Source organism: Streptomyces chromofuscus (assembly GCF_015160875.1).
Taxonomy (GTDB): domain Bacteria; phylum Actinomycetota; class Actinomycetes; order Streptomycetales; family Streptomycetaceae; genus Streptomyces; species Streptomyces chromofuscus.
Genome location: NZ_CP063374.1, coordinates 4,760,562 through 4,991,247, shown reverse-complemented (window position 1 = coordinate 4,991,247; position 230,686 = coordinate 4,760,562). Strand labels below are relative to the sequence as shown.

Here is a 230,686-nt window from a genome sequence, read left to right as displayed (position 1 = left end):
AGGGTCGGGATCGCCCCATGGAGTGACGCTTTGCCCCCTTCGTCGCCATAGCGTTGATGTCAGACGAGGCAGCCGGCAGGGATGCCTCGGACAGACGCTCACGAAGGAGCCGCGATGAGCCGCCTTGCCCGCCCCACCAGTGGTCGGATGATCGGCGGAGTGTGCGCAGCGCTGGCACGGCGCTTCGGCACCTCCGCGACGACGATGCGGGTGATTTTCCTGCTTTCCTGTCTGCTGCCCGGCCCCCAGTTCCTGCTCTACGCCGCGCTGTGGATCCTGCTGCCGTCGGAGGCCAAGGCGGCCCGCACGGCCTGGTGACAGCCACCGGATCCGCCCTCCCTCAGGGGCACACGCCGATGGGGCGCACCCTTCTTCGGGATGCGCCCCATCGGCACGTTCACGGGGGTGGCTCAGCCCAGCGGGATGCCGTTCACCGGGGTGCCGTGGGTGGGCAGGCCCTGCACCGGCAGCCCGCCGAGCAGTTTGCCGGCCGGGCCGGTCGGACCCTCGGCGAGCACCGACTCGGCGGCCGGCTGGGCCGCCCGCAGGCCGGCGCCGAGCGCGGTGTGACCCTGGTGCAGCGCCGCGGCCGAGCCCGGCACCGTCTGGTTGAGGTTCTCCGCGGGCAGCGTCCGGGCGACCGTGTCCAGAGCCTGGCTCGCGTCCGGAAGGGCGGCCGGAGCGGCGTTGGCGGCACCCGCGCCGGCGGCGGCGAAGGCGGCACCGAGGGCGGCGACACCGAGGGTCTTGGCGGCAGACTGCTTCATCGTGAATTGCGTCCTTGACTGACGGAAACGGGATGACGGGGATGACGAATCAGGGGGGAGCGGTCCAAGAACGTAAACACGTGACGCCACCCTCCGCAAACATGGAAATACGGACGGATGGTGAACGCCCGCCCGCATTCCCCGCCCCCGCTCAGCCCTCCAAAGCGCCAGATCCCCTGGTGGAAGCGGTCTGCTGGAACAGCCATTCGGACTTCAGCTCGGCATATCCGGGCTTGATCACGTCATTGATCATGGCCAGTCGTTCGTCGAAAGGAATGAATGCCGACTTCATAGCATTGACCGAGAACCACTGCATGTCGTCGAGCGTGTAACCGAATGCGTCGACAAGGTGCTCGAATTCCCGGCTCATGCTGGTGTGGGACATCAGGCGGTTGTCGGTGTTCACGGTCGCGCGGAAGTGCAGCCGCCGCAGCAGGCCGATCGGGTGCTCGGCGTACGAGGAGGCCGCGCCGGTCTGGAGGTTGGAGCTGGGGCACAGCTCCAGGGGGATGCGCTTGTCCCGGACGTAGGAGGCGAGCCGCCCGAGCTTCACGCTGCCGTCCTCGGCGACCTCGATGTCGTCGATGATCCGCACCCCGTGCCCGAGCCGGTCGGCGCCGCACCACTGCAGGGCCTGCCAGATGGACGGCAGCCCGAAGGCCTCGCCGGCGTGGATGGTGAAGTGGTTGTTCTCGCGCTTGAGGTACTCGAAGGCGTCGAGGTGCCGGGTGGGCGGGTAGCCCGCCTCGGCGCCCGCGATGTCGAAGCCGACGACGCCGAGGTCCCGGTAGCGGTTGGCGAGTTCGGCGATCTCCAGGGCGCGGGCCGCGTGCCGCATCGCGGTCAGCAGGGCGCCCACGCGGATGCGGTGGCCGTTCTCCCGGGCGATCCGCTCGCCCTCCCGGAAGCCCTCGTTGACGGCCTCGACGACCTCCTCGAGGGTGAGCCCGCCCTCCAGGTGCTGCTCGGGGGCGTAACGCACCTCGGCGTAGACGACACCGTCCTCGGCGAGGTCCTCGGCGCACTCGGCGGCGACCCGGACCAGGGCCTCGCGGGTCTGCATGACCCCGACGGTGTGCGAGAAGGTCTCCAGATACCGCTCCAGCGAACCGGAGTCGGCGGCCTCGCGGAACCACAGGGCGAGCTTGTCGGGGTCGGTGTCGGGAAGTTCGGTGTAGCCGGGCGCGCGGGCGAGGTCGACGACGGTGCCGGGACGCAGCCCGCCGTCGAGGTGGTCGTGCAGCAGAACCTTGGGCGCCCGGCGGATCTGGTCCGAGTTCGGCGTGCGCCCCATCCGGTCAGTCTGGCTCGTCATTTCCGCACTCTAACTCCTACGCGCGTAGATCGCCCGGTGTACGTTTCCGCCGATACGTAACGGTGACCGTGCGGACGGGTGGCGTACACCGGCGCTTCTGACACTGTTCTGTCATGGCACAGCAAGCGACGCCGGTTCGCACGGCCCGGCTGGGACGGGCGTTCGGTCCGGAACCGACGGCGGTGAGCGGAGTGGTGCTGCTGCTCCCCCGCGGCGAGGAGGACTCCACCCGCAGGCCCTCCTCCCTGCTCGCGGCCGCGTCCGTACAGGGGTTGGGACGCCGTCTGGTACGCGCGGGACGCGCCGAGGGGCTGGCCGCCCATGTCGTGCACTACCGCTGTCGCGGGTGGAACGGCAGCGAGGCCCATCTGGCCCGGGACGCCGCCTGGGCGGCGGACGAGGCGGTACGGCGGTACGGCGACGTCCCCGTCTGCCTGGCCGGGATCGACATGGGCGGGCGCGCGGCGCTGCACGCGGGCGGGCACGAGGCCGTCAACTCCGTGGTCGCCATCGCCCCCTGGCTGCCGGAGGACGATGTGGCCGCGTCGCCCGAACCGGTGAAGCAGTTGGTGGGGCGGCGGGTGCTCATCGTGCACGGCACGAACGACGAGCGGACGGACCCCGAGCTGTCGTTCCGGTACGCGGCGCGGGTGAAGAAGGCCAACCGGGACGTGTGCCGGTTCGAAGTGCACTCGGACGGGCACGGGTTGCGTCAGCACCGGGACGAAGTACTGGCGTTGACAGAGGACTTCGTGCTGGGCGCGTTGTTCGGGCGGTCGTTGTCCCGGCCCGTCGAGGACGCGCTGGCCGCTCCGCCGCCGCTGGGATTGCGGATGCCGTTGGCCTCCGGCTTCGGACGGTCGTTGAGGCGCTGAGCGCAGGGGTTCGGCCGGCCGCCGGGTTCGGACGGTCGTTGAAACGCTGAGCGCAGGGGTTCGGCCGGCCGCCGGGTGCGGGCCAACTACGAGATGCCGAGACCCAAGGGTTCGGCCGCCAGGTTCGAACGGTCGTTGAAACGCTGAGCGCAGAGGTTCGGCCGGCCGCCGGGTGCGGGCCAACTACGAGACGCCGAGACCCAAGGGTTCGGCCGGCCACCAGGTTCGAACGGTCGTTGAGACGCTGAGCACAGGGGTTCGGCCGGCCGCCGGGTGCGGGCCAACTACGAGACGCCGAGACCCAGGGGTTCGGCCGGCCGCCGGGTTCGGACGGTCGTTGAAACGCTGAGCGCAGGGGTTCGGCCGGCCGCCAGGTGCGGGCCAACTACGAGACGCCGAGACCCAAGGGTTCGGCCGCCAGGTTCGAACGGTCGTTGAAACGCTGAGCGCAGAGGTTCGGCCGGCCGCCAGGTGCGGGCCAACTACGAGACGCCGAGACCCAGGGGCTCGGCCGGCCGCCAGGTTCGGACGGCCGCCGGGTGCGGGCGAAGGCTTGGGCGCCGAGACCGAAGGGTTCGGCCGGCCGACGGGTTTGTGGACGAACGACGGGTGCCGGGGTCGAGGGATTCGGCGGGACTCAAGGTGTGCGTCGGGGCGGGGGCGTCCACGTGGTGGAGCCGCGCCTCGGGGCTGCTCCGCGTCCCCCACCGGCGTCCGCGGTCACGTGGGGAGCAGGTTGCCCCTTCGGGAGAGCAGGAACTTCTTGAAGGCGGCCACGGGCGGGGTGTCCGGGCGGCCCTCCAGCCAGGCCACGCCGATCTCGCGTGCCGCGCGGGGAGCCGTGACGGTCAGCTCCACCACACCGGGCCGGGCCACCGCCGGGGGTGGGAGCAGGGCCACGCCCAGGCCGGCGGCCACCAGGCCGCGCAGCGTCTCCGCCTCCTCGCCCTCGAAGGCGACGCGCGGCTTGAAGCCGGCCTCGCGGCACAGGTCGTCCGTGATGCGGCGCAGGCCGTATCCGGGCTCCAGGGTGACGAAGGTCTCCTCGGCGGCCTCGGCCAGGCGGACGCGTCTGCGGGTGGCCAGCCGGTGATCGGCCGGGACCACGAGACGGAGCTTCTGCTCGTCGAGGCGGCGGGCCACCAGGTCGGGGGCGTCGGGGACGGGCGAGGTCAGGCAGAGGTCCAGCTCGCCGGCGCGCAGGCGTTCGAGCATGGCCTCGCCGTAGTTCTGGACCAGGCTGAAGCGGACCCGGGGGTGGTCGGCGCGGAAGGCGTGCAGCAGACCCGGGACGGTCTCCGCGCCCATGGTGTGCAGGAACCCGAACGCGACCTTCCCGGTGGTCGGGTCGGCGTCGGCGCGCACCTCGTCCGCGGCCCGCTCGATCTCGGCGAGGGCCCGCTCGACGGAGGCGAGGAAGGCGCGGCCGGCGGTGGTGAGGGAGACGGTGCGGCCACGGCGGGCGAACAGGTCGACGCCCAGGTCCTCTTCGAGGCGGACCATCGCGCGGGAAAGGGTGGACTGGGGGACGTTCATCTCCCGCGCGGCCCTCGTGACGTGCTCGGTGCGGGCGACGCCGGCGAAGTGCGCGAGCCGTGGGGCGAGGAGTGTGACGATGTCTTCTGTGTCACTGGCCGGTGACAGCCGAGGCCGTGAGCTCTGTTGATGCACCATGGGAACGATTATGGCGATTCCGTGCATTGGACGGATGAGCGGGAGCGTACGTAGTTTCGAGACATGACTCCCGCCAGTACCGGGGCGTCCACCACCGTGGGCGCCGCCTCCTCCGCTCCCGTCACCGACTCCCGTATGACCCCGGGCGGCCCCGGCTACCGCCGGATGAGCTTCGCCCTCTTCCTCGCGGGCGTGGCCACCTTCGCGCTGCTGTACTCCACGCAGGCCCTGCTCCCCCTGATCTCGGGGGACTTCGGCGTGACGGCGAGCGAGGCGAGCTGGACGGTGGCGGCGTCGACGGGCGGTCTGGCGCTGTTCGTGATCCCGATGAGCGCGCTGTCCGAGCGGTTCGGGCGCCGTACGGTCATGACGGCGTCGCTGGCGGTGGCCGTGGCCGTGGCACTGCTGGTGCCCTTCGCCGGATCGCTGACGACGCTGGTCGCGCTGCGGGCGGTGCAGGGCGCCGCGCTGGCGGGACTGCCGGCGTCGGCGACGGCGTACCTGGCGGAAGAGGTCCGGCCGAGGGCGCTGGTCACGGCGATCGGTCTGTTCGTCGCGGGCAACAGCGTCGGCGGTATGAGCGGCCGGGTCGTCACCGGGTGGGTCGCGCAGGAGTGGGGCTGGCGGGTGGCGGTCGGCGCGCTCGGCGTCCTCGCCGTGGCCTGCGCGGTCGCCTTCCGGCTGCTGCTGCCCGCGCCGAAGCACTTCACCGCGGGCTCGCTGCGCCCGCGGGTGCTGCTGGGCACGGTACGGGCGCACCTCGCCGACCCGCTGCTGCGCCGGCTGTACGCGATCGGCGCGCTGTTCATGACGGTGTTCGGCGGCGTGTACACGGTGATCGGCTACCGGCTGACGCAGGAGCCGTTCGGGCTGCCGCAGGGCGTGGTGGGCTCCGTCTTCCTCGTCTACCTGGTGGGTACGGTGTCGGCGTCGGCGGCGGGCCGGCTGGTCGGGCGGCTGGGGCGCAGGGGCGCGCTGTACCTGGGCGGCGGCACGACGGCCGCGGGACTGCTGCTGTCCCTGGCCGACTCGCTGGCGCTGGTGCTGCTGGGCCTGGTGCTCATCACGGCGGGCTTCTTCGCGGGGCACGCGGTGGCCTCCTCCGCGGTCAGCAGGACGGCGACGCACGGACGCGCCCAGGCCTCGGCGCTGTACCAGTCGGCGTACTACGTCGGTTCCAGCGCGGGGAGCACGGTGGGGGCGATGGCCTTCCACGCGGGCGGCTGGGCCGGGACCGTGGCGGTCGGTCTGCTCGCGGTGCTGGGCGTCGTCGGGATCACGCTGCTGGGCTCGGTCGCGGCGGCCCGGGTGGCCGCGGCCCGCACGGCGTAGCCGGCCCCTGCCCCGCCCCCAGACTGACCTGCTCCTTTCCCCACTCCGGGAGCCGTTGTCAGTGGCCTGCGGTAGCTTCCGAAGTGCTGCACGCAAAGGCGCGCAGCACCGGAACGGCCACAGGGGTGGGTGGACGATGAGCAACGGCACGGCGACGACGGACCTCGACGCCACACTGGAGAAACACCGGGTCGAGCTGACGGGCTACTGCTACCGCATGCTCGGTTCCTCCTTCGAGGCGGAGGACGCGGTCCAGGACACCCTCGTCCGCGCCTGGCGCAGCTTCGACAAGTTCGAGGGACGCTCCAGCGTCCGCTCCTGGCTCTACCGCATCGCGACCAACGTGTGCCTGGACATGCTGAACGCGGGCAACAGGCGCGCCCGGCCGATGGACCTGTCGGAGTCGACCCCGCTCGCCCAGGCGGCGCTGTCCCCGCGCCCCGACCACACCTGGCTGGAGCCCATGCCGGACGCCCGTGTGCTGCCCTCGACCGCCGACCCCGCGGAGGCCACGGTAGCCAAGGAGTCGGTGCGGCTGGCCTTCATGGCCGCCCTCCAGCAGCTGCCGCCCAAGCAGCGGGCCGTGCTGATCCTGCGCGAGGTGCTCGCCTGGAAGGCGAGCGAGGTCGCCGAGCTGCTCGGCACCTCGGTCGCGTCGGTCAACAGCGCCCTCCAGCGCGCCCGCGCGACCCTCGCCGAGCGGGCCGACCAGGGGGCCGACGCGGCGGTGTCGGACCCCCTGGACGAGGAGCAGCGAAAGCTCCTGGAGCGGTACGTCGCGGCCTTCGAGGGCTACGACATGACGGCGCTGACCGCCCTGCTGCACGAGGACGCGGTGATGACGATGCCGCCGTTCGACCTGTGGTTGCGCGGCCCGGCCGACATCACCGGCTTCATGACCACCCTCGGCTCCGCCTGCGCCGGCTCCCGGCTGCGGCCCGTCGAGGTCAACGGCCTGCCGGGCTTCGCGCACTACAAGCCGGACCCGGAGTCGGGCGGCTTCGCCGCGTGGGCGGTGCAGGTACTGGAGATCTCAGACGGCCGGATCACCGGGTTCCACTGCTTCCTCGACACCAAGCGCTGGTTCCCGCTGTTCGGGCTGCCCCTCCACCTCGAAGCGGAGACCGACCAGATCGAGGAGGGCGTGTAGCGCCGGGTCGGGGTCACGCAGCCGGATCCCGGACCCGGCCCGTCTTGCCGTCAGCGCCAGCCGGGCCAGCAGATCGACCGTCGCCAGACCCGGTGGCCCGAGACCCCCGACATCGCACACCACCACGGGCGCCCCTGTGGCCTCCAGCAACGCCCGCACGTCATCGCACAGCCCTTTCACCTCGTCCCGGGTGACGGGGCCGGCCAGCACGAATTCGGCGGGGGTCATGGCATCCACGTCCCATAGACCGCCGGGACCGCCATAAGTCATCGCGGACCGGCCCCGTGCCGCGCCACGAGGATCACATTGACCTGGGCGAGGGCCGCCCCAGAGGGTTGGGTGCATGCCCCATGGATCAGCCCCGCCCGCGATACCCGGTGTCCTCCTCCGCGCCGAGGAGGCCCTGTGCAGGGGGTGTTGAGCGGTTTCGCGGTGATCGCGGTCGTCATCGGGGCCGGTTACCTGCTCGGTGTGCGCGGTCACCTCGGCGACCAGGGCCGTGAGGTCCTGACCAGGCTCGCCTTCCACGTGGCCTCACCGGCCCTGCTGTTCACCACCCTCGCGGGCGCCGATCTCTCGGTGATCTTCTCCAGCCGGCTCCTGGTCACGGCGCTGAGCACGGCGGCCGTGGCGGGCGTGTTCGTGGCCGTGGGTGTCGCCCGCCGCTGGGGCGTGGGCCGTACGACGATCGGCGCCCTGTGCTCCAGCTACGTCAACTCCGGCAACCTCGGCATCCCGATCGCCGTGTACGTGCTGGGGGACGCGTCGCTGGTGGCGCCGGTGCTGCTGTTCCAGCTCGTCGGGGTCACGCCGGTCGCGCTGACGATCCTGGACCTGTCGACCGGCGGTGGGGCGACGCGGCCGCTGTGGCAGCGTCTGCTCACTCCGCTGCGCAATCCGATCGCCCTGGGTTCGCTGGCGGGGGTCGCGGTGTCGGGGACGGGTCTGCACGTCCCCGGTCCGGTCATGGACCCGCTGACGCTGATCGGGAACATGTCCGTACCGGCCGTCCTGCTCGCCTTCGGCATCTCCCTGCGCGGCAGCACGTTGCCGCTGCGCGGCGGGGAGCGGGGGCCGGTGCTGCTCGCGGTGGCGCTGAAGGCGGTCGCCCAGCCGGTGCTCGCCTGGGTACTGGCGGCGGGTGTCTTCGGCCTTCGGGGGGCGTCGCTGCTCGACGTGGTGGTGACGTCCGCGCTGCCCGCCGCGCAGAACCTGTTCACCTACGCGAGCAGCTACCGGGTGGGCGAGGCGCTGGCGCGCGAGGCGATTTTGCTGTCGACGGTGCTGTCAGTGCCGGTTCTGGTGGTGGTGGCGGCGCGGCTCGGCTGACGGCGGGTCATCCGTTGGGAAAGTCGCTCGTGTCCAGGTCGAGGGCGAAGGGCTTGGGCAGCGGAACGGTGACGCCGAACTTGCCGGCGTGCAGCACTCGGTAGACGGCGCTCCGAGGCTCGCCGTACAGCGTGATGGTGGGCCCTCCGGGTGCCCAGCTGTCGATGAGGAGATACAGGGGTACCCCGGCCTGGGCGTAGCCTGCAGCCTTCTTGATCCGGTCATGGCTCGCGTTCGACCTGGAGGTGATCTCCACGATGAGCTCGGCCGCCTCCGCCGCCACGTAGTTGCGCTTCTCGGCGCGCAGGGCCTGCCTCGGCGCCACGGCGATGTCCGGGATGTACAGCCCGTCACGAGACGGAACAGCTGTGCCCAGCGTCTGGTAAATGCCCCATTCCTTGGGGATCACCTCGTACAGACTGCGCTGCACAAGGTCGGCGATGTCGTTGTGGGCATTGGACGACGGCGGTGCCACGGTGACGATCCCTTCGATGATCTCCACCTTGCAGCCCTCGGGTGCGTCCGTCTCCTGCCAGATCCGGACAAGGTCGTCCCACTCGTGGCCACTGGCCGCCGCATGGTCGACGGTGAGTGCGCTCAGTCGGGTAGCCGGAGGGCGTTGCCGCCCTCCGGCCCCCTCAGAACCGGACGTGCGGCTGTTCACCGCATCCGGCTCAAGCGGGCCCCTGGAGTCACGCGGGTCGGTCATCTTGCTTGGCCCTTCTGTGGTCGCCGGCATGGTGCTCGCGATGGCAGTCGGCGTGTACGAGGCGAAGATTCGTCCGCTCGTCCGAGCCGCCGTCGCGCCGGTAGATGAAGTGGTGCTTGTGCAGCGGCTTCATCGATGCCGAGAACCAGGCGGCCCACTCGCGCGGGTTGTCCGGTGTGTACTCGGCATCGGGGATCAGGGGCTGTTCACACAGCGCGCAGATCCCCTTCTGACGGGATGCGAGGGTGATGGTCCACCTGTCGGCGGTCCCGGGCATCCTTTTGCGTCGGCGGTTCGCCCAGTACTCGGCCAGTGATGGATCGTCAGGTGAGTTGCCTTCCTTGACGATCACGTGCCGGACGATCCTGGTCCAGTTGAACTTGTAGAGGTAGGTGCCGGTGTCCCGGTCACCGAAGACCCACTGGTCCTTCCGGGTCGAGTTGAAGACGCCGTAGTGCTTGGCCAGTCGCCAGCTCTTCGGCTTGTTCGGGTGGGAGTGCTTGACCCACTTCTGCGTGAGCGTCCACACGTAGAAGTCCAGGGACTTGAAGGTCTCCTTGGACACCACCGTCCGGTAGTAGGTGGCCCACCCCTTGATGATCGGGTTGAGCCTCCTCACCACAGCTCCAGCGTTCGCCCCTCGCAGGCCGATCACTTCACTGCGGAGCCGTTCCCGGACCCTCTTCACAGCCGCCTTGCTCGGCTTGATCAGCAGAGTCCCGCTGTATCGCCGGATGTTGAACCCGAGGAAGTCGAAGCCTTCTTCAAGGTGGAGGACGGATGTCTTCTCCTCGTTGAAGGCGACCCCGCGCGGGATCATCCAGCGAGCCAGCTGCTCCTTGACCCGGCGGGCTTCGTCTTCGCTGTGACAGAACACAGCGAAGTCATCCGCGTACCGAACCAGGACCGGAGCATCCCTTCGGGACTTGTTGGAGCGTCCCTCCGTGATATGCCCGGCCGCTGTCTCCATGCCGTGCAAGGCCACGTTGAGCAGCAACGGGCTGATCACACCACCCTGAAGAGTCCCCTCATCGGTGGGCGAGAATCGTCCACAATCCATCACCCCTGCCTTGAGCCACCCCCGGATCGCTTCCCGCGCCGGGAAGGTACCGATGAGGCCCATCAGGTGGTCGTGCGAAATACGGTCGAACGCCGCTGTCAGATCAGCATCGAGCACCCATAACCGCCTGGCCCGTCTCTGGCCCGCGATATTGAAGATGGCACCGATCGCGTCATGACAGCCCCGGCCAGGGCGGAAACCGTAGCTTCGCTGCTCGAACCGGGCTTCCCACTCGGGTTCCAGTGCGTTCTTGACGCGAGCCTGACGGACCCGGTCACGGATCACTGGAATACCCAAGGGTCGCTGCTTTCCGTTGGCTTTGGGAATGTACACACGCCGGACGGGCAGGGGCTTTCCAGGACAACGCTCCGCTGCGATTTCAGCGGCCAGTCGCCCTCGCGCGCTCGGAGTGAGCGCACTGAGCTGCCCCGAGTCTCGTAGAGTCCGGTGATCTTGTTTCAGGCGGACTGCGGGGCCTGCTCCTGGCTTCGCCAGAAGGCTTGCTCGTACTCGGCCGGCGGTACGTAGTCGAGGGCGGAGTGGAGGCGTTCTTCGTTGTACCACGTGACCCACTGGAAGATCGCCCGCTCGACTTGGTCGACGTCCTTCCAGGGGCCCTGCATCTCGATGAGCTCGGCCTTGAAGGTGCCGTTCAGGGCCTCGGCCATCGCGTTGTCATAGCTGTCCGCGACGGAGCCGACCGACGCGGAGGCGCCGATGTCGGCGAGCCGGTCGGTGTACCGAATCGATACGTATTGCGACCCGCGGTCGCTGTGATGAATGAGGCCGGAGTCCTTCTTGATCCTCCGTCTCCACAACGCCATCTCCAGTGCGTCCAAGGGGAGTTCGGTCCGCATGTGGTTCGCGACCTGCCAGCCGACGATCATCCGCGAGTACACGTCCAGGACGAACGCCACGTATGCCCACCCGGACCAGGTGCGCACATACGTCATGTCCGCCACCCACAGCTGGTCGGGGCGGGATGCGGTGAAATCGCGGTCGACCAGGTCCGGCGGGCGGGGCGCCGACGGCTCCGGCACGGTGGTCCTGCGGCGTTGACCACGGATGACGCCCTCCAGGCCCAGCTCGCGCATCAGCCGTTCGGCGGTGCAGCGGGCCACGTCGACGCCCTTACGCCTGAGCGCGCGGGTGATCCGGCGGGCGCCATAGGTGCCGCCCGACTCGGCGTGGACCTGCTCGATCAGGGGCATGAGCTGCTCGTCCCGCAGTCGGCGGGCCGATTTCGGCCGCTTCTTGCGGGCGTAGTAGGCCGACTCGGACCAGCCGAGCACCCGGCATACGGGCCCGACCCCGAAGCCGCTGTCCTTCAGGCTGTCGATCACCTGGTCGGCCTCGTCCGGGGACGGTCGAGCTCCTGGGCAAAAAGCGCACTCGCCGCTTTGAGGATCTCGTTCGCCCGCCTCAACTCCGCTACTTCTTTGCGGAGTTGTTTCAGCTCCTCACGCTCGACGCTGGTCAGCCGGTCGTCGCGCTCGCCGCTGTCCGCCTCGGCTTGGCGGACCCAGCCGCGCAGGGCTTCCTTGTGGATGCCCAGGTCCTTGGCGACGTGCGCAATCGGACGGCCCGTCGTGCGGACCTCTCGGACGGCCCGCTCACGGAGCTCGTCCGGGTATTTACGTGGTGCTGGCACTGCTCGTGGTTCTCCTTCGGGCCAGGATCATAAGCCTGGCTTCAGGGACTCCACGAGACCGGGGTCAGCTCACACGTTCTCGGTCAATCCCTGCTGTCCGACGGCCTGTGCTCTGCTGCGTCACCCGCTTCACGCTCACGAGCGTGTTCGCGTGAGACCGCAGCATCAGCTTCTGCAAGTTCCGGACCTTCTTCAGGTCCCCTTCCTGCGTGGCTGTGAAGATGCGCTGCCTCAGTCGCCGTACCGACGCTTCCGCCTTGGCCCAATCAATGTCGTGCCAGGCTTGGGCGTAGTCCTCCGATCCGTTCGCCGTCGTAGGAGGCATCGTCGCCACAGGCGTCGCTGCTTCACCTGCCTTCGGCATCCAACTTGCCCTTCGGTTCGAGGTCCTTTGCAGTTCTTCTTCACGGGCCCACCTGATCCGCGTGGGCTCCCTTTCGGGCCGGGGTGTTGCTCCCGTATCCGACGAGTTATGTGACGCGGTAGAGGACTCCGCGTCCCTTTCCTCTGGGCTTTCGCCCTGTCGGCGTTCGCTTCTCGGATCATCCTGTCCCGCTGGAGGCTTGGGCCTTTGTTTCCTCCGGCTTACCGGGATCGCTCCCGGACTCCAACGGGGTTTCCACGTTCCACTCCCACAAGATGCGACCGGGGTGGGCTCCCTCTTAATCCCGGGCCCGACGGTGTCCTCCCCCTTCGACGCCAATCTTCAGGGGTCGTCATGCGCTCTTCCACGCCAGGGCCTATTCGCCGCCGACAGCTCACCATCGACGCGGCAGAGGAGCTACGAGACTTCATCAAGGGTTCATTCGCATTAGCCCGTCCGGTCTTCCCCTCGCCTGTTGCGGCCCGATGGCCGTGCCGCTCTTGGGCTTGCGCTTCCGGCTTCACACCCCGCCGTTGCCAGCGGCGCATGCGGAAGTGGGGACGGACCTTGGACACTGGTCCGGGATGACCTGCTCATGACCTTCTTTCCTCGTACAGGCCATCCACTTGGGTGGAGCGACTTCGTGTCGCACTGGCGGTCTCCTATCGGTGCGTCACCGATCCCAGCATGCCGAACGGGACCGATGGCGGTCCACCGATCCCGTTCACCCGAAAGGAGAAACCCCAGGTCAGGCGATACGTTCCAGCACCACGGGGGACGGCGTGAAGGCCGTGCCGGGGGCCGCGATGCCGTACGAACCCTCCACCGCCTCCAGGGCGTACTCGAAGCGCTCCGGCGTGTCGGTGTGCAGGGTCAGCAGGGGCCGGCCCTCGGTCACCGTGTCGCCGGGCTTCGCGTGCAGCTCGACGCCCGCGGCGGCCTGCACCGGGTCCTCCTTGCGGGCGCGTCCGGCGCCCAGACGCCAGGCGGCGACGCCGATGTCGTAGGCGTCGAGACGGGTCAGGACACCGGAGGACGGGGCCGTGATCACGTGCTGCTCCCGCGACGTGGGCAGCGGGGCGTCCGGGTCGCCGCCCTGGGCCGCGATCATCCGGCGCCAGACGTCCATCGCCGAGCCGTCGGCCAGCGCCTTCGCCGGGTCGGCGTCGCGCACGCCCGCCGCGTCCAGCATCTCGCGGGCCAGGGCGAGGGTCAGCTCCACCACGTCCGCGGGGCCGCCGCCCGCCAGGACCTCCACCGACTCGCGGACCTCCAGCGCGTTGCCCGCGGTCAGGCCCAGCGGCGTCGACATGTCCGTCAGCAGGGCCACCGTCCTGACGCCGTGGTCCGTGCCGAGGCCCACCATGGTCGACGCCAGTTCCCGCGCGTCCTCGATCGTCTTCATGAAGGCGCCCGTGCCCACCTTCACGTCCAGGACCAGCGCGCCGGTGCCCTCCGCGATCTTCTTGGACATGATGGAGGAGGCGATCAGCGGAATCGCCTCGACCGTGCCCGTGACGTCCCGCAGCGCGTACAGCTTCTTGTCCGCCGGTGCCAGGCCGTCGCCCGCCGCGCAGATCACCGCGCCGGTCGTGTCCAGGACGTTGAGCATCTCCTCGTTCGACAGCAGCGCGCGCCAGCCCGGGATCGACTCCAGCTTGTCGAGCGTGCCGCCGGTGTGGCCGAGGCCGCGGCCGGACAGCTGGGGAACCGCCGCGCCGCAGGCGGCGACCAGGGGCGCCAGCGGCAGGGTGATCTTGTCGCCGACGCCGCCCGTGGAGTGCTTGTCCGCCGTGGGGCGGGACAGGGACGAGAAGTCCATGCGCTCGCCGGAGGCGATCATCGCCGCGGTCCAGCGGGCGATCTCACGGCGGTTCATGCCGTTGAGCAGGATGGCCATCGCGAGCGCCGACATCTGCTCGTCGGCCACCTCGCCGCGCGTGTACGCGTCGACGACCCAGTCGATCTGCTCGTCGCTGAGCTCACCGCGGTCCCGCTTGGTGCGGATGACGGAGATGGCGTCCATGGCCATGCTGGCTTTCCTTCCGGGGATGGCGAAGAGTACGGCCCCTGCGGATCGGGGTCCCAGGGGCCGTACGGGTTACGCGGAGAGGTGCCCCGGCCCGAAGGCCTGGGGCAGCATCTCCGACAGCGGCAGGATGCCCGCCGGGGTGTCCAGCAGCAGCTCCGGCCCGCCGAACTCGTACAGCAGCTGGCGGCAGCGACCGCACGGGACGAGGAGTGCGCCCCGGCCGTCCACGCAGGTGAAGTGCGTGAGCCGGCCGCCACCGGAGCGCTGCAACTCCGAGACCAGCCCGCACTCGGCGCACAGGGACAGGCCGTACGAGGCGTTCTCGACGTTGCAGCCGCTGATCGTTCGCCCGTCGTCGACCAGGGCGGCGACCCCGACGGGGTAGCCGGAGTAGGGGGCGTACGCGTGGCTCATGGCCTCGCGGGCCACGGTGCGCAGCGCCTCCCAGTCGACGTCGGCCGTCGGCGTCACTTGCCTTGTCCCTTCCGGTACGGCAGACCGTCCGCCTTCGGCATCCGCAGCCGCTGGGCGGAGAGGGCCAGGACGACGAGGGTGATGACGTACGGCGTGGCGGAGACGACCTGGTTGGGGACCTCGTCGGTGGTGGCGTACCAGGCGAAGACCAGGGCGCCGACGACCAGGGTGATCAGGGCGTTGACGTACTTCTTGCGGATCACCAGCCAGACGGCGCCGATGACCAGCAGCAGCGCGCCGAGCAGCAGCAGGGCGTGGACGTTCTCGGAGCCGCCGCGCAGGTTGAGGCTGTCGGTGTAGCCGAACAGACCGGCGCCGACGGCGAGTCCGCCCGGCATCCAGTTACCGAAGATCATCGCGGCGAGGCCGATGTAACCGCGGCCGCTGACCTGGCCCTCGAGGTAGAAGGGGTTGGCGACGATGGAGAGGAAGACACCGCCGAGGCCGGCCAGGCCGCCGGAGATGACGACCGCCAGATACTTGTACTTGTACACGTTGACGCCGAGCGACTCGGCCGCGACCGGGTTCTCGCCGCAGGAGCGCAGGCGCAGGCCGAACGCGGTGCGCCACAGGATCCACCAGGTGGCGGGGACCAGGGCGATGGCGATCAGGGTCAGCCAGGAGACGTTGGTGACCAGGCCGCCGAGCAGGCCCGCTATGTCGGAGATCAGGAACCAGCCCTGGTCGTTGAGCTCCTTGAGGCCGTCGGAGAGACCCGGCACCGTGAAGTTGCCGAGGGACTCCACCGCCGGGGACTGCTTGGCGGAGCCGCCCGCGTGCCCCTCGAAGGCGAGGGGGGCCAGGTAGCGGGTGGCGCCGAGGGCGAGGATGTTGATGGCCACACCGGAGACGATGTGGTTGACGTTGAAGGTGACGGTCACGAAGGCGTGCAGCAGGCCGCCGAGGCAGCCACCGATGATGCCGACCAGGACACCGGTCCACGGGCCCCACTGGAAGCCGGCCCAGGCGCCGAACCAGGTGCCGAGGATCATCATGCCCTCGAGGCCGATGTTGACCACGCCCGCGCGCTCGGCCCACAGGCCGCCGAGACCGGCGAGGCCGATCGGCACGGCGAGCTGGAGGGCGGTGGACATCTGGCTGACGTTGGTGATGCCGTCGGCGCCGGTGATGATGCGGACCAGCGAGGTCAGCGCCAGCGCTCCGGCGATGACCAGCAGCAGGACGGGCCACGACAGGCGGCGGCCGGTCGGCGCCGCGGGCTGCAGCGTGGGCTGGTTGACGTCGGTCGCGGTGGTCATCGGCCAGCCACCTCCTTCGTGTTGTGGGCGCCGAGCACGTGACCGGCGGCGAGTTCGGCGCCGACCCGGCGCTGCTGGCGGCGCAGACCCCATTCGCGGACGGCCTCGTAGGAGACGACGACCGACAGCACGATCAGGCCCTGCATGATGACCGCGATCTCCTTGTCGTAGCCGTGGAAGTCCAGCTCGGGCGACGCCTTGTCGAGCCAGGCCCACAGCAGGGCGGCGAACGCGATGCCGACCGGGCTGTTCCGGCCGAGCAGGGCGATGCCGATGCCCAGGAAGCCGATGCCGGTGGGGAAGTTGAGGCTGTAGGTGTGGGTGTCGCCGAGCAGGATCGGCAGGCCCGCGAGACCGGCGATGGCGCCGGAGATCAGCATGGCGGTCAGCGTCATCCGCTTGGGGTCCACGCCGGAGGCCGCGGCGGCGCTCTCGGAGGCGCCGGAGGCGCGCAGGTCGAAGCCGAAGCGGGTGCGGTTGAGGACGACCCAGTAGCCGATGCCGAGGAGCACGGCGAGGACGACCAGGCCGTAGATCTCGCCGGCCGGGCCCATGTCGATGCCGGGCACCCAGCCGGAGGAGTGCATCTCGCCGGTGGTGTTGTTGTTGCCGACCTTGACGCCGAAGACGGTCGGCAGCCACAGGTAGCCGATGACGGAGGTGGCGATCGCGTTGAGCATGATCGTCGCCACGACCTCGCTGACGCCCCGGGTGACCTTCAGGACACCGGCGATGCCGGCCCAGAAGGCGCCGGTGAACAGGGCGGTGAGGAGCAGCAGCGGGATCTGGATCGCGGCCGGCAGGTTCATGTGGGCGCCGACGATGGCGGCCATCATGGCGGCGAGCTGGTACTGGCCGTCGACACCGATGTTGAACAGGTTCATCCGGAAGCCGATGGCCACCGCCAGCGCGGCGATGTAGTACAGCGAGGCCTGGTTGATGATCAGGACCTGGATGTCGGAGAAACCGAGCTGCTCAAACATCAGGGCGAACGGCTCGACCGGGTTCTTGCCGGAGGCGATCAGCACGATCGCGCTCAGCACGAAGGCCACGGCGAGCGCGATGACCGGGCCGGCCACCGCGAGGAGCACGCGCTCCTTGTCGAACTTCTTCATCAGCGGGCCTCGTCTTCCCCAGCCTCGGGAGACTTGCGGATCTCGGGGGTCTCTTCGTGTTCCAGGTGGCCGGTGGCGGCACCCGTCATGGCGGAGCCCAGCTCCTCCGGGGTGATGGTGGCCGGGTCTGCGTCGGCGACCAGCCGGCCGTTGTAGATCACCCGGAGCGTGTCGGACAGGCCGATCAGCTCGTCGAGGTCGGCGGAGATCAGCAGCACGGCCAGGCCCTCGCGGCGGGCCTGCCGGATGTGGTCCCAGATCGCGGCCTGCGCGCCGACGTCCACACCGCGGGTGGGGTGCGCGGCGATGAGGAAGCGCGGCTTGTGGCTCATCTCGCGGCCGACGATCAGCTTCTGCTGGTTGCCGCCGGACAGCGAGGCGGCCGTGACGTCGATGCCGGGGGTGCGGACGTCGTACGCCTCGACGATCCGGCGGGTGTCCTCCTGCGCGGCCTTCGGGTCCAGCCACACGCCCTTGGCGTTCGGCTTCTCGGTGACGTGACCGAGGATGCGGTTCTCCCAGAGGGGGGCCTCCAGGAGCAGGCCGTGGCGGTGGCGGTCCTCCGGGATGTAGCCGACGCCCTGCTCGCGGCGCTTGCGCGTCGGCCAGGCGGTGACCTCCTCGCCGGCCAGCGTGATCGTGCCGGAGTCGGCGTGCTTGAGGCCGATCAGCGCGTCGACCAGCTCGGTCTGGCCGTTGCCCTCGACGCCGGCGATGCCCAGGACCTCGCCCGCGTGGATGGTGAAGGTGATGTCGTCGAGGATCGCCTTGCCGCCGGGCGCCTCCAGGCGCAGCTTGTCGACGCCGAGCACCGGACGGTCGGTGACCGTGGACTCGGCGGTCTCCGGCGTCGGCAGCTCGCTGCCGACCATCATCTCGGCGAGCTGGCGCGGGGTGGTCTCGGCGGGGACGGCCGTGCCGACCGTCGTGCCGCGGCGGATGACGGTGATCTCGTCGGCGACGGAGAGCACCTCGCCCAGCTTGTGCGAGATGAAGATGACGGACAGGCCCTCGGACTTCAGCTCCCGCAGGTTGGCGAAGAGCGCGTCCACCTCCTGCGGCACGAGCACGGCGGTCGGCTCGTCGAGGATCAGCGTGGTGGCGCCGCGGTAGAGGACCTTGAGGATCTCCACGCGCTGGCGGGCGGCGACGCCGAGCTCCTCGACCAGGACGTCGGGGCGGACGCCGAGGCCGTAGCGGTCGGAGATCTCCTGGATCCTGCGCCGGGCCTTGGCGCCGATGCCGTACAGCTTCTCGCTGCCGAGGACCACGTTCTCCAGCACGGTGAGGTTGTCGGCCAGCATGAAGTGCTGGTGCACCATGCCGATGCCACGCGCGATGGCGTCGGCCGGGCTGTGCAGGGTGACCTGCTCGCCGTCGAGGGAGATGGTTCCCTCGTCCGGCTTCTGCATGCCGTAGAGGATCTTCATCAGCGTCGACTTGCCGGCGCCGTTCTCACCGACGAGCGCGTGCACGGTGCCCTTGCGGACGCTGAGGTGGATGTCGTGGTTGGCCACGACGCCCGGGAAACGCTTGGTGATCCCGGCGAGTTCGACGGCGGTCGCCTGACCGTGGACCGCCGCTCCGGCCGGAGGGCTGCTGGACGCGTTGATGGCGCACACTCCTGGGGACGGGGGTCGTCTACGCGCGTAGCGCCCCTACGGCATACAAAGCGGGGTGACGCTCCGGGACAACGGGGTACGGGGAGAAAGCCTCCCCGCACCCCGTTGAGCGGACGTAACCCCGCGGTTACCGACTGCTCGGCAACTGCTTGTCAGCTGCTCTTGACCTTGATCTCGCCGTTGATGATCTTCTCCTTCGCCGCTTCGATGGCTTCCTGGAGCTCGGCGTCGTCCGCGAACTTCGGGTTCGAGTCCGCGAGGCCCACCTCACCGGTCTTCAGATCGCCCCTGACGATACCGGTCTCCGGCTTGCCGTCCTCCACCGACTTCGCAAGGTTGTAGACGGCCTTGGCGACGTCCTTCGTGGCGGAGGTGAGGATGCTGTCCTTGTACTTGGCGAGGGCTTCCTGCTTGTACTGGTCGGAGTCGACGCCGATCGCCCACACCTTGTTGGCGGCGGCGGCCTCGATCACGCCCTGACCGGACAGACCGGCCGCCGCGTAGACGACGTCGGCCTTCTTCTCGATCTGGCCCTCGGCGGCCGTCTTGCCCTTGTCGGGGCTGGAGAAGCCACCCTCCTCGGCGGTCTGCGTCAGGTACTGGGAGAGGACCTTGACCTTCGGGTCGGTGTCCTTGACGCCCTGCTCGAAGCCCGCCTGGAACTTGTGGATCAGCGGGATGTCCACGCCGCCCACGAAGCCGACGACGTCGGTCTTGGTGCTCTTGGCGGCGGCCACACCGGCCAGGTACGAGGCCTCCTCCTCGGAGAAGACCAGGTCGGCCACGTTGTCGGCCTGGACCTGGGAGTCGTCGACGATGCCGAAGGTGGTGTCGGGGTACTTGGCCGCGACCTCCTCGACGGCCGGCGCGTACGCGTAGCCGACGCCGATCACCGGGTTGTAGCCCTGCTTCGCCAGCGAGGCCAGGCGCTGCGCCTTGTCGGCGTCCGTCTCGCCCTCGGTGGGCTCGATGTCGGCCGTCTCATACTTGAACTCGTTCTTCGCCCGCTCCAGGCCCGCGTAGGCGGCGTCGTTGAAGGACTGGTCGCCCTTGCCGCCGACGTCGTAGGCGATGGCGAGGCCCTTGTCGCCCTGCGACTCGGCGGACGAGCTGTCGGTGGAGGTGCCGCCGCAGGCGGAGAGGACGAGGGCGAGGGATGCGGTCGCTGCGCCTGCGACCGCTATGCGGGAAACCCGGCGCATGTGTGGTGCTCCTGTCGTACAAGCGCCGTACGGTTCGGCTTCGGCGCTGGCTTCGCCGCAGATTAACGCGCGTAGACCAACCTGAAAACCCCTTCTGTCCACCTTGTTATGCGGCCGTGGCCAACGACACTCGGGCCCCAGGTCGGAGCATTGCCACCCGCAAAGAGCCCGCCGGGCGCCGGGGCGACGAAGCGGGCGGGTGTCCGCGACACCCGCCCGCTTCGTACGAATCTGCCCGTTTCGCCTGCTCAGGCGCCGGGAGCTACTCGGTCCGGACCTTGATCGAGCCGCCGATGATGCCTTCCTTGGCCTTCTCCACGGCGTCCTGCAGGCCCGCGATCTTGGCGAACTCCGGGTTGCTGTCGGACAGGCCCACGCCGTCCACCTTCAGGTCGAAGGTCTTGACACCGCTCAGCGGCTTGCCGCCCTCGACGGACTTCGCCAGCTCGTACACCGCACCGCCGACGTCCTTCAGCGCGGACGTGAGGATGTAGTCCTTGTAGGACGCCAGCGCCTCCTGCTCGTACTGGTCGGAGTCGACGCCGATCGCCCAGACCTTGGCCTTCGCGGCGGCCTCGATCACGCCCTGCCCGGACAGGCCGGCCGCCTGGTACACGACGTCGGCCTTCTTCTCGATCTGGCCCTCGGCGGCGGCCTTGCCCTTGTCGGGGCTGGAGAAGCCACCCTCCTCGGCGGTCTGCGTCAGGTACTGCGACAGGACCTTGACCTTGCCGCCGCTGGTGTCCTCGACGCCCTGCTCGAAGCCGGCCTCGAACTTGTGGATCAGCGGGATGTCCACGCCGCCGATGAAGCCGACCGTGTTGGTCTTGGTCGCCTTGGCGGCGGCGACGCCGGCGAGGTAGGAGGCCTGCTCCTCGGCGAAGACGAGGGAGGCGACGTTGTCGCCCTCGACGACCGAGTCCACGATGCCGAAGGTGGTGTCCGGGTACTTCGAGGCGACGGCCTTCATCGCCGGGCCGTAGGCGAAGCCCACGCCGATGACCGGGTTGTAGCCCTGGCGGGCGAGCGACGCCAGGCGCTGCTCCTTGTCGGCGTCGGTCTCGCCCTCGGTGGGCTCGATGTCGGCGGTCTTGTAGCCGTACTCGTCCGCGGCCTTCTGCAGTCCGGCGTACGCGGCGTCGTTGAAGGACTGGTCGCCCTTGCCGCCGATGTCGTAGGCGATCGCGAGACCGAGGTCCTCCTTGGAACCACTGTCTCCGCCGCTGTCACCGCTGGTACCGCCGCAGGCCGTGACGGCGAGCGCGAGCGACGCGACCCCCACCGCGACGCGGGTCAGGTTGGATATCCGACGCATCTGAAGTTCCCCATTCTCCAAAGCCCCGCAGTGGGTGCTCGGTTCGGCGCACATTAACGCGCGTAGACACTCCTGGGAACGGGGTTCTGCATGGCCGTTATCCATTCGTGCCGGTGGCCGGTTACGTCCTTGTGAACCACCGGCTCGAATGGTGCGCACCTGGGGCGATCCCGGCGTGCTTCAGGGCAGGCCCGACCGCTACCCGCACAAGGCTGCCCCGGCCGGGCGGGGGCCCAACCGGAAAGAACCCTTACCGCGGGAGGCGCACCGGGGGAACGGAGAGGCGCACCGGGGGAACGGGTGGCTCGCCCGTTCCCGTCCGGCCGCTACCGGCCCGCGTCCAGCAGGGCCGCCGCCGTGAACAGCTCCACGCCCACCGTGATCGCCGACTCGTCCACGTCGAAGTCGCCCTGGTGCAGGTCGCGGACGGTGCGTTCGCCCGGGGTGCGGACGCCGAGCCGGGCCATCGCGCCGGGGACCTGCTCCAGGTACCAGGAGAAGTCCTCGCCGCCGAGGCTCTGGTCGGTGGCCTCCACCGACTCGGGGCCGCGGCGTGCGGTCATGGCGTCGTTGAGCAGCTCGGTGACGCCCGGCTCGTTGACGACGGGTGGGACGCCGCGGACGTAGTTGATCTCCGACTTGGCCCGGTGCAGGTTGGCCACCTCGTCGATCGCCGCGTGGACGATGTCGGGGGCCTCCCGCCACGCCTCCATGTCCAGGCACCGCACGGTTCCGGACAGCTCGGCGTGCTGCGGGATGACGTTCGGGGCGTGCCCCGACTCGATGCGTCCCCAGGTCACCGCCAGGCCGCTGCGGGTGTCGACGCGGCGCGCGACCAGCGCGGGCACGTCGGTCACCACACGGGCGACGGCGGTCACCAGGTCGGTGGTCAGGTGCGGGCGGGCGGTGTGGCCGCCGGGGCCGTCCAGCGCGATCTCCAGGCGGTCGCAGGCGGAGGTGATCGGGCCCTCGCGCAGGCCGATCTTGCCGGCGTCCACCCGGGGGTCGCAGTGCACGGCGATCATCCGCTTCACCCCGTCGAGCACCCCGCAGTCGATGGCGTCGGCGGCACCGCCGGGCAGCACCTCCTCGGCGGGCTGGAACACCAGCCGCACCGGCTGCGGCAGCCGCCCCTGCCGGTGCAGGTCGGCGAGGATCAGCCCGGCGCCCAGCACCACGGCGGTGTGCACGTCGTGGCCGCAGGCGTGCGCGCGGTCGGGGACGGTCGAGCGGTAGGGGCACTCGGTCTTGGCGTCCGGGATGGGCAGAGCGTCGATGTCGGCCCGCATGGCGAGTATCTCGGACCCGCCGCGCCGCTGGTCACCGTCGACGCCGATGTCACAGACGAGCCCGGTGCCGGCGGCGAGGACGCGCGGCCGCAGGCCGCCCTTCTCCAGCCGGGCCTTGATCGCGGCGGTCGTACGGAACTCCTGGTTGCCCAGTTCCGGGTGCATGTGCAAGTCGCGACGGAACGCGACGAGTTCGGCACGCAGCGGCTCGGGAAGCCGGCCGGGGAGGGCGGCGCGCGCCGCTCCGGCCGCTTCGAGGAGATCGGCGTCGGACTCCAGTGACATCAGTTGCTTCACCCTCTGAAGGGTAGGACGCCCGGACGGTCAACTGACCTGAGATCAACAAAAGTTCAGCCCGTTAGGGGAAGAAAATCTGGCCGTCGGACGCATAGGTATCGGTCGGGGTGGGTAAACTCGCCCGATTTCCTCGGATCGGGTAGATCACGAGTACCACCCTCTCCTCCACGCATACCACGTCAGACCCCACACGCGCGCATCCGTTCACCTGACGGACCCCCGCGCCACGCGCCCGCCCGGTAGCCTGCGCGACCGTGACCGACGTGGACATGACCTTCCTGGAAGCCACCCGCACCTCGTACGACGCCATCGCCGCCGACTACGCGTCGCGGTTCCCTGACGCCATGGGCGGCGTAGCGCTCGACCGGGCCGTGGTCGGCGCCTTCGCGGAACTGGCCCGCACCCACTCCCCCGCTCCGGTGGCCGACCTGGGCTCCGGCCCCGGCCACGTCACCGCGCTGCTGCACGACCTCGGCCTCCCGGTGTTCGGCGTGGACCTGTCGCCCCGGATGGTGGCCCTGGCCCGTCGCGCGCACCCCGGGCTCCGCTTCCACGAAGGGTCGATGACCGGCCTGGACCTGCCGGACGCGACGCTCGGCGGCATCGCGGCGCTGTACTCGGTCATCCACGTACCCGACGAGCACCTGCCGGCCACGTTCGCCGAGTTCCACCGGGTCCTGCGGCCCGGTGCCCCCGTCCTGCTGTCGTTCCAGACCACCGAAGCGGAGGACCACCTCCACATCTCGGAGCGCTTCGGGCACGAGATCGCGCTCGACTACTACTGGCGTACGCCCGAACAGGTGGAGCAGCTGCTGATCGAGGCCGGGCTCGCACCGTACGCCCGGGTGCGGCGCGAAGCGGACGGGGGGGAGAAGTACGCCAGGGCCTTCCTCCTGGCCCGCAGGCCTCGCTAGCGCCTGCCGGGCCGGTCGCAGGCCCGTTGGGGCCTGCCGGGCCATGGCCGGCCGGGCGCAGGCCCCACCGGCGCCTGCCGGAGCCGGGTCGGCCGGGCCGGCCGGGCGCAGGCCCCACCGGCGCCTGGCCGGGTCGGCCGGGGGCCTATACCGCCTGCACCGCCGACAGCCGGTGCACGTCACGGGCCGTGCCCGTGACGCCGTCCAGGAAACCCTGGGCGCGGGGTGAGGCCGTCCGGGTGAGCCAGTCGGGGTCGATGTCGCAGACCGCCACGCGGACCTCCGTGCCGGCCAGGGCCAACGGGAGGGTGTGGACGACCGTCGAGGGGAAGCTGAGGATGGTGCGGCCCACCGGGCCGCGGCGGGCGATGAGCTCCAGGGGCAGATCGGGGCGGACCACTTCCAGGCCCGTCTCGACCGCCAGCCGGTGGAGCTTCTCGGCGCTCTCCCGGCGGTGCGCGAAGTAGCGGCGGGCGCCGTGGGCCTTGGCGAGGGAGCGCACCGCCTCCAGATAGCGGTCGCCGTCCACCACGCCGGTCTCCACCAGCGAGGTGCCGACCATGTCCGCGCCCTTGGTGATGCGCGGCGGGCCGAAGCGGGCGCGGGTCCAGGCGAATTCGTTGCCGGTGACCTTGACGCCGCCCGGGGCCTCCTCGATCGGCATGGAGGAGAACACCTCGACCCGGCGCTGCCCGCCCGGTGTCAGGCGGCGCCGGGCGGAGGACGACACCGGGGCGAAGAGCAGGTCGCGCGGCCCGGGGCGGGCGCCCCGCCGGTGCCAGCGGACCAGGCGTTCGCCGCGGGCGAGCTGGGTGACGAACTCCATCGTCGCCGTCCCGTCGTCCACGACCACCAGCTCGCGCGCCCGGGTGATCGTCAGCAGCAGTTGCACGTACCGCGAGAACGGGTCGCCCATGACGATCCGTTCCGCGCGGCGCAGCAGCCCCATGAGCCCGCCGATCGTCCGGAAGGGTGCCGACGCGCCGCCGCGCGCCTCCTCCCAGCGGACCTCGTAGCCCTCCTCACGCGCCAGTTCCGCCATCCGCCGCAGCTGACCGCGGGTCATCGGATCGACGGGCGAGAGGACCACGAGCGTGAGCCCCGCGCCGGGGGCGTGGACATGCGCCCACTCCAGCACGTTCAGGAGCTGTACCGGACTCTCGACGAAGGCGAGAGTGTGAGGGCCGGCATTCCCGGCGCGGGGGCTCATCGGCGTACGACCGTCCCGTCGTATGGCTGTATGGGGTGTGTCGGTGTCTGACGCGAAGGTCAGACCTGGACCGGCTCGCCGGCCGCGGCGGCGATCTCCGCCTCGGCGACGACGCCCTGGACGCGGCGCAGCTTCTTCATCGGGCCCAGCTCGGACTCGTAGACCTGCTTGACGCCGTCACCGAGGGAGGCCTCGATGGTGCGGATGTCGCGGACCAGGCGCTGCAGGCCCTGCGGCTCGACGGAGGCGGCCTGGTCGGAGCCCCACATGGCGCGGTCGAGGGTGATGTGGCGCTCGACGAAGGTGGCGCCGAGGGCGACGGCGGCGAGCGTGGTCTGCAGGCCGGTCTCGTGGCCGGAGTAGCCGATCGGGACGTTCGGGTACTCCTTCTCCAGCGTGTTGATCACGCGGAGGTTGAGCTCCTCGGCCTTCGCCGGGTACGTCGAGGTGGCGTGGCAGAGCAGGATGTTGTCGCTGCCCAGGACCTCGACGGCGTGGCGGATCTGCTTCGGCGTCGACATGCCGGTCGAGAGGATGATCGAACGGCCGGTGGCGCGCAGCGCCCTCAGCAGCTCGTCGTCGGTCAGGGACGCGGAGGCGACCTTGTGGGCGGGGACGTCGAACTTCTCCAGGAAGGCGACGGCCTCGGTGTCCCACGGGGAGGCGAACCAGTCGATCCCCTTCTCCTTGCAGTACGCGTCGATCTGGGCGTACTCGTCCTCGCCGAACTCCACGCGGTGGCGGTAGTCGATGTAGGTCATCCGGCCCCAGGGGGTGTCGCGCTCGATGTCCCACTGGTCGCGCGGGGTGCAGATCTCCGGGGTGCGCTTCTGGAACTTGACCGCGTCGCAGCCCGCCTCGGCGGCCACGTCGATGAGCTTGAAGGCGTTCTCGAGCTCGCCGTTGTGGTTGATACCGATCTCGCCGCAGATGTAGACGGGCTTACCGGGGCCGACCTCGCGGGTACCGAAGGTGCGCAGGCGGGAGTTGGTGCTCATGGCAGGAACTTTTCCTTACTTGGTGGAGGGGTCGAGAGAGTCGAGAGAGGGTCCGAGGATCCAGCCGGCGATCTCTCGGATCGCGCCGAGACCACCGGGAACGGTGGTGACCGCGCGTGCGGCGCCGCGTACGACGTCGTGGGCGCTCGCGACCGCCACGGGCCAGCCCACGAGGGCGAAGCACGGCAGGTCGTTGACGTCGTTGCCGACGTAGAGCACGCGCTCCGGCGCGATGCCCTGCTCCTCGCACCACTGCTTCAGCGCGAGGTCCTTCCGGTCGACGCCGTGCAGCACCGGGATCTTCAGCTTCCGGGCCCGGGCGGCGACGACCGGGTTCTGCTCCGTGGACAGGATGAGCATGCTCAGGCCGCTGCGGCGCAGGGCCGCGATGCCGAGGCCGTCCCCGCGGTGCACGGAGACGAACTCCCGTCCATCGGCATCGATCAGCACCCGGTCATCGGTCTGGGTGCCGTCGAAGTCGAGTACGACCGCGTCGATGTCGGCGGCGGTCGGAAGGGCGCCGGGGCGGTCCGCGTCGAACAGCGGGGCCAGGGCGCGGGCACGGGCCAGGTCGTGCGGGTCGTCGATCTCCAGCACGCGCGCGGGGTCGGTGCGCACCAGCTCGGTGCGGCCGAAGAAGCGGTGCTTGTGCTCGCGGAAGCCGGACGCGTCCATGGCGTAGGCGGCGCCGGTCTCCAGCAGGTCCTGCGGGCGGTCCTGGCGGCGCGGGCGGAAGGACTTGTCGTGGTTGACGCCGTAACCGCCGCCGGTGCTGCGGGAGTCGGCCGCGGTGACCACGGTGTCGGCCTCCGCCTCGGCGTCCGCGTCGCGCCAGATGAACCCGTGGAACGGCGCGACGGTGACGGCCGTGTCGGCGCCGTTCTCGACGACCGCGCCGGCCACCCCGTCGATGTCCTCGCGGATCAGGAACGGGCTGGTGCACTGCACGAGGAGCACGGCGTCGACCGGGGCGCAGTGCAGCGCCTCGTGGGCGTCCATGGCGTGCAGGACGGCGGCCTCGGAGGTGGCGGTGTCACCGGCGATGGCGGCGGGGCGCAGCACGACCTCGGCGCCGGCCGAGCGGGCGGCGGCGGCGATGGCCTGGTCGTCGGTGGAGACGACGACGTCGGTCACCAGCCGGGCGGCCAGGCATTCGCGGACCGCCCGTGCCACCAGCGGTACGCCGCCGACCGGGGCGAGGTTCTTCGCGGGCACACCCTTGGAGCCGCCGCGCGCGGGGATCACCGCGAGCACGCGGCGCACCGTCGCGCCGTGGACCTCTTCCGGGTTGGACATGGGAACTACTCCTTGACCAGGGTTGGTGCGGCTCACAGCTCCCCCATCCGCCGGATGACGGGCGCGACCCGCTGGACGCCGTGCCGGTAGGCGCCGCGTGCGGCGCGGCGCACGATCTGCCGCACCGGGCCGGGCTCCTTGTTGTGCGCGGGGGCGCCGGGCAGCGGGGTGCCGTCGGGACCGAGGTGGTGCCGGGCGAGGATGCCGGGCAGATAGCCGGGGGCGGTCGCCGGTGTGTAGTACGGCGTCAGGGGCGGCAGACCGCCGGGCTGCCCGAGCAGCTTGGCGATCCGCTCCCGGGCGGCGTCGAAGGCGGTCTCGTACGAGCCTTCCCCGGAGGGGGAACCGCCGGCGGCGACGCCCTGCCGGGCCACCCAGTCGGCGTCCGGCGCGGGCCGGTGCCCGGCGTCGAGCTGGTCCCAGGAGGCGAGGCAGCCGGAGCCGACGAAGTGGTGGTTGCCGAGCACCTCGCGCACGCCGAGGTCGGTGAGGACGACGGTGGGGATCCGGCGGTGGAGCGACTCCAGCGCGGCCGTCGAGCTGACCGTGACGAGCAGGTCGGTGCGGTCCAGGACCTCGCCCATGTTGCCGTAGACGAGCCGGAAGTTGGGGGGCAGTTCGCCGAGCCTCTGCGCCAGCTTCTGGTACGGCAGTTCCTCGATGTGGGTGGTGTGCTCACCGGGCTTGGAGCGCAGCTTGAGCAGCACCTCGCGTTCGGGGTGCAGCCGCGCGTGCTGGACCAGACGGTTCAGCAGGTAGGTGCGGTCCCTGCGGTTCTCCGGGACCGACGGCTGTGCGGCGAACACCACGGTGTAGGGGTCGTGTTCGCCGGTGTACTTGGCACCGCCGAGGAACGGCAGGGCCACCTCGGTGACCGCCGAGGAGTCGGCGCCGACCCCGTCGTACACCGCGCGGAACCGCTCGGCGTCCTGGCGGGAGTTGGCGAGGACGAGGTCCGCGCCGTGCCGCAGCAGCAGCCCGTCGGCGAGCTTCTCGTAGACGACGCCGACGTAGCCGGTGACGACCACGGGGCGCTTCTCGCGGTCCTCCCAGACGCGCTTCAGTCCGTGCAGCATCGCCTGCACACCGCCGCCGACCAGGGAGAGCACCAGCACGTCGTACGACTCCCGCGCCATGACGCGCAGGAATTCGACGGCCGTCACCTCCGTGAGCGAGTCGGCGCGTACGCCCACTTCCGCCAGCTGGCGGGGCGTGGGGGTCGCCCGGCCGCGCAGCAGAAATCCGTCCAGGGCAGCGGCAACTTGCGCCTCGCCTTGCGGTCCGGCTTCCATGGACCGGCCCGGAGCGATACGGCTCGCCGTCAGCGCACCCCATTTCCAGCGGGTGTCCGAGTCGGCGAGTACTGCGATCCGCGTGGGCTTCGTTGTACTTGGTGGCACGTCCTAGACGCTAGGAAGCAATTTCTAGTTGTTGGCCAACCTCGCCTCAACGAAAAGTTAACAGCAACCCACCGAGAGCCGAACTGGCTCGCCGAAGCCCAGGAAGTACACGGGATGCACCGTTCCGACACATTGAGTTCACCCCCCGTACCCTCACCGGAAAGTTCCGCAGCCGGGCCGCCTCCTAGGCTTTTGCCCGTGCCAAAGCTCTCCGTGATCGTGCCGTTCTACAACGTGCAGCAATACGCCCCGGACAACCTGCGAAGCCTTCGCGCGAACGCCCGGCGGGACTTCGAGTTCATCCTGGTCGACGACAAATCGAAGGACGAGACGCCGGCCATTCTCGAACGCGCGGCCGAAGAACTCTCCGAGGTCGCCCAGGTGCGCTATATCCGCAGAGAGGAAAACGGAGGGCTGGCCACCGCACGGAACACCGGCCTCGACGTCGCGACCGGCGAATACATCACCTTCCTGGACGGTGACGACTGGCTGGCCCCCGGCTACTACGGCGAGCTGGTGGCCGCCATCGAGGAGCTGGGCTGCGACTTCGTGCGCACCGACCACGTCCAGGCCACCCACCGCGCCCGTACCGTGCACCGCGCCCCCGTCGGGCGCCGCGACGAGGTGATGAACCCGCGCGACCACATCCTGCCCGCCGACCGCACCACCTCCGTGGACTACGCCTACGCCTGGGCCGGGGCCTTCCACCGCCGGCTGCTGGAGAAGGGCGTCCTGCACTTCACCGACGGACTGCGCACGGCCGAGGACCGGCCGTGGATCTGGAAGCTGCACCGCGAGGCCGAGTCCTTCGCCGTGGTGAGCCTGCTCGGCGTGTTCTACCGGCGCGGTGTCGCCGGCTCCCTCACGCAGATCGGTGACGTCCGCCAGCTCGACTTCATCCGCGCCTTCGACCAGGTGATCGAGGAGACCGCGGCCGACCGCGACGCCGACCGCCTGCTGCCCAAGGCGGTGCGCACCTACTGCGCGATCATCGCCCACCACCTGTCGGAGATCGACAAGTTCGAACCGTCGGTGGCCAAGCAGCTGCGCATCATGAGCGCGGCGGCCATAAAGCGCATGCCGCAGGATGCCCTCGGCGACGTACTCGACACCATGGACCTGCGGCGCGCCTCCAAGCTGCGGCGGCTGCGGCGCCGGATCACCACAGCGAAGGCGGCTGCCTGATGTCCCGTACCACCCAGATCTTCTGCGTCTCCACGCTGTACGGCGCGGCCACGCTCGCCGCCGCGATCGACTCCGACTGCTTCGAGGAGCCGGACCGGCGGGTGCTGCTGGTGTTCAACAACTCGGCGACGCCGGAGACCACCCCGGCCGTCGACGAGATGCCGGGCTTCGGCACGCTGCGCGACCACTTCGACGACGTCCTGTCGTTCAACGAGGCGATCCGCCCCTTCCACCCCGGCGCCTGGCAGCCGCGCCCCGACGACCTGCCGCTGTTCGAGCGCTATCTGCGGCTGCTGTGGGGGCTGGGCGACGACCGGGTCGAGCTGGTCGTGGAGTCCATCCAGGTCAACCCGGCGCTCGGCCTGGCGCAGATCTTCACCGGCGCCCCCGTCCACGTCTACGCCGACGGCCTGATGAGCTACGGCCCCACCCGCAACAAGCTCGACCCGCTGGTCGGCACCCGCGTCCGGCGCCTGCTCCACCTGGACCTGGTGCCCGGCCTGACCCCGCTGCTGCTCACCGAGTTCGACGTGCCGGCGCAGGTGGTCCCGACGGACGCGTTCCTCAAGGTCATGAGCGGACTCACCGGCGCCGCCGGGGAGCTGCCCGACCTCCCGGACAGCGCCGCCCTGCTGCTCGGCCAGTACCTGTCCGCGCTGAACATCCTCTCCCCGGCCGAGGAGGAGGACCTGCACGTGCGGATGATGCGGGGGGCGGTCGAGCGCGGGCACCGCGCGATCGTGTTCAAGCCGCACCCCACCGCGCCGGCCCGCTACAGCCGCGCCCTGGAGGCCGAGGCCGAGAAGCTCGGCGTCGACCTCACCGTGCTGGACATCCCCGTCCTCGCCGAGGTGCTGTTCGCCAAGGCGCGGCCCGCGCTGGTCGTGGGCTGCTTCTCGACCGCGCTGTTCACCGCGTCCGCGTTCTACGACCTTCCCGTCGCCCGCATCGGCACCGGGCCGCTGCTGGACCGGCTGACGCCGTACCAGAACAGCAACCGGCTGCCGGTCACCCTGGCGGACGCGCTGCTGCCGGACCTGGAGAACCGCAAGGGCGAGGACCCGGTCGACAGCGAGCTGCTCAGCGGGCTGGTCGGCGCGGTCGGCTTCACCATGCAGCCGCAGATCCAGTCGGACCTCAGGCCCGCGGCGGAGCGCTTCCTCGCCCAGCACCTCGGCCCGCGCACCCAGCGCTACTTCAAGAAGCGCCGGCTCACCTCGCTGGGCCTGCCCGGCGGCATCCCCGAGCGGCTGTCCTTCCTGCCCCGCAACTCCACGGCCCGGCGGGTGGTGCGGCGGGCGCGGGCCCTGAAGAAGGCCGTCAAGCGCTGAATGAAGAGTGCATGAACGAGGGGCGAAAACCGAGAAACCGAAAAGGGAATCGACTTTCTCGAGTGCGGCTCATTCCCCGGTTCGGCGGCTCCCCTGATCTTCGATCTCGGGAGCCGCCCCCCTCTGAACAGCGGTTACCGCGAATTCCGCACGGAGTACTTCCGAAACCTTCAAAAGGATGTGATCGCGGGCCTACGATCGCGGCCATGCGCATCTCGCAGGTCGAAGCCGCCAATGCCCGGATGCTGGCCCACGCCCCGTCCGTCAGGCCCGTCGCCACCAGCGACATCATCCGCACGCACCGAAAGAAGCACCCCTACCGGGGCCTCGCCGAGATCGACTCCCCGTACTGCCCGCCGTTCGTCATGTTCTGCGTGAACGACGACGCGGTCGCGCTCGACACCCTGTGGAACGGGCGATTCGGCTACGAACCCGGGAGCCTGGCCACCTGGTCACGGCTGGCGGCGAAGAGCACGACGATAGCCGACGTCGGCGCGCACGTCGGGTACTTCTCCATGATCGCCGCCCTCGCCAACCCGAAGGCGAAGGTGCACGCGTTCGAGCCGGTGGACCAGGTGCACGCGCGGCTGGCGGTGAACATCCGGCTGAACAACGTGCAGAACGTGCGGCGCTACCAGGCGGGCGTCTCCAGCGAGCCGGGCTGGGCCGACATCGGCGTGCGCTTCTCGGGGAACCTGCTGTCGACGGGCTCGTCCCTGGAGCACGCGGCCGGGGACGCCGAGATGAAGCGGATCCAACTGCTCACGCTGGACGAGGTGTTCGCGAACACCAAGCTCGACCTGATCAAGATCGACGTCGAGGGCCACGAGATGTCGGTGCTGCAGGGCGCCCGGCAGGTGCTGAAGCGGGACCGGCCGACCGTGATGCTGGAGGCGCTGGTGGGCGCCCCGCTGGACCCCCTGCTCGCCGAGTTCGGGCCCCTGGGCTACGAGGCGCACTGGGTGGCCGAGGAGGAGGAAGTGCACATCCCCTCGGACCGGCCCCGGCCGGCCGGGGCGCGGAACCTGCTCTTCACCCCGCGCGGCTAGACGGTTCCGCCCCGGGCGGCCGGACTGCCGGTCCACGACGCGCAGGACGGCAACGCCGCGTTTCACGGGACGGTCGAGTCCGAGCACGGCGGCGACGCCGAACACCGTCGGCACGACGGCCGCCCACTCGGGCCGGAGGAAGTCGGTGCGCGGCGCCGGCGCCAGGGCCAGGCCGCCGGCGCCCACGGTGAGGGCCGCCTCACGCGCCCGAGCGCAGGGCGCCGAGGACGGAGTGCAGGTCCCCGGTGAGACGGCGGGTGAGGACGGTGTACACCACGGCCACGGCGGCGGGCAGGGCGGCCACCGCCCACCACAGGGGTGAGCGACGCGCACGCTCCCGGGGCCTGGCGGCCCCGGGAGCGTCGTCGACCACGAGGGCCGTCATGGGTCAGCCGCCCAGGACGGTCCGCAGCTCGGCGGCGTTCGCCTGGGTGATCTTCCACAGCTCCTGCTGCCGGCCGTGCACGTCGGCCACGGTCCTGTCGTGGTCGGCGAGCAGGTCGCGGGAGCGCTCGACGAGCACCTCGGCGAGGTTGCGGTCGTGCACGGAGACACCCCACTCGGGGCGCTCGATGTCGCGCAGGAAGTACGCCATCTTCGGGTGCGAGATCAGGCTGATGATGGGGGTGCCGCAGCCGAACGGGATCATGCCCGCGTGGCCGCGCATGCCGATGACCAGCTTGGTGCGTGCGTACAGCTCGCGGATCTCGTCGTTCTCGAAGTCGTACATCGGGATGACGGGCATCGACACGCCGTGCTCGCGGCGCAGGTCGAACGCGATCCGCTCGTCGTCGAGCGAGTGCGCCACGCACTGCACCTCGGCGAGATCGCCGAGCTCGCGCACCGCCTTGGCCATCTGGGCCAGGAAGTAGCCGTAGTCGTGGCCGAAGCGCAGGGAGGCGCGGTCGTAGGCGGCGTTGATGAGGATGGTGTCGTCGCGGGTGGCCGGGTCCTTCCAGCCGGCGACGAGCTGGCGGGTGACCGTGGTCGGGCACGGCTGGAAACGCACCTTGTCGTGCAGGTGCGCCGGGAGCATGGCCCGGACCTTCTCGATCGAACCGTGGTTGCGCAGGCCGAAGAAGGCGGACTTCTCCACCAGCAGCCGCAGCGACTCGCGGAACCGCTGGGCGCGGTAGCTCTGCCCGTCGAAGGCGTTGAAGCCGACGGCGTACACCGCGATCGGCACGTCGATACGCTTCAGCAGCTCGTCGGGGACGTTCCACTGCCAGGCGCTGTTGCCGTTGGGCATGGTGTCCGGGATGAACAGGCCGCCGCCGCCGATCACCATGCCGCGGCGGGCGTTGACACGCTCCAGGGCCGCCTCGTCGAACAGGCGGTGGGCGTGCACGGAGTGCCAGCGGCGGTTGGTGGTGTCGGGGTCGAAGGCGAGGCGGACGCTCTCCGGGAGCAGCTTGTCGCCCGCGTTGCCCTGCCGGTCCATGTAGAACGCGACGTGCGCGAGCTGCTCGGCCGCGCTGCCGGACTGCTGGGCCGGGACGCTGATGGTGCGCTGGTGCCAGATGCGGCCGGCCCGGTGCGTCGGGTCGACGGTCAGGCCCTGCAGGGCGTACTTGTGCGAGGCGGCGTCGTCGCCGTGCACCCAGGAGATCAGGGCGAGCCGGGCGAAGGCGGTGGCGGCGCGGTTGGGCGCGGCGGTCGCCAGCAGCAGCTGGGCCTTGGCCTCCTCGTAGCGGGAGACGGCCAGCAGGGCGTGCCCGTACACCTCGTGCGGCCAGGCCTCGTCGACGGGGATGTGGACGCGCTCCATGATGTCGACGGCGGCCTGGTAGTCGCCGGCGCCGATGTGGGCGAGGGCGACCCGGCGGGCGGCGTTGACGTCACCGGTGCGCTCGACGTACGGGGTGCCGTAGTGCACCAGCAGGTCGCGGTGTGTGGTGCCGCCCGCGGCGAGGTACGCCGCGTGCAGCTCGGCGTCGGTCATGTCGAACTCGCGCCAGCGCTCCTGCGCCTTGTCGTAGCCCGCCTCGCCGCCCTGCCAGGGCTTGTGCCGGCCGGTGAAGTGCAGGATCGCCGTGTCGTCGGGGACCGGCAGGTCACCGGAGAGCCGGCGCTTGACGAAGTTGAACCTCGGGTCCAGGCGGACGAAGTCGCCGTCCAGGACGGCGTTGAGGATGCCCTGGTCGTGCTTGTCCAGCTCGTAGGCGCCGGTGCGGCCGACGTGGTCGATCTTCGCGTAGAACTCGTCGCTCAGGTACTCCTTCTGAATGACGAGCAGACCGCTGTTGAGCTTGTGCTGGCCGTAGAAGAACTGGGGTACGGCGGCGAGGCCCTCGCGCAGCGACAGCAGCTCGGAGATCGAACCGAGGACGACCATGTCGGTGTCCAGGGTGATCACGGTGTCGTAGTCGCGGATCTTGAAGACGTCGAGGATGAAGTACGCCTTGCGCACCAGGTAGTTGTCCTGGTCGCCCTTGGCGTACGAGTCGTAGTGGTCGGCGTCGACGCGACGGAAGCTCACGCGCGGGTGCAGGGCGCGGATCTGGGCCACGGAGGACGGCTTGAGGTCGTCGTGCAGGACGATGAAGTCCTCGCACACACCCGGGTTGGACAGCGCGAGCGAGCGCAGCAGGACCAGGAAGCCGGGCAGGTAGTTCTCGTCGACGAAGCTGGCGAAGGCGATCCGGCGCTTGCCGGTGAGCGCTCGGGCATCGGTGGCCGGGGCGGCGGTGCGGAGCTCGGCCGGGGATATGTGGGTCGCGGTCATCGCAGGGAGATCCTCATGCCGGAGACGCTCTGGGCCCGTTCCATGACCCACGCCTTCTCGCTGGTGTATTCGTGGACGGACGTGATGGGCATCTTCATCGCCGCGTCGATGCGGTACGCACCGCTCTCGTAGAAGTCGAAGCCGATCAGGTCGAGAGTCGGGCTGACGTCGAGGAAGTCGAGCAGCCAGAGCATGTTGAAGCCGGACGTGGGGATCGACGGCCACGTGTCCGTGCCCCACTTGCCGATGTTGCGCACGGGCCAGCGCAGCGACTCGTCACCGAGGTACTTCTGTGCGCCCGGCACGAGGCGGTTGCGCAGCGAGTACTTCCAGTCGCCGGAGATCCCGCCGAAGACCAGGCGGGTGTCGACCTGCTGGTCCCAGTTGAAGCCGTGCTTGTGGATGGTGACGTGGATGTCGGTCCGCCTGCCGGTGTTGGCCGCGTCGATCTTGTACGAGTTGAAGCGCACGACCAGGTCGTAGGCGTCGATCTCGGCGCCCTTGCCGCTCTCGCCGACCTTGCCGGAGTTGGCGATCAGGGCGATCGACTTGCCGGCGATCCGGTTGCGGAACTCACCCAGGCTGATCCACTGCAGGCCGCCGAAGGTCGGGTCGTCCAGCGGGCCGCGCATCCGGTTGCGCCGCTGCTCGGCGAAGAGGCCGATCGCCTGGATCAGTTCGGGGCCGGGCCGGTGCTGGACTCCGGTGCTCAGGTCCAGGTAGTGGCTGAGTGCCTCCTGGAACTCCTGTTCGGGAGCCTCGGTGCGGTCCAGTGCGACCAGCGCGCCCACCAGCAGCGGCTGGGCCCGCTCCCAGTCCCCGGCGTCGTGGGCGGCGAGACCCTCGGCCCACACGTCGGTCGCCGGGCCCGCGGCGTGCGCGGCGGCGTCCGGGACGGTGCGCTGCAGCAGGGAGAGCAGCTCCCCGCGCCGCTCCTGGGCGGTGCGCAGGCCGGCGACCTTGGCGCGGACGCCGAAGCCGTCCTCCTGGGTGAGGCTCAGGTAGCGCTCGAAGGCCTCGACGGCGGCGACCGGGCGGCCCATGGCCTCCAGCAGGCGGCCGCGCAGCCGCCAGCCGGCACGGGAGTTCTTGCGCTGCGACAGCACCGTGTCGGTGATGAGCAGGGAGAGGTTCAGCTCGTCGTCGTAGCCGCAGTCGAGCGCCTTGTTGCCGACGGCGAGGAGCGCGTCGAGCACTTCGTTGCTCAGGCTGCCGCCACCCCCGACGGCCTTCGCGCCGCGCCGGATGATGCTGCCCGCGCCACCCGCGGACGCCGACTGGGGCTGCTCCTGGGCGGCCCACAGAGCGAGCAGCTCGCGCAGCTTCTCGGCGAGCGCGATGCGCCGGGAGTCGAGGCTGCCCACGAGCTTGCCGCTGTGCACCGCGCAGGCGCGCAGGCAGTCCTCCAGCTCCACCGGAGTGACCTGGGCCGTCGGCGGACCGGCGTCAGCGCTCGCCGATGCCGTGTCCCCTGTTCGGGAACGTGACCATCTGCTGCGAACCGTCATGGTGCTCCTGCTCTGGATGCGACGAAGCAGGCAAGGATCTGCCTCGGTAAACGTGGTGGGTTGGAGAACACTAAGAAACCAATACGACGAAAAGGTGAACCGATTGGGACCGATGGGCAAATCGTGTTTCCGCCGAACGGGATTCCGTCGAACGACGTCCTAGGGTGGCGGGCGGCGTCATCAGGACGTTGACACACACCTCCGGGGTTATGACGGTTGCGGGCGCTTTGGGCAGGATGGCCCCCATGCAGGCCCACGGACAGACGAGGTAGCCGAGGTATTCCAGCGTGACCGAGACGGTCGTCACCACAGCCACGCCGCAAGCCACCGCCGACGCGCCGTCCCGGCCGCTGGAGGTCGCCGGCGGCCGGCCGCGGACCAGAACCGCGGGGGCCCGGCTGCGCGCCCTGGACGGGCTGCGGCTGCTGGCCGCGCTGATGGTGGCGCTGTACCACTACGGCGGACGGGGAGGTGAGATCACGCACGCCTGGGGCTCCTCGCCGAAGGTCCAGTTCCCCACGCTGCACTCCTGGTTCGCCTACGGCTGTCTCGGTGTCCAGCTCTTCTTCGTGATCAGCGGCTTCGTCATCTGCATGAGCGGCTGGGGCCGGCCCCTGCGCTCCTTCTTCGCCTCCCGGGCCGCCCGTCTGATGCCCTCCTACTGGGTGGCCGTCGTGCTGGTGACGGCCGTGTTCGCGCTGCCGGGCGTGGCCTACCAGGCGGTCTCCCCGAGTGACGCGCTGGTGAACCTGACGTTGCTTCAGCAGCCGCTCGGCGCCGACCGGGTGCTCGGCGTGTGCTGGACGCTGTGGGTGGAGATCCGCTTCTACGCCCTGTTCGCCGTGTGCATCGTGCTGCCGGGGGCCAACCGGAGGCGGGTGGTCATGCTGTGCGCCGCGTGGACGCTGCTCGCGGCCATCACCCAGGCCGCCGACCAGCCCTTCCTCGACCTGGTCGTGATGCCGGAGTACGCGCCCTTCTTCATCGGCGGCATGGGCATCTACCTGCTGCACCGCAACCGGCGGGACGCCACCGCGTGGGGCATCGTTGCGGTGAGCTGGCTGACCGGGCAGCACCAGGCGGTGTCCAACCTGTGGCACAGCCCGCAGCCGGACCAGTTCTCCTACCGCTCGGCCGCGGTGATCATCCTGATCGTCACCTTCGGCTTCGTCGCGGTGCTGGCGGTGGCGCTGGGCCGGCTGAAGTGGGCCGACTGGCGCTGGCTGACCGTCGCGGGCGCGCTGACCTACCCCTTCTACCTGGTCCACGAGCACCTGGGGTGGCCGGTCATCGAGGTCCTGCACCAGGACTTCGGGCTCGCCTCGTGGCTGACGATCTCCGCGACGCTCACGTTCATGCTCGTACTCGCGTGGCTTTTCAACCGGTATGTGGAGAAGTGGGCCACGCCGCTGCTGCGGCGGTCGCTGACGCAGGTCCAGGGCTCCAAGGGCTGACGCCGTTCGGTCCGGTCGGGCCTCGCGACGGCCGTTCTGCCCCTTCCTGTATCGGTTTCGACAGTTATGTCCACCGGGCGGAGAGCGCCGGGCGCGGAACTCGGTGAATGAGCCGCCCGGACGGGGGTAGCCGAAGCAATCCGGTAATCGTTCACCGGGCGTGCCGCCATTCGCGCACGGACGCGGCCGATACCGCGTACGGTACGTAGGGAATTGTCCCGGCATTCACCTTCTCGGGGGTTTGGACGGGTTGTCCACCCGGGCAGGCGCCGGGCAGCTTCTGACCGCACCGCAACGAGGAAGTGCTCGCCTTTCATGACCACTGCACATGAGGCACCCCCGCGGCCCCGGCGGCTCGACGACGTCCCGGGCTGGTTCCCCGTACTCGACCAGGTGCTCTTCGACTGGCTCCTGAACCGGCAGGAGGCCGCCGGCGTCCGCGGCGACCTGCTGGAGGTCGGGGTCTACATGGGCAAGAGCGCCATCTTCCTGGGCCGCCATCTCCGGGAGGGCGAGCACTACACCGTGTGCGACCTCTTCGAGGGCGACGCCCCGGACGACGCCAACCGGGCCGAGTCGACGAAGTCGTACAGCGCGCTCACCCGCCAGGCCTTCGAGACCAACTACCTCTCCTTCCACGACGAGCTCCCGCGCGTCGTGCAGGGCCCCAGCTCGCTCGTGCCCGGCGAGGTCGAGCGGAACTCCTGCCGCTTCGTGCACATCGACGGCTCACACCTGTACGAGCACGTGTACGACGACATCGGCGCCGCCCGCGACGTCCTGGTGCCCGACGGGATCGTCGTCCTGGACGACTTCCGCTCCGAGCACACCCCCGGTGTCTCCGTCGCCGTCTGGGAGGCCGTGCTCAGCCGGGGCTTGCGCCCGATCTGCCTGAGCACGCAGAAGCTGTACGGCACCTGGGGCGACCCGGAGCCGGTGCAGGAGGAGCTGCTGGCGATGGTCCGCGGGCGCGGCGACTGCGGGCTCAGCGTCCAGCAGGCCGCCGGTCACCGCCTGGTGCGCCTGAAGTCCAAGGGCATGAAGGCCCCCGACTTCCCGCCGTCCCGTCACGCGGAGAGGGACGCCTCGCCGACCGTGCCCAAGCCCGCCGCCGCCTCCGCGTCGACCTGCCCGGCCCCGCCCCGCAAGCCCCCCACCCGCGCCCGCCGTCTGGCGGCCGACCTGCTGCCCCCGCTGCTGACCCGGGCGATCCGCAAAGCCCGCGTCACCGGACCTTCGACGACGCGCTGAGCGGACGAAGCGACGGTCAGCCGTCGAGGAGGGTGTCGACCGCGGGTTCCAGGCGAACGCCGACGAACTCCGGCACCGGCACCCTCCGTCCGCGCTTGAAGCGCTGGGGGGCGGGGTACTTGCCGTCGGCCGGGTCGGTGTACAGGAGCACCTCGTCGTGCTTGCGGTCGGCGATGAGGTAGGCCGGGACACCGGCCTCCGCGTAGCACTCGACCTTGGGACCGAGGTCGTCGGACCAGTTGGACGACGTCACTTCGACGACCAGCCGGAAGACGGTCGGAGCGTAGTGGTTCTTCGTGACGTGGGCGTCGCGAAAGTCCTCGTCGACGACGGAGAAGTCAGGAATCGCGAAGTCCTCGGGCAACGTGGGCAGCCGGAGACCGATTCCCGGACGTACTCACCCCCTGCCTCCACGATCCCTGCCCGGTCGAACGCCCTGCCGAGTTTGATCAGCGCCAGCTGATGCGAGCCATCCGGCGGCGGTGTCACCGTGAGCCTCCCCTGGAGAATCTCCACGCGGTGGCCAGGCAGTGCACGGGCGAGCCGGTCGGCAGCTTCGCCCAGGGTCAGCTCCTGCTGCAGTACCGCCATGGCGCCCTCCTTTTCGGGGCCCCACTCTGCGACGAGCGCAACCGGGGGTTCTCGGGTCCGGCCCGTGATCACTCATACGGAGTAACCGCCCAGCTCAGAAGGCATCCGACGGTACGTACGTCCCCCAAACCTCCCGCAGCGCGTTGCACACCTCGCCCACGGTCGCCCGAGCCCGCAGCGCCTCCTTCATCGGGTGCAGCACGTTGTCCTCGCCCTCGGCCGCCTTCTTCAGCTCCGACAGGGCCGAGTCCACCGCGGGCCGGTCGCGTTCGGCGCGCAGCGCGGCCAGGCGCTCCGCCTGCCGGGCCTCGATGGCGGGGTCGACGCGCAGCGGCTCGTACGGTTCCTCCTCGTCGACGGTGAAGCGGTTCACGCCGACCACGACCCGCTCGCCCGCGTCCGTCTCCTGGGCGATCCGGTAGGCGTTGCGCTCGATCTCACCCTTCTGGAAACCGTGTTCGATCGCGGCGACCGAGCCGCCCATCTCCTCGACCTTCGCCATGAGCTCGACGGTGGCCGCCTCGACGTCGTCCGTCATCCGCTCGACGGCGTAGGAGCCGGCGAACGGGTCGACGGTCGCCGTCACGTCGGTCTCGTGGGCGAGCACCTGCTGGGTGCGCAGGGCCAGCCGGGCGCTCTTGTCGGTGGGGAGGGCGATCGCCTCGTCGAAGGAGTTGGTGTGCAGGGACTGGGTGCCGCCGAGCACCGCGGCCAGGGCCTGAACGGAGACGCGGACCAGGTTGACCTCGGGCTGCTGGGCCGTCAGCTGGACGCCCGCCGTCTGGGTGTGGAAGCGCAGCATCGTCGACTTGGGGTTCCTCGCGCCGAACTCCTCGCGCATCACCCGCGCCCAGATCCGGCGGGCGGCGCGGAACTTCGCGACCTCCTCCAGCAGCGTCGTCCGCGCGACGAAGAAGAAGGACAGGCGTGGGGCGAAGTCGTCGACGTCCATGCCGGCGGCGACGGCCGTGCGGACGTACTCGATGCCGTTGGCGAGGGTGAAGGCGATCTCCTGTGCGGGGGACGCGCCCGCCTCGGCCATGTGGTAGCCGGAGATCGAAATGGTGTTCCACCTGGGGATCTCGGTCCGGCAGTACTTGAAGATGTCGGCGATGAGCCGCAGGGACGGCTTCGGCGGGAAGATGTACGTCCCGCGCGCGATGTACTCCTTCAGCACGTCGTTCTGGATCGTGCCCGTCAGCCGGTCCGCCCGCACCCCCTGCTCCTCCGCGACCAGCTGGTACAGCAGCAGGAGCAGCGCGGCCGGGGCGTTGATCGTCATCGACGTCGACACCTTGTCGAGCGGGATGCCTTCGAACAGCACCCGCATGTCGTCGATCGAGTCGACGGCGACACCGACCTTGCCGACCTCGCCGTGCGCGAGGGGCGCGTCGGAGTCGTGGCCCATCTGGGTGGGCAGGTCGAAGGCGACCGACAGGCCGGTGGTGCCGTGCTCGATGAGCTGCCGGTAGCGGGCGTTGGACTCCGTCGCCGTGCCGAAGCCCGCGTACTGGCGCATGGTCCAGGGGCGGCCCGTGTACATCGTGGGGTAGACGCCGCGCGTGAAGGGGTACGCGCCGGGCTCGCCCAGGCGGACGGCCGGGTCCCAGCCGTCCAGGGCATCCGGCCCGTACACCGGTTCGATGGGCAGTCCGGACTCCGACTCGCGCGCCATGGTGGGTGCCTTCCGCCGAGCAGTGACTCACTCCTTGTCCCCCACCACGATGCCGCGCCGTTCGCGAACCGTCACGTGCGGGAAGCCATCTCAGGTGACACCGGTGCACTTCGGCGAGAGGACGGGGGCTGTCATGCTCGGTGCAGGTATGGGAAGGACGGCCGCCGTGCTGGCGGCGCTGGTCACGGTGTGCGGCTGCACCGCGCCGGCCGTGGACTCGCAAGGAAAGCCGCGCGGGCCGATCCACATCGACGTCACCGGCACCGCGGCCGCCCCACCGCCCGCCTCACCGTCCGCCGCGTCCCGGTCCCCCGAGCGGCCGGCCGCGTCCCGGCCGCCCGTGCGGCCGGCCGCCCCGGCGCCGGGCCCGGCCCCGGTGCTGTGGTCACGCGGTGACACCGGCCGTGACGTGCGGGAACTCCAGGCCCGACTGCGGCAGGTCGCCTGGCTGTTCGACGGGCCGACCGGAACGTACGACGACCTGACGGAACGCGCCGTGCGGGGCTTCCAGGGCAAGCGCGGGCTGCCGAAGACCGGCACCACGGACACGGTCACCTGGCAGCGGCTGCTGAGGATGACCCGCGAGCCCGGCCGGTGGGACCTCTACCTGATGGGCGGCCAGCCCGCCGACGCCCCCGACGCGCGCTGCCTGACCGGCCGCGTGCTGTGCATCAGCAAGTCGAGCCGCACCCTGCGCTGGATGATCGACGGCCGCACCGTCACGACCCTGCCCGTGCGCTTCGGATCGGCGTACACGCCCACCCGTGAGGGTGAGTTCCGGGTGTACTGGAAGTCCCGCCGTCACCACTCGACGCTGTACGACTCGCCGATGCCGTACGCCATGTTCTTCAGCGGCGGACAGGCCGTGCACTACTCGTCCGACTTCGCCGCCCGGGGGTACGCCGGATCCTCGCACGGCTGTGTCAACGTCCGGGACGAGGCGGCGATCGCACAGTTGTTCGGAGAGGTGCGCAAAGGCGACAAGGTCGTCGTCCACTGGTGAGGTTCGGGGCGCGGGCGGGACCGGGGGAACGGGTCCCGCCCGCGCTCAGGTGCACGAGCCGTAGGTACGGGGGGAACCCCGGCTCCGTGCGACAGCCGATGACCAGTCGGCTCACTCTGTACTGCGCCGCGGCGGCCGAGAATGTCACACCCCCGGAGCAGAAATATCCAAAAGGTTGCGAAGCCGCAGGTCACAGAAGGGAGGACGAGGCGTCCGGGGTCGGCAGCAGCGACTGCGCCCTGCCGGTCCGCTCGGGGGCGAGGGCCGATGACGACCGGGAGGCGCGGGGAGCCGAGCCGCCGGTGAGCCCGGACTTCGGGTCCTCGACCCCGTCGTCCCCGCTGTCGCGGTTGCCCTCGCCGCTGTCGCCGCTGTCGCCGCTCTGGGCTTCGTCGTCGCCCTTGCCGCCGGCGTCCTCGCCGACCCGGCCCTCGTCCTCGCGGCCGTCGGAGCCACCGAGGACGGCGTCGCAGTACTTCTGCACCCGTGAGGAGCCGCCCGCCGCCTCGTTCAGGGCGCGCTTCCGGCCGTCGTCCAGGGTCCTGCCGTCGCGCAGGTCACGGCAGGCCGAGGTGACCGCGCTCCACCCACCGCCGGCGTCGGGCGACGGCTTGCCCGTGTCCCGGCCGGGGGACGAGGTGTTGTCACCGGACGGGTCCGGGTCGCCGGCTGAAGGGCCGCCCGTGGTGCCGTCCGATGTGGCCGAGCCGGGCTGCTCCCGCTCCGTCGGCGCCGGTGGGGCCGACGGCCGCTGGGGCGACTCGGCCGCCGTGACCGAGGCGGCGGGGCCCGGTTCGTCGTCGAGGAAGGGCGTGCCCAGCACTCCGGTTCCGGCCGCGACGGCCACCCCGCCGACCATCACGACGGCCAGCGCCGCGGCCAGCGCCAGCCGCACGGGACGGCCCCGGCCCCGGCGGCGGGCGGCGCTCCCGCGACGACCCGCGCGCCCGCCGATGCGCATCAGCCCGGCGTCGGACGGCTGCGCCCGGCCGGGCACGCCAAAGGCGGCGCCCTCGCTGTCGCGGTCCGCTCGTACCTTGCGGAAGGCGGCCAGCGCGGCGGCCTCGCCGGGGAGTTCGTCGCTGGTCAGCGGGGGGTCGGCGGAGAGCGCGCCGAGCGTTCGGGCGAGCCGGGCGGCCTCTTCACCGCCGTCGGCGCCGACAGCGTCGAGTGGCTCTCCGCTCAGCAGACGTTCCGCCGTCTCGCGGTTCAGCCACCTGTACTGCTCGTCGGCCATCACATGTCCTTCTGCGTCCGCGTGCGCGTAGGCGTCACACTCGCGGACGTCACCGCGCGGTCGCGTGGTTTCCGCTGGGGCGGCAGTGCGTCGAGCACCCCGGCCGATTCCGGATCGCCGAGCAGCTCGGCGAGTCGTTTCAGGCCCCGGTGTGCCGCGGTGCGCACGGCGCCCGCGCGTTTGCCGAGCGTCTCGGCGGCGGTCTTCGCGTCGAGTCCCACCACCACCCGCAGCACCACGGCCTCGGCCTGGTCCTGCGGCAGGCGGGCGATCAGGGAGAGGGCCCGGTCGGTGGCGAGGGCCTCGATGGCCTCGCCCGCGGTGTCGGACTCCGCGGCCCGGCCGGTCAGCTCCGTCTCGTCACCGCCGATCGCGGGCCGCCGCCCGCGCATCCGTATGTGGTCCAGCGCGCGGTTGCGGGCTATCCGGGCGGCCCACCCCCGGAACCGGTCCGCGTCACCGTCGAACCGCTCCAGGTCGCGGGCTATCTGCAACCAGGCCTCGGACGCCACGTCCTCGGCGTCCGGGTCGCCGACGAGCGTCCGTACGTATCCCAGCAACCGCGGGTGCACCGCGCGGTACACCGTGCGGAACGCGGTTTCGTCCCCGCCCTGTGCCGCGAGCACCGCGGCCGTCAGCTCCGCGTCGTCCCCCACCGCGCGCGCCCTTCTTTGCGCCCAGGCCGGCGCCGCTTACGCGGACCGGGTTCTTGCCGTCGTGGTCCCTCAATCAGTGGTCGCGGTGCCAAGCCCGCTGTGGTCGCGGCGCCGGGACCGCTGCGGCAGCGGCGCCAGGACCGCGTGGCCGCGGTGCCGGTCCGCTGTTGCGGTGGTCTGCCTGCCTCCGCACTCCGGCGCGAAAGGCACGTTACGTCTTGAAACCGTTCCCCGTCCATGTCCGCAGTCGATGCAACTGACTCGTGACGCGGAGGGGTGTGACAGAAAACGCAGTCATGACGCTGAAGAAAGTACGGGCCGCCGCGCGGCCCGTGCCGCGCGACGGCCGGGGCCTCTCCTGTGGGGGGTGGCGGCCCCGGCCGTTGCCTTGGCGGCCAATTCCCTCACTCCGCACGGCCCTTGCTGCCGGGATCGCCAGTGGGCCGGCGGTCGGCGTCGCCGGGAGTCTCCTCGGCGGCGGGCGTCAACTGCTCGGCGCAGTACGCCTCGACCCTCTCCTCACCGCCCGCCGCGGCGACCAGCCGCTGCCAGGCCGCGGCGTCCAGCGCCTTGCCACCGTCGGCGAGCAGTCCGTAGGCGCGGCAGTGGGCCTCGGTGTCCTGCGCGACGGCGGGGCGGTCCGGCGCCGTGGAGGTGGCGCGGGACGGGGCCGGGGCGGTCGGCGCGCCGGGTGCGCTCGCCGCGGGCGGTGGTGTCGTCCGGCCTCCGGGACCGGCCTCGGCCGCCTTCGACGAGGACGGCGAGGACGGTGAAGGGGACGAAGAGGGCGAACCAATCGTCGCGAACGCGACGCCGCCCGCGGTGAGACTCCCGAGCAGGACGGCGAGCGTGGTCCGCAGGGTGCGCGCCGGGGGCCGCCGCCGGGGGCGCCAGTCGTCGCGGCGCCGGGTGGGCGCCCGGTGCGCTCCCGCGTCGCGGGCCGCCAGGAACGAGGTCACGGCCCGCTTCTCGGCCTCGGCGTCCACACCGTCGCCGCGCAGGGCCGCGCCGAGCAGCGCCGCGACTTCCGTGTCGGGCTCCCCCGGCCCGGACACGGCATCGTGCGGGTGCGCACGCCGGCGGCCGAAGGCCCCGCCGATTGGCCCTTCACCCATGTCCGTCTTCCGTTCCTCCACGAGCTGCCCGACCGGCCCGGCGGCCGGGCTCCGTCCGTCGGTTCACGGGGCCGCCACCGCCGCCTTCATGTCGACTCACCCAGCGTTCGGGGGCCGTCATCCGTCACACCCTCACCGTTCAGCCGGCGCGCGAGCAGCTTCAGCCCACGGTAGGCGGCGGTGCGCACCGCGCCGGGCCGCTTGCCGAGGACACGGGCGGCGGACGGGCCGTCCAGCCCGACCACGACCCGCAGCAGCACCGCCTCCGCCTGGTCGCGCGGCAACCCGCGGACCAGGCTCAGGGCGTACTCGGTGGAGATCGACTCCAGTGCCTGCTCGTGGGTGTCGTGCCGGGCGGGCAGCGACAGCACGTCCGCTTCCAGCGTCGTCGGCTGGGGCCGTGAGCGCCGCCGGCGCAGGTGGTCCAGGGCCCGGTGCCGGGCGATGGTCGCGGTCCAGCCGCGGAAACCGGCGCCGTCCCCCTTGAAGCGCCCGAGGTCCCGGGCTATCTCCAGCCACGCGTCGGACGCCACGTCCTCCGCGTCGTCGCCGACCAGCCCGCGCAGGTATCCCAGCAGTCCCGGCTGCACGAGCCGGTACACGACCGTGAACGCGGCTTCGTCACCGTCCTGGGCCCGCGCGACCGCCGCGCCCAAGTCCCCGTCGTACGCCTGCGCGCGCCGGGGTTCCCCTCCCTGGCCCAAGACCGTCCTCGTTCGTACGGGTCGTAGCGAATCCGACGCGCGACACGGTCCGGCCGTGCCGACGCCCCCCAAGGTCATCAGCGTCGGGCCTCACAGAAGTGTCACAGGTCGCCCGTCACCCCACTCCCTCCGGGAGCACGATGGGTCCCTGGTAGGACCCCGTGTTCCGCACCGTCACGTCCTGGCGGTAGCGGATACTCCGCTCTCCGTACGGGATCCGCAGGACGCATCGGAACGTGTGCGAGGTGACCTGGTACGTCGACGAGTCGAGGACGATCGACTCCTCGGCGCGCTCCACGGTGATCTCGCTTTCGGGCGCCGCGACACCGGCCGCCCGCAACCGCGTCAGCGTCGGCGTGAGCTCGCGCAGGGCCTTCTGCACGACCCCCTGGTCGCGTACGGCGGTCAGCGCGGCGGACGTCACACGGACGCGCAGCTCGGCCTGTCCGTCCCGCTCGGCGAGGGTGGCCGTGTCGCCGTAGCCCTGGAAAGTGTCCAGCTCGGCGACCGGGTCCTCCACCTTGTCCGCGATCCCCGGGTCGGAGAGCGGCCCGTGCGCCCAGGCGGCGGCGCCTTCCTTGACGTACCCGGTCCCGTCGACGACGTAGATCTCCTCGGGCTCGGCCACACCCCTGCTGCTGCGGATGGTCCCGGTGGAGTGCAGCGCCCACGGCTCGCCGGTCGTTCGCCGCACGGTCGCCGCATAGGTCGCGCCGCTGCTCTGCCCCGGCAGGAGCAGTTCCTCGCTTCCCTTCACGTCGAACGTCCAGCCCGTCTCACCGGCCATCGCCTTCTCGGCGAGGGCGAGGAATTCGGCGGGCGTCTCGGGGCCGGACGCGGAGTCGGTCCTGGCGGGCGCGGCTTGGCGGGGCTGCTCGGCGGGCGTCGCGTCGCCGCCCGCCGAGCAGCCGGCCAGTGCGGCGCAGACGAGGAACGCGCCCACGACGCCGGGGATTCTTCTCATACCACTGCTCTCCGCGCCCGACCGTGCAAGGTCAGATAGAAGGTTTGCAGGGACTCCCCGGGGCCGCCGACGCGGAAGCGGTTGTGAACCTTGCCGAGCGGGTTCCAGACACGGCCGTCCGGCATGCGCACCCCGACCGGCTGACCGAAGTAGGTGCGCTGGTCCTGGTCGAAGTCCACCCACGCCGCCCCCGCGCGGCGCACGAGCACCTCACCGACGTAGGCACCGAGTCCTAACAACGTCTGCCGCGTCCGCTCCCGGTCGGCCCCGCCTCTGCGCAGCCCGTCGATCAGGAAGTCGACGATGCGCAGGCTGGCAACGGAGTAGTCCAGCGGCAGCCGGCCCCGGTCGGTGACGCGGGCGACGAAGCCGGCGGCGCACAACCGCATCTCGCTCGCTTGCGGCGCGCCTTCGTTCACTGTGCTCATGGGACCCCGCCCCTTCGCTCGGTCAGCGGAAGGACTCCTACTGATCCCTCCGCTGATCAAGCGGACGTCACCTCGCGAACATCACGGGTGACGAGCGTGGCGATTCCCACACAGGGGGATCACAGAGGGCGTACAACCTTTCGACCTCTCGTGCGTCGTGATCCGGAGCCCGTCGTGATCCGGGGGCCGTCCAGGGCGGTCCCGTCACAGGTAGAGCTGCCGGTCGCAGCGCCGGCAGTGCGTCTTGCCGTCACGCTTCTCGATCTGCCGGTGCTCACATGCCTCGGAGCCGACCGCGATGTCTTCCCGGTCTTCCCCGTCGTCCCGGTCTTCCCGGCTTTCTCGGTTTGACTCAGCCGTCGTGTCCTGCCCGTCGTTGAACGGGACGTGGCGAGACACGCGCCGGCTCACCGCGCGATCCCCTTCTCGATGACGGCCGTCAACTGCCGCGCGAGAGACGGGGAGCAGCGTCCCAGCTCGACGAGGGGGCGGGGGTCGGCGTCGGCGTAGGTGTTCGGGTCCAGCCGCAGCGACGGGAGCGTGAGCCCGGCGCGTTCGAGGGCGGACGCGAGGGCGTCCCTGACCTCCTCGGCGTCTCTGATCGTCTCGGCCGCCGCCCGGTACTCCGTCGTCATGGTCCGCTCCTTTCACCGATCCCCGGCGCGGGGTGAACTGCGTGGATTACGCTGCGTATTCCGCTCATTACGAGCATGGCCCGGGAGCGGGGCCGGAACGCCGTGGACGAGTTCTCCTTCGCCGCCGCACGGATTGCTTCCACACCTGCCACGGCCTTCTTCCAGGGACGACGGAGGAGCACGATGCCGCCGAGAAGGGTGATCACGGGACGCAGCCAGGAACCGCGCCGACGGTACGCGGAGGAGCTTCGGTCACTGCGCACGGTCAGGGGCGAGAGCCTGCGTGAGCTGGCCAAGGTGGTGGGCTGGGACGCGTCGCTGTTCGGGAAGCTGGAGAGCGGGGCGACGCTGGGGAGCCCGGAGGTCGCCGAGGCGCTGGATCAGCATTACGGGACGCCTGGGTTGCTGTTGGCGTTGTGGGAGCTGGCGGTCGCGGATCCTGCGCATTTCAAGGAGCGGTACCGGCGGTACATGCTGCTGGAGAGCGAGGCGGTGAGCCTGTGGCAGTACTCGGTGAGCATCATGCCGGGTCTGCTCCAAACCGATGCGTACGCGTACGAAGTCCTCGCACTGGGCGGATTCAAGGGCAAGACGCTGGATCAGCAGGTCGAAGCACGCACCGGACGGCGGGCGTTGCTGGACGGAGAGGATGCACCGCCGTTCCGCGCCCTTCTCGCCGAGGCGGTGCTGCGTACCCCGCTGCGTGACGTGGGCGCGTGGCGGGAACAGCTGGAGTACCTGCTGGAGGCGTCGGAACGCCGGAACATCACGCTTCAGGTACTCCCCCAGAGCTCCGGCCTCCATGGGCTGGTGAGCACCGACGTGATGTTTCTGCGGCTGCTGGACGGCGGTACGGTGGCGTACACGGAACACGCGCACCGGGGCGAACTGATCGAAGAAAACGCATCGGTTGAGCAGTTGCAACGTGCGTACGATGCGACGCGCGACCAGGCGCTGAATCCAGCCCAGTCGCGGAAATTCATCCTGCGGATGCTGGAGGAAGTGCCGTGCGAGCCATCGACCTGACGGACGTGACGTGGCGCAAAAGTTCGTACAGCAATCCGGACGGCGGGAACTGCGTCGAGGTCGCCGCCAACTTCTTCCCCGCCGTCGTCCCCGTCCGTGACAGCAAGGCCCCCGACGGCCCCGCACTCGTCTTCGAGGCCGGACCCTGGTCGTCGTTCGTCACCGCCGTCAAGGACGGCGAACTCCCGGCCTGAGCCCCCGCATCTCCCGTGGACCGTACGTGCGGCGGTCCCGTACAACCATTGCGGCTGATGAGAGTCAGAAAGGCTGCGACGAGCCGAGCGCGGAACTGGGCCGAGCGTCGGCACCAAGCCCCGGGGCCGGCACTTGCCGTACACCCCTGCTGGTGAGCAAACCCCTGCTGGTGGGCGGAAACCCTCGCACAGTCCCGTCACAGGAGTGGCATACGATGCGCACGCCACCCCCATAAAGTTCCCATAAGAGGATGTACACGCCATGGCAACTCGTGCCCCACGCCGTCCGGTTCGCCGCATATCTGCCGTCGTCGCCCTGCTCGCGATCGGCGCGGTGGGGTGCTCGGAAGTCTCGGACGCCGTGGACGGCGCCAAGGACAGCGCGAAGAAGGCGGCCCGCCAGCGCTCGGTGTTCTCGCTGAACATCGGTGACTGCTACAACCCGAACAGCAAGGGCGAGGGCGAGGAGGTCCTCGTCGAGATCGTGCCCTGCGCCGAGGCGCACACGGCGCAGGTCGTCGGCGAATTCACGATCGACGAGGAGAAGGCGTACCCCGGCGACGACGCGGTCTCGACCGTCGCCGACGAGCGATGCCCGGCCGAGGCGGAGAAGTCCGCCCCGGACACCTGGGCGCTCCCCAAGGGGGTCGCCCTGTTCTACTACACCCCGACCAAGGAGAGCTGGGCGACGGGTGACCGCGCCGTGAGCTGCACCTACACCAAGGAGTCGGGCAAGTTCACCGGCTCACTGGACGCGAAGTCACTGAAGCCCGAGCAGACCGCGTACCTGAAGGGTGCGAACGCCGTCTACGACGCTCTGTGGTCGAACCAGTCCGAGGAGGATTACGTCGAGGACGACCTGGAGGGCTACAAGGCACAGGCCAAGGCCGTCGCGGCGGCCCTGGACGCACACCTCGAGGGCCTGAACGGCATCCAGGGCACGGAGGTCGGCAAGCTGCGCGAGCAGCTGACGAAGACCGCCGAAGAGTGGAAGACAGCCGCGAACGCGGCGGACGCCGACGCCTTCTACATCGCCTACGACCCGGCCTTCACCGGCATCGACCCGAACAAGACGGTCGCCGCCCGCAAGGAACTGGGCCTGGCCACCACCGTCCCGGCCGACGAGGCCGAGGTCTGGGCGAGCTGACACCCTGCGAACAGCGCGGGGCCGATCCCATAAAGGGCCCGGCCCCGCCACGCCGGGCAGGCCACCCCGACCCAGCTCGCCCGCCCAGTCCGGGCTATTGGAAGATCGAAATCCTGCACGCGTTCGCGACACCACCTTCGCCGAGACGCCTCCCATCCACGGACCGGCAACGCTGCCCCCGCAATGGCCACGTGGCGCAATCTCGCCATCGGTGCCCTCCGGGCAGCCGGAGGGCACCGACATCGCGGCCGGCCTCCGTCGCAACGCCCGCGACCCCGCTGCCCCCTCACGCTCCTCGGCCTCAGATGATGGTGACATCGAGGTCACGCAGCCACGCCTAAGCGGTCCCCCCTGCGCAGACCTCGGCCTGCCGCCGGGGATCCCGTCCCCCACAACCTGAGCCACATCCAACGGATCAGTCGAACCCGCCCACCATGCCGCCCCACATCGAATGATCGGTCGCGAGGGGTCCAACTCGCGGAACCCTTGCCGCACGGTGCGGCAAAGGCTCCGATACGGCGCAGAAAGGTCCGGCATGGGCTCCCGGGAACCGGCTGCGCTCGCGCGGCACCCCGGCCTCCCTGCAGCGCACCGCCTGTCCGGCCCACAGCCTGCCCAGGTACAGCGCGAAGTCGATCAGCGCGCGGCCGTACGGTGTGACGTAGGCCAAGAACACGGCGACCTGACAGTTCTCTGTCTGCCCGGTGATCCCTGCGTATTGCGGGGCGCCCCCGACCGACTTGTCGCCCTTCTTCAAGAAGGCGGTCTCGTCCAGCACAGCACCGCTTCCGGGTCTCCGAGGTGTTCCACGGTGAACTCCCGTACTTGGTCGCGCAGTTGACTCCAGCTCCAGGTTGTCTTGCGCAGCAGGTTCTTGACCTTGTCCGGCGCAGTGTGCCCGAGATACGCAGCGATCTGCCAGGTGTTCTTCCGCTCCACAGGGGCCAACAGGGCCTTGAGATACGCCCGCGCTGTCAGCCGCGGCTCCACCCGGCACCACAACCCGGCGAGCAGCGCGAAGAAATCCTCGAACCACCCATCCCACTGCTCGACATCCCGATGCACGTCCTCCACCTACGGCTCAACGCGTCACACGGCCAGCAGACACGAAGCTCCCCTGTAGTACCAGGCCGGATTCCCCCGCGCCCGAAACTCAAGCGCGAGCGCAAGGCGTGGAAAGTCCGGCTTCGATCTTATGACAGCCCCATACTGAAGCGACTCCACGATTTCAAGCTCAGAGGAACCTCCACCCCCAGGTGATTCACCCCCAATCAATTGACCACCCCAGCACACTACGAGAAGCCCCGCCGGGGAGCGGCGGGGCTTCTCATTTCAATGACTACGAGGCTGGCTACGGCACCCGATCCAACCTGTGGACTCGCGCACACGTACCGGTTTTCGACTCGATGTCCGCGGTCCTCACTTGATAGACCGCGGGCTCGATCTCCACCAGCAGGAGTTCGCCTGCACGAGCCTCTGCGCCGGGCAAAGCCGCATCGAAAACGGCAAGCCGACCCGTCACGTTGAGCATCGGGCCGTCCACCCAGTCGTCCACAGTTCCGATACCTCCACGTACAACCTCGACGAATCGAGAATCACTGGAGGCAGCGATCCATTGGACGATGGCGCAGAACTCCCCCATGAAGGCCGTTGGAGCGGGGATGTCGTTGATCACGAGTGCCGTCTCAGTCGCCGACGGCACTCCGAACCTGACCAGTCCAGCAAAGCCCTGGACCTCACAAGCCTCCTCGTAATCAGAGTTCGTATAGCCGCCCCAAAGGTGTTTCAGCGATGCCTCCACGACAACCATCGGCCCCCCTTCCGACTCGACCCATGTGAGATCCACGGCTCACTCGCCTCCTTTACAGTCCCATTTCCTTGGCTATGCGCTCATAACTCGGCAGCATGACAGGCGCCAACTGCCTTGCCCATCCGGCCTGCTTCCGACTGCAGTCGATGCACTGCGAATAGAGCCGCTGCGGAAAGCCGTCCGGCACCCACGAACTGATGGGCTGGTGGTCAGGAACGTACCCCTTCTTGGAACCGAAGGGGAAGATGATTCCGCAGGTGTGGCATCCGAACCGACTGCCGATCTCATTGATCTGGTCCCTCTCGCCACCAGGAGACTCGTCAAACTTCTGAGACTTGCTCCGCGCCGGGATGGATTCGGCCGCGTACGGGCCAATCGGGCACACCGCCTCGGGATCAGTACGGTCCCGCTTGGCATTGTGCACCAGGACCGGTGCATTGCCAGCCAGCACAAAGTAGGTGTGTTGGCCTTCGACGGTGAGGTTGTGGACCTTTTGGCTACGGTGGGCGTCGTCGATCGCGGTGATCTGGACCCAGGTGCCGGCCGCGGTCTGCAGCCACATGCCCGGCTCGAGGTCACCGGCGTCGGCCCAGGTGCCGAAATCGGGGAGCCAGAAAGGATGCTATCGCCGCATCCATGACTGCAATCCTCCCATCACATTCCAGCACAGGGCCCTCACGCCACACGATGGAATCGAGGTCGACCTCAGAGGCATACCTTCGGATCTCTTCCTCGGAGTTGGAGTAGATCCACTGAACGATCAGTGACCGCGACTCCATGATCGTGGTGCGAAGCGGTTCATCGCCGAGAACCGCAACATTTCTGCCCGGAAATGCGTAACACTCGGAGTGTCCCGCATCTGTCGCATCGATGACTAGATCGTAGTCACCGTTGTAGCCCGTCCACTGGTGAAGTTGCGAGACCGGCGTCAGGAGAAAGGGACCACCGTCCGTCTCCAGCCACCGGCTCCCCTCACTCGTTGGCCATTGCGTCATAAAGGCCCCTCATTACGTTCTTCAGTCGACCGGCCCGACCGCCCTGTCGGTTGCTGCACGGACGGCACTGCGGGTATAGCCGCTGAGGAGTGCCATCCGGAACCCAAGAGCTGATTGGCTGGTGATCCGGAACGAAACTGCCGTTGCCGCCCGGATCGAGCGTTCCACAAGTGTGGCAGCCGAAGGGCCGGCTGCCGCGCAAACGGCAGCCGGCCCTCGGCTATCGGGGTCCCGGTCCTCCAGTCACCCTTCGGTCCACGAGTAGTCGCTGAACAGCGAGTCGAACTCGTCGACAGCGGCCGCACCGGTGGCTCCGGTGCGGCCGCATGGCATTTCCCTGGGTGCGCTGGATCAGAGCGCTACTCAGCCAGCCCCATCCGACGGAGTTCACTCAGCTCCGACACCCACTGGTCGAAATTCTTCGACCGGCGCGGTGCCACAGCAACGATCGAGTCCCAAGGGCTCACCTCGAATCGACCGGCGGCGATTCCCGCGTACACCGGCAATTCCGAGAGGTCCACCCTTGAGAAGCTCTCCCGCCGCAGCAGGAACTGCGTCTCCTCGTCCCGGCGAATCAGTTCGCCCGGCACGTAATAGAAATCCGCGTCACTGAACTTCGCCTCCCGGATGTCGAGCGCCCATTCCACCTCCTGATAGATGGCACGCATCGCCGCCGTGAAGCTCTTCTGCACCTCTTCCGCCAGGGCATAGTTGGGAGGAGTCGTCATCACTCTTCCGCGGATGTTCCCTCGCAGGGTGACACGTTCGAAGACACATGCCTCCAGGTGCAGACCTCCGGCGACCGAAAGGTCCTCGACCAGAACATCCCGGAAGAGAACACCGTGGGCACTGCAGTTGTCCAACCTGCATCGCCGGGCCTCAACGCCTTGGACGACGAGCCCGAACCCCGGGTCGTCGAACTGGGCGATGCCCGACCCCACACAAGTGCAGCGGGAGAGACTGGCGTCGCCCAGAACCCTGGACCCTCCGATGATCTTCTGATGCCGGAAAGTAGCGGCATTCACCTGTTCCATGAATGGCATGCTGCCACCTCAGCCGAAGATGTCATCGACGTAGCTGTCGGCCACTGTCGGGTAGTCCAGAATCTGACCGCGACTGTCGATGTAGTCACGCCGGAGATGGTCCGCGATTGCCGTGGCACTGCCACCCGTGACATCGATGTTCACGACGTCCGTACCATCCTGGATGGTGAAGTCGGGAACCGACTGTCCGGGAGCGGACGTACCCATGTGCCGGATGTTCGGGTCCGCGAACACAGCGGGATTGTTCGCCGCGGCCTTCTCGATGTCACTACCGATGAACATCCTCTTGAGGAAGGGGAGCTTCTTGCCAGCGGCGATCTGCGCGGGGCTGAGACTGGTCTTCACGGCACTCGCGGGCCGCGCCGCCGCCTGGGCCACGGCATCCTTGAGCCGCTTGTAACTGGCCTTGCCAGCTGCCGTCTTGCAGACCTCGGCGGCGTTGTCGTTGTGGACGAGAACCGACGAGTCTCCTGCCAGCACGTAGTACGTGTGCTGGCCGTCGACGGTGAGGTTGTGGACCTTCTGGCTGCGGTGGGCGTTGTCGATTGCGGTGATCTGGACCCAGGTGCCGGCCGCGGTCTGCAGCCACATCCCCGGTTCGAGTTCACCGGCCTCGGCCCAGCGGCCGTAGTCCGGCAGCCAGAAGGGGTGGTTGGCCGTGGCCGTGATGGTGCTGGGCTTGGCCTTGCCGTCCTTGCTGTCGGGGTCGATGGTCAGGGTGACCAGGTGCTTCACGCCGTCACCGGTGATGGTGTCGGTGACCGGGCGGGCCTGCAGGTCGCCGGTCTCAGGGTCGGAGGCCAGGACCCACTCGCCCTGCTTGACGTCCTCGATGGCCTTGGTGGATCCGTCGGCCATCAGGACCTTGGTGCCGGGGACGAAGCTGTTCTTCTTCTTGCTCCCCTTCTTGCACTGGCCGGCCTGCTTCGTGGGCTTCTTGTCCTTGGGCTTGGCGTGCTTGCCCCCGCCCTTCTTGCCCCCGCCCTTTGCAGTCTTGGTCTTCTTGCTCGTCTTGCTGCCGCTCCTGACGGCGTCGACGGCCTTCGCACCCTTCTTGGCGTACTTGGCCGCCGTGGCGGCGGCGCCGATGCCCGGTACCGCCGCCGCCATCGACAGCGCGGCATCCGCGTAGTTGCCCTCGGCCGCGTACCAGATGCCGTTGGCGACGTCCGCCGCCTCGCCGATCACCGGGACCATGCCCGCCACGTCCAACGCGGCGTGGCCCACGTCGGACAGGGAGACGTCGAGACCGAAGAGGTGACCGTCCAGCTCCACGAACGAGATCGGGTTGCCGCCCGCGAACGCGTACCGGTTGCCGGTGTACGGGTCGGTGGCCAGGGACATGTCGTCCAGGGCGCCGCCGTACATGTCACGGGTCAGGAACCGGTTCAGGCCCGGGGAGTAGTTCCGAAAGCCCATGTCGTAGGTGCCGGAACCGTCGTCGTACCGCTGCGCATTGAAGCGGTACTCGTTGTACGCCTCCTTGTCGGGGTTCTGCGCGTCCGGCTTGTCGGCACCGGTGAACTGCTTGTCGTCGTCCGAGCCGTACGCCGTGTAGCCGTAGGTCGCACGCGTGGTGCCGTCCGTCTTGGTGATCGCCTCCACGTCACCCTTGGGGTGGTAGAGGAACTGCGAGTACTCCTTCGTGCCGTCGGTGTTGTGCTTGATCTGGGTCAGCTTCTGGCCCCACGGCGAGTACTGGTAGGACTTGGTCGCCTTGCCGGCGACCTCCTCCCGCAGCACCTTGTCCTCCATGCCCAGGTAGGTGAAGAGCGTGGTCTTCCCCGTCGTCCCGGACGTGGTCTGCGAGGCGGTGCGGTCGAAGGCGTCGTACACGTACGTCGTCGTCTTCGCCGACGCACCCGTGCCGCCCGTGTGCTTGGCGATGCGGTCGAAGCCGTCGTAGGTGTACTTCTCCTGCGTGGAGCCGTTGGACGACACCGTGTCCAGGCGGCCCAGCGGGTCGTAGTTGTACGTCGAGGCGACACCCGACGTGGTCGTCTTCAGCAGCCGGTTGCGGTCGTACGTCGAGGTCGTGATGACCTCGCTGCCCGCCGCACCGATCTTCTGCTCGACGATGTTGGAGTTGCCGTCGTAGAAGTACTCCTCCGTGCCCGCCGCATCCCCGGTCTTGGTGACCTTCTGGATGCGGTCCTGCGGGTCGTAGGCGAACGTCGAGACGGTGTTCAGGTAGGTCGCCGAGTTGTCGGCGTTCATGACCTTCGCGGTGTCCTTGGAGCGGTTCCCGTTCGGGTCGTACTCCAGGTCGTGCTGGGCCACCACGGTGGTCCCGTCCGCCTTCTTCTCGACCTGCTGCTTCACCGCGCCGTTGAGCCAGTAGGCGTAGTCGACCGTGTTGCCGTTGGGCTTGGTCTGCTTCAGCGGCTGGCCGCGGTCGGTGTAGGTGAAGGTCGTGATCTGTTCGTTGCCGGCCCCGGGTGAGTCCGCGTTGGTGATCCGCCAGATCATGTCCCGGACGTCGTACTCCGCCTTCGACCACGTCACGTCGTGCGTGGTGGTCAGCGGGTTGCCGTTGGCGTCGTAGGTCAGCGAGGTCGTGTTCTTGACCGTGCTGCCCAGCTTCTCCTCGACCTTCGACAGCTGGTCGAGCTCGTCGTAGGACATCGTGTACGTGTCGGCCTTGGCCCCCGGCGAGAGGTCCTTGACCTCCGTCAGCAAGCTGTTGGCGTCGTACTTGTACGTGAAGTCCTTGCGCTCGTTGTCGGTCTCACCCGTGTTGGAGCGCACCAGCTTGATCGCGTCGGCGATCACCGTGCCGTTGGCGGCGTCGGTCAGGGTGACCTTCTGCGTGCCGGACTCGGTGAAGGTGTACGAGCCGACCGAGATCCATGTGTTTGAACCCGTGGCCTGGTTGACCGTCTTGGTCACCGTGCCCGACGAGTGCGTGATCTGGAACTTCGCGTCGGTGGCCGCGCCGGTCACGTCACCGTGCCGGACGAAGACCTCGTACGTGCCGTCCTGCGGGATGTTCAGCTGCCAGGTGAACGTGTCCGCGCCGGTGCCCGCACCGTTGGTGCGGACGTCGTAGCCCCACTGGCCCATGGCCTGGGAGGGACTCCAGCTGCCCTGTTCGGCCGCGTTGTTGACATCCGAGGAGTCGACGACCACGACCTGGTTGCCCACCGGGATACCGTCGTCGCCGCGCGCCTTCTGGTTGCCCGAGGGGTAGAAGTCCCACGTCATCGTCCGCTGCGAGGAGCCGCCGGCCGAGATGAGCGTGTTCTTCGTCTGCTGGCCCAGGACGTTGTAGTCGTACTTCGTCGTGATGCCGAAGCCGTCCGTGGCCGACTTGGTCCAGCCGTTGTCGTAGTACTCGTACGACGTGACGTTGCGGACACTCTGGCCCTGCGACGGCGGAGCGGAGACCTCCTTCAGCTGACCGACCGAGTCGTAGGTGTAGATCGTGCGGTCCGGCGTGCCGTAGCGGGTGTCGCCCTGCTTGAACGGCGACAGCGTCTCCTTGACCCGGTTCAGCTCGTCGTAGATCTTCTCGGTGGTGTAGTCGGTCGCGTCGCCGGTGGTCTCGACGCCGCGCGGGCTGATCTCCTTCGTCTGGTTGCCGACCTCGTCGTACTGGAACTGGGTCGTCCGGTAGGTGATGGTGCCGGAGCCGTCCTTGGAGTACGGGACCTTGACCTGCTTGGCGAGGCCACGCCGGTCGAAGGTCGTCTCCGTCGTGTTGCCCTCGGCGTCCGTGGCCTGGTCGGTGCGGCCGTCGAGGTCGTAGTGGACGGTGGTGAACTTGCCCGCCGCTTCCGTCGTCTTCACGACCCGGTGGTTCAGGTCGTAGTCGTACTTCGTGGTGAAGTCGTCGGGGTCGGTCGTGGCGTTCTTCTTCGGGTCGACGACCGTGATCAGGTTGCCGACGGTGTCGTAGGTGCTGGAGACCGTGTCGCCCTTGGCGTTGACCACCGAGACCGGCTGGTAGATCTCGTCGTAGGAGTACGTGGTCGTGTAGTCACCGGCCGTGGTGGTCAGCGTGCCCTTGGGCTCGGTGACCGTCTTGACGTTGCCGACCTTGTCGTACGTCGTGACGGTGCGCCGCTCCGGGTCGGTCGTCTCGTCCTTCGGGGCGAGGACGTCGGTCACCTGGTCGGCCGCGTCGTAGACCGAGGAGGTCTCGGCGCCGTTGGGCGCGAACGCCTTGGTGATGTTGTTGTTGGCGTCGTAGACCGGGGCCGGCGTCGTGATGGTCACGCCGGCTTCCTTGGGCTGCGTCTGCGCCAGCGGGCGGCCGAAGTAGTCGTAGTCCTGGGTGACCTTGGCGCCCTTGTCGTTGACGACCTCACGGGTGTTGCCGCGCACGTCGTAGGTGAAGGTCGTGGTCGCCAGCTTGGCGTCCGTGATCTTCGCCGGGTAGCCGTGCGGGCCGTAGTCCGCGTACGTCGTCGAGTTGCCGTTGGCGTCGGTGTCCTTCTTCGGCTGGCCGTACACGTCGTACTCGGTCGTCGACATGTAGTCGCCGGCCGTGGCGGAGGCGACGCCCTCCGGGTCGGTCACGGACGTCTGGTTGCCGAAGGAGTCGTAACCGAACTCCCAGATGTTGCCCAGCGGCGATGTCTTGCGCCACAGGTTGGCCGAGTAGCCGTCCGCGCGCGTCTGGTACTCGTACTTGATGGCGTTCGCCGGGTACTTCGCCGGGTCGCAGTAGTCGGTCTGGTTGAACGACGTCCAACTCTTGGTGACCTCGGCGTCCCACTGGCGCAGCGGGTATCCCGTCTTGGGGTCGTAGCAGTACGCGGTCTTGGCGCCGTTGGCCTCCTCCACGTACGTGACGTTGTTGTCCGCGTCCCAGCTCATCTTTGTGGTCCGGGACTTGGCGTTGGTGGTCTGCACCGGGCGGCCGAAGTCGTCCGTGACGTACTTCGTGGCGTGCGTCTCGGCGTCGGTGACCGTGGTGTCGGTGAACTTCGTGTTCGCGGTGTTCGCCGCGTACGCGAAGCCGGTGTTACCGCCGAGGCGGTCGGTGATGGTCTTCGTCCACCAGTGGTACTTCGGGTCGTCGCCGGCCTGCGGGGCGTAGTACGCCAGCGAGGTGCCGTTGCCACGCGGGTCGGTGGCCGTGACCAGCTTGACGTTCTTGTTGCCCTGGGTGGCGTCGTACGTGAACTTGAACACCTTCGGCTGGGACGAGCCGTCGCCGTCGGTGAACTGACCGAGCAGGCCCTTCGTCGTGTAGAAGAAGGAGATCTTCCGGCCCGAGATGTCCGTGACCGACTTGACGTGATCGTAGATCTTCGAGTTGGTCAGGTTGCTGCCGGTGGCCTTGGCGCCCGTGTCGTCGATGTAGTCGTAGGTCGCGTCGCCCTTCTTGTAGTAGTCGATCCGCAGCGACTGCCTACCAGCCGGGTCGGTGATGTACGTGAGGAACTTGGTCGGCTTGTTGTTGGACTTGCGCTCCTCGTACGTGTACGTCTGCGTGTTGCCGTCGTTGTCGACGATCGACGTCATGTAGCCGTCGCAGCCGAAGAGGAAGCGCGTGCCGTCCGGGCGCAACAGCGTCCAGGCATCCGGGGTGTTGTCCTTGTCCGGCGTGCACTGGGTGCCGGTCTTGAACGACAGCTTGAAGTGGACGCCCGCCGGCGCCTTCCACACGCTGTTGGTGGCGTCCCAGCGGAAGACGTGGGTCGTACCGTCACCATCTGGGAGGCGGACCTCGGTCGGGTTCGGGTTCGGGTGGAAGTCCAGCGGAGCGCCGAGACGCAGCGGCCCGGCGGCCTGGCCCGACCAGCCGTGTCCGAGCACGGTGTCCGAGGTGTCCAGCGAGTTGTAGGCGACGCGGAAGAAGGTGTTGACTCCGCGGCCCGGGTTGTTGATGGCGTTGTACGACCACACCGAGTTGCCCGACGCCAGGTTGTTCATCACCGTCGACCCGGCCCCGGTGTTCTTCCCCGTGTAGGAGTAGAACTTCTCCAGGCCCAGCGCGTTGGACGTCGGGTCCTCCACCGCCACGTTCTGCTTCAGTGACGGGATGCCGCCGGTACCGGCGGACAGCCAGGTGCCGTCGGCGACCTTCCTGACGTCCCAGCCGAGCACGTACTCGGTGCGCTTGCTGCCCGAGTCCGAGTTGATCGGCGTCTTGACCTGCGCCTGGATCGTCGCCGACTGGCCCGGCGACAGCGCCGGGATCGCCGTGGACAGCTGGTTGCCGCCGGTGGTCACGTCCGTGCCGTCCGGAAGCTTCCAGGTGTACGACAGCTGCCGCTCACCGCTCGCCCAGGCAGAGCTCGTCGTGTTGGTGACCGTGAACTGCACCGTGTACGTCGAGTTCGGGGTCATGCGCGCCGGGGTCTGCGGCGCGTAGTACGTGTCCTCGGTGGTGGAGTCGACGTAGATCACCCGCAGTAGCGGGCCGAGCTGCTGGTCGGAGGTCTCCGAGGCCAGGAACACCGTCCGTTCCTGCGGTCCGGTGCTGCTCTCGTCCTTCAGCCTGACCATCGCGCCCTTGTTGGACGTCGGGGTCTTCACCCAGCCCTGGGTCAGCGACGTGGCGTCCCACCAGTGCCGGCCCACCTCGGAGACCTGGGCGACGGTGTCCGAGACCGTCGAGGAGAAGTCACCGCCGGCCGCCGTCCACGCCGTGCCGGTGGCGGCGCTGTTCCAGGTGGCCTGGGTTTCGTTGAAGTCCCTGGTCAAGCCGCGGAGTTCGTAGATCGCGCCGTCGGTGTCGGTGGTGGTCTCCGCACCCCACATGAACAGCCGGGATTCCAGCACCGTGGCGGTGGTGGGCAGGTCGGCGGTGGGGAACTTCATCACCGCGCGGGTCTTGCCGTACGTGGGCGAGTTGTTGCCCACCGTCAGCCAGTTCTGGCCCGCACCCGCCGAACTGATGGTGTCCAGGTTGGTGGTCGGCGTCGTGGACGACAGCGTGGTGTCCGTGATGCCGGCCGCGGTGCCTTGGAGCAGCTTCATCGTGCGGCCGGCCTTCGGCACTCCCACGATGCGGGTGGGCGAGCCCAGCAGCTGGCCGTCGGTCGTCTTCACCGCGATCTGGTAGTAGTACGACCGCCCGATCTCCACCGATGACGAATCCGGCGTCGGCGTCGCGGTGGTGTCGGTGTACGTCGTCGCCGTCTTGTCGATCGGCGCCACCAGCGTGGCCGCGGACGGCGTGAACGCCTGCTGCGTGGAGCGGTGCAGCTGGTACTCGGCGATGTTCAGGTTGGCATCGCCGGTGGTGTTGGAGTACGCCTTCCAGGACAGCTCCGGACCCGTGCCGTGGATCACCGTCGGGGAGTTCAGCGTGGTGCCGACCTTGCCGTAGGTGACCGTGAGCCGCGGGATCGTGGAGGTCTCGCCGCCGTAGTCGCCGTCGCCGGACTCGTAGCGAGGGCCGCCTAGGGGGTTGTTCGCCTCGTCGGTCGCCTTCAGCACGAAGCCGTGGTTGACGGCCGTGCCGTTCACCCACTTCTGCACCGTGTCGCCGACCGGGAAGCTGTGCCAGCGGTTGTACTGACCCGCCTGCTTGGTGATCTTCGCGGGGTCGACCAGACGCACCGCGTCCGCGATCAGCGCCTGGCTGGTCGGCACGCTGGTGTCCTTGAGCTCGACCTTGTACGCGCCGCCCTTGTTGAAGCTCAGCTCGTTGGTGTCGCCGCCCAGGGACGTCCACACGCCACCGGAGCCGGTGGTCTGGTTGACGTTGTAGGTGCTGGTGACGCCGCCGGCCGCGGTCACCGTGTAGGGGGCGGCGGTGGCCCGGTTGGCGCCCTGCACGTAGTGCGCGTCGACCCGGTAGGTGGCCGTCTCCGGCACCCGCACGGGCCAGGTGAAGGAGTCGCCGGTGATCGAGTCGAGGTTGTAGCGGAAGGTGTCGCCGACCGCGTTGGTCGTCGCTGCCGAGGTCGGCCAGGCACCGACGGCCGCAGTTCCCGTGTCCTCGTCGTCGACCTGGACCGTCGTGGCGGACTGCTCGCCCACCAGACTGCTGGTGTTGGACCAGGTCGCCGTCGTCTCGTCCCACGCACCCGTGGCCCGGTACACGCCGATCTGGGTGGCCGTGGTGGCCGTGGTGTGCGCCTGGTCGAAGTACATCTCCAGCCGCGCTGAGTCGATCTTCGTGCCCGCCGGGATCTCGTCCAGCGGGAACTTGATCAGTGAGCGGGAGTTCGCCGTTGCGGAGGTGCGGCCCGCCGACAGCTTCCAGGTGGTGTTGAAGTTCGTCGCCGGCTGGTCCGACAGCACCATCGTGTCCTGGGACTGCGACGGTGACGGGGCGATCGTGATCGTCGGGTCGATCACCACCGGGTACTGACGGTCCTTCGACGCCAGCCACTTCGCGTCCGGAGTGACGGTGAGCTTCCAGGACTTGCCGTCCCTGGTGAGCTTCTGCGTGACCTTGGTGCTGTAGGTCCTACCGTAGACGGAGGCGTCCGCCTTCTTCGCGTCCGTCATGTACGGCGCCGGGATCACCATCACCGGTGTGTTCGGCAGCTCGCCGTACAGCGCGACCGAACCGTCCTTGCGGGCTTTCGGTATCAGCCCGTCGGTGTCCAGCGTGAACGTGAACTTCAGCGGGCCGTCCGGGCGTTCGGCGAGGGTGATGTTCTCCTTCACCCGGCCCGGGCCGACCACGTACTCCAGATCCGCGCCCTCGACCGCGTCGTCGTACGTGACCGTGGAGCCCTTGGCCTTCGGCTTCAGGCCCTTGTCCACGCCGTCGAGGCCCAGGGTGACCGAGCGTCCGTCCGGCGAGCGGAAGCGCACCAGCCGGTCCGCGTCCGTGCCGAACCAGCTGCGGCCCTCGTTCGTCGTGTTGGCGAACTCGAAGCCCTTCGTCTGAGACGGGCGGACCGTCGTGTCGATCGACTTCCAGGACGCCTTCTTGCCCGACCCGGAACGGTACGAGGTCGCCGCCGCCGACAGCTCCGCTTCGACCCGCCCGTCCGACATCTGCCAGAACCGGGCGTTCGACGTCCGTTTTCCTGTCAGTTCCCGAACGCGCTTGGCCTTCGGGTCACTCTTGGGCCAGGAAACCTTCTCCCGGTCCGCGATCCCCAATTCGTCATGGGACGGCGGCTTGTCCAATCCGCCGCTATCATCTCCGTCATCCGCGAACCAGCTTTTGACGGTGTCGACAATCCCCTTGCCGTCACCCTCATCAGCGGGCGCCGCATACGCGACCTGAGGCAACGCGGTACTCGTCACCGCAGCTACCACCAGGCACGCCACCAGCCTGCCCAACCTGGGTCTCACGCCAAACCTTTCCTGTTGCGTCATGGCATAAACATGCCGCCGGAAATCACCCCACCCCGCGGAAAAACGAGCCCGTGGACAGGGGCGCCAGGTTTCTACGCATCTCACTGACATGCTGTCAAGCGAGTAAGCATCAGGGGCAGTTGGCAGCAAAGGGGACACGAGGAGTCCGATATTTCCGGTCGCTGGCGCTCAGCCCGCAGGATCATGTATAACCGCCCGGCTGCAACCCGAGAACGGGGCCATTCTGCGTTTGGGGAGGGATCAGAGCGTGCGCGGCAGAACCCAGGATTCCGATACGGAAAAGCCCGAACTGGACGAGGCGGATTCGAGCCCCGAGGAATCGGCGGGCTCCACCGCCGAAGACTCGGCGGACATACGGGCGGACACTCCGGCCGACAAACCGGCGGACAAACCGGCGGACAAACCGGCGGACAGGAAACGCACCGGCGACCGCGCCGGCCTGCTCCTCGCCGGCGCCGCGCTGTCCGCCTGCGGTGGCCTCGTCCTTTACGGCGTACTCGGCCCGGGCGAGGACGACGCAAAGCCGGAACACCGCACCCCCACCGCCGCGGTGACCTACGAGGTGACCGGCCAGGGCACGGCCGACATCACCTACCAGGCCCGCAGCGAATCCGGCGAGGCCGTCGTGGTCAAGGCGGCCGCGCTGCCCTGGCGCAAGACCGTGGACGTCCCGCTCGGCAAGGAGCCGATTGTCAGCATCGTTCTCGGCGAGCAGGGCGGCCAGGCCCGGTGCGCCCTGGCCGTCCGGGGCAAGCATGTCCGAAGCGCCACCGCCACCGGCGTCTTCGGCCGTGCCACCTGCTCGGGCGTCCTGCCCCGAACTTGATTTCCCGACGCGGCAGTTCGCCCCCGGACGAGCTTTTCACCACCCCACTTGTCACCGATCGGGCCGCTCCAGCCACACCCCGAGCCGATTGTCCATGACCCCTCACGGACCGTGCGGCACACGCCCGCGCGGTCCCCCTCGCCATGCCGTCCGCCGGCCCCGTCGGTCGGCCCCGTCCACCACCCGGTCAGGCGGCCACCCCGGCACGCCCCCTCCCTCGTAAGCAACTCAGCATGGAGGCCCTCCCCCGCCAGATACTGCTCACCACCGCTGTCGTCAGCGTGCTGGCGATGGCGTCCGCCTGCGGCGGACAGGACGATTTACAGGCCGCGGCCGGTGACGCGGTCGAGGTGTCGCGGACGTTTGAGGCAAACCCTGCCGACGCCTCCGGCTCGCCGTCGCCGACCGCCTCCGCCTCCGCGTCCAAGTCCGCCGGCCCCTCCGCCTCCGGTGCTGCCTCGGCATCCGCCTCCACGTCGGCCGGCCTCACGGAGGAGGCGGCGGGCGGAACGGGCGCCGGATCCCGCGGCGCGGACACCGCCCCGGCACCCGCCGCACCCGCCGCGCCCGACTTCCCGGTACCGGTGGAGGTGGGCGACGCCACCCAGCTGATCACGGTCAAGGCGAGCGGCTCCTACGCCACCGTCACCGCCCGGGCCAAGCAGTCCTCCGGCTGGAAGGCGCAGTTCAGCACCGGCGCCGCCCGCGTCGGCTCCAACGGCGTGACCGACGGGGCAACCCGTCGCCAGGGCACCTACACCACCCCCACCGGCACCTACACCCTCACCGAGGGTTTCGGGGTCGAGGCGGGTGGCACCGCCATGCCGTACCACGTGGTCACCGACGACGACTGGTGGGTGGAGGACCCCGAGTCGCAGTTCTACAACTCCCTGCGCTGCGAAGCGGGCGCGGACTTCCCGCTCACCGCGTCCGGCGAACGCGGCAGCGAGCACCTCGTCAACTACCCCACCCGGTACGCCAAAGCGCTCGTCATCGACTTCAACCGCCGGCCCGCCACCCCCGGCCGCGGTGCCGGCATCTTCCTGCACGTCAACGGCAACGGCGCGACGGCGGGCTGCGTCCCGGTCCCCCGGGCCACCATGGACCGGATCATGGGCTGGATCACACCGTCCGCCCACCCCCGCATCGCCATCGCCTGAATCGCTCTAAGTGATCTACGTCACGATGCTCTGCCGGGCTGTGACGCTTGCCCGGTGCGACTCGCTGGGGAAAGTGGGCCATCCCTGCGACGGATGTGCCTCAAGTGACTTTCTTCTTCTCTGGCCCTCTGCGGCCTTCTCTGGGGTGGGGTTCATCTTGAATCGCCGTGCTCGACGTACGGGTCGTACGTCGCATGCGTACAAACCGCTCAGCTTCAAAAGACGCGCGTGGTTGACGGTGGGAGCCGTCGTGCTGAGCGGCGCCGGCGTCGTGACGTACGCGATCGCGGAACCGTCCGCGCCCGCCGACGCCAAGCAGGAGAGCCGTAAGCCGTCGATCCACACGCTCAAGCTCGAAGATCGTGGCGCGGGCCGCAAGGGATTGGCGAAGCAGGACACCGACCGCTTCAGCGCGGTCGTGCTGACCTGGAACGAACCCGAGGCGCAGGCCAAGGGAACGCCCGAGGTGCGGACCCGGGACCTGGTGACCGGCGAGTGGTCGGGCTGGCAGAAGCTGGTGCTCGAGCCGAACCAGGCCGACGGAGCCGAGGGCGAGCAGGCCCGCGGCGGCACGGAGTCGGTGTGGACCGGCGACTCCGACGGCATCGAGGTGCGCGTGGTGAACGCGGACGGCGTCGAGGTGGGCGGTCAGCCGGCCGGCATGGACGTCCGGCTGCTGGACCCGGGCACGGACCCGAAGGGCGGCACGCAGCCGGCGGCGTTCGTCGCGGAGACCACGGGGCCGACGACGAGCGAACCGGCGGTTCCGACCGAGACGGTGACGGCGACGGAGACGCCACCGGACACGGGCACACCGACCGACACGGCCGCACCGACGGACACGGCCGCACCGACGGACACGGCCACACCCACCGACCCGGGCACGCCGAGCGGCTCCCCGACGGTGACGCAGTCGCCCAGCGGCTCCCCCTCGACAACCCCGTCGGCCTCTCCCAGCCCGACCGTCCCGGCCCCGCGCCCCTCCACGGTCGTCAAGCCCCCGATCATCACGCAGGCCCAGTGGGGGGCGTCGACGGACTACGACGGCACGCCGAGCTACGGGACCGACATCAGGGCCGCCGTCGTCCACCACACCGGCATCGACGCCGACAACACGCTCTCCTGCGCCGAGACCCCCGCCCGGCTGCGGACCATCCAGCAGGGGCACTTCGCGCAGGGCTACTTCGACATCGGCTACAACTTCGTCGTCGACAAGTGCGGCCAGATCTTCGAGGGCCGCAGCGGCGGCATGGACCTGCCGGTCGTCGGCGCGCACGACGTCGGCTTCAACACCAACACGCTCGGCGTCTCCTACCTCGGCAACTTCGAGTCGGCGAAGCCGACCCGCGCGGCGCTCGACGCGATGGCCCGGCTCATCGCCTGGAAGTTCGGGATGTACGGCGTCGACCCGACCAGCAAGGTCACGCTGACCTCCGGCGCGGCGCTGGGCCTGAGCGGCAACAAGATCCCGCTGGGCACGCAGATCACCCTCCCGCGCGTCTTCGGGCACAAGGACACCAACGCCACCGCCTGCCCGGGCCTCAACCTGTACCCGAAGCTGGGCCTGGTCGCCGCCCTCGCCAAGACCCCGGGCATCTCGCACGCCCTGCCCACCTCCGACTACAACCGCGACGGCATCAGCGACCTGGTCGCCGCCACGCCCAGGGGGAACCGCGTCACGGTGATACCGGGCGGCCTCACCGGCCCCGTCACCTCGAAGAAGGTGGCGCTCACCCAGAACAGCACCGGTGTCCCCGGCACCACCGAGACCGGTGACAGCTTCGGCGCCTCCACCGCCTGGGGTGACGTCAACGGCGACGGCCGCGCCGACCTCGCGATCGGCACGCCCGGCGAGGACGACACCGCCGGCACCGACCGCGGCTCGGTGACCGTGATGTACGGCCCCGGCTTCACCACCGGCTTCTCGTACACCACGTCCGGGGTCACGGCGGCCGGCGCCAGGCTCGGCTCCACCGTCGCCGTCGGCGACTTCAACGGCGACGGCAAGGCGGACGTCTTCTCGGCCGGCACCGGCAGGGGCGGCAACTACAACGTCCGGCTGACCGGCTCGACCACGACGGCGGGCACGATCACCACCGCCACCGGCTCGGTCGGCTGGCTGGACGCCGCGGCCGGCGACTTCAACCGGGACGGCTACGCGGACGTCGCCCTCAACTACCGCGACACCGGCGGCATCGGCCGCGTGGTCCGGTTCGCGGGCTCGGCGAAGGGCCTGACCAAGGCCGGGGTGCTCTCCGTGAAGGGCGGCCGGTCCATCGCGGCCGGCGACTTCAACGCCAACGGCTACGACGACATCGTCATCGGCCAGCCGTCCGCGACCGAGTCCGGGGCGAAGTCGGGCGGCCAGGTGACGATGCTGTTCGGCGCGTCGACCGGCTTCACCACCACCGGCATGCGGGTCGTCCACCAGGACACGACCGGCGTCCCCGACGTCAACGAGACCGGCGACACCCTCGGCCAGTCGGTGTCCGTGGGCGACTACAACGCCGACGGCTACCCGGACGTCCTCGCCGGCGCCCCGGCCGAGGACATCACCCGCAGCGGCGTGGCCCAGGCCAACGCGGGCGGCGCGTTCCTGTTCAAGGGCAGCTCGTCCGGGATCAGCGGCACCGGCGCGCTGTTCGTCTCGCAGGACACCTCCGGCGTCCCGGGCGCGACCGAGAAGAACGACAGGTTCGGCTCGGCCGTCTCGCTCACCGACCTGTCCGGCTACGGACGCGCCGCGCTCACCTTCGGGGCGGAGGGCGAGGACGGCACCGACGGTGTGGTGATGTACATGCCGAGCAACAGCACGGGCCTCGGCTACACGCAGACGGTGATCTACAGCAAGACCACCCTCGGCACGCCGACGGCCGGCTACCTCGGCCAGACGCTGACGCCGTAACGCTCCACCGCTCCCGGGCCGGGGGTCCCGTGCACCGCACGGGACCCCCGGCCGCTTCACGCGTCCCGCGTCGCGTCGCGGCAGAGCAGCCGCAGCGAGCCGTCGCCCGTGAAGCAGCGGCGGGCCTCGTCGATGGGGTCCCACAGGCGCCCGTCCGGCGTGCGGATCCAGTGGTCCCCGCCGCTCGCCCACCACTCGGCGCCGCCCTGCCGGACGATCACCTCACCGGCGTAGGCGCCGAGGCCGCGCAGGATGTTCTCCGCGGCGGCGTAGGGGGTGCCCTCACGGCGCAGTTCGTCGATCACCCGGTCGGCGCGCCACAGGGACTGCGCGGAGTAGTCGAGCCGCAACCGCGCCCCCTCCCGCAGGGTCGCCACCGCGTCCGCCGCCCATCGCATCGGCTTCGCCGCTGCTGAAGGCCTGTTGTCGGGGGTCGTCCCCGCGTCGCTCGTCGTCACAGTCTCGGTCGTCACACTCGGAAAAGCGCACCGCGGCGACGATTCGTCACGCGCCTGCGGCCACTGCCCGCAACCGGCGCAGGACCGCCCCAACGCCTTCCGAGGACGGGCACAGGATTTCCGCCCGCGACCGGGTTTGCGATCCCGGATCCGGGGCTCTCCCCTCGGGCGCGCGGCTAGGCGTGCCGGGCCCGGCGGGACACCACCGCGCGCAGGACCCGCCGCCCCTCCGTCGACACCTCCAGGGCGCGGCGCAGGCCGGCCGTGCCGTGCTCGGTGAGCAGTTCCAGGACGGTGATCTGGCGGCGCAGTTCCGCGGTGACGAGCGGGGACATGGCTTCCGCACTGCCCTCGCCGGGGGTCTCCCCCGCGCGGGCGGATTCCAGGGCCCCGGACGGCGGGCCGGCCGGGGCCGCGCCGTCCTCCGCGGGGTCGAGCAGACGGTGGACCTGCAGGGACGCCACCGAGCAGCCGTCGGCCCACACCCGCGCCTCGGCGGCGGACCGCACGGCCGGGGCGGCGGCCAGCATCCGGCGGACCAGCAGGGCGGCCTCGTCCTCGACGTCCTCGGCGTCCACGACGTCCGCCACGCCCAACTGCGCACGTGCCTTGTCGACCAGCGCGCCCCACTCGCCGGCGTCGCCGTTGTCCGTCAGGTTCGCCCACAGCGGCCGCAGCACCTCGTCGTCGCCGCCCAGCAGGGGCACGCACCGATCCAAACAAGCCAGCGCGCTGACGGCCAGCCCGCGTTCGTCGGCCTGCGCGATCAGTTCCACCAGGCTCATTCACGCCTCCCGTCCCGGGGCGCCATCCTTACGGAGCCCGCACTTCCCCTTACTGCGCGCCATCCTGCCGTACTGTCACACCGGCACGACAGAGAGTCGGTGAAGGAATCGGGAGAAGAGATTTTCGGCCAACGGAGCGGGGCCGCTGTCGGTGCATCCCGCTTTCGGGCCGGATCGCCCCGTCCGCTCAGTCGAGCCGGTCCGCCAGTGCGCGGAACTGCGTCCAGGACAGCTCCGGCTCGCCCGCGTCCCACAGTTTCTGGACGGTCGCCCGCAGCGGCATCCTTATCCCCGCCGCGACCTGCGCCTGCGTCTGGGAGTTCGCGAGGTCGCACCACACCGCGAACGAGCCGCCGAGGATCTGCCCGTCGTAGCGCGCCGCCACCGGCTGCGTCCCGCGCAGCACGCGCGGCGTCCACTGCTCGTAGATCCGCTGTCCCGTCGGGTAGACGAAGGTCTGCGGCTGGCCGAGGACGTAGTACAGGAACTCGTCGTTGTAGTTGAGGACCTCGCGCCCCGCGCTCAGGTAATCCGCCGGCTGCCGCGCCCCGATCTCCTTGCCCGTCCAGTACGCGACCTCGATGTCCTCGTCGGGCCGCACGGACGTGCCGGCGTAGAAACCGTCGTTCCACGCGCGGGGCGTGCGGTCGTGGGCACGGACCGTGGCGGCGCGGTCGTTGAGCCAGCCGGTGGCGAGGTCGGCGACGGTCCCGCCGGAGCCGTACGCCTCCCGCGCGGCGGCCGCGAGCTGCGGGTACGAGGCCTGTGGGTCGGACGCGGTCAGGGCCCGGTACTCGTCGCCGCCGAGGTGCCACCGGTTCCCCGGGAACAGACCGGCGTACTCGTCGAGCAGCTCGTCGACGATCTTCGCGGCCGCCGGATTCGCCATGTCGACGGCTCCGGTGGCCGCGACCCCCTGGGCGTTGCGCAACTGGAGGTCCGGGTGCGCGGCGATCACCGCGCCGAGGTGTCCCGGCGAGTCGATCTCCGGTACGACGGTGATGTGCCGGCTCTCGGCCAGCCGGACGATCCGGCGTACCTCCGCCTTGGACAGATGCTGCCTCGACACGATCTCGGGGTGCGAGTCGGACGCGATGCGAAATCCCTGGTCGTCGGAGAAGTGCAGCCCCAGCTCGTTGAACTTGAGGTCGCCCAGCTCCCGCACCCGGTCCTCGATCCAGTCGGCTGTGAAGTGCTTGCGGGCGATGTCCAGCATCAGTCCGCGCCGCTGCTTGGCCGGTGCGTCCCGTACGACCCCCTCGGGCGCCGTGCCGCCGTCGTGCACGGCCTGCTTGAGGGTGCGGGTCCCGTAGAAGACCCCCGCCTCACCGGGCGCGCTGATGCCGACCCGGCCGTCGCGGACGGTCAGGGTGTACGACTCCTGGTTCGCCCCCTGGTCCCCGTCGAGCTCCAGCCGCAGATCGCCCGCCCGGTCGTCCCCCTTCTCCCCCGCGTAGGTCAGCCCCAGCTCGCCGGCTATCAGCCGCCCCTCGTCGGCCAGCCCGGCGTCGCTCACCACGACCCGCTGCCCCCGCTCGGGCCGCCAGCCGGGACCGCGCGCCGGGGTGTGGTCACGCACGGCCGGAATGGTGCGCGGGGCCGTGGACAGGGGGTAGGAGCGGGTGGGGCTCGGCGCGGCCGCCGCCGCAGGGTCGGACGGGCTCGCGACACCCGGCGCCCGGGCCGCCGGACCGGCCGGTCCGGCGCCCCACGCCCACAGGCCCACACTCAATCCGGCGAGCACCATCACGGCGGCGACCACCGCTATCAGCAACCGCCTCTGCTTCACGCTCCGCGCCGGCGGCCGGCGCCTGTGCTGGCTCACCCAGCCAACGTACGACGTCGAGCGTCCACCCCGCGTCCATAAACTCTCCCGTCCGGGTGAAATTCAGGTATCCCTCGAACACCCTCTGAGCACTCTCGATAACGTGACGGCACATCTCTCACAGAAACCCCCGCCGACACACGCGACGCCCACGAGGACCCACGCTGCCCGCGCACCGTCTCCCAGACCTCCCCGGCCGAGTCGCCATACCGGTCGAGCACGTCAACACCGCGCCCGCCGAGGACCTGCGGCACCTGCTGCTGAGCTGCCTGCACAGCCTCCGCTGGGCCGGGCGGGTCGCCGACCACCGCCCGTACCCGGACGCGAGCGCCCTGCTGGCGGCGGCGGACGAGGCGGCGTACGACCTGACACCGGCGGATCTGGCGGAGGCACTGGAAGCCGAGTCGCTGCCCCGGCTGCCCGACGGCGCCTACTCGGCGGCCCACACGGCACTGAACGCGGCCAACGCCGCCTACGAGGCGCGGTTCGGACACGTGTTCGTCATCTGCCTGGACGAGGTGCCCCCGGACGAGGCGCTCGACCGCCTTCTGGCCGCCATCCGGTCACGATTGGCGAACGAACCGGAGGAGGAGCGGGAGGTTGCGGCGGAGGAACTGCGCCGCCTGGCGAGGGGACGGCTGGTGTACGCCCTCAGGGACGCGAAGAACCCCACGACCAGCCAAAACGGCGCCACACCCGGTCAGTGAACCGGACACCCCGCCCCATAAGCCGCAGTCCTCACCCATCCGCGTGCCACTTTGATCACACCGCCAGACCCCGGCTCAGCCGAGCGGCGGCGCGTCGCTACGATGCTGGGGGCCGGTGGACCGTACCCGGCCGGGCCCGTCCGACACCGAAGCCGGCAGGCCCCAGTCCCCGCTCCCGGAGGGTTCTTCCGTGCCGGCTGGAACGCTGTACCGCGGCCGGGAAGGAATGTGGTCCTGGGTGGCTCACCGAGTCACCGGCGTCCTCATCTTCTTCTTCCTGTTCGTACACGTGCTGGACACCGCACTCGTCCGCGTCTCCCCCGAGGCGTACGACGACGTCGTGGCCACCTACAAGACGCCGCTCGTCGCCGTGCTGGAGTACGGCCTCGTCGCCGCCATCCTCTTCCACGCGCTCAACGGCCTGCGCGTCATCGCCGTCGACTTCTGGTCGAAGGGCCCGCGTTACCAGAAGCAGATGTTCTGGACCGTCATGGCCGTCTGGGTCGTCCTGATGGTCGGGGCGATCTACCCCGTCCTCGGCCACGCCGCTCGTGAATTCTTCGGGAGCTGACGCGCGCATGTCGAACAACACCGTCACCACCGAGACCACCGGCTCCGGCATCGGCCCCGTCGAGGGCGCCTCCGTCTACACGGTCGACAACCCGGCACCGCTGATCGAGCCGCCGCGCAAGCGCACCAAGAAGACCCCGCGGACCACCCGCGGCAACTTCGAGATGGCCGCCTGGCTGTTCATGCGGCTGTCCGGCATCGTGCTGGTCGTCCTGGTCATCGGCCACCTGCTGATCCAGCTCGTGCTGGACGGCGGCGTCTCCAAGGTCGGTTTCGCCTTCGTGGCGGGCCGCTGGGCGTCCCCGTTCTGGCAGGTCTGGGACCTGCTGATGCTGTGGCTGGCGATGCTGCACGGCGCCAACGGTCTGCGCACGATCATCAACGACTACGCGGAGCGCGCGAATACGCGCCTGTGGCTGAAGGGCCTGCTGTACACCGCCACGGTGTTCACCATCCTGCTGGGCACGCTGGTGATCTTCACCTTCGACCCGAACATCCGCTAGGCACGGGGCTGAGGTACTCCTGATGAAGATCCACAAGTACGACACCGTCATCGTCGGCGCCGGCGGCGCGGGCATGCGCGCGGCCATCGAGTCGACGAAGCGCAGCCGCACCGCCGTGCTGACCAAGCTCTACCCGACCCGCTCCCACACGGGCGCCGCGCAGGGCGGCATGGCCGCGGCGCTGGCCAACGTGGAGGAGGACAACTGGGAGTGGCACACCTTCGACACGGTCAAGGGCGGTGACTACCTGGTCGACCAGGACGCCGCCGAGATCCTGGCGAAGGAGGCCATCGACTCGGTCCTCGACCTGGAGAAGATGGGCCTGCCGTTCAACCGGACCCCGAACGGCACGATCGACCAGCGCCGCTTCGGCGGTCACAGCCGCAACCACGGCGAGGCCCCGGTCCGCCGCTCCTGCTACGCGGCCGACCGCACCGGTCACATGATCCTCCAGACGCTGTACCAGAACTGCGTCAAGGAGGGCGTGGAGTTCTTCAACGAGTTCTACGTCCTGGACCAGCTGATCACCGAGGTCGACGGCGTCAAGCACTCGGCCGGTGTCGTGGCGTACGAGCTGGCCACCGGCGAGATCCACGTCTTCCAGGCGAAGGCCGTGATCTACGCCTCCGGCGGCACCGGCAAGTTCTTCAAGGTGACGTCGAACGCGCACACGCTGACCGGTGACGGCCAGGCGGCCGTGTACCGGCGCGGGCTGCCGCTGGAGGACATGGAGTTCTTCCAGTTCCACCCGACCGGCATCTGGCGCATGGGCATCCTGCTCACGGAGGGCGCCCGCGGTGAGGGCGGCATCCTGCGCAACAAGGACGGCGAGCGCTTCATGGAGAAGTACGCGCCGGTGATGAAGGACCTGGCGTCCCGTGACGTCGTGTCGCGCTCCATCTACACCGAGATCCGCGAGGGGCGCGGCTGCGGCCCCGAGGGCGACCACGTCTACCTGGACCTCACCCACCTGCCGCCGGAGCAGCTGGACGCCAAGCTCCCGGACATCACCGAGTTCGCGCGCACCTACCTGGGCATCGAGCCGTACACGGACCCGATCCCGATCCAGCCGACCGCGCACTACGCGATGGGCGGCATCCCGACCAACGTCGAGGGTGAGGTCCTGGCGGACAACACCACCGTCGTGCCGGGCCTGTACGCCGCCGGCGAGGTCGCCTGCGTGTCCGTGCACGGCGCCAACCGCCTCGGCACCAACTCGCTGCTGGACATCAACGTGTTCGGCAAGCGCGCCGGTATCGCGGCGGCGGAGTACTCGCAGAAGGCGTCCTTCGTCGAGCTGCCGGAGAACCCGGAGTCCCTCGTCGTGGCGCAGATCGAGCGGCTGCGGACGTCGACGGGCAACGAGCGCGTGGCCACCCTGCGGCGTGAGCTGCAGGAGACCATGGACGCCAACGTCATGGTGTTCCGCACCGAGCAGACGATCAAGACGGCGGTCGAGAAGATCGCCGAGCTGCGCGAGCGGTACAAGAACGTGGCGATCCAGGACAAGGGCAAGCGGTTCAACACGGACCTGCTGGAGGCCATCGAGCTGGGCAACCTGCTCGACCTGGCCGAGGTCATGGCGGTCTCCGCGCTGGCCCGCAAGGAGTCCCGCGGCGGTCACTACCGCGAGGACTACCCCAACCGCGACGACGTCAACTTCATGCGCCACACCATGGCGTACCGCGAGGTCGGCGCCGACGGGTCCGAAACCGTCCGTCTCGACTACAAGCCGGTCGTCCAGACCCGCTACCAGCCGATGGAGCGTAAGTACTGATGGCTACCCCCGTTCTGGACAAGGCCGAGACCCCTGGCTCGGAGTCCGCGGCCTCCCCGTACATCACCGTCACCTTCCGAGTCCGCCGCTTCAACCCGGAGGTCTCGGCGGAAGCGACGTGGGAAGACTTCCAGCTGGAGATCGACCCCAAGGAGCGCGTCCTCGACGGTCTGCACAAGATCAAGTGGGACGTGGACGGCACCCTGACGTTCCGTCGCTCCTGCGCGCACGGCATCTGCGGCTCGGACGCCATGCGGATCAACGGCAAGAACCGCCTTGCCTGCAAGACGCTGATCAAGGACATCAACCCCGAGAAGCCGATCACGGTCGAGCCCATCAAGGGCCTGACGGTCCTGAAGGACCTGGTCGTGGACATGGAGCCGTTCTTCCAGGCGTACCGGGACGTGATGCCCTTCCTGATCACGAAGGACACCAACGAGCCGACGCGTGAGCGTCTGCAGTCCGCCGAGGACCGGGAGCGGTTCGACGACACGACGAAGTGCATCCTGTGCGCGGCCTGCACCTCCTCGTGCCCGGTGTTCTGGAACGACGGCCAGTACTTCGGCCCGGCGGCGATCGTCAACGCCCACCGCTTCATCTTCGACTCGCGCGACGAGGCCGGTGAGCAGCGCCTGGAGATCCTCAACGACCGTGACGGCGTTTGGCGTTGCCGTACGACCTTCAACTGCACGGACGCCTGCCCGCGCGGTATCGAGGTCACCAAGGCGATCCAGGAGGTGAAGCGAGCGCTGATCACGCGCCGCTTCTGATCTCCTTCCCGCCATCTGCGTCGAGGGCCCCGTCCGCGGTGACGCACCGCCGGACGGGGCCCTCGGGCGTCGCCCTGCGGGGGACGACCGCCGGCCTCGCCCTCAGCCACCCACCAGCGGGACGGGCTTCAGGAACATGACCTCCGCGTCGCGTCCGAGGTCGATCTCCTCGTCCGGATCAATGACCTGGCGGTCCCCCACGAGGACCAGGAAGCCGTTGCCGGCGAAGGCCCTCGGCGCCGGCTCCGTCGCCGCCTCGGGGTCCATCCGCCGGACCGTGCGCGGCGCCTGTCCGTTCCGCGCCCGCTCGGTCTCCCAGGGCCGCACGAGGCCCTGGAACACGCCCGGCGTGGGCGTGATGTACTCGGCGGCCTCCTGGAACACCCGTCGCCGTATCACCTCACCCCGCGTGCGCCGCTCCTCGGCGACCTCCAGCTCACGGCCCTCGCCCCTGTCCCCCGTCGTCGTCTCGTCGACGAACGTCACGACTGCCATGCCGACGACAGTACGGGCCGCCACTGACAATCCCGGGGTTCGGGCGCTCGCCGACCTACCCTGACGGCATGTCAGATGACGAGTCGTACGAGCTGCTCGGTTTCGACAACGTGCTGTTGCCCGTCGGGGACCTCGGTGAGGCCGTGGGGTTCTACGAGCGGGCCGGATTCACCACGGGGTTCCGGCTCGACGAGGCCGGGATCGCGCTGCTGAAGGTCGGCGGTGAGACGCCCGGGCTCCTGCTGCGCCAGGAGGACGAGTTCGGGCACCGGCCGCCGCCCTGGCCGTCCCCACGCGTGTGGGTGGAGGTGTCGGACGCGCGGGCGGCGGCCGAGGCGCTGACCGCCGCGGGCGTCCCGCTGCTCGACGCCCCCTTCCCGGTCGCCACGGGCTGGACGGTGGAGATCGCCGATCCCTGGGGGAACGTCATCGGGTTCACGGACTACGGCAAACGGCCGGAACTGGGCCGAAGACCCTGACGGCAAGGGCCTCACCTGCACGTCTTGAACGCGTTCAAAAACAGGGCTATCGTCTTCCCCGTCAGCGTTTTGAACGCGTTCAAGAAAGGGTGGGGGACATGGACCGCACGGTCGTCGCCTACGTCATCTATCTGGTCGCCAGCATCTCCCTGACGGTTTGGGTGGCCCGCACGCTCAGCCGCAACGGGCGGATCTTCCTGGCCGACGTCCTGCACGGCAACGACAAGCTGGCCGACGCCGTCAACCACCTGTTGGTGGTCGGCTTCTACCTGGTCAACCTCGGCTTCGTCACGCTGTACCTGAGCGGCGACGAGACCATCACCGACACGCGCGGCATCTTCGAGGCGCTGTCGACCAAGCTGGGCGTCGTTCTGCTGGTGCTCGGGGTGATGCACCTGGGCAACGTGTACGTGCTGAACCGGATACGGCGACGCGGGGCAATGGAGCGGGAGCAGGTCCCGCCGGTCGCACCGCAGGACTGGGCCGCTCCGGCGACCGGGGCGTGAGTCCCGTGGCGACCGCGGAGCGGGGCCGGGGCGGGGACGCCGTGACGGTTGCGGAAGGGGGCCGGGGCGGGAACAGCGCGACGGCCGCCGAGGGGGGCCGGGGCGCGGTGCGCGTCCCGGTTCGCCGGCTGACCGTGCTGTACGACGCCGAGTGCGCGCTGTGCGCCTTCCTGCGGGACTGGCTGGTACGGCAGCGTCAGCTGGTGCCGCTGGACCTGGTCCCGGCCGGCTCCGCCGAGGCCCGTCGGCGCTTTCCCGGCCTCGACCACCGCACCACCCTCGACGACATCACCGTCATCGGCGACGGCGGACAGGTCTACCGGGGCGCCGCCGCCTGGATCATCACCCTGTGGGCCCTGCGCGAGCACCGCCCGCTCGCCCACCGCCTGAGCACCCCGGCGGGGATGCGGGTCGCCAAGGGGGCCGCGCTGGCCGCCGCGAAGTGGCGCGGGGGTCGGTGGGGCGGGCGGGCGTACCGGCGCACGGAAGGATGGACGTACGACGCTTCCCTGGGCTGGACGTACGTTCCCAAGGGCTGCGCGGACGGCGCCTGTCCCACTGACTAGGCTCTCTTCTCGTGCCCGCGAACAACGACAGCCCGAACGAGCGCCCCGGCGAGGGCGGTGGTGCGACCACCAAGTCCGAGCAGACCCGTGCGGTGATCCTGGAGACGGCGATGCGGCTGTTCCGGGAGCGCGGGTACGACAAGACCACCATGCGGGCCATCGCGCAGGAGGCCGGGGTCTCGGTCGGCAACGCGTACTACTACTTCGCCGGCAAGGAGCACCTCATCCAGGGCTTCTACGACCGGATCGCCGCCGAGCACCAGGCGGCGGTCCGGGAGGTGCTGGACCGGGAGACCGACCTGGAGGCACGGCTCGCGGGCGTCCTGAAGGCCTGGCTGGACGTGGCGAAGCCGTACCACGAGTTCGCGGTGCAGTTCTTCAAGAACGCCGCCGACCCCGACAGCCCGCTCAGCCCGTTCTCCCCGGAGTCGGAGCACGCGCGCGTGGAGGCGATCAGCGTCCACAGGGAGGTGCTCTCGGGGTCGAAGACCAAAGTGCCGGCCGAGCTCCGGGACGTCCTACCCGAACTGATGTGGCTGTCCCAGATGGGTCTCGTCCTGTACTGGATCTTCGATCGCACGGAGGGGCGTCAGCGCAGCTACCGGCTGGCCGAGCGGGGCGCACGGCTGACCGCCCGGGGTGTGGCGCTGGCCCGCTTCCGGGTGCTGCGGCCGCTTGTGCTGGAGGTGCACGAGCTGTTCAGGGACTTTCTGCCCGGGATGACCAAGGTGCTGCCGGATCCCGGAGGCAAGGGCCGGGCCGACTGATCCACGATCGGGTGAAGCCTGGTGACCGGGACGTTCGGGTCCTCACCGGCCTACGATGATGCTCTCGGCACCAGCCCCTAGGAGGCACGCGATGTCCGCTGCATCCGTCGAGCAGCCCTTCGACGACGACGAGCCGTTCTCGCTCACGGCCATCGCCGACGAGATCATGGAGCGCCATCCGGGCTACCGCGTCGAGATCATCGGAGGCCACCTCCTCGTGACCCCATCACCGGATGCCCCGCACGCCCGTGCTCTGACGAAGCTGATGCGGCCCTTCATTGCCGCGGGCCTGGATGACGGCGACACCGAGGTGCTCCAGAATGTCGGCCTCTGGCTGCCCACCGGGACCGAGGACTACGCCATCCCCGACCTCGTGGTGGTGGATTCCGACATCGATGATCACTTCGTCGAGAACAACGCATACGACCCGGTCTGCTTCCGCCTCGTCCTGGAGGTCACATCCAGCAACTGGAAGGACGACCTGAGGACCAAACCGGGCGCCTACGCTCAGGCCAAGATCCCCGTCTACCTCGTCGTCGACCGCAAGCACCAGCGCCTGCACGTTCTCACGGAGCCGACCGGGAGCGAGTACGCGAACCACCGCGTTCACGCCCCCGGCGAGACGATCACGCTGCCCGAGACGATCGGCGCCGAGGTCGTCCTCGACGTGGAGCAGATCATCAAGGCCGGGCAGCGGAAGGCTAACTGACGGCGTCCACCTCCCCCTCCGCCAGCTCCACGTCGTACACCAAGGGCCCCGCGCCGACCGCCACGTGACCCGCGCGTGAGGGGTGCGTCGCCGCCGTCACCGCCAGCAGATACGTCCCCGGCCCCGGCACCGCCACGATGTACGAGCCGTCCGCCAGGGAGGTCACCCGGTCCAGCTGACGCCCGCCGCGCGAGAGCAGCGTCACCGCCGCACCCTGCACCGGCTCGCCGTCCGCCGTGCGGATGAAGCCGTGGATCACCGAGGCGGGGCCCTGTGATGGCGCCGGCTGCGGCTCCTCTTCCCGCGGTTCCACCGCCAGATGCGGCAGCCGCTTCTCCAGCCCCGCCGGCAGCCACCAGTTCGCCTTGCCCAGCAGGTGCATCGCGGCCGGCACCAGCGCCGTCCGCAGGATGAACGCGTCCAGCGCCACCGCCGCCGCCAGGCCGATGCCCGCCATCGCGCCCTCCATGTCGCCGCTGAGCACGAACGCGGAGAAGACGCAGATCATGATGAGCGCGGCGCAGTTGATGACGCGGCTGGTCTCCGCCAGGCCGACGCGCACCGCGCGCGCGTTGTCCTTGGTGTGCACCCACTCCTCGTGCATCCGGCTCACCAGGAACACCTGGTAGTCCATCGACAGGCCGAACAGCAGGGACAGCATGATGACCGGCAGGAACGCCGTGATCGGGCCCTCCTTGCCGATGCCGAGCAGCTCCGTGCCCCAGCCCCACTGGAAGACCGCCACCAGGACGCCGAACGACGCGGCCGCCGCGATCAGGTTCATCACCGCCGCCGTCAACGGGACCACCAGCGAGCGGAAGGCCACCAGCAGCAGCAGGAAGCCGAGCGCGATGATCGTCGCGACGAAGTACGGCAGCCGGTCGCCCGTCACTGACGCGAAGTCCTTGAAGACCGCCGTCACGCCTCCGACATGGGCCTCGGCGCCCGACGCCGGGATCACCTCGTCGCGCAGCACGTCGATCAGCCGGTCCGTCTCCTCGGACTGCGGTGACGTCGTCGGCACCACCTGGATCACCGTGACGTCGTTCGCGGGCGGCAGGGCGGCCACCTGGGCGACGCCCTCGGTCGACTCGACGCGGGACACCAGCGCGTCGGGGGCCGCACCGTCGACCACGACCTGGAGCGGGCCGTTGAAGCCGGGGCCGAAGCCCTCGGCGAGCAGGTCGTAGGCCTGCCGCGTGGTGGTCGTGTCCTGGTGGTTGCCCTGGTCGGTGGCGCCCAGCCGGAGGGACAGGACGGGCAGGGACAGGACCACCATCACCGCGAGCGCGAGCGCCGCGATGGTGCGCGGACGCCGCTGCACGTACGCCGACCAGCGCGCCGCCAGTCCGCTCGCCTCCTCCGGCTCCGGTCCCGTGTGGGCCAGCCGGTGCCGCTGTCGGCGGCTGAGCACCCGCATGCCGAGCAGCCCCAGCAGGGCGGGCAGCAGCGTGACCGCCGCGAGGACGCTGAACACGACGGTGAGGGAGGTCGCGATGACCACACCGTCGAGGAAGCGCAGGTTCATCACCAGCATGCCGGCCAGCGCGATGCAGACCGTGCCGCCCGCGAACAGCACCGCCCGGCCGGAGGTGTTGAGGGCGGTGACGGCCGCGTCCTGCGGCTTCGCACCGCGCAGGATGCCGCGCCGGTGCCGGGTGACGATGAACAGCGCGTAGTCGATGCCGACGCCGAGGCCGATCAGCGAGCCCAGCAGCGGGGCCACGTCGGGCACGTTCGTGACGTGGCTGAGCAGCATCGTGGAGAGCATGCCGGTGCCCACCCCGAAGATCGCCACGACGATCGGCAGCAGCATCGCGAACAGCGAGCCGAAGGCCAGGAACAGCACGATCGCCGCCGCCGCGATGCCGACCAGCTCGGCGAGGCCGGTCGGCGGCTCCTGGGTACGGGCGATCGCCTGGCCGCCCAGCTCGACCTGGAGGCCGTCGCGCTCGGCCGCCCGCGCGGTGTCGACGACGTCCTCGACCAGCTCCATCGGGACGGCGTTCGCCTGCTCGGTGAACGTGATCTGCGCGTACGCGATCCGCCCGTCCCGGCTGATCTGCGCCGCGCCCCGCTCACCGGCGTACGGGCCGGTGACCTCGCCGACGCCGTCCATACGGCCGATCTCGGCCAGCGCGGGCTCGATCCGGGACCGTACGCCCTCGTCCCGTACCGTGCCCTCGTCGACCTTCCACACCACCGTGTCGGTGTCGCCGGCGCTCTCCGGGAAGGCCTTTTCCATCAGGTCGTACGCGCGCTTCGAGTCGGTGTTCGGCAGGGAGAACACGTTCGCGTAGTCCGTGCCCGCCGTCGTCGCCGTGAAGCCCAGGCCGAACAGCGCCCCCACCCACAGCACCAGGACCACCAGCCGGTGCCGATAGCACCACCGTGCCAATGTTGCCACGCTCAACGCTCCTTCGTCGCAAGTCGGTTGGTCCCCCAGGTCCTGCGCAACAGGATTGGCGGCGGCGCGCCTGCGGGGACACGACCCGGCCATGACTCTCAAGGAACTCCAAAGCGAACCCGGGCCCCGTTGTCGGTGCCCGCGCCGATACTGGGGGCATGACGACGGCTCCCGGCACCGTGCTGGTCGTGGAGGACGAGGTGAGCATCGCCGACGTCCTCGCGATCGCCCTGCGCTACCACCGTTTCGAGGTCATGACCACGGGCACCGTCCGCGAGGCGCTCACCCTGGCCGAGCGCACCCGGCCCGACGCGGCGCTGCTCGACGTCATGCTCCCGGACGGCGACGGCCGGGCGCTCGGCCGCGAACTGCGTCGGCGACGCCCCGACTTGGCGCTGGTCTTCCTCACCGCGCGGGACTCGCCGGCCGAGGTCGTCGGCGCCCTCGGCTTCGGCGACGACTACATCACCAAACCGTTCAACATCGACGAGGTGGTCGCGCGGGTCACCGCGGTGCTGCGCCGCACCCGCCCCGCCGACGTCCTGCCGCAGCGCCCGCCCCTGCGGTACGGCGACCTGGAGCTGGACGAGACGACGTACTGCGTGCACCGCGCGGGCCGGTCGGTCGAGCTCACCCCGACCGAGTACGCGCTGCTGCGCTTCCTGGTGCGCAACGGCGGCCGGATCGTGCCCAAGGAGCAACTCCTGCGGCACGTGTGGCAGTACGAGCACGTGCCGCCCGAGTCGACCGTCGTGGAGACCTACATCAGCTATCTGCGGCGCAAGCTGGCCCCCCTGGGACCGCCGGTGATCACCACGCGGCGCGGCGTCGGGTACGGGCTGGCATGAGGCGGCCGACGTGGCGCGGCGAGCGCGGCCCGCGTTCCCTGCGCGGCAAGCTGACCCTGGCGAACGTGCTGTTGCTGGCCCTCGGTGTGGTGGTGGCGACCTGCGTCAGTGTGATGGGCATGCGGCTGTACCTGCTCGACGCCGTCGACCGGGAGCTGATGATGTCCCGCGACTCGATCGGCGAGACGCCGCTGACCTTCGAGCAGGTCGACTCCTTGACCGCGCTGTTCGCCCTGAGCGAAAGGATGGCTCCCGACTCGCACGACGGCGAGGACAGCGACGGCGACACGCTGGTGCAGGGCTCGGTCTTCGTGGCCGTGGACCCCGGCGGGCAGGCCAGGACCATCGGCGGCCTGCGCCCCACAGACACCCAGCGCGCCCTGGCCGCCGCGGTGGACGACCCGGCGGCCCTCGCCGCCGACACCGAGCCGCACACCTTCGAGGTGCGGGGAAACCACTACCGCGTCACCGCGGGGCAGCTCGCCGACGGCACCAGCGTGCTGCTCGCCACCTCGACCGAGTCCCTGAGCCAGGTCGTCGTCCGGGCCGTCAAGCTCGACCTCGCCGCCGGCACCCTGCTGCTGGCGATGCTGGCCTGGCTGACGATGTTCAGCGTGCGCCGGCGGACCCAGCCCCTGGAGGACATGGTCGAGACGTCGACGGCCATCGCCGAGGGGGACCTCACCCGGCGGGTGCCGTCCAGTCGCGAGCCCACCCTTGAGGTCGAACAGCTGCGTCTCGCCCTCAACTCCATGCTCCACCAAGTGGAGTCGGCGTACCGCACGCGCGAGCACAGCGCGGCCCAGCTGCGCCGCTTCGTCGCCGACGCCTCGCACGAACTGCGCACCCCGCTGTCCGCGATACGCGGCTACCTCCAGCTGTACGACAAGGGCATGCTGCGCGACCCGGCCGACCGCAAACGCGCCTGGGAGCGGGTGCTCGCGGAGGCCGACCGCATGGGCCGGCTCGTCGACGAACTGCTCACCCTCGCCCGCCTCGACCAGCAACCCGAACTCCGTTTCCGCAACGTGGACGTGAGCCGCCTGGTGCGCGAGGCGGCCGAGGATCTGCGGGTGCAGCAGCCGGAGCGGCCGATATCCGTGCGCGCCGACGGCTCGGTGCTGGTGCACGCCGACGAGTCCGGGCTGCGTCAGATCCTCGGCAACCTGCTGGCCAACGTCCGCGTCCACACGCCCGCCGACGTGCCGGTGCGGCTGGGGGTGGAGCGGGACGGCGACGGGGCGGTGCGGCTGTGCGTGGCCGACGACGGGCCCGGGCTGGACGCGCAGGACGCGGCCCGCGTCTTCGACCGCTTCTTCCGCACGGGAGGCGGCGCCGGCAGCGGGCTGGGCATGGCGATCGTGCAGGGGGTGGTCCAGGCGCACGGGGGCGAGGTGGGGGTGCGTACGGCGCCGGGTGAAGGGCTGGCGGTGACGGTCACGCTGCCCGTGCGGGCGGCGGTGCCGGCGTGACGTCCAGCGGCGGAACCCCGGCCGGGACTTGACGCAGCGCTACGAGGGCACGGCGTGCACCAGCGCCCACACCGTCTTCCCGTGGCTGCCCCGGCTCCAGACGCCCCACGCCGCGGCGAGGTGCTCCACGAGGTGCAGTCCCCGGCCGGCCTCCCCCAAGTCGCCGGCCGCCCGCAGGCGGGGCACGTCGCGGCCCGCGTCGGAGACCTCGATGAGGCAGGAGCCGTCCGCGAGCGCCGTCACCGCGATCTCGAACTCGGGCTCCGCCCGCGGCCCGTGGCGTACGACGTTGGTGGCGAGCTCGGACACCAGCAGCACGGCGTGGGCCAGGGCCGGGGAGTCGGAGCCGTGCCCCCAGTCGGCCAGATGGTCCCGCACCCGGCGCCGGGCGAGACCGACGGAGGCCGGGTGCGGGGGCAGCCGGAAGGCGTAGCGTCTCACCACGTTCGCTCCTCACCGCACGCACATCTCCGACACATGGTGCTGTGTCCGAGGCCTGTCCGGCGTCAGTTGGGCGGATTCCGCCGTTGTCAAGGCCGCGGGATCACGTCACTTCGCCGCCGTACGGCGGCCCGGCCGTCGGATTCGGGTCAGCCGCACAGGCGCAACGCCCTGTCCTGCGGGTGAGATCCGCCCCGCCGCCGACGGCCCGGCTGCCGAGGGCGTGCTCCTGGTGCCCGTCAGGGGGAGCGAGGTGACGGCGTCCGTCCTGCCCGCGTCCCGCGGCGACGGTGACCGTTGCGTGCCGACGGCTCCCGCCACGCGTACCAGTGATGTCGCGGCAGTCCGCGACGAGCGGACCGTTCGCATCGGCGCCCTCCCCGAGGCCCCGGACGTGCCGCTTCCCCATGCGGCGGTTCACTTCAGCACGCGGCGCCTCGAGCGGGGAAGGCGGCTTCGTCGAGAGGGCGGCGAACTTGTCGGGCGGCTGCTTCCGGGGGGGGTTCACACGCTGTTCACTCACACGCTGTTCGCGAGGAACTGGCTGCGCGGGACGCACGGCCGCCCCACTCCGGCCGGAGCGGGGCGGCGCCGTGACACCGCGTGGACATGTGCGTTCGCTACGCCTGGGTCGACGCCAGCTCGATCACCGTGATGTCGGAGGGCGCGCCCACGCGCGTGGGCGGGCCCCAGGCGCCCGCGCCGCGGCTGACGTACAGCTGGGTGTCGCCGTAGCGTTCCAGGCCCGCCAGGGTCGGGTTCGCGGCCGACGCGATCAGGTTGCCGGGCCACAGCTGGCCGCCGTGGGTGTGGCCGGAGAGCTGGAGGTCCACCTCGTGCCGGACGGCCTCGTGGATCTGGACCGGCTGGTGGGCGAGGAGCACGCACGCGCGCGCGGTGTCACGGTCGCCGAGCGCCCTGGCGAAGTCGGGGCCCTGCCCCTCGCTCTCGCCCGCGACGTCGTTGACGCCCGCCAGGTCGAACCAGGGCAGTTCCGTGCGGGCGTTCTCCAGCGGGCGCAGGCCCAGCCGCCGTACCTGCTCGACCCACTGCTCGGCGCCGGAGAAGTACTCGTGGTTGCCGGTGACGAAGTACGCGCCGTGCCGCGCGCGCAGCTGGGCCAGGGGCGCGGCGGCGGGCCCCAGGTCCTGCACGCTGCCGTCGACCAGGTCGCCGACGACCGCGATCAGGTCGGGCTGCGTGGCGTTGATCGTGTCCACGATCTTCTGGGCGAAGCCCCGGCCGAGGACCGGGCTTAGATGGACGTCGCTCACGACCGCGATCCGGACACCGTGCCCCGCGCGCGGGAGCTTGGCCAGCGGGACGGTGACGCGCTTGACGCCGGGCCCGTTGAGGACGCCGTAGGTGCCGGCGCCGACCGTGCCGACGGCCGCCGCGGCGGCGGCGCCCGCGATGACGCGGGAGACGAAGAGGCGGCGGGAGGGCGCGTGCCGTTGCGGCTCGTCGCCGGCGGCGGGTGCCGTGGCCCGCGGGGAACCGGGCTCCGCCGCGGAGACGTCCTCGCCGGGTGCCTCGGTGAGCACGGCCTTGCCGGGTGGCTCGGTGGCGACGGTGTGACCGGACGGCTCGGTGGAGACGGCGTCCCTTGGCGGCTCGGTGGAGGTGGCCTCCTTGGCCGGTGCTCCCGCCGGTATCGGCTCCGGCCGCGGCGCGCCGGCCGTGACCGTCGTCCGCGACCGCGCGTCCCGGCGTTCGAGGTGGCGCTGGAGCAGCGGCCGTACGGCCTCGCCGGCGACCACCGCGAGCAGCAGGTAGATCGACAGCGCGAGCCACAGGAAGCCCGGCCAGGCGAGGGTGCGCTGGAGCCAGAAGGGGGCGCCCGCGCGTTCGGCCACCAGGGCGCCGATCGCGAGCACCCAGCCGCCCGCGATCAGTACCGCGCCCGCTCGGCGCGGCGCGCCCGCACGACGGGTCGTGTCGCGGAACAGGCGGCGCCACAGGTACCAGTTCGTCACCACGAGGACGCTCACGACGCCGAGCAGGAAGACGATCACCATGCCGTTGTTCTCTCCTTGGCCGGGGCCGGAATCGCTATGACTTGCGGCGCAGTGCGCGGACTCCGCGCAACCCAATGACCCCGATGACCGTCCCCAATACGAGGGAAACGACGGCGAGCAGCAGATGCACCCAGAAGTACGCCGTCGGCTGACCGTCCTCGAACGCCAGCCCGCTGCTGTCCTTGATCAGGTTGTTGATGAAAGTGACCCAGATGACCCAGCTCCACACCCCGAAGGCGAGCAGGAACCAGGAGATCGGGCGGCTGAGTCTCATGCGTTCAGTATCGCCGTCGGGTGTCCGGATCGTGCGACGGGGTGGGGAGGGGAACGGGACTTCCCGAGACCGTACATGTACGTTCTCGCTCGTGCCCGCACCGAAGAAGACCACCAAGCGATCCCTATTGATCGCTTCCGCGACCTTGCTGTCCGTCTCCCTGACGGCGCCCGCCGCCTTCTCGGCGCCCCGGCCGTCGCCCAGTTCCTCGCCGAGCCCGTCGGCCACTCCCCCGGCGAACATGTCGACCGTGGGCGGCACGCGACTCGGCCGTCCGGGGACGCAGGTGAACCTGGCGAGCGGCGTTCCGGTGCTGCCCAAGGGCGTCACCGCGCGGTCGTGGATCATCGCGGACGCCGAGTCCGGCGAGGTGCTCGCCGCGCACAACGCGCACTGGCGGCTGGCCCCGGCGAGCACCCTGAAGATGCTGTTCGCGGACACGCTGCTGCCGAAGTTCCCCAAGACGATGAACCGCAAGGTGGTCCCGTCCGACCTGGCGGGGATCGGCCCCGGCTCCAGCATGGTCGGCATAAAGGAGAACGAGACGTACAGCGTCCACGACCTGTGGCTCGGTGTCTTCCTGCGTTCCGGCAACGACGCCGTGCACGTGCTGTCGGCCATGAACAAGGGCGTCGACGCCACCGTCGAGGAGATGAACGAGCACGCCGAGGAGCTGCAGGCCCTCGACACGCACGTGGTCAGCCCCGACGGCTACGACGCCCCCGGCCAGGTCTCCTCGGCGTACGACCTGACGCTGATCGCCCGCTCCGGGCTCCAGAAGAAGGACTTCCGCGAGTACTGCTCGACGGTGACCGCGAAGTTCCCGGGCCAGACGACGAAGAACAAGAAGGGCAAGCCGGTCCGCGACTCCTTCGAGATCCAGAACACCAACCGGCTGCTGACCGGCGACTCCGACCTCACGCAGTACCAGGGCATCGCGGGCGTCAAGAACGGCAACACCACCAACGCGGGTGCCACCTTCACCGGCGTCGCCGAACGCGGCGGCAAGGTCCTGCTCGTCACCGTGATGAACCCGGGGAAGGGCGGGCACAACGAGGTCTACAAGGAGACCGCGCGACTGTTCGACTGGGGCTTCAAGGCGGCCGGGAAGGTGGAGCCGGTGGGTGAGCTGGTGCCGCCCAAGAGCGCGGCCGGCGCCCAGCCCGGAGCGACCGCCTCCGGCGAGGCGGTCGGCGGGTCGGGCGAGGCGGGCGGCGGCCCCGGGACCGGCGGCGATCCGGCCAAGCCGGTGGCGAGCGCGACGACCGACAACGCCTCCAGCGGCATCGGCATGGCCTTCGCGATCACGGCGGGCCTGCTGGCGCTGCTGGCGGGCGGCGCGGTCCTGGTGAACCGGCGGTGGCCACTGCCCGATCTGGCACGTCGCCGACGGTGACCCCCTGACGGCCCCACCGGCCGCCCAGTGGGTCACCTCGGGGCAGCTGACTGGGTCACCGGGGGACACCTGACCACGGTGACCGGGGGGCGCATGACGCGGGTGACCCGGGCTGCGCATGACGCGGGTGACCCGGCGGGCACCTGATCCGGGTGCCCCGGCGGGCGCATGCCTGCGGTGACCGGTAGTGCCTGACACCGGTGACCGGAGCCTGCCGCTCAGCTCCCGGTCGCCGGAGCCGCGTCCGCAGGCGCCACGTCGTCCCCGTCGGTCCCGTCGGCCTCCGCCCGCTCTGCCTCCTTGCTCGGGGTCGCCGTCCAGGCCGCGCAGAACAGGACCAGCTTCGAGGTGAGGTTGATCCACAGCAGCAGGGCGACGGGGACGCCGAACGCGCCGTACATGCTCTTCGCGGCCACGCCCTGGATGTAGCCGCTCAGCAGCAGCTTCAGCAGCTCGAAGCCGACCGCGCCGATCAGCGCGCCCACGACCAGCCGTCGCCGGGTCGGCTCGACGCCGGGCAGCAGCGTGAGGACGTACAGCAGGAGCAGGAAGGCGGCGAGCACGGCGACGGCGAACGCGGCGACGCGCAGCAGCAGGCTCCCCCAGCCGTGCTCGTCGAGCCCGCACTGGCGGGCGATCCAGCCGACCGCGGCCGAGGCGACGGTGGACGCGGCGAGGGTGACGAGCAGCGCGCCGCCGAGCCCCAGCAGGACGCCCGCGTCCTTGGCCTTGTGCAGGACGGGGTTCTCCTCTTCGTCCGGCAGCTCCCACACCGCGCGCAGGCACTCGCGCGTCGAACCGACCCAGCTGATGCCGGTGAACAGCAGCAGGGCACCGGCGATGATCCCGACGGTGCCGGCGTTGTCGACCAGGGATCCGATGTTCAGCTGCTCGGAGATGCCGGGGATCTGCTCGGCGATCTTGTCCTGGATCTCCTTCTGCTGCTCGGTGCTGAGCGTGGCGGCGGTGATCGCGGCGCTCACGGTGAGCAGCGGGAACAGCGCGATGAAACTGGTGAACGTCATCGCGGCGGCCAGGCGTGTCCACTTCACGCGGTCCAGCCGCTCGTACGACCGCCACGCGTGCGTGACCATCAGACGGGCGGCCAGGGGGCCGACGACGGGGAGGTTCTTCAGCCAGTCCATGATCCGAACCTGCCCTCCGCTTCACCGCCGATACGGTCGGCGCGGCCGTCGGCCCCACGGTCGACGCCGAACACCAATGTCCTTGTGCCCCAGAACCGCACGATGGTGGCCGGCGCCATGCCGATTCCCGCGCCGGAGACGGTGTCGGCGTAGGGGGAGGTGAAGCCGAGGCAGTAGTGGCTGACGGTGAGGCACAGGAGCTGGACAAGTGCGCCGGCGAGGTTCACCGCGAAGAACACGGCGTACGGGCGCACGCCCCGCGCGCGGGTGTGCCGGTAGGTGCCGAGCGCGTTGCCCGCGTACGCGACCGCGCAGCCCGCGACGAAGGAGAGCCCCTTGGCGGTGAGCGGACCGAGGCCGGCGGGGCCGCGCAGCCAGGTGAACAGGGCGAGGTCGGTGGCGTAGGCGAGGAGGCCGACGGTGGCGAAGCCGAGCAGTTCGCGTCCGCGTGGGCGGGTCACCAATGGGCCACCGCCAGGGCGTACATCGCCATCCAGAGCAGGCCGATGACGGCGAGTGCGCGGTCGCTCAGGATCACGTCCTCGGGTTCGCCCGCCGTGCCCCGGTCGGCGAAGACGGCGTAGCGGAGGATCGCGACGATGAAGGCGACCATCGACAGCTGACGCCAGGGCAGCAGGCCGCCGTGCGGGGCACCGCCGTCCTCCAGCGCCCACAGGCAGTAGCCGAGGACGGCGACACCGGCCGCCAACTGCCAGACGAAGCGCAGGTATCCGGTGGTGTACTCGGTCAGCAACGCGCGCGTGGCGCCCGCCGTGCCGGTCGTCTGCACCGCTTCGGAGTAGCGCTTGGCCGCCACCATGAACAGCGCGCCGAACCCGGTCGTGATCAGGAACCAGCGCGACAGCGGGATGCCGAGGGCGAGTCCGCCGGCCATCGCCCGCATCAGGGATCCGGTCGTGACGACGACCAGGTCGACCACCAGGACGTGCTTGAGGCTGACGCAGTACGCCAGTTGCATGCCCAGGTTGGCCACCAGCAGGGCCGCCACGGCGGGCGCGCAGAGCCAGGCAGCCCCGGCGGGCGCGAGGACGGCGAGGGCGCCGCCGACGGCGTACGCGACGGCCACGGGGACCTCGCCCGCGGAGACCGGACGGTGGCGTTTGGTGGGGTGCGCGCGGTCCGCCTCCGCGTCCCGGGCGTCGTTGATCAGGTAGACGGCGGCGGACGCGGCCGTGAAGAGGGAGAAGGTCAGGACGAGTTGAGCGAGGGCGTGCTAGGCGAGGAGCTGGCCCGCGGCGGCCGGGGCGGCGACCATCAGGGCGTTCTTGACCCACTGCTTGGGGCGGGCGGCCCTCAGGAGGGCCACCGGGAGGGCCGCGCCCGCCGGACGCGGTCGGGCCTTGGTGGCGGGCGCGGTCCCCGTCATACGGGCCACCCGGACGCCCGCCCGCCCACGGGTGCGCGATCCGGGCCGACGGCGAACACCGTCCCCCGCGCCCACGCACCGCGGACACCACGGGCACTACGGGCACTACGCGGACTCCGCGCCCGTGCGTCGCGCGCCGCCGGCACCCCCGCGATGAGCCACTGCTCCCGGTCCTCTCCCACCCGGGACGGCGCCCGCGCGGCTCCGGCCGCGCGCGGATCCGCTCCGCAGGCGCACAGTGCCGAAAGGATTCGGTCGTCCATGCGACTCACTGTTCACGTCCACCCACTGGCAACCCCCGCAATATAGGGCGACATCCCATTAATCACCCGTTTCGGGGAGCTGGCGGATGTTTCAGAATCAATGCGGAACACAGGGCGTTACGGTCACCACCATGTCTGCCGACACCGTCCCCGACACCGCGCCCAGCACCCCGCTCACATCCCTCACGGGGTGGGGCCGCACCGCCCCCACCGCCGCCCGGCTGATCCGCCCGCGCACCTACCAGGAGGCCGTGGCGGCCGTCCGGGACTGCGGGGCTCGCGGCGGCATCCCGCGGGGCCTGGGACGGGCGTACGGGGACGCGGCGCAGAACGCCGGCGGGGCGGTGCTGGACATGACGGGCCTGGACCGGATCCACGCGATCGACGTCACCGGCGGGACCGTCCTGTGCGACGCGGGCGTCTCCCTGCACCGGCTGATGGAGGTACTGCTGCCCCTCGGCTGGTTCGTGCCCGTGACGCCCGGTACGCGGCACGTCACGGTCGGCGGCGCGATCGGTGCGGACATCCACGGAAAGAACCACCACGTCGCGGGCTCCTTCAGCCGCCACGTACCGGCCCTGGAACTCCTCACCGCCGACGGCGGCATCCAGACCGTCGGCCAGGACACGCCGCTGTTCGACGCGACGGCGGGCGGCATGGGCCTCACCGGCGTCATCCTGACGGCGACGCTGCGGCTCCAGCCGGTCGAGACGTCCTGGATGCTGGTCGACACCGAGCGCGCCGACGACCTCGACGACCTGATGGCCCGCATCACGGCCACCGATCACCACTACCCCTACTCGGTCGCCTGGATCGACCTGCTCGCCCGCGGCAGCGCGACGGGCCGCGCGGTCCTCACCCGCGGCGACCACGCGCCCCTGGAGGCACTGGGCCGCGGCACGCGCGCGCGTAGGGACCCCCTGGCGTTCCGCGCCACCCGCCTGCCCACCGCGCCCGACGTCCTGCCGGACGGTCTGCTGAGCCGCCGGACGGTGGGGCTGTTCAACGAACTGTGGTTCCGCAAGGCGCCCCGCGCGCGTACCGGCCGGCTCCAGACGCTGTCCGCCTTCTTCCATCCCCTGGACGGCGTACCGCACTGGAACCGGATCTACGGCCGCGGCGGCTTCGTGCAGTACCAGTTCGTCGTCGGACACGGCCAGGAGGAGGCCCTGCGCCGGATCGTGCGGCGCGTAGCCGCGCGCCGCTGCCCGTCCTTCCTGGCCGTCCTCAAGCGCTTCGGGGACGCCTCGCCTGGCTGGCTCTCCTTCCCCGTGCCGGGCTGGACGCTGGCCCTCGACATCCCGGCCGGTCTGCCCGGCCTCGCCGCCTTCCTCGACGGACTGGACGAGGAGGTGGCGGCCGCCGGCGGCCGTGTCTACCTGGCCAAGGACTCCCGGCTCCGCCCCGACCTGCTTGCCGCGATGTACCCGAGACTCGCCGACTTCCGCGCCGTGCGCGCGGAGCTGGACCCGCGCGGGGTGTTCGCCTCGGACCTCTCCCGCCGCCTCGGCCTCTAGCCCGGCCCACGGCGCCGCCCCCTCGGCGCCCCGCCCCGCAGCCGGCCGCCCTCCAGACCTCCAGCCCAGCCCTCAGCCCTCAGCCCTCAGCCCTCAGCCCGTCCATAGCCCGCCCTCCGCCCTCCAGGAGCTGTCATGAAGGACGCCTTCGGTCTCCCCCAGTCCCTGCTCGTCCTCGGTGGCACGTCCGAGATCGCGCTGGCCACCGCCCGCCGTCTGATCGTCCGCCGTACGCGCACGGTGTGGCTGGCCGGACGCCCCTCGCCCGCCCTGGAGGTGGCCGCGGACGGCCTGCGCACCCTGGGCGCCGAGGTGCACACCGTCACCTTCGACGCGCTCGACCCCGAGTCCCACGAGACGGTGCTCGGCAAGGTCTTCGCCGAGGGCGACGTCGACGTGGTGCTGCTCGCGTTCGGGATCCTCGGCGACCAGGCGCACGACGAGCGCGAGCCGGTGAGCGCGGTGCGTGTCGCGCAGACCAACTACACGGGAGCGGTCTCGGCGGGCCTGGTCAGCGCCCGCGCGCTGCAGGCACAGGGCCACGGCTCCCTGGTCGTGCTGTCCTCGGTCGCCGCCGAACGCGCCCGCCGCGCGAACTTCATCTACGGCTCCAGCAAGGCCGGCCTGGACACGTTCGCCCAAGGGCTCGGGGACGCGCTGCACGGGACAGGCGTGCACGTCATGGTCGTACGCCCCGGCTTCGTCCGCTCGAAGATGACCACCGGCCTGGAACAAGCCCCGCTCGCCACCACCCCGCACGCGGTCGCGACGGCGATCGAGCTGGGCCTGCGCCGCCGCTCGGAGACGGTGTGGGTGCCGGGATCGCTCCGCCTGGTGATGGCGGCGCTGCGCCACCTCCCGCGCGGGGTGTTCCGGCGGCTGCCCTTCTAGGCCTTCCTCGCCGATTTAGCCGCCCGAGGGAGGCCGGCCGGACGCTAACAGCTGGGGATGGTGCCCCGCGTGGCATGGCCCGCCTGCGGAGGCACCACCGCTCCACCGAACGCGAAGTCCCGGAGCTTGCGCCACACGCCGTCGGTGCCCTGTTCGTAGAGGGCGAAGCCGGTGCAGGCCCACTCCGCCCGGTAGTCGGCGAGTTCCTCGAAGGCGCGGTCCATGGCCGCGTCGTCGATGCCATGGGCGACGGTGACGTGCGGGTGGTAGGGGAACTGCAGTTCGCGCGCCACCGGCCCGGAGGCGTCGCGGACCTGCTTCTGCAGCCACGTGCAGGCCTCGGCTCCCTCGGCGACCTGGACGTAGACGACCGGCGAGAGGGGCCGGAAGGTCCCGGTGCCCGACAGCCGCATCACGAAGGGACGCCCGGCGCCGGCGACCTCGGCGAGGTGCGCCTCGATCGCGGGCAGTTCGGAGTCGTCGACCTCCGTCGGCGGCAGCAGGGTGACATGCGTGGGGATGCCGTGAGCCGCGGCGTCGCCGAAGCCCGCGCGCCGCTGCTGGAGCAGGCTGCCGTGCGGCTCCGGGACCGCGATCGACACACCGATCGTTACGGTCCCCACGTCGTCTCCTGTCGTCGTGTCGAGTACGGGTCAAGGGGCACGGGTGGCCGCGGTTGCGGCCGTCCGGCTATCGACTGTACGGCTCCGGCTGTGCCGTGGGCAGGCGCAGCCGCAGTGATGTGCAGCGCTGTTCGGGGGTACGGGTGTACGGCCCGGGGTCGCGGGTGTACGGCCCGGAGTACGGGTGTACGGCCCGGCTCAGTGCTTGGCCGGCAGGAAGCCCACCCTGTCGTAGGCCTGTGCCAGGGTCTCCGCGGCGACGGCACGCGCCTTCTCCGCGCCCTTGGCCAGGATCGAGTCCAGCGTCTCCGGGTCGTCGAGGTACTGGTTGGTCCGCTCCCGGAACGGCGTCACGAACTCGACCATGACCTCGGCGAGGTCCGTCTTGAGCGCACCGTAGCCCTTGCCCGCGTACTTCTCCTCCAGTTCCGCGATTCCCGCCCCGGTGAGGGTCGAGTAGATGGAGAGGAGGTTGCTGACTCCGGGCTTGGCCTCGGGGTCGAAGCGGATCACGGTGTCCGTGTCGGTGACCGCGCTCTTGACCTTCTTCGCCGTGGCCTTGGGCTCGTCGAGCAGGTTGATCAGGCCCTTCGGCGTGGACGCCGACTTGCTCATCTTGATCGACGGTTCCTGGAGGTCGTAGATCTTGGCCGTTTCCTTGAGGATGTACGGCTTGGGGACCGTGAACGTCTGCCCGAACCGGCCGTTGAAGCGCTCGGCGAGGTCGCGGGTGAGCTCGATGTGCTGGCGCTGGTCCTCGCCGACCGGGACCTCGTTCGCCTGGTAGAGGAGGATGTCCGCGACCTGCAGGACCGGGTACGTGAACAGGCCGACGGAGGCCCGGTCGGCGCCCTGCTTGGCGGACTTGTCCTTGAACTGGGTCATGCGGGAGGCCTCGCCGAAGCCGGTGAGGCAGTTCATGACCCAGGCGAGCTGGGCGTGCTCGGGGACGTGGCTCTGGACGAACAGCGTGCAGCGCTCGGGGTCCAGTCCGGCCGCGAGCAGTTGGGCGGCGGCGAGCCGGGTGTTGGCGCGCAGGTCCGCGGGGTCCTGCGGGACCGTGATCGCGTGCAGGTCGACGACCATGTAGAACGCGTCGTGGGTCTCCTGCAGGGCCACCCACTGGCGGACGGCGCCCAGGTAGTTGCCGAGGTGGAACGAGCCTGCGGTGGGCTGGATCCCGGAGAGCACGCGCAAACCACCCTGCGGCGCGGAGCGCCTCGTTTGAGGGTGGTGGTGGGCGACGGGTGGGCGGTCAGAGGCCATGTTCACCATTCTCTCAGAGGGCGGGGGCCGCTCCGAAACCGATCCGGAACAGGTGGGAACCGAAACGCCTCCCGCGGTGTAACAAGGGTGTGAGGACGCGGGAGGGGGGCCGCATCGTCGATGAGGCCGCGGTGATCGCACGCGTACGCGCCGGAGAGCCGGAGGCGTACGCGCAGCTGGTGCGGGCCCACACGGGGATCGCCCTGCGGGCGGCCGCGGCGCTCGGAGCCGGTGCGGACGCGGAGGACGTGGTGCAGCAGGCCTTCGTCAAGGCGTACTGCGCACTGGGCCGGTTCAAGGACGGCTCGGCGTTCAAGCCGTGGCTGCTGTCGATCGTCGCCAATGAGACGAGGAACACCGTGCGGACGGCGGCGCGTCAGCGCACGCTCGCCGGCCGGGAGGCGGCGTTCGCGGAGGTGGAGCCGTCGATACCGGAGTCGGCGGACCCGGCGGTCGCGACGCTTCGAAGCGAGCGCCGTGCGGCCCTGCTGGCCGCGCTGGAGAAGCTGAGCGAGGAGCACCGCCTGGTCGTCACCTACCGCTACCTGCTGGAGATGGACGAGTCGGAGACCGCCCAGGCCCTGGGCTGGCCCCGGGGGACGGTCAAGTCGCGGTTGAACCGGGCGCTGCGGAAGCTGGGCGGGCTGCTGCCGGACTTCGGACCTCGGGAAGGGGGTGATGAGCGTGGGTGAGGGACGTGATCCGTCCGGGGAGAGGGGGACCGGCGGGCTGCCCGAGGAGTTGCGGGCGCTGGGCCGGTCGTTGGACGCGACCGGTGCGGCGGACGGCGCCGAGACGATGGTCGAGCGGGTGCTGGGGCAGATCCTCGCCGAGCAGGTGCCGGTTCCGGTACCCGAGTCCGCCGCCGGGCGGCTGCGGACGGTGCGGCACTGGACGCGGGCGCGGTGGCGTGCGCTGGCGGCGACGGTGTGCGGGCTGCTGACGGTGCTCGCGCTCACGCCGCCGGTGCGGGCCGCGGTCGTCGACTGGTTCGACTTCGGCGGGGTGGAGGTGCGCTACGACCCGTCGGCGGAGCCCTCCACCGACGCCGCGGTTCCCGGGTGCGGATCCCGTCCGCTGTCGCTCGCGCAGGCCGCACAACGAGCCGGATTCCGGCCGGTGGTCCCGCCGGCGCTGGGCGCGCCGGACGCGGTGACGGTGACCGCCGAGCCACAGGGCCGCTCCCTCATCACCCTCTGCTGGCGGGAGCCGGGCGGCACCATACGGCTGGACGAGTACCCGGCCCGCCTCGACGTCGGCTTTGTGAAGACCGTGCCGGAACAGCCGGAGTGGTTGCAACTGGAGGACGCCACCGGGCCGGCCGGAGTGCCGGACACGGCCCTGTGGTTTCCGCAACCTCATCGGCTGAGCCTGTGGCTGGTGGACACGGAGGGCGACCACTTCACCCGCGAGCGGCGCACGGCCGGGCCGACGCTGCTGTGGATGCAGGGAACGGGCCCCAGCACGGTGACGCTCCGGCTGGAGGGCGTGGCGGCGAAGGAGCGGGCCCTGGAGATCGCGAGATCGCCGGCGGAGTGAGCGAAATTGCCGGCGGAGTGCTCAGGAGCGCCCGGTCGCGCCGGCCACCGGCGGTCCCACCAGCTCACCCGGACCGCCCACCGCCCAGCCCGCCCAGGCCATCCGGACCGCGGAACCACCCGGACCACCTGCCCGCCCGCCCCGCCCGGCCGGGGACCCGCGCGAAAAGAGGTCGGGAAGGGGTGGGAACCCCGAGGGGCCGGGCGGTGTACCAGAAGTGACACGCGGCTCGCGGGCGGGCCGCACGGGGATCTCGGGCTTGGGGGTTCGGATGCGCAGGCTGATCGAGCGAGGCAGGAGTGGGTGCCGGACAGGGACGGCGTCGGCAGCGGCACTGGGGGCGGCGCTCACGCTGGTGCTGTGGGGCGCGCCGTCCGCGTCGGCGGGCGGGCCGACGAGCGTGCTGCTGGTCTCCCAGCAGAGCGCGGAGGCGGCCGGGCTGGTCCACTCCGACGAGAGGTACGTGCAGCTGGACCAACTGCTCGGCCAGGCCGGCGCCGGTGACTTCACCAAGCCTTCGGAGGCGCATCTGGCCGAGACACGGCAGGTCAACATCACCTGGCTGGCACACGACGTGGATCCCTGGCGCATGCACCAGGTGTACGCGGACGCCGACTCCACGGCGGTCTGGATCCACACGGCGACGAACCTGCCGAACACGACGAACGGTCACTGGCACCGCGCCCAGCAGCCGACCGCGCTGCGCACCCTGTTGAAGGAACTGGGCGTGTTGGGCCCCCTGCCGGACGATGCGGGACGTGAGGTGGTTCCGCCGGTCCCGGCGGCCGAGCCCGACAGTGAGCCCACCGGCCGTGATTCCACCGTCGACGAGTCCACCGTCGCGGCCCAGCCCTCGTCGGCCTCGGCGGACGAGGACAGCGGCTGGTCCTGGGCGATACCGGGACTTGCCGCCGGGCTTGCCCTCGGGGCGGGTGGTTCGCTGCTGATACGCCGTGCGGCGGGCCGGCCGGAAGCCGGACCGCCGCACGAGGAGCCCCGGCAGGAGCTCATCGACCTGTAAGAGGCCGATCGCCCTGGCGCAGCCGGGTCAGCCGAGGTCGACCTCCGGGTACAGCGGGAAGCCCGCCACGAGGTCGGTGGCGCGGTGGGAGATCTCGTCCGCGACCTTCGGGTCCAGCACGTGCTGGGCCTTGGAGGGCGTGCCCTTGCTGGTGGTACCGGCCTCCGTGGTGGCCAGGACCCGGTCGATGAGGCCGGCGACCTCGTCCATCTCGGCGGTGCCGAGGCCACGGGTGGTCAGAGCGGGGGTGCCGACACGGATGCCGGAGGTGTACCAGGCGCCGTTCGGGTCGGCCGGGATGGCGTTGCGGTTGGTGACGATGCCGGACTCGAGGAGGGCGGCCTCGGCCTGGCGGCCGGTGAGGCCGTAGGAGGTGGCGACGTCGATCAGGTTGAGGTGGTTGTCGGTGCCGCCGGTGACGAGGGTGGCGCCGCGGCGCATCAGACCCTCGGCGAGGGCGCGGGAGTTGTCGACGATGCGCTGGGCGTAGTCGCGGAAGGAGTCCTGGCGGGCCTCGGCGAGGGCGACGGCCTTGGCGGCCATGACGTGCGGGAGCGGACCGCCGAGGACCATCGGGCAGCCGCGGTCGACCTGGTCCTTGAGCGAGTCGTCGCACAGGACCATGCCGCCGCGCGGGCCGCGCAGCGACTTGTGGGTGGTAGTGGTCACGATCTGGGCGTGCGGCACCGGGTCGAAGTCGCCGGTGAGGACCTTGCCGGCGACCAGACCGGCGAAGTGTGCCATGTCGACCATGAGGGTGGCGCCGACCTCGTCGGCGATCTCCCGCATGATCCGGAAGTTCACGAGCCGGGGGTAGGCGGAGTAGCCGGCGACGATGATCAGCGGCTTGAACTCACGGGCCTGGGCGCGCAGCGCGTCGTAGTCGATCAGGCCCGTGGCCGGGTCGGTGCCGTAGGACCGCTGCTCGAACATCTTGCCGGAGATGTTCGGGCGGAAGCCGTGGGTGAGGTGGCCGCCGGCGTCGAGGGACATGCCGAGCATGCGCTGGTTGCCGAGGGCCCGGCGGAGCTCGGCCCAGTCGGCCTCGGAGAGGTCGTTGACCTGGCGGACGCCGGTCTTCTCCAGGAAGGGGGCCTCGACGCGGTCGGCGAGGACGGCCCAGAAGGCGACGAGGTTGGCGTCGATGCCGGAGTGCGGCTGGACGTAGGCGTGGCGGGCGCCGAACAGCTCTCGGGCGTGCTCCGCCGCCAGGGACTCGACGGTGTCGACGTTGCGGCAGCCGGCGTAGAAGCGGCGGCCGACGGTGCCCTCGGCGTACTTGTCGCTGAACCAGTTGCCCATCGCCAGGAGGGTGGCCGGGGAGGCGTAGTTCTCGGAGGCGATCAGCTTGAGCATCTCGCGCTGGTCGGCGACCTCCTGACCGATGGCGTCGGCGACGCGCGGCTCGACGGCGCGGATCACGTCGAGAGCGGAACGGAAGGCGGTGGACTCGGTGGAGAGGGGCTGATGGGGCATCTCGGCCTCCGGGCGGCGTGGCTTACAGCGGTCACGGTTCGGTTCGGCCCAGGCGCACGGCACTCGCTCACAGCACAAGGCCGCTCCCCGATGGTCGGTCCCATCCCAGCGCGCCAGTCACGGCCCGCTGGTCAGCCTACCGGGCGCGCCGCACGGTCCAGTTCCCCAGTCCACCATGCGAGCGACGATAAGAAGGGGGTTCAGCCTCTTGTTCGGGAGTTGCCGTGACCGCTACGGAAAGCCTCATCGCCGAGACCGAGGCGCACAGCGCGCACAACTACCACCCGCTGCCGGTGGTCGTCGCCACGGCCGACGGGGCGTGGATGACGGATGTGGAGGGCCGGCGATATCTGGATCTGCTGGCCGGTTACTCGGCGCTCAACTTCGGGCACGGCAACCGGCGGTTGATCGAGGCGGCGAAGGCGCAGCTGGAGCGGGTGACGCTGACGTCACGCGCCTTCCACCACGACCGGTTCGCGGCGTTCTGCGCGCAGCTGGCGGAGCTGTGCGGGATGGAGATGGTGCTGCCGATGAACACGGGCGGGGAGGCGGTGGAGACCGCGGTGAAGACGGCCCGGAAGTGGGGGTACCGGGTCAAGGGCGTGCCCGCGGAGATGGCGAAGATCGTGGTGGCGTCGGGCAACTTCCACGGTCGTACGACGACGATCATCAGCTTCTCCACCGACCTGGAGGCGCGGGCGGACTACGGGCCGTACACGCCGGGCTTCGAGATCGTGCCGTACGGGGATCCGACGGCGATGCGGGAGGCGATGACGGAGAACACCGTCGCGGTGCTGCTGGAGCCGATCCAGGGCGAGTCGGGAGTGATCGTGCCGCCGGCCGGCTATCTGCCGGCGGTGCGGGAGCTGACCCGGGAGCGGAACGTGCTGTTCGTGGCGGACGAGATCCAGTCCGGGCTGGGGCGCACGGGGCGGACGTTCGCGTGCGAGCACGAGGGTGTGGTGCCGGACGCGTACGTGCTGGGGAAGGCGCTGGGCGGCGGGATCGTGCCGGTGTCGGCGGTGGTGTCGTCGGCGGAGGTGCTCGGGGTGTTCCGGCCCGGGGAGCACGGGTCGACGTTCGGCGGGAATCCGCTGGCCTGCGCGGTGGCGCTGGAGGTGATCGCGATGCTGCGGTCGGGCGAGTACCAGGCGCGGGCGCGGGAGCTGGGCGAGCATCTGCACCGCGAGCTGGCGGCGCTGACCGGCACGGGCCGGGTGACACAGGTGCGGGGACGCGGGCTGTGGGCGGGGGTGGACGTCCATCCGAGGTTCGGCACCGGGCGGGAGGTGTCCGAGAAGCTGATGGACCGGGGGGTGCTGGTGAAGGACACGCACGGTTCGACGATCCGGATCGCGCCACCGCTGGTCATCGCCAAGGAGGACCTGGACTGGGGGCTGGCCCAGCTGCGCGCGGTGCTCGGGATGCAGGGGGCCGAGTAGGGGCTGTCGGGTGGTGCCGGTGGCCCGTCGGAGCGGGGCGGTGCCCTCGCCCGTGTCGGGGGTGTCTCAGGGCAGCGCCTTGCACAAGGCCTCCAGGCTTCCCGCCCAGGCGTGGTCGGGTGGGGTGCCGTAGCCGACGACCAGGGCGTCGGGGTGCCGGGCCGGTGCCGCGGGGTGGCGGTAGCGGGAGATGCCGTGGACGGCGACGCCCTGCCAGGTGGCCGCGCGGACGACCGGCTGTTCGGTGCCGGGCGGCAGCCGGAGAACGGCGTGCAGGCCGGCCGCGATGCCGGTGGCGCGGACGTCGGGTGCGTGCTCGGCGAGGGCGGCGACCAGTTCGTCGCGGCGGCGCCGGTAACGCAGGCGGGCGGCGCGGACATGGCGGTCGTAGGCGCCGGAGGTGAGGAACTCGGCGAGGGTCAACTGTTCGAGGACGCCTGTGGCGGGTCCGCCGGCGTGCCGCAGGACGTCCGGCACGAGGGAGGGCGGCAGGACCATCCAGGCAAGCCGCAGGCCGGGGGCGAGGGACTTGCTGGCGGTGCCGAGGTAGACGACGTGGTCGGGGTCCAGGTCCTGCAGGGCGCCGACGGGCTGGCGGTCGTAGCGGAACTCGCCGTCGTAGTCGTCCTCCAGGATCAGTCCGCCCGTCCGCCGGGCCCAGTCCACGACGGCGGCGCGGTGCACGGGACGCAGGGCGACGCCCGTCGGGAACTGGTGGCCCGGCGTCAGCAGCACGGCCCGCGTGGCGGCGAGGTCGTCCAGGAGGGAGCCCGCGGTTGACCGCTGCCGTGGGGAGTCGAGGGGCTGGGGCGAAGTGCCGCGTTCGTCGAAGGGGAGGGGGAGGGTGCGCAGGCCGGCGCGTTCGACGAGGTTCCAGTGCGCGTCGAGGCCGTAGGACTCCACGGCGAGGGTGCGCAGCCCGCGGGTGTGGAGGACCTTGGCGAGGAGTCCGAGGCCGTGGGCGAAGCCGGGACAGACGAGGACGCGCTCGGGATCGGCGCGTACGCCGCGGGCGCGGGAGAGGTAGTCGGCGAGGGCGGTGCGCAGTTCGACGCGGCCTCGGGGGTCGCCGTAGCCGAGGGCCTCGTTCGGGGCGGCGGTGAGCGCGCGGCGGGCGGCCTTGAGCCACTCGGCGCGGGGGAAGGAGGCGAGGTCGGGGGTGCCGGGGACGAGGTCGTAGGCGGGGTGGCCGGGTGGGCGCCGGTGCGGGGCGGGCCGGTCGGGCGGTGGGAGGACGGCCCGCTCGGCGACCCAGGTGCCGGAGCCCTGGCGGGCGGTGAGCCGGCCCTCGGCGACGAGGTCGGCGTAGGACTCGGCGACGGTGTTGCGGGCGATGCCGAGGTCGGCGGCGAGGGTGCGGGAGGAGGGCAGCCGGGTGCCGGGCGCGAGGCGGCCGGTGCGGACGGCGTCGCGCAGGGCGTCGGTCAGACCGCGGCGCAGGCCGGGTCCGGACGGTGCGAGGTGCAGGTCGATGCCCAAAGTGGCCCGGGATTCCAGCATGGAAATGGACCATACTCCTGGGCCGCCTCGCTCGTAGGGTCCAGGCATGACGATGACCGACGACCACAGCGCCACGCCTGTCGAGCACGCCCCCGAGCCCACCCCCCGCCTGGACTGGGCGGCGCTCGCCCCCGACGTCTTCAAGGCGATGGTCCGGCTCGACACGGCCGCGCAGCGGGGCCTGGACCCGACGCTGCGCGAGCTGGTGAAGATCCGTGCCTCGCAGCTCAACCACTGCGCGTTCTGCCTCGACATGCACAGCAAGGACGCGCTCGCGGCGGGCGAGAGCGTGGAGCGGATCGTCCAGCTCAGCGCATGGAAGGAGTCGCCGCACTTCTACACCGAGAAGGAGCTGGCGGCGCTGGAGCTGACCGAGGCCGTCACGGTGCTGACGGACGGGTTCGTGCCGGACGAGGTGTACGAGCGGGCGGCGCGGCACTTCGAGGAGGCCGAGCTGGTGCAGCTGATCGCCGCGATCACGGTGATCAACGCCTGGAACAGGTTCGGGGTGACCTGCCGTCGGATGCCGGGCCACTACCGGCCGGGGCAGCACCCGTGAGCGTACGCACCACCCGTCTGGACGACGGGGTCCGCACCGCGATGCGGCAGCTGAGCGCCGCCGCGAAGCGAGGCCTCGGTGATCCGGTGCTCGCCGAGCTGGTGCAGGTCCGTGCCTCCCGGCTCAACCGCCGGGCGTTCTGCCCGGACATGCGTCTCGCCGAGCACGGGACGGGCACGGGCCTTGCCCCGGCCGAGTCGGGCCGGGACCGGGAGAGGCAGCTCGATCAGCCGGCCACCTGGGAGGAGGCCGGGGATCTGCTCGACGAGCGGGAGCGGGCGGCGCGGCACTTCGACGGCCGCGGTCTCGCCCGTCTCATTGCTCTCATCGCCGCGATCAACAGCTGGAACCGGCTGATGGTGAGCCGGCGGATCCCGGCGGTCAGTGTCGAGTGGTGAGCCGAGCAGAGACGTTCCGCGCGCTGCACCGACGGCCGGACCCGGCCGATCCCCTGGTCCTCCCGGGCCCGTGGGACGCCGCCAGCGCCCGCGCCTTCGTGGACGCCGGCTTCCCGGCGCTCGCGACGCCCAGTGCGGGGGTGGCCGCCTCGCTCGGGTACGAGGACGGGCAGACGCCGCCGGACGAGATGTTCGCGGCCGTCACCCGGATCGTGCGGGCGGTGGACGTGCCGGTGTCGGCGGACGTGGAGGACGGGTACGGGCTCGCGCCGCGGGAACTGGTCGAGCGGCTGCTGGAGACCGGCGCCGTCGGCTGCAACCTGGAGGATTCGAGCGGAGGCGTCCTCAAGGACCCGTACGCGCACGCCGAGTGGCTGGCGGAGGTGCGGGCGGCGGCGGGTGACCGGCTGTTCCTCAACGCGCGCGTAGACACGTTCGTACGCGGGGTGGAGGAGCCCGAGCGGGCCATCGAGCGGGCGGCCCTGTACGTCGCCGCGGGCGCCGACTGCGTGTACCCGATCGCCGCCCCGCCCGACGTGCTGCCGCTGCTGCGGGCCGGGATCGAGGGCCCGATCAACGTGTTCGCACGCCTGGACGGTGCCCGCCCCTCGGCACCGACCGAACTCACCGAGTCCCCCCGACTCACCGAGCCGACCGGACTCACCGAGCCGACCGAACTCACCGAGTCCCCCGCGCTCGCCGGACTCGCCGAGCTCGGCAGGCGGGGGGCGACGCGGATCACCTTCGGGCCGGGGTTGCAGCGCAGAGCCGTCCAGGCGGTTCGCGACATCACGGCCGGCATCACGCGGTGACCGTCAGGACAGCCACGTCTTCCACGTGGACTCGTGGCTGTCCACCCACTTCTTCGCCGCCTCCTCCGGCGTCAGCTTCTGCTCGGCGATCATCAGGGAGACCTCGTTCTGGTCCTCGGTCGTCCACTGGAACTTCTTCAGCAGCCGGGCCGCCGCCCCGCCGTCCTTCGCGAAGTCGGCGTTCAGGTACTTCTGCAGCGGCGTGTGCGGATAGGCGCAGGCGACCTTCTCCGGGTCCGCGTCGCAGCCCTCCTTGTACTCGGGCAGCTTCACCTCGGTCATCGGGACCTTCTTGAAGAGCCACTGCGGCGAGTACCAGTAGGTCAGGAAGGGCTTCTTCTCCTTCGCGAACTGCTTGATCTGCGTGATCTGCGCGGCCTCCGAACCGGCGAAGACCACTTGGTAGTCGAGGTCCAGGTTCTTCACCAGCGCCTTGTCGTTGGTGACGTAGGACGGTGAGCCGTCCATCAGCTGGCCCTTGCCGCCGCTCTCCGGGGTGCGGAACCGGTCGGCGTACTTGTTGAGGTTCTTCCAGTCGGTGACGTCGGGGTGCTGCTCGGCGAAGTACGTGGGGACGTACCAGCCGATGTGCCCGGTCACACCGAGGTCGCCGGCGCCCACGATCGTCTTCTTGTCCTCGACGTAGCGCTGCTCCTCCTCCGGGTGCCCCCAGTCCTCCAGGAGGGCGTCGACGCGGCCCTGGCTGAGGGCGTCCCAGGCGGGGACCTCGTCGATCTGGACGGTGTCGACGCGGTAGCCGAGTTCGTGTTCGAGCAGGTACTGGGCGACGGCGACGTTGGCCTGCGCGCCCACCCAGGACTGCACGGACAGGGTCACGGTCTTCGCCCCCTGCGCGTTGGCGAAGGGCGAGGCCTGCCGGGTCATGTCGGCGGCACCGCAGCCGGTGGTCAGGGCGAGCAGGGTCACCGCCGCCATGACGCTCGTACGTGTACGCATGTCACGCTCCCTTCTTCGCGCGGCGATCCGTCGGCTGGGTCACCCGGTCGAGCATCAGGCCGAGGCAGACGATCGCGGCGCCGGCCACCAGACCGGTCGCCAGGTCGCCCTGCGCGAGGCCGAAGACGACGTCGTAGCCGAGGGCGCCGCCGCCGACCAGGCCGCCGATGATGACGACGGCGAGGACCAGCACCACGCCCTGGTTGACCGCCAGCAGCAGCGCCGCGCGGGCGAGCGGGAGCTGGACCTGGCGCAGTTGCTGTCCGCCGGTCGCGCCGAGCGAGCGGGCCGATTCCAGCGCGGCCGGGTCGACCTGCCGCAGCCCCCGGGCGGTGATGCGGACGACCGCGGGCAGGGCGTAGACGACGGCCGCGGCGACCGCCGGGGCGCGGCCGACGCCGAACAGGGCGACGACCGGGATCAGGTACACGAACTGCGGCATGGTCTGGCAGACGTCCAGGACGGGGCGCAGCGCACGCTCGAAGCGCTCGCTGCGGGCGGCCGCGATGCCGGTCGCGAAGCCCAGGACGAGGGTGACGGCGACGGCGGCGATGACCTGGGAGAGGGTGTCCAGGGACGGCTCCCAGACGCCGAGGACGCCGATCGCGGCCATGGCGAGGACGGCGGTCAGCGCGGTGCGCCAGGTGCCGATCAGCCAGGCCAGGGCGGCGACGACGAGCAGCACGGACCACCAGGGCAGCCACTGCAGGCCGTCCCGCAGCGGGTCCAGGACCCAGGTGGTGAAACGGCCGGCCCAGTCGGCGGTGCCGCCGACGACCGGGACGCCCGAGTAGAGGTGGGCGGTCATCCAGTCGACGGCGCGGTTGACCGGCTCGGCGATGTTCACGGTCCAGGCCTCGGGCCAGTCGGCGCGGCCCAGCAGGCGTGCGGCGACCGCGAGGCCCACGGCGCCGGCCAGGACGTACGGCCATCCGGCGCGCGGGCGTTCCCCGGTGCCGTCGCCCGCGGCCGCGGTGACGCGGTCCAGGACGACCGCGAGCAGCACGATCGGGATGCCCGCGGCGAGGGCGGCGCCCACGTCGACCGAGGCCAGCGCCTGGTAGACGCGGTCGCCGAGGCCGCCGGCGCCGATGACGGAGGCGATGACCGCCATGGACAGCGCCATCATGATCGTCTGGTTGAGGCCGAGCAGGAGTTCCTTGCGGGCCAGCGGGATACGGGCGGTCAGCAGGCGCTGCCGGGCGGTGGCGCCCAGCGACTCGACCGCCTCCAGTACCTCCTTGTCGGCGCCGCGCAGGCCGAGCGCGGTGAGGCGGGCCATGGGCGGGGCGGCGTAGACGACCGTGGCGAGGACGGCGGCGGGGACGCCGATGCCGAAGACCAGGACGACGGGGAGGAGGTAGGCGAACGCGGGGAGGACCTGCATGGTGTCGAGGACCGGGCGCAGGGCGCGGTCCATCCGGTCGGACAACCCGGCGGCGAGTCCGAGCAGGGCGCCGACGACGACGGACGCCAGCACCGCCACGGCCATCAGGGCCAGGGTCTGCATGGTGGGCAGCCACATGTCGAGCAGGCCGCAGGCCAGGAACGCGGCGGCCGTGCCGAGCGCGAGCCGCACACCGGCGACGCGCCAGGCCACGAAGGCGCCGAGCGCGGTGACACCCGCCCATCCGATGGCGAGGAGGGCGAGGTAGACGGCCCGGACGGACAGGACGACCGCGTTGCTGAGGTGGCCGAAGAAGTAGAGGAACAGCGGGTGGCTGTCCCGGTTGTCGATGATCCAGTCGCTGGCGGCGGTGAGCGGCTGGGTCAGGTCGACGGTGAGGGCCTCGGGCCAGCTGCCGCTCGCCCAGCGCGCCACGGCCGGCGGTACGAGGACCACCGCGGCCAGGGCGAGCAGGGCGAGCTTGGCGACGGCCCGGTTCTTCAGTGCGGCGGGCAGGGTCCGGGGAGCCGAGGCGGTGACGGTGGCCATCACGCCACCTCCTCGCGGGGCTGGGTGCCGGCCACCACGCCGAGCAGCCCCTCGTGGTCGACCACCCCCAGGCACCGGCCCTCGTGGACCACCCGCACCGGCCCTCCGCTGCGGGCGACGGCCTCGATGGCCTCCGACACGGTCGCCGTCGGGGACACCGCCGGGCCGGCCCCCGCCTCCTCCGCGGACGCGGGCCGCATGGCGGTGCGGACGGTCATGACCTGTTCGCGGGGGACGTCGCGGACGAACGCGCGGACGTAGTCGTCGGCGGGCGAGCCGACGATCTCCTCCGGAGTGCCGAGCTGGACGATCCGGCCGTCGCGCATCAGGGCGATCCGGTCACCAAGTTTCAGCGCCTCGCTGAGGTCATGGGTGATGAAGACCATCGTGCGGCCCTCGTCGCGGTGCAGCCGGACGACCTCCTCCTGCATCTCCCGACGGATCAGCGGGTCGAGGGCGCTGAACGGCTCGTCGAACAGCAGCACCTCCGGGTCGACGGCCAGGGCACGCGCCAGGCCGACCCGCTGCTGCTGGCCCCCGGACAGCTGGCCCGGTCTGCGCTGCTCCATGCCCGCGAGGCCCACCTTGGCCACGACCTCGCCCGCCCTCTGGCGCCGCTCCGCCCTGCCCACGCCCTGGATCTCCAGGCCGTACGCCACGTTGTCGAGGACGGTGCGGTGCGGCAGCAGGCCGAAGTGCTGGAAGACCATCGCGGCGCGGTGCCGGCGCAGTTCGCGCAGCCGGGTCCGGTCCATGGCGCGGACGTCCTCGCCGTCGATGGCGATGGTCCCGGCGGTCGGTTCGATCAGCCGGGTCAGACAGCGCACCAGCGTGGACTTGCCGGAGCCGGACAGGCCCATGACGACGAAGACCTCGCCCTTGCGCACGTCGAAGGAGACGTCCCGGACGGCGGCGGTGCAGCCGGTGCGGGCGCGCAGCTCGGCGACGGGCAGGGCGGTCAGCTCGGGGTCGGCGGGGACACGGTCGGCCTTCGTGCCGAAGACCTTCCACAGCCCGTCGACGGAGAACACGGGGGCGGTGTCGGCAGCGGTGCTCATCGCGCACCACCCCCGATCAGCTCCACGGCCCGCTCACCGACCATCAACACCCCGATCATCGGGTTCACCGCGGTCATGGTCGGGAACACCGACGCGTCCGCGATCCGGATGCCGTCCAGTCCACGGATCCGCAACTCGGGGTCGACTACGGCCAGTTCGTCGGAGGCGGCGCCCATCCGGCAGGTGCCCGCCGGGTGGTACACGGTGTGCGCGACCTTGCGGGCGTACTCGCCGAGTTCCTCGTCGCCGGTGACGTCCGGGCCGGGGCACACCTCGCGCTTCAGCCAGCCCGCCAGCGGCTCCGTCTTCGCGATCTCGCGGGCGATGCGGATGCCGTCGACGAGGGTGCGGCCGTCGTAGTCGTCCTCGTCGGTGAAGTAGCGGAAGTCGAGCGCGGGCTTCTCGGCGGGGTCCGCGCTCGTCAGGTACAGCCGCCCGCGACTCTTCGGCTTGGGGATGTTCGGGGTCATGGACACTCCGTACGAGGGCCGTTCGTAGCCCAGCCGCTCCGGGTTGTCGGTGAACGGGATCTGGTAGAAGTGGAACATCAGGTCGGGGCCCGCCTGTTCGGGGTCGCGACGCACGAACAGGCCCGCGTCGGAGTCCATCGCCGAGTTCTCCGGGATGGGTCCGTGGGTCTCCCAGACGATCACGGACTCCGGGTGGTCGAGCAGGTTCTCGCCGACGCCGGGCAGGTCGTGGACGACGGGTATGCCGAGCGCCTCCAGGTCCTCGCGGGGGCCGATGCCGGAGTGCAGCAGCAGCCGCGGCGAGTCGACCGCGCCCGCGCACAGCACCACCTCGTTCCGGGCGCGGACGAGAATCTCCTCGCCGTCCTCGGTACGCACGTGGACGCCCTCGGCGCGGGTGCCGTTCAGCTGCAGCCGGTACGCCCAGGTCTCCAGCAGGATCGTCAGGTTGGGCCGCCTGTCCATCACCGGGTGGAGGTAGGCCACGGAGGCCGAGGACCGCTTGTTGTTCTCGGGGTGGTAGGCGAGGTCGAAGAAGCCGACGCCGTCGGTGAACGGCTTCTTGTTGAAGCCCTCCACGCGGGGCACGCCCAGCGCGGCCTGGGCGGCGTCGACGAAGTCGCGGGCGATGGCGTTGCGGTCCTTCTCGTCCACCGGGACGATGTGGTTCAGCAACCGGGCGTAGTACGCCTCCATCCGCACCGCGCCCCAGCCCTTGGCGCCGGCCGCCTCCCACTCGTCCCAGTCGGACGGCAGCGGCTTGAAGGCGATGAGGGTGTTGTGGGAGGAGCAGCCGCCGAGGACGCGGGCGCGGCTGTGCCGGATGTGGGAGTTGCCGCGTGGCTGCTCGGTGGTGGGGTAGTCGTAGTCGAGTTCGCCGCCGAGCAGGCCCATCCAGCGGCGCAGGGTGAGGACGTCCTCGCGGTCCACGTCGCTGGGGCCGCCCTCGATGACGGCGACGGTGACGTCGGGGTTCTCGGTGAGGCGGGAGGCGATGACGGAACCCGCGGTGCCGCCGCCGATGACGACGTAGTCGTAGGTATGACTGTTCTCGGGCATGGATGCTACTCCGGTGCTCCAGTGGGGGGTTGGGGGAAGGGGGCGGGATCAGCCCGCGAACCAGCGCACCGGCTTCGGCGCGAGGTTCTGGTAGACGTGCTTGGTCTCCCGGTACTCGGCGAGCCCGGCCGGGCCGAGTTCGCGGCCGACGCCGCTCTTGCCGAAGCCGCCCCACTCCGCCTGCGGCAGGTAGGGGTGGAAGTCGTTGATCCACACGGTGCCGTGCCGCAGCCGCCCGGCGACCCGGCGGGCCCGCCCCGCGTCGGCGGTCCACACCGCGCCGGCCAGCCCGTACTCGGTGTCGTTGGCGAGCGCCACGGCCTCGTCCTCGGTACGGAAGGTCTCCACCGTGAGGACGGGACCGAAGACCTCCTCGCGCACGACCCGCATCTCGCGGTGGCACTGGTCGAGCACCGTCGGCTCGTAGAAGTAGCCGGTGGCGGGCCTGGACCCGGCGGGTTCGGGCCGCTTGCCGCCGCTGCGCAGCACCGCGCCCTCCGCCAGCGCGGACGCGACGTACGACTCCACCTTGGCGCGCTGCTGCTCGGAGACGAGGGGGCCGCACTCGACGCCGTCCGCCGTGCCGCGCCCGAGGCGGATCTTGGAGGCGCGGTGGGCGAGTTCGGCGACGAACCGCTCCCTGACCGACTCCTCGACGATGAGGCGCGCGCCCGCGGAGCAGACCTGGCCGCTGTGGATGAAGGCCGCGTTGAGGGCCTGGTCGACGGCGGTGTCGAAGGCCTCGTCGGTGGCGCAGGCGTCGGCGAAGACGACGTTGGGGTTCTTGCCGCCGAGTTCGAGGGCGACCTTCTTGACGGTGGGCGCGGCGGCCGCGGCGACCTTGGTGCCGCTGATCAGGCCGCCGGTGAAGGAGACCAGGTCGACGTCGGGGTGTTCGGCCAGGCGGGCGCCGACCGTGTGGCCGGGGCCGGTGACGATGTTCGCGACCCCGGCGGGCAGCCCGGCCTCGGCGAGCAGGTCGATCAGGGCGATGGTGGTCATCGGCGTGATCTCGCTCGGCTTGATCACGAAGGTGTTGCCGGCGGCGAGCGCGGGCGCGATCTTCCAGCTGGCCTGGAGCAGCGGGTAGTTCCAGGGCGTGATCAGCGCGCAGACGCCGACCGGTTCGTGGACGACGACGCTGTGGATGTCGGGCGAGCCCGCGTCGACGACCCGGCCGGCCCCTTCCCCCGCCACCAGGTCGGCGAAGCAGCGGAAGGCGTCGGCGACGCAGTCGATGTCGACGCGGCCCTCCTCGACGGTCTTGCCGGCGTCCCGGCTCTCCAGCAGGCCGAGCTCCTCACGGTCACGGACCAGCAGGTCGGCGACGCGGCGCAGCAGGGCGGCACGCTCGGCCACGGGAGTGCGGGACCACTCGCCCCGGCCGCCGTCGAAGGCCTGCCGGGCGGCCTCGACGGCCAGGTCGGCGTCCTTCTCGTCCCCCTCGGCGACCACGGCGAACGGCAGGGCGTCCGCGGGGTCGAGGATCTCGCGCGTGGCGCCGGAGGCGGCGGGCCGCCACTGGCCTGCCACGTGGATCGTGTCGCGCGCCTGAGGCACCTGGTTCTCCGCTCTGTCCGACATGCTCGGTCTTGCCTTCCGTTCCTGTTCAAGACCGTGGGCGCCTGCCCGTACCCCTTTCGGGCATGCGCAATCGATGGCCGAAAGTGGGCTGCCTCACTGGCATTTCGGACATAGGGCGAGGAAAGACAGCCAGCTCCTCTGGACCGACCGCAACTCTTTGACTAGGGTCAAAGAAATATGGAGGCAGTGTCAGAGCACGTCGCGGCGTTCCGCCGCTTCAACCGCTACTTCACCCGCCGCATCGGCGCCCTCGACGACCGTTACCTGGGCCAGAACCGCCCCCTCGGCGAGGCCCGGCTGCTCTTCGAGATCGGCGACGGCGCCTCGCTGCGCGAACTGCGCGCCCGCCTCGGCCTGGACGCCGGCTATCTCAGCCGGATGGCGAAGACGCTCCAGGCGCAGGGGATGGTCCGGCTGAGCGTCCACCCCGACGACAGCCGGCTGCGCATGATCGAACTCACCCCGGCCGGGCGCGTCGAGGTCAAGGAACAGAACCGGCGGGCCGACGCCCTGGTCGGCGGCCTGCTCGACGGCCTCACCCCGGCCCAGCGCGCCCGGCTCACCGAGGCCGTCACCACCGCCGAACGCCTGCTGCGCCTGGCCGGCACCACCGTCGAACGCGTCGACGGCGCCCACCCGGACGCCCGCGCCACCCTCGACGCCTACGCCGCCGACCTGGACGAACGGTTCCCCGAGGGCTTCGATCCCACCGATCTCGTACGCCCGGAAGAGGTCTCCGGCGACCGCGGCGCCTTCTTCGTGGCGTACGAGGACGAGCGCCCGGTCGGCTGCGGCGGGCTGCGCCGTCTCGAGCCCGGCGTGGGCGAGATCAAGCACCTGTGGGTGCACCCGGACGCCCGGCGGCTCGGCCTGGCCCGCCGGATCCTGGCGGCGCTGGAACGGGAGGCGGCCGAGCGCGGCTTCGACGTCGTCCGGCTGGACACGCACGCCGTGCTCACCGAAGCGCGGACGATGTACCGGGCATCGGGATACACGGAGATCCCGGCCTACGCGGAGCACGTCTACGCCGGGCACTGGTTCGAGAAGCGGCTGCGCCGGACCGGCTGACGTCCCGCCGAGAACGGTCCTCGGGCACTCGGCGGACGGCCGGGCGAGTCGGGGAATCGACGGGTTGCGGGCGTCGTCCGCGCGAGGACGTCGGCAGGCACCGGGAAAGCCGACGACCCCCGGCCCGTGGCGGCGGACCGGGGGTCGTGCGGCTGGTGTGGCCGGGATCAGATGAGGCCGAGGCCGCGGACCGCCTCGCGCTCCTCCTCCAGCTCCTTCACCGACGCGTCGATGCGGGCGCGGGAGAAGTCGTTGATCTCCAGGCCCTGGACGATCTCGTACGTGCCGTCCTTGCAGGTGACCGGGAAGGAGGAGATCAGGCCCTCGGGAACGCCGTAGGAGCCGTCGGACGGGATGCCCATGGAGACCCAGTCGCCCTCGGGGGTGCCGTTGACCCAGGAGTAGACGTGGTCGATGGCGGCGTTGGCGGCGGACGCGGCGGAGGACGCGCCACGGGCCTCGATGATGGCGGCGCCGCGCTTGGCGACGGTCGGGATGAAGTCCTCGGCCAGCCACTTCTCGTCGTTCACGACCTCGGCGGCGTTCTTGCCGGCGACCGTGGCGTGGAAGATGTCCGGGTACTGCGTGGCGGAGTGGTTGCCCCAGATCGTCAGCTTCTTGATCTCGGAGACCGGCGTGCCCGTCTTCTTCGCCAGCTGGGTCAGCGCGCGGTTGTGGTCGAGGCGGGTCATCGCGGTGAAGCGCTCCGCCGGTACGTCCGGGGCGGCGGCCTGCGCGATCAGCGCGTTGGTGTTGGCCGGGTTGCCGACCACCAGGACGCGGATGTCGTCGGCGGCGTGCGCGTTGATGGCCTGGCCCTGCGGCTTGAAGATGCCGCCGTTGGCCTCGAGGAGGTCACCGCGCTCCATGCCCTTGGTGCGCGGGCGGGCGCCGACGAGCAGGGCGACGTTGGCGCCGTCGAAGGCCACGTTCGGGTCGTCGGTGATGTCGATGCCCTGGAGCAGCGGGAACGCGCAGTCGTCCAGCTCCATCGCGGTGCCCTCGGCGGCCTTCAGCGCCGGGGTGATCTCGAGGAGGCGGAGCTTGACCGGCACGTCCGCGCCGAGCAGCTGGCCGGAGGCGATGCGGAAGAGCAGGGCGTAACCGATCTGGCCGGCCGCGCCGGTGACGGTGACGTTCACGGGAGTGCGGGTCATGGCGTTCTCCGTATGACAGCTGGCGGTGGGGCGTCCCTGCCCCGGCTTTTTGATCGATCTCTTGGCGTCAAGAGAGATCCAGCGGTCAGGCTATCGCGCCTCCGGGATGCCGGACGTCCGGGTCGGTGTGGCCCAGCCCACAGAGCTTACGAAAGGCGGCGGCCGCCCGTCCGGGAGAGGAGAGACGGGACGACCGCCGGGTGGGGGTACCGTTGCCGGACTCCCGTGGGGGTACTGCTCGCGTGCCCGCGATCGGCGATCGCATGCGCGCCGCGGACGCCTTTTTTCGACGGGTCGGACCGAACGGGCGCCACGGTGCGCTCGTCGCCTCCGTGGCGCGTCCCGCGCTACCGCGTGCAGCCGCGCTCCCCCGACGCCAGCGTCGCGCACGCCGTTGCCTGACCCGCATTGCGCACGGCGATCATCGGGGTGTACGCGATGGTGTCACCGGCAGTGGTGACAGAGCCGTTCTCCTTGGTGGTGCCCACGGTCACCTGGACCTCGTCGCCCGGGGCGGCCTGGGTGATACGGCCCCACGCCGCGCCGCAGGTCTCGCTGTAGCGGACCTCGACGACGATGGCGCCGACGGTGGCCGTCCTCGCGGTGGTGACCAGGTCGCCGCTGCACCCCATGCTCTCCGCGTCCTTGCCGGTGCAGGATTCGCCGCTGCACTTCACGCCGGGTGGCAGGTCGGCGGCGGCGCTGACGGAGGGGGACGGGGAGACGCCCGCGGTGTCGTTCCGGTCGCCGCCGTCGCCCGTGAAGTGGTAGGCGGCACCGGCCGCGACGACCACGACGACCGCACCGGCCAGGAACAGCGCGAGCCGCCGCCTGCCGGACGCGTCGCCGTCCGAGGGGGTGCGCGGCGGGGTCTGCGGCGTCCCGCCGGCGTCGGGCGCCCGGTCGGCCTGCGCCCGGGTCGCCCCCGCACCGGCGCCCTGACGTCCGCCCGACGGGGACGGCCCCGCGTACCCCGCGAGGCCCCACGAGTTGACGCCCTGCCGTCCCTCGGCCTCCCGGGCGTTCGCGTCGGGTGCCGTGGGCTGGGACGGCACCGTCGGGGACACGCCCGCCGGGCCCGCGATGCCCGGCGTCGCCGTCGCGCTGCCGCCCCGGCGGGCCGTTCTGCCCTTGGGGGTCGCCGGGGGCGCGCCGAACTCGCCGAGCGCCGCGCGCGCCTGCGAGATCCGCATCGCCTCCATGGTCATGTCGTGCCGCATCTCCGAACGGCTCCAGGCCCGTTCGGCGAGCTCCCACATGGTGGTCAGATGGATCGGGTTGGTGCCGGTGACCTCGGCCAGCGCCACGACCGCGCCCTTCGGCGCGAGCAGCCGACCGTTCAGATAGCGCTCCCAGGACGTCTTGCTGTAACCCGTGCGGTCGGACAGCGCCGAGATGCTCAGGCCGCTGCGGTCCACGAGCCGACGCAGCTGGGTGGCGAACTCCCTGATCTGCGGATCGAGTTCCTCCGGCAAGGCCTTCCAACGAGGCATCGCTTCCCCCTTTTCCCCCTGATGAGCCGGTTTTCCCCCTGATACCGCCGGTTGATGCGTGCCGGCTCACGCTCGGGACGTCCCGGACCATCCCGATTGGGCAGGTTAGCCCCGCTGTGCAGTGTCTTGCTCCGGCATCCCCGAAGCTGTCAATACATCGACACAACGGGCACACACCGGTGACCTCGGACGTCTCAGCGGTGCGCCTCGCACCCAGACGCAACCGGCCCGCGACTGTGGCGGGGCGCGGACACCGTAGCGGAACGGTCACTTCCGTGCCACAGCGCACGGACAGCCGTTGAACAGGCCGTTCGTGGTGCGGGAGTTTGGGTGCGGCGGCGGCCCGTCCTTGCTCGGGGGAGGGGATGGGCCGCCGTTGCGCGGGGCGCCGTGACGCCGGCTAACTGCTGACGGTGAAGTGCAGGGTGTCCTTCAGGAACGGGACCTCCAGCCAGGGGTTCGGCTGGGCCATCAACGCCAGCAGGACGATCACCAGGCCGAGGACGCCGTAGGTGGCGATGTCCGTAAAGCGGGAGCGCACGGCGAGCATGCCGACGCCGGGCAGCAGCCAGCGCAGCACGGCGCCGCCGACCAGGGCCACACCGACCAGCATGGTGCCGATCCGGAACGCGTCGAACGCCGTCAGCAGCAGGCCGAGACCGACCAGCACCAGCACGGCGAGCATCGGCCACTGCCGCGCGGGCGCGGGCGCGTCCCCGGACGCCGCCCGGCCGCCGCCCTCGGGCCGCGCGGTGTCCCTGGTGAACAGGGGGAAGCGGCGGGTGGCCCGCCGGGGCGTCCCGTCCTCGTCCACGACACTGATCGCGTCCCGCACGACCAACTCGCCGTCATCCGGGTCCCCGTTCGGGGACTCGCCGTGCGCCGGGAGCGCCGAGCCGTTCGGGGACTCGCCGTACCCGGAAGGGGCGGAGCCGTTCGACGCCGCGCCCTGCGACCCGCGCGGGAAGCCGTTCGGGGACTCTGCGTGCCCGGCGCCCGCGGAGCCGTTCGCCGACACACCCTCTGCCCCACGCGCGGAGCCGTTCGACGCCACGCCCTCCGGCCCGGGTGCGGAACCGTTGGCCGACACATCCTTCGGCCGACGCGCGGAGCCGTTCGCCGACACACCCTCCGGCCCGCGCGCGGAGCCGTTCGCGGACTTGCCGTCCGGCACGTGCGCGCTGCCGTTCGGTGCGGCGCCGTTCCCGGCGGCAGCGTCCTCCCGCTCGGTGGCGCCCTTCTCCTCCGCCGACTCAGCCGACACTGCGCTCCGCCGCCTCGACCACGTTGACGAGCAGCTGGGCCCGGGTCATGGGACCGACACCCCCGGGGTTCGGGGAGATCCAGCCGGCGACCTTCGCGACGTCCGGGTGGACGTCACCCACGATCTTGCCCTCGGCGCTGCGCGAGACACCGACGTCGAGGACGGCCGCGCCCGGCTTGACGTCCTCGGGCCGGATCAGGTGCGCGGACCCGGCGGCGGCGACGATGATGTCCGCCCGCTTCAGGTGGGCGGACAGGTCGCGCGTACCCGTGTGGCACTGCGTCACCGTCGCGTTCTCGCTGCGCCGGGTGAGCAGCAGCGGCATCGGCCGGCCGATGGTCACGCCCCGGCCGACGACCACGACCTCCGCGCCCTTGATCTCCACGCCGTAGCGGCGCAGCAGCGTCAGTACGCCGTTGGGGGTGCAGGGCAGCGGCGCGGGCTCGTTCAGCACCAGCCGACCCAGGTTCATCGGGTGCAGCCCGTCCGCGTCCTTGTCCGGGTCCATGAGCTCGAGGATGCGGTTCTCGTCGACGCCCTTGGGCAGCGGCAGTTGCACGATGTAGCCGGTGCACGCCGGGTCATCGTTGAGTTCCCGTACGACCGCCTCGATCTCTTCCTGCGTCGCCGTACCCGGCAGTTCGCGCTGGATGGAGGCGATGCCGACCTGCGCGCAGTCGCGGTGCTTGCCGGCGACGTACTTCTGGCTGCCGGGATCGTCCCCGACCAGGATCGTGCCGAGGCCCGGCGTGACCCCCTTCTCCTTCAGCGCCGCCACGCGGGCGGTCAGATCGGACTTGATCGCGGCTGCGGTGGCCTTGCCATCGAGAATCTGGGCGGTCATGGACCCATCCTCCCGGATGACCGCCTCCCGGTTCCAATCCGGGTCGCCGGGTGGCCGTCCCGGCGTATCCCTCGCGTATCCCCTCATGTACGCCCTCATGATCAGTGATGTTGCACTTGCACAACACATGGCGAATGCGGCTGGACAAGCCGACCGTGGCTGAAGAACGATTGACGGCACAGTGCCGCGGGCTGTACCGGGGGGACGAACCGCATCTGCAGCACCCATTCCTCCGCATCGCGCCGCGTCGTCCCCGCACACCAGGCATCACGGAGGGAACACCGCCATGAGTTTCGGCGAGCCGAACAACCCGTACGGACAGCCGCCGCAGCATCCCCAGTCCCCCGGCTACGGCTTCCCCCAGCAGGGTCAGCCCGGTGTCCCTCCGCAGGGCTACGGCTTCCCGCCCGCACCGCCGGTCCAGCAGCCCTACGGCGGCGGTTACGCCCCCGGCGCCCCGGCGCAAATGCCCGGCATCACGCGCGCCGCGCAGATCATGCTCGGTGTGATCGCGCTGGCCCACGCGGTCATCGCGGTGCTGTACGGCGTCGCGCTCGGCGAGTGGGACCAGGCGATGGCCGATGCCGGTGTCTCCGGGGACGAGGCCGAGGCGATCGCCGACCTGGGCAAGGGCGTCGTGGTCTTCCTGCTCGGTCTGGCCACCGTCTTCGCGATCCTGGGCGTGGTGCTGCTGCTCCAGTACGCCAAGGGCGGCAACGGCGTCCGGGTCTGCTCGATCGTCTACGGCTCGTTCGCGATCGTCACCGGCATCGTCATGATCGCGGCGTACGGCATCGGGCTGATCATCATCGCGATCTCCATCCTGCTGATCGTCTTCTCCGCGAAGCGGGCCACCGCGGAATGGTTCCGCCGCCCGCGCTACTGACCGGTGGAGCGCTCGGCGCCGACCACCCGTACGACGGGAGACACGGCCTTCGTGCGTCGCCGTGCCCGGGGCCACCGAACCACCCGTCGCGCGTGCCCCGGCGGCGGCCCGCCGAGCCACCGGCCGCCCGTGCCCCGGCGCGGCGGCCACGACCCGCCCGTGTTCCGCTCCGGCGGAGGCCCCACCCCTCCGCCCCGCGTCATGGAGGCCCTGCCCCCGGCACGACCGCGGCCTCCGGCCCCCTCGCGGGAGGGCCGGAGGCCGCGGACCGCCGGGGCTGCCCGGCGGAACTGTGGGACGAGCGGGCTGAACCGGGGTCAGTGGAAGAAGTGCCGCGTCCCCGTGAAGTACATCGTCACGCCCGCCTTGCGCGCGGCCTCCACGACCTGCTCGTCACGGACCGAACCGCCCGGCTGCACGACGGCCTTGACGCCCGCCTCGGTGAGGATCTCCAGCCCGTCGGGGAAGGGGAAGAAGGCGTCGGAGGCCGCGTAGGCACCCTGCGCGCGCTCGGCGCCGGCCCGCTCCACCGCCAGCTTCGCGGAGTCGACCCGGTTGACCTGCCCCATGCCGACGCCGACCGAGGCGCCGTCCTTGGCGAGCAGGATGGCGTTGGACTTCACCGCCCGGCACGCCTTCCAGGCGAACGCCAGCTCCCGCAGTTCCTCCGCGCTCAGCGCCTCACCGGTCGCCAGCGTCCAGTGGGCGGGGTCGTCGCCGTCGGCCTGGAGACGGTCGGTGACCTGGAGGAGGGCACCGCCGTCGATCGCCTTGACCTCGACGGGGTTCGAGGGCGCGGCAGGCGCCTTGAGGACGCGGATGTTCTTCTTCCTGGCGAGGGCTTCCAGCGCGCCCTCCTCGTAGTCCGGCGCGACGATGACCTCGGTGAAGATCTCCGCGACCTGCTCGGCCATCTCCTTGCTGACCGGCCGGTTCACCGCGATGACGCCACCGAACGCCGACAGCGGGTCGCAGGCGTGCGCCTTGCGGTGCGCCTCGGCGACGTCGGCGCCGATCGCGATGCCGCACGGGTTGGCGTGCTTGATGATCGCGACGCACGGCTCGTCGTGGTCGTACGCGGCACGGCGGGCGGCGTCCGTGTCCGTGTAGTTGTTGTACGACATCTCCTTGCCGTGCAGCTGCTCCGCCTCCGCCAGGCCGCCGCCCGCGCCGTCCACGTACAGCGCGGCGGGCTGGTGCGGGTTCTCGCCGTAGCGGAGGGTGTTCTTGCGCTCCCAGGTGGCGCCCAGGAAGTCGGGGAACTCCGAGTCGTCGGCGGGCGCGTACGAGGACGCGAACCAGGAGGCCACCGCCACGTCGTACGCCGCCGTGTGCTGGAACGCCTCCGCGGCGAGCCGCTTGCGCGTGGCGAGGTCGAAGCCGCCGCCCTTGGTCGCGGCGAGGACGTCGCCGTATCGCGCGGGGCTGGTGACGACGGCGACGGAGGGGTGGTTCTTGGCGGCGGCGCGGACCATGGACGGGCCGCCGATGTCGATCTGCTCGACGCACTCGTCGGGGCTCGCGCCGGAGGCGACGGTCTCGCGGAACGGGTAGAGGTTGACCACGACCAGGTCGAACGGCTCGACACCGAGTTCCTGGAGCTGCCGCTGGTGGTCCTCCAGGCGCAGGTCGGCGAGGATGCCCGCGTGCACCTTGGGGTGCAGGGTCTTCACCCGCCCGTCCAGGCACTCGGGGAAGCCGGTGAGCTCCTCGACCTTGGTGACGGGGACGCCGGCGGCGGCGATGCGGGCGGCGGTGGACCCGGTGGAGACGAGTTCCACGCCCGCCTCGTGCAGGCCACGGGCCAGCTCCCCGAGCCCGGTCTTGTCGTAGACGCTGACGAGCGCCCGTCGGATGGCCCGCTTGTTGCTCTCGGCGGTCACTGGATAACTACCTTTCGTCCCTCAATGCGATAGCCGTTGCGGGCGAGCCGCCCCACGACCTCGACGAGCAGCCTTCGCTCGACGTCCTTGATGCGCTCGTGCAGCGCGCTCTCGTCGTCCTCGTCCCGGACCTCCACCACGCCCTGGGCGATGATCGGCCCGGTGTCGACGCCGTCGTCGACGAAGTGGACGGTGCATCCGGTGACCTTGGCGCCGTACGCGAGCGCGTCACGGACGCCGTGGGCGCCGGGGAAGCTGGGCAGCAGGGCGGGGTGGGTGTTGATGAGCCGCCCGCCGTACCGGGCCAGGAACTCCTTGCCCACGATCTTCATGAACCCGGCGGAGACGACGAGGTCGGGTGCGTACGCGGCGACGGCGTCGGCGAGGGCGACGTCCCACTCCTCACGGCTTGCGTGGTCCTTGACCCGGCAGACGAACGTGGGCAGCCCGGCCCGCTCGGCGCGCGCAAGCCCCTCGATGCCGCCGCGGTCGGCTCCGACCGCCACGATCTCGGCCCCGTACGCCTCGGCGCCCTCGGCCGCGACGGCGTCGAGCAGCGCCTGCAGATTGGTGCCGGATCCGGAGACCAGCACGACGAGGCGCTTGGCGGTCCTGGCCACGGGCTTGGCGGCCACGGTGGGGCCCTTTCTCGGGGAAGCGTTTGTATGGTCGTACGAATGCTTCGTGTCCCCGGATACGGGGAAGCCTACGAAGCGGTCGACCGTCAGCAACGATACCGGCACACCGGGCGGCCCCCACGGGACGGGGGCGTGGCCGGGAGGTAGCGTCTGGGACGAGCCGGTTCGGGAACGCGGTCCGGGCACCGTGCGTTCACCAGTAAGCAGCGGGATGCACCACCGACCAGCGCGATGCACCACCGTCGGCACGACGACCGTCGGGCCGACTGGTCCGTGGCCCGTTCCACGGCGGCCAGTTCCATACAGCCAGATTCATGCAAGGGAAGACGCTCACTTGATGCCGGACCGCAGTCTGCGACTCCTCACGCTCCCCCCGCAGTCGGTACAGGGGAGGAAGCGCAGCGGCGTGCTGCTGCGGGAGCGCCCCGCCTCGTCGTCCGACGCGTCCTCGGGCAACGCCGGCGGCGGCCAGCAGGGCGGTCCGGGCCAGGACGACAACCCGTTCGCACCGCCGCCGGAGGGCACGCCGGACCGGCCCTGGCAGCCGCGCCGGCCTTCCGGTGACAGCGAGGACTCCGGCGGCTCCGGCGGCTCGGACGGATCGCGGGGAGACGGCGGGCGTCCGACGTGGGGCAGCCAGTGGAGCGACCGTCAGCCCGGCCGCTCCTCCGGCGGAGGATTCGGCGACCGGCCCGGCGGCAACCCCGAACGACCGGGCGGCCCGACTCCGGGCATGCGCTGGGACCCCACGGACCCGGCCCAGCGCCGGGCACGCTACGCGCTGCTGGCGGGCATGTGGGCCTTCTTCTTCGCCCTGTTCAGCTGGACGTACGTGGCGCTGCTGCTGGGCGCGCTGGCGCTGTACTGGGGCGTCAGCGCCCTGCGCGCCAAGCCGCGCACGCCGTCGCCGGACGCACGGGCCGGCGCGACGCCGGCGCGCCCGCAGACCGCGGCGGCGGTGAGCGGCCTGGTCACGGCGTCGCTGGCGATCGCGCTCGTCGGCGCGTCGTTCGCGGCGCAGATGGTGTACCGCGACTACTACACGTGCACCACTGACGCCCTCACGAACGAGGCCCGGCAGGCGTGCAGCGAGCTGCTGCCGGAGCAGTTGCGCAAGGTACTGGGGGCCAACGCCTAAGACGGGTCGGCTCCATTCGCCGGGTTCGTCCGCTCCTCCGGATTCGTCGGGTCTGTCGAGGTTTCCGGGTCGATCGAGTCCCCCGGCACCGCTGGATCCGTCGGCTCGGCCGTCTCCGCCGCCTCCATCGTCTCCAACGCCTCCATCTTCGCGGAGATTTCACGCAACGCCGCCCAGCGGGCCTCGCGGGCGGCGTCGTCGTACGTCCAGGGCGGCGAGGGGCTGAGGGGGAGAGGCTCGTACGCCTCGTAGGTGTCGTCCAAGCCGTCGGCGTCGTACGAGCCGTCGGATGCGTACGAGCCGTCGGCGTCATAGAAGTCGTCGGTGTCGTCCGAGCCGACAGCGGCGTGGGAACCTTCAGCCCCGTAGAAGTCTTCGGCGTCGTGCGAGCGGTCAGCATCCTCCAAGCCGCCCTCGGCGTCGTCGGCCGCGTACGTCCCGTAGGTGCCCTCGGCGTCGTCGGCCGCGTACGTCCCGTAGGTGCCCTCGGCGTCGTCGGCCGCGTACGTCCCGTAGGCGCCCTCCGCGGCGCCGGACCTGTCCGGGTCGGGTGCCGGCTCGCGTGACGCGGGAACGCGCGGCGGACCGGATTCGGCATCCTTCGACGCCGTGCCGGTGTCCGCGGTCGCGCCGGACGCCTCGACGCGCGCCGCAGCCCTCTTCTCGCCCTCCGCCACCTGCCGCTTGCCCGTGGCCGGCACCGGCGCCCCACCCTCCCCGGCGCTTTCGCGGCAGCCCCACCACCGCGCCGCCGCGGCCACCGGCACCCCGACCAGCGCCACCCACGCCACCGTCGCCCCCGCCACCTGCCACCACACCGGACCGAACCGGGCCAGCGCGTCCACTCCCAGCGGGCCGCCCGCCGATCCGGCCAGCACCGCGAGCCAGCCCCCGCACAGCAGCGCCGCCGTACCGGCCTGTCCCACGGTCCGCTGCCACGACCAGGGCCGCCCCGCCTCGGCCCCCTCCGCGACCGCCGCCCGCGCCGTGAACCAGCCCACCGTCACCCCGGCCGCCAGAGGTACCGCGCCGGCCGCCCAGTGCAGCGGCGTACCGGATCCCGCCCCCGGCACCGCCGCGAGCAGCGGAAACGGCGGCAGCAGAGGGGCGGGGTCGGAGGACAGCGGCCCCGCGACCTGCCCGGCGCTCAACGCGAAACCGGGCCCCAGGGCATACGCCGCGCCCCACACCGCCGCGTTCGGCACCAGCGCCAGACAGAGCAGCAGTACCGCGAAACGGCCGGACCACCCCTCCGTGAGCTGGGCGAACGCCACCCGGGCGGCCGGGCCGTGCCACACCAGCGACACCGCCACCAGCAGCGCTCCACCCCCGACCAGCACCGCGGCGCCGGCGGTCGCCGCCCGCGCCGAGGCACCGAGCCGCGCCCGGGTCCGCGCGCCGGGGAGGGCCCGCCGCAGTGGTCCCAGCAGCTTCAGCACGCCGTTCACCGGCCGGCGGGGACGCCCGTACGCCGTCCACACCCCGGCCCCGGCCGCGCCCACGGCGACGAGCGGTACGCACACCGCCGTCCCTTCCCAGTCCGGACGCAGCACGCCCTTCGCCGTGTACGCCGCGACCGCGCACCCGACGGCGAGGTAGCCGAGCACCACCCCGGCCCAGGCCGTACGCCCGGCGACCAGGGGCGCCGGGCCGTCGTCCCCGTACGCGCCGTCCACCGCGTCGCGGGCCGCCCGGTGCAGCAGCCACACCGGCAGGGCGAACAGCAGCATCGGCGTCAGTCCCACGGGAGCGGGGACGCCGGAGAGCGTGTCGGTGCGGACGAGTTCCGCGCCGTGCGCCAGCAGCCACAGGGCCGCGGCGACGTGCAGTGCGCCGCCCGGCCCGCTGTCGGGATAGGGCGAGCTGATCCACAGCACCATCACCAGCACGGCGAACGAGCCCAGCCCCAGCCCGGCCGCGACCACGCCCGCCAGCAGGCTCGGAGCCAGTCCGGGCGACCGGCGGCGCGTCCGGGGGAGCCGGGGGGACAACGGCGATCGGCGGTCGGTCATCAGGATCACGACGGCCATGCTCCCAACGACACGCGCTTTCCCGTCGTAACAGGCAAACCACCGAAGTGTCGCTCAATATGTGCTTATGTGCTTTTTCGTACGAAGGGGTGACCTGTGACACAGAGCCCTGCAACCCCGCTTCCCCCGCCCAAGGAGCGGCGACGCCTGCGCGAGGCCGCCTCCCTGACGCAGACTCAGGTCGCGGCCCGGATGGGCGTGTCCAAGGCGACGGTGCGGGCGTGGGAGTCCGGTCGCACGACGCCCAGCGGCCCGAGGGCGGAGGCGTACGCGCACCTGCTCGCCTCCCTCGCGGACGAGCCCCCGCAGCAGCAGGCCGCCGTGGACCCCGAACGGTGGCCCGGACTGGAACCGGACGCCGAGCCGCTGACACCCGATCAGGCCTTCGACGCCCTCTACGCGTTCTGCGCGCCCGGCCTCGTCCGGCAGACGTATCTGCTCACCGGGCGGCGCGAGCTGGCGCGCGAGTCGGTGGAGCGGGCGTTTCAACTCGCCTGGCAGCGGTGGCCGGAGGTGGCCGTCGACCGGGACCCGGCGGGCTGGGTGCGGGCGGCGGCGTACGAGTACGCGCTCTCCCCCTGGCACCGCTTCCGCCCCCGTTACCGGCATCCGGAGCCCCCGCCGGCCGACGTGCGCGACCGCACGCTGCTGAACGCCATCCTGAGCCTGCCGCCGCCGCACCGCCGCACCCTCCTCCTCTACGACGGTGTGGGCCTCGACCTGCCGGAGACCGCCGCGGAGACGGAGGCGACCACCCCGGCGACGGCCGGCCGCCTGCTGCACGCGCGCCAGGCCGTCGCGTCCCGCCTGCCCGACCTCGCCGACCCGACGGAGCTGCAACGGCGGCTCGCCGAAATGGCGTCCACGGAGCAGCTGCGCGCGGCCCGGCCCGCCGTGGTCCGCACCGGCGGCGAACGCCGGGCGCGGTTCTGGACCAGGGCCGCCATCGCCTTCACCGTCACCCTGATCGGCGCGACGGCACTGACCCTGCGAACGGCTCCGACGCAGTACGAGCCGCCGGTGGCCCCCGGTGAGACCGTGCGGGGCGTGCCCCCGCGGGCGGCGCCCGGCCCGCTCTCGCACGAGCAGCTGGAGCTGCGGGAGAAGCTGCGGCAGGTGATGGTGAGCGGGCCGGACCGGTTGGTGCCGGAAGCGAGGTGAGCACGCGGTGTGCGTGAGGTGAGCATGCGGAAGGGCCCGCCCCCGCGGCCGAGGTGGCCAGGGTGCGGGCCCTTCTGCTGTGCTCCGCCGAGCGCGCCGGTCTGCCGGCGCATGCGGCGCCGTGTCAGCCGGCGAGGATCTCGCGGGCCAGCTTCGCGGTCTCGGTCGGGGTCTTGCCGACCTTGACGCCCGCGGCCTCCAGGGCCTCCTTCTTCGCCTGGGCGGTGCCCGACGAACCGGAGACGATGGCGCCCGCGTGACCCATGGTCTTGCCCTCGGGGGCGGTGAAGCCCGCGACGTAGCCGACGACCGGCTTGGTCACGTTGTCCTTGATGAACGCGGCCGCGCGCTCCTCGGCGTCGCCGCCGATCTCACCGATCATGACGATCAGGTCGGTGTCGGGGTCGTCCTGGAAGGCGGCGAGGGCGTCGATGTGCGTGGTGCCGATGATCGGGTCGCCACCGATGCCGACGGCCGTGGAGAAGCCGATGTCGCGCAGCTCGTACATCATCTGGTACGTCAGCGTGCCGGACTTCGAGACCAGGCCGATGCGGCCCGGCTTGGTGATGTCGCCCGGGATGATGCCGACGTTCGACTGGCCCGGGGTGATGATGCCGGGGCAGTTCGGGCCGATGATGCGGGTCTTGTTGCCCTTCTTGCCGGCGTACGCCCAGAAGGCGGCCGTGTCGTGCACGGCGATGCCCTCGGTGATGACGACGGCGAGCGGGATCTCGGCGTCGATGGCCTCGACGACCGCGTCCTTGGTGAACTTCTCCGGCACGAAGATGACGGAGACGTTGGCGCCGGTCTTCTCGATGGCCTCCTTGACGGTGCCGAAGACGGGTACCTCGGTGCCGTCGAAGTCCACGGTCTGACCCGCCTTGCGCGGGTTCACGCCGCCCACGACGTGGGTGCCGTCACCGAGCATGAGCTTGGTGTGCTTCATGCCGGTGGCACCGGTCATGCCCTGGACGATGACCTTGCTGTCCTTGTTGAGCCAGATAGCCATGGTGTGTTGGTGTCCTCGTCCTGAGTGCTTACTTGGCGGCGTGGGCCAGCTCGGCGGCCTTGTCGGCCGCGCCGTCCATGGTGTCGACGCGCTGGACCAGCGGGTGGCCCGCGTCGGTGAGGATCTGTCGGCCGAGCTCGGCGTTGTTGCCGTCGAGGCGGACGACGAGCGGCTTGGTGACCTCCTCGCCGCGGTCCTCGAGGAGCTTCAGGGCCTGGACGATGCCGTTGGCGACCTCGTCGCAGGCGGTGATGCCACCGAAGACGTTGACGAAGACGGACTTCACGTCCGGGTCGCCGAGGATGATCTCGAGGCCGTTGGCCATGACCTGGGCGGAGGCGCCACCGCCGATGTCCAGGAAGTTGGCCGGCTTGACGTTGCCGTGCTTCTCACCGGCGTACGCGACGACGTCCAGGGTGCTCATCACGAGACCCGCGCCGTTGCCGATGATGCCGACCTCGCCGTCGAGCTTGACGTAGTTGAGGTTCTTCTCCTTGGCGGCCGCCTCGAGCGGGTTGGCGGCAGCCTTGTCGTGCAGCTCGTCCCAGTCGTGACGGAACTCGGCGTTGTCGTCCAGCGACACCTTGCCGTCGAGGGCGATGACCTCACCGGAGGCGACCTTCGCCAGCGGGTTGACCTCGACGAGGAGGGCGTCCGACTTGATGAAGGTGTCCCACAGCTTGACGAGGACGTTCACGACCTTGTCGGCGACCTCGGCCGGGAACTTGGCGGCCTCGACGATCTCGCGGGCCTTCGCCTCGTCCACGCCGTCGATGGCGTCGATCGCGATCTTGGCGACGGCCTCCGGGCGGGTGGCCGCCACCTCCTCGATCTCCATGCCGCCCTCTACGGAGGCGATGGAGAGGAAGGTGCGGTTGGCGCGGTCGAGGAGGAAGGAGACGTAGTACTCCTCGAGGATCTCCGGAGCGGTCTCGGCGATCATGACCTTGTGGACCGTGTGGCCCTTGATGTCCATGCCGAGGATGTCCGTCGCGCGGGCGACGGCCTCGTCCGGGGTGGCCGCCAGCTTCACGCCACCGGCCTTGCCGCGGCCACCGACCTTCACCTGCGCCTTGACGACGGACTTGCCGCCCAGACGCTCGGTGATCTCGCGCGCCGCCTCAGGCGTGTCGATGACTTCACCGGCCAGCACCGGTACATCGTGCTTGGCGAAGAGGTCCCTCGCCTGGTACTCGAACAGGTCCACGCGCTTCCGTCCCTATCAGTGATCTCGCGGTTCGTTGGATGCGTGGGCGTGCCGCGAAGGGCAACGTGACGACCGCATGTGTCACAAGGGAAGCGCACACGGTGTCCGAGCGCGCGGCATGTCCGTCTCGCAGGTTATCTCTGCTTGCGGGGGGCCTCTAAATCGCGGGTCACACCTGAGCGGTGATACCTGTCACATGATGCCGCGCTCACTGGCACGGGGTGCCGTGAGTCGGCGGGCCTGGTGCTGGGGTGCTGGTCGTCGGGCCCGGTGATGGGGTGCTGGTCGTCGGGCCTGGTGGTCGGGTCTGGTGCCGGTGGTCGGGTCTGGTGCCGGTGGTCGGGCCTGGTGCCGGTGGTCGGGCCTGGTGCCGGTGGTCGGGCCTGGTGCCGGTGGTCGGGCCTGGTGCCGGTGGTCGGGCCTGGTGCCGGTGGTCGCGTCTGGTGCCGGTGGTCGGGTCTGGTGCCGGTGGTCGGGTCTGGTGCCGGTGGTCGGGTCTGGTGCCGGTGGGCGGGTCTGGTGCCGGTGGGCGGGTCTGGTGCCGGTGGTCGGGCCTGGTGCCGGTCGTCGCGTCTGGTGCCGGTCGTCGCGTCTGGTGCCGGTGGTCGGGCCTGGTGCCGGTGGGCGACGAGGCCGGGCGGGGGGCGCCGGTGACGGCGCAGGGCCTCACCGGGCTGGGGTTGACCCGGTGAGGCCCCTCTGGCTGCCCCGGTGGGGTGCTGATGCTTCCCCTGGGGCTTCGGTCCGGCGATCCCCACCCCAATGGGGACCGCCGGACCCCGTCCGCAGGGTTCCGTCCGGACGAGCCGACGGCTTCGGCCGTGCGTGCCGGGTGCCTGCGGGGTCGGAGCACGCCGTGGGGGGCGTGCGGCTTTGGGAGTGCGCCGTGGCTCTCCTGGAGTGGGTGCCAGCTGCCGGCACGCCTGGAGTGGCGCGCCACGGGCTGAGGCGCACAGGGCGGGGCGGGGTCAGACGCGGTGGCGGAGGTCCTGAGTGCCGTGGACGTGGCCCTGGGCGTTCCCCTGGACGTGGCCCTGCGCGTAGCCCGGCATGAGTGACTCGGCGACGCCCTCCGCGCCGGTGACCGCGTGGCCGGTCAGCGTGCCGCCGGTGGACTGCACGGTGCCGGTCAGGTCCCGCGCGAAGGGCGCGACGCCGCCCGCGACGCCCCCGGTGAAGAAGGTGGCCTCACCGACCACGCCGCCCGCGAAGGGACCGGCCTCGCCGGTCGCGCCGTACGCCGGCGCCGCCGCGCTGCCGCCGACGCCCTCGACCACCGGCCGTACGGTCTCGGTCACGACGTCGACGAGCGGCTGGACCGCACCCGCGACGCCGTCCACGAACACCGGCACCTCTCCCGTCACGCCGTCGGCGAACCCGCCGGCCTGCCCGCCGACGCCGTGCACCAGCGGGGGTACGTCGCCGGCGACCCCGTGGGCGAAGCCCTCGACGTCCCCGGTCACGCCGTGCGTCAGTCCGCCCGCGTCCTCGACGGCCTGCCCGGCGACGGGCACGACACCCCGCACGGCGGTGTGCGCCACCGGCGGCAGTACGGCACCCGTGGCGTCGGCAGCGACGCCACCGGCGAGCCCGGCGGCGTACGGCGGCACGCCGGCGACGACCCCCCGCGCATACGTGGGCACGTCCGCGGCAACACCCTCCGCCAGCGCCCGCACGTCACCCACCACACCCCCGGCCACGCCACGCGCGCCCGTCACCGCCTCACCGGCGATCGGCCCGACTCCCGCCACGGCGGATCCGGCCACCGGCGGCACCACAGCCGCCCCCGTCTCCGCGGCGACCGACGCGGCCGTTCCCGGCACCCCTGCCACCGTGCCCGTCACACGCCCCGGCACCCCGGCGACGCTCTCCTTGGCGGCTCCGGCCACCGCACCGGTCTCCCCCTGAGCGGCGCCGACGAGCCCACCGGCCCGCCCCTCGACCCCGGCGACCGCTCCCCGCGCCACCGCGTCCACCCCCGCGGCGGCCCGCTCCGCGCCGGCGACCGCGTGCTGCGGGCGCTCCAGCTCGGGCGCGAACGCGGAGAGCGGACCGAACAGGTAGTCGATCGCGTCCTGCGGGCCGGCCGTAACGGAGTCGGACACGTCGTCCCCGGCCGACGCCGTGGCCCGGGACAGGGACTCACCGGTGACGTGCTCGGTCGCGTGTGCGGCGGTGTCCTCGGTGGTGTCCTCCACGGCCTCGCCGACGCCGCCGGCAACCCGGTCGGTGCCCTCGGCGGACGCGCCCTCGGCGTCCATGGTGGTGTCCGACACGGAGAGGGAGGAGGCGGGCAGTTCGTCGGCGCTCGCGACAGCGGACCCGAATGCCCACGCGCCGGTCACTCCGGCGGCTATGACGATGGAACGACGGATGTTCTTGTTCATTGCGTGCGTCTGATCCTTTGCGTGTGGACGTCCGGGAAGGGACGTCCGAGGCACGAGCCCTCAGTCGGTCAGCCGGACAACGGCGACCTCGGGTCGGGGCTCCCACCAGGGGACTTGGGGACCATCCGGCACCGTCTCCGGGCACGTTCGCGGTCACTGGGGACCGGCGAGATCTTCGGAGACGACTCCGGCGGCTTCCGTCCACCGGCCAGGACGGGCCGGGACGGTCGGGCAGACCTGTTCCGCCGCCGCGCGGCGGTCAGGCGGGGGGAGGCCTGCCCTAGCCGGGGAAAACGGGGACGTCCCCGTGCCGGTCCCGCGTCCCGTCGGCCTCGACGCCCACGGCCGCACCCGGTACCAACCACAACAGCGCACGCTGACTCACCGTCACCGCGGGCGCGTCACCGTGCCGAGACGAACCGCTGTCCGCCGCCGACCGACTGCCCAGCGCCCCGTCGCCACGACCGGCCGGCGCTTGCTGCGCGAGCGCGTACTCCCCGCCGGCGCCGCCACGCTGCCGAACCTGTCCGCCGTCCACCGCGGTACCACGACCGCCAACGACGGCGACGCCGAGCTCCGGACCGTGGAGGCCCACCAGCCCCGCCACACGTCCCCGCTCCTCCGAGCCACCGTCAGAGGCCGAGCCCTCAGCCCCACCCGGCAGCGCCACCGCCGCGTCGGGGAGCGGCACGGTCCACCCCGGAAGCTCGGACACGACGGGAAGCTCAGGAACGCCGGGGACGACTGAAGCCTCGGGCGCGACGGGGATGCCGGGCACGACAAGAACGTCGGCCAACGCAGGGGCATCGGGAAGCGCCGGGATCCCTGGGAGCGCCGGGATGGGAATGAAGGAGGCTGTTTCGGGCGGGCCGGAGACGTCCAGCGCGTCGGAGAGATCAGGTACGTCCGAGAGGCCGGACGGCTCAGGCAACCCGGGAATGTTCGGCACCGACAGCGACTCCGGCCGCGAAGGCGACGCGGGCGGCACCGCCCCCAGCCCCCGGGCATCCGCCCCCAGCCCCCGGGCATCCGCCCCTTGCCCCTGGGCATCCGCCCTTTGTCCCTCGGCATCCGCTTCCGGCGCCTCAGCGCCCACGCCCTGCCCCGCGGCCCAGGCCGACCGACCGGCCACCGTCCTCACGGCATCCCGGGCCGGCGGAGCGACCTGCTCACCGACGGACCGCCGGACACCCTCGACGACCCGCTGCCCACCCGGCACCGCGGCCACCGGCTCGGTCACCGAAGCGGCCACCGGCGCAGTCACCCGCGCCAACACCCCCGAGCCCGGCTCCGGGGTCCCTTCAGCCGCGTCGGCCCGCTCCCCGCACAGCACTCCCAGGGCGAACAACGCACCCACCATCAGGACCAGGTGCGGCGCACGCCGCCCCACCGCCACGCGCGACACACGCGTGGCGGCACCGGACAGTGCGGCTGACCAGATCAAGAGGGGGAGGATCCTCCCGTGCGGCGGAACGAATCACGCATGCGACGACTTCGCGGAACGGGCGAGCGGGGCAGCACCGCACCGCTGACGAGGCGTCGATCCTTGCACGTGACTCCGGAGGTTGCGCAAGCCCCCTATTACCGATGGGTAGTCATACCCCCTTTGCATACGCTCACCCATTCCTCCCCCGGTCGTCACGCCGTGTCCGGTATCGGCAGCGGGCGCTTCTCGATCGCCGCCGCCATCACCTCCGGGAACAGGTCGGGCGTACACGCGAAGGCCGGCGCCCCGAGCGCCGCCAGCGCCGCGGCGTGCTCCCGGTCGTACGCGGGCGCCCCCTCGTCCGACAGCGCGAGCAGCGTCACGAACTGCACCCCCGCCCCCTTCATCGCCGCCACCCGCTTCAGCATCTCGTTCCGGATCCCCCCTTCGTAGAGGTCGCTGATCAGGACGACCACGGTCTCGGCGGGCCGGGTGATCTGCGACTGGCAGTAGGCCAGCGCGCGGTTGATGTCCGTGCCGCCGCCCAGCTGCGTGCCGAAAAGCACGTCGACCGGGTCATCGAGCTGGTCGGTGAGGTCGACGACCGCCGTGTCGAACACCACGAGTCGCGTGGATATCGTCCGCATGGACGCCAGCACCGCTCCGAACACCGACGCGTACACCACCGACGCCGCCATGGATCCCGACTGGTCGATACAGAGGATGACCTCCTTCTTCACTGACTGGGACGCCCGCCCGTAACCGATCAGCCGCTCCGGTACGACCGTTCGGTACTCCGGCAGGTAGTGCTTGAGGTTGGCCGCGATCGTGCGGTTCCAGTCGACGTCGTGGTGGCGCGGCCGGTTGATGCGCGCGCTGCGGTCGAGCGCGCCGCTGAGGGTGGCCCGGGTACGGGTGGCGAGTCGCTTCTCCAGGTCCTCGACGACCTTGCGCACGACGGCCCGTGCCGTCTCCTTCGTCGTCTCCGGCATCGCCTTGTTCAGCGACAGCAGCGTGCCGACGAGATGCACGTCGGCCTCCACCGCGTCCAGCATCTCCGGCTCCAGCAGCAGCGCGGACAGCCCGAGCCGGTCGATGGCGTCCCGCTGCATGACCTGCACGACGGATGACGGGAAGTACGTCCGGATGTCGCCGAGCCAGCGCGCCACGGACGGCGCCGACGCGCCCAGTCCGGCCGAACGCTCCCTGCCCGTCTGCGGCTTGTCCCCCTTCCCGTAGAGCGCGGCCAGCGCCCCGTCCATCGCGGCGTCCCGCCCCCCGAGCGCACACCCAGTACCGTCCGCCGCGTCACCGCCCAGCACGAGCCGCCACCGCCGCAACCGCTCCCGCCCGGCGTCGTCCGCCCCGTCCCCGCCCAGCGCCTGTGCGGTCATACGTCCTCCTCCCCACGCACGCCTCGGCTCCCCCTCATCCCGCCACCCCCACCAGCTCGGTGATCTCCTCTTCTCCGGCCCCGTCCAGCCCCAGCAGCAACCGCACCACCGGGAGCACGGCGTCGGCACGCTCGGCGTCGAGGCTCGCGCCGAAGCCCGGTATCCCCGGCCCCGCCGTCTCGGTGCTCCCGCGCTGCCCCGGCCCCCGCCGAACCAGCTCCCCCAGCGTCCTGCGCACCCCCGGCTCGTACGCCGAGAAGGTCCGCCGCAGCAGGGGCAACACGTCCGTGAACGCCTCTGCCGAGACCGCTGTCAGCCAGCCGTCGACCAGCCCCAGCAGCCGTTCGTCGTGCACCAGCAGCATCCCGCCGCCGCCCCCGCCGACGAACCCCTCGATCCACGCGGCCGCGTCCCCCGGCGGCGTCCCCGGCGACAGCACCAGTCCCATCGACCGCGCCGCCTCGTCCTGCGCCAACTCCCCGTCGTCGAGCAGCAGCCGCACCGCACGCCCCCGGATCACTCCGGGCACGGTGTCCCGCGCGGAGAGCACCCGCAGCACCGCGTGCCACCGGCCGCGCAGCTCGCCGTGCCCCGCAGCCGGGGCCTCGCCGAGCAGCCCCACCGCCGTGTGCACCGCGTCCACATGACGCCGCATCTCCTCGGCCGCGTCCGTGTCGAGCGCGGCACAGGCGGGCGGCAGCCCGACGAAGACCCGCTCGGCCAGGCCCGCGGCGACCTCCGCGAGGGCGCCGGTGTCCGTGCCGCGCACATCGCCGTAGCGCAGCGAGCGGACCAGGGCCGGCAGCGCCTGGGCGAGATGGCCGACGTCCGTGTCGAGGGCCGCCCTGTCGGCGAGGATCCGCATCACCGCCGGCAGGGCGTCCGGCAGTTCGGCCAGCAGGCAGCGCTCGGCGAGCCCGGTGACCTCGGCGAGGCCGTGCGCCGCCACGGCGTCGGCCTCCGCCTTGGCGGTCGCGGCGGCGAGCACCGTCGTCCCCCACACTCCCGCCTCGGCGACCCGCACCGACAGCTCCGGCTCCCAGCGCAGCCGCCAGGTCTCCCGGAAGGTCCCCCTGCTGCCCCGTGACGTCACCGGTTCGCCCCACGCCACGCCCAGCAGCCTCAGCCGATGGAGCAGCCTGCTGCGTCCGGCATCGGTCTCCTTGCGCAGATCGAGCTCCAGCTCCCGCTCCAGCGCCTCCGGTTTCAGCCGCAGCCGGCGCTGGAGCCGGGCGAGGTCCCGCTGCAACGGCACCGCCGGCGCAGCCTCCGGCACCTCCCCCAGCACGTCGCCCACGACCAGCCGGTCGTGCACCAGCGACAGCGGAACGTCCGACCCCTCGCACATCACCGCCCGCACGGCGTCGGTCGTCTCCCCCAGCCCGGCCAGTGGCCGACCGCGCATCACGGCGAGTGTCTCGGCCAGCCGCACCGCCTCGATCACGTGCGCCGAGGAGACGGTGCGGTCTTCGGCCCGCAGCAGTACCGCCACCTTGGTCATCCACCGCTCGACCGGCCGGTCCGGCGCCGTGAAGAGGTGCCCGTACCACCCCGGCGAGTCGATTCCCGCGCCGTACCCGCTCGCCCGCGCCAGCCGGCGATGGGTCCACGGCACCCACGTCATGTCGGCCTTGACCTTGGGCAGCCCCTTCACCAGCGCACGGTCCGCCGCGACGGTCGGCTTCTGCCGGAGCGCGGGCACGTGCCACGCCCCGCAGACGACGGCCACACCGCCCCCGAACTCACGCTGAGCGGCCCGCACTTGCAGCCGCATGTACGCCTCGCGCACGAGGTCCCGGTCGTGTCCCCCGCTCCCGTACACCTCGCGCAGCGCCCCCATCGCCTCCTCGACCACGGCGAACGGAGCGAAGGCGTCGCCCGCGCCGAGCCCCCGGTGCTCGACGACGTCCTCCCACCAGCGCTCGGCGTCGTCATAACCGGCGGCCTCGGCGAGCACACCGAGCGGATCGATCCGCACGCCGGCCTGGGTGCCGGAACCGGCGTCGGGCCCGTCATCGGCGTCGGAGTCGGTGCCGCGATCAGTGCCTGTGCCGGTGCCGCCACGGTCATCGGCGCCGGAACCCACACTCGAGTCGCCACCGGCATCGGCATCGGCCGGAGCAGCGGGTTGACCCCCACCGTCCCCACCGCCCCCCTCCACAGCCGACTCCCCCTCCGGCCCGCTCCCCCACACCAGCGTGTGCGTGGCCGGCAGGTCGATGAAGCGGGCCGGAACTCCCTGCTCCAGAGCCCACCGCATCGCCACCCACTCCGGTGAGAACTCGGCCAGCGGCCAGAACGCCGAACGCCCGGGCTCGTCCACGGCATGGGCGAGCAGGGCGACAGGCGGCCGCATGTCCTCGTCGCCGGCCAGCGGAATCAGCGCGTCGGCCTCGGGCGGCCCCTCGATCAGCACCACCCGCGGCCGGGCGGAGTCCAACGCCGCCCGCACGGCCCGGGCCGACCCCGGCCCGTGATGCCGTACGCCGAGGAGCAAAGGCTCGTCGCCGGTCCACCCGCCGCTCCCGGCGTCGTCAACGCCCGTCACACCGTCCCCCTCGCCTGCGGGGCCATCCGAGGTCGTCGTCGCCCACCGCGCCGATGCACACGCGCCCCGCGACCTCTGCGTCCCACCCGTCGATGCTCATGCGCTGACCTCCCGGCAGGCCCGGTAGAAGTCCTTCCAGCCGTCCCGCTCCCGGACGACCGCCTCCAGGTACTCCTGCCAGACGACCCGGTCCGCCGCAGGATCCCGCACGACCGCGCCGAGGATGCCCGCGGCGACATCGCTCGGCCGCAGCACGCCGTCGCCGAAGTGGGCGGCGAGCGCGAGACCGTTGGTGACGACGGAGATCGCCTCTGCGGTGGACAAGGTGCCGCTGGGCGACTTCACCTTCGTACGGCCGTCCGCGGTGATCCCGTCCCGCAGCTCACGGAACACGGTCACCACCCGGCGGATCTCGTCGACGCCGTCGGGCACCGCCGGCAGGTCGAGGGATCGGCCGATCTGGTCGACGCGGCGCGAGACGATGTCGACCTCCGCCTCGACGCTGTCCGGCAGCGGCAGCACCACGGTGTTGAAGCGGCGGCGCAGCGCGCTGGACAGGTCGTTCACCCCGCGGTCACGGTCGTTGGCCGTGGCGATCAGGTTGAAGCCGCGGACGGCCTGCACCTCCTGGCCCAGCTCCGGTATCGGCAGCGTCTTCTCGGACAGGATCGTGATGAGCGTGTCCTGCACGTCGGCCGGGATTCGCGTCAGTTCCTCCACCCGGGCCGTCATGCCCTCGGCCATGGCCCGCATGACGGGACTGGGTACCAGGGCGTCACGGCTGGGGCCGTGGGCGAGCAGCTGCGCGTAGTTCCAGCCGTAGCGGATCGCCTCCTCGGGTGTGCCGGCGGTGCCCTGCACCAGCAGCGTCGAGTCTCCGCTGACCGCCGCGGCCAGGTGTTCGGACACCCATGTCTTGGCGGTACCGGGCACGCCGAGCAGCAGCAGGGCGCGGTCGGTGGCCAGCGTGGTGACGGCGACCTCGACGATGCGGCGCGGTCCCACGTACTTCGGTGTGATCACCGTGCCGTCGGGCAGGGTACCGCCCAGCAGGTAGGTCGCGACGGCCCACGGCGACAGCTTCCAGCGGGCCGGGCGTGGCCGGTCGTCCTGTGCTGCCAGCGCGGCGAGTTCGTCCGCGAAGGCGTCCTCGGCGTGCGGCCGCAGCGCCTCCGCTTCGTGCGCGGACGTGTTCTCGGTCAGCTCCGACGTCGATTCCACGGACGTCGGTTCCACGGACACAGGCATGGCTGAGTCCCCCTCCAGCTCGGCCGGTTCGGATCTGCCATCCACGTTGCACCACACCACTGACAATCCGTTCTGACCTGCGCAAACGCGCTCGCCGGGTCGATTGTCAGTGGGGGGATCTACCTTCGATGGCATGACTCAGCAGGGGGTGCGCTGGACTGCGGACCAGGTGCTGGCGCTGGCGCCTGACGCCGCGTCACGCAAAGCGGGAAGCAAGCTCGGAGCGGCGGGGCCGTGGTCCGAGACGGGGAGTTCCGACGAGGGGGCGGTATGGGGACTGTGCAAGGGAAGTGGCAGCAAGCCGTATCAGACGATCGTCCACATCGCGGACGCCACCGGCCCGGCGTACAAGTGCAGTTGTCCGAGCCGCAAGTTCCCGTGCAAGCACGCGCTCGGGCTGCTGCTGCTCTGGTCGGGCGACGACGGCGCGGTGCCGCGGGGCGAGGCGCCGGACTGGGTCGAGCAGTGGACGGCGGGCAGACGGCAGCGTGCCGCGGAGAAGCGGACGCCCGGCGCGGCGGGTTCACCGGCCGCAGCCGCTGATCCGGAGGCGGCACGGCGTCGTGCGGAGCGCCGGGCCGAGCGGATCACGGCGGGTGCGACCGAGTTGGAGCAGCGCCTGGCGGATCTCCTGCGTGGCGGCCTGGCCGCGGCCGAGAAGGCGGGGTACGGGCTGTGGGAGGAGACGGCGGCCCGGATGGTCGACGCCCAGGCGCCCGGGCTGGCCGCACGGGTGCGCGAGTTGGGTGCGATCCCGGCGTCCGGGCCGGGCTGGCCGGTGCGGCTGCTGGAGGAGTGCGCGCTGCTCCACCTCCTCGACCAGGGCTGGCTGCGCCGCGACGGGTTGCCGGAGAGCCTCGCGGAGACGGTCCGTTCCCGCATCGGCCTGCCCACCTCTGCCGACGGCCCTCCGGTGCGCGACCGGTGGCTGGTCCTCGCCCAGTACGACACGGCGGACACTCGGCTGACGACGCGTCGGATCTGGTTGTACGGCGCGGACTCCGACCGCACCGTCCTTCTCCTTTCCTACGGTGCCGCCGGCCGGGCTCCGGAGCTGGCCCTGCCGGTCGGCCTGACCCTGGAGGCGGAGGTGTCCGCGTACCCGGGCGCGGGCCAGGCGCGTGCGGCCCTGGGTGAACAGTTCGCGCCGCCCGCCCCGGCGGCGATACGGCCCCCGGGCACGACGACGACGCGGGCCGCCGCCCGCTACGGCGAGGCACTGCGCGCCGACCCGTGGCTCGACTCCGTCCCCGTGACGCTGGACCGGGTCATACCGACCCCGGACGGCGACTCCTGGCAGCTGGCCGACGCCGACGAGGACGCGGCGCTGCCCCTCACTCCGGCCGCCCGCTCCCGCCCGGGCCTCTGGCGCCTCGTCGCCCTGTCGGGCGGTGCGCCCGTCACGGTCTTCGGCGAGTGCGGCCACCAGGGCTTCACGCCGCTGACGGCCTGGCCGCAAGGAACGGGCACGCCGGTGGCACTGTGCTGACCCGCAGGTCACGACCGCGCGTCCCGGACGGCCGGCGGCCCGGCGCGCGGCGGCGACGCCCTGGACGCAGGACTCTCGTGAAGCGAAGACTCCCGTGAAGCCTGAGGACTGTCACAAACCGAAGGACTTCCACGAACCCGAGGACTCTCGTGCAGCCGAAAGGACCGTCGTGAACAGGACGATCATCCCTGTGGACCCGCCTGCACCGGGCGCGCCCACCGCCAACGCCCAAGCGGGCGCCACCGCCTGGGAGGACCTGGTCACCACCGCCCTGCTCGGCACGGACCGGCGCACTCCACCCCCCTCGGTCGGCACACCCGGCCGGGAAGCACCGGTGGCCCTGCTGGACGCCGCCGCCGCGGAGACCGTACGACGCCGGGCCGGCCTGCGCCCCGCACGCCCCGCGTCCCGCCCCGAGCCGGCCCCCGAGGACCCGCGCCCGCCTCTCCCCGCCGCGGCGGCCCGCAGACTCGCCCTGCTGCTGGCCGACCGCCCCGGCGCGTCCGGTGGTGGCCGCAGAGGCACGGCACCGGATCTCATGGAGCTGCTGCCCCAGTGGCTCGCGCTGGCCAACACCCGCAACTACGCGCCACCACCGGAGGCGCTGCCCGCTCTGCTGGACGCGGCCCGCGGCCGTACGGACCTCCGCCCAGCAGCCCTGGCCTTCGCGGGTCCGCGCGCCCTGTGGCTGGCCCGCCTCAACCCGGACTGGCGGTTCGCCCTGCGCGCGACCCCGGGCGGTGGCACGAGGCTGCCGCACCTCGAGGACACGGAGAAGGTGCAACAGCTCTGGCAGGAGGGCCTCTTCGCGGAGCGCGTGTCGCTCCTGGCCGCACTCCGCGCCCAGGCGCCCACCACCGCACGGGACCTGCTCGCATCGACCTGGGCGACGGAGCGGGCAGAGGACCGTCTGATGTTCCTCGACTCCCTCCGCACGAACCTCACCGCCGAGGACGAGCCGTTCCTGGAGCAGGCCCTCGCCGACCGGAGCCGCAACGTACGGGCCACCGCGGCCGAACTGCTCTCGGCGCTGCCCGGCTCGGCGCTGGCCGCGCGGATGGCGGTCCGGGCCGGCGCGTGCGTGGCCGTGGACCACACCCGGGACACTCCCACGATCACCGTCGAGGCGCCGCACGAGTGCGACGCGAGCATGGAGCGGGACGGCGTGGTCGCCAAGGCGCCGGCCGGACGCGGTGAACGTTCCTGGTGGCTTGGCCAGCTGGTGGAAGCGGCGCCCCTGGCGACCTGGCGGACCCGGCTGGGTGGCCGTACGCCGCAGGAGATCGTGGCCCTGCCGGTGGCCGACGACTGGCAGGCCGAACTGCACGCGGCCTGGTGCCGGGCGGCGGTCAGACAGCGCGACGCCGACTGGTCCCGCGCCCTCCTCGGCACGCCCTCCGACCCCGAGGCCGGCGGTCCCGGCGCGGTGTCGCTGGCCGAGCGGGCCAAGCTGCTGGACACGCTCGGTGCGCAGGAGCGCGCCGACTGGGTCGCGGGGTTCATCGCCACGCACGGACTGTCCGAGGCGTTCCAGCTGCTCGGGGTCTGTGCGGTGCCGTGGTCCGCGCCACTCGGACGCGCGGTGGTCGATGCACTCAACATCGCGCGGGACGCAGGGAGTTACCCATGGAGCTTCAGTGGGGTGATGGGCCTGGCCGAACGCTGCCTCGACCCGTCCGAGGCCCAGCGCCTCGACGGCCTCCTGGCGATACCCGAGGAACCGGAGAACGCCTCACCAGGAGCGGGCGGCTACTGGGCCGAGGCGTTCCAGCGCCTGGTCACGACCCTGCGCCTGCGAGCGACCATGACCGAGGAGCTCACCCCGTAGAAGCGAAGCACGACACCGGTCTCCACCTGCCCACACACGGAGGCGAGCCCTCAGAAAAGCGGACTGCACCCAGCGGTGACCTGCCCACGCCCGGAAGCAGGCACCCCGGGAGTCACCTGCCCAGTGTCAGAGACGGGCACCATCCGGGCCCGCCCCGCCCACTCGCGGCAGCGGGCACCACCCGGGACACCTGCCCACACACGGAAGCGGACACCACCGGGATCACCCGTCTGGCCGAAGAGCACTCACCACACCGGGATCACCCCTCTGGCCCAACAGCACTCACCACACCGGGATCACCCCTCTGGCCCAACAGCACTCACCACACCGGGATCATCCCTCTGGCCCAACAGCACTCACCACACCGGGCTCCTTGCCCAACGCCTGATGCCGAGCACCACGCCGAAGCGGGCCCGCCCCGCCCACTCGCGGCAGCGGGCACCACCCGGGACACCTGCCCACACACGGAAGCGGACACCACCGGGATCACCCGTCTGGCCGAAGAGCACTCACCACACCGGGATCACCGGTCTGGCCCAACAGCACTCACCACACCGGGCTCCTTGCCCAACGCCTGATGCCGAGCACCACGCCGAAGCGGGCCCGCCCCGGCGCGGGAGCGGAGGACTCAGGCCCCGGCCGGCTGCCGCACGTTCGCGCGCACCCACTCGACGATGGACGTGGTCGTCGCCCCGGGCGTGAAGATCTCGGCGACACCCTTTTCCTTCAGCGGAGCGATGTCCCCTTCGGGAATGATGCCGCCGCCGAAGACCAGGATGTCCTCCGCGTCGCGCTCCTTGAGCAGGTCGATCACGGCGGCGAAGAGCGTGTTGTGCGCCCCGGACAGGATCGACAGCCCGATGGCGTCGGCGTCCTCCTGGATCGCCGTGTCGACGATCTGCTCGGGCGTCTGGTGGAGCCCCGTGTAGATGACCTCCATACCGGCGTCCCGCAGCGCACGTGCGATCACCTTCGCCCCGCGATCGTGGCCGTCGAGGCCCGGCTTGGCCACCACCACGCGGATCGGACCGGCTGCCACACCCATCACTGCCTCCATGAAGCGATTACATCCATCCGTACCGACAAGTACCGCACAGATCCCTCATGCCCGTACGCGTGGCGCGCCACCCGCACCCACCGGTCACCGCACGCTCGCCGTGCCGCACACCACCGAGGAAGTGAACGAACGTTATCCCCAGCGGGCCGCAACCGGCAGTTTTACAGTGTGGACCGAGGGGGAAATCACATAGTGGGACACATTCGAACGCGCGGAGTTCGGAAGAACCCGCGCAACGGGAGCCGCACCGAGGGCCCCACCTCCGCGTCGCGGGCCATGCGCCGCGGGCGGTGAGGCGTATCGACGCAGGTACGAAGGGCATCAACGGCACATAGCGCAGGGACTACATTCCGTCACCGACACCCCACCAGCCTCACAGCGCACACGAGGCGTCACGCACCGGTACAAGCCCGCACAACAGCAGACAGGCGGCACGGACCACACACCGCGCGCATCCCGCACCAGCCTTTGCACCACCTGGCACCTCGCACCACCCGCACGACCCCGCACCCCGCGCAGCCCGCTCCACCCAGCGCCCCGCCCCACCCTTCGCGCCCCGTCGACCCTCCACTGCGACTCCCACGGGCGCACACGACGGACAGAGCCGTCCACCGTGTGCCGACGGGAGGTCGGCCATGAAGGTCACGCAGGTCACAAGGGCACTGCTGCCCTTCCCTCCGCTCTACAGGGCGCTGCTCCCGATCCCGGGCAGCCTCGCGGGACTCTCCCTGGCGCTTCTCAAAGCCACCGCCCTGGAGATCGCCATCCTGGCCGGACACCTGATCCTCTACCCCTCCGGGATCATCCAGGAGCGTCGTGCGCCGACTCAGCGGCTCCCCGTCCACGAGGGCGCCACCCAGCTCCCCACGGAGGACAAGCCCCCGGTCGTCCTGCTGCACGGCTTCATCGACAACCGCTCGGTCTTCCTCTTCCTGCGCCGCTCCCTGGCCCAGCACGGCAGGGACCAGGTCGTCTCCCTCAACTACTCCCCGCTGACCTGCGACATCCGTACGGCCGCCAAGCTGCTCGACCGGCACATAGAGGAGATCTGCGAGCGAACGGACAGCGATCGGGTCGACATCGTGGGCCACAGCCTCGGCGGACTCATCGCCCGGTACTACGTGCAGCGACTCGCCGGTGACAGCCGCGTCCGCACCCTCGTCACGCTCGGTACACCCCACTCTGGCACCCGTGTCGCGCCGCTGGCGAACGCGCACCCCATAGTGCGCCAGATGCGCCCCGGCTCCGCCGTCATGGAGGAACTCGCGCAGCCCGCCCCCGGCTGCCGCACCCGTTTCGTGAGCTTCTGGAGCGACCTCGACCACCTGATGGACCCACTGGAGGCCGCCTGTCTGGAGCACCCGGACCTGTGGGCACAGAACGTCAGGGTGAGCGGCATAGGCCACCTGGCGCTTCCGGTGCACACCGCCGTCGCGTCCCGGATACGGCAGGCCCTCGACGGCACCTACCACGGCACCACGGATGGTGACCAGCCCGCCACGCACGACGGCGGCCTCACCGTGGCCTGACAACTTCCCGTCGGCCGCCGCCCGATCACCCACGCGTCACTCGACGACCCCGGCCGGACATCCCCCGGTCACCTGCGCGTACCGGGGGCGCACAGCCAACTTGCCGCCCCGGAGCAGCCGTCGGCTTCGAACGTTCTTCGAACACAAACCCAAGGCCGCGCCCGCAGTCCCCCGAAACACGGCCGAATGCCCGTTTCCTGTGCGCGCGAAACCTGCAGAAGATTGTCGTGCCCGCGTACCGCCGGGTACAGTCGCCGCACTGCTCTGCCAGCCCCTGTTGTCGAGGCGAAAGAGAAGTTGGTGAACGACCGTCACCCGTCGGGGACCGTAACCACCCCGACTCCGGCTTCCGAAGCCGCCTCGGCGCACTACGCGCCGTACGGCACCACGGAAGCCCAGTACGGCGACTTCACCACATACGCGGGCTACCCCGCCAACGGATTCGACACCGGCGGCCACGCCACCGCGACCGCCCCGACCGCCACCACGACCTTCGAGGCCGACCCCCTCTTCGGCGATATCGCGGGCAGCGGTCACGGCACCGGCGGGTACGACGCCACCCAGTGGTCCACCGGCAGTCATCACAACGTCAACCACGACCCGTACGCGGCCCAGCACCACGCCGCCTACGACACCGGCGCGTACGACACGACCACCTGGACCGCAGGCCACCAGCAGCTTCCTCTCATTCCGCCGCAGGCCGGTTCGGTGGACGCCAGCGGCCAGTGGGACGCGAGCGCGTGGCTCCAGCCCGAGCAGGGCGGCCCGGCCGACCGGACCCAGCAGTGGGACTGGGGCACGCAGGCCTTCGACACCGGCGCGTACGACGCCACGCAGTGGAACTCCGACGGGGGGCAGGGCGCCGGCCGGACCCCCGACGAGTACGAGCAGCAGAACACCGAGACGCTTCATCAGCAGACCGTGTCGTTCCCCCATCAGGCCGGGGCCTACGACCAGCAGGCCGGGGAATTCGCCCCGCACACCGGTGAGTTCACGCAGCACGGCAACGACTTCGCCCAGCCCGCCGTGCCCTTCGACCAGCAGGCGACCGCGACGTTCGAGCAGGTCGACTCCGGCGAAGCCGGACACGGCGGCGACGAGTCGGACGCCACGGACGAGTCGCCCGCCGAGGCGCCTCTCCTCCTCGACGACCAGGAGGAGGTCACCCCCGCGCCGGCCGGCCGCGCGGCCGGTCGCGGCGGGGCCCGGTCCCGTCGCCGTACGCCCGCCAAGCGCTCCGCTCTGCTGACCGTCGCAGTGCCCTCCGCCTGTGTGATGGGCGTGGCCGGGATCGCCGCCGCTTCCGTCGGCCCCTTCTCCGGTGACGACCAGCAGGACACCTCGGCGACGGCCGCGGACGCGCCGGCGGTGAAACCATCCGCCGCGAACAACCAGCTCGACACCCAGCTGGAGAGCCTCACCGCGGAGGCGGACGACTTCGGCGACCGGGTCAGCCGTACTCAGGAGCGCATCGACCTCAAGGCGCAGCAGGAGGCCGAGCGGAAGCGGGCGGCCGAGGAGGCGGCCCGCAAGGAGCGGCTGCGCCCGAAGTTCGCGCTGCCGGTCGCTGACCCCAGTATCAGCGCCTACTACGGCCAGGCCGGCATCAACTGGATGTCCGTGCACACCGGCATCGACTTCCCGGTCTCGTACGGCACGACGGTGGTGGCCGCGACGGACGGCACGGTCCGCACGCAGTGGAACAGCGCGTACGGCAACATGATGATCGTGACGGCGATGGACGGCACGGAGACCTGGTACTGCCACCTCTCCACCTACCAGGTGGCCTCCGGTACGACCGTCAAGGCCGGCGACCCGATCGCGTACTCCGGCAACTCCGGCAACTCGACCGGTCCGCACCTGCACTTCGAGGTCCGTCCCGGCGGCGGCGCGGCGGTCGACCCGCTGTCCTGGCTGCGCAGCCACGGACTCGACCCGTCGTAGCCCGCTTCCGACCAGGTGGGCGAAGGCCCCTCAGCGGACCCCCGACCCCGGCCCCCCGTTTTGTTTTCCGCGGTCCTGCAAGAGGGCCCGGACCGGTCCCGTACCGCTAGAGCTTCTCCACCGGCGCGTACCGCAGCAGCAGCCGCTTGGGCTTCGCGTCGCCGAAGTCGATGGTCGCTTCCGCGTTAGCGCCCGTGCCCTTCACCGCCATGACGGTGCCGAGCCCGAACTGGTCGTGTGTCACCCGGTCCCCGACCGCCAGCCCGACCACCGGCTGTTCGGTCGTCCGCCGCGTGGCGAACCCGGACGCGCCCGACGCCGAGGAGCGCGAACGGGACGAGGACAGGGACGCCGCCACGCCCGAGACCGGGCCCGCGGGGGCCGCCGGGGCGCCCGTCCGCTTCCAGTCCACGTGCGCCGCCGGGATCTCCTCCAGGAACCGGGACGGCGGGTTGTACTGCGGCTGCCCCCAGGCGCTGCGCATCACCGACCGCGTGAGGTACAGCCGCTCCCGGGCGCGGGTGATGCCGACGTACGCCAGGCGGCGCTCCTCCTCCAGCTCCTTCGTCTGGCCGAGGGCACGCATGTGCGGGAAGACGCCGTCCTCCATGCCGGTGAGGAAGACGACCGGGAACTCCAGGCCCTTGGCGGTGTGCAGGGTCATCAGGGTGATGACGCCGTCGCCGTCCTCCTCGTCCGGGATCTGGTCGGAGTCGGCGACCAGCGCGACCTGCTCCAGGAAGTCGGCCAGCGTGCCCGCCTCGCCCTCACCTCGCTCCTGCTCGAACTCCAGGGCGACGGCGGCGAGTTCCTGAAGGTTCTCGATCCGGGTCTCGTCCTGCGGGTCGGTGGAGGCCTGCAACTCGGCGAGGTAGCCGGTGCGTTCGAGCACGGCTTCCAGGATCGTCGCCGGTCCGGCGCCGGACTCGACGATCGTGCGGAGGTCCTCCATCAGCGTGTTGAACCGCTTCACGGCGTTCGTCGACCGCGCGGCCATGCCGTACGCCTCGTCGACCCGCTTCAGCGCCTGCGGGAAGCTGATCTTCTCGCGCTGGGAGAGGGCGTCGATCATCGCCTCGGCGCGGTCTCCGATGCCCCGCTTGGGCACGTTGAGGATGCGGCGCAGCGGCACCGAGTCCTCCGGGTTGGCCAGCACCCGCAGGTAGGCCAGGACGTCCCGGACCTCCTTGCGCTCGTAGAAGCGGACGCCGCCGACGACCTTGTAGGGCAGGCCGACGCGGATGAAGATCTCCTCGAAGACACGGGACTGGGCGTTGGTGCGGTAGAACACGGCGACGTCGCCGGCCTTCGCCTCGCCGGCGTCCGTGAGGCGGTCTATCTCGTCGGCGACGAACTGCGCCTCGTCGTGCTCGGTGTCGGCGGCATAGCCGGTGATGCGCGCGCCCGCGCCCGCGTTCGTCCACAGGTTCTTGGGGCGACGGGACTCGTTGCGCTCGATGACGGCGTTGGCCGCGGAGAGGATCGTCTGGGTGGAGCGGTAGTTCTGCTCCAGCAGGATCGTCGTCGCGTCCGGGTAGTCCTCCTCGAACTGGAGGATGTTGCGGATCGTCGCGCCGCGGAAGGCGTAGATGGACTGGTCGGCGTCACCCACCACGCACAGCTCGGCGGGCGGCAGGTCGTCCTCGCCGGGCGGTACGTCCTCGTCGTGCGCGCCGGTGCCGACGAGCTCGCGGACGAGGGCGTACTGGGCGTGGTTGGTGTCCTGGTACTCGTCGACGAGGACGTGCCGGAAGCGGCGGCGGTAGTGCTCGGCGACGTCCGGGAACGCGCGGAGCAGGTTGACCGTCGTCATGATCAGGTCGTCGAAGTCGAGGGCGTTCGCCTCGCGCAGGCGTGACTGGTACAGCGCGTACGCCTGGGCGAGGGTCTTCTCGAAGCCGTCGGCGGCCTGGGCGGCGAAGTCCTCCTCGTCGATCAGCTCGTTCTTCAGGTTGCTGATCTTGGCGCTGAAGGACTTGGGCGGGAAGCGCTTGGGGTCGAGGTCCAGGTCGCGGCAGACCAGGGACATCAGGCGCTTGCTGTCGGCTGCGTCGTAGATCGAGAAGGACGAGGTGAAGCCGAGCCTCTTGGACTCGCGGCGCAGGATGCGCACGCACGCGCTGTGGAAGGTCATCACCCACATGGCGTTCGCGCGCGGGCCGACGAGCTGCTCGACGCGCTCCTTCATCTCGCCCGCGGCTTTGTTGGTGAAGGTGATCGCGAGGATCTGGCCCGGGTGCACCCCCCGCTCGGCGAGGAGGTGGGCGATGCGGTGGGTGAGGACCCGCGTCTTGCCGGAGCCGGCGCCGGCCACGATGAGCAGGGGGGAGCCGGAGTGGACGACAGCGGCGCGCTGGTTGTCGTTCAGCCCTTCCAGGAGCGCGGCGGCGTCCACGGCGGGGCGATGGGCGCCGTCTCGGTAGTAGGCGTCCCGGTCCCGGGGCACGTCGAACTTCCCGTCGAACAGATCGTCCGGAACCGGCTCCGGAGCGTAATCGTCCTCGGGCGGCGGCGGAGGCTCCTCATGGGCCCGCGGGGCCTGGAGGTCCGCCAGGAAGCTGTCGTCAAAGAGGCTGCTCATCGCTCTCCGAGTCTAGGGTGCCCCACTGACAACCCGCGGCCTCCTCGAGAACATCCCCGGGCCGGGACGCGGAACGAGGTCCCGGAGGGAGACGGGCGTCACAGGCGGGCCACCCGCGGGACGCCCTGCCCCGCCCCCACGCCGACCGGGCACTCACCGTCCGAACACGATCTCACGCGCGCCGTGACGTCTGACCGCAGGTCACGAAAATGTATCGGGCATATCACCCACCAACCTTCACAGGGGCCACACGAGTTGGCTAGCGTGCCGGTCAGGCCGCACGACCCCCACCGGCGAACGTCGCCGGGCCGCGCGGCCTCCGCCGAGTCCGGTGCGCCCAGGCGGCCGGAGCCGGGGACCCAACCGAACCTGGGGTGAATCGGCCGGCTCCCACCCGGAGCGGACCGTAGGGCAACCCTTCCGAACCACCCGCCCGAACCCGACAGCTAACCCGGTAGGCGGCAGATGGAAGGAGTCGCCTCCTTTGGCGTCGCACCGCAAGTCGCGCCCCGCGGGCGCGCGGGTAGCAGGCATACGGACCCCCGCCCTGGCCACCGCTGCCCTGACTTCCGTGGCCCTGCTCTCCCAGACCGCCAACGCCGCACCCTCGGCCGACGACAAGCCGAGCCTGGAAGAGGTCGAGAAGAAGGTCGACGATCTCTACCGCCAGGCGGAGTCGGCGACAGAGAAGTACAACGCGGCCAAGGAGCGGACCGCGAAGCAGCGCAAGCACGTCGACACGCTCCTGGACGACGTCGCCCAGCGCACGCAGAAGCTGAACGAGGCGCGCGAGGAGCTGGGGGCGTACGCCGCCGCCCAGTACCGCACCGGCGCGTCCGTCCCCGACACCGCCACCTTCCTGCTCGCCGACTCCCCGCAGGACTACTTCGACCAGACCCAGCTGATGGGCCGGCTGACCAGCCATCAGAAGAGCGCGGTCGACGAGTACTTCACCGAGCAGTCGGCGACGATGCAGAAGCGCCAGGAGGCCACCGAGAGCCTGGCGACGCTCACCGAGTCGCAGGACGAGCTGCGGACGGCGAAGGCCACCGTCCAGAAGAAGCTCGCCGACGCGCGGGACCTGCTGTCGGAGCTGACCGCCGAGGAGAAGGCCCGCCTCGCGGCGATCGAGAAGGAGAAGCAGGAGGAGGCCGCGCGCAAGGCCGCCGAGCTCGCCCGGCAGCAGGCGGAGGCGGAGGAGCAGCGACGCCAGGAAGCGGCGCAGCAGGAGCAGGAGCTGGCCCAGGAGCAGACGCAGGAGTCGGCCGGCAGCGGTTCGTCGACCACCACCGAGTCCGGTTCCGGCACCTCCGTGTCGGACTCCTCGTACGGCACCAAGGCCGAGAAGGCGCTCGCCTTCGCCCGCGCGCAGATCGGCAAGCCGTACGTGTGGGGTGCCACCGGACCCGACTCCTACGACTGCTCTGGCCTCACGCAGGCCGCGTGGAAGGCCGCCGACGTCAGCCTGCCCCGCACCACCTACGACCAGGTCAACGCCGGCACGACGGTCTCCCTCGCCGCCGCCCAGCCGGGCGACCTGATCTTCTTCTACGACGACGTCACCCACGTCGGCATCTACATCGGCAACGGCATGATGATCCACGCTCCGAAGCCGGGCACGTACGTCCGCGAGGAGTCGGTCTACTACGACGGCGAGTCCTCCATCCACAGCGTCGTCCGCCCGGCCTGACACCGGGCGCCGGGAGGCGAACGACGGGCACGCGCGCGTGCGGCGGTGTGTGCGGCACGCGCGCGTACGGCGGGACGTCAGGTCCAGAGCACGGCGATGAAGACGTTCGCCGTGGTGAGAAGCCCCACCAGGCCGAACATGCCCTTGTCCACCTTTTCGTCGTCCCGTTTCACGTAGACGAGGCCGAGGATCACGATCAGCAGGGCCAGCTTCACACCGATCTTGATGTTGTCGACGGGCTGGTCGTCGGCCTGGTTCAGGCCGACCAGGATCACGCCGGTGACCAGCATGGTCAGCGCGCCGTGCAGCATCGCCGGGACGAATCGCGCGGTGCCGGCCCCCATCGCCTTCATCTGGGTGAGGAAACCACCGAGGAGGGAGGCGATGCCGATGATGTGCAGGCCGACGAAGAGGTGGATGAGTACGTCCATGGCCGGAGCCTAATCAGGAGGTACTGAGGCCCCAGCAGGGGGGTACGGAGACCTTCTGGGGGCGTTCCGGGCCGCCCGGCACCGGGCCGCGGCCACGGGCTGCCCGGAACCTCCCGGTCGAGCACACGGTGACTGCGTACGGGCCGCACGGTGACTGCATATATGCGCGCCATAGCAGCCTCGCGGCCACATCCGCCCAGGAAATCGCCGCATCGGTCATCGCCCTGCGTCAAGGCGACCGCCCCGGACCGGGATCACGGTCACATACGGTCACCCACCGGTCCCCTGCCGCCACTTCCGCACAAGGCGTCACCGCGCCGTCACGCCCGGGCTTAGCGTCCTCCACCAGGTGACCGGCTCCCCACCGCCGCCCTGGCCAAAGGCGGCAGCCGGGCACCACCGCCGAGAAGGTCCGGCGGCGCCCCGCTTCCCCTGCGCGGGGCGCCGCCGGACGCGTCAACCGCCCCGGGCGGTCGTACGTCCACCCGGTGGCCGTACGGACACGGCGGTCGCCCGAGTCGTACGAAAGGACGTGCAGTCCACGTGGCAGCGCACCGCAAGCCCCGACCACGCCCGGCCCACGGCACCAGGGCCCGCACGGCGGCGACGATCGCCCTCGCGGGCGCGGCGACCGCCGCGGGCCTCGACGGGACCGGCCACGCCGAGCCCCAGCTGACGCCGGGGCAGGTCAGGGCCAAGGTGGACAAGCTGTACCAGGAGGCGGAGGTCGCCACCGAGAAGTACAACGGCGCCAAGGAGGAGGCCCAGGCGGCGCAGAAACGGCTGGGGACCCTCCAGGACGAGGCGGCCCGCAAGGAGGACCGGCTCAACTCCGCCCGGCAGGCACTCGGTTCGTACGCCGCCGCCCAGTACCGGGACGGTGGCCTCGACCCCGCCCTGCGGCTCGTCCTCTCCGACGACCCCGACCGGTACCTCGACGGCGCCGCCTTCGCCGAACGCGCCGGCGACCGGCAGGCGGCCGCCGTCTCCCGGGTACGCCGGCAACTGCGGGAGATCGAACAGCTGCGCGGCGCGGCACGCGTCGAACTGGCCTCGCTCCAGTCGCGGCAGGCCGAGCTGAAACGGCACAAGACGACCGTCACCGGCAAGCTGGACGAGGCACGGCGTCTGCTGTCCCGGCTGACGGCCGAGGAGCGGGCGCGGCTCGCGCAGGACGACGGCACCGACCGCGCCTCGCGCGCCTCCACGGCAGGCCGCGACACCCTCCAGGCCCCGGGGCCCGCCACGTCGACGGCCCCCAACTCGCGCGCCGCAGCAGCCGTCTCGTACGCCTACCAGAAGCTCGGCAGTCCCTACGTCTGGGGCGCCACCGGTCCCAACGCCTTCGACTGCTCGGGGCTGATCCAGGCCGCGTACCGCTCCGCCGGGGTCTCCCTGCCCCGCACCACCTACGCCCAGATCGACGCCGGCCGCCGCGTCGCACGCTCCGAACTGCTCCCCGGCGACCTGGTGTTCTTCTACTCCGGCATCAGCCACGTCGGCCTCTACGTCGGCAACGGCCAGATGATCCACGCGCCCAACCCCTCGGCGCCGGTCCGCCTGGCCCCGATCGACGAGATGCCGTTCGCCGGGGCGACCCGGGTGGTGTGACGCCCGGCCCTCACACCAGCCGGCGCGCCGTCGCCCAGCGGGTCAGCTCGTGCCGGTTGGACAGCTGGAGCTTCCTCAGGACCGCCGAGACATGGGACTCGACCGTCTTCACGGAGATGTACAGCTGCTTGGCGATCTCCTTGTACGCATACCCGCGGGCGATGAGCCGCAGCACCTCCCGCTCCCGTTGGGTGAGGCGGTCCAGGTCCTCGTCGACCGGCGGGGCGTCGGTGGAGGCGAAGGCGTCGAGGACGAAGCCGGCCAGCCGCGGGGAGAAGACCGCGTCGCCCTCCTGCACCCGGAAGATCGAGTCGACCAGGTCCGTGCCGGTGATCGTCTTCGTGACGTATCCGCGCGCGCCGCCCCGGATCACGCCGATCACGTCCTCCGCCGCGTCCGAGACGGACAGGGCGAGGAACCGGACCGGCTGCTCGGTGTCGGACATCAACGCGGCGCAGCGGCGCAGCACTTCGACCCCGCCGCCGCCAGGCAGGTGCACGTCGAGGAGGACCACCTCGGGCCGGGTCGCGGTGATGACCGTGACCGCCTGGTCGACGTCCGCGGCCTCGCCGACGACCTCGACGCCGGTCTGCTCGGTCTGGCCGATCTCGGCCTGTACGCCGGTGCGGAACATCCGGTGGTCGTCGACGAGCACCACGCGCACGTGCCGCCGTCCGGCACCGCCGCCCGGCGTCTGCGCGGGCTCGGCCGCCTCGTCCGCTCCCGCCGTCCCGTTCGCCTCGGTCGGGTCGCTCATGACGTCTTCTCCACCCTCTCCATCTCCAGCTCGACCTCCGTGCCGCCGCCCGGCACCGCCCGCAGCCGGGCCGTGCCGCCGTTGCGCTCCATGCGGCCGATGATCGATTCTCTGACGCCCATGCGGTCGGCGGGTATCGAGTCGGGATCGAAGCCGGGACCGCGGTCCCGGACGGACACGAAGACCGTCTTCCCCTCGACCTCCGCGTAGACCTGCACGGCGCCGCCGTCGCCACCGTACTTGGCGGCGTTCACCATCGCCTCGCGCGCGGCCTGCATCTGCGCGCCGATCCTCTCGTCGAGCGGGCAGTCGCCGACCACGACAACCTCTATGGGAACGCCGTGCTTGTCCTCCACCTCCGCGGCGTTGCGCCGGACCGCGTCGGCGAGGGTGGTCGGCTCGTCGGCCTCGTCCTTGCCGGTGCCCTCCGGTTTGTACAGCCAGGTGCGCAGGTCGCGTTCCTGGGCACGGGCGAGGCGACGCACCTCGCCGGGGTTGTCCGCGTTGCGCTGTATCAGCGTCAGGGTGTGCAGCACCGAGTCGTGGACGTGGGCGGCGACCTCCGCGCGCTCCTGGGCGCGGATGCGCATCAGGCGCTCCTCGGAGAGGTCCTGGGTCATACGGACCAGGTACGGGCCGGCGAGGAGCGTTGTCCCGACGAGTACCGCGAGGGCCGCCTGGAGAACCGAGCCGAGGTGCGCGGCGGAGCCCTGGAGCACGAAGACGCCGGTGACACCGGCGGTGACCAGCAGGACGCCGGCCACCGCGCGCAGAAGGGTGAGGGTGCGCTTGCGGCGGCCGACCTCGACCCAGCGGGCCCGGCGGGCGTTGTCCGCCTGGCGCCAGACCAGGGCGACACCGGCGCCGGCCAGTACGGCCGGCAGGAGGTAGGCCTGGGCACCGCGGCCCAGGTTCACATTGCCCACGAAGACCATGGCCACGACGACCATGAGGAGCAGGGCGACGATCTGGCCCTTGTCCGGTTTGCGGGCCACGAGTCTCTTGCGGCCGTCGGGAGAGGTCTCGGTGGTGACCAGGGACGGCGGCTTCTGCGCCTCGACGCCGCCGACGCCGAGCGGCACGAAGAACCAGAAGGCTGCGTACAGCAGCGCACCGAGGCCGTCGGCCGTGAACAGGCCGACGAACACCAGGCGCACCCAGATCACGGGCAGGCCGAGATGCCCGGCGAGCCCCCGCGCCACGCCACCGAGCCAGCGTCCGTCACTGCTGCGGTAGAGCTTGCGCGGCGGCCGCGGCTCGTCGAGTGGCGCTGCTGCGGTTGCGGCTTCCGGCATGCCACTGATGGTCACACGGCGGGCGGGCCGGAGCATCAGGGTCGACCCCCGAGACTCCCCTGATCTTCGACGGGCCGGTCGTTCGAACGCCTCCCCCGCCCCGGCTCAGGGGCGATATCAGGGTCCGGCCAGGGTCGTACCGACTCCCGCGGCGGCTGCTCGCCCGTCACCATGGACTCATGACTGATCACCAGCACGCCGCGGACGCCGTGCCCGACGCGGGCACCGCGTCCGACGCGCCTGCCGCGACCGCCGCAGGTGAGGAACCGCGCGTGCACGAGCGCGCGGGCGCGCCCGGCCGGAGCGCCACCGACGCCGGCGGCGGAGCCGGCGTGCCCGGCGGACCCGGCGGACCCGGCGGACCCGGAACTTTCCCCGGCGGACCGGGAGCGGCCGGCGAGCCCGGAGCACCCGAAGGGGCCGGCGCTCTCGAACCTCCGCACAAGTTCCGGCGGGACCGGCGGCACAAGATGTTCGCCGGGGTGTGTGCCGGACTGGGGCGGCAGTGCGACATGGATCCGGTGATCTTCCGGATCACGCTCGCCGTGCTCTCGGCGACCGGCGGTATCGGTCTCATCTTCTACGGCTTCGCCTGGCTCTTCGTCCCGTACGACAACGACGACGAGAACGAGGTGCGCAAGCTGCTGACCGGCCGTGTCGACGGGCAGGCCCTCACCGCCGTGCTGTTCGCGCTGGTCGGCTGCGGTGTCTTCCTGACGATGCTGAAGAACGGCGGTGTGCTGACCTTCGCCGTCATCCTCTCCCTCCTCCTGGCGGGCGCCGCCTACTGGTCGCAGCGCCGGGGCGCCCCCGACCCCGACCCGCTGGCGGCGCAGGCCGTCGCCGACGCCCCGCCGGAGGCTCAGGCGCCGCCGGTCCCCGCCGCCTACCCCTCCTGGTGGCGGGACCCGATCGTCAAGGACGGCACACACGTCGGCCGCACCGGCTACCTGTGGGGCCCCAGCGACTCCCGGGACCGGGACATCGCGGCGGCCGTCAACATCAGCCTCGACACGGACGCCGGCCCCCAAACCGCCGAAAGCCGGCGCACCGCGCCGCCCAAGCCGCGCGGGCCGCGCTGGACAGGCGGCTGGATCTTCCTGTTCGCGCTGCTGGCCGGGGCCATCGGCACGCGCGTGACCTGGGACGAGCAGCCACTGGGGACCAGCCTGCAGACCGGACTCGCCTGCGCGCTCGTCGTCATCGGGCTCGGCATCGCGGTCAGCTCGCTCCTGGGCCGTACGGGAGCGGGGTCGATCTTCCTGGCCGTCCTCACGGCGGCGCTGCTCGCCGGGGCGGCGGCACTGCCCAAGAACGTCGGCACGGAGTGGATACGCACGACGTGGCGGCCTGCCGCGGTGGCCGACCTGAAGCCGAAATACGATCTCGGCACCGGCGTCGGCACCCTGGACCTGACCCGGCTGAACCCGGCCGAGGGCCAGACGGTGTCCACGGACGCCGAGGTGGGCGTGGGCCGGCTGCGGGTGATCGTGCCGCCGGACGTGACGGTGAAGGCCGACATCGACGTGGGGGTGGGCGACATCCAATTGCCGGGCGAGCAGAAGCAGGACGTGGATGTTCAGCCGGGCAGGTACCGGGAGGTGACGCTGGCTCCGCAGTCGGGTGCGAAGGGCGCCGGCACGGTCGACCTCGATCTCAAGGTGGGCGTCGGTCAGGTGGAGGTGACCCGTGCTGCGTCATGAGTTCCAGCCGGGCAGGCTGGTGGCCGGCGGCGCAGCCGCCGCGACAGGCGTCCTGTACGCGGGCGACGCGGGCGGCAGCTGGGAGGTGCCGTGGTTCGTGGTGCTGCCCCTGATGGTGGGGGGACTGTGTCTGGCCGCCGTGGCCGGGATGCTGGGCCGGGGCATACGCCGCCGCGGCGCCGCACGGCAACACCGGGGCGAGGGCTAGGGTCGCCGGCGAGCGCCCGTGTCCGCTAGCGGTATCCGCCCAGCCGGCCTCGGCGTCGGGAGCGGATCGCCGCGTCGGCGGAGAGGATCGGAGTGCCGGCGAGGACGAGCGGGAGCCAGGCCATCAGGTAGACGAGGTCGTTGCCGTAGTAGTACGGGTCGGCCGCCCAGCTCACGGTGAGCCAGAGGCTGAGGGAGATCAGCGCGCCGCCGAGGGCGGCGAGGCGGCCGAGGAGGCCGAGGAGTATGCCGAGGCCGACGGCGAGTTCACCGAAGGCTATGGCGTTGCCGAAGGCGACGGGGTTCTTCAGGGCGAGGTCGACCAGGGCCGGGACGGCGGCGGAGTCCCGGACGGTGCGCATCATGTCGCCGATGGAGCCGGAACCGGCCTCCTGCATGAACGCGCTGTCGGTGAGCTTGTCCAGTCCGGCGTAGATGAAGGTGATGCCGAGGAAGACCCGGAGGGGAAGGAGGGCGTAGCGGGTGGCGGTGTCCCGCCAGTCGGCATGGCCGCCGTCGTGGTGGACTCTGTGCGTATCCGTTCGAATACTGTGCGTCATCTATGCCAGCCGCCTCTCGCACGCCGTGCAGTGGGCCCTCACAAGACCATACGTACGAAAGGATGCACCCGCTCAGTCATGTACCGGAACGGTTCGGCGAGGCTTCGCAACACCGTGTTCAGGTGTGCTGGTGAGAAGGGGTCAGGTACGACGGGGACGCGTACCGTGACAACCCGATCGGCCTACATCGCCTGTCACTCCGTCACCTCGATGACATACGCGTTCGTCTCGACCCCCGCCGCCGTCACCACCCGCACCTCGACCCGTCCCGGCTCCACCTCCGCCGGTACCGGCACGGTCAGCAGGGTGTCCGTGGGGTTGCTGAAGCCGCCGGTGATCGGGACCAGGGGGACGTGGACATGGACGGGGCCGATGCGGACGACCATGCGGGAGAGGCGGTCGGCGGTGCCGGCGCCCGGAGGGACGAATCCCGTGCCGCGGATCTCGATGTCCTCGCCGGTGCGGATGGGCGCGTCCAGGTCACCGGCCTCGCGGGCGCGGACGACGGAGAGGACGACGGGGCGACCACCCTCGGCGTACTTGCCGGCCAGGTAGGTGGCCGCCGACACCAGCACCACCACAGCGAGCCCCCACGGCAGGTCGGGCAGCTGGTCGGGGCGGCGGGCCAGCCGTACCGCGGCGAACACCAGGGCGACGGCGCTGATCACGACGTACTGGATGTCGGCGAAGGTGCCCCGGCCCGAGTCGTCCGTCAGCAGATCGGCCGCCCTCGGCCGGTCCGCGCGAACCTTCTGCAGCCGTTGCCCGGCGACGCGCAGGCCGACCACGCGCCGTACCAGCACGGCGATTCCGCAGGCGACCGCGAGGACGGTCACCACGCCGGCGCCACGGGCGAGTTCGAGGCCGGCGATCAGCTCGTCGCGCCCGGCGGGCGAGGAGGCGGCCGCCAGTTGTCCCGCCAGCACCAGCACGGCGTAGGCGACGAACAGCACCCACATCGCGGCGACGGCACGGGAGGTCGACAGGCGGTTGTCCTCGCCGACGACCGGGGCCAGTACGCCACCGCGCGCCCGGTGGAAGAAGGACGCCGCCGTCAGGGCCACCGCCACCAGCAGGGCCGCGAGCAGCCCGGCGGTGCGCGCCGCCGTCCAGCCCGAGCCGATCGCCGTCAGCGACTGCGCCAGCAGCAACAGCAGGACCAGCGCCCACACCACGTACGCCGTGCGGCGCCACAGGCGGGACAGCCAGGCCTCGCCCTCGGCGCGGGCGCGTTCGGCGACCGCGGCCGCGGACTGGGTCAACTCGTCGGAGACCCACTGGCGGGAGGCCGACGCGGAGTGGGCGACGGCCGCGGGCAGACCCTGCCCGGCCGCGAACTCGTCCCGCTTCAGCAGGAACTCGGCCACCGCGCGCCGGTGCCCCGTACGGGCACCGTGCGGACAGTCCCCGCAGGTGCAGCCACCGTCGTGAGCGCTTCCGAACGCGCCCGTGCGCACCCGTGCGCCCTGTCTCGCCTCCTGCACCGCCACGCCCGACGCCCGCCTTCCGCGCATCCCCGCGCCCCACTCGTCCGCCCGCTCGTCGGAGAGTCTGGACCTCTCACCGGGGAGCCGGGACCGTTTCCCGGCGGCCCGTACAACTCCCCCGCGATGTCAGCGAATTGTGCCCTACGGCACCCGGTGCGCGTCCGGCAGGTCCGGTCAGCTCTGTCGGCGCGGGTGAACGGGCGGTCGCCGTGTTGACCCGGCTGCGAGAATCCTCGTATGGCCGAGATCTTCCAGCGCGACGGGACCTGGGCCTTCGACGGCAGCACGGTACGCATCACACCGGGGCTGCACCGCTCCGTACCGCTGTTCCGGCAGACGTACGGGCAGGTCGTCGTGCCGCTCGAGGCCGTCGCCGGTGTGGTGTACGAGCCGGACCGCAAGCGCGGGCGACTTGGGCTGCGGCTGCGGGAGGGCGCCGATCCGCTGCTCCAGGCGACCGCCGGCCGGCTGCCCGACGCGGCGGACCCCTACCAACTCGCGGTGGACCTGGACCGTTCCGGGGTCGCCGAGTACCTGGCCGAGGAGATCCGGCAGGCTCTGCTGCTGGACCAGGTCCCCACGGGGCCGACGCAGGGGTATCTGCTGCCGGGGCCTCCGGTCCCGGTGTCGGTGCGGTCCTCCGACGGGACGGTCTCCTTCGACGGTACGCAGGTCAGGATCGACTGGAGCGACATCTCCGACCGCGTCAAGCGCGCGACCGGCCCGCGGATCATCGCCCTCGGCGACCTGGTCCGGGTCGAGTGGCTGCCCAACTCCGGGGCCGGGGACGGTTTCCTGCGCTTCGTCACGCGGGAGACGGCGCATGCGAAGTTGCCGCCCGAGAAGGACCCGTACGCCCTCGACCTGTGGGGCAGCACCCGTCGTGACCTGCTCACGGCCCTGGTCGCCACCGCGGTCACCGCCCGGCTGCCGCATCCCTCGACCCGCACCTTCACCTCCCCCGGCGACCAGACCGGCCACCCGCCGTGCCCCGGCCCCACCGCGCCGCCGGCCGACCATCACGACGTACTCCTGCGTCGGCTGAGGGAGTTGGGCGAGCTTCACCGGGACGGGGTACTCACCGACGAGGAGTTCACGACGGCCAAGGCAGCGGTCCTGCGCGGCTTCTGAACGGACCGACCGCCCAGCGCTCCCCGTCAGGACAGCCGACCCGACCAGCCGACCGGTCACAACGGCCCATCTGACCAGCGCCCACGTCAGGACAGCCGACCCGACCAGCCCGCCGGTCACCACGGCCGACCCCACCGGCACACCGGTCACAACGGCCGACCCGACCAGCGCACCCGTCAGGCCAGCAGATCCGGCTCCCGGCGTGTGATGTCCTGCCACAGCGGCTGGTAGTTGATCCACGCGACCAGATCGCCGCCGAGCTGCTCCCGCGTCACCACGGCCTGCTTGTGGTCGATCAGGATCGGGCGGCCCGCGGCCCTCGCGGTCAGCTGTACCTGGCAGGAGCGCTCCATGGACAGGAACCACCAGGCCGCCGCGTCCACCGAGTCGCCGACGGTCAGCAGGCCGTGGTTGCGCAGGACGAGGGCCTTGCGGGAGCCGAGCGCGGCGGCGATGCGGCGGCCCTCCTCGGCGTTGACGGAGACGCCGCTGTAGGCGTCGTACAGCGCGTGGTCCTCGTAGAAGGCGCAGCTCTCCTGGGTGATCGGGTCGAGCAGGTCGCCGAGCGCGGACAGGGCGCGGCCGTGCACCGAATGGCAGTGGGCGACGGCGACGACGTCGGGGCGGGCGGCGTGCACCTGGGCGTGGACGGTGAAGGCGGCCTGGTTGACGTGGTAGCGGCCCTCGACGACCTGCCCGTCCTGGTTGGCCAGCACCAGGTCGCTCACGGTGACGTGCCGGAAGGGCATGCCGAACGGATTGACCCAGAAGCAGTTGCTGTACTCGGGGTCGCGGGCGGTGATGTGCCCGGAGACGCCGTCCTCGAGGCCGTGCCGCCCGAAGACCCGCAGCGCCCCCGCGAGCCGTTCCTTGCGGTGCCGGCGCTCGTCGTCGACCGACTCGTACCGCGGCGGCATCGGGAACTGCAGCCGGTCGGTGGGCAATGGCTGGGGCGGGGTGGGCGCGGCCATGGGTCCTCCGGCGCTGGGTTCCGGTACGGAGCGGAAATTACCCTCCGTCAGCGCGGGAGAACAGGGCTTCGGTGACATGCGCGACACTCCGGCCCCGCGGATACCGGACAGAGGACGTCGGGTTTCGCCGCCACACTCGCCGTATGGCAGCGCACTGGGCATCCTTCGTCACCGCCGAACCCGACCTCGCGAAGACGGTCGAGGAACGCTTCGGCGCCTACACCCATCACGTCCTCGCGACCCTGCGCAAGGACGGCTCGCCGCGCACGACGGGGATCGAAGTGCGGTTCCTCGGCGGCGAGCTGTGGCTCGGCATGATGCCGGACTCGCTCAAGGCGCTCGACCTGCGCCGCGACCCGCGCTTCGCGCTCCAGGCGAACCCCGGGGAGGGCACGTCGATGGGCGGCGGTGACGTACGGATCGCCGGGCGGGCGATCGAGGTGGAGGACGCGCAGACGAAGGCCCGGTACGGCGAAGAGGTGGAACCGCCGGAGCCGTTCCACCTCTTTCGCACCGAGCTGACGGAGGTCGTACGGACCCACGTCGAGGACGACACGTATCTGGTCGTGCAGGTCTGGAAGCCCGGTGCTCCCCTGCGTGCGATCAAGCGCACCTAGTGCCGTCCGGACCAGTGGCCCCAGGGGGTCACTCCCACTCGATCGTCCCCGGCGGCTTCGACGTCACGTCGAGGACGACGCGGTTGACGTCCCGCACCTCGTTGGTGATCCGGGTGGAGATCCGGGCGAGGACGTCGTACGGCAGCCGCGACCAGTCGGCCGTCATGGCGTCCTCGGAGGAGACGGGGCGCAGCACGATCGGGTGGCCGTAGGTGCGGCCGTCGCCCTGGACGCCGACGGACCGGACGTCCGCGAGCAGCACCACCGGGCACTGCCAGATGTCACGGTCGAGGCCGGCCGCCGTCAGCTCCTCGCGGGCGATGGCGTCGGCCTCGCGCAGCAGGTCGAGGCGCTCCTTGGTGACCTCGCCGACGATCCGGATGCCGAGGCCCGGTCCCGGGAACGGCTGGCGCTGGACGATCTCCTCCGGCAGGCCCAGCTCCTGGCCGACCATCCGGACCTCGTCCTTGAACAGCTTGCGCAGCGGCTCGATCAGCTTGAACTCGAGGTCCTCGGGCAGCCCGCCGACGTTGTGGTGGGACTTGATGTTGGCGGCGCCGGTGCCGCCGCCGGACTCGACGACGTCCGGGTAGAGGGTGCCCTGGACCAGGAACTCGACGGCCGGGCCCTCGTCCGCGATGATCTCGGCCTGCGCCTGCTCGAAGACGCGGATGAACTCGCGGCCGATGATCTTGCGCTTCTCCTCGGGGTCGGTGACCCCGGCCAGCGCCTTGAGGAACCGCTCCTCGGCGTCCACGACCTTCAGCTGCACGCCGGTCGCGGCCACGAAGTCCTTCTCGACCTGCTCGGTCTCGCCCTTGCGCATCAGGCCGTGGTCGACGTAGACGCAGGTCAGCTGCGAGCCGATGGCCTTCTGCACGAGGGCGGCGGCGACGGCGGAGTCCACGCCGCCGGACAGCCCGCAGATGGCGCGCTTGTCGCCGACCTGCGCACGGATCGCCTCGACCTGCTCCTCGATGACGTTTCCGGTGGTCCAGTTCGGCCGCAGACCCGCACCGCGGTAGAGGAAGTGCTCCAGGACCTGCTGGCCGTGCGTGGAGTGCATGACCTCGGGGTGGTACTGGACGCCGTAGAGCTTCTTCTCGTCGTTCTCGAACGCGGCGACGGGGACGACGTCCGTGGAGGCCGTGACGCTGAAGCCCTCGGGGGCGGCGGAGCAGGCGTCGCCGTGCGACATCCAGACCGCCTGCTCCTCCGGGGTGCCCTCGAAGAGGGTGGAGGACGACTTGGAGACGTGCAGGTCGGTGCGGCCGTACTCGCGGGCGCCGGTGTTGTCGACGGTGCCGCCGAGGCTCTGCGCCATCAGCTGGAAGCCGTAGCACATGCCGAAGACGGGGACGCCGGACTCGAAGATCTCCCGGTCCAGGCGGGGCGCGCCCTCCTCGTACACGGACGAGGGGCCGCCGGAGAGGATGATCGCCGCCGGGTTCTTGGCGAGCATGTCCTGGACCGGCATGGTGCTCGGCACGATCTCGCTGTAGACCCGGGCCTCGCGGACGCGTCGGGCGATGAGCTGGGCGTACTGCGCACCGAAGTCGACGACCAGGACGGTGTCGGGGGCGGCGGGGGTCGCTGATGACACGGGTTGCCTTCCGGCGGCTTGTAAAGGGCTGTACCGCCGATTCTAACGGGGCCGGAGCAGGTGACCGCCGTCTCAGGATGCGAACCGAATTGGAGGTCACGGACGGCCACGGCATACTGACCGCATGCTCACGCACCCGACCTTCCGCTTTACCTATGGCATCCGGTCCGCCGGCTGCCATGGTCGTGCTGCTTGAGCAACTGACAAGCGACTTCCCAGGCGCCCCGGGCCGACAAGGTCCGGGGCGCCTGGCGTTCTGGGGGCCTTGTCCGTTCCGGGGCCGATCCGACGAGAGGCCCCCGATCATGACCACCACCACCGCAGCCGGGACCGAGCGGAGCACGAGCGCGACCGGGACCGCCGCCCCCACCGGCACCCCCGCCGACAGAACCGCCGCCCCCGCCGACAAGACCGCCGCCCCGGCCGGCACCCCCGCCGACAAGACCGGCGCCCGTACAGACGAGGCCGCCGAGCTGATCACCGGCGCGCGGGAACGCATCGACGCGCTGGACGACCGGATCATCGGCCTGATCCAGGAACGGATGGCCGTGTCGGCCGTGATCCAGCAGGCCCGCATCACCTCCGGCGGCCGGCGCGTGAACCTCTCCCGGGAGATGGAGGTGCTCGGCCGCTACCGGCGTGAACTCGGCAAGCCGGGCACCGCGCTGGCCCTGACGCTTCTCGAACTGTGCAGGGGTCGCATCTGAGTTCGCCCCTCCTCTCACCCGTACGGCGCGTGACCGCCGCCCGCCGGCCTTCGTTGGTCCCGGTGTCCGTGCCAGCCAGGGGCGGGCCCGAAAGAACCACGCGTGGCTCGCTGGAGCGATGAGACGTACGGATCGTCCCGTGCGTCGTGGGACCTCGCTCCAGGGAAGTGACCGGACGGCAGGGGACAGCAGCCCGGTCACCCAAGAGAACGGTCGGCTCCGGGGACGCCCGGGGCCGGCCGGCGGAACTGTCCGAAGCTGGGTCAAAAGGTTGCGGAGGCCGAGGCGACCCAGCACGATGCGTGAAAAGCCCCCGAAGTCGACGTCCCGTCGCGGCCGACCGCACCGCCGTGCGGTGGAGCGCAACCCGGTGGTGCGACGACGTACCGCCAGAGGTCGAGACCATCCGGAGGCAAGCGGCGCAACCCCCCGGCGCCGCTTCCCAGGCACTGGCGCTGCCCTGACGCCGGTGCTGACGAAAGAAGGGCCCCGCGGCTCCGCCCCGCGGGGCCCTTCTCACGCCCACTCACCCGACCGACCGGATGCCCTCCACCACCCCGCCCAAACCAAGTGACCCAGGTCACATAAAAACTGTGTGAAGCACGGACAACCATTGCCGGGCCTCGGTGATCAAACCTGCATAACCGAGGGCCACCGCGTCAGCGCGCGAAGCCCTTCCGACTCAGCAGGTAGGTCTTCATGAAGCTTCGCCGCGCCCTGGCAGCCGCCGCCGCGACCGCCGCGATAGCCCCGATGGCACTGCTCGCGGCGCCGGCCGCGTACGCGACCGAGACGGGCTCCCCCAGCCCGACCGCGACGGAGACCGCCACCGAGACGCCGACCGTCACCCCGGGCGCGACCGGCACCGAGTCGCCCACCACTCCCGCGACGAACACGCCGCCCGCCGGCGGCGACCAGACCGCGACGTCCAGCCCGTCGGCGACCGGCACCGCCTCCGAGACGCCTCCCAGCACGCCGACCAGCCCCACCTCGCCCTCCTCGACCGCTCCCGCGAGCCCCACCCCCACCGAGTCCACGCCGGAGGAGGACCTCTGCGAGAACGCCGACGAGGAGTCCGTCGGCCTCAGCGAGGAGCTGACCAGCGGTCTGTCGGGCCTGCCCGAGACGATCGTGGCCGGCAGCGGCTGGACCGAGTTCTCCTTCGACGTCTCCAACGGCGGCGACGAGGAGATCAAGAACATCAAGCCGCTGATCGGCGTCGCCGCGCTCGGCTGGGACGAGAAGGACTACTCCGGCGAGATCACCGTCCAGGTCTTCGACAAGGCCAAGGGCTCCTGGAAGACGCTCGCGGACGCCGCCGGTGAGGGCGCGACCTTCACCCCGTTCAACCTCGGCGCTGGTCAGTCCACCTCGTACCCGCTGCGGCTGAGCGTCAGCGGCAAGGTCCCCGACGCCATCGGTCTGACCGGCGGCTTCGCGCAGTACTCGGACGCCGACGGCTGCTGGATGGCCGACGACCCGAACGGCTGGATCTACTTCTTCGACATCCTCGCCGCGGGCTCGGACGCCGGTAACCCCGGGGACGCCGAGCCGCAGGGCGGGATGGCCGACCTCGACGAGGTCAGCGACGTGGAGGCCACGGGCAGCCTCGCCGACACCGGTTCCAGCTCCGCGCTGCCCATGATCGGCCTGGTCGGCGGCGTCGCCGTCGTCGCCGGTGCGGGTGCGGTGTTCGTCGTCCGGCGCAAGAAGGCCGGCGCGGAGGCGTAACGACGCCTGAACCAGAGACAAAGGGAGAGGGAGCTGCGCTCGGAGGGGGGCGCAGGTCCCTCTCCCTTGTTTTTCGGGCTGTTTCTCGGCTACTGCCGTTCTTCGGGCTACTGCTTCTTCGGCGGTACGGCCGGCATTCCCAGGAACGGCAGCCGCAGTGCGCCGAACGCGTCCGCCGGGACCGCCGGCGACTTCGGCTCGACGGCCTTCAGGCGTTCGTACGCCGCTCCCTGCCGCGGGCGCGGGTCGGCGTCGCCCTTGTTCGGCCAGTACGACATCGCCCGCTCGGCCTGTGCGGTGATGGTGAGGGACGGGTTCACGCCCAGGTTGGCGGAGACGGCGGCGCCGTCGACGACGGAGATGCCCGGGTGGCCGTACAGCCGGTGATAGGGGTCGATCACGCCGGTCTCGCGGGAGTCGCCGATCGGGCAGCCGCCGAGGAAGTGCGCGGTGAGCGGGGTGCCCATCAGCTCGCCGATGTTGCTGCCGGCGAAGCCGTTGATCTCGGCGGCGATCGCCGAGGCGCCCTCCGAAGCCGCCCTGATCTGCTTGGGGTTGGGGGCGCCGTGGCCCTGCCGTGCGGTCAGCAGGCCCTTGCCGACGCCGTCCGGCTTCAGGTACGTCGTCAGCGAGTTGTCCAGCGACTGCATCACCAGGCCGATGATCGTCCGCTCCGACCAGCGGTGGTTGTTGAGGGAGCGGAGCAACTGGAGGGGGTGGCGGGCGGCGTTGCGCAGGAAGGCGAGGACGCGCGAGGAGCCCTGCGCGTACGGGACCTGCAGGATCGCCATGCCGCCCATCGCGTTGGAGCCCTTGCCGTAACGGACCGGCTCGATGTGGGTGTTGGCGTCCGGGTGGACGGAGGACGTGATGGCGACGCCGCGCGTGAAGTCGACTTTCCGCTCGCCGGTGAGCTTGCGGTAGCGGCGGTTGGTGGTCTGGGCGCCGACCAGGGCCTCGGAGTTGGTGCGGGTCAGCTCACCGAGGCGCTCGGAGAGGTACGGCAGCCGGCCCGTGGCCTTCATGCGATGCAGCAGGGTCTGGGTGCCGTAGGTGCCGGCCGCCAGGACGACGCGCCGGGCGCGGAAGGTGCGGCCGCCGCCCTTCCCGCGCTGGTCGGTGGGCACGGTGGTGACGGCGTACCCGCCCCGCGAGTCGTCGGTGAGCGCCACGACCGTGGTCATGGGATGGACGACCGCGCCCGCCTTCTCGGCGAGATACAGGTAGTTCTCGTTCAGGGTGTTCTTGGCGCCGTGCCGGCAGCCGGTCATGCACTCGCCGCACTCGGCGCAGGCGCGGCGGGACGGGCCGGCGCCGCCGAAGTACGGGTCGGCCGCCTCCTCGCCGGGGCGCGCCCGGACCGTGCCGTCGGCGTCCTCGCCGTCGCCGAAGAAGACCCCGACCGGCGCCATGTGGAAGGTGTCGCCCACGCCCATCCGCTGCGCGGCGGCCTTCAGGTGCACGTCGGAGGGCGTCATCGTCGGGTTCAGCCGGACGCCGAGCATGCGCTGGGCCTGGTCGTAGTACGGCGCGAGCTCGTCCTGCCAGTCGGTGATGTGGCCCCACTGGGGGTCCTCGAAGAAGGGCTTCGGCGGGACGTAGAGGGTGTTGGCGTAGTTGAGCGAGCCCCCGCCGACGCCCGCGCCGGCCAGCACCATGACGTTGCCCAGCAGGTGGATGCGCTGCAGGCCGTACATGCCGAGCTTGGGGGCCCACAGGTAGTTCTTGAGGTCCCAGGAGTTCTTGGGGAGGGATTCGCGGGTGAAGCGACGGCCCGCCTCCAGAACGCCGACCTTGTATCCCTTTTCGGTGAGGCGCAGGGCGGTGACCGAGCCGCCGAAGCCGGAGCCGACGACCATGACGTCGTAGTCATAGGTGTCCTGGTGCACGGATGTCTCCTCGTTGAGTTTCGCGTGCGGGCCGTCTGTGGTCGCTCACGCCCACGCGGCGCAGCCGCGTGTCGACACAGCCCCGCGCCCCTGGAAGCAGGGCGTCACCGGAACCGGAACGCCTTCATGAGCCGCAAGCTCCTGCTCATGAGTTGCGCGTACTTCTCGTCGTCCATGCCCAGCGACGGCGCCATCGGCAGCAGGCGCTGGTGGGCGATCGTCTGGGCCTCCGTGTACTTGAGGATGCCCTCGGAGCCGTGGCGGCGGCCCAGGCCGGAGTCCTTCATGCCGCCCATCGGGGACTGGACGCTGCCGTACGCCGGCGCGTAGCCCTCGTTGATGTTGACGGTGCCGGTGCGCAGGCGGGCCGCGACCTCGCGGCCGCGGCGCGCGTCCTTCGTCCAGACCGAGGAGTTCAGGCCGTACGGCGTGGAGTTGGCGTGCTCGATCGCCTCGTCGTCGGTCGTGAAGCGGTAGACGGCCACGACCGGGCCGAAAGTCTCCTCGGTGCAGACGGCCATGGGCGGCTCGACACCGTCGAGGATGGTCGGCTCGTAGAAGTACGGGCCGATGTCCGGGCGGGCGGTGCCACCCGCGACGAGCTTCGCGCCCTTGGCCACCGCCTCCTCCACGTGCCGCTTGACGGTCTCCAGCTGGCGTTCGCCCACCAGCGACCCCATGTCCGCGCCGTACGCGAGGGACCTGCCGAGCCGCATGGCCTTGGTGCGGGCCGCGAAGCGCTCCAGGAACGCGTCGGCGATCGACTCGTGGACGTACAACCGCTCGATGGAGATGCACAGTTGGCCCGCGGAGGAGAAGCACGCGCGGACGGCGCCGGCGGCGGCCTTCTCCACGTCCGCGTCCTGCAGCACCAGCATGGCGTTCTTGCCGCCCAGTTCGAGGGAGACGCCGACCAGACGGGCGGCGGCACCCTGCGCGACCTCGCGGCCGGTGCGGGTGGAGCCGGTGAAGGAGACGTAGTCGGCGTGCTTGACGACCTCGGGGCCGACGACCGGGCCGTCGCCGAGGACGACCTGGAAGACCTCGGCGGGCAGCCCGGCCTCGATCAGCAGGTCGCGCGCCCAGAGGGCGGTGAGGCAGGTCTCGGTGTCCGGCTTCATCACCACGGCGTTGCCCGCGACGAAGGCCGGCAGCGCGTCGCCGACCGACAGCTCCAGCGGGTAGTTCCAGGGGGCGATCTGGCCGATCACGCCCCGCGGGTGGCGCAGTTCGGTGACCTTCGTCAGGGTCGGGATGGCGCCGGTGTGCCGCTTGGGCCGCAGATAGGCGGGGGCCTTACGGCCGTAGTGGCGGGCCGCGACGGCTACGGCCTGCACCTCCTCGTGGGCGTGCAGCCGGGCCTTCCCGGTCTCCAGCTGGATCAGGTCCAGCACCTCGCCCTGGCGCTCCAGCACCAGGTCGTGGAAGCGCAGCAGGACGGCCGCGCGCCGCCGTACCGGCGTCTGCGCCCACACGGCCTGTGCGGTACGGGCCGCCTCGAACGCCTTCTGCACGTCCTGCGGCGTGGACTCGGGCAGGTCGGCCAGCTTCTCGCCGGTGAACGGCGAGTGGTTGGCGGTCCGGCCGGAACCGGCCACGCCCCGGGTGAGCTGGGCGACCAGCTCGGGGGTGACCACGTCCGCGGCGGTACGGGCGCCCTCGGGAGCGGGGGCGAGCGGGTTGGTGCCGGTGGTGTGCGTGGCCTGCGCCAGGGCCTGCGAGTCCGTCATGAGCCGCAGGGTATGCCCAGGCGAACGCTTTGTGTACCCGTCGGTAATCGGGATTCACGGAGTACACACATACCGCCAGTGATCACTGGCAACGAACCCGCTGATCAGGGCGTTGTCGACGCCGGCCCGGCTTCTATCTCGAGTCGGTCGCGGGCGCCGCGGAACACGGCGGTACCCCTCTTCTCGTCCGGCGTGCCCTTGGGCATGTCGACGCGGAGCTCGTACATACGGCTGTCGTCGGTGAGGATCACCAGCTGCATGACGCGGGTCGGGTCCTGCGCCATGTTGTACGTGGTGTCGGCGAGAACGGCGTCCCGGCCGTCGAAGGTCGTACGGGTGTACCGCGTGCGGGCGTCGCCGCCGTGGCTGTCCCAGGCGGCGTGCGCCTGACGGGCCCGGGTCATCGGGGAGAAGGGTGCCTCGTCCCACCGGGTGAGGCGGACCTGGATCGTGTGGTCGACGTCGTACACGACCAGGCGGGGCGGATCGTCGGCGCTGCCCTCGCGGGCGGCCTCCTCGTAGTCGCCGGGCAGGGAGAGGACGGCGGCCATGTCCTTCTCCCGGTGCGCGACCCAGATGGGGCCGGGAGACGCGCCCGTGGTGGCGGTGGGCTCCGGGGCCGCTGTGCCGCCGGGGTGGGGGTCGGGGCGGAAGGACGAGGTGCCGAACCAGACGCCGCCGGTGACGAGGATGCCGAGCAGGACGGCGGGGACGGGGCGGCGGAGGGGGTGCACGGGGCGCCGGGAGGGGCCGAGTTCGAGTGACGCCGGTGACTTCGGCGGCTCCGGCAGTTCCGGCGACTCCGGCGGTTTCACTGAGGCAGCCGGCTTCGACGCGGCCGGAGACTTCGACTGCCCCGACCGGCCGGGCTGCCTCGTGGCCGTCCGAGCGGGCGTCGCCGTGCCGTCCGATGCCTGCGGCCACGCCCCGGCCACCACCCCCAGCTCCGCGGCGACCGCCCCCAGCTCCGCGGCGACCTCCTCCGGCGCCGGCCGCTGTTCGGGGTCCTTCGCGAGCAGCCGGGCGATGAGCGGGCCCAGCGGGCCTGCCTGCTTCGGCTCGGGCGGGTCCGCGGCGAGGATCGCGGCAAGCGTCGACTCCGGTGTCGTACGGCCGAACGGGGACCGGCCCTCGACGGCGGCGTACAGGAGGGCCCCCAGGGACCACAGGTCGGTGGCGGGACCCGCGCTGCGGCCGGACATCCGCTCCGGCGCGACGAACTCCGCCGAGCCGACGAACTCGCCGCCGCCGGTGAGGGACTGCTCGTCCGGGACGTGGGCGATGCCGAAGTCGGTGAGGACGACGCGGCCGGTGCCGGACTCGACGAGGACGTTCGCCGGTTTGACGTCCCGGTGGACGATGCCGACGGCGTGCGCGGCGCGCAGGGCGCCGAGGACGGCGAGGCCGATCCGGGCGGACTCCGCGGGCGGGACGGGGCCGCGTCGCAGCACCTCGTGGAGGGAGTGGCCCCGGACCGACTCCATGACGATCCAGGGGATCCCGTCCTCCTCCACGACGTCGTGGATGACGACGGCGGACGGGTGGTCGACGCGGGCGGCGGCCCGGGCCTCGTGGTACAGGCGGTGGGCGGCCCGGCGGTGGCTCTCGTCCTCCGGGTCGTCCGGCAACCGGGGCTGCTTGACGGCGACTTCGCGCCCGGCGAGTTCGTCCAGCGCGCGCCAGACGGTGCCCGTGCCGCCGGAGCCGATGCGCTCGGTCAACCGGTAGCGCCCGCCGACCAGGCGTCCGTCGCGCTGGTGTTCACCGCCGTCACTCATGTCCCATCCCTACCCCGTGGGACGCTTGTTTGTCGACGTGAGTTCAGAGCTTGTCGATGTCCAGGTTGGCGATCGCGGCCCGGGCCACCTCACGTCCGCGCTCGGTGAAGTCGCCCGCGCCGGGGTAGCTGATCGTGAGCTTGTACATGTCCTGTTCGGAGTTGCGGTAGTAGAAGATCTGCACTTCCCGCGGGCGGGGGCTCTGGCTGTCGGTCGTCCGGTACGTGATGGTGTTCCGCGCGGCGTCCTTGCCCCGGTACGTGATCCCGTCGTCCGGCTTGGTGGCCGGGTTCTCCGGCATGCCGAAGTCGTAGCTGCCGCTCTCCTCGAAGACGCGGTTGTCCTCGTACATCTCCGCGCCCGCCGACGCCTGGATGGAGTTGGTCGTGTCCTCGGACTTCTTGTCGAGCCGCAGGCCGATCCAGATGCTGCCGCTCGGGTCGGTGTACGTCACCCAGTGGCCGTCGTCGGCGTCCTCGGGGACCTGCCGCTCGTAGCCGTCGGGGTACGCGACGGTCGCGGCGACGTCCTTCTCGGCCCTGGTTTTCCAGCCCTCGGGCAGCGGGCCGGCGAACGGGTCGGCGATCACCAGGTACGCCGCCACCGCTGCCGCGACGACCGCCGCGCCCAGCCCGAGCAGGGTCCCGCGGCCCAGCCGGATGCCGCCGCCCCGCCCGCTGTCGCCTGCGCCCACCGTCACGACCTGCGTGGCCACCGGCGCGGGCGGGCTGGCGGCGGCCTCCAGCAGGAAGCGGACCCGGGCGGCGTTCGGGCGGCGCGCCGGGTCCTTCTGGAGCAGGCCGTTGATGACCTCGGCGAGCGGACCGGACGCCGACGCGGGCGGCGCGGGCGTGGCGTTGAGCACGGACTGGAGGGTGGCCGGGGTGTTGCTGCGGCGGAAGGGCGACACGCCCTCCGTGGCGGCGTAGAGCACGACGCCCAGCGACCAGAGGTCCGACGCGGGGCCGGGGCGCTGGCCCAGCACCCGCTCCGGGGCGATGTACTCGGGCGAGCCGACGAAGCCGCCGGTGTCGGTCAGGTTCGTCTCGCCCTCGATCTGGGCGATGCCGAAGTCGGTGAGGACGACGCGGTCGCGTCGGCCCAGCAGGACGTTGTCCGGCTTGACGTCCCGGTGCAGGATGCCGGCGGCGTGCGCGGCCTCCAGCGCGCCGAGCACCTCCAGGCCGATCCTGGCCGCCTCGCGGGCGGACAGGGTGCCTTCCTGGAGCGCGTTGCCGAGGGAACGTCCCCGCACCAGCTCCATCACGATCCACGGCCGGCCGTCCACGACGGCGACGTCGTGCACGTTGACCACCGCCGGGTGGTCGAGCCGGGCCGCGGCGCGGGCCTCGCGGCGCATCCGCTCGAAGGCGTTGGCGCGTTCACGCTCGGGAAGATGGTCCGGAACCCGGGGTTCCTTGACGGCGACCTCCCGGTCGACCGTCTCGTCCTTGGCGCGCCACACCGTGCCCATGCCGCCGTGCCCGAGCCTGGCCAGCAGCCGGTAGCGGCCGGCGATCAGCCGACCGGCGCCGGGGTCCTGCGGGGGCTGAGGCGAGGGCTGGTGAGGAGGCTGTTGCGGTGCCGGGTGCGCAGGGTGCTGCTGCGGGCCGTGGTGGCCGTGCTGCTGCGGCGGCACGACGTGGGCGGGCGTCGCGTACGGGTTGTCCGGGTGCGGTACGGCGGCGGGCTGCACCGGCGGTTGCAGACCGAAACTCGTTGGCTCGTCGGCCCGGTGGCGGGCTCCCCCGTTGCTGCTCATGCGTTCATGCATATCGCGGCAGGCCGTGCCGCATCCACCGCACGGGCTCACCGGTCACAGACCCGTGACGCACGTCGTCGCACATCTCCTATTTGGGTGGCCTGCCGGAGCCGCTGATGGACGGCGTCGCGGGCGCGCTCGAGGACGTGCTCGACGTCGGGCTCCCCGGCGTACCGCCGCCGCCCCCGCCGCCGTTGACGAACAGCGCGGCCGCCGACACGCCCGCCGCCACCATCGCGGCGACCAGCACGGCGATCACCAGTCGGTCCCGCGGGGAGCGTTGCCGGCGGGACGTCTGCGGCGTACGGCCCGTCTCCAGGAAGTCCCGCAGCATCCGCTCGGCCTGCGCCGCGTCCAGCCGCCGCTCCGGGTCGCGCTCCAGCAGCCCGCGGACGACGGGCAGCAGCGGTCCGGCCTGCGCGGGCGGCCGGATCGGCGCGGCGACCACGGCGTGCAGGACGCCGCCCAACGAGTCGCGGTGAAACGGCGATGCACCGCTGACCGCGGCGCACAGCAGCACGCCGAGCGACCACAGGTCGCAGGCCGGTCCGGTGTCCGACCCCGACATCCGCTCGGGCGCGGTGTACTCGGGCGAGCCGACGAACGTTCCCGACTCGGTGAGTGTCGTGGCGCCCTCGACCTGGGCGACGCCGAAGTCGGTGAGGACGACGCGGCCGGTGCCGGACTCGATGAGGACGTTGGCCGGCTTGAGGTCGCGGTGCAGGACCCCGGCCTCGTGCGCCGCGCGCAGCGCGCCGAGCAGGGCGATGCCGATCCGGGCGGCCTCGCGGGCGTCGACCGGGCCGTGCGCGGCGATCCGGTCGGCGAGGGAGCCGCCGTCGATCAGCTCCATGACGATGTACAGGCGGTCGCCGTCCTCGGCGACGTCGTGGACCACGCTGATGTGCGGGTGACGCAACTGCGCCAGCGCACGCGCCTCGCGCAGCGTGCGGTCGCGTGCGGAGCGGACGCGGGCCGCCGAGGGGGAGTCGTCCGGGACGAGTTCCTTGACGGCCACCTGACGGCCGAGCAGCTGGTCGGTGGCCCGCCAGACGACACCCATGCCGCCCCGTCCGAGCGCCGCCTGAAGCCGGTAACGGCCCGCGATGACCCGCTCGCCGGCCCCCTCGCTCCCCATGGGCACATCATGCCCCAGCCGGAGGAGGACCCTCCGGGCCGAACGGGTGGCATGGCCGACAAACGACCATGCCGTGCCAGGACGGCCGCTCGGTCGGCGCAGTGCGCGCTCAGGCCGGGTTTCCCGGCCGCCAGCTCAGCAGCAGCGTGTCGAACTGCTCCCGCGTCGTCTCCCAGTCCGCCGCGGGACCCGACATGTAGATCGCGTACTCGACGCCGTCCCGGGACAGGTACATCTCCTCGACGGCCCGGCGCGGTCCGGCGTAGTCGCCGGGGTCGGTCTCCAGCGCGGTCCAGGTGTACTCCCACAGGGAGCCCTCGCGGTCCCGGTAGGTGTTCTTCTCCATGGTCACGCGCTGATACTGCGCCAGCCGCTGGAGCTGCTCCTCCAGGTCCAGCTGGTGCTCGTAGGGGTCGTCGAAGTCCGGTGAGGTGTCGACGGCGATGCGCACGAGGTGTGTTCCGCCGTCGGGCGTGTAGTCGATCTGCGTGAGGTCGCCCTGGACGCCGAACACCTCCCGCTGCCAGCGGTCGCTGGGCAGCGAGAGGCTGAAACCCGCCGGGTCGTCCTTGCGCACCCAGGTGTCCGGGACGGACTCCCGAGGGCTCGGCGAGTCGGAGGGGCCGGGGGTGACGGACGACGTGACCGACGGGGACGCGCCGTCCCGGGAGCGGCCGTCGTCCCACTGCTGCACCACCACCGCACCGGCCCCGCCGACGACCGCGGCGACGGCCACGACGAGGGCCGGCGTGCGCATCCGGCGCCACCGCCGGGTCGGCACGGCCGCCGGGGCGGGCTCGAACGGGTGCGGCCGGGAGTGCGCCCGGGTCTCCTGCCGTGCCGGGCCCGTCCGAGGTTGTCGTGCCGGGGGCACCAGCACCTCGGTGACCTGCGGGAGGCGCCCGTCCGCCACCTCGGCCAGCAGGCGCTCCGCCTCGTCGGACGCGGGCCGCACGGCCGGTTCCTTGCGCAGCAGCGCGGTGATGACGGGTCCGAGCGCGCCGGCGTACCGGGGCTCGGCGGGGTGCTCCTCGACGACGGCCTGCATGGTGGACAGCGGCGAGGTGCGGCGGAACGGCGAGGTGCCCTCCACAGCCGTGTACAGCGTCGCGCCGAGCGCCCACAGGTCGGAGGCCGGTCCCGGATCGTGCCCGCGGACCCGCTCGGGGGCGAGGTAGTCGACCGAGCCGACGACCTCTCCCGTACGGGTGATGGTCGTGTCGCCGTCGATCTGCGCGATGCCGAAGTCGGTGAGCAGTACCCGGCCGTCGTCGGCGAGCAGGACGTTGCCGGGCTTGACGTCCCGGTGCAGCACGCCGGCGGTGTGCGCGGCCCGCAGCGCGCGCAGCACCCACAGGCCGACCCGGGCGGCCTCGGCCGGCTCGACCCGGCCCCGTTCCTTGACCGCGTCGGCGAGCGAGCGTCCCTCGACCAGCTCCATGACGATCCACGGCCGGCCGTCGTGTTCGAGGACGTCGTGCACGGTGACCACGGCCGAGTGGTTGATGCGCGCCGCGGCGCGGGCCTCCGCCCGGGTGCGGGCCAGCAGGACGGCCTGGTCGTTGTCGGAGACGTAGAGCGCGGCGGTCAACTCCTTGATGGCGACCGCTCGGTGCAGCACCTCGTCATGGGCGCGCCACACCCGGCCCATGCCACCGCTGCCGATGGTTTCGGTGAGCCGGTAGCGGCCCCCGACGAGCCGGCCCTGCATCTGATTCACGTTTCCCCGCAATGCTCTTGACAGGGTCAGCGTAAGGACAGGCCCGCGAACGGGGAACCACGCGAGCGCCAAGGAAACCGCACTGTGACGGTTGTCGCTTTCCGTGACGACAGGGAACCATCGGCCCGACTGGCCCCCGCCGGTTCAGCCGGTGGGCCCGTAGGTCGCCGCCGCCTGCTCGTACAGCCGGGTCACCTCGTCCCGCTCGGCCTCCGGGCCGCGCACCTGGAGCACGTGGTAGCGCCCGTCGAGGAGCATCGCGAGATTGCGCACGAACAGGTCGCGGCCCGCGTCGTCACTCCAGGTGAACTGCCCCTCGGCCATGGTCCGTCCGCCCACCTCGATGGTCTTCAGGCCGGTGGACGTGGCCCAGCTCGACTCCCGGTACGGCCGCAACTCCGGCTCCCGCTCCCGCTGGTACGCCATCGGATCGCTGCCGTACTCCTGCGCACCGTCCCGGCCGGGTACCACGATCAGCTCGAAGTCGCCCTGTGAGTAGACAACCTGGCCGCTGCCGTTCCGGGGCGTGCGCTGCCAGCCCTCGGCGACCGCGACGCGGAAGCCCTCCGGGTCCTCGTGCAGGGTGAAGCCCTCCGCGACCTGGGCCTGCGTCCCGGTCGGCTCGTCCTGCGGCGAGTTCTGGTCGGGGCGCGGCTCGCTGCTCGCCTCCGGCGTCGGCTCGGGCGCCTGGCCGGCCTGCCCGGCGGCCCCCGTCCGGTCGGGCGTCGCACCGCTGTCGACGCCCTCGCCGGCCTTCGGCATGAACAGCACGGCGTACGCGATCGCACCGGCCAGTGCGAGCAGTATCAGCACCAGCAGGGTGCGGCCGAGGCTGCGCGGTGAACGCGTCCTCTCCTTGCCGCGCTTGTGCCGTCCGTGCCGCGCGGGCAGTCCGGCGCGCCGCCTGCGCACCAGCTCGCCCTTGCGGCGCACGATCGGCAGCCGGCTCGCGTCGGGCGGCGGCGCGGGGACGACGTGCACGCCGGCCTCCGGCTCCGGCGCGGACCGCACCAGCGAACGCAGCCAGCCGCGCAGCTCCTCGAAGTCCAGCCGCTCGGTCGGGTCCTGACGCAGCAGCGACTCCACGACGGGCCGCAGCGGTCCGCACTCCTCGGCGAAGGCGGGCGGCTCGGCGCACACCAACTGCACCAGCTCGGCCGTCGACTCCTCCGGATAGGGCGCGTGTCCCTGTACGGCCCTGAAGAGCAGCGCCCCCAGCGCCCACAGGTCGGTCGCAGGGCCGATGGGCGGCGCGAGCTGCCAGTTCTCGTGCACGGGCCCCGCCTGCTCCGGCGCCCACCGCTCGGTCACCGGCCCCACCACGGCCATCCGCGCCTGCCGCGCCCGCTCCGCCGCCAGGGCGGTGGCGGGGCCGCGGCGGGCCGCGGGCGTGCCGGCCACGAGGTCGTCCCAGCGGGCGCCCGTGGCGGGGGCGGTACGGGCCTGAGGTGCCGCCCCCTGGGCGGGGACGGGCACGGCGTGGTGAGCGAGGCCGTTGCCGCGGGCCGGGGGCTGGATGCCCGGCCGGGTCGGGCCGTCACCCTGGTGCGGCACGCCCTGCTGAGCCAGGCCGTTGCCGTGCGGCGGCAGGGCGGGCTGGGTCAGGCCGTTGGCCTGGGACTGCCCGTGGTTTCCCGTCCCGGCACCGGGGTTGCGCGGTCCCGCGCCGTGCCAGGACGTGGCGCGTACGCCGTACGGGTCGGCGATCCGGCCCGGCGGACCGCCCTCGGGCCCTCGGGTGAGCGGCGGCCGGACCGTGTCGCCCTCGGACGCGGGCCGGGCGCCGGGCAGCGCCGCGCGCCCGCTCTGCTGGGCCTCCTGGACCCGGGCCGCGGCCCGCGCTCCGGCCCGGTAGGCGGCGATCGCCCCGGCCCGCGCCGCCCGGATGTCCCCGCCGGACTCCTGCGCCCGCGGGCGGGCGCGGCCGGACCCGCGACGCCGCCGGCCGGGTCCGCCCGGCGCCGGCAGCCCTCCGGCCGCCCGCGCCTCGATGGCGGCGCGCCGGGCGGCCTCGGGATCGACACCGCCGGGACCACCGGCCCCGGGGCCGCTCAGGCCGTTCGCCCCGAGGGGCGCGGCAGCGGCAGGCCCCGACGTGCCCGTGGCACCGGCAGTCGGGCCGTCGTCGTACAGGGGCGCCGGCACCGGGTCGTACCCGCACAGCGCCTCCTCCGCCGCCCCCACCGCCAGGCCGGTCAGCATGACGCGCCCGTCGTCGCAGACCAGCACGGTCCGCGCGGTGATGTTCCGGTGCACCCAGCCGTGCGCGTGCAGCACCCGCAGCGCCGTGAGCACGTCGGAGGCGACCTCGGCCGCCCGGTACGGCGTCAGCGGCTGCTCGGCGAGCAGCGCGGCCAGCGGCCGGGCCGCCACCAGCTCGCTGACCACCCACAGCGACCCGCTCTCGGCGAACACGTCGAAGACCTGGTCGAGCCTCGGATGGTCCGGGATCGCGGCCGCCGCCTGGGCGGCCTCCACCGCACGCCGTACCGCCGGGTCCGTGGGCCGCCGGACGGCCCCCACGCGCCCGGCCGCCGACCGCCCGGCCGCACGGTCACGCGCCGTGAACCCCTCGGGCAGCCCTTCCGCGTCGAGCACCTCCGCCTCGACGACCTCCGGCAACGGCACCTGCCGCACCAGGACTTCCTGCCCGCTGTAGGTGTCGAAGGCCCGGGTCTCCGTGAGTTCGTACTCGTCGGAGGGCGGCAGCGGCAGGCGGTAGCGGTCGGCGAGTACGCGCCCCGCATAGTCGTCCACGTTGCCTCCCCCGGCCGCCCGGTGGTCAATTCCGTTCGTGTGGCGTCCCGTTCCGGATGCGTTCCCGATGCGTACGGTTCGCAACCACTCACGATACGTGCCGGAGGCAACCCGCACGGAGGGATGGGCGGATCTCACGGGACTTCATGTCCCGAACCCGCTTCCCGGCCCGCTCACGCCTTCGGTTCGAAGCTCGCGGTCAGCGTCCGCCAGGTGGTCCCGCGCAGCGCCCCGTCCCACGTCGCGGCCTTCGCCGTGTACATCAACGCGTAGCCCTGATGGTCGTTGACGACGAACCCCCGGTCGATCGTGCGGTACTTCGTACCGCCGTCGACATAGGTGAATTCCCAGTCGGCCGTGTTCCAGCCGCGGTAGTCCACCGCCTCTATGCGGATCCGGTCGTACCGCGAGCGCGTCATGTAGCGCTCCTGGTTCTTCCAGTCCTGGACGGGGTCGTCCTTGGGCGTGGAGGTCCAGGCGATCAGCAGCTTCTGCCCGTCGGGCCCGGTGAACCGGTCGCCGGCCGCGTCCGACGACCCGTACTTCCAGCCCTTGGGCAGTCCGATGGCGTACCCCTGGCCGCCCTTGTACGTCGTCTCCGTGGCCGTGCCGTCCGAGGAACCGCCGGAGTCCGAGGAGCCTTCCGAGTCCTCGTCGCCGTCACCGGCCGCCGCCCCGCCGCTCGCGCCGGGGGTCTTCTCGCCCGGGGTGGAGCCCGCCGAGGCCGACGCGGTCCCCGCGCCGTCCGTGTGGGCGCCCTCGTCGTCCGACTTGGTGTCGGCGCTCCTGCTCGGACCGGCGACCGACTTGTCGCCCCCGCCACCGGACCGGTCGGATCCGTCACCGGAGTTGAGCACCACGGCCAGCACGACGCCCAGCACGGCGAGCGCCACGACCACGGCGATGACCACCAGCGTCCGCCGCGGCACCACGTCGGTGAGCGGCGCCCTCGGCACCGGCCGCGGGGGGAGGTCCGGCGGCGTCATCACGGGCCACCCGGAACTCCGGCCGCCCGACGACCCGCCCGAGGACTGCGCGCCGGAGTCCGACGCCGCCACAGCGGTCGTGCGCCCCGCGGTGGCGTTCGAACCGCCCGTGCCGCCGGAGGCCGTGCGGGCGCCCGCCGCCGTGCCGGTCGCGACCGCGGCCTTGCGCGCCGACCGCAGCGCCCCGCGCAGCCGGTCGGCGCCTTCCCGGCCCTCGCCACCCTTCGCACTCCCGCTGCTCGCGGGCCCGTCCGGCTGCGGGGGCAGCGGTACGACCTTGGTCGCGTCCGCCGGCTCGGCCGTCTTCGGGTCGGGCGCGTTGATCACGGCCTTGAGCATGGCCCGCGCACCGGCGTCGTCGAGACGCTTCTCGGGGTCCTTGGTGAGCAGCCCGTGGATGACGTCCCTGAGCGGTCCCGCGTTCTTCGGCTCCTCCAGCGACTCGGTCATCACCGCGGTGAGGGTGGCGATCGCGGAGCCCTTGTCGTACGGCGGGACGCCCTCGACCGCCGCGTACAGCAGACCGCCGAGCGACCACAGGTCGGCCGCCGGCCCGGGCTTGTGGCCGCGGGCCCGCTCCGGGGAGATGTAGGAGGGCGCGCCGACGAGCATGCCGGTGGAGGTGATGGACGGGTCGCCCTCGACCTGGGCGATGCCGAAGTCGGTGAGCACGACCCGGCCGTCGTCGGCGATCAGCACGTTGGACGGCTTCACGTCGCGGTGCAGGATGCCCTCGCGGTGCGCGGAGCGCAGCACGTCGAGGACGGCGAGGCCGACCTCGGCGGCGCGCCGGGGCTGGAGCGTGCCGTCCTCACGGATGACCTCGGCCAGGGACTTGCCCTCGACGAGTTCCATCACGATCCACGGCCGGTCGTCCTCGTCGACCACGTCGAACACCGTCACCGCGCTGGTGTTGCGGATCCGCGCGATGGCCTTGGCCTCGCGCAGGGTGCGCGTGATGAGCCGGCGTTTCTCGTCCTCGTCGATGTTGGACGGGAACCGCAGTTCCTTGACGGCGACCGTGCGGCCGAGGGTCTCGTCCTCGGCGCGCCACACCGTGCCCATGCCGCCGCGGCCGAGCACGTCTCCCAGCCGGTACCGCCCGGCGAGAAGACGCTCGCTCTTGTCCTGACGAGTGTCCTGACGGGATGTCCCCGCCCGCTCCGCCTCCGACATGCGTCCCCTCATGCAACCCGCCCTGACAGAGCCTCCATTGTCCCTCACCCGACAAGCGGCTCACGCCCCGGGTGCCCCCAGTTCCTACAGAGGCACGATGTCGGGCGCCCCCAGCCTCGCCGCGTCCGCCGTCAGGTCGTCCGGCTGGCGCTGCGACTCGCGCTCGGCCTCCACCCTCTTCTCGTAGTGCCGCACCTCCCGCTCGATCCGGTCCTTGTCCCAGCCGAGCACCGGCGCCATCAACTCGGCGGCCTCTCGTGCACAGCGGGTACCCCGGTCGAAGGTTTCTATGGAGATCCGGGTGCGCCGTGTCAGCACATCGTCCAGGTGGCGCGCGCCCTCGTGCGAGGCGGCGTACACGACCTCGGCGCGCAGATAGTCGTCGGCGCCCGTGAGCGGCTCGCCCAGCGAGGAATCCGCGCCGATGAGTTCGAACACTTCCTCCGCCAACGACCCGAACCGGTTCAGCAGGTGCTCCACGCGCACCACGTGGAGGCCGGTGCGGGCGGCGATCCGCGCCCGGGCGTTCCACAGCGCCCGGTACCCCTCCGCGCCGAGCAGCGGCACGTCCTCGGTGACGCACTCGGCGACCCGCAGGTCGAGCCCGTGCACGGCCTCGTCGACCGCGTCCTTGGCCATCACCCGGTACGTCGTGTACTTGCCGCCCGCCACCACGACCAGACCCGGCACCGGGTGCGCGACGGTGTGCTCGCGGGACAGCTTGCTGGTGGCCTCCGACTCGCCGGCGAGCAGCGGCCGCAGGCCGGCGTACACGCCCTCGACGTCGTCCCGCGTCAACGGCACGGCGAGCACCGAGTTCACGTGCTCCAGCAGGTAGTCGATGTCCGCGCTGGACGCGGCGGGATGCGCCTTGTCGAGGTCCCAGTCGGTGTCGGTGGTGCCGATGATCCAGTGCCGGCCCCAGGGGATGACGAACAGCACGGACTTCTCGGTGCGCAGGATCAGTCCGGTGGTGGAGTGGATGCGGTCCTTGGGCACGACGAGGTGGATGCCCTTGGACGCCCGGACGTGGAACTGTCCCCGTTCCCCCACCATCGCCTGGGTGTCGTCGGTCCACACGCCGGTCGCGTTGACTATCTGCTTGGCGTGGATCTCGTACTCGCCGCCCCCTTCGACGTCCCGCACCCGGGCCCCGACCACCCGCTCGCCCTCGCGCAGGAAAGCGGTGACCCGCGCGCGGTTGGCCGCCTTCGCGCCGTACGACACCGCCGTGCGCACCAGTGTCGCGACGAACCGGGCGTCGTCCATCTGGGCGTCGTAGTACTGCAACGCGCCGACCAGCGCGTCCTTCTTCAAGGCCGGTGCCACGCGCAGGGCGTGACGGCGGCTCAGGTGCCGGTGCGGCGGCAGGCCGCGCCCGTGCCCGCGGGCCATCGACATGGCGTCGTAGAGCGCGACGCCCGAACCGGCGTACAGCCGCTCCCACCCCTTGTGCTGCAAGGGGTAGAGGAAGGGCACCGGCTTCACCAGGTGCGGGGCCAGCCGCTCCAGCAGCAGGCCGCGCTCCTTGAGGGCCTCGCGGACGAGGGAGAAGTCGAGCATCTCCAGATAGCGCAGGCCGCCGTGGATCAGCTTGCTGGACCGGCTCGACGTGCCCGACGCCCAGTCGCGCGCCTCGACCAGGCCCGTCGACAGGCCACGGGTCACGGCGTCCAGCGCGGTGCCCGCGCCCACCACTCCGCCGCCCACCACCAGCACGTCCAGCTCCCGCTCGGCCATCGCCGCGAGCGACTCGGCACGCTGCTCCGGCCCCAGTGTCCCTGTCCTCACCGCTGCCTCCCGCTCGTCGCCCGGAGTCGGCCGCACCTCTCGGGCGAGGCCCGGTCCACATCCCCCGTGCTCAAAGTCTGACCGCGTCGTCCGACTTCAGCCACCACACACCTGCGGCCTGTGGACAACCTGCGCGGATGCCGGCGGCCGGAAGCGGACACGCGCGCGGACACGAGCGCGCGCAATACCGCAAAACGGTCATATTTACTCCTAGTCTGACATTGCGCTCGCTCATTGTGTCCACAGGGCTTGCGCACCTGTCCCGCTTCGGTTACTGGGAAGGACGGCCCACGCCATGCCCGCAGATCTCGCCGTCATCGGACTCGGCCCGCTCGGCCTGCCGCTGGCGCAGGCCGCCGTGGCCGCCGGTGTCCCCACCGTCGGCTACAAGACCGGTCCCGAACCCGGCTCGCTCAGCCCCGCGGAACTGCGCCGGATGCTCTCGGGGGGCTTCCGGCACGCCGCGGGCCCGAGTGAGCTCGGGCGGGTGCGCACCGCGGTCATCTGCGCCCCGACCCCCAGGAGCGCGGACGGCGGAGTGGACCTGAGCCAGGTGGAGGCGGCCGCCCGCACCCTGGCCGCACGGCTGCGCCCGCACACCACGGTCATCCTGGAGTCGCCCGTGTACCCGGGCACGACCGAGGAATGGCTCCGCCCGCTGCTCGAGGAGGGCTCCCGGCTGCGCGCGGGCCGCGACTTCCACCTCGCCTACTCACCCAGCCGCGTCGACCCCGGCAACCGCGACTTCACCCCCGCCAACACCCCCAAGGTGATCGGCGGCCTCACCCCCGCCTGCACCGAGTCGGCCGCCGCCTTCTACGGGCGCCTCACCGACAAGGTGGTCCGCGCGCGCGGCCCCCGCGAGGCCGAGACCGTACAGCTCCTGGAGACCAACTACCGGCACGTCAACATCGCCCTCGTCAACGAAATGGCCGTCCTGTGCCACGACTTGGGCGTCGACCTGTGGGACGTCATCCGCTGCGCGGAGACCAAGCCGTTCGGCTTCCAGGCCTTCCGCCCCGGCCCCGGCGTCGGCGGCCACGCCGTCCCGCAGGACCTCACCGGCCGCGCGGGCCGCGGCCTGCGCATGGTGGAACTGGCCCAGCAGGTCAACAGCCGGATGCCCCGGTACGTCGTCCAGCGCGCCGCCACCCTCCTCAACGAGCACGGCAAGTCGGCCCGCGGCGCGCGCGTGCTCCTGCTCGGCGTCACCTACAAGGCCGACCTCGCCGACCAGCAGGCAACCCCCGCGCGGGAGATCGCGATCCGCCTGGTGGAACTCGGCGCCGCCGTCAGCTACCACGACCCGCACATCCCGTCCTGGAGCATCCTCGACCGCCCGGTCCCGCGCGCCGACTCCCTCTACGAGGCGGCGGCCGAGGCCGACCTCACGATCCTGCTCCAGAACCACCGCACCTACGACCTGCAGGGCCTGTCGGTGAAGGCGCAGCTCCTGCTCGACACCCGGGGCACGACTCCGACCGGCGCGGCACACCGGCTCTGACCTCTTGGGGCGGGGGGAGGAATTCGCTGGTGGACCGGGCCGGTGGTCCTGTTACTCTTCGGCGTCCCCGTCGCACACCCGTGCGCGGAGGCCGCTCCTTCGTCAGTCCCGTGGGGGGATTCCTGTCATGACCCAGTCAGTACCGCCGCCGCCGGCCGACGGCAACCCGTTCGCGCAGCAGCCGGTTCCCGTCCCGCCGGCGCCGCCCGCGCCCGCGCGAGGCAACCTCGCCCTCGGCGTGGTGACCGCCGTCGTCGTGGCCCTGGTCACCGCCGGTGTCTACGGCGCCGTCGTCGGCGCCACCGAGTACGAGATCGGCTACGCGGCGATCGGCGTCGGCTTCCTCGTCGGTTTCGCGGCCGGCAAGGTCGGCGGGGCCAACCCGGTGCTGCCGGTGCTGAGCGCCCTGCTCTCCCTGGGCGCCGTCTACCTCGGGCAGCTCATCGGCGGCGCGATCCTCGCCGCCGACCTGCTCGGCGTCTCCGCGACCACCATGTTCACCGAGAACCTGGACCTGCTGACGGAGGCCTGGCAGGAGTCCGCCGACGCGATGACGTTCCTGTTCCTCGCCATCGGCGCGATCACCGCGTTCTCCGGCGCCAAGAAGGCCGCGGCGTAGGCAGGGACGCCGTCCGGCGCCCTACGGCACGCCGAAGGGCCCGTCCACGCAGCGTGGACGGGCCCTTTCGCGTCGCGTCGCGGGACTACCGGCGGTGCTGCGAGTCCGCCACCGTCACCTCGACCCGCTGGAACTCCTTCAGCTCGCTGTAGCCGGTCGTGGCCATGGCACGGCGCAGGGCCCCGAACATGTTCATCGAGCCGTCCGGCGTGTGGGACGGGCCGGTGAGGATCTCCTCGAGGGTGCCGACCGTGCCGAGGTCGACCTTCTTGCCGCGCGGCAGCTCCTCGTTGACGGCCTCCATGCCCCAGTGGTGGCCCTTGCCCGGGCCGTCCGTCGCGCGCGCGAGCGGGGAGCCCATCATCACCGCGTCGGCGCCGCAGGCGATCGCCTTGGGCAGGTCACCGGACCAGCCGACCCCGCCGTCCGCGATCACGTGCACGTACCGGCCGCCGGACTCGTCCATGTAGTCCCGGCGCGCCGCCGCCACGTCGGCGACCGCCGTGGCCATCGGCACCTGGATGCCGAGCACGTTGCGCGTGGTGTGCGCGGCGCCGCCGCCGAAGCCGACCAGGACACCGGCCGCGCCCGTGCGCATCAGGTGCAGGGCGGCCGTGTAGGTGGCGCAGCCGCCGACGATCACCGGGACGTCGAGCTCGTAGATGAACTGCTTCAGGTTCAGCGGCTCGTGCGAGGACGACACGTGCTCCGCGGAGACCGTCGTACCGCGGATGACGAAGATGTCCACGCCCGCGTCCACCACGGCCTTGGAGAACTGCGCCGTGCGCTGCGGGGAGAGCGCGGCCGCGGTGACCACGCCGGAGTCGCGCACCTCCTTGATGCGCTGCCCGATCAGCGCCTCCTTGATCGGCGCGGCGTAGATCTCCTGGAGGCGGCGGGTCGCGGCCTCGACCGGCAGGCCGACGATCTCGTCGAGCAGCGGCTGCGGGTCCTCGTACCGCGTCCACAGGCCTTCGAGGTTCAGCACGCCCAGGCCGCCGAGCTCGCCGATGCGGATGGCCGTGGCCGGCGAGACGACCGAGTCCATGGGGGCGGCCAGGAACGGCAGCTCGAAGCGGTAGGCGTCGATCTGCCAGGCGATCGAGACCTCCTTCGGGTCCCGCGTACGGCGGCTGGGCACGACGGCGATGTCGTCGAAGGCGTACGCCCGGCGGCCGCGCTTGCCGCGCCCGATCTCGATCTCAGTCACGTGTGTGGCCTTTCCCTGATGCGTTTCAGCGCCTTCCAGTATCCCCGACCCGTACGACAGGGGCGGCCCCGGAACCCCGGGACCGCCCCTGATCGGCCCTCACGCGCGCGTGTGCGTCACTTGCGGCTGTAGTTCGGCGCCTCGACGGTCATCTGGATGTCGTGCGGGTGGCTCTCCTTCAGGCCCGCCGACGTGATCCGGACGAACCGGCCCTTGGACTCCATCTCCTCGATGGTCGCCGCGCCCACGTACCCCATGGTCTGGCGCAGACCGCCGACGAGCTGGTGCAGCACGTTGGCCAGCGGGCCGCGGTAGGGCACCTGGCCCTCGACACCCTCGGGCACGAGCTTGTCGTCGGAGCCGACGTCGGCCTGGAAGTAGCGGTCCTTGGAGTACGACTTGGCCTGGCCGCGGGACTGCATCGCACCGAGCGAACCCATGCCGCGGTAGGACTTGAACTGCTTGCCGTTGATGAACTGCAGCTCGCCCGGCGACTCCTCGCAGCCCGCGAGGAGGCTGCCCAGCATCACGGTGTCGGCGCCGGCCGCGAGGGCCTTGCCGATGTCGCCGGAGTACTGCAGGCCGCCGTCGCCGATCAGCGGGATACCGGCCGGGCGGGCCGCGAGGGAGGCCTCGTAGATGGCGGTGACCTGCGGGACACCGATGCCGGCGACCACGCGGGTGGTGCAGATCGAGCCGGGGCCCACGCCCACCTTGATGCCGTCGACGCCGGCGTCGATCAGCGCCTGGGCGCCGTCACGCGTGGCGACGTTGCCGCCGATCACGTCGACGTGGACGCTCGACTTGATCTTCGACATCCAGCTCAGGGCGTTGCTGTTGTGGCCGTGCGAGGTGTCGACGACCAGGAAGTCCACACCGGCCTCGGCCAGCGCCTGGGCCCGCTCCAGTGCCTCGGGACTGGCGCCCACGGCCGCGCCGACGATCAGCCGGCCCTCGGCGTCCTTGGCGGCCCGGGGGTACTGCTCGGCCTTGACGAAGTCCTTGACCGTGATGAGGCCCTTGAGGATGCCCGCGTCGTCCACCAGCGGGAGCTTCTCGATCTTGTGGCGGCGCAGCAGCTCCATGGCGTCGACGCCGGAGATGCCGACCTTGCCGGTGACCAGCGGCATCGGCGTCATGACCTCGCGCACCCGGCGGGAGCGGTCGGTCTCGAAGGCCATGTCGCGGTTGGTCACGATGCCGAGCAGCTTCTTGTTGCCGTCGGTGACCGGGACACCGCTGATGCGGAACTTGGCGCACAGGGCGTCGGCCTCGGCCAGCGTCGCCTCGGGGTGCACCGTGATCGGGTCGGTGACCATCCCGGACTCGGACCGCTTGACCAGGTCGACCTGGTTGGCCTGGTCCTCGACGGACAGGTTGCGGTGCAGGACGCCGACGCCGCCCTGGCGGGCCATCGCGATCGCCATGCGCGACTCGGTGACCTTGTCCATCGCCGCCGAGAGCAGCGGGATGTTCACGCGGACGTTGCGGGAGATGCGGGACGAAGTGTCGACCGCGTTGGGGAGCACTTCCGATGCACCCGGCAGCAGCAGCACGTCGTCGTAGGTCAGCCCGAGGGTCGCGAACTTTGCGGGCACTCCGTCGACGTTGGCAGTCATGACACCTTCCCCAAATGGCCTTGCTCGGTGCGGATCTCCATGCTAACGGGAAGCGCGGGTCGTACATTCCACGGTTGTGGGCGGTGGCAAGCTTCGTATGTTCGTACGGAACGCCCGGCGCGCCCGTTCATCCGGCGGGCCCGGCCCTACTGTTCGGCCAGCGCCCGCAGCCTGCTCAGCGCACGGTGCTGAGCCACCCGTACCGCTCCTGGTGACATTCCCAACATCTGACCGGTCTCCTCCGCCGTGAGGCCCACCGCGATGCGCAGCAGGAGCAGCTCGCGCTGGTTCTCGGGCAGGTTGGCCAGCAGTTTCTTGGCCCACTCGGCGTCACTGCTGAGCAGCGCCCGCTCCTCGGGGCCGAGCGAGTCGTCCGGCCGCTCGGGCATCTCGTCGGACGGGACCGCCGTCGAGCCGGGGTGCCGCATGGCCGCCCGCTGCAGATCGGCGACCTTGTGCGCGGCGATGGCGAAGACGAAGGCCTCGAAGGGGCGCCCGGTGTCCCTGTAGCGCGGCAGCGCGAGCAGGACGGCGACGCAGACCTCCTGGGCCAGGTCCTCCACGAAGTGGCGCGCGTCCCCCGGAAGGCGGGACAGCCGGGTGCGGCAGTAGCGCAGCGCCAGTGGGTGTACGTGGGCGAGCAGATCGTGCGTGGCCTGCTCGTCCCCGTCGACCGCGCGGTGGACGAGCGCACCGATCGCCCCGTGGGGGGTGGCCGTCTCGTCGTCACGCATCGGTCCATGGTGCCCTGCGGCCGGATGCTCCGCGGCACTGCCTCCGTTGTTGTGCACCGAAGCGTTATGAGCAGGTGCGCCGGAAGTCATCCCCTGCGCCCTCCCCTTCCGCTCGACCGACTCGTCCCCGAGGAACTCCACACCTCAAGGATGCGGCATCCGCGCCGAAACGAGCAGCGCCGGTCGGCCGGCCCGCACCACCGCTCCCGCCGAGAGCGCGGTACGCGCCCCCGTCCGGGACCCCGGTGCGACCCCTGTGACCACGCACGACGGCATTCCACGGGGCACGCTCGCACACACGCCCGGAATTGGGCCCCCGAGCCCCGGAGACTCCGGTACGTGAAGCCCGCGCACGTGCCGGCGGGCCCGAGCGCCCGGCTGGGAATCCGCATGCCGCCGTTCCACGTCCGACGCCGGCATCAAGCCCGGCGCCTCGGCGCTGCCCCGTCGGCGTCCGCACGCCGGCGGCGCGGCGGTCACGCCCCGTCGGCCGCCGTACGCGCCCGGCATGGAAGCCCTGGGCCTGCGGTTTCCGTGCCCGTCCGGCGCGGACCGCACCGTTCGCGGGTCCGGCCGAGGCCCGGCAGGGAGGTACCCCCATCGTGTCGCCTCCTCCCCCACCCGAGCGGGGGCTCGTCGCCGCCCCCGCTCACCGGGACACGCGGCGGCACCACGCGGCAGCGTCAGCGCACCAGGCCCCAGCGGAAGCCGAGCGCCACCGCGTGCGCCCGGTCCGAGGCGCCGAGCTTCTTGAACAGGCGGCGGGCGTGGGTCTTGACCGTGTCCTCGGAGAGGAACAGCTCGCGGCCGATCTCGGCGTTGGAACGGCCGTGGCTCATGCCTTCGAGCACCTGGATCTCACGCGCGGTGAGGGTCGGCGCGGCTCCCATCTCGGCGGAGCGCAGCCGGCGCGGGGCGAGCCGCCAGGTCGGGTCGGCGAGCGCCTGCGTGACCGTGGCACGCAGCTCCGCGCGGGAGGCGTCCTTGTGCAGGTACCCCCGGGCCCCGGCGGCGACCGCGAGGGCCACGCCGTCCAGGTCCTCCGCGACGGTGAGCATGATGATGCGCGCACCGGGGTCGGCGGACAGCAGCCGCCGCACCGTCTCGACGCCGCCCAGTCCGGGCATGCGTACGTCCATCAGGATGAGGTCCGAGCGGTCGGCACCCCAGCGGCGGAGGACTTCCTCGCCGTTGGCCGCCGTCGTCACACGCTCGACGCCGGGCACGGTCGCGACCGCGCGGCGGAGCGCCTCTCGGGCAAGCGGGGAGTCGTCGCAGACGAGGACGGAAGTCATGGCCGCCCTCCGCAGCTGATGCGCGTCACCTTGAGCCTCCAGGCTGGTACGAAATCGTCACCTGTGCGGTCGACCGACTCGGACGCCTGCCCGAGCGCTTGTGTTTTCAACCGCCTCCGCACTCTCAACGACGGTCACTCGAAAGAGTTACGGGGCTGTGTGCCGTCTTCGGCACTCTACGTGAGGGCGCGAACACGTCGCGGACATGCGGGGCGGACCCACAAGCTTTCATCACAACCCGTGCCCCATTTAGACCCATTTCTTCCCATCTGTTGGTGTCTGAGGCTAGATTCGCAATGAGTCATATTTTCATCTCCTTAGATCGTAGATGTACGGTCGTGGGCACCGTATCCGCTCAGAACGGCTGCAAGGGGTCACGCAATGGCAGATTTCTCCCGCCTTCCCGGACCGAACGCGGACCTGTGGGACTGGCAGCTCCTGGCTGCCTGTCGCGGCGTGGACAGCTCGCTCTTCTTCCATCCGGAGGGCGAGCGCGGGGCGGCTCGGAGTGCTCGCGAGAACTCGGCCAAAGAGGTCTGCATGAGGTGCCCGGTCCGCGCGCAGTGCGCGGCACACGCGCTGGCGGTGCGTGAACCGTACGGCGTGTGGGGCGGGTTGACCGAGGACGAGCGCGAGGAACTCATGGGACGGGCGCGCCACCGGCTGGTGCCGGCGTCGGCGTCCGGCGCAAACTCCGCCTCCAACAGCTGAAGGAACGTTTCTCCAGTGGAGCGCGCGCAGGCGTGCCCCTGCCTTTGACGACGGGCGCCTCCCACCGGCCGACGGCCGCCGGGCGTACCACCGCCGACGACTAAGGGTGCGCCGGCGCGCAGCCGGCCGTACGCACCCCGCATCGGGAACTGTCAGCGCCGAGGACCGAGGAGCGTGCCCCGCCGAGGACCACGCGGCGTGACTACCGGGCCGCCGCCCGCGCCAGCTGATCCAGCGTCGCGCGCACCGCCGGCACCTGCGCCAGGTCGGGCAGCGTCAGCGCGACGATCTCCCGCCGCACCGACGGCTCCAGCGTCACCGCCCGCGCCCCCCGTGGCCGTACCGACTCGATCGCCAGCTGCGGCAGCACCGCCACCCCGAGGCCCGCGCCCACCAGGCCGACCACCGCCGGATAGTCGTCGGTGGCGAAGTCGATGCGCGGCGTGAAACCGGCCCCCGCGCAAACCTCGATCAACTGGCCGCGACAGCGCGGGCAGCCCGCGATCCACGGCTCGTCGGCGAGTTCGCCGATGGCGACGGACCCGGACCGCGCGAGCGGGTGCCGTTCGGGCACCAGCCCCACGAGGCGGTCGGTCAGCAGCGGCCGGACGACGAGGTCGTCCCACTCCTCCGCGCCGGGCGCGCCCTCGTAGCGGAAGGCGAGCGCGACGTCGCAGTCGCCGGCCCGCAGCTTGTCGACGGACTCGGGCGGCTCGGCCTCCTCCAGCGAGACCCGCGTGCCGGGGTGCGCGGCGCGCAGGGCGGCGAGGGCGGTCGGGACGAGGGTGGAGCTGCCGCTGGGGAAGGACACCAGCCGGACCCGCCCGGCACGCAGCCCGGCGATCGCGGCGACCTCCTCCTCGGCCGCGGTGAGGCCGGCGAGGATGCCCGAGGCGTGCCGGACGAGCGCCTCGCCGGCCTGCGTCAGCCGCATCTCGCGGCCCGTGCGCACCAGCAGGGGCGTCCCCACGGACGTCTCCAGCGCCTTCATCTGCTGGCTGACGGCGGGCTGGGTGCAGCCGAGCTCGCGTCCCGCGGCGGAGAAGGAGCCGGTGGTGGCGACGGCGCGCAGAACGCGCAGATGACGGGCCTCGATCACGCTCCGAGCATAAGCGCATCTTGGGTACGGCGCCGAATAATGCGTCGACACTTTGGTTTTTGTCGCTTACCGTGCCGCCATGAGGCTTCTCTCTGTGAATCTCGGCCGGGCGAAGGCCGTTCCGTACACGGACCACCCCGACGGCGTGACCGGGATCGACAAGCGCCCGGTCGACGAGCCCGTACGGGTCGCGGCGCCCGGTCCCAAGGGCGTCGGGGCGAGCGGGCTGGCCGGGGACGCGGTGTGCAGCACACGGCACCACGGCGGAGACGACCAGGCCGTGTACGCGATGGCGCGCGAGGACCTCGACGCGTGGGAGCGCGAGCTGGGGCGCCCGCTGGCCAACGGCTCCTTCGGCGAGAACCTCACGACGTCGGGCCTCGACGTCTCCGGCGCGCTGATCGGCGAGCGCTGGCGGGTCGGACGCGAGGTGCTGCTGGAGATCACCTCTCCCCGGATCCCCTGCCGCACCTTCCAGGGCCATCTGGGTGAACCGAAGTGGGTCAAGCGCTTCACGGAACGGGCCAGGCCCGGGGCGTACCTGCGCGTGCTGGAGCCCGGGCTGATCCGTGCGGGGGACCCGGTCGAGATCGTGCACCGGCCGGACCACGAGGTGACCGTCGCGCTCACCTTCCTCGCGGGGACGACCCAGCGCGCGCTGCTGCCCCGGCTGCTGGAGGCGGGCGCGGCCCTGCACCCGGAATTGCTGGGGAGGGCGCGCACGTACACGGCGCCGCAGCAGGCCTGACCGCAGGTCACGCGGGCATCACCCGCGAAAGCTTCACGATCGGCCGCCGTCGGCGTACCGCCCGGGTCACTACCCTTGGCCCATGACAACGGCTCTGATTACGGGATCGACGGCGGGAATCGGCGCCGCGTTCGCGCGGCGGCTGGCGGCGGACGGGCACGACCTCGTCCTGGTGGCCCGCGACACCAAGCGCCTCCGCGAGCAGGCGACCGAACTGCACGACCGGCACGGCATCGAGGCGGAGGTCCTCACGGCGGACCTGGCGACGGACTCCGGCATCGAAGCGGTCGCCGCCCGCCTCGCCGACCGCAAGAACCCCGTCGACCTCCTGATCAACAACGCCGGCTTCGGCAACAAGGGCCGCTATCTCGACGTGTCCATGGCCGACGAGCTGAAGATGCTCAAGGTGCACTGCGAGGCGGTGCTCCGGCTGACGTCGGCGGCGACCGAGGCGATGCGGGAGCGGGGACGCGGGGGCGTCGTGAACGTCGCCTCGGTCGCGGCCTTCCTCCCGCGCGGCACGTACGGCGCGTCCAAGGCCTGGGTCGTCCAGTTCACCCAGGGGGCGGCCCGCGACCTGGCGGGCAGCGGGGTCCGGCTGATGGCCCTGTGCCCCGGCTTCGTCCGCACCGAGTTCCACCAGCGCGCCGGCATGGGCACGGACAACATCCCGGGCTGGATGTGGCTCGACGCGGACAAGCTGGTGGCGGCGGCGCTGTCGGATCTGGCGCGGGGGAAGACCCTGTCCATTCCGGACCCGCGGTACAAGGCCATCATGGGCGTGGTGAAGGTGGCGCCGCGGGGTTTGCTGGGCGGGGTGGCCTCACGCGCGGGACGCACATACGGGCCTCAGTAGGGCTCGTCGCGGTGGGGCGCGTCCTGGCGGGGCCCGTTGTGGGAGGGGTCGTCGGTGACAGGGCCCGTCGTGACAGGGCCCGTCGTGACAGGGCACGTCGTGACAGCGCCCGTCGTGACAGGGCCCGCCGGTGGCACAGCCCGTCGGTGGCACCGCCCGTCGGCCTCGTCGGCCCGGCACCGAGGCGGGCCCGGCCTGGAAGTTCGCCCGGCATGGAAGCCGACACGGCGTCGAGCCGGCATGCCGCAGAAGTCTGCACGCCGCAAAGTCCGGCACACCGGTAGAAGGGCACACCGGTAGAAGGGCACACCGCAGAAGCCGATCCGGCTCAGAAGCCCACCCGGCGTCGAGGCCGGTGCGGCGCGCCCTGCGCTCGTGCCCCGGTGGTGATCAGGGCCCGCACCGGGACGGCGTCCGCCTCCGTACCGCCCTGTCCCGGTCGGCCGTCACGTCGCCGGGCAGGATCTCCCCCGCCGGATCGGCCGGCGGTGTGCGGGACGATGGGTGTCCTGCCCGCTCGGGCTCTCGCTCGCCATCAGGCGTACGCCGAACCGGACTCGGCCGGTGCGGATGTCGGCCGGCTGGGCCGACTGCCCTCTGCGCACGACCAGTTGCGAGCCCGCCCCGCGGCGCGCCCCCCTTCCGGTGACGGCCGGCCCGACGTGCCCGTCCCCCACGACCGAGCCGTCGCCCGATGACCGCGTGGCAGCGGGCGCGTTGCCGTCCCGGGTCCCGGCCGTCGCCGGCCGCCTTCGACCGCGCGCGTCCCACCGGCGCACGGCGTCATGGGGCCCCGGCGACCCCAGGCGCCGGGCGGCCCCGGTGGGACAATGGACGCGTTGACCGGGACGGGGACGGGAGGCGGCGGCAATGACATTCGTGCAGGTCATCGACTGCAAGACCAGCCGGTTCCAGGAGCTGGATCGGCTGATGGACGCATGGGTCCAGCAGACCAAGGGGAAGCGGACGGCGACGCACAGTGTGATCGCGAAGGACCGCGCCGACGCGTCGCACTTCATCGAGATCGTGGAGTTCCCGTCGTACGAGGAGGCGATGCGCAACTCCACGCTTCCGGAGACCGATCGGATCTTCCAGGAGATGGTCGCGCTCTGCGACGAGACACCGACGTTCACGGACCTGGACGTGGTCCGGGACCAGCAGATGTTCAGCGCCACGGTGCGGCGGTTCTTCGAGCTGATCGGGACTCCCGGGGAGCTGCCGCCGCTCGACGAGGTGATGCAGGAGCACTACCACGACCACAACCCGGCGAACGTCGACGACGCGATCGGGATGGATCACATCCGGCGCGACATGCGGGTCTGGCGGGACGGCTTCGACTTCGAGTTCAGCATCGAGGACCTGATCGCCGCGGGCGACCGGGTGTGCGCGCGGTGGTTCTGGCGGGGCACGCACAAGGGCGAGTTCCTGGGAATCGCGCCCACGGGCAAGGAGGTCACCATGTCGGGGACGACCGTCTTCCGCTGCGGCGGGGACGGGAAGCTCGTCGAGGGATGGTGGGAGTACGACCGGATGGGGCTGATGGAACAGCTGGGCGTCTTCGAGGAGCTGGAGCGCTAGAGCCGCTCGTTCGGGTCGGCGCGGAAAACGGGCGAGGCCCGGCACCCCTCGGGGTGCCGGGCCTCGCCATGGCCGCTGGGCGTCAATGCGCGTGGCCGTGACCGTGGCCGTGACCGGCGGCGGCCTCCGGCTCCTCTTCCTTCTTCTCGACGACCAGGGTCTCGGTCGTCAGCAGCAGGGAGGCGATGGAGGCGGCGTTCTCCAGGGCGGAGCGGGTGACCTTGACCGGGTCGATGACGCCGGACTTGATCAGGTCGCCGTACTCACCGGTGGCGGCGTTGTAGCCGCTGCCCTTCTCCAGCTCGGCGACCTTGGAGACGATGACGTAGCCCTCGAGGCCGGCGTTCTCGGCGATCCAGCGCAGCGGCTCGACGGCGGCCTTGCGGACCACGGAGACACCGGTGGCCTCGTCGCCGGTCTTGTCGAGGTTGCCCTCGAGGACCTTGACGGCGTGGACGAGCGCGGAGCCCCCACCGGAGACGATGCCCTCCTCGACCGCGGCGCGGGTCGCGGAGATGGCGTCCTCCAGACGGTGCTTCTTCTCCTTCAGCTCCACCTCGGTGGCGGCGCCGACCTTGATCACGCACACGCCGCCGGCCAGCTTCGCGAGGCGCTCCTGGAGCTTCTCGCGGTCCCAGTCGGAGTCGGTGTTCTCGATCTCGGCCTTGATCTGCGCCACGCGGCCCTGCACGTCCGCGGACTTGCCGGCACCGTCGACGATGGTGGTGTCGTCCTTGGCGACGGTGACGCGGCGGGCGGAGCCGAGCACGTCCAGACCGACCTGGTCGAGCTTGAGGCCGACCTCCTCGGAGATGACCGTGGCGCCGGTGAGGACCGCCATGTCCTGGAGCATCGCCTTGCGGCGGTCGCCGAAGCCGGGGGCCTTCACCGCGGTGGCGTTGAAGGTGCCGCGGATCTTGTTCACGACGAGGGTGGAGAGGGCCTCGCCCTCGACGTCCTCGGCGATGATCAGCAGCGGCTTGGAGGAGTTGGCCTGGATGATCTTCTCCAGCAGCGGCAGGAGGTCCGCGATGGCGGAGATCTTGCCCTGGTGGATGAGGATGTACGGCTCGTCGAGGACGGCCTCCATGCGCTCCTGGTCCGTCACGAAGTACGGCGACAGGTAGCCCTTGTCGAAGGCCATGCCCTCGGTGAAGTCCAGCTCCAGACCGAAGGTGTTGGACTCCTCGACGGTGATGACACCGTCCTTGCCGACCTTGTCCATCGCCTCGGCGATGAGCTCGCCGACCTGCTGGTCCTGGGCGGACAGCGCGGCGACGGCGGCGATGTCGGACTTCTCGTCGATCGGCCGGGCCGAGGCGAGCAGGTCCTCGGAGACCGCGGCGACGGCGGCGTCGATGCCCTTCTTCAGGGCGGCCGGGGAAGCGCCGGCGGCGACGTTCTTCAGGCCCTCGCGGACCAGCGCCTGGGCCAGCACGGTCGCGGTGGTCGTACCGTCACCCGCGATGTCGTTGGTCTTGGTCGCCACCTCCTTGACCAGCTGGGCGCCGAGGTTCTCGTACGGGTCCTCGACCTCGACCTCGCGGGCGATGGTGACGCCGTCGTTGGTGATGGTGGGGGCGCCGAACTTCTTGTCGATGACGACGTTGCGGCCCTTGGGGCCGATCGTCACCTTGACCGTGTCGGCGAGCTTGTTGACGCCGCGCTCGAGGGCGCGACGGGCGTCCTCGTCGAACTTCAGGATCTTCGCCATGGCAGCGGGAGCCCTCTCGGAAAGTCTGCGGTAAAGAGACTGCGCCCCGGGCGCCCGGCTTCGTTATCGGTCGCGGGGGCCAGGGGCGCAGCTCGAAAAAGCGGTGTGCTGGGGGTGAACTACTTCTCGATGATCGCGAGCACGTCGCGAGCCGAGAGGACGAGGTACTCCTCGTTGTTGTACTTCACCTCGGTGCCGCCGTACTTGCTGTACAGAACGACGTCGCCGACCTTGACGTCGAGCGGAAGGCGGTTGCCGTCCTCGAAGCGGCCCGGGCCCACGGCCAGGACGACGCCCTCCTGGGGCTTCTCCTTGGCGGTGTCCGGAATGACCAGGCCAGAGGCCGTGGTCTGCTCGGCGTCCAGCGGCTGGACCACGATGCGGTCCTCGAGCGGCTTGATGGCAACCTTGGAGCTGGCGGTCGTCACGATCCGACCTCCCCCTTCGGAGATCTCACGGGGTTAACTGTCTGAGGTGGCGACCAGGTGGATCCGTCGTCGCGGGTGCCGGACCTGCCCGTCGCGTGTTTGGCACTCTCCAGTGGGGAGTGCCAGAGCCGAGACTATGACCGCGATTAGCACTCGGTCAAGCGGAGTGCCAATTGCCCGCGGCGCGTCGGCGTCCGGAGCCGTCTTCTGACGCCGTCCGGGCAGGGCACGTGCCGGACGGGCCGGATGTGCGCCGCCCCTCAGAGATAGTCCTCCAGGCGCCCCACCGTCAGGCCCGCCTCCTGTACGCGCCTCAGCAGCCGGGTGGTGCGTTCGCGGAGCATCGGGCTCGGGGTCTCCGTGGAGGGGACCGAGACGATGTCGCCCGGGCGGAGGCGGGCGGGGCCTTTCGTGAAGGTGAGGTCGTCGGCGTGCATCGTGGCCCGCCAGAGCACGATCGCCGCGATGCCGCAGTCCCCGGCCGCCCGGCGGGTCGTCGTGTCGTACGTGCCGTAGGGCGGGCGGAACAGGTGCGGGCGGACGCCGAACCGGGCGCGGAGCTTGTCCTGCTGCCCGCAGATCTCGGCGCGCTGGCCGGTGTACGGCAGCCCGCGCAGGGCCGCGTGGTCGAGGGTGTGGTTCTGCACGCTCGCGCCGACCGAGCGCAGGCGCGCGAAGTGGCCGTACCCGGGCCCGGCGACGCTGTCGGTGAGGAACATGCTGACCGGGAGCCGCAGCTCCCGGACCATGTCGACGAACCGCGGGTCCTTCTCGGCGCCGTCGTCGTAGGTGAGGAAGACCACATCGTGGGGCGTCGGGACGTGGTCCAGGACCGGTGGGAGCCCGTCCGCCGGGCGTGACACGTGGCGCCTGGGCGAGGGGGCCGCAGGCAGCGGCGAGGGCAGGCCCCACCGGCGGTGGGGCGGGAGGTGCGAGGCGGCCGAGCCGGGTGGCGCCCCCGCCTCGGCGCCGGACCGCTCGGTCGGGACGTCGGGCAGGGCGCAGCCGGAGAGCAGGGCCAGGAGCACCGCGGCCCGAGCCACCCGCACACGCCGAGTCACAGGTAGTCCTCCAGGCGGGCCACCGCGTACCCCTTGGCCGTGACCTTGTCGAGGAAGACGCGGATCATGTCGGGCATCCGGCCGTCCCAGTCGTCCTCGCCCCGGAAGTGGCTGAGGACGATGTCGCCGGGGTGGATGTCGCGGTCCCACTCCCGGTAGTCCCAGCGGTCGACGAAGACCTCCTCGTTCCACAGCGGCACGTACTCGATGCCGCAGTCCCGGGCGGCGCGCAGCGTGTCGGAGTTGTAGTTGCCGTAGGGCGGGCGGAACAGCAGCGGGCGTTTGCCGTAGCGCCTTTCGACGACGTCCTGCATGCCGCAGATCTCGTGCTTCTGCTCGGTGTAGGACAGGTCGGGCAGGTACGGGTGGTTGAGCGTGTGGTTGTTCAGACCCACTCCCCCGGCCTGCATCCGGCGGAAGTAGCCGTAGTTCTCGCTCACCAGGTAGTCGCTGAGGAACGCGGTGTACGGGATGCGCAGGTCGGTCATCATCCGCAGGAACGCCGGGTCCTTCTCCGCGCCGTCGTCGATCGTCAGGAAGACGACCTTCTGGCGGGTGGGGACGGTGGTGAAGACCGGCGGGAGGCCCTGCTCCTCGTGTCGGTCCACCTCGAAGCCGGCCCGGGTGGTGATCGCCGGCTTCTTCGCGGGCGGGGGCGGCGGCCTGAGCGGGGTCCTCTGCAGCCCCCAGCGTTTCGCGGCGGCGACCAGGGCGGCATGGTCGGCGCGGAGTTTGGCGGCGTAGCCGTCCAGCGCGCGGGCCGGGGGCGCCTTGAGGGGCGGGGGCGCTTCGTCGTCGGCCCGCGCGCAGCCCGAGGCGAGGGCGGCGGCGGTCAGGACGGCAACCGAGGCCCTGACGGTCGTACCCCTCCGGCGCCACCAAGACCTATTTTTGTCATTTTGTACTACTGCTCGCATGGGGCCGGATCCTCCCAGGCCCCGTCCCCGAACCCCCGCCGACACCGCCGCCGGAAGCACACCGTCCACCGACTGGCCGACAATGACCCGGTGAACGACCTCGCCCCTCTCCTCACCCCCGAAGGCCGGGCCCTCCTCGACGAGGTGCGCGGCACGGACCCCGCGCAGGAACTCGCCGTCGCCACCCGGCTGCGCCGCGACCACCCGGCCGAGCTGGTGTCGGCGGCGCTCGGCCAGGCGCGGCTGCGGCAACGGGCGGTGGCCAAGTTCGGGGCGGCGGACGCGGAACGGATGTACTTCACCCCCAACGGCGTCGAGCAGTCGACGCGGGCGAGCGTGGCCGCGTACCGCGCCCGGCGGTTCGGCGAGCTGGGCGTGACGTCCGTGGCGGACCTGTGCTGCGGCATCGGCGGGGACGCGATCGCCCTCGCCCGCGCAGGGATCCGCGTCCTCGCCGTGGACCGCGACCCGCTGACGGCGGCCGCCGCGCGGGCGAACGCCGAGGCCCTGGGGCTGGACGGGCTGATCGAGGTGCGCGAGGCGGACGTCACGGAGGTGGACGTGTCGGCGTACGACGCGGTTTTCGTGGACCCGGCGCGCCGGGGCGGCCGGGGCCGCATCTTCGACCCGGAGGCCTACTCGCCGCCGCTCTCCTGGGCCGTACGGGTGGCCGAGACCGCCCCGCACGCCGCCCTCAAGGTCGCCCCCGGCATCCCGCACGAGGCCGTGCCGGGCGCCGCCGAGGCGGAGTGGATCTCGGACGGCGGGGACGTGAAGGAGGCGGTGCTGTGGTTCGGCACCGAGCCCGGCCTGGTGCGCGCCACCCTCCTGCCCGGCCCGCGCACCCTCCGCTCCCGCGGCCTGCCGAATCCCGCCGTGCGTCCCGTCGGCCGCTTCCTGTACGAGCCGGACGGGGCCGTCATCCGCGCCCACCTGGTCGCCGAGGTGGCCGCAGAGGTGGGCGGCGGGCTGATCGACGAGACGATCGCGTACGTCACGGCCGACGAACTGCGCCCGACGCCGTACGCCACCGCCTACGAGATCACGGATCGGCTCCCCTTCAACGTCAAGAGGCTGAAGGCCCTGTTGCGGGAGCGGGAGGTGGGAATCCTGACCGTGAAGAAGCGGGGGTCGGCGGTGGAGCCGGAGGAGCTGCGCAGGAAGGTGAAGCCGCAGGGGCCGCACTCCGCGACGGTGTTCCTGACGCGGGTGGCGGGCGCGCCGACGATGCTGATCGGCCACCCGTCGGGCTGACGGAGGTCAGGACGCGGTGATCGCCTTGCCGATCGCGAAGCCCTTGGCCGGACCTTCGGGGATCACCGCGTCCGTGCCGTAGGGAACGCGGTGCTCGTCGGTGTACTTGGCCTTCTTCGGGTCGGGGGAGGTCAGAACGACAACGGCTCCGTCGTCATCGAAGTCGTCGACGATCACGTACAGGGGGATGCCCGCCCGGGCGTATTCACGGCGCTTGCGGACCCTGTCGCGCTGGAGGTTGCGGTGTCCGGGTGAAGTGACCTCGACGACCATCTCGACGCCGGCGGCGTCCACGCCGAGGCCTTCCTCATCGGGGATCTCGTCGAGGTCGAGGGGGGCTACGAAGAGGTGGGGGATCCAGGACTTGTGGCGGTGGATGACGTTGCCGTCATGGTGCGCTGCGTAACCGCTGCTCGCGAGATGCGCGTCCAGCGCCCTACGGAGTCGGCCAATCAGCACGGTATGACGACGGCGACCGGTAGGCGACACCTCGATGGCCCCCTCGATGATCTCGGCGCGGTAGCCCTCGGGGAGATCCATGGCCTTCCACGCCTGCCACAGGACCTCGTCCAGATCGGACACCGGCTGGTCTGCCACCACCGGAGCCACCTCTTCTGCGAGAGCGGTCATCGTGAAGCACCTCCTCCTAACAAGTGTGGGCGCGGGCGCCATTACGGCACAAGCGACACCGCGACGCTACGAGAGCGCGGCTCCTGACGGTCCGTAACCGGTGACGATCAACCGAATGAGTGATCGTGCCCCGATCGGGTCAGCCACATTCCCGTGCCCGAGCCTCCAGCAGTTCCCGCTCGCGTTCGTTGCGGGCCAGGAACGCCGCGCGTGTGATTCCGCGCGGGCCTCCGTCGGGCGGCCGAGGCGGGCGAGCAGGTCGCCGCGGACGCTCGGCAGCCGGTGGTAGTCGCGCAGGGCGGGTACGGCGGACAGGGCGTCGACGACGTCCAGGGCCGCAGCCGGGCCTTCGGCCATGGCGAGTGGCCACCGCGCGGTTGAGTTCGACGACCGGGGACGGGGCGCGGGCCGCGAGCAGGCCGTGCAGCCTCGCGATGCTCGCCCAGTCGGTCTTCTCGTACGTGTACGCGCGGGCGTGGCAGGCGGCGGTGGCGCCCTCGTCATGCACGCGGACACCCTGATCGGTGGGGGTCAGCCCGGCGGTGTCGAGCAGCACGCCGGCCTTGGTCATCTCCTCGATCAGCTCGCCCATCCGCTGCATGAGCTCGGGGCTGGGGCCCTCGGCGGGGGCGTTCTTCTCGTCGATCCGCACGAGTGACAGGTAGCGGGGCATGGTGGCTCCCTCGGTAGTGGGTGGTCGGTGCCTTTCACCCATGCGTCGAACGGCGCCCGCCCGGATCGACACCTCCGCCGAGAATTCCTGGAAAACTTTCCTGGCGCCGTCCTGTCGCCTGCGGCCCTACCGCAGCCGCTCCCACAACGCGCCCGCCTCCGGCTCGTCGGCGACCACCCGGTTGGGGTCCGAGGGCGCCGTGACCACCGGCATCGTGACCGTCTCCACGGCGTCCGCCGGCAGGTCGCGCAGGCTCTCCCCGAGCCCCACCAGCTCCGTCAGCGAGTCGAGGCCGGTGTCGGTCGTCAGACTCCCGGTCACCGCGTCCGCGACCTCGTACAGGCGGGTCGGGTCCGACAGCAGGCTGGTCGACGCGATCCGCTCCAGGATCGCCTTCACCAGCTGTTGCTGGAGGCCTATGCGCCCCAGGTCGCTGCCGTCCCCGATGCCGTGCCGGGTACGGGCGAGGCCCAGCGCCTGTTCGCCGTCGAGGTGATGGGTGCCGGCCGGCAGGGTCAGGTGGCTGTCCTCGTCGTCGATGTCCTCCTCGGTGGTGACGGTGACCCCGCCGAGGGCGTCCACCAGCCGGGCGAATCCGGCGAAGTCGATCTCGACGTAGTGGTCCATGCGGACGCCGGTCATCGACTCGACCGTCTTCACCGCGCACACCGGACCGCCCACCGAGTAGGCGCTGTTGAACATCACTCCCTGGGCCTCGGCCGACCGGCCTTCCGACTCCAGCGGGCAGGAAGGCCGGGTGACCAGGGTGTCGCGCGGGATGCTGACCACGGTGGCCGCGGTGCGCCCGGCGTCGAGGTGCACCACCATGGCCGTGTCGGACCGGGCGCCGGTGCTCTCGCCGCCGCCGAGGGCCTGGTTCTCGGCGCCGCTGCGCGAGTCCGAGCCCAGCACCAGGATGTTCAGCGCCTCGCTGGGCGGCGCCGAGGCGGTGGCGGAGGGCGTCGGCTTGGCCGGGCGGTCGTCGCCGAGGGCGCTGTTGATGTCGACGCTGTGGATGTTGTCGTCCAGCTGCCAGTAGATCCAGCCCGCCCCGGCGCCGCCCAGCGCCAGCACGGCGGCGAGGGCGAGGCCGGCGGCCCGCAGCCCGCCCGGCCGCCGGCCCTGCCCTCTTCGGCCCTCGTCCTCGTCCCCGTCGTGCTCCGTTATGTGTCCCGTCACAGACAGGAACATAAGTCCGAATTATTTCGGGCGGGGACTGCGAAGCCCGCTTTCTTGGGAAAATCTCAGACTTCTCAGCCCAGCGTCACCGTGAGTAGTGGATTGCCGCCGCTCCAGGAGCCGTTGAAGCCGAACATCACCGAACCGCCGTCCGGGACCGTCCCGTTGTACGACGCGTGGGACCAGCTGACCGTTGCACCGGTCTGCGCGCGGTGGGCGAGCCGGTCCTGGGTGACGCGCCGGACCGCGCCGTACGTCCAGTGCGCAGAGATCATGTGCGGGTGCCTCCGAAAGTTTCGGTGTGCATCCCTCAGCTTCCGGCCACCCTCGGCGCGGCAGTACTGCTGCGCACCACCAGGCTCGTGGCCAGCTCGACCCGCGTCGCGGCGGCGGCCTCGTCCCCGCGCCCCAGCTCCAGCACCAGCCGGGCCGCCGCCTCCGCCATCTCCGTCAGCGGCTGCCGCACGGTCGTCAGCGGCGGCCCCACCCAGCGCGCCACCGGCAGGTCGTCGAACCCGACCACGCTCACGTCCTCCGGCACCCGCAGCCCCAGCTCGCGCGCCGCCTCGTACAGCCCGAGCGCCTGGAGGTCGTTGCCGGCGAAGACGGCGGTCGGCCGGTCCGGGCGGCGCAGCAGCTGCAGGCCGAGCCGGTAGCCGGCGTCGTGGTGGAAGTCGCCGGCCGCGATGAGCGAGGGGTCGACCGGCAGCCCGGCGGTCTCCAGCGCCGCCCGGTAGCCGTCCACCCGGGCCCGGCTGCACAGCATCCGCGACGGCCCGGTGATCGCGCCGATACGGGTGTGCCCCAGCTCGACCAGGTGCCGGGTGGCGGCGAGGCCGCCCTGCCAGTTGGTGGCGCCGATGGAGGGCACGTCGGTGCCCGGGTCGCCCGCCGGGTCCATCACCACGAACGGCACGGAGCGGCTGGTCAGCAACGCCCGCTGAGCCTGGTCCAGCTCGCTCAGCACCAGGATCACGCCGTGCGGGCGGCGGGCGGCGACCTGGTCGGCCCAGGTCCGCCCGGGCGTCAGCCGCCCCGCGCTCTCGGAGAGCACGACGCTCAGCCCGGCCTCCCGGGCCACGTTCTCCACACCCCGGATGACCTCCAGCGCCCAGGCGCTCTCCATCTCGTGGAAGACCAGGTCGATCAGGGGCGAGCGGGTCGCCTCGGCGCGGCGCCGCCGGTAGCCGTGGGTGCGCAGCAGTTCCTCGACGCGGGTGCGGGTGGCCGGGGAGACGTCGGCCCGTCCGTTCAGCACCTTCGAAACAGTCGGCGCGGAGACCCCGGCCTCGCGGGCGATCTCGGCGAGGGTCGCGGTCTGCGCGGACCGCCGTGTCGTCTGGGTTTGAGCGCGTTCCCGGGGAGTCATGGCGGCGATCGTATCTCTGCGCAACCCCTTGACGGACCCCCTCCGGCGTCCTACCTTCCCGGAACATTCGAAGTTTGGACCGAAACATTCGGTGCACGAGCCACCGGATCCACCGAAACATTCCGCGCAGGAAAAGTCGCGAGAGGATGCGTGCTGTCATGGGGTCTGGGTCCCTGGGGTCCACCACGTCGCCCGACGGCGGGCGTACGTTCAGCAGGCGCTGGGTGCTCGGCGCCGGTGCCGCCACCGCGCTCACCACGGGCCTGACGGCCTGCGGTTCCGGCGGTGACTCCGGCGGCGCGGGCGGCGCGCTCACCGCCCTGGTGTACGGCGACGACGCCGCGAAGGTGCAGCAGGCGGCCGTCGAGCGGTTCAACGCCTCCAAGGCGGCGAAGAGCACGGGCGCCACCGTCAGGCTGGAGAAGGTCCCGGGCTCCGAGTACCCGGCCAAGCTGCGCACGGCGATGGGCTCGCCCAACGCCCCGGACGTCTTCTTCAACTGGGGCGGCGGCTCCATCAAGGCCTACCAGGAGGCCGGGCAACTGGTCGACCTGACCGACGTCATCGAGGGCGACCCGGTCCTCAAGGACGGCTTCCTGCCCTCGGTGCTGGACGCGGGCGCCCTCGGCGGACGCCGGTACGGCATACCGATGCGCGGCATGCAGCCGGTGATCCTCTTCTACAACAAGTCGGTCTTCACCGAGCACAAGCTCCAGCCGCCCACCACCTGGGACCAGCTCCTCGACACCAACGCCAAGCTGAAGAAGGCCGGCATCACCCCCTTCGCACTGGGCGGCGCGGACATCTGGCCGGAGCTGATGTGGCTGGAGTACCTGGTCGACCGCATCGGCGGCCCCGAGGTGTTCGCCCGGATCCAGAACGGCGACTCCGCCGGCTGGGGCGACCCGGCCGTCCTCAAGGCGGCCGAGACGGTCCGCGACCTCGTGGACGACGGCGCCTTCGGCAAGGGCTTCAACTCCGTGTCGTACGTCAACGGCGGCGCCCCGGCGGTCTTCGCGCAGGGCAAGGCGGCCATGCACCTGATGGGGTCCTGGGAGTACTCCACGCAGCTCGGCAAGTTCCCGGACTTCGCCAAGAAGCACCTCGGGTGGGCGGCGTTCCCCGAGTTCGACAGCGGCACCGGGGACGTGCGCAACGTCGTCGGCAACCCCACCAACTACTGGTCGGTCAACGCCCGCACCCGCAACAAGGACGCCGCGATCGCCTTCCTCAAGGACTGCGCCTCGCAGGCGTACGCCAAGGACCTGGTCGCCAACGGGGACATCCCGACCACTTCCCACGCGGCCGAGCTGCTGAGCTCGGCGCCCAACCCCGAGTTCGCGGCGTTCCAGTACGAGATGGTCGAGCGGGCGCCCGCCTTCACGCTGAGCTGGGACCAGGCGGTGGACCCGAGCGTCCAGACGCCGATGCTCACCGAGATCAACAAGCTGTTCGTCGGCCAGTCGACGCCGAGCCGGTTCGTGTCCGCGCTGAAGGAGCTGAAGTGAGCGCTCCCGGCGCGGCCCCCCGCACCGGCCGCCCGCACGCCGTCTGGGCCCTGCCCGGCGTCCTGTTCTTCGCGTTCTTCGCGGTGGCGCCGATGGTGCTGGCCTTCCTGCTGTCCTTCACCGAGTGGAACGGCCTCGGCGACCCGAGGCCGGTGGGACTGGCCAACTGGCGCCGGCTCCTGGACGACCCCCGCCTGACCCAGTCCCTGTGGCTGACGGTCCTGCTGACCGTGGTCAGCTGGGCGTTCCAGACCGTCGTGGCACTGCTGCTGGGCGTCTGGGCGGCGGGCCGGCAGCGCAACCGGGCGATCCTGTCGGCGGTCTTCTTCGTGCCGTTCCTGCTCTCCTCGACGGCGATCGCCCTGCTCTTCTACGCGCTGCTCGACCCGAACTTCGGCATCGTGCAGAAGGACACCCTGGGCTCCTCCAACGGCGCGTTCCTCGCGATCGTCTTCGTCGGCGGCTGGCAGTTCATCCCGTTCCACACGCTGATCTACCAGGGCGGCGCCCGCCAGATCCCGCCCGTGCTCTACCAGGCGGCCGCGATCGACGGCGCCGGCCGCTACCGGCAGTTCGTCTCCGTGACCCTGCCGCAGCTGCGCCACACCATCACCACGTCCAGCGTCCTGATGGTGGTCGGCTCGCTGACCTACTTCGAGACGGTCCTGATCCTCACCCAGGGCGGCCCCGGCACGGACACCGCGATCCTGCCGTACCTGATGTACGAGGCGGGCTTCAAGAGCTACGACTTCGGCTACGCCAGCGCCATCGCCTCCTTCCTGGTGGCGGCGGCGACCGCGCTGTCGCTCCTGCTGGTCCGGCTGTCCGGCTTCGGCGCCATGCGCAGCGTCCGGGAAGGAATGTGACGCCATGGCGCACGACACGCTGCCGCACCCCGTGAAGACCCCCCGTCGCGACCGGCCGCCCGCCCCGGCGCCGCGCCACCGCCAATTTTGGCCACGGCGCGTCAACCCGCTGGCCGGGCTCGGCTCGGTGCTGTGGCTGGCGGTCGTGATCGTCCCGATCTACGCGATGATCTCGGCCTCCCTCACCCGCCAGGACGAGGCGCTGGGGCGCAACGCCCTCCAGCCGCCCACCCGTCCCACCCTCGACAACTACAACACCGTTCTGAACAGCGGCTTCGGTCACTTCCTGGCCAACACGGCGATCGTCGCGGCGGCGGTCGTGGGCATCGTCCTGGTCCTGTGCACACCGCTCGCCTACGTCGCGGTGCGCACCCGCACCCGCTGGTCCGGCGCCGCCTTCCGGCTGTTCCTGCTGGGCGTGGCGATTCCGGCGCAGGCGGTCGTGGTCCCGCTCTACCTGATGATCGCCAAGCTGAACCTCTACGACAGCCTGCTCGCCGTCATCCTGCCGACGGCCGCCTTCGCGATGCCGGTGTCGGTCCTCGTGCTCACCGGCACCCTGCGCGACATCTCGGAGGAGCTGTACGAGGCGATGGCCCTGGACGGCGCCTCCCCGCTGCGGATGCTGTTCCAGCTGACGATCCCGCTGGCCAAGGGCGGCATCAGCACGGTCGTGATCTACGCCGCGCTGCAGGCCTGGAACGGCTTCCTCTTCCCGCTGATCTTCACCCAGTCCGACGGGCCGCGTGTCCTCACCCTCGGCCTGTTCAACTACGTCAGCCAGTTCGGCGTGAACATCCCCGCCCTGCTCGCCTCGGTCGTCCTGTCGGGCATCCCGATCTTCGCCGTCTACCTGGTGGCGCGGCGGGCGCTGGTGGGCGGCCTGATGGGCGTCGGCGGCAAGTAGCGCTCTCCGTACGCGTTCAACGACAGGAGTTTCATGACCACCGCCCCTTGGCGTGACCCCGGCCTTCCCGCGGACGTCCGTGTCGCGGACCTGCTCTCCCGGATGACCCTCGAAGAGAAGACCGCCCAGCTGTACGGCGTCTGGGTCGGCGCCACCGCCGACGGGGACGGAGTGGCCCCCCACCAGCACGACATGACCGCCGACTACGACTTCGACGACCTGATCGCCCACGGCCTCGGCCAGCTCACCCGCCCCTTCGGCACCGCCCCCGTCGACCCGGAGGTCGGCGCCCGCTCCCTGGCCGGCGCCCAGCGCCGGATCGCCGCGTCCGGCCGCTTCGGCATCCCGGCGATCGCCCACGAGGAGTGCCTCGCGGGTTTCACGGCGTGGCGCGCGACGGCCTACCCGGTCCCGCTCGCCTGGGGCGCCACCTTCGACCCCGCGCTGGTCGAGGAGATGGCCCGGCGGATCGGCGCCGACCTGCGCTCGGTCGGTGTCCACCAGGGCCTGGCGCCCGTGCTGGACGTGGTCCGCGACCTGCGGTGGGGACGGGTCGAGGAGACGATCGGCGAGGACCCGTACCTGGTGGGCACGATCGGCGCGGCGTACGTACGGGGCCTGGAGTCGGCCGGGATCGTGGCCACGCTGAAGCACTTCGCCGGGTACGCGTCCTCGGCCGGCGCCCGCAACCTGGCGCCCGTGCGCGCCGGGGTCCGCGAGTTCGCGGACGTCACCCTCCCGCCGTTCGAACTGGCGCTGCGCGAGGGCGGTGCGCGCTCGGTGATGGCGGCGTACACGGAGACGGACGGGGTCCCGGCGTCGGCGGACCCGGCGCTGCTGACGGAGCTCCTGCGCGAAGAGTGGGGTTTCACCGGCACGGTCGTCTCGGACTACTTCGGCATCGGCTTCCTGCAGAGCCTGCACCGCGTGGCCGGCACCCCCGCCGAGGCGGCGCACGCCGCGCTGGCGGCCGGGATCGACGTCGAGCTGCCGACGCTGAAGTGCTACGGCCGGCCCCTGGTCGAGGCCGTCGGGGCGGGCGAGGTGCCGGAGTCGCTGGTGGACCGGGCGGCGCGCAGGGTCCTGCTGCAGAAATGCGAACTGGGCCTGCTGGACGAGGACTGGCAGCCGGAGCCGACGAAGCAGCACATCGACCTGGACTCGGCGGCGAACCGCGCCCTGGCCCGCCGTCTGGCGCAGGAGTCGGTGGTCCTGCTGGACAACCCGGACGGCGTCCTGCCGCTCGCCCCCGACACCCGCATCGCCGTGGTCGGCCCCCGCGCGGCCGATCCGCTGGCCATGCTCGGCTGCTACTCCTTCCCCTCCCACGTCCTCCCCCTGCACCCCAAGACCCCCACCGGCATCGAGATCCCCCCGCTGCTCCAGGCCCTGCGCACGGAACTCCCGGACGCGAAGGTGACGTTCGCGGAGGGCTGCGGCGTCTCGGACCCCGACCCGTCCGGCATCGAGGAGGCGGTGGCGCGGGCGGCGGAGGCGGACGTGTGCGTGGCGGTCCTGGGCGACCAAGCGGGCCTGTTCGGCCGCGGCACGTCGGGCGAGGGCTGTGACGCGACCGACCTCCGGCTGCCCGGCATCCAGGCCGACCTGCTGGACGCCCTGGTCGCGACGGGCGTCCCCGTCGTCCTGGTCCTGCTCACCGGCCGCCCCTACGCGCTGGGCCGCTGGCAGGGCCGCCTGGGAGCGGTGGTCCAGGCCTTCTTCCCCGGCGAGGAGGGCGGCCCGGCGGTGGCGGGCGTCCTCTCCGGCCGCGTCAACCCCTCGGGCCACCTCCCGGTGAGCGTGCCGCGCGACCCCGGCGGCCAGCCGTGGACGTACCTCCAACCGCCCCTGGGCCTGGCGGGCGAGGTCAGCAACCTGGACCCGACACCGCTGTACCCCTTCGGCCACGGCCGCTCGTACACGACGTTCGAATGGACCGACGCCGAAGGCGACCCGGAGACGACGCTCGAGACGGACGGTACGTACGCCCTCTCCGTCACCGTCCACAACACGGGCGACCGCGCGGGCGCGGAGGTGGTCCAGCTCTACCTCCACGACCCGGTGGCCTCGGTGACCCGCCCGGACGTCCGGCTGGTCGGCTACGAGCGGGTGGAGCTGGAGCCCGGGGAATCACGCCGGATCACCTTCCACTTCCCCACGGACCTGTCGGCGTTCACCGACGCACGAGGCCGCAGGGTCGTCGAACCGGGAGCTCTGGAGCTGCGGCTCGCGGCCTCGACCACGGACGTCCGCCACGTGACCCGCCTGACCTTGACGGGCCCGGTACGGGAAGTGGGCCCCGAACGTCACCTGCGCTGCGAGACGACGGCGACAGAGGTGTCCCCGGCCACCGGGACCTGACGCGACGACGGCCTCACGGGCCGTCGGGCGGTTCCGCCTCGAGCGACTCGGCCCCCACCGACTCGAACCGCCACCGATGCACCGCCCGGGTCACCAACTCCCCGGACGGTTCGGGCAGTTCGGGGAGTTCGGCGTCGTACGTCGCGTCCCACCAGGTGATCACGAGGACCCGGTCCTGCGGTGCCCGGAAGGTCTCCCGGCGCAGTGGACCGGGGTCCAGCCGCTGGTCGCGGGCCCAGGCCAGCAGCTCCTCCGCCCGCCCGGGCACCGCCCGTGCCTCCCACATCAGCGCGACCGTCACGAGTACAGGTTCTCCTCGCCGACCTCGTGCACATGGTCGTGGGAGTGCCCGGGCACGTGCGGGTCCGTCACCGGCAGTGACGAGTCCGCCGACAGGTCCCAGCCGGACGCCGGCCGGTTCCGCGCCACCATCTCCGCGCCCAGCGCCGCGACCATCGCCCCGTTGTCGGTGCACAGCTTGGGCCGGGGCACCCGCAGCCGGATGCCGGCCGCCTCGCAGCGCTCCTCGGCGAGGGCGCGCAGCCGGGAGTTCGCCGCGACACCGCCGCCGATCATCAGATGGTCGACGCCCTCGTCCTTGCAGGCCCGCACGGCCTTGCGGGTGAGGACGTCCACGACCGCCTCCTGGAAGGACGCCGCCACGTCCCGCACCGGCACCTCCTCCCCGGCCGCCCGCCTGGCCTCGATCCAGCGGGCCACGGCCGTCTTCAGACCGGAGAAGGAGAAGTCGTACGCGGGGTCCCGCGGCCCGGTCAGGCCGCGCGGGAAGCTGATCGCCTCCGGGTCGCCCTCGCGCGCGTACCGGTCGATGACCGGACCGCCGGGAAAGCCCAGGTTCAGCACGCGGGCGATCTTGTCGAAGGCCTCGCCGGCCGCGTCGTCGATGGTGGCGCCGAGGGGCCGTACGTCGCTGGTGATGTCGGAGGAGAGAAGCAGCGACGAGTGCCCGCCGGACACCAGCAGCGCCATCGTCGGCTCGGGCAGCGCCCCGTGCTCCAGCTGGTCGACGCAGATGTGCGAGGCGAGGTGGTTGACGCCGTACAGCGGCTTGCCGAGCGCGTACGCGTACGCCTTCGCCGCCGACACGCCCACCAGCAGCGCGCCCGCCAGTCCGGGACCGGCCGTCACCGCGATGCCGTCGAGGTCCCGCGCACTGACCCCGGCGTCCTTCAGCGCCCGGTCGATGGTGGGGATCATCGCCTCCAGGTGCGCACGGGACGCGACCTCCGGCACCACCCCGCCGAAGCGGGCGTGCTCGTCGACGCTGGACGCGACGGCGTCCGCCAGCAGGGTGGTGCCGCGGACGACGCCGACGCCGGTCTCGTCGCAGGAGGTCTCGATCCCCAGGACCAGGGGTTCGTCAGCCATGTCGGATCTCGGTTCCTTGTACAGAGGTTGCTGGGTCGGTCAGGCGCATCACCAGGGCGTCCACGTTGCCGGGCTGGTAGTAGCCGCGCCGGACACCGATGGCCTCGAAGCCGAAGCGCTCGTAGAGCTTCTGGGCGCGGACGTTGTCGACGCGGCACTCGAGCATCACCTCGGCGCACTCGAACGCGGTCGCCGCCCGGAGCAGTTCGGTCAGCAGCCGCCCGCCGAGGCCGGTGCCCCAGTGGGCGCGGGCGACGGCGATCGTCTGGACGTCGGCGATGTCACCGGCGGCGGCGATCCCGGCGTACCCGGCGATCCGGTCGCCGCCCTGGGCGACGACGTACCGCCGGGTCGCGCCGGGGCCGCGCGCATGGGCGAGCTCGGACCAGAACATGCCCCGCGACCAGGCGTCGTCCGGGAACAGCTCCCGTTCCAGCTCCAGCACGGGATCGATGTCCCACCAGCGCATCTCCCGCAGCACGGGCGTCACGGGCTCGGTCACTTCGGGGTGACCACCTTGTAGTTCTTGGGCACCTGGGCGTCCGGGCGGCGCAGGTACAACGGCCGGGCGGGCGGCAGTTCCTCGCCCTTGTCCAGCCGCTCGGCGGCCAGCCGGGCGAGCGCGGCGGCGGACACGTGCTCGGGCTCGTGCGCGACCGGGAAGGTGTCCGGGTAGAGCAAGGCGCCCGCGCCGACCGCGGGCAGCCCCGCGACCTGCTCGGCGATGTCGGCGGGCCGGTCGACGGCCGGGTCGGTGACGCGGGTACGGGAGTCGTCGTACCGCGCCCAGTAGACCTCCTTGCGCCGGGCGTCGGTCGCGACGACGAAGGGGCCCTCCATGTCGGCCGCGTAGGCGAGACCGTCCAGCGTGCACACACCGTGCACGGGCACACCGAGGGCGAGGCCGAAGGTGTCGGCGGTCATCAGCCCGACGCGCAGCCCGGTGTACGGACCCGGGCCGATCCCTACGACGATCCCGGTGACGGCGTCGAGCCTCAGCCCTGCCTGGGTCAGGACGCGGTCGACGGCCGGGAGCAGCAGCTCACCGTGCCGGCGGGCGTCCACCTGGCTCGACGAGGCGATGATGTCCGTGCCGTCGTGCAGGGCGACGGTCACGGCGGGGGTGGCGGTATCCAGAGCGAGCAAGAGCACGCAAACAGCGTACGGCTCCTCGCGGCTCGGGCACTGCCGACCGGGTCCATCGCTTCCGTGCTGCTACCGTCACCTACCGTCACCACATGCCACGACTTACGACGCGGAGGAGGGCGCCGTGGCCAGCACCAGCGCCGCCATCGTGACCGGGCTGACGGCGGCCGCCCTCACGGCGGTCGGGTTCCTCGCCTACCAGGCGGGGGCGACAGTCCCGGCCGAGCTGAGCGCGTCGCCGCACCGCGCCGGGGCGACGCCCGTCGTGACCGCGTCCAAGGCGCCCCGCGACAAGCGCCACCCCACCGCCCTGCCCGGCGGCTCCGGCACCGGCGAGCGGGTCGTGTACTCGCTCGACGACGACCGGGTGTGGCTGGTCGGCGCGCGGAACCGGGTCCAGCGCACGTTCAAGGTGATGCCCAGCGCGGTCGACCCGGCGCCGGGCACCTACGCGGTGACGTCGCGTACGGGCGTGACCACCGGGTCCGACGGCACCCCCGTCGAGCACGTCGTCCGCTTCGCCAGCGTGGACGGCGTGGTCATCGGCTTCAGCGCGGCGGTGGACGGCTCGGCGGCGCCGCCCGACCCGGCGGTGCGGACGGGGGGCATCCGGGAGACGCGGGAGGACGGGGACGCGATGTGGATGTTCGCGACGATCGGGCAGAAGGTCGTCGTCATCCGATAGCAGCCGCCGTACGGCGCTTCACGCGGCCTCGCGGTGGTCCACGCGCGGCTCGGGGGCCGACGGCTCGGGCGCGGGCGGCGGCGTGCAGATCGCGTGCGCGGCGGCGCAGGACGCCAGCAGATCGCGCATGGACACCCCGGCGGGCGCGGCGGGCCGCGGCTGCGGCGTGCGGTCCGTGGTCGACATGGACGCCTCCTGGAGGCCGGGGGCGGAGCCGGCCGGGTGCAACTTAGGTACACCTAACCAGCGGCTGGATACCATGTGACCACGTCCGAGTCGCCACGCGCAACATGTTGCCGACGCCTTGTCGGAACCTGCAGGAAGACGACGGTCCCGTTCGTCCGGGTGCACCCCTGCCGAAGGCCGACGGCCCGGCTGCTGCGCGCCCCGCGGCCCGGCCGGCCGCCCACGCCGAGAGAACGCTCCTGCCCGGGGGTGCACGGGCCTTGCACAGCCGAGCCCCGCGACCCAGGTACGGCCGAGGCAAGACCGCAATCCCCCGCACAGGTGACCGGCCGACGCCGACTCGCTTTCGCCGCGTACGCGAGCCGACGCCGACTCACTCTCCCCGCGCATACGACCGGCCGACGCCGGCCTGCTCTCCCGCACCCAGCCGAGCCCCGTACGACGCGCCGCGCATACGACCGGCCGACGCCGGCCTGCTCTCCCGCGCCCAGCCGAGCCCCGTACGACGCACCGCCCACCCACTCGCCCGCGTCAGGCGGCCCGCCGCCGTCGTCGGCCCACGCCCCCGCACCCAGCCGAGCCCCGTACGACGCACCGCCCACCCACTCGCCCGCGTCAGGCGGCCCGCCGCCGTCGTCGGCCCACGCCCCCGCACCAGGTGACCCGCCGACACCGGCCCACCCACTCGCCCGCGTCAGGCGGACCGCCGACGCCGCCTCAGGCGGACAGCCAGCCCAGGTCCACCGCGGTCCAGCGCTCGCCGACGCCCGTCAGCGTCACGTGTCGCACCTCGTCCGTCGTGTCCCCCACGGCCCGGTGGATCGTGACGTGCAGCCGGTCCTCGGTCAGCTCCTCGACCCTGCCCTCGCCCCACTCCACGACGACCACGGACTCGGGCAGCGAGACGTCGAGGTCGAGGTCCTCCATCTCGTCCAGCCCGCCGCCCAGGCGGTACGCGTCGACGTGGACGAGCGGCGGCCCGTCGCCGAGGGACGGATGCACGCGGGCGATCACGAACGTCGGCGAGGTGACCGCCCCGCGCACGCCGAGCCCTTCGCCGAGCCCTCGGGCCAGCGTGGTCTTGCCCGCGCCGAGCTCCCCGCTGAGCATGACCAGGTCGCCGGCGCGCAGCAGTTTGGCGAGCCGACGGCCGAGGTCGCGCATCTGCTCGGTCGAGTGGACGATCAGCTCGGTCTCAGCCGGGTTGTGCGGTGCCGCTGGTGCTTCCATAGCCACCCACGGTAGCCCCTGCCGGCACGGCACCCGCGCGGGTGAGCAGGTCGGCGAGCCGGTCGGTGACCACTTCCGGGTGTTCCAGCATCACCAGGTGACCGGCGTCGGGCACGAGGACCAGTTCCGCGTCCGGCAGCAGATCGGCGATGGCCTCGCTGTGCTCGCTCGGCGTGACCAGGTCCTTGAGCCCGGCCAGCACCAGCACCGGCAGGCCCGCGAAGTGGGCGAGCGCCTCGGTCTTGTCGTGGTCGGTGAACGCCGGGTAGAACTCGGCGACCACGTCGATCGGCGTGCCTTCGATCATCCGCTCGGCGAACCGGGCGACGGCCGGGTCGACGTCCCGCGAGGCGAACGAGTACCGCTTGATGATCCCGGCGAACAGATCGGCGACCGCCCGCCGCCCCTTCTCCACCAGCTCCGCCTGCTGCCCCAGCGCCCGCAGCACCCCGGGCAGCACCCGCCGCACCGCGTTGACGCCCGCGACCGGCAGCCCGAAGTTGACCTCGCCGAGGTTCCCCGACGACGTACCGACGAGCGCGACCGCGACCACCCGCTCCCGGATCAGCTCGGGACACCGGTCGGCCAGCGCCATCATCGTCATGCCGCCCATGGAGTGCCCGACCAGCACGATCGGCCCCTCGGGCACGGACGCGTCGATCACGGCCTTCAGGTCCTGGCCGAGCTGGTCGATGGTGACGGGCGCCCCGTCCCGGACCTGGGCCGCGCCCCGCCCGGACCGGCCGTGGCTGCGCTGGTCCCAGTGCACGGTCCGTACGACACCGCGCAGCGCCGCCCGCTGGAAGTGCCAGGAGTCCTGGCTGAGGCAGTAGCCGTGGCTGAAGACGACCGTCACGGGAGCGGGCGCCTTGCGGCCGAACAGCCGGCGCCGCCGCGGCGACACGCCCTCCTCGACCTCGACCTCGTCGACCTCGTAGTACAGCTCGGTGCCGTCGTCGGCGTAGGCCCGGCCGGGCGTGCCGCGCAGCGCGCCGTAGGGCCCCGTAGAGTCGAGGGCGAGCCGGGCCTTCCTGCGCATGCCCCGGCCGACGGTCATCCGTTCTATCGCGACGCCGGCGGCGGCGCCGGCGGCGATCACCCCTATCGCGGCGCCGGCGATACCGGTCACCCTGCGCCAGTTTCCGGCCACCCCCGTGGCGGAAGCGACGGCCGCGGCGGCGTCGACGACGCCCTCCGCACTGCTCTCGCTCACGTACCGCTCCTCTTCGCCGGATCGTTGTCGTTCGTCGGTGGGTTTGGACGCCTGCCGCGTCCGGGACCTGCTGGGAACTCCTGCCGGGTCGGCCGGTGCCGGGCGGCCCTGTGCGACCGCCCCGGGCGGGTCACCCGTCTTGTTCCCCGTTCACCTATCCCTCGATGGGCTGTTCCCGGCCGACCTGTGGTCCCCGCCCCTCGGACTTCTCCGTATCGACATAAACGCGCGGGACGCGCGTTCCGATGCGGGTCACGATCTCGTACGCGATCGTCCCCGCCGCCTGCGCCCAGTCCTCGGCGGTGGGCTCACCCCGGTCACCGGGGCCGAACAGCACGGCCTCCGCCCCCGCCGGTGGCTCGTCGCCCCCCAGGTCGACGACGAACTGGTCCATCGCGATCCGGCCCGCGACGGTCCGCCACTTCCCGCCGATCAGCACGGGGCCGGTCCCCGAGGCGTGCCGCGGGATGCCGTCGGCGTAACCGAGCGGGACGAGGCCGAGGGTGGTCTCGCCGGGCGTGGTGTACCGGTGGCCGTAACTGACCCCGTGGCCCGCGGGCACCTGCTTGACCAGCGCCAGCGACGCCGACAGCGTCATCACCGGCCGCAGCCCGAAGTCGGCCGGCGTGCCGATCTCGGGGCTGGGCGAGATGCCGTAGAGGGCGATTCCCGTGCGGACGAGATCGAAGTGGGCCTCGGGAAGGGTCAGCGTGGCGGGCGAGTTGGCGATGTGGCGCACCTCGGGACTGACGCCCTCCCCCTCGGCGTACGACACCATCTCCCGGAAAAGCCCGAGTTGCAGGGCGACGGAGGGATGTCCGGGCTCGTCGGCGCAGGCGAAGTGCGACCACAGCCCCGTCACGCGGACGAGGCCCTCGGCCTCCGCCCCCGCCGCCGCCTCCACGAGCTCGGCCCAGTCGGCGCCGGGCTGACACCCGTTGCGCCCGAGCCCCGTGTCGGCCTTCAGCTGGACCCGCGCGGGCCGCCCCGCCTGCCGGGCGGCCTCGATGGCCTCGCGCAGGGCCCACATACCGCTCACGGAGACGTCGATGTCCGCCTCGACGGCCTCGCGCCAGGGGCCGCCGGGCGTCCACAGCCAGCACATGATCCGGACGTCCGCCGGGATGCCCTCCGCCCCGCGCAGCGCCAGGGCCTCCTCGGGCGTGGCGGTGCCCAGCCAGCCGGCGCCCGCCTCGACGGCCGCACGCGCGCACGGCAGCGCACCGTGACCGTACGCCTCGGACTTCACCACGGCCATCACGGCCGCACCGGGCGCATGGGCGCGCAGGGTCCGCACGTTGGCGCGGAGCGCGGCAAGATCGATCTCGGCGCGCCCGCGCAGCGGGGCGGTGCTCGGCAGCTGTGCAGTCGTACTCATCGCGCCCAGTCTCTCAGAGGGGTCGGACATGCCTTCGACACCGGCCCGGTGAGAGTGCCCCGCACCACCGGTCGGAAGCCTCGAGGGCCTGCGCCCCTTCCTACCCGCTCACCACGTCCCGCCACGCCCCCGGAACGGCCCCCGCCACGTCCAGCGCCCCCACCGGCGCCCCGTCCGCCGCGAACCTCCCGGCCAGCCCGTGCAGATACGCCCCCGCGCTCGCCGCGTCCCGGGTCGAGAGCCCCGCCGCCAGCAGCGACCCCGCGAGCCCCGACAGCACGTCCCCGCTCCCGGCCGTGGCCAGCCACCCCGTCCCGGTCGCGTTGACCCGTACGGGCACGCCGTCCGCCGCGTCGGCCACCAGCGTCGTGGATCCCTTCAGCAGCACGGTCGCGCCGTACCGCCCCGCCAACTCCCGCACCGCGGCGAGCCGAGCGCCCTCGACCTCTTCCCGGCTCACCCCCAGCAGCGCCGCGGCCTCCCCCGCGTGCGGCGTCATCAACGTCGGCGCGGCGCGCCTCCGTACGGCGCCGGCCTCCGCCAGCCGCAGCCCGTCCGCGTCGACCAGCACCGGCACCTCGGCCCGCAGCACCTCGTTCACCGTGTCCGCGTCGTCCCCGGCCCCCGGCCCCACGACCCAGGCCTGCACGCGCCCCGCCCGCCGGGGCCCCTGGTCCGACACCAGCGTCTCGGGGAACCGGGCGATCACCGCGTCCGCGGCGGGCCCCACGTACCGCACGGCCCCGGCCCCGCCGCGCAGCGCCCCCGCGACGGCCAGCACGGCGGCCCCCGGATACCGGGCCGACCCGGCGGCGATCCCGACGACCCCGCGCCGGTACTTGTCGCTCTCGGGCGCCGGCACGGGCAGCAGCGCGGCCACGTCCGCGTGCTGCAGGGCCTCCAACTGGGCGCTTCCGCCCGGCAGCTCCAGCCCGATGTCGACGAGCCGCACCGACCCGGCGTACTCCCGCGCGGGATCCACCAGCAGGCCCGGCTTGTGCGTCCCGAAGGTCACGGTCAGGTCCGCCCGGACGGCGGCCCCGTGCACCTCGCCCGTATCGGCGTCGACACCACTGGGCAGATCGACGGCCACCACGGCGGCCCGCGCCCGGGCGGCGGCCTCCGTCAAGGGCACGGCCTCGGCCCGCAGTCCGCCCTTTCCCCCGATCCCCACGATCCCGTCGACCACCAGGTCGGCCCGCTCGATCAGATCTTCGGCGCCTGCCACTCCCGCGACGGAACCCCCCGCCCGCCGCAGGGCGGCGAGCCCGCCCTCGTGCACCCGTTCCGGCGACAGCGGCACAGCCGTCACCCCGGCCCCCCGCCGGGCCAGCCGCGCCCCGGCGTGGAGCGCGTCGCCCCCGTTGTCCCCGCTGCCGACCAGCAGCACCACCCGCCTGCCGTACACCCGCCCCAGCAAGTCGGCGCAGGCGGCGGCGAGCCCGGCCGCCGCCCGCTGCATCAACGCCCCTTCCGGGAGCCGCGCCATCAACTCCCGCTCGGCCGCCCGAACCGTCTCCACGCTGTACGCAGTACGCATACGCCCGAGTCTCCCGCACACCCTTCGACACCGTCGTACCCAATGACGCTTTGCCACCCCGTTGCCGAAGTCACCGCTCCCGCGGCTCCCCTCCGGGCACACCGGACGACCGCACTCCTGCCGCCCTGTGATGACGAGGGAACCGGTACTACCCCTCCGCGATGACCACGGCCGACGCCACTCCCGCGTCATGGCTCAGCGACACGTGCCACGCCCGCACGCCCAGTTCGGCCGCCCGCGCGGCCACGCTGCCCTTCACCCGCAGCCGGGGCTGCCCGCTGTCCTCGACGTAGATCTCGGCGTCGGTCCAGTGCAGGCCGGCCGGGGCGCCGAGCGCCTTGGCGACCGCCTCCTTCGCGGCGAACCGTGCCGCCAGCGAGGCGACACCCCGCCGGTCCCCGCTCGGCAGCAGCAACTCGCTGTCGAGGAACAACCGGTCGGCCAGCCCCGGCGTACGTTCCAGGGACGCCCGGAAGCGGTCGATCTCGGCCACGTCGATTCCGACCCCGATGATGCTCATGCGGAGCACCCTAAGGGCGAGGCCGGGCGCCGGGGTGGAGGCGCTGGTTCCCTTGCGCACCGGCGCCCGGTGCGACACGGGTGCCCCCCGGGCGCCGAGTGACGCCCGAATTCACGCATTCGGCGCAGTTCCGGCTCGGATGGGTCACATCAGCCGACCGGGAACGCGCGAAGGGCCCGGACGGAGTCCGGGCCCTTCGACCGACGCGCGCGCCTAACCGCTTGCCGCGCCCTACCAGCGGTACCAGCGTCCGCGTCGGCCGCCTGTGCCGGTCGGCCGGACCACGAAGCCCAGCAGCCACAGCACGATCACGATGACGGCGATCCACCACAGCGCCTTCAGCGCGAAACCGGCACCAAAAAGGATCAGCGCCAGCAGAAGAACCAGAAGAAGGGGAACCATATCTATCAACCTCCAGCACGACGAGTTCCCCTTCCCCGAGCGAACAAGCACCGGGTGAACCGGTTTGTTCGGCGCACCTCAGGGAATTCTCCCGGCCTTTCGCCCGTCATGACATCGGACGCGGCCTGTTTGACCTCTCCGGTATCGGTAACCCGGACATCACCGGACGCCGTAACGACGTTGGGAAGTGGAACTCATGACTGGCAACCAGAAGGCGAAGGCCAAGGCCGAGCAGCTGAAGGGCATGGCCAAGGAGGTCCTCGGCCGCACGTCCGGCAACCGCCGCATGCGCACCGAAGGCCGCTCCAAGAGCGCCCAGGGCGACGCGCGCCAGGCCTGGGAGAAGGCGAAGGACGCCTTCCGCCACTGAGCCCGCGAGGAGACACCGCGACGGGCAGGGCTCGGGCACCCTTGGGACGGGATGCCCGAGCCCGTTCATTTCTCGGAAGTGTTCAGCGGCCCCCTATTCCACCGTCACCGACTTCGCCAGATTTCGCGGCTGGTCGACCTCATTCCCCCGCGCCGTGGCCAGTTCGCACGCGAACACCTGCAACGGCACCGTCGCCACGAGCGGCTGAAGCAGCGTCGGCGTCACCGGAATGCGGACGAGGTGGTCGGCGTACGGCACCACCGCCTCGTCCCCCTCCTCCGCGATCACGATCGTCCGCGCGCCCCGGGCCCGGATCTCCTGGATGTTGGACACGATCTTGTCGTGGATCAGCGACCGGCCCCGAGGCGAGGGGACGACGACCACCACGGGCAGGTCCTCCTCGATGAGCGCGATCGGCCCGTGCTTGAGCTCACCCGCCGCGAAGCCCTCGGCGTGCATGTAGGCGAGCTCCTTCAGCTTCAGCGCTCCCTCCAGCGCGACCGGATACCCGACGTGCCGCCCCAGGAACAGCACCGTGTCCTTGTCGGCGAGCGAGCGCGCCAGCTCCCGTACCGGCTCCATGGTCTCCAGGACCCGCTCCACCGCACCCGAGATGTGCGACAGGTCCCGGATCACGTCCTGGATCTCGTCGCCCCACTTCGTGCCGCGCACCTGACCCAGATAGAGCGCGACGAGGTAGCAGGCCACCAGTTGCGTCAGGAACGCCTTCGTGGACGCCACCGCGACCTCGGGACCGGCGTGCGTGTACAGCACCGCGTCCGACTCGCGCGGGATCGTCGAGCCGTTGGTGTTGCAGATCGCCAGCACCCGTGAGCCCTGCTCACGCGCGTGCCGCAGCGCCATCAGGGTGTCCATGGTCTCGCCGGACTGGGAGATGGCGATGACGAGCGTCTGCGGGTCCAGGATCGGATCGCGGTAGCGGAACTCGCTGGCCAGCTCGACTTCGCACGGGATGCGCGTCCAGTGCTCGATGGCGTACTTCGCGATCAGCCCCGCGTGGAAGGCCGTACCGCACGCGACGATGACGACCTTGTCGACCTCCCGCAGCACCCCCGCGGGGATCCGCACCTCGTCCAGCGTCAGCGAGCCGGTCGCGTCGATGCGCCCCAGCAACGTGTCGGCGACGGCCTTGGGCTGCTCGGCGATCTCCTTGAGCATGAAGTAGTCGTAGCCCCCCTTCTCCGCGGCCGACGCGTCCCAGTCGATGGTGTACGAACGCACCTCCGCCGGCCGCCCGTCGAAGCCGGTCACCGTCACGCCGTCGCGGCGCACCTCCACGACCTGGTCCTGACCGAGCTCGATCGCCGAGCGCGTGTGGGCGATGAACGCGGCGACGTCCGAGGCGAGGAAGGCCTCGCCCTCTCCGACGCCCACCACGAGCGGCGAGTTGCGCCGCGCCCCCACGACCACGTCCGGCTCGTCCGCGTGCACCGCGACCAACGTGAACGCCCCCTCCAGGCGCCGGCACACCAGCCGCATCGCCTCCGCGAGGTCCGCGCACGACGAGAACTCCTCGGCGAGCAGGTGGGTGACGACCTCGGTGTCGGTCTCGGAGGTCAGGTCGTGCCCCCGCTCCGCCAGTTCGGCCCGCAGGCACGCGAAGTTCTCGATGATCCCGTTGTGGACGACGGCGACCCGTCCGGCGTTGTCCAGATGCGGATGCGCGTTCGCATCCGTGGGGCCGCCGTGCGTGGCCCAGCGGGTGTGCCCGATGCCCGTCGAACCGGTCGGCAGCGGCCGTTCCACCAGCTCCTTCTCCAGGTTGACCAGCTTTCCGGCCTTCTTCGCCGCCGCCAGTCCGCCGTCCGCGAGCACGGCGACTCCCGCCGAGTCGTATCCCCGGTACTCCAGCCGCTTCAGCCCGGCCGTCACGACCTCGAGCGCCGACTGCGACCCCACGTAACCCACGATTCCGCACATGCCCGGCAGCCTACGGTCCGACAGACACCTGAAATGGCTTCCGCCTGCCCGAAATCGGAAATTCCCACGACGGTACGAACGTATCGGGGCCACCCTTACGGCCGACACCCCCGGCCGGGTCACACGCGAGAACCGGCCAACCTCCACCCGCACCCGTTGCGCCCCGGCACGGTCCCGCGGACCCCGTGGCGTGACCCACCCCACCCCCCACTTCGTTCGAACTCCGTTAACAATGGACTGTGATCTCTCCGGTCTCCCCGACGCGGAGCGCCCACCGGCCCCGGCCGGAGGCGACTCCCTACGTCGACCTCACCCGCGCCGAGTGGAGCGCGCTGCGCGACAAGACCCCGCTGCCGCTGACGGCGGAGGAAGTCGAGAAGCTGCGCGGCCTCGGCGACGTCATCGACCTCGACGAGGTACGGGACATCTACCTCCCGCTCTCCCGTCTGCTCAATCTCTACGTCGGCGCAACCGACGCCCTCAGGGGCGCCCTCAACACCTTCCTCGGCGAACAGGGCTCCCAGTCCGGCACCCCCTTCGTCATAGGCGTCGCCGGCTCGGTGGCCGTGGGCAAGTCCACGGTCGCGCGCCTGCTCCAGGCCCTGCTGTCCCGCTGGCCCGAGCACCCGCGTGTCGAACTGGTCACCACGGACGGCTTCCTGCTGCCCACCGAGGAGCTCCAGGCCCGCGGCCTGATGTCGCGCAAGGGCTTCCCCGAGTCGTACGACCGCCGCGCCCTGACCCGCTTCGTCGCCGACATCAAGGCGGGCAAGGACGAGGTCACCGCCCCCGTCTACTCCCACCTGATCTACGACATCGTCCCCGGCGAGCGGCTCGTCGTACGCCGCCCCGACATCCTGATCGTCGAGGGCCTCAACGTCCTGCAGCCGGCCCTGCCCGGCAAGGACGGCCGCACCCGCGTCGGCCTCGCCGACTACTTCGACTTCAGTGTGTACGTCGACGCCCGCCCCGAGGACATCGAGCGCTGGTATCTGAGCCGCTTCCGGAAACTGCGCGAGACCGCCTTCCAGAACCCCTCGTCGTACTTCCGCAAGTACACCCAGGTCTCCGAGGCGGAGGCCCTCGACTACGCCCGCACCACCTGGCGCACCATCAACCGCCCCAACCTCATGGAGAACGTGGCCCCCACCCGGGGCCGCGCCACCCTCATCCTCCGCAAGGGCCCGGACCACAAGGTCCAACGCCTCAGCCTGCGCAAGCTCTGACGGCTAGTCTGCCGCCATGCTGCATCTCCGGGTGATCACACCGTCCGACAAGACCGACGCCGTGATCCGCTTGATCGAGACGACCGTCGGCACCGCCCACCTGTGCGTGCTCGCGGGCGCCGCCCGCAACCCGGCCGGGGACGTGGTGACATGCGACGTGGCCCGCGAGGCGGGCGACGAACTCATCAGCGCCCTGCAGGAACTGGGTCTCGACACGACCGGCGCGATCGCCGTCGAGAACATCGACCTGTCGCTGTCCACCCGCGCCCAGCGGGCCGAGGAGGAGGCCCCGGGCGAGGCCGCGGACGCGGTGCTGTGGGAACACCTGACCGACGCGACGCACGAGGAGTCGGCCCTCTCGATCACGTACCTCGCGTTCATCACGCTGGCCACGATGATCGCGGCCTGCGGTGTCGTCCTCGACAACGCGATCCTGATCGTGGGCGCGATGGCGGTCGGCCCGGAGTTCGGCCCGCTGGCGGGCATCTCCACCGCGATGGTGCAGCGCCGGCCCCGCCTCGCGCTGCGCTCCCTGGTCGCGCTGCTGGTGGGCTTCGCGGTGGCGATGGCGGTGACGGTGGCCTTCAGCCTCTTCATGGACGCCGTGGGCCTGTTCACGGAACAGAAGCTGGAGGGCGACCGGCCGCAGACCGGCTTCGTCTACGCCCCCGACTGGTTCTCCTTCGTGGTGGCGGTGCTGGCGGGCGCCGCCGGCACGCTGTCCCTGACGTCCGCCAAGTCCGGCGCCCTGGTGGGCGTCGCCATCTCCGTCACGACCGTCCCGGCCGCCGCCAACGCGGCGGTCGCCTTCAGCTACGGCGACACGGAACAGACCGTCGGCTCCACCGAACAGCTGCTGCTCAACCTGCTGGGCATCATGCTCGCCGGCACGCTCACCCTGCTGGCCCAGAAGTGGTTCTGGTCCACACGGCGAATGAGCCGCAAGAAAGCCGCCTAGGCGGCGACGCCGCCGGGGGCGCGGGGCTCTGCCGACGAGCGGCTCCGCCGGGGGCGAGACCATGCCGGCCTCCGCGGTGCCGCCCGCCTCCGTCACCGCCGCCACCGACGGCCACCGACACCACTGACGACCACCGACGGAGCCACGGCCGACCCGCGGCCCGCCGACAACAGAACCCCCCGCCGAAGAAAGAAACCCCGGCCGACGACGGAACCCCGCCCCCGACCGCAACGACGGCGGCTAACCCAACGCCGACTTCACGGCGTCAGCCAGCCGCCCCGCCACCGACCGGGCCTGATCGATGTCCGCGGCCTCGACCATCACGCGCACGAGCGGCTCGGTCCCGGACGGCCGCAGCAGCACCCGCCCGGTGGCCCCCAGCTCCCGCTCCGCCTCGGCGACAGCGGCCGCCAGGTCCGCGGACGTCCCGACCCGGGACTTGTCCACGTCCGGAACGTTGATCAGCACCTGCGGCAGCCGCTCCATCACACCGGCCAGCTCCCGCAGCGAGCGCCCGCTCTGCGCGACCCGCGCCGCCAGCAGCAGCCCGGTGAGCGTGCCGTCCCCGGTCGTCGCGTGGTCGAGGATGATCACGTGGCCGGACTGCTCGCCGCCGAGGGCGTACCCGTGCTCCTTCATCTCCTCCAGCACGTACCGGTCGCCGACCGCCGTCTGGACCAGCTGGATCCCCTCGCGCTCCATGGCGAGCTTGAAGCCGAGATTCGACATCACGGTCGCGACAACGGTGCCGGAGCGCAGTGCGGAACGCTCCCGCATCGCCAGCGCGAGCACGGCCAGGATCTGGTCGCCGTCCACCTCCGCACCGGTGTGGTCCACGGCGAGGCACCGGTCCGCGTCCCCGTCGTGCGCGACGCCGAAGTCGGCCCCGTGTTCGACGACCGCGGCCTTCAGCTGCTCCAGGTGCGTCGACCCGCACCCGTCGTTGATGTTCAGCCCGTCCGGCTCGGCCCCGATCGTGACGACCTCGGCCCCGGCCCGCGCGAAGGCCTCCGGCGACACCCGCGCCGCCGCGCCGTGCGCCTCGTCCAGGACGATCTTCAGCCCGTCGAGCCGGTTCGGCAGGACGCCGACGAGGTGGGCGACGTACTGGTCGGAGCCCTCCTCGTAGTCGCGGACGCGACCCACTCCGGAACCGGTCGGCCGCTCCCAGGGCTCACCGCGCCGGTGCTCCTCGTACACGGACTCGATCCGGTCCTCGATGTCGTCCGGCAGCTTGTGCCCGCCCCGCGCGAAGAACTTGATGCCGTTGTCCGGCATGGCGTTGTGGCTGGCGGAGAGCATGACACCGAGGTCCGCCCCCAGGGCGCCGGTGAGATACGCCACTGCCGGCGTCGGCAGCACGCCGACGCGCAGGACGTCCACGCCCGCGCTGGCAAGACCCGCGACCACTGCGGCTTCCAGGAACTCCCCGGACGCGCGCGGGTCACGCCCCACCACCGCCGTCGGGCGGTGGCCCGCGAAGGTGCCCGCCTCGGCCAGCACGTGGGCCGCCGCTACGGACAGACCGAGCGCCATCTCGGCCGTCAGATCCGCGTTGGCGACACCGCGTACGCCGTCCGTGCCGAAGAGTCGTCCCACTTGTCCTCCTGAGGAAACATCAGTTCCGGTAGCCCTGCGAGCGCGGCCCGCGCATGCGGCTTCCGTGTCTCAGGCATTCGATGCCTGACCATCCGATCACACAAGACTTTGAGCGTCTTGTGCCGTTATACGCCTGTGTCTGTGATAAACGAACGCCCCGGCGGCACCATGGCGTGCCGTCGGGGCGTTCGGAGTGCAGCCCGCGCTTAGCGCTTGCTGTACTGCGGAGCCTTGCGGGCCTTCTTCAGACCGGCCTTCTTGCGCTCGACCGCACGGTCGTCGCGGCGCAGGAAGCCCGCCTTCTTCAGCGGACCGCGGTTGTTGTCGACGTCGGCCTCGTTCAGCGCACGGGCGACACCGAGACGGAGCGCACCGGCCTGACCGGAGACGCCGCCACCGGCGATACGGGCGATGACGTCGTAGCGGCCCTCGAGCTCGAGCACCTTGAAGGGCTCGTTGACCTCCTGCTGGTGCACCTTGTTCGGGAAGTAGTCCTCGAGGGTGCGACCGTTGATCTTCCACTTGCCGGAGCCCGGAACGATCCGGACGCGGGCAATGGCGTTCTTGCGGCGGCCCAGGCCGGCGGCCGGCTGGGGCTCGCCGAAGCGGGAGGCCATGGACTCCGAGGTGTACTCGCCCTCGACGGGAACCTCGGACTCGGTGGTGTAGCTGTCGATGTCAAGCTCTTCGAGCGGCTGCTCGGCAGTGGTCTCGGCCACGATTCTCCTCAGATTCTCTTCGGTCTTAGGGGGTGGCCGGACTTACTGCGCGACCTGGGTGATCTCGAACGGAACCGGCTGCTGGGCAGCGTGGGGGTGGTTCGCGCCGCGGTAGACCTTCAGCTTCGTGAGCATCTGACGGCCCAGGGTGTTCTTGGGGAGCATGCCCTTGACGGCCTTCTCGATGGCCTTCTCGGGGTTCTTGTCGAGCAGCTCGTCGTAACGGACGGAGCGCAGACCACCCGGGTAACCGGAGTGGCGGTACGCCATCTTCTGGGTCCGCTTGTTGCCGGAGAGGTGCACCTTGTCGGCGTTGATGATGATGACGAAGTCACCAGCGTCGACGTGCGGCGCGTAGATCGGCTTGTGCTTGCCCCGGAGGAGGGTGGCGGCAGTGGTGGCGAGTCGACCCAGGACGACGTCCTGAGCGTCGATGACGTGCCACTGGCGCGTCACATCGCCGGGCTTGGGGCTGTACGTACGCACGGTTCGTAGCCTTCGCTTCGAGTGAATGGTCCTAGACAAGGTCACCGAAACGATCACGACAGCCCTGACCGCACTGCGGTGACGCAAACCGCGTGCTGGTCGCTGGTCATCGGCCCGGTGGACCGGTGTAAGGGCCCGTCCCGTGAGAATGAGCAAGCCAATACACAACGAACAAGCAGGATACCCGTGGCGTGTCCACACGGTCAAAACGGGTGGACGACGGCCGGGAAGCCCGTTGCGCGCCCCATCTTACGGCCGCCGGTCACAGCCTCGTCCGCCCGCCCCGCACGGCCACGGCCACCACACAGAACGTGAGCGCCCGCCGCACGCGCCAACGCGCCCGCGCCGAGCAGCAACGCGGCACGACCAGCAGCAGAAGATCGTACGAGGGCCCCGCCACCCGCGTCCCGGAGAGCGCCACGCCCACCGCGATCTCGACGAGCACCCCCCACAGGCCGCCCGCGACCCTTCGTACCAACCACCCACAGATGCCGTATTTGCCCGTGCTCATGGAGCGAACGCTAGGGCTTCCAGGGCTCGTTGAGACGGACCAGCACACCCCTCGGCCCGTCTAAACTGCGCCCCATGAGCTATGGGCAGGGGGGACCCCAGTCTCAGTGGGATCCCTGGAAACCGCATTCGCAGCAGCCCTGGAACAGCGGCAGCGACCAGACACCGGACTGGGCCGCGCTCGCCGAGGCGTCCGAGGCGCGCCACAAGCGACGCCGGCTGCTGTTCATCGGCGGCGGCGCGCTCGCGACCGTCGCGGTCGGCACCGCCGTGGCGGTGGCCGTCGTGTCCGCGAACGGCAACAGCCAGGCCTCGAACAATCCGGCCTCCCGGCTGCCCGCGACCGCCGACATCCCGGGCGAGTCCACCGGCCCGGAGCCGTCCTTCGCGCCGACCAGCGCCCCGCCGCCGCTGGATCCGAAGGACTTCGTCTCCAGCAAGACCAAGGACACCGCCCCGCTCAGCGCGACCGGCCTCTTTCCCGGCACCCAGCTGACCATGGGCGAGACCGTCTACAAGAAGGGCCCGACGGCCGACACCAAGAACTGCGCCTCGGCCGCCGCGGGCACGCTTCCCAAGGTCCTCACCGCCAACGGCTGCACCCGTGTGCTGCGTGTCTCCTACACCAAGGACGGCATCGCGGTGACGGTCGGCGTGGCCGTCTTCGACACCGAGGCCCAGGCGGCGAAGGCCAAGAAGCAGGCGGACAGCAAGAGCATCGTGGAGTCCCTGTCCGGGGGCGGCGTCAAGGCGTTCTGCAACGCCGCCGTCTGCCGCTCCACGACCAACTCCTACGGCCGCTACGCCTACTTCACCCTGGCCGGCTTCACCAACGGCAACGACGTGACCCCCAAGGACACGGCGGTCTTCTCCACCGGCGACGACCTGGCGGAGTTCACCTTCCGTCAGATCCGCCGGCGCGGCGAGGCCCAGGCGTCGGCGGCGGCGAACGAGTAGGACGCCGGGCCGGCGTCACCGGCCCCGGCAGGGCCGCACCGGCGCCGGTGACGGGGAGCGCCCGTCAGCAGCAGCCCGCGGTCGGCAGCGACCGCCTGTTACGGGCCTCCTTGTTGCGCGCGGCCAGCCGGTCGTCCGCCGGGTAGCCGACCTCCTCGAGCGTCAGCCCGTGCGGCCGTACGACATGCACCGCCGAGTCCCGTACGCCGGCGGCGAGCACCTTGCCCGGCCAGTCCGGCGGGCGGTGCCCGTCCCCCACGAACAGCAGCGCGCCGATCAGCGAGCGCACCATGTTGTGGCAGAAGGCGTCGGCCCGCACGGTCGCGGTGACGATGCCGTCATCGCCGCGCACGAGGCTCAGTTCCTGCAGCGTCCGGATGGTCGTGGCGCCCTCCCGCTTCTTGCAGTAGGCGGCGAAGTCGTGCTCCCCCAGGAGCCGTCGGGCCGCCTCGTTCATCGCGTCGACGTCGAGCGGCCAGTCGTGCCAGAGCACGTGGCCCCGCAGCAGCGGGTCGACCCCGCCGGGGTTGTCGGTGACGCGGTAGGCGTACCGCCGCCAGACCGCCGAGAAGCGCGCGTTGAAGCCGACCGGAGCCTCCCGCAGGGCCCACACCCGCACGTCCCTGGGCAGCCGCCCGGCGAGCCGCTTGAGCAGCTTCCCGTTCTGCTCCGCCCATACCTCCCGCGGCAGATCGACATGCGCGACCTGGCCCCGCGCGTGCACCCCGGCGTCGGTCCGCCCCGCGACCGTCAGCTCATAGGTCTCCCGGGACCGGGTCACCGTCCGCAGCGCGTCCTCGATCTCACCCTGCACGGTCCGCTTCCCACCGGCCTGCTTGGCCCAGCCGTGGAAGTCGCCCCCGTCGTACGACAGGTCGAGACGGACACGCACGTAACCGGGCGCTGCTTCATCACTCACGTACAGATCCTCTCAGCAACACGAGAGCGGGCCCGCTCCTCGAAAGGAACGGGCCCGCCAACGCCCTGAAGGGGCAGAACGCTCAGGCGTCCTTCGACTCCTCGGCCGGAGCCTCGGCGGCGTCCTCGGCCTTGGTCGTGTCGACCTTGGCCTCAGCAGCCTCGGCGGCCTCCGCGTCCTTGGCGGCACGCTTCGTCGCGGCCTCGGCCTCACCCGTCGCCTGCTGCGCGACCGTCAGCGCCTCGACCAGCTCGATGACAGCCATGGGCGCGTTGTCGCCACGGCGGTTGCCGATCTTGGTGATGCGGGTGTAGCCACCCGGACGGTTCTCGTAGCGCGGGCCGATCTCGGTGAAGAGCGTGTGGACGACGCCCTTGTCCGTGATGACCTGGAGCACCTGACGGCGGTTGTGAAGGTCGCCCTTCTTCGCCTTGGTGATCAGACGCTCGGCGTACGGGCGCAGGCGGCGGGCCTTCGCCTCGGTCGTGGTGATCTTGCCGTGCTCGAAGAGCGACTTCGCGAGGTTCGCGAGGAGCAGCTTCTCGTGCGCGGCGCTGCCGCCCAGACGGGCACCCTTGGTGGGCTTCGGCATGGTTCTTCTCCTGTGTGTCTGCCCCGGCCGTATCAGGTACCGAGGTCAGTATCCGAGCAGGCGGTCGCCTGTCGGAGATCCGGTCGCTTCACAGCGCCCGGAAGGGCCCGCGCCCCCTGAGGGGCGCGGGGAACTGCGCGACCGGCCACAGCCGGTCCGCAGCCGAAGACCGATCAGTACTGCTCGGTCTCCACGAATCCGGCGTCCGCGTCGTCGTCCGCGCCGAAGGCGTCGGCGGCGGCGGTCGGGTCGAATCCGGGCGGGCTGTCCTTCAGGGCCAGGCCCATGCCGGCCAGCTTCGCCTTGACCTCGTCGATCGACTTCGCACCGAAGTTGCGGATGTCGAGCAGGTCGGCCTCGGAACGCGCGACGAGCTCACCCACGGAGTGGATGCCCTCACGCTTGAGGCAGTTGTACGACCGAACGGTGAGCTCCAGCTCCTCGATCGGCAGCGCAAGGTCGGCGGCGAGGGCGGCGTCCGTCGGGGACGGACCCATGTCGATGCCCTCGGCGTCGATGTTCAGCTCACGCGCGAGGCCGAACAGCTCGACCAGCGTCTTACCGGCGGACGCCATGGCGTCGCGCGGCCGCATGGCCTGCTTGGTCTCGACGTCGACGATCAGCTTGTCGAAGTCGGTGCGCTGCTCGACACGCGTGGCCTCGACCTTGTACGTGACCTTGAGCACCGGCGAGTAGATGGAGTCGACCGGGATACGGCCGATCTCCTGGCCCACCTGCTTGTTCTGCACGGCGGAGACGTAACCGCGGCCACGCTCGACCGTCAGCTCCATCTCCAGCTTGCCCTTGCCGTTGAGCGTGGCGAGGACGAGGTCGGGGTTGTGCACCTCGACACCGGCCGGGGGCGCGATGTCGGCGGCGGTGACCAGACCCGGGCCCTGCTTGCGCAGGTACATCACGACCGGCTCGTCGTGCTCCGAGGAGACGACCAGCTGCTTGATGTTGAGGATCAGGTCGGTGACGTCCTCCTTGACGCCCGGCACGGTGGTGAACTCGTGCAGCACGCCGTCGATGCGGATGGACGTGACCGCCGCACCCGGGATCGAGGAGAGGAGGGTCCGGCGGAGGGAGTTGCCGAGGGTATAGCCGAAGCCCGGCTCCAGCGGCTCGATCACGAACCGGGAGCGGAACTCGTCGACGACCTCTTCGGTCAACGAGGGACGCTGAGCGATCAGCATGTGTGGATCAGATCCTTCAGTCGTGGGCGCCCGCTATTTGACGCCCGACTTGAACCGCCCCCGACGAAGAAGAGGCGGGTACTGCAAGGGTACGGGCGATACGGCCCTTTTATGGGGCCGTACCGCCCGGAACCACAGTCTGCGCGAAGCAGCCTCGCGTCAGACGCGGCGGCGCTTGGGCGGACGGCAGCCGTTGTGCGGGGTCGGGGTGACGTCCTGGATGGAGCCCACCTCGAGACCGGTCGCCTGGAGCGAACGGATGGCGGTCTCACGACCGGAACCCGGGCCCTTGACGAACACGTCGACCTTGCGCATGCCGTGCTCCTGGGCGCGGCGGGCGGCCGACTCGGCGGCCATCTGCGCGGCGAACGGCGTGGACTTCCGGGAGCCCTTGAAGCCGACGTGGCCGGCGGAGGCCCAGGAGATCACGTTGCCGGACGGGTCCGTGATGGAGACGATCGTGTTGTTGAACGTGCTCTTGATGTGCGCGTGGCCGTGAGCGACGTTCTTCTTTTCCTTGCGGCGCACCTTCTTGGCAGCGCCCTGACGTCCCTTGGGGGGCATCTCTTAACTCCTACGGAGGTGGTCGGTCCTACAGCGAAGACCGTGGACGGTGGTCCGCTGCGGACTACTTCTTGCCCGGCTTCTTCTTGCCGGCGATGGCGCGACGCGGGCCCTTGCGGGTACGGGCGTTCGTGCTGGTGCGCTGACCGCGGACGGGCAGACCACGACGGTGACGGAGACCCTGGTAGGTACCGATCTCGACCTTGCGGCGGATGTCGGCCTGGATCTCGCGACGGAGGTCACCCTCGGTCTTGATGTTGTTGTCGACGTACTCGCGGATCGCGACCAGCTGCTCTTCGCTGAGGTCACGGACGCGGGTGTTCGGGTCGATGCCCGTGGCAGCCAGCGTCTGCTGCGAGAGAGTCCGGCCGATGCCGAACACGTACGTGAGGGCGATCTCCACGCGCTTTTCGCGCGGGATGTCGACACCGGAAACGCGTGCCATTCAATGGCTCCTGGTGATCTTCGGAGGTCTTCCGCAGGACCGGTTCCCAGCCGCCGTATCAGGTACGGACTGGGTCCCCGGCCTCCGACCGGGGGTGTCGAGCCGCGATGGGGCTCGGGCCCTGCGTATGAACAAATTCAGCTCGCGTCGCGCGAATCTCTGCGATAGCGGTGCAGAGGGAGAGGTCGTGCGGTCAGCCCTGGCGCTGCTTGTGGCGCGGGTTGTCGCAGATGACCATGACCCGGCCGTGACGGCGGATCACCCTGCACTTGTCGCAGATCTTCTTGACGCTCGGCTTGACCTTCATGGGGTGAGGTTCTCCGGGTCAGTGCCATCACCCCGGCGGAACCGGGGCGCGGGCAAGATCTACTTGTACCGGTAGACGATCCGGCCACGCGTCAGGTCGTACGGAGACAGCTCCACCACGACCCGGTCGTCAGGGAGGATGCGGATGTAGTGCATACGCATCTTGCCGCTGATGTGTGCCAGGACCTGGTGGCCGTTCTGGAGCTCGACCTTGAACATGGCGTTCGGAAGAGACTCGACGACAGTGCCCTCGATCTCGATGGCACCTTGCTTCTTGGCCACGCTTCGCCCTTCGAATCGACTACCTTGATCGACTCAGTGTGAGCGCATGCAGACATGCGGGTGCACTGGAGCCGACGAGTCAGTCTACGTCAGCGCACCCGGAAACACGAATCGAGGCAGTCTGCCCCACCCGCGAGATCATCATGCGAGGGGGTCGGGGGCCGTAGGCCGCTCCTCGACGCCGCTGTGGGCGCCTCACGGGCTTCGAGCGGCTGCGCCCGCCTCCGACCGGCGGTCGCGGGCCGAGGCCGTCGTCAGGCGAGGGGGTCGGGGGCCGTCGTCACGCCGTACTCCGCCAGCTTCGCCCTGCCGCCGTCCGGAGCCGTCAGCACCAGGGGCCCCTGCTCGGTCAACGCCACCGAGTGCTCCCAGTGCGACGACCACGTGCGGTCGGTGGTGATCACCGTCCAGTCGTCCCGGAGGACCTGGGTCTTCGGCGTGCCCAGCGACACCATCGGCTCGATGGCGAGGCAGAAACCGGGCACCAGCTTCGGGCCCTTGCCCCGGCGCCGGTCGACGTAGTTCAGCAGGTGCGGGTCCATGTGCATCTCGGTGCCGATGCCGTGGCCGCCGTAGTCCTCGATGATCCCGTAGCGGCCGCCGCCGGGCTTCGGCTGGCGGCGGATGTACGTCTCGATGGCCCGGGAGATGTCGACGAGCCGATTGCCCTGCTTCACGGCCGCGATGCCCGCCCACATCGACTCCTCGGTCACCCGGGAGAGCTCGAGCAGCTCAGGGGCGTGACCGGAGCCGACGAAGGCCGTGTAGGCGGCGTCGCCGTGCCAGCCGTCGACGATCGCGCCGGCGTCGACGGAGATGACGTCCCCGTCCTTCAGCACGACGTCCTCGGAGGGGATGCCGTGGACGACGACCTCGTTGACCGAGGTGCAGATCGTCGCGGGGAAACCGCCGTACCCCAGGAAGTTCGACTTCGCCCCGTGCTCCGCGAGCACCTTCCGCGCGACCTCGTCCAGATCCTTCGTACTGGCCCCGGGCACCGCGGCCGCACGCGTGGCCGCGTGGATGGCGGCGACGACCAACCCGGCCTCACGCATCTTGGCGATCTGCTCGGGACTCTTGATCTGCACCATGAGGACGACGGCCTTTCTTGGACCGGGAAGGGACGGACTGCTTCCACGATACGGGGCCACCGCACCGGCCCACTCCACGCAGCGGCCGCGGCCCCTTCAAGGGACCGCGGCCGCCGACTGCGTACGCATGACTACTCGGCGTAGTCCTCGCGCTTGAGCGCCTCCAGCGCCCGGCCCGTGACCTCGCTCACCGCACCCATCGCGGAGATGGTCACGACGAGCCCCTGGGCCTTGTAGTAGTCGATGATCGGCTCGGTCTGCGTGTGGTAGACCTCCAGCCGCTTGCGCACCGTCTCCTCGGAGTCGTCGTCGCGCTGGTACAGCTCACCGCCGCAGACGTCGCAGACGCCCTGCTGCTTCGGCGCGCTGTACGTCAC

At 71.4% G+C, this 230,686-nt stretch carries 198 protein-coding genes, 5 pseudogenes and 2 riboswitches (2 of these 205 only partly in view); of the genes and pseudogenes, 73 read left to right on the top strand and 130 right to left on the bottom strand.

Annotated features, from left to right (window positions below; translation table 11 throughout):
• Nucleotides 1–51 carry the 3' end of a VanZ family protein gene (locus IPT68_RS22600; RefSeq protein ID WP_189702228.1) on the top strand. Its footprint begins 540 nt before the window's first position, so only the last 51 of its 591 coding nucleotides appear in the window; the start codon falls outside the window, past its left edge; its stop codon occupies nt 49–51.
• Nucleotides 52–114: 63 nt separating this feature from the next.
• Nucleotides 115–318 carry a PspC domain-containing protein gene (locus tag IPT68_RS22595; RefSeq protein ID WP_189702227.1) on the top strand — a complete coding sequence of 68 codons (204 nt, stop codon included), beginning with the start codon at nt 115–117 and terminating at the stop codon, nt 316–318.
• A 92-nt stretch (nt 319–410) separates the two neighbouring features.
• On the opposite strand, the gene IPT68_RS22590 is transcribed toward IPT68_RS22595, so the two are convergent.
• Complete coding sequence (locus IPT68_RS22590; RefSeq protein ID WP_189702226.1) at nt 411–767, bottom strand: ATP-binding protein; 357 nt, start codon at nt 765–767, stop codon at nt 411–413.
• Nucleotides 768–918: 151 nt separating this feature from the next.
• Nucleotides 919–2,082, bottom strand: coding sequence for an adenosine deaminase (locus IPT68_RS22585; protein WP_189702225.1), 1,164 nt, complete (start codon nt 2,080–2,082; stop codon nt 919–921).
• Between the two features lie 113 nt (nt 2,083–2,195).
• On the opposite strand from IPT68_RS22585, the gene IPT68_RS22580 reads away from it, so the two are divergent.
• A complete protein-coding gene (locus IPT68_RS22580) occupies nt 2,196–2,957 on the top strand; it encodes a prolyl oligopeptidase family serine peptidase (RefSeq protein ID WP_189702224.1) in 762 nt (253 codons plus the stop codon).
• Nucleotides 2,958–3,677: 720 nt separating this feature from the next.
• Here IPT68_RS22580 and IPT68_RS22575 read toward each other — a convergent pair.
• Nucleotides 3,678–4,631 (bottom strand): LysR family transcriptional regulator, encoded by a 954-nt coding sequence (locus IPT68_RS22575; RefSeq protein WP_189702223.1) that lies wholly within the window; start codon nt 4,629–4,631, stop codon nt 3,678–3,680.
• Between the two features lie 63 nt (nt 4,632–4,694).
• Between IPT68_RS22575 and IPT68_RS22570 the strand changes: the two genes are divergently transcribed.
• Nucleotides 4,695–5,963 carry an MFS transporter gene (locus IPT68_RS22570; protein WP_189702222.1) on the top strand — a complete coding sequence of 423 codons (1,269 nt, stop codon included), beginning with the start codon at nt 4,695–4,697 and terminating at the stop codon, nt 5,961–5,963.
• A 136-nt stretch (nt 5,964–6,099) separates the two neighbouring features.
• Nucleotides 6,100–7,113: a sigma-70 family RNA polymerase sigma factor gene (locus IPT68_RS22565; protein ID WP_189702221.1), complete on the top strand. Its 1,014-nt coding sequence runs from the start codon at nt 6,100–6,102 to the stop codon at nt 7,111–7,113.
• On the opposite strand, the gene IPT68_RS22560 is transcribed toward IPT68_RS22565, so the two are convergent.
• The gene (locus tag IPT68_RS22560) at nt 6,997–7,383 is read right to left on the bottom strand and encodes an STAS domain-containing protein (protein ID WP_189702220.1); all 387 of its coding nucleotides are present in this window, start codon (nt 7,381–7,383) and stop codon (nt 6,997–6,999) included. The two genes, IPT68_RS22565 and IPT68_RS22560, sit on opposite strands and share 117 nt — an antisense overlap.
• A 135-nt stretch (nt 7,384–7,518) precedes the next feature.
• On the opposite strand from IPT68_RS22560, the gene IPT68_RS22555 reads away from it, so the two are divergent.
• Nucleotides 7,519–8,442, top strand: a complete 924-nt coding sequence (locus IPT68_RS22555) for an AEC family transporter (RefSeq protein WP_189702219.1) — start codon at nt 7,519–7,521, stop codon at nt 8,440–8,442.
• 7 nt (nt 8,443–8,449) lie between these two features.
• Here the strand turns inward: IPT68_RS22555 and IPT68_RS22550 are convergent, their stop codons facing one another.
• The 12 genes and pseudogenes from IPT68_RS22550 to IPT68_RS22495 form a co-directional block, all read right to left on the bottom strand.
• Nucleotides 8,450–9,043, bottom strand: coding sequence for a Uma2 family endonuclease (locus IPT68_RS22550; RefSeq protein WP_189702250.1), 594 nt, complete (start codon nt 9,041–9,043; stop codon nt 8,450–8,452).
• A gap of 91 nt (nt 9,044–9,134) precedes the next feature.
• Entirely contained in the window at nt 9,135–10,508 is a 1,374-nt protein-coding gene (locus IPT68_RS22545) for a group II intron reverse transcriptase (RefSeq protein ID WP_407699454.1), read from the bottom strand.
• Nucleotides 10,509–10,669: 161 nt separating this feature from the next.
• Nucleotides 10,670–11,862, bottom strand: a protein-coding gene (locus tag IPT68_RS22540; RefSeq protein WP_407699453.1) for an IS3 family transposase whose coding sequence is annotated in 2 segments (ribosomal slippage) — nt 10,670–11,598 and nt 11,598–11,862 — 1,194 coding nt in all. Because the reading frame shifts where the segments join, the coding sequence is not laid out codon by codon here.
• A gap of 76 nt (nt 11,863–11,938) precedes the next feature.
• Nucleotides 11,939–12,226: pseudogene (locus tag IPT68_RS22535) on the bottom strand (reverse transcriptase N-terminal domain-containing protein); the annotation flags it as partial.
• A 748-nt stretch (nt 12,227–12,974) separates the two neighbouring features.
• Nucleotides 12,975–14,252, bottom strand: a complete 1,278-nt coding sequence (locus IPT68_RS22530) for a thymidine phosphorylase (RefSeq protein WP_189700980.1) — start codon at nt 14,250–14,252, stop codon at nt 12,975–12,977.
• Between the two features lie 75 nt (nt 14,253–14,327).
• Nucleotides 14,328–14,672 (bottom strand): cytidine deaminase, encoded by a 345-nt coding sequence (locus IPT68_RS22525; RefSeq protein WP_229818474.1) that lies wholly within the window; start codon nt 14,670–14,672, stop codon nt 14,328–14,330.
• Nucleotides 14,673–14,725: 53 nt separating this feature from the next.
• On the bottom strand, nt 14,726–15,991 hold the full coding sequence (locus IPT68_RS22520) for an ABC transporter permease (protein WP_189700893.1): 1,266 nt from the start codon (nt 15,989–15,991) through the stop codon (nt 14,726–14,728).
• Nucleotides 15,988–17,106, bottom strand: coding sequence for an ABC transporter permease (locus IPT68_RS22515; protein WP_189700894.1), 1,119 nt, complete (start codon nt 17,104–17,106; stop codon nt 15,988–15,990). The genes IPT68_RS22520 and IPT68_RS22515 overlap by 4 nt, the downstream gene beginning before the upstream one ends.
• Nucleotides 17,106–18,728: an ABC transporter ATP-binding protein gene (locus IPT68_RS22510; RefSeq protein WP_189700895.1), complete on the bottom strand. Its 1,623-nt coding sequence runs from the start codon at nt 18,726–18,728 to the stop codon at nt 17,106–17,108. Before IPT68_RS22510 ends, IPT68_RS22515 begins: the two co-directional genes overlap by 1 nt.
• A 152-nt stretch (nt 18,729–18,880) precedes the next feature.
• On the bottom strand, nt 18,881–19,930 hold the full coding sequence (locus IPT68_RS22505; RefSeq protein ID WP_189700896.1) for a BMP family lipoprotein: 1,050 nt from the start codon (nt 19,928–19,930) through the stop codon (nt 18,881–18,883).
• Between the two features lie 262 nt (nt 19,931–20,192).
• Entirely contained in the window at nt 20,193–21,245 is a 1,053-nt protein-coding gene (locus IPT68_RS22500; RefSeq protein WP_189700897.1) for a BMP family lipoprotein, read from the bottom strand.
• 326 nt (nt 21,246–21,571) lie between these two features.
• The gene (locus IPT68_RS22495; protein ID WP_189700981.1) at nt 21,572–22,819 is read right to left on the bottom strand and encodes an amidohydrolase; all 1,248 of its coding nucleotides are present in this window, start codon (nt 22,817–22,819) and stop codon (nt 21,572–21,574) included.
• 266 nt (nt 22,820–23,085) lie between these two features.
• On the opposite strand from IPT68_RS22495, the gene IPT68_RS22490 reads away from it, so the two are divergent.
• A complete protein-coding gene (locus tag IPT68_RS22490; RefSeq protein WP_373300715.1) occupies nt 23,086–23,745 on the top strand; it encodes a class I SAM-dependent DNA methyltransferase in 660 nt (219 codons plus the stop codon).
• A gap of 145 nt (nt 23,746–23,890) precedes the next feature.
• Here IPT68_RS22490 and IPT68_RS22485 read toward each other — a convergent pair whose 3' ends face one another.
• From IPT68_RS22485 to IPT68_RS22470, 4 genes are read right to left on the bottom strand one after another with little or no spacing between them, the layout of a single operon-like run.
• Nucleotides 23,891–24,955 (bottom strand): hypothetical protein, encoded by a 1,065-nt coding sequence (locus IPT68_RS22485; protein ID WP_189700898.1) that lies wholly within the window; start codon nt 24,953–24,955, stop codon nt 23,891–23,893.
• A gap of 59 nt (nt 24,956–25,014) precedes the next feature.
• Nucleotides 25,015–25,953 (bottom strand): N-acetylneuraminate synthase family protein, encoded by a 939-nt coding sequence (locus tag IPT68_RS22480; RefSeq protein WP_189700899.1) that lies wholly within the window; start codon nt 25,951–25,953, stop codon nt 25,015–25,017.
• 15 nt (nt 25,954–25,968) lie between these two features.
• Nucleotides 25,969–27,249, bottom strand: a complete 1,281-nt coding sequence (locus IPT68_RS22475; protein WP_189700900.1) for an N-acylneuraminate cytidylyltransferase — start codon at nt 27,247–27,249, stop codon at nt 25,969–25,971.
• Between the two features lie 32 nt (nt 27,250–27,281).
• Nucleotides 27,282–28,649, bottom strand: coding sequence for a DUF6716 putative glycosyltransferase (locus IPT68_RS22470; protein WP_189700901.1), 1,368 nt, complete (start codon nt 28,647–28,649; stop codon nt 27,282–27,284).
• Between the two features lie 198 nt (nt 28,650–28,847).
• On the opposite strand from IPT68_RS22470, the gene IPT68_RS22465 reads away from it, so the two are divergent.
• From IPT68_RS22465 to IPT68_RS22455, 3 genes are all read left to right on the top strand, one after another.
• Nucleotides 28,848–29,834: a glycosyltransferase family 2 protein gene (locus IPT68_RS22465; protein WP_189700902.1), complete on the top strand. Its 987-nt coding sequence runs from the start codon at nt 28,848–28,850 to the stop codon at nt 29,832–29,834.
• Nucleotides 29,834–31,165 (top strand): alpha-2,8-polysialyltransferase family protein, encoded by a 1,332-nt coding sequence (locus IPT68_RS22460; RefSeq protein ID WP_189700903.1) that lies wholly within the window; start codon nt 29,834–29,836, stop codon nt 31,163–31,165. The genes IPT68_RS22465 and IPT68_RS22460 overlap by 1 nt, the downstream gene beginning before the upstream one ends.
• A gap of 206 nt (nt 31,166–31,371) precedes the next feature.
• Nucleotides 31,372–32,214 carry an FkbM family methyltransferase gene (locus IPT68_RS22455; RefSeq protein WP_189700904.1) on the top strand — a complete coding sequence of 281 codons (843 nt, stop codon included), beginning with the start codon at nt 31,372–31,374 and terminating at the stop codon, nt 32,212–32,214.
• A gap of 199 nt (nt 32,215–32,413) precedes the next feature.
• Here the strand turns inward: IPT68_RS22455 and IPT68_RS22450 are convergent, their stop codons facing one another.
• From IPT68_RS22450 to IPT68_RS22440, 3 genes are read right to left on the bottom strand one after another with little or no spacing between them, the layout of a single operon-like run.
• Nucleotides 32,414–32,599, bottom strand: coding sequence for a hypothetical protein (locus IPT68_RS22450; RefSeq protein WP_189700905.1), 186 nt, complete (start codon nt 32,597–32,599; stop codon nt 32,414–32,416).
• A 3-nt stretch (nt 32,600–32,602) separates the two neighbouring features.
• On the bottom strand, nt 32,603–34,939 hold the full coding sequence (locus tag IPT68_RS22445; RefSeq protein WP_189700906.1) for a glycosyltransferase: 2,337 nt from the start codon (nt 34,937–34,939) through the stop codon (nt 32,603–32,605).
• Complete coding sequence (locus IPT68_RS22440; RefSeq protein ID WP_189700907.1) at nt 34,936–36,447, bottom strand: glycosyltransferase family 29 protein; 1,512 nt, start codon at nt 36,445–36,447, stop codon at nt 34,936–34,938. Before IPT68_RS22440 ends, IPT68_RS22445 begins: the two co-directional genes overlap by 4 nt.
• Before the next feature lie 287 nt (nt 36,448–36,734).
• On the opposite strand from IPT68_RS22440, the gene IPT68_RS22435 reads away from it, so the two are divergent.
• Nucleotides 36,735–37,901: an acyltransferase family protein gene (locus IPT68_RS22435; RefSeq protein ID WP_189700908.1), complete on the top strand. Its 1,167-nt coding sequence runs from the start codon at nt 36,735–36,737 to the stop codon at nt 37,899–37,901.
• Nucleotides 37,902–38,216: 315 nt separating this feature from the next.
• On the top strand, nt 38,217–39,152 hold the full coding sequence (locus tag IPT68_RS22430; RefSeq protein WP_189700909.1) for a class I SAM-dependent methyltransferase: 936 nt from the start codon (nt 38,217–38,219) through the stop codon (nt 39,150–39,152).
• Nucleotides 39,153–39,168: 16 nt separating this feature from the next.
• On the opposite strand, the gene IPT68_RS34215 is transcribed toward IPT68_RS22430, so the two are convergent.
• Together IPT68_RS34215 and IPT68_RS22420 are read right to left on the bottom strand one after the other, a co-directional pair.
• Nucleotides 39,169–39,516: a Uma2 family endonuclease gene (locus tag IPT68_RS34215; RefSeq protein WP_229818473.1), complete on the bottom strand. Its 348-nt coding sequence runs from the start codon at nt 39,514–39,516 to the stop codon at nt 39,169–39,171.
• 321 nt (nt 39,517–39,837) lie between these two features.
• Complete coding sequence (locus IPT68_RS22420) at nt 39,838–41,418, bottom strand: acyl-CoA mutase large subunit family protein (protein WP_189700910.1); 1,581 nt, start codon at nt 41,416–41,418, stop codon at nt 39,838–39,840.
• Between the two features lie 148 nt (nt 41,419–41,566).
• Between IPT68_RS22420 and IPT68_RS22415 the strand changes: the two genes are divergently transcribed.
• On the top strand, nt 41,567–42,421 hold the full coding sequence (locus IPT68_RS22415) for a L,D-transpeptidase family protein (protein WP_189700911.1): 855 nt from the start codon (nt 41,567–41,569) through the stop codon (nt 42,419–42,421).
• A gap of 190 nt (nt 42,422–42,611) precedes the next feature.
• Here IPT68_RS22415 and IPT68_RS22410 read toward each other — a convergent pair whose 3' ends face one another.
• From IPT68_RS22410 to IPT68_RS22375, 8 genes are all read right to left on the bottom strand, one after another.
• On the bottom strand, nt 42,612–43,658 hold the full coding sequence (locus IPT68_RS22410; RefSeq protein WP_189700912.1) for a hypothetical protein: 1,047 nt from the start codon (nt 43,656–43,658) through the stop codon (nt 42,612–42,614).
• The gene (locus tag IPT68_RS22405; protein WP_189700913.1) at nt 43,658–44,314 is read right to left on the bottom strand and encodes an RNA polymerase sigma factor; all 657 of its coding nucleotides are present in this window, start codon (nt 44,312–44,314) and stop codon (nt 43,658–43,660) included. Before IPT68_RS22405 ends, IPT68_RS22410 begins: the two co-directional genes overlap by 1 nt.
• Nucleotides 44,315–44,718: 404 nt before the next feature.
• Nucleotides 44,719–45,429, bottom strand: coding sequence for a hypothetical protein (locus IPT68_RS22400; RefSeq protein WP_189700914.1), 711 nt, complete (start codon nt 45,427–45,429; stop codon nt 44,719–44,721).
• Between the two features lie 86 nt (nt 45,430–45,515).
• Entirely contained in the window at nt 45,516–46,133 is a 618-nt protein-coding gene (locus IPT68_RS22395) for an RNA polymerase sigma factor (protein WP_189700915.1), read from the bottom strand.
• Between the two features lie 115 nt (nt 46,134–46,248).
• Nucleotides 46,249–47,097, bottom strand: coding sequence for a hypothetical protein (locus tag IPT68_RS22390; protein WP_189700916.1), 849 nt, complete (start codon nt 47,095–47,097; stop codon nt 46,249–46,251).
• Entirely contained in the window at nt 47,094–47,525 is a 432-nt protein-coding gene (locus IPT68_RS22385) for a hypothetical protein (RefSeq protein ID WP_189700917.1), read from the bottom strand. Before IPT68_RS22385 ends, IPT68_RS22390 begins: the two co-directional genes overlap by 4 nt.
• Nucleotides 47,526–47,729: 204 nt before the next feature.
• Nucleotides 47,730–47,936 carry a hypothetical protein gene (locus IPT68_RS22380; RefSeq protein WP_189700918.1) on the bottom strand — a complete coding sequence of 69 codons (207 nt, stop codon included), beginning with the start codon at nt 47,934–47,936 and terminating at the stop codon, nt 47,730–47,732.
• Nucleotides 47,933–48,160 (bottom strand): hypothetical protein, encoded by a 228-nt coding sequence (locus IPT68_RS22375; protein ID WP_189700919.1) that lies wholly within the window; start codon nt 48,158–48,160, stop codon nt 47,933–47,935. Before IPT68_RS22375 ends, IPT68_RS22380 begins: the two co-directional genes overlap by 4 nt.
• Nucleotides 48,161–48,343: 183 nt before the next feature.
• Here IPT68_RS22375 and IPT68_RS22370 point away from each other — a divergent pair, with 183 nt between their 5' ends.
• From IPT68_RS22370 to IPT68_RS22360, 3 genes are all read left to right on the top strand, one after another.
• A complete protein-coding gene (locus tag IPT68_RS22370; RefSeq protein WP_189700983.1) occupies nt 48,344–49,186 on the top strand; it encodes a helix-turn-helix domain-containing protein in 843 nt (280 codons plus the stop codon).
• Nucleotides 49,168–49,380 carry a DUF397 domain-containing protein gene (locus IPT68_RS22365; protein WP_189700920.1) on the top strand — a complete coding sequence of 71 codons (213 nt, stop codon included), beginning with the start codon at nt 49,168–49,170 and terminating at the stop codon, nt 49,378–49,380. Before IPT68_RS22370 ends, IPT68_RS22365 begins: the two co-directional genes overlap by 19 nt.
• Nucleotides 49,381–49,642: 262 nt before the next feature.
• Nucleotides 49,643–50,527, top strand: coding sequence for a septum formation family protein (locus IPT68_RS22360; protein ID WP_189700921.1), 885 nt, complete (start codon nt 49,643–49,645; stop codon nt 50,525–50,527).
• A gap of 415 nt (nt 50,528–50,942) precedes the next feature.
• Here IPT68_RS22360 and IPT68_RS22355 read toward each other — a convergent pair.
• The 6 genes and pseudogenes from IPT68_RS22355 to IPT68_RS22325 all read right to left on the bottom strand — a co-directional run bounded on the left by IPT68_RS22355 (nt 50,943) and on the right by IPT68_RS22325 (nt 63,396).
• Nucleotides 50,943–51,466, bottom strand: a pseudogene (locus IPT68_RS22355) (transposase).
• Nucleotides 51,467–51,878: 412 nt separating this feature from the next.
• A complete protein-coding gene (locus tag IPT68_RS22345) occupies nt 51,879–52,373 on the bottom strand; it encodes an Imm21 family immunity protein (RefSeq protein WP_189700924.1) in 495 nt (164 codons plus the stop codon).
• 16 nt (nt 52,374–52,389) lie between these two features.
• Nucleotides 52,390–52,899 (bottom strand): hypothetical protein, encoded by a 510-nt coding sequence (locus IPT68_RS22340; RefSeq protein ID WP_189700925.1) that lies wholly within the window; start codon nt 52,897–52,899, stop codon nt 52,390–52,392.
• Between the two features lie 13 nt (nt 52,900–52,912).
• Entirely contained in the window at nt 52,913–53,332 is a 420-nt protein-coding gene (locus tag IPT68_RS35050) for an Imm21 family immunity protein (protein ID WP_189700926.1), read from the bottom strand.
• A 359-nt stretch (nt 53,333–53,691) separates the two neighbouring features.
• Nucleotides 53,692–54,366, bottom strand: coding sequence for a hypothetical protein (locus tag IPT68_RS22330; protein ID WP_189700927.1), 675 nt, complete (start codon nt 54,364–54,366; stop codon nt 53,692–53,694).
• Between the two features lie 18 nt (nt 54,367–54,384).
• Complete coding sequence (locus tag IPT68_RS22325; RefSeq protein WP_228039807.1) at nt 54,385–63,396, bottom strand: golvesin C-terminal-like domain-containing protein; 9,012 nt, start codon at nt 63,394–63,396, stop codon at nt 54,385–54,387.
• 466 nt (nt 63,397–63,862) lie between these two features.
• Here IPT68_RS22325 and IPT68_RS22320 point away from each other — a divergent pair, with 466 nt between their 5' ends.
• The 3 genes from IPT68_RS22320 (at nt 63,863) to IPT68_RS22310 (ending at nt 68,506) form a co-directional block, all read left to right on the top strand.
• Nucleotides 63,863–64,441 (top strand): hypothetical protein, encoded by a 579-nt coding sequence (locus IPT68_RS22320; protein WP_228039806.1) that lies wholly within the window; start codon nt 63,863–63,865, stop codon nt 64,439–64,441.
• A 233-nt stretch (nt 64,442–64,674) separates the two neighbouring features.
• The gene (locus IPT68_RS22315; RefSeq protein ID WP_189700928.1) at nt 64,675–65,601 is read left to right on the top strand and encodes a L,D-transpeptidase family protein; all 927 of its coding nucleotides are present in this window, start codon (nt 64,675–64,677) and stop codon (nt 65,599–65,601) included.
• A gap of 250 nt (nt 65,602–65,851) precedes the next feature.
• Nucleotides 65,852–68,506 (top strand): FG-GAP-like repeat-containing protein, encoded by a 2,655-nt coding sequence (locus IPT68_RS22310; protein WP_228039805.1) that lies wholly within the window; start codon nt 65,852–65,854, stop codon nt 68,504–68,506.
• Nucleotides 68,507–68,562: 56 nt separating this feature from the next.
• On the opposite strand, the gene IPT68_RS22305 is transcribed toward IPT68_RS22310, so the two are convergent.
• From IPT68_RS22305 to IPT68_RS22295, 3 genes are all read right to left on the bottom strand, one after another.
• The gene (locus IPT68_RS22305; protein WP_228040590.1) at nt 68,563–68,904 is read right to left on the bottom strand and encodes a hypothetical protein; all 342 of its coding nucleotides are present in this window, start codon (nt 68,902–68,904) and stop codon (nt 68,563–68,565) included.
• Between the two features lie 236 nt (nt 68,905–69,140).
• Entirely contained in the window at nt 69,141–69,749 is a 609-nt protein-coding gene (locus tag IPT68_RS22300; protein ID WP_189700930.1) for a hypothetical protein, read from the bottom strand.
• Between the two features lie 187 nt (nt 69,750–69,936).
• Nucleotides 69,937–71,496, bottom strand: coding sequence for a beta-N-acetylhexosaminidase (locus IPT68_RS22295; protein ID WP_189700986.1), 1,560 nt, complete (start codon nt 71,494–71,496; stop codon nt 69,937–69,939).
• Nucleotides 71,497–71,738: 242 nt separating this feature from the next.
• On the opposite strand from IPT68_RS22295, the gene IPT68_RS22290 reads away from it, so the two are divergent.
• From IPT68_RS22290 to IPT68_RS22270, 5 genes are all read left to right on the top strand, one after another.
• The gene (locus IPT68_RS22290; protein ID WP_189700987.1) at nt 71,739–72,281 is read left to right on the top strand and encodes a 2-oxo-4-hydroxy-4-carboxy-5-ureidoimidazoline decarboxylase; all 543 of its coding nucleotides are present in this window, start codon (nt 71,739–71,741) and stop codon (nt 72,279–72,281) included.
• Nucleotides 72,282–72,507: 226 nt separating this feature from the next.
• The gene (gene sdhC, locus IPT68_RS22285; RefSeq protein WP_229818475.1) at nt 72,508–72,852 is read left to right on the top strand and encodes a succinate dehydrogenase, cytochrome b556 subunit; all 345 of its coding nucleotides are present in this window, start codon (nt 72,508–72,510) and stop codon (nt 72,850–72,852) included.
• A gap of 7 nt (nt 72,853–72,859) precedes the next feature.
• On the top strand, nt 72,860–73,354 hold the full coding sequence (locus IPT68_RS22280) for a succinate dehydrogenase hydrophobic membrane anchor subunit (RefSeq protein WP_189700932.1): 495 nt from the start codon (nt 72,860–72,862) through the stop codon (nt 73,352–73,354).
• A gap of 22 nt (nt 73,355–73,376) precedes the next feature.
• Complete coding sequence (sdhA, locus tag IPT68_RS22275; protein ID WP_189700933.1) at nt 73,377–75,131, top strand: succinate dehydrogenase flavoprotein subunit; 1,755 nt, start codon at nt 73,377–73,379, stop codon at nt 75,129–75,131.
• On the top strand, nt 75,131–75,901 hold the full coding sequence (locus tag IPT68_RS22270; protein ID WP_189700934.1) for a succinate dehydrogenase iron-sulfur subunit: 771 nt from the start codon (nt 75,131–75,133) through the stop codon (nt 75,899–75,901). Before sdhA ends, IPT68_RS22270 begins: the two co-directional genes overlap by 1 nt.
• Nucleotides 75,902–76,003: 102 nt before the next feature.
• Here IPT68_RS22270 and IPT68_RS22265 read toward each other — a convergent pair whose 3' ends face one another.
• The gene (locus tag IPT68_RS22265; protein WP_189700935.1) at nt 76,004–76,396 is read right to left on the bottom strand and encodes a hypothetical protein; all 393 of its coding nucleotides are present in this window, start codon (nt 76,394–76,396) and stop codon (nt 76,004–76,006) included.
• Between the two features lie 68 nt (nt 76,397–76,464).
• Between IPT68_RS22265 and IPT68_RS22260 the strand changes: the two genes are divergently transcribed.
• From IPT68_RS22260 to IPT68_RS22240, 5 genes are all read left to right on the top strand, one after another.
• Entirely contained in the window at nt 76,465–76,875 is a 411-nt protein-coding gene (locus IPT68_RS22260) for a VOC family protein (RefSeq protein WP_189700936.1), read from the top strand.
• Between the two features lie 98 nt (nt 76,876–76,973).
• Nucleotides 76,974–77,381, top strand: a complete 408-nt coding sequence (locus IPT68_RS22255) for a hypothetical protein (protein WP_189700937.1) — start codon at nt 76,974–76,976, stop codon at nt 77,379–77,381.
• Nucleotides 77,382–77,488: 107 nt separating this feature from the next.
• The gene (locus IPT68_RS22250) at nt 77,489–77,947 is read left to right on the top strand and encodes a thiol-disulfide oxidoreductase DCC family protein (RefSeq protein ID WP_189700988.1); all 459 of its coding nucleotides are present in this window, start codon (nt 77,489–77,491) and stop codon (nt 77,945–77,947) included.
• 11 nt (nt 77,948–77,958) lie between these two features.
• Nucleotides 77,959–78,714 carry a TetR/AcrR family transcriptional regulator gene (locus IPT68_RS22245; protein WP_189700938.1) on the top strand — a complete coding sequence of 252 codons (756 nt, stop codon included), beginning with the start codon at nt 77,959–77,961 and terminating at the stop codon, nt 78,712–78,714.
• 91 nt (nt 78,715–78,805) lie between these two features.
• A complete protein-coding gene (locus tag IPT68_RS22240) occupies nt 78,806–79,423 on the top strand; it encodes a Uma2 family endonuclease (RefSeq protein ID WP_189700939.1) in 618 nt (205 codons plus the stop codon).
• Here the strand turns inward: IPT68_RS22240 and IPT68_RS22235 are convergent.
• The gene (locus IPT68_RS22235; RefSeq protein ID WP_189700989.1) at nt 79,416–81,821 is read right to left on the bottom strand and encodes an MMPL family transporter; all 2,406 of its coding nucleotides are present in this window, start codon (nt 81,819–81,821) and stop codon (nt 79,416–79,418) included. The two genes, IPT68_RS22240 and IPT68_RS22235, sit on opposite strands and share 8 nt — an antisense overlap.
• A 167-nt stretch (nt 81,822–81,988) precedes the next feature.
• Between IPT68_RS22235 and IPT68_RS22230 the strand changes: the two genes are divergently transcribed.
• Together IPT68_RS22230 and IPT68_RS22225 are read left to right on the top strand one after the other, a co-directional pair.
• Nucleotides 81,989–82,678, top strand: coding sequence for a response regulator transcription factor (locus IPT68_RS22230; RefSeq protein WP_189700940.1), 690 nt, complete (start codon nt 81,989–81,991; stop codon nt 82,676–82,678).
• Nucleotides 82,675–84,150 (top strand): sensor histidine kinase, encoded by a 1,476-nt coding sequence (locus tag IPT68_RS22225; RefSeq protein ID WP_189700941.1) that lies wholly within the window; start codon nt 82,675–82,677, stop codon nt 84,148–84,150. Before IPT68_RS22230 ends, IPT68_RS22225 begins: the two co-directional genes overlap by 4 nt.
• Before the next feature lie 39 nt (nt 84,151–84,189).
• Here IPT68_RS22225 and IPT68_RS22220 read toward each other — a convergent pair whose 3' ends face one another.
• From IPT68_RS22220 to IPT68_RS22210, 3 genes are all read right to left on the bottom strand, one after another.
• Nucleotides 84,190–84,594, bottom strand: coding sequence for an ATP-binding protein (locus IPT68_RS22220; protein ID WP_189700942.1), 405 nt, complete (start codon nt 84,592–84,594; stop codon nt 84,190–84,192).
• Nucleotides 84,595–85,211: 617 nt separating this feature from the next.
• A complete protein-coding gene (locus IPT68_RS22215) occupies nt 85,212–86,609 on the bottom strand; it encodes a metallophosphoesterase (RefSeq protein ID WP_189700943.1) in 1,398 nt (465 codons plus the stop codon).
• A 34-nt stretch (nt 86,610–86,643) separates the two neighbouring features.
• The gene (locus IPT68_RS22210) at nt 86,644–86,883 is read right to left on the bottom strand and encodes an SCO4848 family membrane protein (RefSeq protein WP_189700944.1); all 240 of its coding nucleotides are present in this window, start codon (nt 86,881–86,883) and stop codon (nt 86,644–86,646) included.
• A gap of 91 nt (nt 86,884–86,974) precedes the next feature.
• Between IPT68_RS22210 and IPT68_RS22205 the strand changes: the two genes are divergently transcribed.
• Complete coding sequence (locus tag IPT68_RS22205; protein WP_373300716.1) at nt 86,975–88,279, top strand: D-alanyl-D-alanine carboxypeptidase family protein; 1,305 nt, start codon at nt 86,975–86,977, stop codon at nt 88,277–88,279.
• 218 nt (nt 88,280–88,497) lie between these two features.
• Here IPT68_RS22205 and IPT68_RS22200 read toward each other — a convergent pair whose 3' ends face one another.
• The 3 genes and pseudogenes from IPT68_RS22200 to IPT68_RS22190 all read right to left on the bottom strand — a co-directional run bounded on the left by IPT68_RS22200 (nt 88,498) and on the right by IPT68_RS22190 (nt 90,811).
• Nucleotides 88,498–89,424: a YihY/virulence factor BrkB family protein gene (locus IPT68_RS22200; protein WP_189700946.1), complete on the bottom strand. Its 927-nt coding sequence runs from the start codon at nt 89,422–89,424 to the stop codon at nt 88,498–88,500.
• Nucleotides 89,412–89,888 carry a GtrA family protein gene (locus tag IPT68_RS22195; protein WP_373300717.1) on the bottom strand — a complete coding sequence of 159 codons (477 nt, stop codon included), beginning with the start codon at nt 89,886–89,888 and terminating at the stop codon, nt 89,412–89,414. Before IPT68_RS22195 ends, IPT68_RS22200 begins: the two co-directional genes overlap by 13 nt.
• Nucleotides 89,882–90,811, bottom strand: a pseudogene (locus tag IPT68_RS22190) (decaprenyl-phosphate phosphoribosyltransferase). The gene IPT68_RS22195 and the pseudogene IPT68_RS22190 overlap by 7 nt, the downstream one beginning before the upstream one ends.
• 394 nt (nt 90,812–91,205) lie before the next feature.
• Between IPT68_RS22190 and IPT68_RS22185 the strand changes: the two are divergent.
• Nucleotides 91,206–92,591 carry an FAD-binding oxidoreductase gene (locus tag IPT68_RS22185; protein ID WP_194074000.1) on the top strand — a complete coding sequence of 462 codons (1,386 nt, stop codon included), beginning with the start codon at nt 91,206–91,208 and terminating at the stop codon, nt 92,589–92,591.
• Between the two features lie 135 nt (nt 92,592–92,726).
• Nucleotides 92,727–93,482: a decaprenylphospho-beta-D-erythro-pentofuranosid-2-ulose 2-reductase gene (locus tag IPT68_RS22180; protein ID WP_189700949.1), complete on the top strand. Its 756-nt coding sequence runs from the start codon at nt 92,727–92,729 to the stop codon at nt 93,480–93,482.
• A gap of 44 nt (nt 93,483–93,526) precedes the next feature.
• On the opposite strand, the gene IPT68_RS22175 is transcribed toward IPT68_RS22180, so the two are convergent.
• Entirely contained in the window at nt 93,527–94,105 is a 579-nt protein-coding gene (locus tag IPT68_RS22175) for a 2'-5' RNA ligase family protein (protein WP_189700950.1), read from the bottom strand.
• Nucleotides 94,106–94,303: 198 nt separating this feature from the next.
• Nucleotides 94,304–95,296 carry a tryptophan--tRNA ligase gene (trpS, locus tag IPT68_RS22170; RefSeq protein ID WP_189700951.1) on the bottom strand — a complete coding sequence of 331 codons (993 nt, stop codon included), beginning with the start codon at nt 95,294–95,296 and terminating at the stop codon, nt 94,304–94,306.
• A 164-nt stretch (nt 95,297–95,460) separates the two neighbouring features.
• Here trpS and IPT68_RS22165 point away from each other — a divergent pair, with 164 nt between their 5' ends.
• The 3 genes from IPT68_RS22165 to IPT68_RS22155 all read left to right on the top strand — a co-directional run bounded on the left by IPT68_RS22165 (nt 95,461) and on the right by IPT68_RS22155 (nt 97,931).
• Nucleotides 95,461–96,063: an RNA polymerase sigma factor gene (locus IPT68_RS22165; protein ID WP_189700952.1), complete on the top strand. Its 603-nt coding sequence runs from the start codon at nt 95,461–95,463 to the stop codon at nt 96,061–96,063.
• Nucleotides 96,050–96,910, top strand: a complete 861-nt coding sequence (locus IPT68_RS22160; protein WP_189700953.1) for a hypothetical protein — start codon at nt 96,050–96,052, stop codon at nt 96,908–96,910. Before IPT68_RS22165 ends, IPT68_RS22160 begins: the two co-directional genes overlap by 14 nt.
• A gap of 271 nt (nt 96,911–97,181) precedes the next feature.
• Nucleotides 97,182–97,931 carry a hypothetical protein gene (locus IPT68_RS22155; protein ID WP_189700994.1) on the top strand — a complete coding sequence of 250 codons (750 nt, stop codon included), beginning with the start codon at nt 97,182–97,184 and terminating at the stop codon, nt 97,929–97,931.
• 27 nt (nt 97,932–97,958) lie between these two features.
• Here the strand turns inward: IPT68_RS22155 and IPT68_RS22150 are convergent, their stop codons facing one another.
• Nucleotides 97,959–99,407 (bottom strand): glycine hydroxymethyltransferase, encoded by a 1,449-nt coding sequence (locus IPT68_RS22150; protein WP_189700954.1) that lies wholly within the window; start codon nt 99,405–99,407, stop codon nt 97,959–97,961.
• 39 nt (nt 99,408–99,446) lie between these two features.
• Nucleotides 99,447–99,538, bottom strand: a riboswitch (ZMP/ZTP riboswitch).
• A gap of 93 nt (nt 99,539–99,631) precedes the next feature.
• Here IPT68_RS22150 and rocD point away from each other — a divergent pair.
• Nucleotides 99,632–100,849, top strand: a complete 1,218-nt coding sequence (gene rocD, locus IPT68_RS22145) for an ornithine--oxo-acid transaminase (protein WP_189700955.1) — start codon at nt 99,632–99,634, stop codon at nt 100,847–100,849.
• Nucleotides 100,850–100,915: 66 nt separating this feature from the next.
• Here rocD and pdxR read toward each other — a convergent pair whose 3' ends face one another.
• Nucleotides 100,916–102,349: a MocR-like pyridoxine biosynthesis transcription factor PdxR gene (gene pdxR, locus IPT68_RS22140; RefSeq protein ID WP_189700956.1), complete on the bottom strand. Its 1,434-nt coding sequence runs from the start codon at nt 102,347–102,349 to the stop codon at nt 100,916–100,918.
• Nucleotides 102,350–102,401: 52 nt separating this feature from the next.
• Between pdxR and IPT68_RS22135 the strand changes: the two genes are divergently transcribed.
• The 3 genes from IPT68_RS22135 to IPT68_RS22125 are packed head-to-tail and all read left to right on the top strand — an operon-like array spanning nt 102,402 to nt 104,118.
• Nucleotides 102,402–102,908, top strand: a complete 507-nt coding sequence (locus tag IPT68_RS22135; protein ID WP_373300722.1) for a carboxymuconolactone decarboxylase family protein — start codon at nt 102,402–102,404, stop codon at nt 102,906–102,908.
• Nucleotides 102,905–103,306, top strand: coding sequence for a carboxymuconolactone decarboxylase family protein (locus IPT68_RS22130; protein ID WP_189700958.1), 402 nt, complete (start codon nt 102,905–102,907; stop codon nt 103,304–103,306). The genes IPT68_RS22135 and IPT68_RS22130 overlap by 4 nt, the downstream gene beginning before the upstream one ends.
• On the top strand, nt 103,303–104,118 hold the full coding sequence (locus IPT68_RS22125) for an isocitrate lyase/PEP mutase family protein (RefSeq protein WP_189700959.1): 816 nt from the start codon (nt 103,303–103,305) through the stop codon (nt 104,116–104,118). The genes IPT68_RS22130 and IPT68_RS22125 overlap by 4 nt, the downstream gene beginning before the upstream one ends.
• 3 nt (nt 104,119–104,121) lie before the next feature.
• Here the strand turns inward: IPT68_RS22125 and IPT68_RS22120 are convergent, their stop codons facing one another.
• From IPT68_RS22120 to IPT68_RS22100, 5 genes are read right to left on the bottom strand one after another with little or no spacing between them, the layout of a single operon-like run.
• Nucleotides 104,122–105,075, bottom strand: coding sequence for an ABC transporter substrate-binding protein (locus IPT68_RS22120; RefSeq protein WP_228039803.1), 954 nt, complete (start codon nt 105,073–105,075; stop codon nt 104,122–104,124).
• Nucleotide 105,076: 1 nt separating this feature from the next.
• Nucleotides 105,077–107,011 carry an ABC transporter permease gene (locus IPT68_RS22115; protein ID WP_189700960.1) on the bottom strand — a complete coding sequence of 645 codons (1,935 nt, stop codon included), beginning with the start codon at nt 107,009–107,011 and terminating at the stop codon, nt 105,077–105,079.
• The gene (locus IPT68_RS22110; RefSeq protein WP_189700961.1) at nt 107,011–108,069 is read right to left on the bottom strand and encodes a quaternary amine ABC transporter ATP-binding protein; all 1,059 of its coding nucleotides are present in this window, start codon (nt 108,067–108,069) and stop codon (nt 107,011–107,013) included. Before IPT68_RS22110 ends, IPT68_RS22115 begins: the two co-directional genes overlap by 1 nt.
• A complete protein-coding gene (locus IPT68_RS22105) occupies nt 108,066–109,598 on the bottom strand; it encodes a GMC family oxidoreductase (protein ID WP_189700962.1) in 1,533 nt (510 codons plus the stop codon). The genes IPT68_RS22110 and IPT68_RS22105 overlap by 4 nt, the downstream gene beginning before the upstream one ends.
• Before the next feature lie 48 nt (nt 109,599–109,646).
• Nucleotides 109,647–111,182, bottom strand: a complete 1,536-nt coding sequence (locus IPT68_RS22100; RefSeq protein ID WP_189700963.1) for an aldehyde dehydrogenase family protein — start codon at nt 111,180–111,182, stop codon at nt 109,647–109,649.
• A 177-nt stretch (nt 111,183–111,359) separates the two neighbouring features.
• Here IPT68_RS22100 and IPT68_RS22095 point away from each other — a divergent pair, with 177 nt between their 5' ends.
• Nucleotides 111,360–112,250 (top strand): helix-turn-helix domain-containing GNAT family N-acetyltransferase, encoded by an 891-nt coding sequence (locus IPT68_RS22095; protein WP_189700964.1) that lies wholly within the window; start codon nt 111,360–111,362, stop codon nt 112,248–112,250.
• Nucleotides 112,251–112,417: 167 nt separating this feature from the next.
• On the opposite strand, the gene IPT68_RS22090 is transcribed toward IPT68_RS22095, so the two are convergent.
• The 4 genes from IPT68_RS22090 to IPT68_RS22075 all read right to left on the bottom strand — a co-directional run bounded on the left by IPT68_RS22090 (nt 112,418) and on the right by IPT68_RS22075 (nt 117,008).
• Nucleotides 112,418–113,407 carry a malate dehydrogenase gene (locus IPT68_RS22090; protein ID WP_189700965.1) on the bottom strand — a complete coding sequence of 330 codons (990 nt, stop codon included), beginning with the start codon at nt 113,405–113,407 and terminating at the stop codon, nt 112,418–112,420.
• 347 nt (nt 113,408–113,754) lie between these two features.
• Nucleotides 113,755–114,900, bottom strand: a complete 1,146-nt coding sequence (locus IPT68_RS22085) for a helix-turn-helix domain-containing protein (protein ID WP_189700966.1) — start codon at nt 114,898–114,900, stop codon at nt 113,755–113,757.
• A 400-nt stretch (nt 114,901–115,300) separates the two neighbouring features.
• On the bottom strand, nt 115,301–115,741 hold the full coding sequence (locus IPT68_RS22080) for a DUF3017 domain-containing protein (protein WP_189700991.1): 441 nt from the start codon (nt 115,739–115,741) through the stop codon (nt 115,301–115,303).
• A 412-nt stretch (nt 115,742–116,153) separates the two neighbouring features.
• Nucleotides 116,154–117,008 (bottom strand): bifunctional methylenetetrahydrofolate dehydrogenase/methenyltetrahydrofolate cyclohydrolase, encoded by an 855-nt coding sequence (locus tag IPT68_RS22075; RefSeq protein ID WP_189700967.1) that lies wholly within the window; start codon nt 117,006–117,008, stop codon nt 116,154–116,156.
• Between the two features lie 286 nt (nt 117,009–117,294).
• Here IPT68_RS22075 and IPT68_RS22070 point away from each other — a divergent pair, with 286 nt between their 5' ends.
• Complete coding sequence (locus tag IPT68_RS22070; RefSeq protein ID WP_189700968.1) at nt 117,295–117,894, top strand: hypothetical protein; 600 nt, start codon at nt 117,295–117,297, stop codon at nt 117,892–117,894.
• Nucleotides 117,895–118,211: 317 nt separating this feature from the next.
• Here the strand turns inward: IPT68_RS22070 and purH are convergent, their stop codons facing one another.
• Together purH and purN are read right to left on the bottom strand one after the other, a co-directional pair.
• Nucleotides 118,212–119,777 (bottom strand): bifunctional phosphoribosylaminoimidazolecarboxamide formyltransferase/IMP cyclohydrolase, encoded by a 1,566-nt coding sequence (gene purH, locus IPT68_RS22065; protein WP_189700969.1) that lies wholly within the window; start codon nt 119,775–119,777, stop codon nt 118,212–118,214.
• Nucleotides 119,774–120,412 carry a phosphoribosylglycinamide formyltransferase gene (gene purN, locus IPT68_RS22060; protein WP_189700970.1) on the bottom strand — a complete coding sequence of 213 codons (639 nt, stop codon included), beginning with the start codon at nt 120,410–120,412 and terminating at the stop codon, nt 119,774–119,776. The genes purH and purN overlap by 4 nt, the downstream gene beginning before the upstream one ends.
• Before the next feature lie 340 nt (nt 120,413–120,752).
• Here purN and IPT68_RS22055 point away from each other — a divergent pair, with 340 nt between their 5' ends.
• A complete protein-coding gene (locus IPT68_RS22055; RefSeq protein ID WP_189700971.1) occupies nt 120,753–121,553 on the top strand; it encodes a hypothetical protein in 801 nt (266 codons plus the stop codon).
• On the opposite strand, the gene IPT68_RS35045 is transcribed toward IPT68_RS22055, so the two are convergent.
• A complete protein-coding gene (locus IPT68_RS35045) occupies nt 121,550–123,583 on the bottom strand; it encodes a cell division protein PerM (protein WP_373300718.1) in 2,034 nt (677 codons plus the stop codon). The two genes, IPT68_RS22055 and IPT68_RS35045, sit on opposite strands and share 4 nt — an antisense overlap.
• A gap of 96 nt (nt 123,584–123,679) precedes the next feature.
• Here IPT68_RS35045 and IPT68_RS22045 point away from each other — a divergent pair, with 96 nt between their 5' ends.
• Nucleotides 123,680–124,744, top strand: a complete 1,065-nt coding sequence (locus IPT68_RS22045) for a helix-turn-helix domain-containing protein (RefSeq protein WP_189700972.1) — start codon at nt 123,680–123,682, stop codon at nt 124,742–124,744.
• 124 nt (nt 124,745–124,868) lie between these two features.
• Here IPT68_RS22045 and sucD read toward each other — a convergent pair whose 3' ends face one another.
• The 7 genes from sucD to IPT68_RS22010 form a co-directional block, all read right to left on the bottom strand.
• Entirely contained in the window at nt 124,869–125,753 is an 885-nt protein-coding gene (gene sucD, locus IPT68_RS22040; protein ID WP_189700973.1) for a succinate--CoA ligase subunit alpha, read from the bottom strand.
• A gap of 28 nt (nt 125,754–125,781) precedes the next feature.
• Nucleotides 125,782–126,960 (bottom strand): ADP-forming succinate--CoA ligase subunit beta, encoded by a 1,179-nt coding sequence (gene sucC / locus IPT68_RS22035; protein ID WP_189700974.1) that lies wholly within the window; start codon nt 126,958–126,960, stop codon nt 125,782–125,784.
• A gap of 968 nt (nt 126,961–127,928) precedes the next feature.
• Nucleotides 127,929–129,347 (bottom strand): hypothetical protein, encoded by a 1,419-nt coding sequence (locus IPT68_RS22030; protein WP_189700975.1) that lies wholly within the window; start codon nt 129,345–129,347, stop codon nt 127,929–127,931.
• A 280-nt stretch (nt 129,348–129,627) separates the two neighbouring features.
• Nucleotides 129,628–130,791, bottom strand: a complete 1,164-nt coding sequence (locus IPT68_RS22025; RefSeq protein ID WP_189700976.1) for a hypothetical protein — start codon at nt 130,789–130,791, stop codon at nt 129,628–129,630.
• Between the two features lie 194 nt (nt 130,792–130,985).
• The gene (locus tag IPT68_RS22020) at nt 130,986–132,167 is read right to left on the bottom strand and encodes a VWA domain-containing protein (protein WP_189700977.1); all 1,182 of its coding nucleotides are present in this window, start codon (nt 132,165–132,167) and stop codon (nt 130,986–130,988) included.
• A gap of 34 nt (nt 132,168–132,201) precedes the next feature.
• The gene (locus tag IPT68_RS22015; protein WP_228039802.1) at nt 132,202–134,715 is read right to left on the bottom strand and encodes a DUF5682 family protein; all 2,514 of its coding nucleotides are present in this window, start codon (nt 134,713–134,715) and stop codon (nt 132,202–132,204) included.
• 96 nt (nt 134,716–134,811) lie between these two features.
• Nucleotides 134,812–135,963, bottom strand: coding sequence for an ATP-binding protein (locus IPT68_RS22010; protein ID WP_189700978.1), 1,152 nt, complete (start codon nt 135,961–135,963; stop codon nt 134,812–134,814).
• Between the two features lie 133 nt (nt 135,964–136,096).
• On the opposite strand from IPT68_RS22010, the gene IPT68_RS22005 reads away from it, so the two are divergent.
• Together IPT68_RS22005 and IPT68_RS22000 are read left to right on the top strand one after the other, a co-directional pair.
• Nucleotides 136,097–137,452: an SWIM zinc finger family protein gene (locus IPT68_RS22005; RefSeq protein ID WP_189700979.1), complete on the top strand. Its 1,356-nt coding sequence runs from the start codon at nt 136,097–136,099 to the stop codon at nt 137,450–137,452.
• A gap of 169 nt (nt 137,453–137,621) precedes the next feature.
• Nucleotides 137,622–139,280: a DUF5691 domain-containing protein gene (locus IPT68_RS22000; RefSeq protein WP_373300720.1), complete on the top strand. Its 1,659-nt coding sequence runs from the start codon at nt 137,622–137,624 to the stop codon at nt 139,278–139,280.
• 628 nt (nt 139,281–139,908) lie between these two features.
• Here the strand turns inward: IPT68_RS22000 and IPT68_RS21995 are convergent.
• Complete coding sequence (locus IPT68_RS21995; RefSeq protein WP_189700614.1) at nt 139,909–140,325, bottom strand: cobalamin B12-binding domain-containing protein; 417 nt, start codon at nt 140,323–140,325, stop codon at nt 139,909–139,911.
• 647 nt (nt 140,326–140,972) lie between these two features.
• On the opposite strand from IPT68_RS21995, the gene IPT68_RS21990 reads away from it, so the two are divergent.
• Together IPT68_RS21990 and IPT68_RS21985 are read left to right on the top strand one after the other, a co-directional pair.
• Nucleotides 140,973–141,866 carry a lipase family alpha/beta hydrolase gene (locus tag IPT68_RS21990; RefSeq protein ID WP_189700498.1) on the top strand — a complete coding sequence of 298 codons (894 nt, stop codon included), beginning with the start codon at nt 140,973–140,975 and terminating at the stop codon, nt 141,864–141,866.
• A gap of 300 nt (nt 141,867–142,166) precedes the next feature.
• The gene (locus IPT68_RS21985; RefSeq protein WP_228039801.1) at nt 142,167–143,810 is read left to right on the top strand and encodes a M23 family metallopeptidase; all 1,644 of its coding nucleotides are present in this window, start codon (nt 142,167–142,169) and stop codon (nt 143,808–143,810) included.
• 106 nt (nt 143,811–143,916) lie between these two features.
• Here the strand turns inward: IPT68_RS21985 and pcrA are convergent, their stop codons facing one another.
• Entirely contained in the window at nt 143,917–146,391 is a 2,475-nt protein-coding gene (gene pcrA, locus IPT68_RS21980) for a DNA helicase PcrA (RefSeq protein WP_189700500.1), read from the bottom strand.
• Between the two features lie 310 nt (nt 146,392–146,701).
• Nucleotides 146,702–146,867: riboswitch (cyclic di-AMP (ydaO/yuaA leader) on the top strand.
• Nucleotides 146,868–146,875: 8 nt separating this feature from the next.
• On the opposite strand from pcrA, the gene IPT68_RS21975 reads away from it, so the two are divergent.
• The gene (locus tag IPT68_RS21975) at nt 146,876–148,081 is read left to right on the top strand and encodes a C40 family peptidase (RefSeq protein ID WP_189700501.1); all 1,206 of its coding nucleotides are present in this window, start codon (nt 146,876–146,878) and stop codon (nt 148,079–148,081) included.
• 77 nt (nt 148,082–148,158) lie between these two features.
• Here IPT68_RS21975 and IPT68_RS21970 read toward each other — a convergent pair whose 3' ends face one another.
• Nucleotides 148,159–148,512 carry a hypothetical protein gene (locus IPT68_RS21970; protein WP_189700502.1) on the bottom strand — a complete coding sequence of 118 codons (354 nt, stop codon included), beginning with the start codon at nt 148,510–148,512 and terminating at the stop codon, nt 148,159–148,161.
• 543 nt (nt 148,513–149,055) lie between these two features.
• Here IPT68_RS21970 and IPT68_RS21965 point away from each other — a divergent pair.
• Nucleotides 149,056–150,123, top strand: coding sequence for a C40 family peptidase (locus IPT68_RS21965; RefSeq protein WP_189700503.1), 1,068 nt, complete (start codon nt 149,056–149,058; stop codon nt 150,121–150,123).
• 10 nt (nt 150,124–150,133) lie between these two features.
• Here IPT68_RS21965 and IPT68_RS21960 read toward each other — a convergent pair whose 3' ends face one another.
• Both IPT68_RS21960 and IPT68_RS21955 read right to left on the bottom strand, forming a co-directional pair.
• Nucleotides 150,134–150,880, bottom strand: a complete 747-nt coding sequence (locus tag IPT68_RS21960; RefSeq protein ID WP_189700504.1) for a LuxR C-terminal-related transcriptional regulator — start codon at nt 150,878–150,880, stop codon at nt 150,134–150,136.
• Nucleotides 150,877–152,211, bottom strand: coding sequence for an ATP-binding protein (locus IPT68_RS21955; RefSeq protein ID WP_189700505.1), 1,335 nt, complete (start codon nt 152,209–152,211; stop codon nt 150,877–150,879). Before IPT68_RS21955 ends, IPT68_RS21960 begins: the two co-directional genes overlap by 4 nt.
• A 143-nt stretch (nt 152,212–152,354) precedes the next feature.
• Between IPT68_RS21955 and IPT68_RS21950 the strand changes: the two genes are divergently transcribed.
• Nucleotides 152,355–153,878, top strand: a complete 1,524-nt coding sequence (locus tag IPT68_RS21950) for a PspC domain-containing protein (protein ID WP_189700506.1) — start codon at nt 152,355–152,357, stop codon at nt 153,876–153,878.
• Complete coding sequence (locus tag IPT68_RS21945) at nt 153,865–154,086, top strand: hypothetical protein (protein ID WP_189700507.1); 222 nt, start codon at nt 153,865–153,867, stop codon at nt 154,084–154,086. The genes IPT68_RS21950 and IPT68_RS21945 overlap by 14 nt, the downstream gene beginning before the upstream one ends.
• Before the next feature lie 25 nt (nt 154,087–154,111).
• On the opposite strand, the gene IPT68_RS21940 is transcribed toward IPT68_RS21945, so the two are convergent.
• On the bottom strand, nt 154,112–154,645 hold the full coding sequence (locus tag IPT68_RS21940; protein ID WP_189700508.1) for a DoxX family membrane protein: 534 nt from the start codon (nt 154,643–154,645) through the stop codon (nt 154,112–154,114).
• Nucleotides 154,646–154,839: 194 nt separating this feature from the next.
• Nucleotides 154,840–156,135: a hypothetical protein gene (locus tag IPT68_RS21935; RefSeq protein ID WP_189700509.1), complete on the bottom strand. Its 1,296-nt coding sequence runs from the start codon at nt 156,133–156,135 to the stop codon at nt 154,840–154,842.
• Nucleotides 156,136–156,369: 234 nt separating this feature from the next.
• Between IPT68_RS21935 and IPT68_RS21930 the strand changes: the two genes are divergently transcribed.
• Nucleotides 156,370–157,263, top strand: a complete 894-nt coding sequence (locus IPT68_RS21930; RefSeq protein ID WP_189700510.1) for a DUF4429 domain-containing protein — start codon at nt 156,370–156,372, stop codon at nt 157,261–157,263.
• A gap of 176 nt (nt 157,264–157,439) precedes the next feature.
• Here IPT68_RS21930 and IPT68_RS21925 read toward each other — a convergent pair whose 3' ends face one another.
• Nucleotides 157,440–158,234: a class II aldolase/adducin family protein gene (locus IPT68_RS21925; RefSeq protein WP_189700511.1), complete on the bottom strand. Its 795-nt coding sequence runs from the start codon at nt 158,232–158,234 to the stop codon at nt 157,440–157,442.
• A 143-nt stretch (nt 158,235–158,377) separates the two neighbouring features.
• On the opposite strand from IPT68_RS21925, the gene IPT68_RS21920 reads away from it, so the two are divergent.
• On the top strand, nt 158,378–158,851 hold the full coding sequence (locus IPT68_RS21920; protein WP_189700512.1) for a pyridoxamine 5'-phosphate oxidase family protein: 474 nt from the start codon (nt 158,378–158,380) through the stop codon (nt 158,849–158,851).
• A gap of 28 nt (nt 158,852–158,879) precedes the next feature.
• Here the strand turns inward: IPT68_RS21920 and guaA are convergent, their stop codons facing one another.
• Nucleotides 158,880–160,454, bottom strand: coding sequence for a glutamine-hydrolyzing GMP synthase (gene guaA / locus IPT68_RS21915; RefSeq protein ID WP_189700513.1), 1,575 nt, complete (start codon nt 160,452–160,454; stop codon nt 158,880–158,882).
• 305 nt (nt 160,455–160,759) lie between these two features.
• Here guaA and IPT68_RS21910 point away from each other — a divergent pair, with 305 nt between their 5' ends.
• The gene (locus tag IPT68_RS21910; RefSeq protein WP_189700514.1) at nt 160,760–161,161 is read left to right on the top strand and encodes a chorismate mutase; all 402 of its coding nucleotides are present in this window, start codon (nt 160,760–160,762) and stop codon (nt 161,159–161,161) included.
• Nucleotides 161,162–161,860: 699 nt separating this feature from the next.
• On the top strand, nt 161,861–162,892 hold the full coding sequence (locus IPT68_RS21905) for an LAETG motif-containing sortase-dependent surface protein (protein WP_189700515.1): 1,032 nt from the start codon (nt 161,861–161,863) through the stop codon (nt 162,890–162,892).
• Nucleotides 162,893–162,999: 107 nt separating this feature from the next.
• Here the strand turns inward: IPT68_RS21905 and IPT68_RS21900 are convergent, their stop codons facing one another.
• From IPT68_RS21900 to IPT68_RS21860, 9 genes are all read right to left on the bottom strand, one after another.
• Nucleotides 163,000–164,781 (bottom strand): GMC oxidoreductase, encoded by a 1,782-nt coding sequence (locus tag IPT68_RS21900; RefSeq protein ID WP_308438814.1) that lies wholly within the window; start codon nt 164,779–164,781, stop codon nt 163,000–163,002.
• A gap of 104 nt (nt 164,782–164,885) precedes the next feature.
• Nucleotides 164,886–166,511, bottom strand: a complete 1,626-nt coding sequence (locus IPT68_RS21895) for a succinic semialdehyde dehydrogenase (RefSeq protein WP_189700516.1) — start codon at nt 166,509–166,511, stop codon at nt 164,886–164,888.
• Between the two features lie 104 nt (nt 166,512–166,615).
• On the bottom strand, nt 166,616–168,289 hold the full coding sequence (locus IPT68_RS21890; RefSeq protein WP_189700517.1) for a serine/threonine-protein kinase: 1,674 nt from the start codon (nt 168,287–168,289) through the stop codon (nt 166,616–166,618).
• A gap of 43 nt (nt 168,290–168,332) precedes the next feature.
• Nucleotides 168,333–170,051 (bottom strand): serine/threonine-protein kinase, encoded by a 1,719-nt coding sequence (locus IPT68_RS21885; RefSeq protein ID WP_189700518.1) that lies wholly within the window; start codon nt 170,049–170,051, stop codon nt 168,333–168,335.
• Nucleotides 170,052–170,139: 88 nt separating this feature from the next.
• Nucleotides 170,140–171,189, bottom strand: a complete 1,050-nt coding sequence (locus IPT68_RS21880; RefSeq protein ID WP_189700519.1) for a serine/threonine-protein kinase — start codon at nt 171,187–171,189, stop codon at nt 170,140–170,142.
• A 109-nt stretch (nt 171,190–171,298) separates the two neighbouring features.
• Complete coding sequence (locus IPT68_RS21875) at nt 171,299–172,900, bottom strand: serine/threonine-protein kinase (RefSeq protein ID WP_189700616.1); 1,602 nt, start codon at nt 172,898–172,900, stop codon at nt 171,299–171,301.
• 153 nt (nt 172,901–173,053) lie between these two features.
• A complete protein-coding gene (locus IPT68_RS21870) occupies nt 173,054–175,666 on the bottom strand; it encodes a protein kinase (RefSeq protein ID WP_194073999.1) in 2,613 nt (870 codons plus the stop codon).
• A 173-nt stretch (nt 175,667–175,839) separates the two neighbouring features.
• The gene (locus IPT68_RS21865) at nt 175,840–177,828 is read right to left on the bottom strand and encodes a serine/threonine-protein kinase (protein WP_189700617.1); all 1,989 of its coding nucleotides are present in this window, start codon (nt 177,826–177,828) and stop codon (nt 175,840–175,842) included.
• Between the two features lie 84 nt (nt 177,829–177,912).
• Nucleotides 177,913–179,619, bottom strand: coding sequence for a glycerol-3-phosphate dehydrogenase/oxidase (locus tag IPT68_RS21860; protein WP_189700521.1), 1,707 nt, complete (start codon nt 179,617–179,619; stop codon nt 177,913–177,915).
• Nucleotides 179,620–179,914: 295 nt separating this feature from the next.
• Between IPT68_RS21860 and IPT68_RS21855 the strand changes: the two genes are divergently transcribed.
• Together IPT68_RS21855 and IPT68_RS21850 are read left to right on the top strand one after the other, a co-directional pair.
• Nucleotides 179,915–181,123, top strand: coding sequence for a nucleotide sugar dehydrogenase (locus IPT68_RS21855; protein WP_189700522.1), 1,209 nt, complete (start codon nt 179,915–179,917; stop codon nt 181,121–181,123).
• A gap of 127 nt (nt 181,124–181,250) precedes the next feature.
• Complete coding sequence (locus tag IPT68_RS21850) at nt 181,251–181,742, top strand: hypothetical protein (RefSeq protein ID WP_189700523.1); 492 nt, start codon at nt 181,251–181,253, stop codon at nt 181,740–181,742.
• Nucleotides 181,743–181,827: 85 nt separating this feature from the next.
• Here the strand turns inward: IPT68_RS21850 and IPT68_RS21845 are convergent, their stop codons facing one another.
• The 4 genes from IPT68_RS21845 to IPT68_RS21830 form a co-directional block, all read right to left on the bottom strand.
• A complete protein-coding gene (locus IPT68_RS21845) occupies nt 181,828–182,952 on the bottom strand; it encodes a GuaB3 family IMP dehydrogenase-related protein (protein ID WP_189700524.1) in 1,125 nt (374 codons plus the stop codon).
• A 116-nt stretch (nt 182,953–183,068) separates the two neighbouring features.
• Entirely contained in the window at nt 183,069–184,571 is a 1,503-nt protein-coding gene (gene guaB / locus IPT68_RS21840; protein ID WP_189700525.1) for an IMP dehydrogenase, read from the bottom strand.
• Nucleotides 184,572–184,717: 146 nt separating this feature from the next.
• Nucleotides 184,718–185,305: a sigma-70 family RNA polymerase sigma factor gene (locus IPT68_RS21835; RefSeq protein ID WP_189700526.1), complete on the bottom strand. Its 588-nt coding sequence runs from the start codon at nt 185,303–185,305 to the stop codon at nt 184,718–184,720.
• Nucleotides 185,306–185,988: 683 nt separating this feature from the next.
• On the bottom strand, nt 185,989–186,600 hold the full coding sequence (locus tag IPT68_RS21830) for a response regulator transcription factor (protein WP_003948568.1): 612 nt from the start codon (nt 186,598–186,600) through the stop codon (nt 185,989–185,991).
• A gap of 381 nt (nt 186,601–186,981) precedes the next feature.
• Here IPT68_RS21830 and IPT68_RS21825 point away from each other — a divergent pair, with 381 nt between their 5' ends.
• Nucleotides 186,982–187,311 carry a WhiB family transcriptional regulator gene (locus IPT68_RS21825; protein ID WP_189700527.1) on the top strand — a complete coding sequence of 110 codons (330 nt, stop codon included), beginning with the start codon at nt 186,982–186,984 and terminating at the stop codon, nt 187,309–187,311.
• 202 nt (nt 187,312–187,513) lie between these two features.
• Here IPT68_RS21825 and IPT68_RS21820 read toward each other — a convergent pair whose 3' ends face one another.
• Nucleotides 187,514–188,410 carry a LysR family transcriptional regulator gene (locus IPT68_RS21820; RefSeq protein WP_189700528.1) on the bottom strand — a complete coding sequence of 299 codons (897 nt, stop codon included), beginning with the start codon at nt 188,408–188,410 and terminating at the stop codon, nt 187,514–187,516.
• Between the two features lie 79 nt (nt 188,411–188,489).
• Between IPT68_RS21820 and IPT68_RS21815 the strand changes: the two genes are divergently transcribed.
• The 3 genes from IPT68_RS21815 to IPT68_RS21805 all read left to right on the top strand — a co-directional run bounded on the left by IPT68_RS21815 (nt 188,490) and on the right by IPT68_RS21805 (nt 191,592).
• Nucleotides 188,490–189,158: an MOSC domain-containing protein gene (locus IPT68_RS21815; protein WP_189700529.1), complete on the top strand. Its 669-nt coding sequence runs from the start codon at nt 188,490–188,492 to the stop codon at nt 189,156–189,158.
• A gap of 82 nt (nt 189,159–189,240) precedes the next feature.
• Nucleotides 189,241–190,014 carry an SDR family NAD(P)-dependent oxidoreductase gene (locus tag IPT68_RS21810; RefSeq protein WP_189700530.1) on the top strand — a complete coding sequence of 258 codons (774 nt, stop codon included), beginning with the start codon at nt 189,241–189,243 and terminating at the stop codon, nt 190,012–190,014.
• 870 nt (nt 190,015–190,884) lie between these two features.
• Nucleotides 190,885–191,592 carry an ester cyclase gene (locus IPT68_RS21805; RefSeq protein ID WP_189700531.1) on the top strand — a complete coding sequence of 236 codons (708 nt, stop codon included), beginning with the start codon at nt 190,885–190,887 and terminating at the stop codon, nt 191,590–191,592.
• 82 nt (nt 191,593–191,674) lie between these two features.
• On the opposite strand, the gene groL is transcribed toward IPT68_RS21805, so the two are convergent.
• From groL to IPT68_RS21785, 4 genes are all read right to left on the bottom strand, one after another.
• Nucleotides 191,675–193,306, bottom strand: a complete 1,632-nt coding sequence (gene groL / locus IPT68_RS21800; protein ID WP_189700532.1) for a chaperonin GroEL — start codon at nt 193,304–193,306, stop codon at nt 191,675–191,677.
• Nucleotides 193,307–193,425: 119 nt separating this feature from the next.
• A complete protein-coding gene (groES, locus tag IPT68_RS21795) occupies nt 193,426–193,734 on the bottom strand; it encodes a co-chaperone GroES (RefSeq protein WP_009190181.1) in 309 nt (102 codons plus the stop codon).
• Between the two features lie 260 nt (nt 193,735–193,994).
• Nucleotides 193,995–194,795, bottom strand: a complete 801-nt coding sequence (locus tag IPT68_RS21790; RefSeq protein WP_228039800.1) for a polysaccharide deacetylase family protein — start codon at nt 194,793–194,795, stop codon at nt 193,995–193,997.
• Nucleotides 194,792–195,712, bottom strand: a complete 921-nt coding sequence (locus tag IPT68_RS21785; protein ID WP_189700533.1) for a polysaccharide deacetylase family protein — start codon at nt 195,710–195,712, stop codon at nt 194,792–194,794. The genes IPT68_RS21790 and IPT68_RS21785 overlap by 4 nt, the downstream gene beginning before the upstream one ends.
• A 90-nt stretch (nt 195,713–195,802) precedes the next feature.
• Between IPT68_RS21785 and IPT68_RS21780 the strand changes: the two genes are divergently transcribed.
• Nucleotides 195,803–196,966: a THUMP-like domain-containing protein gene (locus IPT68_RS21780; RefSeq protein ID WP_228039799.1), complete on the top strand. Its 1,164-nt coding sequence runs from the start codon at nt 195,803–195,805 to the stop codon at nt 196,964–196,966.
• Between the two features lie 6 nt (nt 196,967–196,972).
• On the opposite strand, the gene IPT68_RS21775 is transcribed toward IPT68_RS21780, so the two are convergent.
• The 5 genes and pseudogenes from IPT68_RS21775 to IPT68_RS21750 all read right to left on the bottom strand — a co-directional run bounded on the left by IPT68_RS21775 (nt 196,973) and on the right by IPT68_RS21750 (nt 200,817).
• Complete coding sequence (locus tag IPT68_RS21775; RefSeq protein ID WP_189700535.1) at nt 196,973–197,596, bottom strand: Uma2 family endonuclease; 624 nt, start codon at nt 197,594–197,596, stop codon at nt 196,973–196,975.
• A 139-nt stretch (nt 197,597–197,735) separates the two neighbouring features.
• Nucleotides 197,736–198,095 (bottom strand): annotated as a pseudogene (locus tag IPT68_RS21770) (RNA polymerase subunit sigma-24); the annotation flags it as partial.
• A 300-nt stretch (nt 198,096–198,395) separates the two neighbouring features.
• Entirely contained in the window at nt 198,396–199,460 is a 1,065-nt protein-coding gene (locus IPT68_RS21760) for an LCP family protein (protein WP_189700536.1), read from the bottom strand.
• Between the two features lie 62 nt (nt 199,461–199,522).
• Nucleotides 199,523–199,714, bottom strand: a pseudogene (locus IPT68_RS21755) (cellulose binding domain-containing protein); the annotation flags it as partial.
• 44 nt (nt 199,715–199,758) lie between these two features.
• A complete protein-coding gene (locus IPT68_RS21750; protein WP_189700538.1) occupies nt 199,759–200,817 on the bottom strand; it encodes a LacI family DNA-binding transcriptional regulator in 1,059 nt (352 codons plus the stop codon).
• A 158-nt stretch (nt 200,818–200,975) separates the two neighbouring features.
• Between IPT68_RS21750 and IPT68_RS21745 the strand changes: the two genes are divergently transcribed.
• From IPT68_RS21745 to IPT68_RS21730, 4 genes are read left to right on the top strand one after another with little or no spacing between them, the layout of a single operon-like run.
• Nucleotides 200,976–202,325, top strand: coding sequence for an ABC transporter substrate-binding protein (locus IPT68_RS21745; RefSeq protein ID WP_189700539.1), 1,350 nt, complete (start codon nt 200,976–200,978; stop codon nt 202,323–202,325).
• Nucleotides 202,322–203,191 carry a carbohydrate ABC transporter permease gene (locus tag IPT68_RS21740; RefSeq protein ID WP_189700540.1) on the top strand — a complete coding sequence of 290 codons (870 nt, stop codon included), beginning with the start codon at nt 202,322–202,324 and terminating at the stop codon, nt 203,189–203,191. Before IPT68_RS21745 ends, IPT68_RS21740 begins: the two co-directional genes overlap by 4 nt.
• Before the next feature lie 4 nt (nt 203,192–203,195).
• Nucleotides 203,196–204,098, top strand: a complete 903-nt coding sequence (locus IPT68_RS21735) for a carbohydrate ABC transporter permease (protein WP_189700541.1) — start codon at nt 203,196–203,198, stop codon at nt 204,096–204,098.
• A gap of 33 nt (nt 204,099–204,131) precedes the next feature.
• The gene (locus IPT68_RS21730; RefSeq protein ID WP_189700542.1) at nt 204,132–206,459 is read left to right on the top strand and encodes a beta-xylosidase/alpha-l-arabinosidase; all 2,328 of its coding nucleotides are present in this window, start codon (nt 204,132–204,134) and stop codon (nt 206,457–206,459) included.
• Between the two features lie 13 nt (nt 206,460–206,472).
• On the opposite strand, the gene IPT68_RS21725 is transcribed toward IPT68_RS21730, so the two are convergent.
• The 4 genes from IPT68_RS21725 to tsaB are packed head-to-tail and all read right to left on the bottom strand — an operon-like array spanning nt 206,473 to nt 209,000.
• Nucleotides 206,473–206,760, bottom strand: coding sequence for a hypothetical protein (locus IPT68_RS21725; RefSeq protein WP_189700543.1), 288 nt, complete (start codon nt 206,758–206,760; stop codon nt 206,473–206,475).
• Nucleotides 206,757–207,848: a tRNA (adenosine(37)-N6)-threonylcarbamoyltransferase complex transferase subunit TsaD gene (gene tsaD / locus IPT68_RS21720; RefSeq protein ID WP_189700544.1), complete on the bottom strand. Its 1,092-nt coding sequence runs from the start codon at nt 207,846–207,848 to the stop codon at nt 206,757–206,759. Before tsaD ends, IPT68_RS21725 begins: the two co-directional genes overlap by 4 nt.
• Complete coding sequence (gene rimI / locus IPT68_RS21715; protein ID WP_228039798.1) at nt 207,841–208,350, bottom strand: ribosomal protein S18-alanine N-acetyltransferase; 510 nt, start codon at nt 208,348–208,350, stop codon at nt 207,841–207,843. The genes tsaD and rimI overlap by 8 nt, the downstream gene beginning before the upstream one ends.
• The gene (gene tsaB, locus IPT68_RS21710) at nt 208,347–209,000 is read right to left on the bottom strand and encodes a tRNA (adenosine(37)-N6)-threonylcarbamoyltransferase complex dimerization subunit type 1 TsaB (protein WP_189700545.1); all 654 of its coding nucleotides are present in this window, start codon (nt 208,998–209,000) and stop codon (nt 208,347–208,349) included. The genes rimI and tsaB overlap by 4 nt, the downstream gene beginning before the upstream one ends.
• A 118-nt stretch (nt 209,001–209,118) precedes the next feature.
• Here tsaB and IPT68_RS21705 point away from each other — a divergent pair, with 118 nt between their 5' ends.
• Entirely contained in the window at nt 209,119–209,679 is a 561-nt protein-coding gene (locus IPT68_RS21705) for a hypothetical protein (RefSeq protein ID WP_189700546.1), read from the top strand.
• Nucleotides 209,680–209,697: 18 nt separating this feature from the next.
• Here IPT68_RS21705 and IPT68_RS21700 read toward each other — a convergent pair whose 3' ends face one another.
• From IPT68_RS21700 to IPT68_RS21670, 7 genes are all read right to left on the bottom strand, one after another.
• Complete coding sequence (locus tag IPT68_RS21700; protein WP_189700547.1) at nt 209,698–209,865, bottom strand: hypothetical protein; 168 nt, start codon at nt 209,863–209,865, stop codon at nt 209,698–209,700.
• A 717-nt stretch (nt 209,866–210,582) separates the two neighbouring features.
• Nucleotides 210,583–211,095 carry a tRNA (adenosine(37)-N6)-threonylcarbamoyltransferase complex ATPase subunit type 1 TsaE gene (tsaE, locus tag IPT68_RS21695; protein ID WP_189700548.1) on the bottom strand — a complete coding sequence of 171 codons (513 nt, stop codon included), beginning with the start codon at nt 211,093–211,095 and terminating at the stop codon, nt 210,583–210,585.
• Nucleotides 211,061–212,308, bottom strand: a complete 1,248-nt coding sequence (locus IPT68_RS21690) for an alpha/beta fold hydrolase (RefSeq protein WP_189700549.1) — start codon at nt 212,306–212,308, stop codon at nt 211,061–211,063. The genes tsaE and IPT68_RS21690 overlap by 35 nt, the downstream gene beginning before the upstream one ends.
• 154 nt (nt 212,309–212,462) lie before the next feature.
• Complete coding sequence (gene alr, locus IPT68_RS21685; RefSeq protein ID WP_189700550.1) at nt 212,463–213,686, bottom strand: alanine racemase; 1,224 nt, start codon at nt 213,684–213,686, stop codon at nt 212,463–212,465.
• Between the two features lie 100 nt (nt 213,687–213,786).
• On the bottom strand, nt 213,787–215,226 hold the full coding sequence (locus tag IPT68_RS21680; protein ID WP_189700551.1) for an NAD(P)H-hydrate dehydratase: 1,440 nt from the start codon (nt 215,224–215,226) through the stop codon (nt 213,787–213,789).
• Between the two features lie 148 nt (nt 215,227–215,374).
• Complete coding sequence (locus IPT68_RS21675; RefSeq protein WP_189700552.1) at nt 215,375–215,746, bottom strand: holo-ACP synthase; 372 nt, start codon at nt 215,744–215,746, stop codon at nt 215,375–215,377.
• A gap of 231 nt (nt 215,747–215,977) precedes the next feature.
• The gene (locus IPT68_RS21670) at nt 215,978–216,148 is read right to left on the bottom strand and encodes a hydrophobic protein (RefSeq protein ID WP_189700553.1); all 171 of its coding nucleotides are present in this window, start codon (nt 216,146–216,148) and stop codon (nt 215,978–215,980) included.
• A gap of 196 nt (nt 216,149–216,344) precedes the next feature.
• Between IPT68_RS21670 and IPT68_RS21665 the strand changes: the two genes are divergently transcribed.
• A complete protein-coding gene (locus IPT68_RS21665) occupies nt 216,345–216,518 on the top strand; it encodes a CsbD family protein (protein WP_189700554.1) in 174 nt (57 codons plus the stop codon).
• Between the two features lie 93 nt (nt 216,519–216,611).
• Here IPT68_RS21665 and glmS read toward each other — a convergent pair whose 3' ends face one another.
• Nucleotides 216,612–218,459 (bottom strand): glutamine--fructose-6-phosphate transaminase (isomerizing), encoded by a 1,848-nt coding sequence (glmS, locus tag IPT68_RS21660; protein WP_189700555.1) that lies wholly within the window; start codon nt 218,457–218,459, stop codon nt 216,612–216,614.
• A 239-nt stretch (nt 218,460–218,698) separates the two neighbouring features.
• On the opposite strand from glmS, the gene coaA reads away from it, so the two are divergent.
• Both coaA and IPT68_RS21650 read left to right on the top strand, forming a co-directional pair.
• Nucleotides 218,699–219,685 (top strand): type I pantothenate kinase, encoded by a 987-nt coding sequence (coaA, locus tag IPT68_RS21655; RefSeq protein WP_189700556.1) that lies wholly within the window; start codon nt 218,699–218,701, stop codon nt 219,683–219,685.
• 16 nt (nt 219,686–219,701) lie between these two features.
• The gene (locus IPT68_RS21650) at nt 219,702–220,643 is read left to right on the top strand and encodes a DUF389 domain-containing protein (RefSeq protein WP_189700557.1); all 942 of its coding nucleotides are present in this window, start codon (nt 219,702–219,704) and stop codon (nt 220,641–220,643) included.
• Between the two features lie 240 nt (nt 220,644–220,883).
• On the opposite strand, the gene glmM is transcribed toward IPT68_RS21650, so the two are convergent.
• From glmM to IPT68_RS21630, 4 genes are all read right to left on the bottom strand, one after another.
• Entirely contained in the window at nt 220,884–222,242 is a 1,359-nt protein-coding gene (glmM, locus tag IPT68_RS21645; RefSeq protein ID WP_189700558.1) for a phosphoglucosamine mutase, read from the bottom strand.
• A 206-nt stretch (nt 222,243–222,448) separates the two neighbouring features.
• The gene (rpsI, locus tag IPT68_RS21640) at nt 222,449–222,961 is read right to left on the bottom strand and encodes a 30S ribosomal protein S9 (protein WP_129799256.1); all 513 of its coding nucleotides are present in this window, start codon (nt 222,959–222,961) and stop codon (nt 222,449–222,451) included.
• A gap of 42 nt (nt 222,962–223,003) precedes the next feature.
• Nucleotides 223,004–223,447: a 50S ribosomal protein L13 gene (gene rplM, locus IPT68_RS21635; protein ID WP_189700559.1), complete on the bottom strand. Its 444-nt coding sequence runs from the start codon at nt 223,445–223,447 to the stop codon at nt 223,004–223,006.
• Nucleotides 223,448–223,709: 262 nt separating this feature from the next.
• On the bottom strand, nt 223,710–223,958 hold the full coding sequence (locus IPT68_RS21630) for a hypothetical protein (protein WP_189700560.1): 249 nt from the start codon (nt 223,956–223,958) through the stop codon (nt 223,710–223,712).
• 74 nt (nt 223,959–224,032) lie between these two features.
• On the opposite strand from IPT68_RS21630, the gene IPT68_RS21625 reads away from it, so the two are divergent.
• Nucleotides 224,033–224,914, top strand: a complete 882-nt coding sequence (locus IPT68_RS21625) for a hypothetical protein (protein ID WP_189700561.1) — start codon at nt 224,033–224,035, stop codon at nt 224,912–224,914.
• 64 nt (nt 224,915–224,978) lie between these two features.
• On the opposite strand, the gene truA is transcribed toward IPT68_RS21625, so the two are convergent.
• The 9 genes from truA to IPT68_RS21580 all read right to left on the bottom strand — a co-directional run.
• A complete protein-coding gene (truA, locus tag IPT68_RS21620) occupies nt 224,979–225,833 on the bottom strand; it encodes a tRNA pseudouridine(38-40) synthase TruA (protein WP_189700562.1) in 855 nt (284 codons plus the stop codon).
• Nucleotides 225,834–225,915: 82 nt separating this feature from the next.
• Complete coding sequence (gene rplQ, locus IPT68_RS21615; protein ID WP_189700563.1) at nt 225,916–226,425, bottom strand: 50S ribosomal protein L17; 510 nt, start codon at nt 226,423–226,425, stop codon at nt 225,916–225,918.
• A 173-nt stretch (nt 226,426–226,598) separates the two neighbouring features.
• Nucleotides 226,599–227,621, bottom strand: coding sequence for a DNA-directed RNA polymerase subunit alpha (locus IPT68_RS21610; protein ID WP_003966937.1), 1,023 nt, complete (start codon nt 227,619–227,621; stop codon nt 226,599–226,601).
• 159 nt (nt 227,622–227,780) lie between these two features.
• Complete coding sequence (rpsK, locus tag IPT68_RS21605) at nt 227,781–228,185, bottom strand: 30S ribosomal protein S11 (RefSeq protein ID WP_003956432.1); 405 nt, start codon at nt 228,183–228,185, stop codon at nt 227,781–227,783.
• Between the two features lie 64 nt (nt 228,186–228,249).
• The gene (rpsM, locus tag IPT68_RS21600) at nt 228,250–228,630 is read right to left on the bottom strand and encodes a 30S ribosomal protein S13 (protein ID WP_189700564.1); all 381 of its coding nucleotides are present in this window, start codon (nt 228,628–228,630) and stop codon (nt 228,250–228,252) included.
• Nucleotides 228,631–228,823: 193 nt separating this feature from the next.
• On the bottom strand, nt 228,824–228,937 hold the full coding sequence (rpmJ, locus tag IPT68_RS21595; RefSeq protein ID WP_003974245.1) for a 50S ribosomal protein L36: 114 nt from the start codon (nt 228,935–228,937) through the stop codon (nt 228,824–228,826).
• A gap of 59 nt (nt 228,938–228,996) precedes the next feature.
• Nucleotides 228,997–229,218 carry a translation initiation factor IF-1 gene (infA, locus tag IPT68_RS21590; protein ID WP_003948620.1) on the bottom strand — a complete coding sequence of 74 codons (222 nt, stop codon included), beginning with the start codon at nt 229,216–229,218 and terminating at the stop codon, nt 228,997–228,999.
• Between the two features lie 254 nt (nt 229,219–229,472).
• Entirely contained in the window at nt 229,473–230,309 is an 837-nt protein-coding gene (gene map / locus IPT68_RS21585; RefSeq protein ID WP_189700565.1) for a type I methionyl aminopeptidase, read from the bottom strand.
• Nucleotides 230,310–230,440: 131 nt separating this feature from the next.
• On the bottom strand, nt 230,441–230,686 hold the end of the coding sequence (locus IPT68_RS21580; RefSeq protein ID WP_189700566.1) for an adenylate kinase. Its footprint extends 417 nt past the window's final position; only the last 246 of its 663 coding nucleotides appear in the window; the start codon falls outside the window, past its right edge; it ends in the stop codon at nt 230,441–230,443.

Coding starts and splice junctions, on each gene's coding strand:
- IPT68_RS22595 (WP_189702227.1), top strand. CDS start 115: ATGAGCCGCCTTGCCCGCCCCACCAGTGGTCGGATGATCGGCGGAGTG.
- IPT68_RS22590 (WP_189702226.1), bottom strand. CDS start 767: ATGAAGCAGTCTGCCGCCAAGACCCTCGGTGTCGCCGCCCTCGGTGCC.
- IPT68_RS22585 (WP_189702225.1), bottom strand. CDS start 2,082: ATGACGAGCCAGACTGACCGGATGGGGCGCACGCCGAACTCGGACCAG.
- IPT68_RS22580 (WP_189702224.1), top strand. CDS start 2,196: ATGGCACAGCAAGCGACGCCGGTTCGCACGGCCCGGCTGGGACGGGCG.
- IPT68_RS22575 (WP_189702223.1), bottom strand. CDS start 4,631: ATGGTGCATCAACAGAGCTCACGGCCTCGGCTGTCACCGGCCAGTGAC.
- IPT68_RS22570 (WP_189702222.1), top strand. CDS start 4,695: ATGACTCCCGCCAGTACCGGGGCGTCCACCACCGTGGGCGCCGCCTCC.
- IPT68_RS22565 (WP_189702221.1), top strand. CDS start 6,100: ATGAGCAACGGCACGGCGACGACGGACCTCGACGCCACACTGGAGAAA.
- IPT68_RS22560 (WP_189702220.1), bottom strand. CDS start 7,383: ATGACTTATGGCGGTCCCGGCGGTCTATGGGACGTGGATGCCATGACC.
- IPT68_RS22530 (WP_189700980.1), bottom strand. CDS start 14,252: ATGGACGCCATCTCCGTCATCCGCACCAAGCGGGACCGCGGTGAGCTC.
- IPT68_RS22525 (WP_229818474.1), bottom strand. CDS start 14,672: ATGAGCCACGCGTACGCCCCCTACTCCGGCTACCCCGTCGGGGTCGCC.
- IPT68_RS22520 (WP_189700893.1), bottom strand. CDS start 15,991: ATGACCACCGCGACCGACGTCAACCAGCCCACGCTGCAGCCCGCGGCG.
- IPT68_RS22515 (WP_189700894.1), bottom strand. CDS start 17,106: ATGAAGAAGTTCGACAAGGAGCGCGTGCTCCTCGCGGTGGCCGGCCCG.
- IPT68_RS22505 (WP_189700896.1), bottom strand. CDS start 19,930: ATGCGCCGGGTTTCCCGCATAGCGGTCGCAGGCGCAGCGACCGCATCC.
- IPT68_RS22500 (WP_189700897.1), bottom strand. CDS start 21,245: ATGCGTCGGATATCCAACCTGACCCGCGTCGCGGTGGGGGTCGCGTCG.
- IPT68_RS22495 (WP_189700981.1), bottom strand. CDS start 22,819: ATGTCACTGGAGTCCGACGCCGATCTCCTCGAAGCGGCCGGAGCGGCG.
- IPT68_RS22485 (WP_189700898.1), bottom strand. CDS start 24,955: ATGAGCCCCCGCGCCGGGAATGCCGGCCCTCACACTCTCGCCTTCGTC.
- IPT68_RS22480 (WP_189700899.1), bottom strand. CDS start 25,953: ATGAGCACCAACTCCCGCCTGCGCACCTTCGGTACCCGCGAGGTCGGC.
- IPT68_RS22475 (WP_189700900.1), bottom strand. CDS start 27,249: ATGTCCAACCCGGAAGAGGTCCACGGCGCGACGGTGCGCCGCGTGCTC.
- IPT68_RS22460 (WP_189700903.1), top strand. CDS start 29,834: ATGTCCCGTACCACCCAGATCTTCTGCGTCTCCACGCTGTACGGCGCG.
- IPT68_RS22455 (WP_189700904.1), top strand. CDS start 31,372: ATGCGCATCTCGCAGGTCGAAGCCGCCAATGCCCGGATGCTGGCCCAC.
- IPT68_RS22450 (WP_189700905.1), bottom strand. CDS start 32,599: ATGACGGCCCTCGTGGTCGACGACGCTCCCGGGGCCGCCAGGCCCCGG.
- IPT68_RS22445 (WP_189700906.1), bottom strand. CDS start 34,939: ATGACCGCGACCCACATATCCCCGGCCGAGCTCCGCACCGCCGCCCCG.
- IPT68_RS22440 (WP_189700907.1), bottom strand. CDS start 36,447: ATGACGGTTCGCAGCAGATGGTCACGTTCCCGAACAGGGGACACGGCA.
- IPT68_RS22430 (WP_189700909.1), top strand. CDS start 38,217: ATGACCACTGCACATGAGGCACCCCCGCGGCCCCGGCGGCTCGACGAC.
- IPT68_RS22420 (WP_189700910.1), bottom strand. CDS start 41,418: ATGGCGCGCGAGTCGGAGTCCGGACTGCCCATCGAACCGGTGTACGGG.
- IPT68_RS22415 (WP_189700911.1), top strand. CDS start 41,567: ATGGGAAGGACGGCCGCCGTGCTGGCGGCGCTGGTCACGGTGTGCGGC.
- IPT68_RS22410 (WP_189700912.1), bottom strand. CDS start 43,658: ATGGCCGACGAGCAGTACAGGTGGCTGAACCGCGAGACGGCGGAACGT.
- IPT68_RS22400 (WP_189700914.1), bottom strand. CDS start 45,429: ATGGGTGAAGGGCCAATCGGCGGGGCCTTCGGCCGCCGGCGTGCGCAC.
- IPT68_RS22390 (WP_189700916.1), bottom strand. CDS start 47,097: ATGAGAAGAATCCCCGGCGTCGTGGGCGCGTTCCTCGTCTGCGCCGCA.
- IPT68_RS22385 (WP_189700917.1), bottom strand. CDS start 47,525: ATGAGCACAGTGAACGAAGGCGCGCCGCAAGCGAGCGAGATGCGGTTG.
- IPT68_RS22375 (WP_189700919.1), bottom strand. CDS start 48,160: ATGACGACGGAGTACCGGGCGGCGGCCGAGACGATCAGAGACGCCGAG.
- IPT68_RS22370 (WP_189700983.1), top strand. CDS start 48,344: ATGCCGCCGAGAAGGGTGATCACGGGACGCAGCCAGGAACCGCGCCGA.
- IPT68_RS22360 (WP_189700921.1), top strand. CDS start 49,643: ATGGCAACTCGTGCCCCACGCCGTCCGGTTCGCCGCATATCTGCCGTC.
- IPT68_RS22340 (WP_189700925.1), bottom strand. CDS start 52,899: ATGTGGCTGCAGACCGCGGCCGGCACCTGGGTCCAGATCACCGCGATC.
- IPT68_RS35050 (WP_189700926.1), bottom strand. CDS start 53,332: ATGACGCAATGGCCAACGAGTGAGGGGAGCCGGTGGCTGGAGACGGAC.
- IPT68_RS22330 (WP_189700927.1), bottom strand. CDS start 54,366: ATGGAACAGGTGAATGCCGCTACTTTCCGGCATCAGAAGATCATCGGA.
- IPT68_RS22315 (WP_189700928.1), top strand. CDS start 64,675: ATGGAGGCCCTCCCCCGCCAGATACTGCTCACCACCGCTGTCGTCAGC.
- IPT68_RS22305 (WP_228040590.1), bottom strand. CDS start 68,904: ATGCGATGGGCGGCGGACGCGGTGGCGACCCTGCGGGAGGGGGCGCGG.
- IPT68_RS22300 (WP_189700930.1), bottom strand. CDS start 69,749: ATGAGCCTGGTGGAACTGATCGCGCAGGCCGACGAACGCGGGCTGGCC.
- IPT68_RS22295 (WP_189700986.1), bottom strand. CDS start 71,496: ATGGTGCTCGCCGGATTGAGTGTGGGCCTGTGGGCGTGGGGCGCCGGA.
- sdhC (WP_229818475.1), top strand. CDS start 72,508: ATGTGGTCCTGGGTGGCTCACCGAGTCACCGGCGTCCTCATCTTCTTC.
- IPT68_RS22280 (WP_189700932.1), top strand. CDS start 72,860: ATGTCGAACAACACCGTCACCACCGAGACCACCGGCTCCGGCATCGGC.
- sdhA (WP_189700933.1), top strand. CDS start 73,377: ATGAAGATCCACAAGTACGACACCGTCATCGTCGGCGCCGGCGGCGCG.
- IPT68_RS22270 (WP_189700934.1), top strand. CDS start 75,131: ATGGCTACCCCCGTTCTGGACAAGGCCGAGACCCCTGGCTCGGAGTCC.
- IPT68_RS22265 (WP_189700935.1), bottom strand. CDS start 76,396: ATGGCAGTCGTGACGTTCGTCGACGAGACGACGACGGGGGACAGGGGC.
- IPT68_RS22260 (WP_189700936.1), top strand. CDS start 76,465: ATGTCAGATGACGAGTCGTACGAGCTGCTCGGTTTCGACAACGTGCTG.
- IPT68_RS22255 (WP_189700937.1), top strand. CDS start 76,974: ATGGACCGCACGGTCGTCGCCTACGTCATCTATCTGGTCGCCAGCATC.
- IPT68_RS22240 (WP_189700939.1), top strand. CDS start 78,806: ATGTCCGCTGCATCCGTCGAGCAGCCCTTCGACGACGACGAGCCGTTC.
- IPT68_RS22230 (WP_189700940.1), top strand. CDS start 81,989: ATGACGACGGCTCCCGGCACCGTGCTGGTCGTGGAGGACGAGGTGAGC.
- IPT68_RS22225 (WP_189700941.1), top strand. CDS start 82,675: ATGAGGCGGCCGACGTGGCGCGGCGAGCGCGGCCCGCGTTCCCTGCGC.
- IPT68_RS22215 (WP_189700943.1), bottom strand. CDS start 86,609: ATGGTGATCGTCTTCCTGCTCGGCGTCGTGAGCGTCCTCGTGGTGACG.
- IPT68_RS22210 (WP_189700944.1), bottom strand. CDS start 86,883: ATGAGACTCAGCCGCCCGATCTCCTGGTTCCTGCTCGCCTTCGGGGTG.
- IPT68_RS22200 (WP_189700946.1), bottom strand. CDS start 89,424: ATGGACTGGCTGAAGAACCTCCCCGTCGTCGGCCCCCTGGCCGCCCGT.
- IPT68_RS22185 (WP_194074000.1), top strand. CDS start 91,206: ATGTCTGCCGACACCGTCCCCGACACCGCGCCCAGCACCCCGCTCACA.
- IPT68_RS22180 (WP_189700949.1), top strand. CDS start 92,727: ATGAAGGACGCCTTCGGTCTCCCCCAGTCCCTGCTCGTCCTCGGTGGC.
- IPT68_RS22160 (WP_189700953.1), top strand. CDS start 96,050: ATGAGCGTGGGTGAGGGACGTGATCCGTCCGGGGAGAGGGGGACCGGC.
- IPT68_RS22155 (WP_189700994.1), top strand. CDS start 97,182: ATGCGCAGGCTGATCGAGCGAGGCAGGAGTGGGTGCCGGACAGGGACG.
- IPT68_RS22150 (WP_189700954.1), bottom strand. CDS start 99,407: ATGCCCCATCAGCCCCTCTCCACCGAGTCCACCGCCTTCCGTTCCGCT.
- pdxR (WP_189700956.1), bottom strand. CDS start 102,349: ATGCTGGAATCCCGGGCCACTTTGGGCATCGACCTGCACCTCGCACCG.
- IPT68_RS22135 (WP_373300722.1), top strand. CDS start 102,402: ATGACCGACGACCACAGCGCCACGCCTGTCGAGCACGCCCCCGAGCCC.
- IPT68_RS22120 (WP_228039803.1), bottom strand. CDS start 105,075: ATGCGTACACGTACGAGCGTCATGGCGGCGGTGACCCTGCTCGCCCTG.
- IPT68_RS22115 (WP_189700960.1), bottom strand. CDS start 107,011: ATGGCCACCGTCACCGCCTCGGCTCCCCGGACCCTGCCCGCCGCACTG.
- IPT68_RS22110 (WP_189700961.1), bottom strand. CDS start 108,069: ATGAGCACCGCTGCCGACACCGCCCCCGTGTTCTCCGTCGACGGGCTG.
- IPT68_RS22105 (WP_189700962.1), bottom strand. CDS start 109,598: ATGCCCGAGAACAGTCATACCTACGACTACGTCGTCATCGGCGGCGGC.
- IPT68_RS22100 (WP_189700963.1), bottom strand. CDS start 111,182: ATGTCGGACAGAGCGGAGAACCAGGTGCCTCAGGCGCGCGACACGATC.
- IPT68_RS22095 (WP_189700964.1), top strand. CDS start 111,360: ATGGAGGCAGTGTCAGAGCACGTCGCGGCGTTCCGCCGCTTCAACCGC.
- IPT68_RS22090 (WP_189700965.1), bottom strand. CDS start 113,407: ATGACCCGCACTCCCGTGAACGTCACCGTCACCGGCGCGGCCGGCCAG.
- IPT68_RS22085 (WP_189700966.1), bottom strand. CDS start 114,900: ATGCCTCGTTGGAAGGCCTTGCCGGAGGAACTCGATCCGCAGATCAGG.
- IPT68_RS22075 (WP_189700967.1), bottom strand. CDS start 117,008: ATGACCGCCCAGATTCTCGATGGCAAGGCCACCGCAGCCGCGATCAAG.
- IPT68_RS22070 (WP_189700968.1), top strand. CDS start 117,295: ATGAGTTTCGGCGAGCCGAACAACCCGTACGGACAGCCGCCGCAGCAT.
- IPT68_RS22055 (WP_189700971.1), top strand. CDS start 120,753: ATGCCGGACCGCAGTCTGCGACTCCTCACGCTCCCCCCGCAGTCGGTA.
- IPT68_RS35045 (WP_373300718.1), bottom strand. CDS start 123,583: ATGGCCGTCGTGATCCTGATGACCGACCGCCGATCGCCGTTGTCCCCC.
- sucD (WP_189700973.1), bottom strand. CDS start 125,753: ATGGCTATCTGGCTCAACAAGGACAGCAAGGTCATCGTCCAGGGCATG.
- IPT68_RS22030 (WP_189700975.1), bottom strand. CDS start 129,347: ATGAACAAGAACATCCGTCGTTCCATCGTCATAGCCGCCGGAGTGACC.
- IPT68_RS22020 (WP_189700977.1), bottom strand. CDS start 132,167: ATGACCGCACAGGCGCTGGGCGGGGACGGGGCGGACGACGCCGGGCGG.
- IPT68_RS22010 (WP_189700978.1), bottom strand. CDS start 135,963: ATGCCTGTGTCCGTGGAACCGACGTCCGTGGAATCGACGTCGGAGCTG.
- IPT68_RS22005 (WP_189700979.1), top strand. CDS start 136,097: ATGACTCAGCAGGGGGTGCGCTGGACTGCGGACCAGGTGCTGGCGCTG.
- IPT68_RS21995 (WP_189700614.1), bottom strand. CDS start 140,325: ATGGGTGTGGCAGCCGGTCCGATCCGCGTGGTGGTGGCCAAGCCGGGC.
- IPT68_RS21990 (WP_189700498.1), top strand. CDS start 140,973: ATGAAGGTCACGCAGGTCACAAGGGCACTGCTGCCCTTCCCTCCGCTC.
- pcrA (WP_189700500.1), bottom strand. CDS start 146,391: ATGAGCAGCCTCTTTGACGACAGCTTCCTGGCGGACCTCCAGGCCCCG.
- IPT68_RS21970 (WP_189700502.1), bottom strand. CDS start 148,512: ATGGACGTACTCATCCACCTCTTCGTCGGCCTGCACATCATCGGCATC.
- IPT68_RS21960 (WP_189700504.1), bottom strand. CDS start 150,880: ATGAGCGACCCGACCGAGGCGAACGGGACGGCGGGAGCGGACGAGGCG.
- IPT68_RS21955 (WP_189700505.1), bottom strand. CDS start 152,211: ATGCTCCGGCCCGCCCGCCGTGTGACCATCAGTGGCATGCCGGAAGCC.
- IPT68_RS21950 (WP_189700506.1), top strand. CDS start 152,355: ATGACTGATCACCAGCACGCCGCGGACGCCGTGCCCGACGCGGGCACC.
- IPT68_RS21940 (WP_189700508.1), bottom strand. CDS start 154,645: ATGACGCACAGTATTCGAACGGATACGCACAGAGTCCACCACGACGGC.
- IPT68_RS21930 (WP_189700510.1), top strand. CDS start 156,370: ATGGCCGAGATCTTCCAGCGCGACGGGACCTGGGCCTTCGACGGCAGC.
- IPT68_RS21925 (WP_189700511.1), bottom strand. CDS start 158,234: ATGGCCGCGCCCACCCCGCCCCAGCCATTGCCCACCGACCGGCTGCAG.
- IPT68_RS21920 (WP_189700512.1), top strand. CDS start 158,378: ATGGCAGCGCACTGGGCATCCTTCGTCACCGCCGAACCCGACCTCGCG.
- IPT68_RS21910 (WP_189700514.1), top strand. CDS start 160,760: ATGACCACCACCACCGCAGCCGGGACCGAGCGGAGCACGAGCGCGACC.
- IPT68_RS21905 (WP_189700515.1), top strand. CDS start 161,861: ATGAAGCTTCGCCGCGCCCTGGCAGCCGCCGCCGCGACCGCCGCGATA.
- IPT68_RS21895 (WP_189700516.1), bottom strand. CDS start 166,511: ATGACGGACTCGCAGGCCCTGGCGCAGGCCACGCACACCACCGGCACC.
- IPT68_RS21890 (WP_189700517.1), bottom strand. CDS start 168,289: ATGAGTGACGGCGGTGAACACCAGCGCGACGGACGCCTGGTCGGCGGG.
- IPT68_RS21885 (WP_189700518.1), bottom strand. CDS start 170,051: ATGAGCAGCAACGGGGGAGCCCGCCACCGGGCCGACGAGCCAACGAGT.
- IPT68_RS21880 (WP_189700519.1), bottom strand. CDS start 171,189: ATGGGGAGCGAGGGGGCCGGCGAGCGGGTCATCGCGGGCCGTTACCGG.
- IPT68_RS21875 (WP_189700616.1), bottom strand. CDS start 172,900: ATGCAGGGCCGGCTCGTCGGGGGCCGCTACCGGCTCACCGAAACCATC.
- IPT68_RS21865 (WP_189700617.1), bottom strand. CDS start 177,828: ATGTCGGAGGCGGAGCGGGCGGGGACATCCCGTCAGGACACTCGTCAG.
- IPT68_RS21855 (WP_189700522.1), top strand. CDS start 179,915: ATGCCCGCAGATCTCGCCGTCATCGGACTCGGCCCGCTCGGCCTGCCG.
- IPT68_RS21850 (WP_189700523.1), top strand. CDS start 181,251: ATGACCCAGTCAGTACCGCCGCCGCCGGCCGACGGCAACCCGTTCGCG.
- guaB (WP_189700525.1), bottom strand. CDS start 184,571: ATGACTGCCAACGTCGACGGAGTGCCCGCAAAGTTCGCGACCCTCGGG.
- IPT68_RS21835 (WP_189700526.1), bottom strand. CDS start 185,305: ATGCGTGACGACGAGACGGCCACCCCCCACGGGGCGATCGGTGCGCTC.
- IPT68_RS21830 (WP_003948568.1), bottom strand. CDS start 186,600: ATGACTTCCGTCCTCGTCTGCGACGACTCCCCGCTTGCCCGAGAGGCG.
- IPT68_RS21825 (WP_189700527.1), top strand. CDS start 186,982: ATGGCAGATTTCTCCCGCCTTCCCGGACCGAACGCGGACCTGTGGGAC.
- IPT68_RS21815 (WP_189700529.1), top strand. CDS start 188,490: ATGAGGCTTCTCTCTGTGAATCTCGGCCGGGCGAAGGCCGTTCCGTAC.
- IPT68_RS21810 (WP_189700530.1), top strand. CDS start 189,241: ATGACAACGGCTCTGATTACGGGATCGACGGCGGGAATCGGCGCCGCG.
- IPT68_RS21805 (WP_189700531.1), top strand. CDS start 190,885: ATGACATTCGTGCAGGTCATCGACTGCAAGACCAGCCGGTTCCAGGAG.
- groL (WP_189700532.1), bottom strand. CDS start 193,306: ATGGCGAAGATCCTGAAGTTCGACGAGGACGCCCGTCGCGCCCTCGAG.
- IPT68_RS21785 (WP_189700533.1), bottom strand. CDS start 195,712: ATGCGAGCAGTAGTACAAAATGACAAAAATAGGTCTTGGTGGCGCCGG.
- IPT68_RS21775 (WP_189700535.1), bottom strand. CDS start 197,596: ATGACCGCTCTCGCAGAAGAGGTGGCTCCGGTGGTGGCAGACCAGCCG.
- IPT68_RS21760 (WP_189700536.1), bottom strand. CDS start 199,460: ATGTTCCTGTCTGTGACGGGACACATAACGGAGCACGACGGGGACGAG.
- IPT68_RS21750 (WP_189700538.1), bottom strand. CDS start 200,817: ATGACTCCCCGGGAACGCGCTCAAACCCAGACGACACGGCGGTCCGCG.
- IPT68_RS21745 (WP_189700539.1), top strand. CDS start 200,976: ATGGGGTCTGGGTCCCTGGGGTCCACCACGTCGCCCGACGGCGGGCGT.
- IPT68_RS21735 (WP_189700541.1), top strand. CDS start 203,196: ATGGCGCACGACACGCTGCCGCACCCCGTGAAGACCCCCCGTCGCGAC.
- IPT68_RS21730 (WP_189700542.1), top strand. CDS start 204,132: ATGACCACCGCCCCTTGGCGTGACCCCGGCCTTCCCGCGGACGTCCGT.
- tsaD (WP_189700544.1), bottom strand. CDS start 207,848: ATGGCTGACGAACCCCTGGTCCTGGGGATCGAGACCTCCTGCGACGAG.
- IPT68_RS21700 (WP_189700547.1), bottom strand. CDS start 209,865: ATGTCGACCACGGACCGCACGCCGCAGCCGCGGCCCGCCGCGCCCGCC.
- tsaE (WP_189700548.1), bottom strand. CDS start 211,095: ATGGAAGCACCAGCGGCACCGCACAACCCGGCTGAGACCGAGCTGATC.
- alr (WP_189700550.1), bottom strand. CDS start 213,686: ATGAGTACGACTGCACAGCTGCCGAGCACCGCCCCGCTGCGCGGGCGC.
- IPT68_RS21680 (WP_189700551.1), bottom strand. CDS start 215,226: ATGCGTACTGCGTACAGCGTGGAGACGGTTCGGGCGGCCGAGCGGGAG.
- IPT68_RS21675 (WP_189700552.1), bottom strand. CDS start 215,746: ATGAGCATCATCGGGGTCGGAATCGACGTGGCCGAGATCGACCGCTTC.
- IPT68_RS21670 (WP_189700553.1), bottom strand. CDS start 216,148: ATGGTTCCCCTTCTTCTGGTTCTTCTGCTGGCGCTGATCCTTTTTGGT.
- IPT68_RS21665 (WP_189700554.1), top strand. CDS start 216,345: ATGACTGGCAACCAGAAGGCGAAGGCCAAGGCCGAGCAGCTGAAGGGC.
- glmS (WP_189700555.1), bottom strand. CDS start 218,459: ATGTGCGGAATCGTGGGTTACGTGGGGTCGCAGTCGGCGCTCGAGGTC.
- IPT68_RS21650 (WP_189700557.1), top strand. CDS start 219,702: ATGCTGCATCTCCGGGTGATCACACCGTCCGACAAGACCGACGCCGTG.
- IPT68_RS21630 (WP_189700560.1), bottom strand. CDS start 223,958: ATGAGCACGGGCAAATACGGCATCTGTGGGTGGTTGGTACGAAGGGTC.
- IPT68_RS21625 (WP_189700561.1), top strand. CDS start 224,033: ATGAGCTATGGGCAGGGGGGACCCCAGTCTCAGTGGGATCCCTGGAAA.
- rplQ (WP_189700563.1), bottom strand. CDS start 226,425: ATGCCGAAGCCCACCAAGGGTGCCCGTCTGGGCGGCAGCGCCGCGCAC.
- IPT68_RS21610 (WP_003966937.1), bottom strand. CDS start 227,621: ATGCTGATCGCTCAGCGTCCCTCGTTGACCGAAGAGGTCGTCGACGAG.
- rpsK (WP_003956432.1), bottom strand. CDS start 228,185: ATGCCCCCCAAGGGACGTCAGGGCGCTGCCAAGAAGGTGCGCCGCAAG.
- rpsM (WP_189700564.1), bottom strand. CDS start 228,630: ATGGCACGCGTTTCCGGTGTCGACATCCCGCGCGAAAAGCGCGTGGAG.
- rpmJ (WP_003974245.1), bottom strand. CDS start 228,937: ATGAAGGTCAAGCCGAGCGTCAAGAAGATCTGCGACAAGTGCAGGGTG.
- map (WP_189700565.1), bottom strand. CDS start 230,309: ATGGTGCAGATCAAGAGTCCCGAGCAGATCGCCAAGATGCGTGAGGCC.